Below are 229,298 nucleotides of genomic sequence, written 5' to 3' on the forward strand. Positions count from 1 at the left end.
TCTTCTACGGCTCCTCATTTATCGCCAACCAGTTCGGCGAAAAGGTCGAGGAACTCAACGAAATCGAAGAAGGCGTGCTGGTGCATACTTTCGACTTGGACCAACTCGAACACATCCGCAGCGCCTGGGGCAGCTTCCGTGATCGTCGGCCGAACCTGTACGGCCCGATCAAAACCCTAGACGGTGCGCTCGAATCCTGACACCTACCTGTAGGAGCGGCTTTAGCCGCGATGCTTTTCTCCACCAACAGCATCGCGGCTAAAGCCGCTCCTACAAGTACCCAACAAGGTATTTGCAATGACCACACTGACCTCCACCCCCCGCGCCGACGGCTTTTCCATGCCAGCCGAGTGGGCGCCGCACAGCCAAACCTGGATGGTGTGGCCGCAGCGCCCGGACAACTGGCGCCTGGGCGGCAAGCCGGCGCAAGCGGCGTTTACCGCCGTGGCCAAAGCCATTGCCCGCTTTGAACCGGTGACCGTCTGCGTGAACGCCGACCAATACGAAAACGCCCGCGCGCGCCTGGATGCCGACAATATTCGCGTGGTGGAAATCACCACGGACGACGCCTGGGTGCGCGACACCGGCCCGACCTTCGTGCGCAACGCCAGCGGCGAAATTCGCGGCGTGGACTGGACTTTCAACGCCTGGGGCGGCTTCGACGGCGGGCTGTATTCGCCCTGGACCCGTGATGACCAGGTGGCCAGCAAAATTCTCGAAATCGAACGCCGCGACCGCTACCGCACCGAAGGCTTTGTGCTCGAAGGCGGCTCGATTCACGTCGACGGCGAAGGCACGGTGATCACCACCGAAGAATGCCTGCTCAACCGCAACCGCAACCCGCACCTAAGCCGCGAAGACATCGAAGCGGTGTTGCGCGATCACTTGGCCATCGACACCGTGATCTGGCTGCCCGATGGCCTGTTCAACGACGAAACCGACGGCCACGTCGACAACTTCTGCTGCTACGTGCGCCCCGGCGAAGTGCTGCTGGCCTGGACCGACGACACACAGAACCCCAACTACGAACGCTGCCAGGCCGCCATGCGCGTGCTGGAAAGCGTGAAAGACGCCAAGGGTCGCCAACTGGTCGTGCACAAAATGCCGATTCCTGGCCCGCTGTACGCCACCGATGAAGAATGCGCAGGCGTGGATTTGGTGGCGGGTACGCAAGAGCGCGACCCGTCGATTCGCCTGGCCGGCTCGTACGTTAACTTCCTGATCGTCAACGGCGGCATCATCGCCCCCAGCTTCGACGACCCGAAAGACGCCGAAGCCAAAGCGATCTTGCAGCGGCTGTTTCCAGAGCATGAAGTGGTGATGGTGCCAGGGCGGGAGATTTTGCTGGGCGGTGGGAATATTCACTGCATTACGCAGCAGCAGCCGGCCTGACCGCGTAGCCCGCTACCCTCTCCCCCAGCCCCTCTCCCGCAAGCGGGCGAGGGGAGCAGAACGCCGATCAACCCGAAAACGCCGCATCGCCCCCTCTGCCCGCTTTGCGGGAGAGGGCTGGGGAGAGGGTTTGGGTCGAGCCGCTTAAGCCCGAATAATCCGGTTCTTCCCCTGCCGCTTGGCGTTGTACATCGCCGCGTCGGCGCGGGCGAACAGGGTGTCGAGGGTGACGTCGGCATCGGTCAGGCTGGTCAGCCCCTGGCTCACCGTCACGCCGAAGGTCACGCCGTTGCAGCTGAATACCAGTCGCTGAATTTCCCGCTGCAAGCGCTCGGCAATTTGCAGGGCCAACTCCTCGGTGCAGCAGGGGAATAGCGCAGCGAACTCCTCCCCACCGATACGCCCGAACAAGTCGCCACGACGCAACGCGGCGCTGCCGCACTGGGCGATACGCTGCAGCACCACGTCGCCCATCTGGTGGCCGTAGGTGTCGTTGATCTGTTTGAAGTTATCCACATCCAGCAGCAGAAAGGCCAACGGCGCTTCTTCCTGAGTCGCTTGCTGGAATTCGGTGTGGGCGCATTCGAAGAAGTAGCGGCGGTTGCTGCTTTGCGTCAGCACGTCGGTGGTGGCCAGGCGATGCAACTCGCCTTCCAGGTGTTTCTTCTCGGTGATGTCTTCGGCAATGCCGACCACAATCAGCGGCTTGCCGGCTTCGGCCTGGCGGCTGATAAAGCATTTGTCGCTCAGCCACCGCAATTGGCCGTCGGCTCGCAGAATGCGGTATTCGCGGTCTTCAACGGCGCCTTTGACCAGCACCTCGGCGAGGGTGGCGGCGGCGTGCTCGACATCGTCGGGGTAGATGCTGTTCAGCCATTCCCCGTAGTCGGCCATCAGCAAGCCTGCGTTACGGCCGAACACGCGCTCGTAGGCGGGGCTGACGTAGAGAATGCGCTGGGCATCCCAGTCGAACGCCCATAGCACGATGTTTACGCTGTCCAGCAGCGAGCTGAACATCTGCTCACGCTCGCGCAAACGCTCCACTTCGCCGCGGCTATGCAGCAGCGCCAGAGTCAGTTCTTCCAACTCGGGGGAAAGTGGCAGTGTTAATGGGGGATGTTCGTCCATTAGATGTCCTTTTCTATCAACGAAACTACGACCATCGACGCGGCATAAGGTGCCAATCCATGACACAGAAAAAAGCCCGCCAATCGGCGGGCTTTGACGCTTTATGGCGCAGTTATAGCCTGTTTACAGCGCGTTTGCCGGACGCAACGAGTAGGTTTTGAGGTGCTCCGCAAAATCACGCAACGACTGAATGCCGCTGGCCTCCGCTTCATGCACCCAAAGCTTCATCGCCTCGAGCATGTCGTGGCCATTGCTGCTGGTTTTCACCCAGATGTGTTGCAGCGCCAGGCGCTTTTCGTAGATCACTTTCAGCGCCTGGCTTTGCTCCAGCATGGCCTGAATGCGCTGATGATGGCGCTCTTCCAGCAAGCTGGTTTCGCGCGACAGCAACCGCTTGGCGCGGTGGAATTTAGCCCGAACCGAGGCGTCGGCTTTGGCCAGTTCCAGCTTCACCAGCGGCGCGATAACGGCGCGGCGGTACTGGGCCATGATCTGGAAGCGGTTGTTGAGGATGGCCATGGCGGTGTCCATGTCCAGGTAGCCCTTGCCCGACACGCGGTGAGCAATCGGGGCCACGCGCTGCACCTTGGCCAGGCGAAAAAAGCTGAACAGTTGAATCCAGGCCCAGCCCATGTCGAATTCCCACTTGCGAACCGACAACTTCGCCGAGTTCGGGTAGGTGTGGTGGTTGTTATGCAGCTCTTCGCCGCCGATCAAAATGCCCCACGGCACCAGGTTGGTGGCGGCATCGCGGCATTCGAAGTTGCGGTAGCCGACGGCATGGCCCAAACCGTTGATAACGCCGGCAGCCCACACGGGAATCCACATCATCTGCACGGCCCACACGGTGATACCGAGCGCGCCAAACAGGGCCAGGTCGATCACCGCCATAATGGCGATACCGCCCAATGGGAAGCGCGAGTACACCTTGCGCTCAATCCAGTCTTCGGGGCAGTTCTTGCCATAGATACGCAGGGTTTCGGGGTTTTCCGCTTCGGCGCGATACAGTTCCGCGCCTTTGCGCAGCACGGTCGACAACCCTTTGATAACCGGGCTGTGCGGGTCGTCAGCGGTTTCGCATTTGGCGTGGTGTTTGCGGTGAATGGCAGTCCATTCACGGGTGTTCTGGCCGGTGGTCATCCACAGCCAGAAACGGAAAAAGTGCTTGAGCGCAGGGTGCAGTTCCAACGAGCGGTGCGCGGAATAGCGATGCAGATAAACCGTCACCGACACAATGGTCACGTGGGTCATCAGCAAGGTAACCGCCAGAACCTGCCAGGCAGACAGGTCGAGAAAACCGTTGTACCACATAGATGGAGCTACCTCGGAAAAGTGAACGCCGGCTGGATCAACCTGGCGTGGCATTATCTCTAAGCAGTGTGAGAAAACCACCCTGCACTTAGATCAAAATATGTTCAATTTCTGGGTGCTCTGTACGGCTGGCGATCAATTTCGAGGAAGACTGTTGGCGGTTGCGGCCCAAACGCGCATCGCCAGCGCTCGCCGACATCACCGATTGCGCACCTGAGGAAATAATCGGCTGTTGTGCGGGAATGCTTAGGCCCGCTCGTCATGACGGCGCGGTGTGTGACGATGGAGCAAGCCAGACGGCGGCGCTCTTCGGCGCGCCTTAAAAGCATCGAGGCTGAAGCCTCTCCACAACAAGCGCGAACGCGGTCCCTGTGGGAGAGGCTTCAGCCTCGATTTCCTGGAAGCATCGGTGCCAGCAACTTACAGCTTGGCAATCGACACTTCAGTGGATTTCACGAACGCAATCACTTCGCTGCCCACACCCAGCTCTAGCTCTTTGACCGAGCGGGTGGTGATCACGGAGGTGACGATGCCGGAGGCGGTTTGTACGTCGATTTCCGACAACACGTCGCCCAGTACGATTTCCTTGATGGTGCCTTTGAATTGGTTACGGACGTTGATCGCTTTAATGGTCATGGTGTTTCTCCTGGTACGTGAGTAATTGCTTCGAGTCAGTGAGTTACAAGGCCCAGCGCAGTTGCGTGGGCAGAGGTGATACCGGTTCTGGTGGTGGTGGGCCCGGTGGAATTTCGAGAACACGGTTGAGCACTTCGGCTTCCAGCGCGGCCAAGCGCGCCGAGCCCCGTTGCCGTGGACGCGCCAGGTGCACGGGCAAGTCCAGGCCGATGTGGCCGTCTTCAATCAGAATCACGCGGTCGGCAATCGCCACCGCTTCGCTGACGTCGTGGGTCACCAGCAGCACGGTGAAGCCGTGTTTCTGCCAGAGGCTTTCGATCAGTTGCTGCATTTCAATGCGGGTCAACGCGTCGAGGGCGCCCAGGGGTTCGTCGAGCAGCAGCAAACGCGGTTGGTGAATCAGCGCGCGCGCCAGGGCAACGCGTTGCTTCTGTCCGCCCGACAATGCCGCCGGCCATTCGTGGGCACGTTCTGCCAGCCCAACGGCCTGCAACGCTTCCAGCGCACGGGGGCGCCAGTCGCCGCCAAGGCCCAGGCCGACGTTGTCGATGACTCGCTTCCACGGCAGCAGGCGCGAGTCTTGGAACATCAGGCGCGTGTCTTCGCGCGCTTCGCTGAGCGGCGCCGAACCAGCGAGCAAGGCGCCGCTGGTGGGCGTGTCGAGCCCCGCCAACAGGCGCAGCAAGGTGCTTTTGCCACAGCCGCTACGGCCAACCACGGCAACGAACTGCCCGGCCGGAATCAGCAGCTCGATGTCATGCAACACCTCGCGCTCGCCAAAGGCTTTGTGCAGCCCACGCACCGCCAGCGGAATGCCGCCTTTGAGGTGCTGCGGGGCCACGTGATTTGCGTTGAATGCGTTCATGCGGCACCGCCTTTTTTAACTTGGTAAGCCGGATGCCAGCGCAACCACACACGCTCCAGACCGCGCGCCGTGGTGTCAGCCAGTTTGCCCAGCAAGGCGTAGAGCAGAATCGCCACTACCACCACATCGGTCTGCAGGAATTCACGGGCGTTCATGGCCAGGTAACCGATGCCGGAGCTGGCCGAAATGGTCTCGGCCACAATCAGCGTCAGCCACATAAAGCCCAGGGCAAAACGCACGCCGACCAGAATCGAGGGCAAGGCGCCCGGCAGAATCACCTGACGGAACAGACCGAAGCCCGACAACCCGTAGCTGCGCGCCATCTCCACCAGCGCCGGGTCGACGTTGCGAATGCCGTGGTAGGTGTTGAGGTAAATGGGGAACACAGTGCCGAGGGCGACGAGAAAAATCTTTGCCGACTCGTCGATGCCGAACCACAGGATCACCAGCGGAATGAGCGCCAGGTGCGGCACGTTACGAATCATCTGCACCGTGCTGTCGAGGAAGCGTTCACCCCACTTCGACAGCCCGGTGATAAAGCCCAAGGTCAGGCCGATGCTGCCGCCTATCAGAAAGCCGATGCCGGCGCGCCAGCCGCTGATGGCCAGGTGGTGCCAGATATCGCCGCTGCTGACCAGCGCCACTGCCGCGTCGAATACCGCGCTCGGCGCCGGCAGAATGCGCGTCGACAGCCAACCGGCGACCACCGCCAATTGCCAGATCGCCAACAGCGCCACCGGCAGCACGAACGGCGCAAGGCGGTTAAGGATGTTATGCCCGGCTTTCATTTCAAGCTCCCGTAGGAGCGAGCTTGCTCGCGAAGCTCTTGGCGTCGCTCGCCGATTTCGGCAGCACATCGTTGGCGATCATTTCGCCAAACGGGCTGACGTAGCTGGCGCCTTCTGGGCGTTGTGGACGCGCCACATCCAAATGCGGGAACAACAACTCGGCCACGCGGTACGACTCTTCCAGGTGCGGGTAGCCAGAGAAGATGAACGTGTCGATACCCAGGTCGGCGTATTCCTTCACCCGCGCCGCCACGGTTGGGCCATCGCCGACCAGCGCGGTGCCGGCGCCGCCGCGCACCAGGCCAACGCCGGCCCACAGGTTGGGGCTGACTTCGAGGTTGTCTTTGTTGCCGCCGTGCAGGGCAGCCATACGTTGCTGGCCCACGGAGTCGAAGCGCGCGAGCGAGGCTTGGGCGCGTTTGATGGTGTCGTCATCCAGATGGGAGATCAGCCGGTCTGCCGCTGCCCACGCTTCTTCGTTGGTTTCGCGCACGATCACGTGCAAGCGAATACCAAAGCGCACGGTGCGGCCATGCTTGGCGGCTTTCTCGCGCACCTGGGCAATTTTCTCGGCGACGGCGGCTGGCGGCTCGCCCCAGGTCAGAACCATTTCCACCTGCTCGGCGGCGAGGTCTTGGGCGGCGCCTGAAGAGCCGCCGAAATACAGCGGCGGACGCGGTTGTTGCAGCGGCGGGTAGAGCAGCTTCGCGCCTTTCACGCTGATGTGTTTGCCGTCGTAGTCCACGGTTTCGCCTTCCAGCACGCGGCGCCAGATGCGGGTGAATTCAACCGAGGCTTCGTAGCGTTCTTCGTGGCTCAGAAACAGACCGTCGCCGGCCAGTTCGTCGGGATCGCCGCCGGTCACCAGGTTGAACAGCGCGCGGCCGTTGGACAGCCGGTCCAGCGTGGCCGCCTGGCGCGCCGCAACCGTCGGCGAAATGATGCCGGGGCGCAGCGCAACGAGAAATTTGAGTTGGGTGGTTACTGGAATCAACGAAGCGGCCACCAGCCAGGAGTCTTCGCAGGACCGCCCTGTCGGGATCAGCACGCCACCGAAACCGAGGCGGTCAGCCGCCTGGGCAATCTGTTGCAGGTAGCCGTGATCGACCGCGCGAGCGCCCTCAGCGGTGCCAAGGTAATGACCGTCGCCGTGGGTGGGAAGAAACCAGAAAATGTTCAAGCTCATGGGAGTTGTCTCCTTAGTGCCCTCCCCAACCGGGGAGGGATGCTGCAAATGGGGTTTGTTATCGGCGCTGCACTTACTGCGCGGTGGCCACGCTGGCAGGCGGCGTCCAGATCACGTCCTTGATGCTCAAGGGTTTGGGAATCAGCTTGAGTTGGTAGAAGGTGTCGGCGATTTTCTGCTGCGCGGTGACCACTTCCGGGGTAATGAAATGGGCGCCGTAGCCTTGGCGTTTCACCGCCGTGAGGGTGATTTCCTTCGACAGGCCCAGCAGCGGCGCAACCTGATCGGTGACGGCCTGCGGGTCGGCTTTGGAGTCTTCGCCCACGGCGCGCACTTCATCGATGAGGGCGGCGATTACTTTCGGGTTTTTCTGCGCATAGGGTTTGGTGGCCAGGTAGAACTGGTGGTTATCCACCAGGCCTTTGCCGTCACGCAGGGTGCGTGCGCCCAACTGGTTTTCGGCGGCAGCCTGGAAGGGATCCCAGATAACCCAGGCGTCGACACTGCCGCGCTCGAAGGCGGCGCGGGCGTCGGCGGGCGCCAGGAAGGCAACGTCGATATCGCTGTATTTCAGGCCGGCATCTTCAAGCGCGCGCACCAGCAGGTAATGCACGTTGGAGCCCTTGTTGAGCACCACTTTTTTGCCCTTGAGTTCTTTCACCGATTTGATCGGCGAATCCTTCGGCACCAGGATCGCTTCGCTCAGCGGCGCGGGCGGCTCGTAGGCGACGTAGGTCAGGTCGGCGCCAGCGGCTTGGGCAAATACCGGCGGTGTTTCGCCGGTAACGCCGAAGTCGACCGAGCCGACGTTCAAGCCTTCCAGCAACTGAGGGCCGCCGGGGAACTCGGTCCATTTAACGTCTACGCCTTGCTCGGCCAGACGTTTCTCCAAGGTGCCCTTGGCTTTGAGCAGCACCAGGGTGCCGTACTTCTGATAACCGATTCGCAGGGTTTCGGCTTGTGCTTGGCTGATGGCGCCGAAAGCTGTGGCCGCGACAAACAGGGCGACCAGACTCCGACGCAAAGTAACTGGGCGCATGGCGCTCTCCTTTGCTGTTTAAGTGGTGTCGCCTGCTTGCCCGTTGGCGGGTGAGTAAGGCTGATGATGTTTGGTTTTTTAATGCCCCCTCTCCCTGAGGGAGAGGGCTGGGGTGAGGGGAAAATTTCAACGGCCCCTCACCCCCAGCCCCTCTCCCGCAAGCGGGAGAGGGGAGTCAAAGCGTCAAATACTCCAGTTCGCCGCGAGCAACCGCTGGTTCAACACGTTCGGGTCCAGGGGTTTTGGTCGGCGGGCCAGGGCGCTGTGGAATTGTTCCAGTGCTTCGTCCAAACGCTGTTCCAGGCTGGCCGCCAACTGCGCGGGCGCGCCGTTTTCGCCATAGGCGATCTGGCTGTCGTCGGCGAACACACCGTGCTGCACTTCTTGCGCTTTCAATGCGGTGAGCACCGGGCGCAGGGCGTAATCCACCGCGAGCATGTGCGCTTTGCTGCCGCCGGTGGAGAACGGCAGCAGCACTTTGTGCTCCAGCGCGCGCTCGGGCAGCAGGTCGAGCATCACTTTCAGCGCCCCGGAAAACGAGGCCTTGTACACCGGCGTCGCAATCAACAGACCGTCCGCCGCCGCCACGTGGGCTTGCAGGGTTTGAATCTGCGGGCTGTCGAACCGGGCGTGCAGTAATTCTTCGGCGTTGAAATCCTGAATGCGGTAGCTCACCACTTCCACGCCATGCTGTTGCAGCCAACGCTGCGAGCGCTCCAGCAAGATTCCACTACGGGATCTCTGGCTAGGACTGCCGCTCAACGAAACCACTAACATTGCTTACTCCTTGCCTTGCCGACTTGTTGCTGGAGGCCACTGCCTCAAGGCTCAAGCGCGCTCAGGTAGTAACGGCTGCTCGGTATCAGCGATTGGGTTGAGGGGTCAGGCGCAGGTACGGTTTCACCGCGCGGTAGCCTTTGGGGAAGCGCTGCTTGATTTCGTCTTCGTCACGCAGCGACGGCACGATCACCACTTCATCACCGTCCTGCCAGTTGGCCGGGGTGGCGACTTTGTAGTTGTCGGTGAGTTGCAGCGAGTCGATCACGCGCAGAATTTCATTGAAATTGCGGCCCGTGCTGGCGGGGTAGGTGATGGTCAGGCGCACCTTTTTGTTCGGGTCGATCACGAACAGCGAACGCACGGTGAGGGTGTCGTTGGCGTTGGGGTGAATCAGGTCGTACAAGCCCGAAACCTTGCGGTCGGCGTCGGCAATGATCGGGAAACCCACCAGGGTGCTTTGGGTTTCGTTGATGTCGTCAATCCACTTCAAGTGTGAGTCGACCGGGTCTACCGACAGGGCAATCACTTTCACGCCGCGCTCGGCGAATTGGTCTTTCAGCTTGGCGGTAAAGCCCAGCTCGGTGGTGCACACCGGGGTGAAATCCGCGGGGTGCGAAAACAAAACGCCCCAGCTATTGCCCAACCACTCGTGAAAACGAATGCGGCCTTGGCTAGAGTCTTGTTCGAAGTCGGGGGCGATGTCGCCGAGTCTGAGGCTCATGGTGCAGCTCCTGGTGCAAGTCGATGCGTGGGGCTCACTATGCTCAGGCTGCGTTCAAATTAAAAAGAATAAATAACAATTTATTTATATGTTTATGGAATATGCGATTCGACCTCAGGCGCGACCGCGCGGCATAAGCAAGGAAGCAATTAGTCTTTATCAGAATAAACGGATGCTTTTATCATCCGCCGATTAACTCATTTGCCCATGGATTCAGGACTCAGGACTTACTCAATGAAGCGATTGCTCACAACCTCCCTGCTCGCCGCCAGCCTGGCCGTGGCTTCCACCGTACAGGCCGCCACATTGCTGAACGTTTCCTACGACGTGATGCGCGACTTCTACAAGGACTACAACGCTGCCTTCCAGAAACACTGGCAAGCCGAGGGCAATCCTGAGCTGACCTTGCAGATGTCCCACGGCGGCTCGAGCAAGCAGGCGCGCGCAGTGATTGATGGTCTGCAAGCCGACGTCATCACCATGAACATGGCCACCGACATCAACGCCCTGCATGACAACGGCAACCTCATTCCTGAAAACTGGGCCACCCGCCTGCCCGACAACAGCGCGCCGTTCACCTCGGCCACCGTGTTTATCGTGCGCAAAGGCAACCCGAAAGCGCTAAAAGATTGGCCAGACTTGCTCAAAGACGGCGTGCAAGTTGTAGTGCCGAACCCGAAAACCTCGGGCAACGGTCGCTACACCTACCTGTCCGCGTGGGGCTACGTGCTCAAACAAGGCGGCGACGAAAAAGCCGCGCGCGAATTCGTCGGCAAACTGTTCAAGCAAGCGCCTGTGCTCGACACCGGCGGCCGTGCAGCCACCACCACCTTTATGCAAAACAACATCGGCGACGTGCTGGTGACCTTCGAAAACGAAGCGGAAATGATCGCCCGTGAATTCGGCCGTGGCAGCTTCGAAGTGGTGTACCCAAGCGTGTCGGCCGAGGCCGAGCCGCCGGTGACCGTGGTCGACAAAGTGGTCGACAAAAAGGGCACCCGCAAAGAAGCCGAGGCGTACCTGAACTATCTGTGGTCCGACGATGCGCAACGCATCGCCGCCAACAACTACCTGCGCCCACGCAACGCCAAGATTCTTGCCGAATTCTCGGATCGTTTCCCGAAGGTGGAGTTTTTGCCAGTGGTGAAAACCTTTGGCGAATGGCCGGTGATTCAGAAGACTCACTTTAATGATGGTGGGGTGTTTGATCAGGTGTATGGAGGGCAGTAAGCGCCGTCCGCAAGACGAAAAAAAGCCCGGCATTGCGCCGGGCTTTTTTCGCACACCTGAACGGCTTCAGGGCTGAATAAACTCAACGCTCACCGTCGAATTTGAGCCTGCGCTATCGGCTCTCACCAGCGCTGTCCCTAGCACTTTAGAGCTGGTAAGCACCATGGTTGCCAGGCCGTTTGCATCGGTGTTGGACCTGGTCTGGATTACGCCGCCTGGGAAACCACCGGCGCTGGTGGTCCAGTTCACCGAAGCACTGACCTTGGGGTTGCCGTTGGCATCCATAACGCTAGCCGTGAGGGTCGAGGTGCTGGTGCCATTCGCGGCAATAGCGGTCGGCGAGGCACTCAATGTCACCGTCTTTTCAGGGCTATTGAACGTTATCGGATACGTATTTGAGGCAGTCCCTGCGCTCGCCGTTACGGTGGCTACGCCTGGCGTCGTGGAGCTTGTTAGCTCGACGGAAGCAGCCCCGTTGGAAGCCGTTACAGACGACTGAGCAGACAGGTCTCCCGCCGTGGTAAGCCAATCAACCGTGACGCCTGCGTCCAACACATTGTTATTAACGTCTCTTACCGTGGCGTTTAACGTAACGCTGCTAGTTCCATCCGCAGCGATGGAACTAGCGCTTACGTTGAAAAAAACCTTTGCCGCCTCGCCTGGAATAAAGGTCACGACAACCCGCCCGACGGCCGCGTCCGCTACAGCGAACACGCTGACGCTACCGATTCGCGTGGGGCTTCTGATCACCGTGGTGGCGACGCCGTCATCGTCAGTGGTAGACGATGTGCTGACCAGCGTACCCGTCTTGGCCGTCCAGGCTACCGTCACACCGGAGCCCACCAGGTTTCCATTTACATCCTTAATCGTTGCGCTGATCGTCGACTCGCTTACGCCGTCGGCCACTATCGATTCCTCGCTGCTGGTTACATCAGCGGTTGCTGGGGCCCCTGGAACGAAGTCCACATCTACCGAATCGCTTACCGTGCCGGCAGTCGCCTTGACGGTCGCTTTCTTGGTACGAGTCGAACTGGTCAGCACAACCGTCGCCACACCGTCTGAGTCGGTATCGGAGGTCGAAGCCGTCAAGTCACCCGCCGTTGTGCTCCAGGTCACGGTTGTACCTGCGCCTACCAGATTGCCGTGGGCATCTTTCACTTCGGCACTGAGGGTGGATGTGCTTGCGCCGTCCGCTTCAATCGAAGCAGGCGACGCAGTCACCGTCATGGTTGCTGCCGCACCGGCGGTGAAATCAACGCTCGCAGTGTTGCTGGCAGCACCGCTGGTGGCCGTTACTGTGGCGCTACCGGCGAGGGTGGCGCTGGTCAGGGTTACCGTCGCAACACCCGATGCGTTGGTGGTAGACGACTGCGTAGCCAACGCACCGGCAGTAGTGGCCCAACCTACAGCGATACCGGCACCCACAGCATTGCCGTTGGCGTCGGTCACCGTTGCGCTGATCGTCGACGTGCTGGTGCCATTCGCTTCAATCGAAGCTGGCGACGCAGTAACCGTCATGGTTGCTGCCGCACCGGCGGTGAAATCAACGCTCGCAGTGTTGCTGGCAGCGCCGCTGGTGGCCGTGACTGTCGCACTACCGGCCAGGGTGGCGCTGGTCAGGGTCACCGTCGCAACACCCGATGCGTCGGTGGTAGATGACTGCGCACCCAACGCACCGGCAGTAGCGGTCCAGTCCACGGCTTTGCCTACTACCAGGTTGCCGTTGGCGTCGATCACCGTTGCGCTGATCGTCGACGTGCTGGTGCCATTCGCTTCAATCGAAGCAGGCGACGCCGTAACCGTCATGGCTGCTGCCGCACCGGCGGTGAAATCAACGCTCGCAGTGTTGCTGGCAGCACCGCTGGTGGCCGTGACTGTGGCGCTACCCGCGAGGGTGGCGCTGGTCAGGGTTACCGTCGCAACACCCGATGCGTTGGTGGTAGACGACTGCACAGCCAACGCACCGGCAGTAGTGGCCCAACCCACAGCGATACCTGCGCCTACGGCATTGCCGTTGGCGTCGATCACCGCTGCGCTGATCGTCGACGTGCTGGTGCCATTCGCTTCAATCGAAGCTGGCGACGCAGTAACCGTCATGGTTGCTGCCGCACCGGCGGTGAAATCAACGCTCGCGGTGTTGCTGGCAGCACCGCTGGTGGCCGTTACTGTGGCGCTACCGGCGAGGGTGGCGCTGGTCAGGGTTACCGTCGCAACACCCGATGCGTTGGTGGTGGATGACTGCGCACCCAACGCACCGGCAGTAGCGGTCCAGTCCACGGCTTTGCCTACTACCAGGTTGCCGTTGGCGTCGATCACCGTTGCGCTGATCGTCGACGTGCTGGTGCCGTTCGCTTCAATCGAAGCTGACGACGCCGTAACCGTCATGGTCGCTGCCGCACCGGCGGTGAAATCAACGCTCGCGGTGTTGCTGGCAGCACCGCTGGTGGCCGTTACTGTCGCACTACCGGCGAGGGTGGCGCTGGTCAGGGTTACCGTCGCAACACCCGATGCGTTGGTGGTAGACGACTGCGTAGCCAACGCACCGGCAGTAGTGGCCCAACCCACAGCGATACCTGCGCCTACGGCATTGCCGTTGGCGTCGATCACCGTTGCGCTGATCGTCGACGTGCTGGTGCCATTCGCTTCAATCGAAGCAGGCGACGCAGTAACCGTCATGGTTGCTGCCGCACCGGCGGTGAAATCAACGCTCGCAGTGTTGCTGGCAGCACCGCTGGTGGCCGTTACCGTCGCGCTACCCGCGAGGGTGGCGCTGGTCAGGGTTACCGTCGCAACACCCGATGCGTCGGTGGTGGATGACTGCGCACCCAACGCACCGGCAGTAGCGGTCCAGTCCACGGCTTTGCCTACTACCAGGTTGCCGTTGGCGTCGATCACCGTTGCGCTGATCGTCGACGTGCTGGTGCCATTCGCTTCAATCGAAGCTGGCGACGCCGTAACCGTCATGGTTGCTGCCGCACCGGCGGTGAAATCAACGCTCGCAGTGTTGCTGGCAGCACCGCTGGTGGCCGTTACTGTGGCGCTACCGGCGAGGGTGGCGCTGGTCAGGGTTACCGTCGCAACACCAGATGCGTCAGTTGTGGATGACTGCGCACCCAACGCACCGGCGGTAGCGGTCCAGTCCACGGTTTTACCTGCTACCAGGTTGCCGTTAACGTCTTTAACCGTGGCGCTAATGGTCGACGTGCTCGTGCCGTTTGCTTCAATCGAAGCTGACGACGCAGTCACCGTCATGGTTGCTGCCGCACCGGCGGTGAAATCAACGCTCGCATTGTTGCTGGCAGCACCGCTGGTGGCCGTTACTGTGGCGCTACCGGCGAGGGTGGCGCTAGTCAGGGCTACCGTCGCAACACCAGATGCGTTGGTGGTGGATGACTGCACAGCCAACGCACCGGCGGTAGCGGTCCAGTCCACGGTTTTACCTGCTACCAGGTTGCCGTTAACGTCTTTAACCGTGGCGCTAATGGTCGACGTGCTGGTGCCATTCGCTTCAATCGAAGCAGGCGACGCAGTAACCGTCATGGTTGCTGCCGCACCGGCGGTGAAATCAACGCTCGCAGTGTTGCTGGCAGCGCCGCTGGTGGCCGTGACTGTCGCACTACCGGCCAGGGTGGCGCTGGTCAGGGTTACCGTCGCAACACCCGATGCGTCGGTGGTAGATGACTGCGCACCCAACGCACCGGCAGTAGCGGTCCAGTCCACGGCTTTGCCTACTACCAGGTTGCCGTTGGCGTCTTTAACCGTGGCGCTAATGGTCGACGTGCTGGTGCCGTTCGCTTCAATCGAAGCTGGCGACGCAGTAACCGTCATGGTTGCCGCAGCACCGGCGGTGAAATCAACGCTCGCAGTGTCGCTGGCAGCACCGCTGGTGGCCGTGACTGTGGCGCTACCGGCGAGGGTGGCGCTGGTCAGGGTTACCGTCGCAACACCCGATGCGTTGGTGGTAGACGACTGCGTAGCCAACGCACCGGCAGTAGTGGCCCAACCCACAGCGATACCTGCGCCTACGGAATTGCCGTTGGCGTCGGTCACCGTTGCGCTGATTGTCGACGTGCTGGTGCCATTCGCTTCAATCGAAGCAGGCGACGCCGTAACCGTCATGGTTGCTGCCGCACCGGCGGTGAAATCAACGGTCGCGGTGTTGCTGGCAGCACCGCTGGTGGCCGTTACCGTCGCGCTACCCGCGAGGGTGGCGCTGGTCAGGGTTACCGTCGCAACACCCGATGCGTTGGTGGTGGATGACTGCGCACCCAACGCACCGGCAGTAGCGGTCCAGTCCACGGCTTTGCCTACTACTAGGTTGCCGTTGGCGTCTTTAACCGTGGCGCTAATGGTCGACGTGCTGGTGCCGTTCGCTTCAATCGAAGCTGACGACGCAGCCACCGTCACGGCTGCTGCCGCACCGGCGGTGAAATCAACGCTCGCGGTGTTGCTGGCAGCACCGCTGGTGGCCGTTACTGTGGCGCTACCGGCGAGGGTGGCGCTGGTCAGGGTTACCGTCGCAACACCCGATGCGTCAGTGGGAGATGACTGCGCACCCAACGCACCGGCAGTAGCGGTCCAGTTGACGGTTTTACCTGCTACCAGGTTGCCGTTAACGTCTTTAACCGTGGCACTAATAATCGACGTGCTGGTGCCGTTCGCTTCAATGGAATCAGGCGAAGCGGTGACATCCATTGCGGTTGCTGCACCGGCGGTGAAATTAACTTCGGCGGTATTACTCGCCGAACCGCTTGTGGCTGTGACGGTGGCTTGGCCGGAAGTGGTAGCACTGGTCAGTTCAACCGTCGCTACACCGCTTGCATTGGTGGTGGACGAAGTGTTGGCCAACGTACCGGCGCTGGTGCTCCAGCTCACAGTTTTGCCTACTACCACGTTGCCGTTAACGTCTTTAACCGTGGCGCTAATGGTCGAGGTGCTCGTGCCGTTTGCTTCAATTGAATCAGGCGAAGCACTGACATCCATTGCGGTTGCTGCACCAGCGGTGAAATCAACCTCGGCGGTATTGCTCGCCGAACCGCTTGTGGCCGTCACAGTGGCTTGGCCGGAAGTGGTAGTGCTGGTCAGCTCAACCGTCGCTACACCGCTTGCATTGGTGGTGGACGAAGTGTTGGCCAACGTACCGGCGCTGCTGCTCCAGCTCACAGTTTTACCTGCTACCAGGTTGCCGTTAACGTCTTTAACCGTGGCACTAATGATCGACTTGCTCGTGCCGTTCGCTTCAATGGAATCAGGCGAAGCGGTGACATCCATTGCGGTTGCTGCACCGGCGGTGAAATTAACTTCGGCGGTATTACTCGCCGAACCGCTTGTGGCTGTGACGGTGGCTTGGCCGGAAGTGGTAGCACTGGTCAGTTCAACCGTCGCCACACCGCTTGCATCAGTGGTGGACGAAGTGTTGGCCAAGGTCCCCGCACTGCTGCTCCAGCTTACGGTTTGGCCTGCCACCAAGTTGCCGTTAACGTCTTTAACCGTGGCGCTAATGGTCGACTTGCTCGTGCCGTTTGCTTCAATTGAATCAGGCGAAGCACTGACATCCATTGCGGTTGCTGCACCAGCGGTGAAATCAACCTCGGCGGTACTACTCGCCGCACCGCTTGTGGCCGTCACAGTGGCTTGGCCGGAAGTGGTGGTGCTGGTCAGTTCAACCGTCGCCACACCGCTTGCATTGGTAGTAGAAGAAGTGTTGGCCAACGCACCGGCACTGGTGCTCCAGCTCACAGTTTTGCCTGCTACCAGATTGCCGTTAACGTCTGTAACCGTGGCACTGATGGTCGACTTGCTTGTGCCATTCGCTTCAATGGAATCAGGCGAAGCAGTGACATTCATTGATGAAGCTGCACCAGCAGTGAAATCAACCTCGGCGGTATTACTCGCCGCACCGCTTGTGGCTGTCACGGTGGCTTGGCCGGAAGTGGTAGCGCTGGTCAGTTCAACCGTCGCTACACCGCTTGCATTGGTGGTGGAAGAAGTGTTGGCCAACGCACCGGCACTGGTGCTCCAGCTCACACTTTTGCCTGCTACCGAGTTGCCGTTGACGTCTATAACCGTGGCGCTGACGGTCGACTTGCTGGTGCCGTTCGCCTCAATCGAACTAGGCGACGCAGTGACATCCATTGCGGCGGCTGCACCGGCAGTGAAATTAACTTCGGCGGTACTACTCGCCGAACCGCTTGCGGCACTCACAGTGGCCAGGCCGGAAGTGGTAGCGCTAGTGAGGGTAACCGTGGCCACACCGCTTGCATCAGTGGTGGACGATGCGCTCGATAGATTGCCAGCATTGGTGCCCCAGGTAACGCTCACTCCGGCACCTACGGCATTTGCGTTGGCATCTTTGACAGCTGCGGTGATAGCGGACGTGCTCGTGCCATCGGCAACAATCGCGATAGGCGAAGCAGTGACGGTCATGGTTCCGGGAGCGCCAGCGGTGAAATCGATGGCGGCAGTGTTAGTCGCAGAACCGGTTGTGGCAGTCACCGTGGCTTTGCCGGAAGTGGTAGCGCTGGTCAGTTCAACCGTCGCTACACCGCTTGCATTGGTGGTGGACGAGGTGCTTGCCAACATGCCAGCGCTAGTGGCCCAGGTAACGCTCACACCGGCGCCTACGGCGTTTCCGTTGGCATCTGTCACAGCTGCGCTGATAGACGATGTGCTTGTCCCATCCGCGACAATTGCACTAGGCGAAGCACTGACGGTCAGGTTTGCGGCTGCGCCAGCGGCGAAATCCACGCTTGCGTTTTTGCTGGCCGAACCGCTGCTTGCCGTCACAGTGGCGCTACCGGTAACGGTGGCACTGGTTAACGTCACTGTCGCCACCCCACTCGCATCGGTGGTGGAGGACTGAGCTCCCAACGTACCGGCGCTCGTGCTCCAGTTCACGTTCACACCGGTGCCTACGGCGTTGCCGTTAGCATCTGTCACCGTTGCGCTGATGGTGGAGGTGCTGGTGCCGTTGGCAACAATCGAGACGGGCGAAGCAACGACAGTCATCGTGGCCGCGGCGCCGGCAGTGAAGTCGACGTTAATCGTGCGCTTCGTCGCACCGTATGCTGCCTCGACGGTCGTCACGCCTGCGACCTTGCTGCTCATTAGCGTCACGGACGCTTCGCCGTTTGCGTCGGTAGTGGAGCTGTTGCTCGACAGCGTACCTGCGGAGGTCACCCAGTTCACCGTAACGCCGGCTGCACGTGGCTGCTTGCTGGCGCCAAGAATCTTGAGTTTTATCGTGCTGGAATCTTTTCCCGTTGCAGTAATAGCGACCGGTTGAGCGGTCAGCAGAAACCCTACAGATTGGACACTTATTTGCATCGGATTGGAGACAACGGCCCGCCCCGACTTATCGGTTCCAACAGCTTGCAAGCTGTAGACGTTCAAGCCGGTATTGTCATACGCGGGAAGTTGAACGGTGCCTTGACCGCTTCCATCATAAGGCAGAGCAAAGCTAGCCGCGGTGCCTGTCCAACTAATGGATTTCAAGGTCGCAGCGCCTTTAATCGCGAAAGGAACAACTTTGAATTCCGTATCGGAAATGACGGCGGGCAAGCTTATTTCAGCGCCCACTTTTTTATGGTCAAGCACGATTTCGTTATTACGGGATACCAGGTCGTAGCGCATGTTTTCCAACATGCGGCTGGCCATCACATTACTGCTAGAGAGCTGTTTTGACAGCGGGTCGCCGAGTCGATAGTTCAGTGCGAGATTTGCCGACGTTTCGGCCATTCCGTGTTGCCCAACACGGCGATCGACGCTTAAGCCAATTAATGGAATCGGGTTATAGGTGACACCAACACTCAAGGCGCGCGGATCTTTCTGACGGTTGTTTGTACCAAACAAACTGACCTCGTCGCCATAGAGCTGTTCGAACGCGACCTTGGCACCAAGTTGAGGGTAAGAGGCTAAGTACCCTTGCGCTCGAAGATCCCACCCTTTGGCAGGTCGTTCTAGGTAATCGGCTTGGTCTGGGGATGCCTTCCAGTCAGAAAGCGGCTGATAGGCGTTGGCGCTTAACTTGAGAAAGTCCGTCCATGCTTCGACACCCACACCGAGGCGGGCGTTCTTACCCGTTACATCCCTGTCATAAAAGCTGTTGCCGCCCAACAGCCACCCTTCGACGTTGCGGCGATAACCGAGACCCAAGTTGACGGTATTGCGGTAGTCCTCGGTGTAAGTATTAGCACGGCGAACGCCGGACTGTATGAAGAGTAGATTTTTGCCCTCGTTATAGAAGGGCATCAATAAATCAAGACTCCCACCGCGGACTCCGCCGTTACCTGCTCTTAAAGCGAGCTCGGAAGTGATGTGATGGCTATCGAACCAGTTTCGGCTGGCTTCACTTGCAGCGCCCGATATAAGCCCTACGCCTCGGCTTACCGCATCCTCAAGCCCTTGGCTTCGACCGCGCGACGCAGCTGGACCGAAATCAGTCCGCGCCTCACCCGCGTACAGCCAATCGTACGAAGCATTCGTTAACGGAACGTTCGAGGGAATGGCTGCAGCAGCACTACCCAGCTCCGGCAGGTTCTGCTGCTGCGCAGGCACGGGTGCGGAGACCTGCGCAACCGCAGGAATAAGCGGTGACAGCGCAACACTGCACGCGAGGTATAGCGATAAGAGTTTTCGGGAGAACGAATACACGGTTTTCGACTTCCATAGCGCGAAGATATGAGAAGCCGAAGTGTGTGAGCGAAACGCAGCGAAAGCGGTCGGGCGCACCTCACAACGGCGTAGGGAAATACCCTACAAGCGTCTAAATAAGGGCTACATAAACGCGCACATGTCGGACGGTCGCAACGGAGCTTGGCGATTCGCTTATCGATAGCGACCGCGCCAAAACATGGCTCCGTTGCCTACGAACACAAAAAAGCCGGGCCTATTGCCCGGCTTCGCACGCGTCTTTTTTCTCAACTTCGATTCGGCCGCACGAACATCAGGAGAGAACGCAGGCGGCCCTAATATTCATCACGGAGCTCGACATCCGTCAGAAAATGAGGCGTCGAATTCTCACGACATGGCGGCGAAATTAAGACCGCCCCCAGTCCCTCAAGCATGTAGCTTCCTTCCCGCTAAGGTTTATAAGTGCGACGAATCAGGGACGAAAAAAAGCCGGGCATCAGCCCGGCTTTCCTTGTAGCGCGCTGTATTACAAAAGCGGCAAGGTGTAGCTCACGATCAAGCGGTTTTCGTCCTGGTCGTTCTGGTTAGCCACAGTGCTGCGCAGTGCGGCGTTACGCCAGGAGAAACCAACACCTTTGAAGGTGCCGGCCTGAACAGCGTAATCCAGACGGAAATCGCGTTCCCACTCAGACTGGTCGCCGGTGGCGGAGTCGATGTTGTCGCCTTTCAGGTAGGTGATGGTGGCTTTCAGGCCAGGTGCACCGATTTTGGCGAAGTCGTAGGCGTACTCGGCCAACCAGGTGCGCTCACCTGCGCGCAGGAATTTACCGATTTGACGGTCGGTGATCAGGTACGCGGTAGCGCCGTCACCTTGGTCCAGATACGGGAAGTTGCTGTCGCCCGACACTTGCTGGTAACCGGCGCTGATCGCGTGGCTGTCCAGGGTGTACGTGAACTGGCCGCTCCAGGTGCGGTTGTCGACTTCGCCCGTAGTGGTGGTGCGGCGGCCGTTGGAAGGCGTGGTGCCGTAGTAACCGGTTGCGTAGTAACCATCGGCACGGCCGGAGACGCTGTCGTTCTTGCCGTCGGCGGTGCTGTAGAAGTAACGCAGATCAGACTTCAGGCTGCCAACCGGCAACGCCAGGTTGTGGGTCAGACCGAGGAAGTGCTGCTGATAGAACTCGTTCAGCGTGCCGTAGTAGTACTGGGCAAGCAGGTCTTTATTGACCTTGTAATCCAGGCCGGCGAAGTAGAACTCGTTGCTGTAGTGGCCGTTTTTGGCATTGCTGCCGCCGTTGGCGCCACCGATCGAAAGGCCTTCGCTGCTGCTCGAAGTACGACCCTTGGCGTGTTCCAGCTTGCCGCCGATAACGGTCAGGTTGTCGATCTCGTTGGAGGTGATCTGGCCACCCTCAAAGGTTTGCGGCAACAGACGACCGTCGTTGAAGGTCACGACCGGCAGCTTCGGCTGCAAGGTGCCGATGCGTGCTTCGGTTTTAGAAATTTTGATCTTGCCGGTCAGCCCGAGGCTGGAGAAGTCGTTTACCGCTTCACCGTTGCTGTCGGTTGGAAAAACGATGCCGCCGTAAGCATTGCTGGACGGGTTGTAGTGAGTGCCCTTGCCCGAATCCAGACGCACACCCAGCAGACCCAGCGCATCGACGCCGACGCCGACGGTGCCTTGGGTGAAGCCGGAGGTGTAGTTCAGCATAAATGCCTGGCCCCACTCTTCCTGTTTATTCGGAGTGCTGGCGGCCGTGTTGCTGCGAGCTACGTTGCGGTTGTCGGCGTTAATGTAAAAGTTACGCAGACCCAACGACGCCTTGCTGTCTTCAATAAACCCGGCAGCGCCGGCTTGCTGTGCGATGACGCCGAGAACGACGGCCAACGCCAGAGGGGATTTGGTCATGGTGCTTACTCCAGGTGCAGATCTTTTTTAGTTTTCCGACACTGCAAGGAGTCCAGTACTTTCAGCTTGCTCGGTGCGGGTCGCGCTGGGGGGCCCGGCGACGACGGCGCAACAGTAATAAAAATTCCATAAATCTAAAAAGACTTATTAGTTTGTTTTTAATGCTTTTTAAGAATATTCGACACATTTCGCAAAACTTGGTCGCCGTGCGGGTCATTCAGGAAACCAAACCGCGAAAAACTCGCCGCTTCGTGACCTTAGTTCCCGCTGGCGACTCAGTTTGAACGCCCGTTCCAGAGCCCCTAGCCGGCCAAAAACTCGTCAGCAGACACCACCGGCGCGTAGCCAAACGCCAGCGCCGCCATAAAGGCCGCATGCACCTGGGCAGCCGGCACGGTTAAGCCGTTGAATTCCAGATCAAGGGTGGCGCAGGCGTCGTGAATCACCGTGGTGTCGTAACCGAAGTCCACGGCGGCGCGGGTAATGCCGTGGGTGCACATGTGGCTCATGCTGCCGACGATCACCAGTTTGTCGATGCCATGTTGGTCCAGCACGGCGCGCAATTCGGTGTCGCGGAACGAGTTGATGTGGTGTTTGACGATCACCGGTTCGCCGACGCGGTTGATCACTTTCGGGTGCAGTTGTGCGCCTTCGGAGCCGGGTGCAAAAAACGGCGCGTCGGCGGTGGGGAATTCGTGGCGGATGTGCACCACCAGATCGCCGGCGTCGCGGAACGCTTGAATGATCTGCGCGGCTTTGTCGGCCGCCGCTTCGGCGCCTACCAACGGCCACTTGCCGGCAGGGAAATAGTCGTTCTGGATATCGACAACGATCAGCGCTTGCTTGGACATGGTGTTTTCCTCGGTTCAGGTGGGTAGTGTTGCGTGGCTGAAGTATTCGCCTGTGCAAGCGGGGCGAGAATTAGCCGGAACGACAATAGCGGTGGGAAAAATGACAAAGCAGGAAAATCAGGCGGTGATTGAAATCGGTTTGTTGGTGTACCCCGGCGCACAAACCGCCGCCGTGCACGGCCTCACCGATCTGTTCGCCGTCGCCAACCGCATCGCCGCCGACCAACAGGCCACGCAACTGCCCACGCTGCGCATCAGCCATTGGAGCGGCAGCGCCACGGACCCCACGCCGCAACGCATTTACGACAGTTTGCCCGGCAGCACCAGCCGCCTCGGCGCGGTAGTTATTCCGCCTTCACTAGCGGACATGCCATCGGCTGAAGACGCGCAACCGCTGGCTGACTGGATCAAGCGTAGCCACGCGCAAGGCGCCATTGTTGGCTCCATCTGCCTGGGCGCGTTTTTGCTGGCGATTACCGGCTTGCTCGACGGCCGCCACGCCACCACCCACTGGACCCACGGCGAAGAACTGGCCAGCCAGTTTCCGGCGCTCAAGGTGGATGTGGACAAGCCAATCATTGATGACGGCGACATCATCACCACCGGCGGCCTCATGGCCTGGGCGGAAATCGGCTTGCGCCTGGTCGACCGGCTGTTGGGGCCGAGCATCGCCACCCGCACGGCTCGCTACTTGATGGTGGAACACAGCGACAGCGCGCGCGAATGCGGCAGCAACTTCGCGCCGATTCTGGCCCACGGCGATGCAGCGGTTTTAAAGGTGCAGCACTGGTTGCAGGCCAACGGCGCAGTGGACGCCAGCCTCGCGGCGATGGCCGAATGCGCCGGCCTGGAAGCGCGTACGTTCTTGCGCCGTTTCCGCGCCGCCACGGGCTTGAAGCCGACGCAATATTGCCAACACGTAAAGGTGGGCAAAGCCCGTGAAATGCTCGAGTTCACCAACGGCACCGTCGACCACATTGCCTGGACCGTCGGTTACCAAGACCCCGGCGCGTTCCGCAGCGCCTTCAAGAAAGTCACCAATTTGTCGCCGAGCGAGTACCGCAATAAATTTGGCGTGAAGCCCAACGGCGCCGTCGCCAAAGAAGCCGGCTAAATCAAAAAATCGAGGCTAAGCCTCTCCCCCACTGTTCAGTTTCCTGTGGGAGAGGCTTTAGCCTCGATTCCTGCAAACGAATCCCCCGTGTCGAGCCTCCATGTCCCTAACCCCTGAACAACTCGCGAAAATCTCCGCCCTCACGCTGCAGCACTACAACCAAAGCGCCGAAAGCTTTCGAGAAGGCACGCGCGACCACGATGTGAGCCAGAACATTGCAGCCCTGCTGCGACACATCGAGGCGCCAGCGCCGTTGCATATTCTCGATTTCGGCTGCGGGCCGGGTCGTGATTTGAAGGTGTTTCGCGATATGGGCCATGTCGCCATCGGCCTCGACGGTTCGGCCAATTTCGCCGAGATGGCCCGCGCCGATAGCGGCTGCGAGGTGTGGCAACAGAACTTCCTGGCGCTCGAACTACCGAGCGAGCGCTTCGACGGCGTGTTCGCCAACGCGGTGCTGTTTCATGTGCCTAATCAGGAACTGCCGCGCGTGTTACGCCAGCTACACGCCACGTTAAAGCCCGGCGGTGTGCTGTTTAGCTCCAACCCCCGGGGCGAGAATCAGGAGGGCTGGAACGGTCCGCGCTATGGCAGTTACCACGACCTCAGCGCCTGGCAGCAGCACCTCACTGCGGCTGGTTTTACCGAGCTGGAACATTACTACCGCCCCGCCGGCCTGCCCCGCGAGCAACAGCCTTGGCTAGCCAGCGTGTGGCGCAAACGCTAGCGCACCACGCGCTGCACCAGCGCTTGCAACTGCACGGCGCCGCCATTGCCGGCGCGTGAGAGCCATTGGCGCAGTTGCTGTTCAATCGCCGACAACGGCGCGTGCACGCCGGCCAGTTCCAGGTGCTCGGGAAGAATTTCCTCGCCGCTGCTGACCAACAGGGCGAAGTGGATAACGTTTTCCAGCTCACGGGTGTTGCCCGGCCAGTGGTGCCATTCCAGCACCTGCTGCGCGGCGGCGCTGATAAAGGGCATGGTCAGGCCCAGACGCTGGCTGTAGATGCCGAGGAAATATTCGGCCATCGGCAAAATGTCGCCGATGCGCTCGCGCAGGGGCGGCAAGGCCAGACGACCCTCGTTCAGGTATTGGAAAAGGCGTGGGTGAAACTTGCCGGCCTCTACCGCTTTGCCCAGGTCGATGCTGGTGGCGGCCACCAGGCGCACATCCACCGGGCTGGCGTGGCCCGCGCCAACGCGGGTGACTTCGCGGTTTTCCAGCGCGGCCAGCAATTTGTCTTGCAGGGCCAGCGGCAGGTCGCCGATTTCGTCCAGGTACAACGTGCCGCCGTTGGCCGAGCCAAACCACCCTGCCCGGCTGCTGGCCGCGCCTGTAGTCGCGGGGTAACCGCCAGCCGCATAACCGAACAGCTCGGCCTCGGCGTGGTTCTGGCTCAGGCTGCTGCAGCTCAAGGCCACGAACAAACCGGCGCGGTCGCTCTCGCGGTGAATGTGGCGCGCCAGCAATTCCTTACCGGTGCCCATCTCGCCTTGAATCAAAACCGGCAGCCCGCTGGGTGCCACCTGCGCCACTTCTTCGCGCAGCTGCCGCGAGCGGGCGTCGATAAACACCAGCGCCTTGGCGCGAATGCTCAGCGGGCTTTTGTCGGCGTCGGGAAAGGTCAGCAACGGCTGGCCCGGTTGTGCGGTGCGGGACATAACGCAAACTCCAAACCAAGCCGACTGGCGCGCAGCGGCTTGGGTAGTAAAAAGACGGACATGGCACGCGATCAGGCGCTGCGGCGGGCGTGCTGTTCGATGCGGTTTTGCAGGCGGTACAGGTAAGAAAAACCGCGCTCCCAACGCTGATGCCCCGACTTCACATTGATGTGTCCCACGCCGCTGAGAATCGCCGTTTCGGCGCCCCAGTCGCGGGCCAGCTCAATGGCGCGCGCAGCGCTGGCGGCTTGGTCGTTGTCCGAGCCCACCAGTTGCGTGGGGAACGGCAGCAACTTGCGCGGAATCGGCGCGAAGCCTTTGAGCGGTTCCGGGCAGGCCGGGCGTTCCACATCCGCTGGCGCCACCAGCAAGGCGCCGCGCACCCGGCGCAGCAGTTCGACCGGGGCGCTGGCAGCCCAATGCGCCACGGTGATGCAACCCAGGCTGTGGGCGATAAGAATTACCGGCGTGCTGTGCGCGGCAATGGCGCGGTTGAGTTGGGTCACCCAGGCGTCGCGGTCGGGGTTGAGCCAGTCGGCCTGCTCCACGCGGTGACTGTTGGGCAGGCTGCGTTGCCAGTGGCTCTGCCAATGCTCGTCGGCCGAGCCTTGCCAGCCCGGCACAATCAAATAGCGGATCGGTTCGCTGCGCATGGAAAACGCCTCCTGCGAATGACGGTGTGGCGGCCAGTATAGGGAGCGGTTTTATATGCGTTAAGGAATAAGAAATTATTTGCTTATGCGATAAATGAAAATTCTATGCTGGCAGCATACTGGCCAGAACGCTAACTCAGCTCGCCTGTAAGCCTCTATTTCAGAGGGTTTACGCGATTTCGTCTGCTGCTTTGCGCGCGAGCGCGTCGCGCTATAGAGATGGGTAGGGCGAACAATTCAAAATGGTTATATAAAAATTCTTAAATAGTATTTTTAAGAATATCTGGCGTTCTCTACTATCCGCTCCACGCCCACTAGCCACGTTCAACCCAGGGCATTTTTTCCAGGAGCAGATTGATGAGCGCACCCCTTCGTAGCGTAGAGGGCCAGGACGAAGCCGGCATCCTCCGCGAAATTTCCGCCGCCCTGCAGGGCCTGCGTTTTGGCTCGGTTGAAATCACCGTGCACAACGGCCAGGTCGTCCAGATCGAGCGCAAAGAAAAATTCCGCCTTCAGCCGCCGGCCGCTGGCAAACAAGCCTGATTGATCCACCCCTACTGGACGACCGGAGGGCACCTTGATGAACACCCAGCCACATCCCCTGATTCGCTTTTTTGAAACACGCCGGCAGCGCCCGCGCTGCCAGCCGCGAATGCGGCAATCCTCATAAGAAACTCAGCCATAACACTTGAACAAAATTTGAAATCTTAGGAGTTACACCATGTCCATTCGCCGTTTCGCTTTGGCTGCTTTGACCAGCGCCCTGTTCGCCGGTACCGCCGTTGCCAAGGATTACGAACTGCTGAACGTTTCGTACGACCCCACCCGCGAGCTGTACCAGGAATACAACGCTGAGTTCATCAAGTTCTGGCAGCAATCCCACGCCGACGACAAAGTCACCATCCAGCAGTCTCACGGCGGTTCAGGTAAACAAGCCCGCGCGGTGATCGATGGTCTGCGTGCTGACGTCGTCACTCTGGCCCTGGCCGGCGACATCGACGAAGTGGCGAAACTGGGCAAAGGCCTACCGGAAAACTGGCAAACCCGCCTGCCGCAATCGAGCACCCCGTACACCTCGACCATCGTGTTCCTGGTGCGCAAGGGCAACCCTAAAGGCATCAAAGATTGGGGCGACCTGATCAAGAAAGACGTGTCGGTTATCACCCCGAACCCGAAAACCTCCGGCGGCGCCCGCTGGAACTTCCTCGCCGCCTGGGCCTATGGCCTGAAAGCCGGTGGCAGCGAAGCCAAGGCCAAAGATTACGTCGAGCAGCTGTTCAAACACGTGCCGATTCTGGACACCGGCGCACGCGGCTCAACCATCACCTTCGTCAACAACGGTCAGGGCGACGTATTGCTGGCCTGGGAAAACGAAGCCTTCCTGGCGCTTAAAGAAGATGGCGGTGCCGACAAGTTCGACATCGTGGTGCCGTCGCTGTCGATTCTGGCCGAGCCGCCAGTGGCTGTGGTCGACAAGAACGCCGAGAAAAAGGGCACCACTGAAATCGCCACCGCGTACCTCAACCACCTGTACAGCCCGGCTGGCCAGGAGATTGCAGCGAAGAACTTCTACCGTCCTCGCGATGAAAAAGTAGCCGCCAAGTACGCCGATCAATTCCCCAAGCTGGACCTGGTCACTATCGACAAGGACTTCGGCGGCTGGAAAACTGCGCAACCGAAATTCTTTAACGATGGCGGCGTGTTCGACCAGATCTACCAAGCCCAGTAATCGTTAGCGGCTCTTTAATCCGAACGTTTGCGGGCAACACCTCGAGAAGACGCAAGCGTAGCGAGCGAAGGTAAAACAAGGCGGCCGGTTGGGGGAAAGGCGGAGTTGGCAGTAGCCAATGAGCCGTTCCCCCACCCGGCCAACGCCGTATTACCGAGCGCAGTAGCTTTCACAAAGGACATTTATGTCGCGCAAGATATCCCCCGTCATACCCGGCTTCGGGCTGACCCTGGGCTACACGCTGGTGTACCTCAGTTTGATTGTGCTGATTCCCCTGGCGGCCATGTTTGTCCACGCCGCTCACCTGACCTGGGACCAGTTCTGGGCCATCATCACCGCTCCCCGCGTTATCGCCGCGCTCAAGCTGAGCTTTGGCACCGCGCTGTACGCCGCCTTGATCAACGGCGTGATCGGCACGCTGCTGGCCTGGGTATTGGTGCGTTACACCTTTCCTGGGCGCAAGGTGATCGATGCCATGATCGACCTGCCTTTCGCCTTGCCCACCGCCGTTGCCGGTATTGCGCTGACCGCGCTGTACACGCCAACCGGTCTGGTCGGCCAGTTCGCCGCCGACCTGGGTTTTAAAATCGCCTATTCGCCGCTGGGCATCACCTTGGCGCTGACCTTCGTGACGCTGCCGTTCGTGGTGCGCACGGTGCAGCCGGTGCTGGCCGATATCCCGCGTGAAATCGAAGAAGCCGCCGCCTGCCTGGGCGCCAAGCCGTTTCAGGTGTTCCGCTACATTCTCGCGCCGGCCCTGCTGCCCGCCTGGCTAACCGGCTTTGCGCTGGCTTTTGCCCGTGGCGTGGGCGAGTACGGTTCGGTGATTTTCATCGCCGGCAACATGCCGATGAAAACCGAGATTCTGCCGTTGCTAATCATGGTCAAGCTCGACCAATACGACTACCGCGGCGCCACCTCCATTGGCGTGTTGATGCTGGTGGTGTCTTTCATTCTGCTGCTGCTGATTAACCTGCTGCAGCGCCGCATCGAAAAACCTTGAGGAGCGCGCCATGTCTACACCAACGTTAAGCGCGGCCGCTTCTGCCAATGCCGCACGCCGGGGCAGCGTCAATGCCCGCCGTGTACTGATCGGCTTGTGCTGGCTGGTTTTTGTACTGTTTCTGGTGCTGCCACTGTTCATTGTGGTGTCCCAGGGTTTGAAGAATGGCCTGGGCGCCTTCTTCACCGCCATCTTTGAACCCGACGCCTTGTCGGCGCTGAAACTCACGTTGTTCGCCGTGCTGATTTCGGTGCCGCTGAACGTGGTTTTCGGTGTCAGCGCCGCCTGGTGCGTGAGCAAGTATTCATTCAAGGGCAAAAGCATTCTGGTGACGCTGATCGACCTGCCGTTCTCGGTGTCGCCGGTGATTGCCGGTCTGGTCTACGTGCTGATGTTTGGCGCCCAGGGCCTGCTCGGGCCGTGGCTGCAAGAGCACGACATTCAAATTGTCTTCGCCCTGCCGGGCATCGTGCTGGCGACCATCTTTGTGACCGTGCCGTTCGTGGCCCGCGAGCTGATTCCGTTGATGCAGGAACAAGGCACGCAGGAAGAAGAAGCCGCCCGCCTGCTCGGCGCCAACGGCTGGCAGATGTTCTGGCATGTGACCGTGCCGAACATCAAATGGGGCCTGATTTATGGCGTGGTGCTGTGTACCGCGCGCGCCATGGGCGAGTTTGGCGCGGTGTCGGTGGTATCCGGGCATATCCGCGGCGTGACCAACACCTTGCCGCTGCACGTTGAAATTCTCTACAACGAATACAACCACGTCGCTGCCTTTGCTGTGGCCAGCTTGTTGCTGATCCTGGCGCTGTTCATCCTTCTGCTCAAGCAGTGGAGCGAGTCCCGTATCAACCGTCTTAAAGCCAAAGCGGACGAGGAATAAGTCATGAGTATCGAAGTCCGTAACGTCAGTAAGAACTTCAACGCCTTCAAGGCGCTCGACGCGATCAATCTGGACATCCAGAGCGGCGAGCTGGTGGCCCTGCTCGGCCCGTCCGGCTGCGGCAAAACCACTTTGCTGCGCATTATTGCCGGCCTGGAAACCCCGGATAACGGCAGCATCGTGTTCCATGGTGAAGACGTGTCCGGCCACGACGTGCGTGATCGCAACGTCGGGTTCGTGTTCCAGCATTACGCGCTGTTCCGCCACATGACCGTGTTCGACAACGTGGCCTTCGGCCTGCGCATGAAGCCCAAGGGCGAGCGCCCGAGCGAAACCCGCATCGCCGAAAAAGTGCACGAATTGCTCAACATGGTGCAGCTCGACTGGCTGGCCGACCGCTACCCCGAGCAACTCTCCGGCGGCCAGCGCCAGCGTATCGCCCTGGCCCGCGCCCTGGCGGTGGAACCCAAAGTGCTGCTGCTCGACGAACCCTTCGGCGCCCTGGACGCCAAGGTGCGTAAAGAACTGCGCCGCTGGCTGGCGCGCCTGCACGAAGACATCAACCTGACCTCGGTATTCGTGACCCACGACCAGGAAGAAGCCATGGAAGTGGCCGACCGTATTGTGGTGATGAACAAGGGCGTGATCGAGCAGATCGGCTCACCGGGCGAAGTGTACGAAAACCCCGCCAGCGACTTCGTCTACCACTTCCTCGGCGACTCCAACCGCCTGCGCGTAGACGGCGACAACCACGTGCTGTTCCGTCCGCACGAGATCTCGCTGTCGCGCCAGGAAATCGAAGACCACCACGCCGCCGAAGTCCGCGACATCCGCCCACTGGGCGCGACCACGCGGGTGACCTTGAAAGTGTCCGGGCAGGACGAATTGATCGAAGCCGAAGTGGTGAAAGACCACGACAGCCTGACCGGCTTGGCCAAGGGCGAGACGTTGTTCTTCAAGCCGAAGGTGTGGCAAAAGCAGCTCTGATCGCCGAGTAACAGCCCCTCTCCCCCAGCCCCTCTCCCGCAAGCGGGCGAGGGGAGCAGGTCTGCGTCGTCACACTGATCAGTCCCCTCTCCCGCCTGCGGGCGAGGGTCAGGGAGAGGGCAAGCGGCAAACGCGAACCCTGCGTCCTACCGCTCATGACTCTCATGCCGAACCGCCGCAAACCGGTTAAAAAACCGGTGCAGCGCGAACACGGCGAGCAGCGTGACGAACACCGCCATACACACCGAACTCAAGCGATACGCCAGGCTGAACATCATGTCTTGGTGCGGTGTCAGGTATTGGCCGAACACAATCGCGATGGTGGTCAGCGCGCCAAAGCCCACGCCTTGCGCCCCTTCACGCACATGAATGCGTGCGCAGAAGAACGTGGCGATCCAGTACAGCAATGTCACCAGCGGCAGCACGTTGTAGTGGTCGTACAGCACCAGCTGCAAGGTCATGCCTACCGCACAACCGAGCAGCGTGCCCAACGCGCGGATGCGCCCAGCGAAGCGGATGCCGTGCCAGTGCATGGGGAACAGCACCAGAATCGAGGCGATTTGCGCCGACAGCGAATCGCGCAAATCCGCGCTCTGAAACAGCATGAACGACAACGTGGCGATACTCGCGCCGAGCAGCGCTTCATGGCGCTGGCTGGGCAGGTCTTTGCTCACCGGCGGCTTGGCCGGACGCGGTTCGGCGTCGGGGAACAGAAAGAACATCAGCCAGGCGATGAGCACGGTTTGCACCGCCGCCACCAGGTTGCTGGCGAGCAGGTCGTACAGGTGCGTGTCGGGGTAGCTGGCGAAGTGCAGCAGCATCGACAAAAACACACAGCCCAAGGCGCCAAACATAAATAGCGGCCCTTGCGCCATCAGCCTGAACCGCCAGAAGAACGAGGCAAATACCAGCGGCACAATCAGCAGCGGGCGGTCGCCGAACAGGCCGTAAACCAGCAGCACTTCCAGACACGCCACCACCGCCTGGGCGAGAAACTGGCGAATCACGTGGGCATTGATCACCGGTGTCAGGCCTAGCAATAACATCGGGTACACGGCAAAAAACGAGCCGTTGTCCCAGTCCATCAATTTGCTGATCAGCAGCCCCAGCGTGCCGCCGCTGGCGAGCCGCAGGCATTGGCGCAGGCCGTTGTCGGTGAGGGCGGGCAGGTTCATGGCCGCCTCAGTAGATGTAATGCAGCAGGCTGATCAGGCGGATCTGCGCCCGGCCGAAAAACGCTGCCAGCGGCGCGTCATGCGGGTACAGCTGCACCGTGGCCTTGGCCCCGCTGGGCAAGGCTTGCGGCAAAGGTTGCGCCAAGGCCACATGCAGGCGCTGGCGTTGCGCATCGCGCACCCAACGGTCGGAGATGGCCGGCGCGGCGAGGTCGCCATTGGCTTCCAGTTGGCCCTCTTTCACGCCGGCGTCGACGGCGCTGACAGTGCCGGCAAATACCTGGCCCGGCAGGCCGTCGAACACCACCGACGCCGCGTCTTGCAGGTGCATATAGCGCAGGGATTTTTCCCGGAAGTCGGCGCTGATGTCCGCCTGGTCTGCCACCAGCGCGGCCACCGCACTGCCCGCTGCCACATACGCGCCCGGCGACAACTGCAAGTTGCTCAACGTACCACTGCGCTCGGCGCGCACTTCGCTGAAGGCCAGTTGCAACTTCGCCTGCTCCAGCGCGTTGTGCGCCAAGCGCAGCGCCAGGTTGCCACTGCCGGCTTCGCCGCGCTCAACCGTCAGCTCGCGAATACGTGCCGCCGCGGCGCTGACTTTCGCTTGCGCGGCCGACGTCTGCGAAGTGGTTTGTTCGTACAGTTGCCGCGACACATGCTGCGTGGCCAGCAGCTTGCCCAGCCGCGCGCCTTCACGCTGCAACTCGCTGGCCGTGGCTTGCGCTGCCTGATGGTCGGCCCGCGCGGCGGCGAGTGCGGCGTCTAGTTGCGCGTTGTTTTGCTCAGCCTGCTCCTGCGCCAGCTCGGCCGCGTGCACCGCCAGGCGGAACGGCTCGGGGTCGAGGCGAAACAGCAACTGCCCGGCCTGTACATGGGCATTGTTGCCCACGGCGATATCCAATACCTGCCCGCTCACCCGCGGAGCAATGCGTAAAACCGGGCGCGTCAGTTGCGCCTGCGGCGTTATCGGCATCCATAAATCGGCGGCCAGAAAATAGCCAAACAGCACGACGAAGGCCGCAATTGCGACCCGCACGCGACGAGCAAAACGTTGCTCAGCAGTCATGCACACCCCTGAAAAATAGAAAAACGGTAAAGAACGCCATCGGCGAAGCCGAAGCGATGAAAGCTCACGCGTCCAAGTATATTTTGCCGCCCAGGGCAGATAATCAGCGTGTTTGGTAGAGCAGCCTTACCCATCGCGCAATAATGATCGCGCCACCCCGCTTACCGGAGAACCTCGATGGACACCTTTCAAAGCATGCGTGTGTTTGCCCGTGTCATCGACACCGGCAGCTTTACCGCCGCCGCGCAGGCGCTGGGGCTTTCCACGGCGCAGGTGTCGCGGTTGGTGTCGGAGTTGGAGCAACAGCTGCACGCGCGGCTGCTGCACCGCACCACGCGGCGTCTGGCCCTGACCGAAACCGGCGAGCGCTACCTGCAACGCTGCCGGCAGATACTCAGCGAAGTGGACGAAGCCGCCGCCGAAGCCCGCGGCGCGCACCTGATTCCCAGCGGCCGGCTGCGGGTGCACACCATGACCGGCCTGGGTCTGCAGCACCTCACCCAACTGGTGGCGATTTATGCCGAGCGCTACCCGCAGGTGGTGGTCGACCTGACGTTGTCGCAGCGCAACCCCGACCCTATCGAAGACGGCCACGACGTCATCATCGCCTTTGCCCGTGAGCTGCCCGATTCACAACTGGTGGCGCAGAACCTCGGCGCCATGTACAGCGTGCTCTGCGCCGCGCCCGCCTACCTGGCCAAACACGGCACCCCGCGCAGCCCGGCCGAACTGCGCGAGCACCGCTACTTGCGACTACTTGATCCGCTGTACGTCGATAACTGGGTACTTGATGAGGGCGAAGACGGCGACGGCAGCTATGAAGTGCTGCCCACCGAAGCCTTCCAAGTGAACATCGCCGAGTCGCTGGCTAAAGCCGCGCAGGCCGGCATGGGCTTTTGCCTGCTGCCCTCCTTCGTCGCCTGCCCTTCGCTGCGCGACGGCAGCCTGGTTCGCCTGCTGCCGCAATACCGGCTGCGCGAGCGCAACATCTATGCGCTGTACCCGTCGCGGCGTTTCCTCGATGCCAAGATCAAAACCTGGGTGGAGTTTCTGAAGGAACAATTGCCGCCGCTATTCGCTCAAGACGAGGCGATTCTTGATAATCCGGCCCATTGGGCGCCATAACACTGTTGCGTTTTAGGTAACAGCGCATCACCAGATTCGGCATTTTTCCCGCCAAAGCGCCTCGCTAGACTGGCCACGTTTTCTCCGATGAGCCCGTTTTGAGGATCACACTATGCCACGTACCTTATTGCTTACTGCCATTTTCGCCACCAGTTCGCTGTTTTTCTCGCAACTTACCCTGGCTGAAGAGTCACCGGCCTTTGTTGCGCGTAATGCGGCAATCCAAGAAAAGGCGCAAGGCGCCACTGACCAAGCAGTCGCTGCCCAAAAAGCCGCCGATAAGGCCGCACAAGACAGCTGAAAGTCCGGGCGCCATACGTCGCGCCCCACCCGTTCTCCTGACGTTGATGGCGGTAGCTCCTCAGTCAACGTCTCTTCCCCGCCGCTCCGCCATCGGTTGAGCGGTTTTTTTTCGTCTGCGCGACCCCGCTCGCCTTGCTCCAAGGCCGGTCAGCCGTGGGTTGCGCTGGCGCAGTAGCACTTAAGTGCGGCAAACGTGCGAATGGATGACCGATACCGGCGCAAATCACTCTTTGGGGCTAATTTCCTTAGCGCTGCAGTGCAGTACGCTACGCGCGGGGAAATTAAGTCCGCACTGCTCAAAAAAATAATAAGGAGCACCTCGGTATGCGCAGTACGTCCATGCTTCACGTCTGGCTCGCCTGCCTGTTGGCCGCACTGGCCAGCCTCCCGGCAGCGGCCGCGACACCACAGCAACACATGCAGGTTCAGGCCTGCCGCGCGGTTGGCAGCCTGCTGCTGTACCGCGGCGAAGGCTATCAGGCCAGCTACAGCGAACGGGTCGACAGCGACCTCGGCGCCCTCGCCGCCGCCGTTCAAAGCAGCCCGCAGGCCAGCGCCGAGCTACGCAGCGCTCAACAGAACCTTGTTACCCAAATCAAACGCGGTGTTTCTTTCGGCCCCAACGAGGAAGACGTGCCATGGGGCTATCAGAAAGAACTGAGCAAAGCCCTGCGTGATTTCCTCATCAGCGCCCACGGTCTGACGCCAGCCACGCCCGAAGAGGACTTGCCGGTAAAGCTCGAGTACCTGTCGGTTCAGTACCTGTTCCGCTCGTACGTCGGCAGCTTCGAGCTGGCGCGCGAACACGCCGACCAGTACATCGGTCAGGACGAGCGTCTGTTAGTGCCGGAAATTGATCAGCAGATGAACGCCCTGGCCGAGCAGGACGCAGCGGTGAAGAAGAAGCTCGACACGCGCTGGAGCTACCTGCGCGTGGCGTTGGCCGACATGAACAGCGGCGTTACGGCGATGACCAGCCTTTCAGGCCGGCCCTTCGCGCCGACCATCGTCGACCGCCATGCACGAGCGATGAGCGATCAGTTGCTGGGCGCGAAGTAACCTGGGCGAGACGCCTTATACCAAGGCGTCTTTGCCACGGATGTGCGTCGGACCGGCACGCTCTTCAATGGCCTGGCGCAGGTCGTCACGAATGCCGACCAGAAACAGCAGCTCGGCGACCACAAACAGGGGGCCGATGATCAGGCCGGACAGATCATCGACAAACGCCGGCTTGCGGCCCTCGTAGTAGTGGCCGACGAACTGAATGATCCAACCCACCACAAACAAGCCGATACCGCCGCTGAGCCATACCAGCGTGCTCTCGGCCGCCAGGTTGGCACCGCCCCACAGGCTCAGCCCAAGCAAGGCGCTCATCAGCAACCCCAGACGCATTTCCAGGCGCAGATAGAACACAGCGGACGCCAGCGCGCATAGCGTGGCGGGCGACAGCCACAGGCCAAAGGCGCTGAAACCGGGGCGCGAAAGCAAAGCCGTCACGGCAAAGGCAATCATCGGCACGCCAATGAAGTGGGTGAAGATATTGCGCCGGTCGCGGTGATAGGCGGCGTATTGGGCGAGATGATCTGTCAGGGTTTTCATTTTATGTCCTCGGAGGCTGCCTCTATTCGGGCTGGATGAATCATGCAGGTTGAGTAAGCTGCAACTCTGTCAGGTAGCTGACAAACCTTAGCTCGCGCCCGGATCAGCCATGAATGACGTTTCGCCTTACCTGCCGCTGCTGCGCACCGGCCAGTGGTTTAGCCACCTGCCGCAGTCGCTACAGAATGAATTGCTGACCCAGGCCCAAATACGCCGCCTACAGAGCGGCGAACGGTTGTTCCACCGTGGCGATCAGCCGTGCGGGTTGTACGCGGTGGTGGAAGGCGCCATGCGTGTGGGGGCGGTGAGCGTTAACGGCAAGGAGGCGCTGCTGACGCTGGTCGAGCCGCCGTACTGGTTCGGCGAAATCTCCCTGTTCGACGGCCAGCCCCGCACCCACGACGCCTTCGCCGAGGGCCCAACCGTGCTGCTGCACGTGGCGCAAAGTGCACTGAACGCGATGCTGCAACGCCAGCCCGCTTATTGGCGCGATTTCGCCTTGTTGATGAGCCAGAAATTGCGTTTGGCGTTTATCGCCCTGGAGCAGATCAGCTTGCTGCCCGCCGCTCCGCGCCTGGCCCAGCGGCTGTTGATGATTGCCGACAACTACGGCGAGGGCGATACGCGGCGGGTGCTGCATTTGGCTCAGGAGCAGCTGGCGCTGATGCTGGCGATTTCTCGGCAGACGACCAATCAGATACTCAAGGAACTGCAGGCGCAGGGGATTGTGCGGCTGACGTATGGGGAGATTGAGATTGTGGATGTGGAGCGGTTGCGAGGGGTGGCGGCGGGGCAGGCGTGATGGGGGTTTTGGCGTGAGGGGTCGTTGGGCTGCGATTTGTGTTTCGTCCGAGATTCTGGATTCCCGCCTGCGCGGGAATGACGGTATTTTTCCTCCAAACCTCCGTCCTCCCAGGTAGGCGGTGGTCCGACGGTTCGCCAGCCTCGGGTTTTGTGGGGTGGCGTAAGGGGTCGATGGGCGGCGATTTGCGTTTCATCCGAGATACTGGATCCCCGCGTGCGCGAGGATGACGGTGGTCTTCAAACAAACCTCCGTCATCCTCGCGAACGCGGGGATCCAGAATGTTGGATCAGACGAAGAATCGTGACCAACCCGCCCCTCATCACCCCTGCGGCCGATACCCCAACCGCAACCCGCCCCAATGCCGTCCCTGCACCGTAATCGGCACCGACAAATCGTGCATCAACTCCCCGGTATCGCGGCTGTAAGTCTGCAGCAGCAGCGCCTGCTCATGGCTGCCGCAGCGAATGCCAGTGGGGTCGTTGAACAGCCGTTTGCTGCGGCTTTTCACGGTGTCCACGGCGCGATCACCGGTGGGGGCGTGGTTGAAGGCGCGGTTGTGGGTGGGCACGTAGCCGTCCGGGGTGCTGGCGATGGCGAAGACCAGGCCTTCGTGGCGCGAAAGCAGCGGCTCCTGAATGGCGGGCAGCACCTGGTCGGCATAGGCATCGAAGCGTGTGCGGTATTTGGCCGGAAAGCTGTTGGCGATGGGCTGATAGCTGCGGTCAAACAAGTCGCTGAGGCTGACACGCCCCGCCTGGATGTCGGCTTCAAATTGCGCCGCGATGGTAGCAGCGCCTTCGCGGGCGAGGTCGTAGATGCGTTGGTGGTAGTCATCCAGGCCCACCTCGGCCAGTTGCTCGCTCACCGTTTCCGCCTGGCCGACCAACCGTTGCGCGGCCTGGGCCAATTCGCGGGTTTGCGTTTCGCTGCCGTGAACGTCGCCGCGCAACTGTTCCAGCGCACTGAATAACGCCGACAGCTGCTGGTGGTTGCTCTCGGTGCCGCTGTTGATGGCATCGACTTGGCTTTGCACCTCGCTGGCCAATTCGGTAATGCCCAGCAAGTGCTCGCCGCTGGCTTCAACCTGCGCGGCGGCGCCGTCGAGTTCACTGGCTTGCTGTTGAATGTGGCTGACCACGGCGCTGCTTTGCTGGCGAATGTCGGTGACGATTTGCGCGACTTCCTCGGTGGCCTCGGCGGTGCGCCCGGCCAGCTTGCGCACCTCGTCCGCGACCACGGCAAAGCCACGGCCCTGGTCGCCCGCGCGGGCGGCTTCGATGGCGGCGTTGAGGGCCAGCAGGTTGGTCTGGCTGGCGATGGATTGAATCACTTGGGTGACTTGCTGAATCTGCTCGGTGCGGCTGCTCAAGCCGTCCATCAACGTGCGGCTGTCGCCGGCTTGCACGCTCAGTTGCTGCATGCGCGCGATGGCCTGTTGCAAGGCTTGCTGGCCGTCGTCACTGCGCTGGCGAACCGCTTGCGCGGCGCTGAGGGTGTGTTCGGCGCGTTGCGCGCTGGCCTGTTCGGTGTCGGTCATGGCCTGAGCGCCGACGCTCATTTGCTCAACGGCGTGCAGTTGCGACTGAAGCTTGTCGGCCATCTGTTGCACGCCAAACGCCACCTGCGCCGCCGACAGGGCGTTATTGCAGGTGCTGCGCGAGAGTTTCTGGCTGAGTTCGCTGAATGCCTGCGGCGCTTGTGCCGGGCCGCTGTCGTCGAGCGCCGGGGTTTCCCACGGGCCGAGCCATGGCCACAGCGCCAGCAGCAAATACGCGGGAATGCTCAGGTACAGCGGCAGCTGGGTTTGTTGGTAAACCACCATCAGCACGGCCAGCCCGGCAGCATGCAGCAGGCAGACCCACGGGCGGCGAGAGTAAGCGGGGCGCATCGGCAAACCTCTTGTTCTTATGGTGCTGGCAACGCAATGGTCGCGTATTCGAGCATGTCATCGGCCGAGCTGCCAGTAGGCTTTAGCACGGGGTGCGTCACGGCTTGGCTAATAGCCCGTCGCGGTATTGGCTCGGCGCCTGGCCGGTCCAGCGTTTGAAGGCGCGGCTAAAGCTACTGCTGTCGGCAAAGCCCAGCAGATAGGCGATTTCGCTGATGGAGCAATGCGGGTCGCGCATGTGTTGTAGGGCCAGGCTCTGGCGGGTTTCGCTGAGCAACTGCTCATAGCTGCAACCTTCGTCGGCCAGGTGGCGCTGCAAGCTGCGCAGGCTCAGGTGCAGGCCGCTGGCGATGCGCTCGGCCGACGGCTCGCCGTTGGGCAATTGGCTTTCCAGGCAGGCACAAACACGGCGCCGCCAGGTCACGGGCTGAAGCTGTTCGAGGGTGCGCTTGAGCACGGTTTCGTTGTGCTCGGCCAGCTCTTCGTTGCCGTCTTCGAGGGTGTTGTCGAACGGCTGCCGGGGAAACTGCAGAAAGTCTTGCGCGGCGCCGAAGTGGATCGGCGCACGCAGCGCTTCCTGCCACGGCGTCGGGTCGGCTGGCGTTGGGCGGCGAAGGTGCACGGCCAGCGGCGCGAAGTCGCGACCCAGGCGGTTGCGGCAAGTGCGCACATAGATGGCGATAAATGCATCAATCGCCTCGGGCGCCGGCGCCGGGCCGCCTGCCGGCACCTTGAGGTAGAACTCGTAGCGATCGGGCAGGGTTTTCAATTCCAGGCTGAGGGCATCACTGACCACTTGGTGATAGCGGACGATGCGCTCGAACACCTCGCGCAAACTGCCGCTGGCAATCAGCGCATAACCCAGCGCGTGAAAGCTGGTGGGGCTGACGTATTGCGAGGTTTTCAGGCCCAGCGCCGGGTCGCCACTGGCCTCGACGGCCAGGCGCCACAAGCGCGTGGTGGCCGACAGCGGATAGCGTGCATTGGGGTGTTCCATCAAGGCGGGATCAAGGCCGGCGTCCAGGCACAGCTGCGCGCTATCCAGGCCCAGGGCGTCGAGCTGCTTGCGCAGTGCCCGGGTCCAGCTGGCGAGGGTGGTGGGTTCAGCAGTCATGCAGATTGGCGCATCCGGTCAACAGGTTGGCGTTCGAGGTCAGGCCGGCGGGCGCCCGGCCCGGCACAGTAGCCTCACGTTAATTAGAGGATGTAAGCATGTCCCACTCTCCTGCAAGCCCCGTGAACCAGAATGCGCAACAACGCGCTGCGCATATTCGCGAAGTGGTGATGGCCCACGGCGTCGAGCTGCGCCAGCGCTTCCCGATTCTTAAACACCAGGACGCCCTCGGCGCCGGCATTCTCGCCTTCGCCCTGGCCGGCATGATCGGCAGCGCCGCGTTGTACATTGAAGGCTACATGGCGTGGTGGGCGTGCTTGCTGCTCAACGCCTTCTTCGCCTCGCTGACCCACGAGCTGGAACATGACCTGATCCACTCGATGTACTTTCGCAAACAACGCGTGCCGCACAACCTGATGATGGCGCTGGTCTGGCTGGCTCGCCCAAGCACCATCAACCCCTGGGTGCGCCGCCATTTGCACCTCAACCACCACAAGGTATCGGGCACCGAAACCGACATGGAAGAGCGCGCCATCACCAACGGCGAGCCATGGGGCATCGCGCGGTTGCTGATGGTGGGCGACAACATGATGTCCTCGTTCATTCGCTTTCTGCGCGCCAAAACCTGGAGCCACAAGTGGATGATCGTCAGCCGCACCCTGAAGGTGTACGCACCGCTGGGGCTGCTGAACTGGGGCACTTGGTACGTGTTTCTGGGCTTTCACCTCAGCACCTTCGTCGCCACGCTGCTGGGCTCGCCGATTGAGTGGTCGGCCACCACGCTGGACGTGATGAACATCGTCAATATCGCCGTGGTCGTGCTGGTTGGCCCCAACGTGCTGCGCACTTTTTGCCTGCACTTTGTCAGCTCGAACATGCACTACTACGGCGACATCGAGCCGGGCAATGTGATCCAGCAATGCCAGGTGCTGAACCCGTGGTGGATGTGGCCGCTGCAAGCGTTCTGCTTCAACTTCGGCAGCAGCCATGCGATTCACCATTTTGTGGTGAAAGAGCCCTTCTATATCCGCCAGCTCACCGTGCCGTTTGCGCACAAGGTGATGCGCGAAGCGGGTGTGCGATTCAATGACTTTGGCACCTTTGCCCGGGCCAATCGCTGGACCCGCACTGCCGAAAGCAAACCAGCGACGCAGCAAACGCAAACCGCCTGATCGGTTTCGCCCCACCTTTGCAGCGGCGCTTTAGCGCCGCTTTTTTCGTCTATCGCAACAGGCCCGCCCACGTATGAATGTGCTTATTGTTCACGCCCATCCCGAGCCGCAATCGTTCTGCACCGCCATGAAAGACCTGGCCGTCAGCACCTTGGAAGCCGCCGGCCACTCGGTTCAGGTTTCCGACCTGTACGCAATGAACTGGAACCCAGTGGCCAGCGCCGCCGATTTCCAGGCGCGTAGCAATCCGGACTACTTGGTGTACGCCCTGGAGCAGCGCCACGCCCACGGCCAAAACGCGCTGGCCGAGGACATCGCCACCGAACTTGAAAAGCTGCTGGCCGCCGACCTGGTGATTTTCAATTTCCCGATATTCTGGTGCTCGGTGCCGGCCATTCTCAAAGGCTGGATCGACCGCGTACTGGTGTCGGGCGTGTGCTACGGCGGCCTGCGTTTCTATGACAAAGGCGGCTTGAGCGGCAAGAAAGCCCTGCTCAGTTTCACCATCGGCGCGCAGCCGCACATGTTTGCCGATGAGCAGGCCATTCACGGCGAACTGAACCTGATGCTGCGCCACCTGCAACGCGGCACGCTGGCGTATGCCGGCTTTAGCGTGTTGCCGCCGTTCGCGGCGTATCACGTGCCGTATATCGACGCCGACGCCCGCACGGCAATGCTGGCGGACTACCGCGAGCGCCTGCTCGGGGTTGAAAACGCGCAGCCGCTAGTGTTCCCAAAAATGGCCGAGTTTGATCGGCAGCTAAAGCCGCTGGCTTAACCGCAGGCAAAAAAAGACCCGCCGAAGCGGGTCTCAACACTGCCGAGCTGGTGAGCCCTAGGCGAGTTCGTCGAAGCACTCGGCGACAATGGCCAGGCCTTTGTCGAGCTGTGCATCAGGAATGGTGACCGGCATCAGGAAGCGGATGACGTTGTAGTAGGTGCCGCACGACAGCAGGATCAGGCCTTTTTCACGGGCGCGTGCCACGATCTTGCCAACCAGCTCAGCCGCTGGCTTGTGGGTGTCGCCGCCTTCGAACAGCTCGATGGCGATCATCGAACCCAAACCACGAACGTCACGGATCACCTTGTGCTTGGCCTGGATGTCGCGCAGGCCGGCTTTCAGGCGTTCGCCCAGGGCTTGCGAGCGTTCCAGCAGCTTCTCTTCGTCAAACACTTTCAGCACGGCCAGCGCGGCCGCACAGGCGATTGGGCTACCGGCATACGTGCCGCCCAGGCCGCCCGGTGCGATGGCGTCCATGATTTCGGCTTTACCGCTAACGCCGGAAATCGGGAAACCGCCGCCGACGGATTTGGCAAAGGTGGTCAGGTCTGGAATCACGCCAAGCTGTTCGGTGGCGAAGAAGGTGCCGGTACGGCCAGCGCCGGTTTGCACTTCATCAGCGATCAGCAGAATGCCGTGCTGGTCGCACAGGGCGCGCAGGCGCTGCATAAAGGCTTTGGAGTTGGTGTAGAAACCACCTTCGCCCTGCACCGGCTCAATGATGATGGCGGCGATGTCGGACGGCTGCGCGTCGTTCTTGAAGATGCGCTCGATGCTGGCGATGGACTCGTCTTCGCTCACACCGTGCAGCTCGCACGGCGACTGGGCGCGGTACACGCCGGCAGGCATCAGGCCCATGCCCGCGGAGTACGGCACCACTTTGCCGGTGAGGCTCAGGGTCATCATGGTGCGGCCGTGGTAAGCGCCGGTGAAGGCGATTACGCCAGCGCGGCCGGTGGCAGCGCGGGCAATTTTCACGGCGTTTTCGACGGCTTCGGAACCGGACGTCACCAGCAGGGTTTTCTTGGCGAAATCGCCGGGTACGCGCTTGGCGATTTCTTCACACAGCTCTACGTAGGGCTCGTAAGCCAGTACCTGGAAGCAGGTGTGCGACAGCTTGGTCAGTTGCTCTTGCACCGCTGCAACCACTTTGGGGTGCAGGTGGCCGGTGTTGAGTACGGCGATGCCGCCGGCGAAGTCGATGAACTCACGGCCTTCAACGTCCCACACGGTGGCGTTCTCGGCGCGCTCAGCGAAAATCGGGTGGATCTGGCCCACACCGCGCGGTACGGCGGCCATGCGGCGTTGCATCAGGGATTCGTTAGTCTTGCTCATGTTTCGGTCCTCATTCGCTGCTTCATCGGGCGGCGCAGTGGGATAAACGCAATCGGGGAAAGGCGCGGCAGCATTCGATGATCGACTGCCACGCCCTGCCGGTTGCTCAGGTTCTTTAGTGCGGTGCTGCTGCCCGGGCGGGCCGGCTCGTTGGTTCCGCCCTGGGGTGTTTCAATGACGTCTTAATGCTTTTGCTCTTTGTGCTCTTCGGCTTAACGCCGCTCGAGAGCTTCGGGGCTAAGACCAGACAAGGCGAAATGCTGGCGAAGAGCGCAGCGTACATTCGTACGTGAGCATCTGAGGCAGCATTTCAACGCCGTATGGCCGACGACCCGGAGGTCGATTAGTTACACACCGAGGCAGAGGTATTTGATTTCCAGATAGTCTTCGATGCCGTACTTCGAACCTTCACGGCCAAGACCCGACGCCTTGATGCCGCCGAATGGCGCCACTTCGTTGGAGATCAGACCGGTGTTGATGCCGACCATGCCGTACTCCAGCGCTTCAGCCACGCGGAACACACGGCCAAGGTCGCGAGCGTAGAAGTACGAGGCCAGACCGAATTCGGTGTCGTTCGCCTGTGCGATCACATCGGCTTCGTCTTTAAAGCGGAACAGCGGCGCCAGCGGGCCAAAGGTTTCTTCCTTGGCGACTGCTGCAGTCTTCGGCACGTCTACCAGAATAGTCGGCTCGAAGAAGCTGCCGCCCAGGCTGTGGGCCTTGCCGCCGGACACCACTTTGGCGCCTTTGCTGATAGCGTCGGCGATGTGCTCTTGCACTTTGGCGACCGCTTTGTCGTCGATCAGCGGGCCGGTGGTGGTGCCATCTTCCAGACCATTGCCAATTTTCAGCTTGGCCACGGCAACTTTCAGTTTTTCCACGAACGCGTCGTACACGCTGTCTTGAATGTACAGACGGTTGGCGCAGACGCAGGTCTGACCGTTGTTGCGGTATTTGGAGATGATCGCGCCATCAACGGCGGCATCCAGATCAGCGTCGTCGAAGACAATGAACGGCGCGTTGCCACCCAGTTCCAGCGAGACTTTCTTGATGTCGTGGGCGCATTCAGCCATCAGCTGACGACCGATTTCAGTCGAGCCGGTGAACGACAGCTTGCGCACGATGGGGTTGCTGGTCAGCTCGCTGCCAATGTCGCCAGCGCTGCCGGTCACCACGCTGAACACGCCTTTCGGAATGCCGGCACGCTGGGCCAATTCGGCCAACGCCAGAGCGGAGTACGGCGTTTGGCTCGCGGGCTTGAGCACCATGGTGCAGCCAGCGGCCAGGGCCGGGCCGGCTTTACGGGTGATCATCGCGGCGGGGAAGTTCCACGGCGTGATGGCCGCGGTGACGCCGATTGGCTGCTTGAGCACGATCAGGCGTTTGTCCGGCTGGTGGCCTGGAATCACGTCGCCATAGACGCGCTTGGCTTCTTCAGCGAACCACTCAATAAAGGAAGCGGCGTAGGCGATTTCGCCTTTGGCTTCGGCCAATGGCTTGCCTTGCTCGAGGGTCATCAGGCGACCGAGGTCGTCCTGGTTTTCGATCATCAACTCAAACCAGCGACGCAGCTTGTTGGAGCGCTCTTTGGCGGTCAGTGCACGCCAGGCCGGCAGGGCCTTGTCGGCCGCTTCGATGGCGCGACGGGTTTCAGCAGCGCCCATTTTTGGCACGGTGCCGAGAATTTCATTGTTGGCCGGGTTGTTGACCTTGATGGTGTGGCCGCTGTCCGCGTCTACCCACGCGCCGTCGATAAAGGCTTGCTGGCGAAACAATTGAGCGTCTTTGAGTTGCATAGCCGTCTCCTTTAGCCCACCAGCAGAGCGGCGGGCAAAATTGTTGTAAGCCGCCGCAGCGAGTGTGCGCTGCGGCGAGAAATAGTGGATGACACGTGGAACGGATTGAGCGCTGGTGACGGGCTTTTGGAACAGCTGCAGATCGCTTGGTTCGGTCTGCGGCCATGAGCGTCGGGGCGTTTGAAATCTCAAACGAATCCTAGGGTCGTCACTGCCAAAGGGCAATAGGCTGTTCGAAAAAATGTACGAAAACCCGCAAAAGGTGGTTATTTTCTGAGCAGGAAGGCGTAGGGATTAGTACTTTCGTTTGATATCGCGAACAAAACAGCTCGGCATGGACGCCTGCGAGCGACATGCGTATCATGGCGCCCGCGCTGCACCAGTAGCTCAGCTGGATAGAGTACTGCCCTCCGAAGGCAGGGGTCGTGGGTTCGAATCCCGCCTGGTGCACCATACAAACGAAAAGCCCCACGTTCACGCGTGGGGCTTTTTGCGTTTCTGGCGCCTGGAGACGAGAACCAAGCGTTCAGCTACATATCAGCAGAAAACAAAAAGCCCCGCATGTGCGGGGCTTTTTGGGCAAGGGCCGGATCAATTACTTGATCTTGGCTTCCTTGTAGATCACGTGCTGGCGAACAACTGGATCGAATTTTTTGATTTCGATTTTGTCCGGGGTAGTACGTTTGTTCTTGTCGGTGGTGTAGAAGTGGCCAGTACCGGCGCTCGACACCAAACGGATCAATTCACGCATGATTTAGCTCCTTAAACCTTTTCGCCGCGGCTGCGGATTTCGGCCAGCACGACATCAATGCCACGCTTGTCGATGATACGCATGCCTTTGGCAGTGACGCGCAGACGCACGAAACGCTTCTCCGATTCAACCCAGAAGCGGTGATGCTGCAGGTTTGGCAGGAAACGGCGACGGGTTTTGTTGTTAGCGTGGGAAATGTTATTCCCGGTTACCGGACCCTTACCGGTAACTTGACAGACTCTCGACATACATCAGCCCTCTAAAACCACATGCCCAACCCGGCATGGGTTGGCCGCTTAAACTCAAAGTCATTTGGCGCTCTGCGCCGCGTTTCTTCAGGGTCTTACCGGCCACACCTACAAGCGAAGGAACCGGGCCCCTAGAAAAGAGCGCTGCTTTATACCAGAAAGCCCCCATAGCAACAAGGATAACTACCGTTTGCTGGCCAAATGGGGGCGAGCATTCTACCTGCAACCGCTTCAACAAGCGCCATCGCTGGCGTAACCACTCGTCAGGCGACATCGATTGTTCTGCCGCGCCCCATGGTCTAGGGTAGACCGCTCGCGTTATTTCCGGCCCCGCGGATGGGCCGCCGACTCGCCGCTCGAAGCTGGCGATGAATTTAAGGAGTCTGCCGATGCGCCGTGCCGCCCTGTCGCTGTTTGCTATTTCGCTGTTCAGTTCGGCCCTGCAAGCGGCCGCGTTGAGTGTGTGCACCGAAGCCAGCCCCGAGGGTTTCGATGTGGTTCAGTACAACACCCTGACCACCACCAACGCCTCGGCGGACGTATTAATGAACCGCCTGGTCGAATTCGACGCCGCCACCGCCCAGCTGGTGCCGAGCCTGGCAGAAAGCTGGACCGTGTCGGACGACGGCCTGACTTACGACTTCACCCTGCGCCAGGGCGTGAAGTTCCATAGCACCGACTACTTCAAACCAACCCGCGACTTTAATGCCGACGACGCCCTGTTCAGCTTCCAGCGCATGCTCGATCCCGCCAATCCATGGCACAAGGTGGCGCAAAGCGGTTTTCCCCATGCGCAGTCAATGCAACTGCCGGCCCTTATAAAGAAGGTGGAGGCGCCTTCGCCCCAGCACCTGCGTTTTACCCTTAACCACCCGGAAGCCACCTTCCTCGCCACGCTGAGCATGGGTTTCGCTTCTATTTATTCAGCCGAGTACACCGCGCAGCTGCTCAAGGCCGGCACACCGGAAAAACTCAACGCCCAGCCAATCGGCACCGGCCCGTTCGTGTTCAAGCGCTTTCAAAAAGACGCCGTCGTGCGCTACGCAGCCAACCCGGACTATTTCGCCGGCAAGCCAAAGGTTGATGCGCTGGTGTACGCCATCACCCCGGACGCCAATGTGCGGCTGCAAAAGCTGCGGCGCGGCGAGTGCCAAGTAGCGCTGTCGCCCAAGCCGCTTGATGTGACTTCCGCCAGCAAAGACGCGGCGCTGAACGTGGTGTCGACGCCGGCGTTCATGACCGCCTTCGTTGCCTTTAATAGTCAGCACCCGCCGCTGGACAAACCCGAGGTGCGCCAGGCCATCAACCTGGCCTTCGACAAAGCCAACTACGTCAAAGCCGTTTTCGAAGACAGCGCCATCGCCGCCAACGGCCCATTCCCACCAAACACCTGGAGCTACGCCAAAGCGTTGCCCGGCTACGCCCATGATCCCCAGCAAGCCAAAGCCCTCCTGGAAAGGGCCGGGCTGAAAGACGGATTCGAGACGACGATCTGGACCCGCCCAACCGGCAGCCTCCTCAACCCCAACCCCAGCCTCGGCGCGCAGCTATTGCAGGCAGACCTGGCGAAAGTCGGCATTCGCGCGCAAATCCGCGTGATCGAGTGGGGCGAGTTGGTGCGCCGCGCCAAAGCCGGCGAGCACGACCTTCTCTTTATGGGATGGGCAGGCGACAACGGTGATCCGGATAACTTCCTGACCCCGCAGTTCTCCTGTGCCGCCGTGCAATCGGGCACCAACTTCGCCCGTTACTGCGACAAAGCGTTGGACCAGTTGATTAGCGACGGCAAAGCCACCAGCGACACAGAACAGCGCACCGCGCTCTATCAGCAGGCGCAAACCCACATTCAACAGCAGGCTTTGTGGTTGCCGCTGGCTCATCCGACGGCAACGGCTTTAACGCGAAAAGACGTACAGGGGTATCAGGTCAGCCCGTTTGGACGTCAGGATTTCTCGCGCATTTCGCTAACGCCTTAATGTAAGAAACAGGCGCAGCGGGCCATTCCCTGCGCCTTCCTTTGCCCGCGCACCTGCCTACATCAGCCCCCATTCCGCCATAGATAACGGCGAGCCCTCGCCGATGATGAAATGGTCGAGCACTCGCACATCAATTAGCCCTAACGCCGCTTTTAACTGCGATGTCATCACGCGATCCGCCTGGCTAGGTTCGGCAACCCCGGAGGGATGGTTGTGGCACAAAATCACCGCCGCGGCGTTATGAGCCAGCGCGCGTTTCACCACCTGCCGAGGGTAAATAGTGGCCCCATCGATGGTGCCCTGGAACAGCGCCTCGAAAGCGAGCACCCGATGTTTGGAATCCAGAAACAGGCAGCCAAACACTTCGTGTTCTTCGTGGCGAAGCTGCGCGACGAGGTACTCACGCACGGCGGCCGGGCTTTCCAGCACCGAGTCGTGGGTCAGGCGTTCGGCCAGATGACGCCGCGACATCTCCAGCACCGCCTGCAATTGCGCGTACTTGGCGGGGCCCAACCCCAGGTGGGAACTGAAGCTGCCCTGGTCGGCTTCGAGCAAGGCGCGCAGCCCGCCAAACTCATCGAGCAGCAAACGCGCCAGGTCGACGGCGCTTCTTCCGGCGACCCCAGTTCGTAGGAAAATGGCCAGCAATTGCGCGTCCGTCAGACTGCTCGCGCCATGCTCCAATAACCGCTCGCGCGGGCGTTCTTCTGCAGGCCAATTGCGAATACTCATACAACCCTCCTTGTCGAATGTAGCCCGCTGTTCCACTGCGGGCGCTGTGCTATCTTAGCCCCACTTTTTTGCGCGGCGGGCGGCCTGGGGAGGCCGCCCGCGGCGAAGTCCACTTCATATAAGGCAGGCCTATGCAGCGGCTGTACCGGAAACGCATCGTCCTTGGCGTGGGTGGCGGCATTGCCGCTTATAAAAGTGCCGAACTGGTTCGCCGCCTGCGCGACCAAGGTGCGGAAGTCCGTGTGGTGATGACCCAGGGCGGTCGCGAATTCATCACGCCGCTCACCCTGCAAGCTCTTTCCGGCCACCCTGTTCATATGGATTTGCTCGACCCCGCTGCCGAAGCCGCGATGGGGCACATCGAACTGGCCAAATGGGCCGACCTCATTCTGATTGCGCCCGCCACCGCCGACCTCATGGCGCGCCTGGCCCAAGGCATCGCCAACGACCTGCTCACCACTCTGGTGTTGGCCACCGACGCCCCCGTGGCCTTGGCGCCAGCAATGAACCAGGCCATGTGGCGTGATGAGGCCACCCAAGCCAACAGCCAAATTCTGATCGCACGCGGCCTGCATATGTTTGGCCCGGCTTCCGGCAGCCAGGCCTGCGGCGACGTTGGCCTGGGCCGCATGCTCGAGCCCAACGACCTGGCCCAACTTGCCGCAGATTGCTTCAAGCGCGAGAGCCTGACCGGTCGCCATGTGCTGATTACCGCCGGCCCGACCCAGGAAAACATCGACCCGGTGCGCTACATCACCAACCACAGCTCGGGGAAAATGGGCTTTGCCCTGGCCGAAGCGGCGGTGGAAGCCGGTGCCAAGGTCACGCTTGTGACCGGCCCGGTGCATTTGCCCACGCCTGATCGCGTTAACCGCATCGACGTCGTCAGCGCCCGCGACATGCTCGCCGCCTGCGAAGCAGCCATGCCCTGCGACCTACTGATCGCCGCCGCCGCCGTCGCTGACTATCGCCCCGAGGTGGTTGCCCAGCACAAGCTGAAAAAAGACCCGTCGACCGGCGAAGGCATGCTCCTGCAAATGGTGCGTAACCCGGATATTCTCGCGACCCTGGCGCAACGCGACGATCGCCCGTTCAGCGTCGGCTTCGCTGCTGAAACTGAAAAGTTGCTCGACTATGCTGCTCGCAAGCTGAAAGACAAAAACCTCGACCTGATCGTTGCCAACGATGTGGCCAACCCCAGCATCGGGTTCAACAGTGAAGAGAACGCGATCACCATCATCGACCGCGACTTGCAGCAAAGCAGCTTGGCGCAAACCAGCAAGGGCAAGATTGCCCGGCAGCTGATCGCTTTTATCGCCGACCGCCTGAACCGGGCCTGACGCCTGTTTACCACCTGTTAAGAGCACCCCATGCACGCACTGCAAGCCAAGATTCTCGACCCACGCATTGGCCGTGATTTCCCCCTGCCCGACTACGCCACGCCTGGGTCGGCCGGCCTTGATCTGCGCGCCATGTTGCAAGAAGACCGCGTATTGGAGCCTGGCCAAACTGTGCTGATTCCGACTGGCCTGTCGATTTACATCGGCGACCCCACCCTCGCCGCGCTGATTTTGCCGCGCTCGGGCCTGGGTCATAAGCACGGCATCGTGCTGGGCAATCTGGTCGGCCTGATCGACTCGGACTACCAGGGCGAACTCATGGTCTCGTGCTGGAACCGTGGCCAGACCCCGTTCACCATCACCATCGGCGAGCGTATTGCGCAACTGGTTCTGGTGCCTGTCGTGCAGGCGCGCTTTGAACTGGTTGAGCACTTCGACGAAAGCCAGCGCGGCGCCGGTGGCTTCGGCCATTCGGGCAGTCAATAACCGATACGCCCGGCCCCTCTAATAAAAAAGCCAGGACGCACCGCCGAGGAGATACCGATTGAAACTCTTCAAGCGCACCGCCAAGGACGCTGAAACCCTACCGCAAGTGAGCGACCCCACCGCCAAAAAGGCGGACGAAGAGCCGTTGCTGAAAAAACTCTTGCCCGGGCTTGGCTTCGCCTTTGTCGGCCTGCTCGCGGCCGCTGCCGTGCTGTGGTTCGCCTTGCTGACCAGCGCGCAAACCAAAACCCAGGATGAACTCGCCCACGCGTGGGGCGGCAGCCAGGCCTCCGCGCTACAGCAGGCATTGCGCCAGCTGAGCGCCGATACCAAGGCCGCCGCGCGCAATCCGCAGTTGCTGTTGGCGTTGCAAAGCCAGAGCCCAGAGCTGGTCACCGCCGCTGAACGTGACCTCGGTTACTGGGATGGCGTGGTGGATGCCTATATCAACCTGCCGGGCCAGGCGGCGCAGAACAACACGCGCGCCGCGCCGATGAACTTCGCTGCCATGGACCTGCTGCGCCGTGTCGAAGCCGGACAAACCCCGGCGCCGGAAGCTTATAAGGTCGGGCAGCGCTGGCTGGTTTACAGCGCAGCGCCCCTGCGCCTGAGCGATGACCAACCCTCGCAAGGCACGCTGCTGCTGATCATTGATCTGCAACGGCTGCTGTCGGCTCTGCCACCGCTGCCTGATGGCATTGGTCAATTGCGCCTTTCCCAGCAATTCGGTCAGAGCCCGGCGCAAGTGTTGGCAACGCGCGGGCAAGATGCACAGAGCGCCCCGCTGGCCTTTACCAGCGGCAACTCGAACTGGAAACTCGAATTCCTGCCGGGCCCGGATTTGTCGATGCCGCCCGTGTCGCCCATGCCGCTGCTGCTGGCCGTGTTGTTAGCCCTTTCCGGCTCGTTGCTGGGCCTGATGTGGCTCAACAATCGCCTACAAAGTGCACTGCGTAAAGACGCCGAACAGCTCAGCCAATTAGTACAAGAACTCTCTGCAGGCAAAAGCGTCAAAGCCTTCAGCCTGCGCTCGCCAGTACTCAATGCGCTGGCTCAGAAACTCGCGCGAATGCCTCGCCGGCAAAGCGCACCACTACCCGTTGAAGAGACCAAGGCGACTGGCAGCAGTACGAGTGGCACGAAAGTGGCAGCACCTGCCGCCGTAGAGCCTGCCGAGCTGGTGAACCCTCTCTTTCAAGAAACCGATATTCTCGATATCGACATCCTCGACGAAGACCAGGATCTCCTGGGATTGGAGCAAGCCCCCGCTATGAGCAATGTGCCGCAAACCGCACCCAACTTGCCCGCCAGCATTTTCCGCGCCTATGACATTCGTGGCGTAGTTGGCGACACCCTGACATCTGAAACCGCGTATTGGGTCGGCCGCGCAGTGGGCGCCGAAAGCCTCGCCGCTGGCGAGCCCAATGTATCGGTAGGTCGCGACGGTCGTCTGTCCGGCCCTGAACTGGTGCAATCGCTCATTCAAGGCTTGGTAGATGCTGGCTGCGCCGTCAGCGACATCGGCCTGGTGCCAACGCCTGTGTTGTATTACGCAGCCAACGTACTGGCCGGCAAAACGGGCGTGATGCTCACCGGCAGCCACAACCCGCCTGACTACAACGGCTTCAAAATCGTGGTCGCGGGCGACACCCTTGCCAACGAGCAAATCCAGGCGCTGCGTGAGCGTATCGAAACCAACAACCTCAGCAGCGGCCAAGGCAGCGTTGAGCAAGTTGAGTTGCTGGATCGCTACTTCAAACAGATTCGCGACGACATCGCCCTGGCCAAGCCGCTGAAAGTGGTCGTGGACTGCGGTAACGGCGCGGCAGGTGTTATCGCTCCGCAACTGATCGAAGCCCTGGGTTGCACCGTGATTCCGCTGTTCTGCGATGTCGACGGTAACTTCCCTAACCACCACCCCGATCCGGGCAAGCCAGAAAACCTGGTCGACCTGATCGCCAAAGTTAAAGAAACCGGCGCCGACCTAGGCCTGGCCTTCGACGGCGACGGCGACCGCGTGGGCGTGGTGACCAACAAAGGCACCATCGTTTACCCAGATCGCTTGATGATGCTGTTCGCCAAAGACGTGGTGTCGCGCAACCCTGGCGCCGACGTGATCTTCGACGTGAAGTGCACCCGTCGCCTGGGCGCGCTGATCAGCGGCTACGGCGGTCGTCCGGTGATGTGGAAAACCGGTCACTCGCTGATCAAGAAGAAAATGAAGCAAACCGGCGCCCTGCTGGCTGGCGAAATGAGCGGCCATATTTTCTTCAAAGAGCGCTGGTTCGGCTTCGACGACGGCATCTACAGCGCCGCCCGCCTGCTGGAAATTCTCAGCCAGGACAAACGCGACGCCGAACTGGTGTTCGCCGCGTTCCCAAGCGACGTGTCGACGCCGGAGATCAACATCACCGTTACCGACGAAAACAAATTCGGCATCATCGACGCCTTGCAGCGTGATGGCCATTGGGGCGAAGGCAGCGTGACCACGCTGGACGGCGTTCGCGTCGACTATCCGAAGGGCTGGGGCCTGGTGCGCGCTTCCAACACCACACCGGTGCTGGTGCTGCGTTTCGAAGCCGACACCAATGAAGAGCTGGAACGCATCAAAGAGCTGTTCCGTGCTCAGCTGTACACCGCTGCACCCGACCTCAACCTGCCTTTCTGACCCGCCTGTATAGCCGGCCCTCGCGGCCGGCTTTGCCGTTTTGCTGGAGCCCCGCATGACCCTCGAACGCGATGCCGCCACCAATGTTGCCAAGGTTCTTTCTGAGGCCTTGCCGTACATTCGACGTTTTGTCGGCAAGACCCTGGTTATCAAGTACGGCGGCAACGCCATGGAAAGCGACGAGCTGAAAACCGGATTCGCGCGAGACATCGTGTTGATGAAAGCGGTGGGTATCAACCCGGTAGTGGTCCACGGTGGCGGTCCGCAAATTGGCGACCTGCTCAAGCGTTTGTCCATCGAGAGCCATTTCATCGACGGCATGCGGGTAACCGACGCAGCGACCATGGATGTGGTGGAGATGGTGCTTGGTGGTCAGGTGAACAAAGACATCGTCAACCTGATCAACCGCCATGGCGGCAGTGCTATCGGCCTGACCGGTAAAGATGCCGAGCTGATTCGTGCGAAAAAGCTCACCGTTACCCGGCAAACGCCGGAAATGACCCAGCCGGAAATCATCGATATCGGTCATGTGGGCGAAGTGGTCGGGGTTAACACCGATCTGCTGAACATGCTGGTGAAGGGCGACTTCATCCCCGTGATCGCGCCAATCGGCGTGGGCGCCAACGGCGAGTCGTACAACATCAACGCCGACCTGGTGGCCGGGAAAGTGGCTGAAGCGCTGAAGGCTGAAAAGCTGATGCTGCTCACCAACATCGCTGGCTTGATGGATAAGGAAGGCAATGTGCTGACCGGCTTGTCCACCGCTCAGGTGGATGCCCTGATTGCCGATGGCACTATTTATGGCGGCATGCTGCCGAAGATTCGTTGCGCGCTGGAGGCCGTTCAATGCGGCGTGATCAGTGCACACATCATCGACGGCCGTGTGCCGAATGCCGTGTTGTTGGAGATTTTTACCGACAGCGGCGTCGGCACCCTGATCTGCAACCGCAAGCATCACTAAGCGGTACCGCCACAAAAAAGCCCCGGCGAGGTGACTCGTCGGGGCTTTTTATTGCGCGCGGTTTTCTACTGTTTCGGACCCATCAGGGTTTGCAGCCTGGCGCGGTCGGCATCGAAGCTGGCCTCGGCCTGCTTGCGGCCTTCGAGATAGCGCTTGATGTCAGCTTCCAGCCCAACCTGCTCAGCCTTGATGTTCTCGATTTGCGCGACCAGGTGATCCGGCACCTGCTTGCCGGCGCGCTCTTGGTCAGCGGCCTGGCCTTGCAGGTTGGATTGCTGGGTTTTAAGCGAAGCGAGGTTGCCACGCGCCACGGAGATAACGCCATCAAGCTCAGCCAGCTTGCGGGCCTTGGCGCGGTCAACGTCTTCGGTGGTGGAATACAAACGCAGCAACTGGGCATCGGAACTGGCGCGCGCTTTGTCGGCGATGGCGCGCTGGCGCTCTTCAAGACTGGGTGCAGGCGCAACCACCTGAACGACACGACCCTGGTCGTTGAGTATCTCGTAGCCTTTGAAAATCAGGTCGGGCGGCACGCCCTGACGGTCCAGAACCGTAACACCCTTGGCATCAACGTAACGGTAGAAGCGTGTTGCACTATCGGCTGCCGAAGCACCCGCGTACAGCAGCATGCTGAAGACCAGCGAACAGCGGATAACGTCCAGTTTGAGCATGCAAACAACACCCTGTCATGGTTGAGACTTAAATTCCGTACTGCGCGCGGTATGCCTGGACTGCCGGCAGGTATTTCTTCAGTTCAGCATCTTCGGCCAAGTATTCCAGTACTTGTTCCAACGACACGATGCTGACCACCGGAATGCCGAAATCACGCTCGACTTCCTGAATGGCCGACAGCTCGCCCTTGCCGCGCTCCTGGCGATTCAATGCAATCAACACGCCAGCTGCGGTTGCGCCCTGGGCCTGGATGATTTGCATGACCTCGCGGATGGCGGTGCCGGCGGTGATGACGTCGTCGATGATCAGCACATTACCCGTCAACGGCGCACCAACCAGCGTGCCGCCTTCGCCGTGGTCTTTGGCTTCCTTGCGGTTGAAACACCAAGGCAAGTCGCGCTGATGCTGCTCGGCCAGCGCCACAGCGGTGGTCGCAGCCAATGGAATGCCCTTGTAGGCTGGGCCGAACAGCACATCGAAATCGATGCCGCTGGCCACAACCGCTTCGGCGTAGAAGCGCCCTAACTGAGCCAACGCCGAGCCGCTGTTGAACAGGCCTGCGTTGAAGAAATAGGGGCTGGTGCGCCCGGACTTGAGGGTGAATTCACCGAAGCGCAGCACGCCGCGCTCGATGGCAAAACGAATGAAGTCGCGCTGGTACGCCTGCATAAAAAGCCCCAAAACACACGGATTTAGCTGTGGGTTTAGCTAATAAGGATGAGCTCGGGTATCATACACGCACGTGTTTTTGGGGGCCATTTATGCGGATCATCAGTGTGAACGTGAATGGTATTCAGGCTGCAGTCGAGCGTGGTTTGCTCAGTTGGCTGCAAGCGCAGAATGCCGACGTCATCTGCCTGCAAGACACCCGTGCCTCCGCCTTTGAACTGGACGACCCAGCCCTCCAACTGGATGGCTATTTCCTCTATGCCAGCGACGCAGAAGTACCAGACCAAGGTGGTGTGGCGCTGTATTCGCGGTTGCAACCCAAGGCGGTGATCAGTGGGCTCGGTTTCGAGACAGCTGATCGCTACGGGCGCTATCTGCAGGCCGATTTCGACAAAGTAAGTATCGCCACGCTTCTGCTTCCTACCGGGCAGAACGGCGATGAAAACTTGAATCAGAAATTCAAGTTTATGGACGATTTCGCCCAGTACCTGGATAAGCAACGGCGTAAGCGCCGCGAGTACATTTACTGTGGCTCGCTCTACGTGGCACACCAGAAACTGGACGTGAAAAACTGGCGCGACTGCCAGCAAGAGCCTGGTTTCCTGGCGCCTGAGCGGGCCTGGATGGACGAGATTATCGGCACCATGGGTTACGTCGACGCCCTGCGTGAAGTGAATCGCGAAGGCGACCAGTTCAGCTGGTGGCCTAACAGCGAGCAAGCCGAACTGCTGAATCTTGGCTATCGCTACGACTACCAGTTGCTCACCACCGGCCTGCGCCGTTTTGTGCGCGGCGCGCGGTTGCCGCGTCAGCCTCGGTTTTCGCAGCATGCGGCACTGATCGTCGATTACGACTGGACGCTCAGCGTCTGACCCGCACCCAGCGGGCACAAAAAAGCCGGCATCACTGCCGGCTTTTTTGCGTCTGCGATATGCCTATTTAACCGGGCGCCAGCAGAACGGATAGCGGTACGCCTTGCCTTCATTGGCCTTGATGCCGGCAATGATGGTCAGGACCAACGCTGCAATGCCCACCACCCAGATCAGGATGATGCCGATAAACACGAACATCAGCAGGAAGCAAACCAGCATGGCCAGCGCGACCGTAATTTGAAAGTTCAGCGCCTCTTTGCCCTGATCGTCGACAAACGCAGCGGTTTCACGCTTTAGCTGCCATACAATCAACGGCCCGAGCAGATTCCCGAACGGGAAGATCATGCCCAGAAATGCCGCAAAGTGACAAAACATAGCCCACTGACGCGCGTCTTTGTCAGGGGTGGTTATGGGTTCCAAATCCTCGGTCATGCTGCTTCTCCTTGGCCTGCGGGTTGAGCGAGACGGGCTTAATCGGCCAGCGCCACGCGTTGCATTTCGAACAGATCGGTCATGCCTTTTTGCGCGAGCGCCAGCATGGCGGTCAAATCTTCCGGCTGGAACGGCGCGCCTTCGGCGGTGCCTTGTACTTCAATAAAGCCGCCCTGGCTGGTCATCACCACGTTCAGGTCGGTTTCGGCGGCGGAGTCTTCGAGGTAATCGAGGTCCAGCACCGGCTCACCCTGATACATGCCCACCGAAACGGCGGCGATCATCTGCTTGAGCGGGTCGCCACCTTTCAGACCACCACGCTTTTTGATCACTTTCAATGCGTCGATTACGGCAACCATCGCGCCGGTAATAGACGCAGTGCGGGTGCCGCCATCGGCCTGGATCACATCGCAGTCGACGTACAGGGTTACTTCGCCCAGTTTCGACATATCCAGCGCGGCGCGCAGTGAACGACCAATCAAACGTTGAATTTCCAGGGTACGGCCGCCTTGCTTGCCGCGGCTGGCTTCACGCTGGTTACGGTCGCCCGTGGCGCGCGGCAACATGCCGTATTCGGCGGTCAGCCAACCCTGGCCCTGGCCCTTGAGAAAACGCGGCACGCCGTTTTCCACACTTACTGTGCAGATCACTTTGGTATCACCAAACTCCACCAGCACCGAGCCCTCGGCGTGTTTGGTGTAGTTGCGGGTGATGCGGATCGAGCGCAGCTGGTCAGCGGCACGGCCACTCGGACGTTTCATCAGGAATACCTATTCGGGACGGGAAATCTGCTCGGCATTATAGGGGGGCCGCGCGCCACTCACACGCCAAATTGGGAGCGAACGACGCACTGCGCTACAATCCTGCGCCTTTATAGGCCGTGTGAAATTGCCGCGTAGCCCGCCACTTTCCCACCGCCCGCTGATCAGTCCTATTTTGCGAGGTCTTCCCATGGTGCACAGCATGACCGCCTTCGCCCGCGTCGAGCGGGCCACTGCCAACGGCACGCTGAGTTGGGAATTGCGCTCGGTTAACCACCGTTATCTGGAACCGCATCTGCGTTTGCCCGAGTCGTTCCGCGACCTAGAAGGCGGCGTGCGTGATGCGCTGCGCCAAGGCCTGTCGCGCGGCAAAGTGGAATGCACGTTGCGCTACACGGAAGAAACCGCCGGCAAGCCGTTGCAAGTGGACCGCGAGCGCGCCGCGCAATTGGTCGAGGCCGCTGAAAGCGTGGCGCGTCTAATTGCCTCGCCCGCCCCGCTGAACCCGCTCGAAGTGCTCGCCTGGCCCGGCGTGTTGGTAGCCGACGCCGCCGACCCGCAAGCCCTCACCAGCGCCGCACTCGCCCTGTTCAATGACGCGCTGAATGAACTCAAAGCCGGTCGCGCCCGCGAAGGTGCCGAGCTGGCCAAATTGCTCAGCGACCGTCTCGACAATATTGGCGACGAAGTCGCCTCCCTGCGCGAACTGGTGCCGCAGATGCTTGCCGGCCAGCGCCAGCGCATCCTCGACCGCACCGCCGAAATGCAGGCTGAACTCGATCCACATCGCCTGGAACAAGAGCTGGTGTTGCTGGCGCAGAAGAGTGATGTGGCCGAAGAGCTGGATCGCCTGGTTACCCACGTCAGCGAAGTGCGCCGCGTGCTCAAAGCCGGCGGCGCCGCCGGTCGACGCCTGGATTTCCTCATGCAGGAACTCAACCGCGAAGCCAACACGCTCGGCTCCAAAGCCTTTGATACCCGCAGCACTCAAGCGGCGGTAAACCTCAAAGTGCTGATCGAACAAATGCGCGAACAAGTACAGAACATCGAGTAAGGCGGACCCTCTCATGCACGCCACCACCGGCACCCTTTACATCATTTCCGCACCTTCGGGCGCGGGCAAAACCAGCCTGGTCAAGGCGCTGATCGACGCCGAGCCGCACATTCGCGTTTCCGTGTCGCACACCACGCGCGCCATGCGCCCTGGCGAAGTTGACGGGGAGAACTATCACTTCGTCAGCCGTGAAAGCTTTCTGCAAATGCTCGAGCACAACGACTTTCTCGAGCACGCCGAAGTGTTCGGCAACCTCTACGGCACCTCGCAGCGCTGGTTGGAAAAAACCCTGGCCGAAGGTTTCGACCTGATTCTGGAAATCGATTGGCAAGGCGCCCAGCAAGTGCGCCGCCTGCTGCCCGACGCCCGTTCCATCTTCATTTTGCCGCCCAGCCAGGAAGCGCTGCGCCAGCGCTTGAACAACCGCGGCCAGGACAGCGAAGAGATCATCGAAACGCGCATGCGCGAGGCCGTCAGCGAAATGAGCCACTACGTTGAGTACGATCACCTGATCATCAACGACGACTTCGCGGCCGCCCTAGAAGACCTCAAGTCCATCTTCCGCGCCAACAATCTGCGTCAGGACGTTCAGCAACAACGGCATAAAACCCTGCTGATTGAGCTGTTGGCGTAGGGAATAAAGCTTGCCGTCGGGCTGCGTAGGGAAAATCTGCGCTTCCCTAACGGCTGGTTATTTTTTAGACTGCACAGTTCGTTCGCCCATCTGGGCAAAAGTTTTTTGCACGTCTCTTATTTAAGTACCTGTCGCTACGAGGAATACCATGGCCCGCGTTACCGTTGAAGACTGCCTGGACAACGTTGATAACCGCTTCGAGCTGGTCATGCTCGCTACCAAGCGCTCCCGCCAACTGGCTACCGGTGGTAAAGAGCCGAAAGTAGCGTGGGAAAACGACAAACCTACCGTAGTCGCCCTGCGCGAAATCGCTGCCGGTCTGGTTGACTATGACGTGATCGCTGCCGACGAAATCGTCGACGACGAGCCGCTCTTCGCTACTTATGAGGAAGAGGCCAACGAGGCCCTCTAAGCCTATGCCAGGTCGATGCTTGTCTAACCAAAGCGACGCGGCGCGAACCTGCGCTTGGCACGGGGCAATCCCATGCCGAGCATAGACGCCCTCGCCGACAGACTGTCGACCTACCTGGGCGGTGAACAGGTCAACCTTGTTCGCCGCGCCTACTTTTACGCAGAGCAAGCCCACGACGGCCAGCGCCGCCGCAGCGGTGAAGCCTACGTAACCCACCCGCTCGCGGTGGCCAACATTCTCGCCGACATGCACATGGACCATCAGAGCCTGATGGCTGCGATGCTGCATGACGTCATCGAAGACACCGGCATCGCCAAAGAAGCGCTCACCGCGCAATTTGGCGAAACCGTCGCCGAACTGGTCGATGGGGTCAGCAAGCTGACCCAGATGAACTTCGAAACCAAGGCCGAAGCCCAGGCCGAAAACTTCCAGAAAATGGCCATGGCCATGGCCCGCGACATTCGCGTGATTCTGGTCAAGCTCGCCGACCGCCTGCACAACATGCGCACCCTGGAAGTGCTGGCCGGCGAAAAACGTCGGCGCATCGCCAAAGAAACCCTGGAAATCTACGCCCCCATCGCCAACCGGCTGGGCATGCACAGCATGCGCGTGGAATTTGAAGAACTGGGCTTCAAGGCCATGCACCCGATGCGCTCTGAGCGCATTCGCCAGGCGGTGAAACGCGCGCGGGGCAACCGCAAGGAAATCGTCAACAAGATTGAAGAGTCGCTGACCCACTGCCTCGAACGCGAAGGCATGGAAGGCGAAGTGGTGGGGCGCGAGAAGCACCTGTACGGCATCTACCAAAAGATGCGTGGCAAGCGCCGGGCGTTCAACGAAATCATGGACGTGTACGCCTTCCGCATCATCGTCGACAAAGTCGACACCTGCTACCGCGTGCTCGGCGCTGTGCACAACCTGTACAAACCGCTGCCCGGGCGCTTCAAAGACTACATCGCGATCCCCAAAGCCAACGGCTACCAGTCGCTGCACACCACGCTGTTCGGCATGCACGGCGTGCCGATTGAAATCCAGATTCGCACCCGCGAAATGGAAGAGATGGCCAACAATGGCATCGCCGCCCATTGGCTGTACAAATCCAACGACGAAGACCAGCCCAAAGGCACCCACGCCCGCGCCCGCCAATGGGTCAAAGGCGTGTTGGAAATGCAGCAGCGCGCCGGCAACTCGCTGGAATTTATCGAAAGCGTCAAAATCGACCTGTTCCCGGACGAGGTTTACGTGTTCACGCCCAAAGGCCGAATCATGGAGATGCCCAAGGGCTCTACGGCCGTCGATTTTGCCTATGCGGTGCACACCGACGTCGGCAATTCCTGCATCGCCTGCCGTATCAACCGCCGCTTGGCGCCGTTGTCCGAACCGCTGCAAAGCGGCGCCACGGTGGAAATTGTCACGGCGCCCGGCGCGCGTCCGAACCCGGCCTGGCTTAATTTCGTGGTCACCGGCAAGGCCCGCACGCACATTCGTCACGCGCTGAAACTGCAACGTCGCTCGGAATCCATCAGCCTGGGCGAGCGCCTGCTGAACAAAGTGCTCACCGGCCTTAACAGCCACCTCGACAAAGTGCCCGCCGAGCAGGTGCAGAGCGTGCTGGCCGAATACCGCCTCGAGGTTATCGAAGACCTGCTCGAAGACATCGGCCTGGGCAACCGCATGGCCTATGTCGTGGCGCGTCGGCTGCTCGCCCATGAAAGCGAACAGCTGCCGAGCGCCGAAGGGCCGCTGGCCATTCGCGGCACCGAAGGCTTGGTGCTCAGCTACGCCAAGTGCTGCACGCCGATTCCAGGCGACCCCATCGTCGGCCACCTTTCTGCCGGCAAAGGCATGGTGGTGCATCTGGAAAGCTGCAAGAACATCAGCGACATCCGCCAGAACCCGGAAAAGTGCATCCAGCTGTCGTGGGCCAAAGACGTGGTCGGCGAATTTAACGTCGAGCTGCGCATTGAGCTGGAGCACCAGCGCGGCCTGATCGCCCTGCTTGCCAGCAGCGTCAATGCCGCCGACGGCAACATCGAAAAAATCAGCATGGACGAGCGCGACGGCCGCATCAGCGTGGTTCAGCTGGTCGTCAGCGTGCATGACCGCGTGCACCTGGCCCGCGTCATCAAAAAGCTGCGAGCCCTCAAAGGCGTGGTGCATATCTCCCGCGTCCGCGCCTGACCCCCTTTCGTAACGACGGCCTGCGCTAGGCAGGACAAAACCTCAAGGAGCTTTTTCATGAGCAAGAGCGTCATCACTTCCGAACACGCACCGGCCGCCATCGGCACCTACTCGCAAGCCATCAAAGCCGGCAACACTGTGTACATGTCCGGGCAGATTCCCCTGGACCCGAAAACCATGGAGCTGGTTGAAGGCTTCGAAGCCCAGACCGTGCAGGTGTTTGAAAACCTCAAAGCCGTTGCCGAAGCCGCCGGTGGTTCGTTCAAAGACATCGTCAAACTGAACATTTTCCTCACCGACCTTTCGCACTTCGCCAAGGTAAACGAGGTGATGGGCCGCTACTTCGAACAGCCCTACCCAGCCCGCGCCGCCATCGGCGTGGCCGCATTGCCGCGTGGCGCCCAGGTCGAAATGGACGCCATTCTGGTTATCGAGTAATCGGACTTTCCAAGGAAGGAACCCGCCATGCGCAACGCCTTCGTCCTGCTCTTGTGCGCCGCCTTTCTGGGCGGTTGCAGCAGCCCTGCGAGCCACGACCCGAACGGCATCTGGATCAACCAGGCCGCCATCGATGCCGCCTCGCAGGGCGGCAACTTGCGCGAGGCGTTGCTGGCCTACGGGCCGAACCTGGAATGGACCATCGACACCGCGCGCAAAACTGCCAACGTCAGCAATGGCTTTGAGCTGGACGAGGGCCAACTCGTCGGCCAGCCCGACGGCCAATGGCGTGTCGACTTCTACGGCGACTTCCACGAACAACTGAACGTCGAAAACGGCCGCATGGTTCAGAGCGAAAGCAAAACCGGCCCCGAACAACGTTTCCAACGCTCCACCCTCACCTTGCCTCTGGGCGCCCCACCGGGCAGCAGCTTTGAACAAGCGCTGTACACGGCGTACCTGGGCGGTACCTGGAAAATCAGCAAAGGCCCTGGCGCCAAAGGCCTGGTGCTGTTTCACCCGGACGGCAAAGTGGAAGGCCTGCCCGGCGCTGACCGCTACGCCCTGTGTCTGGCCGGCGACTGCGCAGCCATGAGCGGCGACAGCGACAGCCTGTGGCTGCAATTGGGCAACCAAGGCAGCGTGTGGCTGTTCAAACGCGAGGGCGATCAGCTGGAAATCTTCCGTGCCGTGAACCAGGCGCAAGCCAATGAAATGCCTGACTACCTTCCCGGCGTGACCACCTGGGTGCTGAAAAAAGACTAAAAAAGCGAGCCTGAAGTCCCTCCCACAGACCACGCAACCTCCGTAGGAGAGGCTTCAGCCTCGATGCTTTCCAGCCCTCACACCGCCGCCACAAGCAAATAACCACCCAACACCAGCAGCATCCCACCGCACACCCGATCCAGAATCACCACCCGCCGCTGCAACCACACCCGCCACCGCTCGATACTCAACAGGCGCACCAGCGCGGCATCCCACGCCAGCACCACCGCCGCCATCCAGGCCATACACAACGCCAGTCCCCAACCGGGCATCGACGCGCTATGCAGCACGCCGAACAAACCGGCATAAAAGATCGGGCACTTCGGATTCAGCAGGCTGGCTGCCAACCCTTGCCAACAGCCGAGCCACCACCGCCCCGCTGCCTGCGCCCCGCCGACAACCAGATCCAACTGCCGCCGCCCCTTAAAGGCCTGCACACCCAGCCACACGAAATACGCGCCGCCCGCCGCCTGCAAAGCGCGCCACAGCCAACCGCCTTCTGCCGGCATCAGGCTTTGCGCCAGCAACACTGCCAGCATCACCACTACATTCGCCGCCGCAATGCCAAACGCGCAGCCGTACGCTTGCCGCCGCCCTTGCAACAAGGCGGTGCGCAACAGCAGGAAAAAGTCCGGGCCAGGCGACAGCAGCGCGGCAAAGTGGGTGCTGGCAACCAGTAAAAACAACGCAACCATGACGACCTCCGAATGAACGCGGCGGCCAGTCTGTGGCGAAGGCAGAGGGGCAGTATTGGAGAAAAATCAGGTGTGCGCAGTGCGGCGAAAGTGCCCGGGCGTCACGCCGGTAAAGCGTTTGAAGGTCCCGATAAAGTGCGCCTGATCGTAAAAACCCAACTGCAGCGCCACCTCGCTTAGCGGCGCGTCGCCCAGCAGCAGGCGCTTGGCTTCGCGCACCCGGCGTTGCAGCAAATACGTGTGCGGCGGTACGCCATAAGCGCGGCGAAACGCCTCGATCAGATGCCGAGGATGACGCTCACCCACCGCCGCCAATTGCTCCAGGCTCACTGCCTGCTGAAAGTTCGCTTCCAGGTATTCGCGCAGCCGCGCCGTGCTACCGCCGTCCCGCGCCACGATGGGCAATGGGCGCATACCGCCATGGCGGATAAACACCAACTCCAGCACCGCCAGCAGCTGACTTTCCAACGCCAGCGCGTCGTGGCGCTCGAACTCCCGCACCAGGCCGGCCATACGCCGTGCAACAGCACCGTCATCTGCCGGGTTGAGCTGATTAAAGCCGCGCGGCAAGCGCTTGCGCCCCAACAAAGCCGGCAGCCGCGCCTCTTCCACGTAAAGCATGTGATAGACCAGCCGTGAAGAAACGGCGTGGCCGGTGTGCGGTTCCTCAGGGTTCATCAACGACAACGTTCCGGCCGGCAACGCGTGTCGAGCGCCCCGGCATTGGTAGCCGCCAACGCCCTCGATAATCGCGCCGATGGCAAATGCGTCGTGGCTATGGCGACCAAACGGCTGACCGGAAAAGTCGGCCTGAAACAGCTCGACCCCAGCCAGCCATGGCTGCACCAGCAGCCGGTTGGCGTCCGTGCTCACTGCCCGGCCAACACCGCGGCGTACCCTTCGCGGAACGTGGGATAACGCGGCACCCAACCGAGCGCGCGGGCGCGGGCGTTGCTGCAGCGTTTGCTTCCGGCGCGGCGCACCGTGGATTCCTCGGCCCAGTCGGTCACGCCCATGTAATCGCGCAGCCAGGCCACCACCTCATGCAGCGGAGCCGGCGCGTCGTCGACGCCGATGTAAAGGTCGTCCAGTTTCTTGCCCGCAGCGTCGGCTTGAAGCAGAAACGCCAGCAAGCCGGCGCAGTCGTCGGCATGCAGGCGGTTGGCGTAGAGCGGCGGCTCGCTGACCACGCGATAACCCATGCGCACTTGTTTCAGCAGCCATTCGCGACCTGGCCCGTAGATGCCGGTAAGACGCACCACCGTGGCGGGAATACCACTGTCGCGCGCGACCTTTTCGGCTTCGAGCATGATGCTGCCGGAAAAGCGGGCGGGCTCGGCGGGCGATTGCTCATCCACCCAGACGCCGCCGTCCTGCGCATACACGCCACTGCTGGAGACGAAAATCACCCGCTTCGGCTTCTGCCCACGCTGCTTGAGCCAGCCAAGCGTGTTGGCCAACCCATCGACATACGCGCGACGGTAACCGGCTTCGTCGTGGTCGGTGGCAGCGGCGGCATACACCAGGTAATCCAGCGCCCCGTGCGGCCACGCCGGCGGGCAATCGGCAGCGCCCAAATCGCCGGGCACCGGCACGATCTCAGCGGGCAGCGCTGCGACCGATCGCCGCAAACCAAACACCTGCCAACCCGCGGCGTGCAGCTGCGAACCAAGGCGACTTCCAACATCGCCACAACCGGCAATCATCAGGGTGGGAATGGCGGACATGCGGCTACCTCAAGGCAAAGCGGCATTCTAGGCAGGCCGCGCGAAATAAGGGAAAGACTTCAACGGTCACTCCAAGCGTTACACTATCACTTTAACAAACAAGAATAATTTGCAATACTAACTGCCCTTTTGCGCCAGGGGCCTTCGGGCTCCGGTCACCGTTTTTACCCTTTCAGGTCCGGCCAGCATGAATTTCAACGCCTACCGCGCTCCGTCTTTCCGTTTGCAGCCCCGCGCCCTGCTCACCGCTGGCGCGCTGTTGCTCAGCTTGCTGCTACCCGTAAGCAGCTTCGCTGAAGAACCTGCCGCTGCGGCACCCACTCCCGCGACTGCACCCGCAGCCACCGCGCCAGCTCCGGCCACCGCCGCCGTGCCGGCGCCCACTGCCGAGACGCCCGCTGCCGCTGCCCTGCGCGAGAAAATCGCCAGCCTCGGCCCGGATGCCACGCCCGAGCAGATCAGCGCCGCCACCAAGGAAACCCTGGAAGCCAACGGCGCCTCGCCGCAGGAAGTGACCCAGGCGCTGGACGACCTGGCCAAGGCCAACGAACTGATCGCCGACGACCAGCTCGCCTTCGCTCACGACCTGTCGCCTTGGGGCATGTACCAGAACGCCGACAACGTGGTGAAAGCCGTGATGATCGGTCTGGCCCTGGCCTCGGTCATCACCTGGACCATCTGGATCGCCAAAGGCTTCGAGCTGATCGGCGCCAAACGCCGCCTGCGCGGTGAGCTGGCCCTGCTGAAACAGAGCCGCTCGCTGAAAGACGCCGCCGACAAGGCGGACAAAAAAGGCAGCCTGTCCCACGTACTGGTTCACGACGCCCTGGAAGAAATGCGCCTGTCGGCCAACGCCCGCGAGAAGGAAGGCATCAAGGAACGCGTCAGCTTCCGTCTGGAGCGCCTGGTCGCCGCCTGCGGTCGCGAAATGAGCCAGGGCACCGGCGTGCTCGCCACCATTGGTTCCACCGCGCCCTTCGTCGGCCTATTCGGCACCGTGTGGGGCATCATGAACAGCTTTATCGGCATCGCCAAATCGCAAACCACCAACCTCGCCGTGGTTGCACCGGGTATCGCCGAAGCCCTGCTGGCAACGGCCATGGGCCTGGTAGCAGCGATTCCCGCGGTGGTGATCTACAACGTCTTCGCCCGCTCCATCACTGGCTACAAAGCCCAGGTGGCAGACGCCTCGGCGCAAGTGTTGCTGCTGGTTAGCCGTGACCTCGACCACCTGCCGGCTGAGCAACGCAGCCAGCCGCACGCGGTAAAAGTGAGCTGACATGGGCCTGCACCTCAACGACGGCGGCGATGATCTGGTCGAATCTCACGAGATCAACGTAACGCCCTTTATCGACGTGATGCTGGTACTGCTGATCATCTTTATGGTCGCTGCGCCGCTGGCGACCGTGGACATCAAAGTAGACCTGCCAGCCTCCAGCGCCGAGCCGCAACCGCGCCCCGACAAGCCGGTGTACCTGACCGTCAAAGAGGACAAAAACCTCTACCTCGGCGATCAGCAAGTCACCAAAGAACAGCTCGGCCAGGCGCTCGACCAACAGACCAAAGGCAAGAAGGACACCACTATCTTCTTCCGCGCCGACAAAGGTGTGGACTACGCCGATCTGATGGACGCCATGAACAGCCTGCGCGCTGCCGGTTACCTCAAAGTGGGCCTGGTCGGCCTTGAGGCGGTCGGGCAGAAATGACCCTCACGCTGCGCAAAGCTTCCGGTTGGACGGTAAGTTGGCTGCTGGTGCTCGCCCTGCATATCGGTATCGGTCTGTGGGCCTTGTACTGGAAGGCCGAGGCGATTCCCGTGGAATTGCCGCCGCCAGCCATGATGATCGAACTGCCGCCGCTGCCCGAAGTGGTGCCTCCGCCGCCGGCTCCGGCGCAAATCATCGCGCCGGAACCCGAGCCGATTCCGCAAGTGGTGGAAGCACCGAAGCCCAAGATCGTGCTGGAAAAGCCCAAGCCCAAGCCCAAACCCAAGCCGAAGATCAAACCGGTCGAGCCGCCCAAGCCTGCGGAAAAACCGGCTGAGCAGCCCGTGCCCGATGCCCCGCCCGCGCCACCGGCGCCGCCCGCTGCGCCAACCGCGCCGCAACCGAGCAGCACCAGCGCACCGTCGCAGGCCGAGATCACCTGGCAGAGCAAACTGCTCAGCCACTTGGCGCGCTACAAGCGTTACCCGGACGACGCCCGCCGCCGTGGCGCCGAAGGCACCAGCCGCATTCGCTTCGCTGTCGATGCCGACGGCAAGGTGCTCAGCGCGTCGCTCGCCGGCTCCTCCGGCAACGCTTCGCTGGACCGCGCCACGCTTGCCATGATCCGTCGCGCCCAGCCGCTGCCCAAGCCGCCGGAAGACATCCTTAATGGCAACAGCGTTGAGGTGGTCGCGCCCTTCGTTTACTCGCTGGATCGCCGATAGCGATTTTTGCAGTACGAAACCCTCAGCCTTAACGGACCCGCACCCAGAGAGTGCCCGAATCATCGGGCACATTTAACCTGCCGTGCGGGTTGGTTCCATTGAATACAACCGCTATGCTCTGGCGCAAATCAATGGATAAACACTATGACCCTCACCGAACTGCGCTACATCGTCACCCTGGCACAAGAGCAGCATTTCGGGCGCGCAGCCGAGCGTTGCCACGTCAGCCAGCCCACCCTCTCGGTCGGCGTTAAAAAACTGGAAGACGAGCTGGGCATCCTGATATTTGAGCGCAGCAAAAGCGCCGTGCGCCTCACTCCAGTCGGGGAAGGCATTGTCACCCAGGCGCAGAAAGTGCTGGAACAAGCCCAAGGCATTCGTGAGCTGGCCCAGGCCGGCAAAAACCAGCTGGCCGCTCCGCTCAAAGTCGGCGCCATTTACACCGTTGGCCCGTACCTGTTCCCGCACCTGATTCCGCAACTGCACCGTGTCGCGCCGCAGATGCCGCTGTATATCGAAGAAAATTTTACCCACGTGCTGCGCGACAAACTGCGTAACGGCGAGCTCGACGCGATCATCATCGCCCTGCCGTTCCAGGAAGCCGACGTACTGACCAAAGTGCTCTACGACGAGCCCTTCTACGTGCTCCTACCTAGCGGCCACCCATGGACCGCCAAGCAAACCATCGACGCCGAACTGCTCAACGACAAAAGCTTGCTGCTGCTCGGTGAAGGCCACTGCTTCCGCGACCAGGTGTTGGAAGCCTGCCCCACGCTGCGCAAAGGCGGCGAAGAGCACGCCAAGCACACCACGGTGGAATCCAGCTCGCTGGAAACCATTCGCCATATGGTCGCCTCCGGAATGGGCATTTCGATCCTGCCGTTCTCGGCCGTCGACAGCCACCACTACGCCCCCGGCGTTTTCGAAGTGCGCCCACTGACGGCGCCAGTGCCGTTCCGCACCGTGGCCATCGCCTGGCGCGCGAGCTTCCCTCGCCCACGCGCCATCGACGTGCTGGCTGACTCTATCCGCCTGTGCTCGGTAGCCAATCCGCTGCCACAAACCGCCTAAGGCTGCGCGCCCATGACTGAATTGGCGGCGGTGCCGGTAACCGCGCTGAAAGGCGTGGGCGCGGCGCTGGAAGAAAAGCTCGCCCGCGTTGGCCTGGAAAACCTGCAAGACGTGCTGTTCCACTTGCCGCTGCGCTACCAGGACCGCACCCGCGTGGTGCCCATCGGCGCCTTGCGGCCCGGGCAGGATGCCGTGGTCGAAGGCGTGGTGGCCGGCGCCGATGTGCTGATGGGCAAGCGCCGCAGCTTGCTGGTTCGCCTGCAAGATGGCAGCGGCACCTTGAGCCTGCGCTTCTACCACTTCAGCCAGGCGCAGAAAGACGGCCTGAAACGCGGCACGCAGTTGCGCTGCTACGGCGAAGCTCGACCGGGCGCCTCGGGCCTGGAGATTTACCACCCCGAATACCGCGCGCTGACCGCCGACAGCGACAGTGGCGTCGAACAAACCCTGACGCCGATTTACCCCACCACCGAAGGCCTGACCCAGCAGCGTTTGCGCCAACTCAGCGAACAAGCGTTGGCGCGCCTGGGGCCGCACAGCCTGCCCGACTGGCTGCCGGACGAACTGGCCCGCGACTACCAGCTCAGCCCACTCGACGAAGCCATTCGCTACCTGCACCGCCCGCCTCCCGACGCCGACCTTGAAGAGCTCGCCGAAGGCCGGCACTGGGCCCAACACCGGCTGGCCTTCGAAGAACTGCTGACCCATCAACTGTCGTTACAGCGCCTGCGCGAAAGCCTGCGTGCACAAGAGGCGCCGCAGTTGCCGAAGGCGAAGAAGCTGCCGGCCAAATTCCTCAAAAACCTCGGCTTCGCACCCACCGGCGCACAACAGCGCGTGGGCGCGGAAATCGCCTACGACCTCAGCCAGCGCGAGCCGATGCTGCGCCTGGTGCAGGGCGATGTCGGCGCCGGCAAAACCGTGGTCGCCGCTCTTGCCGCCTTGCAAGCGTTGGAGGCGGGCTATCAGGTCGCGCTGATGGCGCCCACCGAGATTCTCGCCGAGCAGCATTTCATTAACTTCACCCGCTGGCTGGAACCGCTGGGTTTGGACGTGGCGTGGTTGGCCGGCAAGCTCAAAGGCAAGGCCCGCGCTGGCGCCCTGGAAAAAATCGCCGGTGGTGCGCCCATGGTGGTCGGCACCCACGCGCTGTTCCAGGATGAAGTGCAGTTCAAACGCCTGGCGCTGGTGATCATCGACGAGCAACACCGCTTCGGCGTGCAGCAACGGTTGGCCCTGCGCAAAAAAGGTGTCGAGGGGCGCATGTGCCCGCATCAGCTGATCATGACCGCCACGCCAATCCCTCGAACATTGGCGATGAGCGCTTATGCGGATCTCGACACCTCGGTTCTCGACGAGCTGCCGCCGGGCCGTACGCCGGTGAACACCGTGCTGGTGGCCGACAGCCGCCGCTTCGAAGTGATCGAGCGCGTGCGCTCGGCCTGCCACGAAGGGCGCCAGGCGTACTGGGTGTGCACGTTGATCGAAGAGTCGGAAGAACTCACCTGCCAGGCGGCCGAAACGACGTATGAAGATTTGTCGGCGGCCCTCGGCGGGCTGAACGTCGGCCTGATTCATGGGCGCATGAAGCCTGCTGAAAAAGCCGCCGTGATGCAGCAGTTCAAAGAAGGCGCGTTGCAGCTGTTGGTCGCCACCACGGTGATTGAAGTGGGCGTCGACGTGCCCAACTCCAGCCTGATGATTATCGAAAACCCCGAGCGCCTGGGCCTGGCGCAACTGCACCAATTGCGCGGCCGTGTGGGCCGGGGCAGCGCCGCCAGTCATTGCGTGTTGTTGTATCACCCGCCGCTGTCGCAACTGGGCCGCGAGCGCCTGGGCATCATGCGCGAGACCAGCGATGGCTTTGTCATCGCCGAAAAAGACCTCGAACTGCGCGGCCCCGGCGAGATGCTCGGCACCCGGCAAACCGGCCTGCTGCAATTCAAAGTCGCTGACCTGATGCGCGACGCCGACCTGTTGCCCGCGGTGCGCGACGCGGCCCAAGCGCTGCTCGAGCGCTGGCCCCAACATGTCAGTCCATTGCTGGAACGCTGGCTGCGCCACGGTCAGCAATACGGACAAGTGTGAAATAGCGCACAAACGCCCGTCGGGTGACCGGTCAGTCAGAATCCCCGCTGGTTATACTCGGGCAAACCATCGCACCGGATCGCACGCTCATGACGGAAGTAGCCCTCGCCACCGATACCTCGCCCCAGCCGCCGATGGTGATTCTGCAGTTACTCGACAAGCTCAGCGTTCCGTATCAAGTCTGCTACGAGCAACCCAAGCTGGCCCTGGCCCAGCGCGTGCAAGCGGTGCTGCTCGACGATGCCATCGGCGCCCTGCTGGTGCTCTACCCCCACACACAATTGCTCGACCTTAATCGCCTCGCCGAATTGACCGGCCGCAAACTCGCGGCAGTCAAACCGGATCGTCAGGAACGCATGCTCGCCAAGCACAACCTGACCGTGCTGCCCGCGTTGCCACCACTGACCAGCTCGCCCTGCCTGTATGACGAACAACTGTTACTGGCGCCGACGCTGGTGATCGAATCCGGCCAGGCCGGTGTGCTGTTGGAAATTCCGCGCGACGCCTTCAAAACCCTGCTCAGCAAAGCCAGCGCCGCCCGTTTCGGCGAACCACTGAGCGGCATCCGCCCCAACCTCGACCGCCCGGACGACGACCGCGCGGAAATCAACCAGGCGGTGCAGGCATTCACCGCTCGCCGCATTCAGCAACGCCTGGAAGAAACTATCGAAATTCCGCCGCTGCCGGAAACCGCGCAGAAAATCATCAAACTGCGCGTCGACCCCGACGCCACCGTTGACGACATCACCGGCGTGGTTGAAACCGACCCTGCCCTGGCCGCGCAAGTGGTGAGCTGGGCCGCCTCGCCTTACTACGCCGCGCCGGGGAAAATCCGCTCGGTAGAAGACGCCATCGTGCGCGTGCTGGGCTTCGACCTGGTGATCAACTTGGCGTTGGGCCTGGCCTTGGGCAAAACCCTGGCCCTGCCTAAAGATCAGCCGCAACACGCCACGCCGTACTGGCACCAAGCGATCTACACCGCCGCCGTGATCGAAGGCCTGACACGCGCCATGCCGCGTGCGCAGCGCCCGGAAGCGGGTCTGACCTACCTGGCCGGTCTGCTGCACAACTTCGGCTATCTGGTGCTGGCACACGTGTTCCCGCCGCACTTTTCGTTGATCTGCCGTCACCTCGAAGTGAACCCGCACCTGGATCACAGCTACATCGAGCAACACCTGCTGGGTATTACCCGCGAGCAGATCGGTTCGTGGCTGATGCGCTTCTGGGACATGCCGGACGAGCTGGCCACCGCGCTGCGCTTCCAGCACGACCCCGACTACGAAGGCGCCCACTCCGCTTACCCGAACCTGGTTTGCCTGGCGGTGAGCCTGCTGCGTAACCGTGGCATCGGCACCGGCCCGCAGGCTGAAATTCCACAAGTGTTGTTCGACCGCCTCGGCCTGAGCCGCGAGAAGGCCAACGAAGCGATCAACAAAGTGCTGGAAGCTGAAACCGCGCTGCGTGAGCTGGCTGCGCAATTCCCGGCATAAAAACCGCACCGAGAAAAAAGGGGCCCGATTGGGCCCCTTTCTTTTTTGCGACGCTTATTTCAATACCGCTCGCCGCGCAGCGAACACCCCGGGCAATTCCTTCACCGCCGCAGCCAGCAATTGGCTCACCGGCTGTTGCTCATACAACGCGGCGTAATCGGCCAACTCGCCGCTGGGCATTTGCCGGTACGCGTACAACATAAAGGTTTCCACGGCCTCGGCGCTGGACATGCGCAAGGGGATCAGTTGCTGTTCAGTTCGCTTGGCCAGTTCGGCCTCGGTCAGGTTGTGTTTTTTCGCCCGGAGCGTAAGCAAGGCCTGGGTCTTACCGACTTCGTAGCGCAGCAGGGTCGACATGTCGGTCGTGTGTGCGGCAGCGTCCAGGCGGCGGACCAAGTCAACACGCGTGGCGCGTGGCGGCTTGCTGCGTACTTGCTCGCGATAGGCGGCCAATGCAGCGCCGCCGTCACCCTCGCCCACCGCACGCTCAGCCACGGTGAACCGCTGAGCCAACGGGCTTTCAAGCAGTTTGGTCGCCTGCTCTATCTGCTCGGCGGTAAAGGTCGGCGCCAAGCGCGAGGCCAAGTCGTAGCAGAACGAGTCAGCATCGAATGCTTCAGCCACTGGCGGTTGCTTCTCTTCCGGCAAACCCCGCGTCACCAGGGGAGCAGTTTGCTCACAGAGCAAGCGGATGCCGGCGAGGTCGAACACCCGCTCAAACGCCGCAGGCTTGCTCGGTTCGGCCTGAGCAACCGTCGCCAGCAACATCAGGGATAAAACAACAGGACTGCGCATAGGATGGCTTCCGCGAGAAATTCACCCCAGCCTAGCTAACGTGCCGCATTCCAACCAGTTGGATGCGGCGATAGCGAGAATCAGGCGGCTTTTTTGTCTGCGGCTTTTTTCTTCTTGGGCATGATGTATTTGGTCAGCCCTTGGAACCAGATGACCAGCGCCGGGTTGCCCTGAATCTGGATGTCTTTGTTCTGGATACCCTGCACAAACGCCAGCTGCTTGTTCTTGGCATTCATGGTGGCGAACCCGTAATCGGCGTCTTTAAAGCCCAGGGCGAAATCCGGCTGCGCAGCGGGGCCACGTTTGCTGGTCAGGCGTTGGTCTTTAACAATGAAATGACGGGCGACTTTGCCATCGAGCGTGTGCAGCTGAAACACCAGATCGCGGCCTTCGAGCTGCTGCTGAAACGCAGGATTGGTCTTGCTGGCTTTGGCCATCATGCGGCCCAGCATCCAGAGGAGAAAACGGAATTTCATGCGCGCTGGCCTCGATAAATAGTGAAACGGCGGCGCATTGTAGCGGTTTGTCGCTGGGACTACAGCCAGCTTTCTGATGGGTTGCGGCGGGGATTTGTAGCGAATGTGACGCTAAAAGCAGGAAGTGCGCCCGGAGTGATTGAGCCCCGGGCGTACGAACTCAGTTCACTGCATCTTTCAAAGATTTGCCCGGCTTGAAGGCAACAGTGTTGCTGGCTTTGATTTTCACCGGCTCACCGGTTTGCGGGTTTTTGCCGGTGCGGGCGCCGCGATGACGCTGCACGAAGGTGCCGAAGCCCACCAGGGTCACGCTGTCCTTGCGGTTCAGGGCGGCGGTGATTTCTTCAAGCACAGCATTGAGTACACGATTGGCTTGATCTTTAGTCAGATCAGCCTGTTCCGCGATGGCCGCGGCGAGTTCCGGTTTACGCATAAAAAAGCCCCTTAGACGGTTTTTTGTTTTTGTGTCCGTGCTGCCATCCAGCAGCGCTTGGAGGCGCCGCAACAGCTCTGCGCTGCGGCAGACCGGGGGAGGATGGCATGCTCATGAGACCCGCGCCAGTCGTGTCCGACAACTTTCACACGCAACTTCGTGACTAATCCGACAGAACGGGCGCCATTCACGCCAAAAGCGCAGGAAGCTCCTTATTGAGCGCCAACTTGTCCTGCACGGCCGTTCCGGTGAGGGCGTAGCCCAGCAAGCGGCCATCGGCATCGCGACACAGCGCCTTGATGTCAGCACCGCTGCCTTCCACCTGCCATTCCCCACTGGTGCCACGCGGCGGCGGCGAAACCACCACTGGGCAAGCCGGGGTTTTCACCTGCACCGGCATGGCACCGTAAGTGACAGCGGTCGGGTTGCCGGCCAGGGTCTGCGCCAGCGCCCGCGCGCAGGTCATAAGCGGCATGACGTAGAGCAAATTGAGGCCGTCCACTTCAGCGCAATCGCCCAGCGCGAAGATGTTCGCGTGTGAGGTGCGCAACTGCCGATCCACCACCACGCCACGGTTGATGGTCAGGCCCGCAGCGGACGCCAGATCGGTACGCGGCCGCAAGCCCACTGCCGATACCACGACATCACAGGCTACCCGCGTGCCGTCAGATAAATGCGCGTCGAGGCCATCCGCCGTGCGCTGCAAGCTGGCCAGCACCAGGCCCAAATGGAAACGTGCGCCCAAGCCTTCCAGCCCCGCTTGAACGGCGCCGGCGGCGGCGGGATGGAGCAAACCTGGCATCACCTGCTCGCACGGGGCCACCAGCTCGACGCTGTAACCGCCAGCGGTCAGGTCGTTAGCGAACTCGCAGCCAATCAGCCCCGCGCCCAGCACCAGCACGCGCTTTTTGCCGGCGGCAGCGGCGCGAAAACGGGCGTAATCCTCAAGATCGTTAATCGGGAAAATCGCATCGGCGGCGTCGCCTTCAACCGGCACGCGAATCGTCTCCGCGCCCCAGGCCAACACCAGATCGCGGTACTCGACCGACTCCTCGCCGATCCACAAACGTTTGTGCCCCGCGTCGATACCGGTAATGCGCGTGTGCGTGCGGATTTCAGCCTTGAGCTGATCGGCCATAGCGCCAGGTTCCGCCATGCTCAGGCCGTCGGCGTCTTTGTTTTTACCGAAGCCGGTCGACAGCATCGGCTTGGAATAGGAGCGGCCGTCGTCGGCAGTTATCAGCAGCAGCGGTGTCTCGGTGTCGAGCTTGCGAAACTCCTTGGCCACGTTATAGCCGGCCAGGCCGGTGCCGATGATCACCACGGGTGCAGACATGACTCACTCCTGAAACGCGCGGCCGCTGAGGCCGCGCTAAACAAATTTGGGGAAATTGATCAGTTGATTTCGACCATCTCGAAATCCATCTTGCCGACGCCGCAGTCCGGGCAGAGCCAGTCCTCTGGCACATCTTCCCATCGCGTGCCGGGCGCTATGCCGTCGTCGGGCCAGCCTTGGGCTTCGTCGTAAATAAAGCCACACACCACACATTGCCATTTGCGCATCACGGTTCACCCCTGGGGCCAAATGTGCCAGCGACCCTACCGCAATTGCCCTGCAAGGCCAATAACCGCAGGCGTCAGCCAGCCCATGGTTTGGCGTGTTGGGCAGGGTGGCGACGCATCGCGTAAAACGCTGGGCCCTGAAACAACAACGGCGACCCGAAGGTCGCCGTTGATAAACCAATCACGCGTGAATCAAGCGATTTCGATCATCTCGAAATCCAGCTTGCCGACGCCGCAGTCCGGGCAGAGCCAGTCTTCCGGAACGTCTTGCCACAGGGTGCCGGCAGCGATGCCTTCATCCGGCCAGCCCAGGCTTTCGTCGTAAATCAGACCGCACACCACACATTGCCACTTCTTCATGTTGCTACTACCTCAATTCTTCAGGCTGCTCTTCAGGCTTTTGTGCACAGCGGTCGATGATTGGAAACGCCGCCAGGCTCCCCGCTTTTTACTGATCGAAGCGCTGGTAATCAAGCGCCATCGGGCGATTCCATGCTTAAGCTCGGGTGCGCCCGGCACGATTCTGAGCAGGGTGAAAACGCAGCACGCTCTTACGCGTAGGCGTATTCGCCGCCGCGCTCCAGGGCCCGCTTATAGGCTGGGCGGGCATGAATTCGCTGAAGAAAGGCTGTGAGCTTCGGCCGACTGGCGTCCAGCCCGGCGCGCGATGCGGCCGCTTCCAGCGGGAAGCTCATTTGAATATCGGCGGCGCTGAACGTGTCACCGGCGAACCATTCGCTCTTGCTCAGCTCGCCTTCGAGGTAGTCGAGGTTCTCGCGCAGCCGCGGGTTGATAAAGGTGCTTTTCACCTTGCCGGCAATGCCGCGTGCAATCGGTTTGACGAAGAACGGCATCGGCGCCTTTTCGATGCCGTCGAACACCAGTTTGAGCAGCAGCGGCGGCATGGCCGAGCCTTCGGCGTAGTGCAGCCAGTAGCTGCAGCGAATGCGTTCCGGTGTACCGTCGGCGGGTAGCAATTGCTGGCCGTAGCGGCCGGCCAGGTATTCGATGATGGCGCCGGACTCTGCCAGGGTCAGATCGCCGTCCGTTATTACCGGCGATTTACCCAGCGGGTGCACGGCGCGCAATTCTGGCGGCGCCAGCATGGTTTTCGGGTCGCGCTCGTAGCGTTTGATTTCGTACTCGACGCCCATTTCTTCGAGCAGCCAGAGAATGCGCTGCGAGCGCGAGTTGTTCAGATGGTGGACGGTAATCATGGGTCGCTTCCTGAAGGCCGGGGTCAGCGCTGGACGTTAGCGCGCCACGGGCAAAAAGGCCAAACATGCTAAGCTCGCCGCCCCGTTTGCCGCCGATGTATTTGCCGTGCCGCACGCCTCTTTTGCCGATACCGCCGCCTGGCTAACTGCCGATCAACTGCACCCCGCGCCCGCCCCGGCGGTGCTCGACTGGCTGTTCGACGACGGCTCGCTGACCCGCCGCCTTATTGCTTTGTCTAACGACGCCTTTAGCGTCACGCCCCTGAACGAAAGCTGGCAAACCCTGCGCAGCGACGAGTGCGCCGCGTTGAATGTGCGCGAAGGCAGCGTCGGCTGGGTGCGCGAAGTGTTTTTGCGCGGCCATGGTGAGCCTTGGGTGTTTGCCCGCAGCGTGGCGCCGCGCAGCCAGTTGATCGACTCGGACCTGCATATGGACGAACTCGGCAGCCGCTCACTCGGCGAGCTGCTGTTCAGCGACCAGGCGTTCAGTCGTGGCCCGATGCAGGTGTGCCGCTATCCGCAGCACTGGCTGCCCGCCGAGGTCTGCGCCGAGCAACTCTGGGCGCGGCGCTCGTGCTTTAGCCGCGATGGTTTGGGCGTGCTGGTGGCCGAGGTGTTTTTGCCCTCGTTATGGACCGCTGCTGACGTGGCCCTCTAAACACTGACAAGGAGTTGCGCTCGATGTACACCCGCCTGTTGCAGTCGTTCAATCGCCTTCACCCGCGCGCCTTCGACTTTATCCAGTTGATGCGCCTGGAGCGCCCCATCGGCATTTATCTGCTGCTGTGGCCGACGCTGTGGGCGTTGTGGATTGCCGCCAAGGGCGTGCCGTCGTTGGGCAACCTGTTGATTTTCGTGCTCGGCGTGATTCTGATGCGCTCGGCCGGCTGCGTGATCAACGACTACGCCGACCGCAACTTCGACGGCCACGTGGCACGCACCAAAGGCCGCCCGCTGGCCACCGGCAAGGTCACGCCCAAAGAGGCCCTGGTTCTGTTCGCAGTACTGGTGGCCATGAGTTTTGTGCTGGTGTTGTTCACCAACCTCACCACCATCCTGATGTCGTTCGGCGCGATGGCAATCGCCGCCACGTACCCGTTTATGAAGCGCTTCACCTTCTACCCGCAGGTGGTGCTGGGCGCGGCGTTTTCCTGGGGCATGCCGATGGCGTTTACCGCTGAAACCGGCGAACTGCCGAGCGCGGCGTGGCTGCTGTTTATCGCCAATATTGTCTGGACTGTCGGCTACGACACCTACTACGCCATGGCCGACCGCGAAGACGATGTGAAGATCGGGGTTAAATCCACCGCCATCCTGTTTGGCGATGCCGACCGCGTGATCATCCTGATTTTGCAAAGCATCGCCCTGCTCTGCCTGGCATTGGCGGGCGCGCGTTTCACCCTGGGCATCTGGTTTCTGCTTGGCCTGGCGGTGGCCGCTGGGTGTTTCGCCTGGGAGTTTTGGAGCACGCGCAACCGGGAACCGCACCTGTGCCTGGCGGCGTTTCTGCACAACCATTGGGCCGGGTTGGCGATCCTCATTGGTATCGCTGTCGACTTCGCCATGCGCTAGCGCTGGCAACGTTCTGTCACACAGCTGCAATAATTCCGTTATCTAATGCGGCGCAAGACAGATTAAACGACCCGAGGTTGGCTCCATGGTTGGTAAGAACATCCTGATCGTTGATGACGAAGCGCCGATCCGCGAAATGATCGCCGTGGCCCTGGAAATGGCCGGCTACGAGTGCCTCGAAGCAGAGAACACTCAGCAAGCCCACGCCATCATCGTCGATCGCAAACCCGACCTGATCCTGCTCGACTGGATGCTCCCTGGCACCTCCGGCATCGAGCTGGCCCGCCGCCTCAAGCGCGATGAGCTGACCGGCAACATCCCGATCATCATGCTCACCGCCAAGGGCGAAGAGGACAACAAGATCCAGGGTCTGGAAGTGGGCGCCGATGATTACATCACCAAGCCTTTCTCCCCCCGCGAACTGGTTGCCCGCCTGAAAGCCGTTTTGCGCCGCGCTGGCACCGGCGACAGCGACACGCCGATCGAAGTCGGCGGCCTGTTGCTCGACCCTATCAGCCACCGCGTCACCATCGACGGCAAACCGGCCGACATGGGCCCCACCGAATACCGCCTGCTGCAATTTTTCATGACCCACCAGGAACGCGCCTACACCCGCGGCCAACTGCTGGATCAGGTCTGGGGTGGCAACGTGTACGTTGAAGAACGTACCGTCGACGTTCATATTCGCCGCCTGCGTAAAGCCCTGGGCGAGGTGTACGAGAACCTTGTGCAAACCGTGCGCGGCACCGGGTATCGCTTTTCCACCAAAAGCTAGGACGTCCAATCTCCGTGAATCAAGACTGGCGTGGCGTAGTTATCCGCCGCTTGTTACTGCTGATCGCCGGCTGCCTGCTGGTGGGCCTGATCAGTGGTGAATATGCCTGGAGCCTGGTGGTCGGCCTCGGCGCGTACCTGGGCTGGACCCTTTCGCAGTTGCTGCGCCTGCACAACTGGCTGAAACACCACCAAACCGACCAGCCGCCGCCTGATGGCTATGGCTTGTGGGGCGAGGTGTTCGACAGCATTTACCACCTGCAACGCCGCGACCAGCGCGTACGTGGCCGCCTGCAAGCGGTGATCGACCGGGTGCAGGAATCCACTGCGGCCCTGAATGACGCCGTGGTCATGCTCGACAACGACGGCAACCTGGAATGGTGGAACCGCGCCGCCGAAAACCTGCTGGGCCTGAAAACCCCACAAGACAGCGGCCAGCCGGTGACCAACCTGGTGCGCCATCCGCGCTTCAAAGACTACTTCGAGCAAAGCGCCCATCCGGAGCCGCTGGAGCTGATGTCGCCGGTCAACGACCGCATGCATTTGCAGTTTCACATCACCCAATACGGCAACGGCGAGCACCTGATGCTGGTGCGCGACATCACGCGCATGCATCAGCTGGAGCAGATGCGCAAAGACTTCATCGCCAACGTGTCCCACGAATTGCGCACGCCGTTGACGGTCATCGCCGGCTACCTGGAAACCCTGCTCGACAACGTCGAAGACGTGAACCCTCGCTGGCTGCGCGCCTTGCAGCAAATGCAGCAACAGGGCGGGCGCATGCAAAACCTGCTCAATGACTTGCTGCTACTGGCCAAGCTCGAAGCCACCGATTACCCGTCAGACAACCAGCCCGTCGCCGTCGATTTGCTGCTGCTGTCGATCAAGGGCGACGCCCAGGCGTTGTCCAACGACCGTCACCGCATCAGCCTCGAAGCGGACCACAACATCCGCCTAAAAGGCAGCGAAGCGGAACTGCGCAGCGCGTTCTCCAACCTGGTGTTCAACGCCGTGAAATACACGCCGGACAACGGCGAAATTCGCGTGCGCTGGTGGGCCGATGACCAAGGCGCGCACCTCACCGTGCAGGACAGCGGCATCGGCATCGACGCCAAGCACCTGCCGCGCCTGACCGAGCGCTTCTACCGCGTCGACTCCAGCCGCGCCTCCAACACCGGCGGCACCGGGCTGGGGCTGGCCATCGTCAAGCACGTTTTGCTGCGCCACCGCGCCCGTCTGGACATCAGCAGCGTGCCCGGCAAAGGCAGCACATTTACTTGCCACTTTGCCCCGGCTCAGGTGGTCAGACGGTAATCGGCGTTATTGCCACGCTGGGCAAGCGCTTCGCTAGCGGCTAGTCTGCTGATCTGGCGGTGCCGGCTGCACCGCCCAGACCGACGCGTTTAACGCCACTCACTACTTCGAATCCGGACACCCTGAACCACCCTATGGACCCTTCTCCTAGTTACGACGCCGCCACGTATTTCGCTGACTTCGGCCTTATTCTCTTCGCCCTTCTGCTGGTTCTGCTCAACGGTTTCTTCGTTGCGGCCGAATTTGCCATCGTCAAACTGCGCGCCACCCGCGTGGACGCCATCGCCGCCAAAAACGGCTGGCGCGGCCATATTCTGCGTACCGTGCATAACCAGCTCGACGCCTACCTGTCCGCGTGCCAACTGGGTATCACCCTGGCATCGCTGGGCCTGGGTTGGGTCGGTGAGCCGGCGTTCGCCGAGCTGCTGACGCCGCTGCTGCACACCCTGGGTGTGGACTCGCCGCAGCTGGTGCATGGCATCGCGTTTTTCACCGCGTTCTTCATCATTTCGTACCTGCACATTGTGGTTGGCGAACTGGCGCCCAAGTCCTGGGCCATTCGCCAACCGGAGCTGCTGTCGTTGTGGACGGCCGCGCCGCTGTACCTGTTTTACTGGGCCATGTACCCGGCCATTTTCATCCTCAACGCCAGCGCCAACGCCATTCTGCGTATCGCCGGCCAGGGTGAACCGGGGCCGCACCATGAACACCATTACAGCCGCGACGAATTGAAACTGATCCTGCACTCCAGCCGCGCCAGCGACCCGAGCGACCAGGACATGCGCGTGCTGGCCTCGGCCGTGGAAATGGGCGAGCTGGAAGTGGTGGACTGGGCCAACTCCCGTGAAGATTTGGTGTACCTGAACCTCAACGCCGCGCTGCACGAAGTGTTCGCCGTATTCCGCCGGCACAAGTACAGCCGTTACCCGGTGTACAACGAAGAGACCGAAGAATTCGTCGGCGTGCTGCATATCAAGGATTTGCTGCTGCACCTGTCGTTGCTGGAAATGCTGCCCTCGGCGCTGAAAATCAGTGACCTGATGATGCCGGTCGAGCGCGTCACCCGGCACATGCCGCTGTCCAGCCTGCTGGAAGAATTCCGCAAAGGCGGCTCGCACTTCGCCCTGGTGGAAGAAGCCGACGGCAAAGTGATCGGCTACCTGACCATGGAAGACGTGCTTGAAGCGCTGGTGGGGGACATTCAGGACGAACACCGCAAAGCCGAACGCGGCATCCTCGCCTACCAGCCGGGCAAGCTGCTGGTGCGGGGCGATACGCCGCTGTTCAAAGTCGAACGCCTGCTGGGCGTGGACCTCGACCACATCGAAGCGGAAACCCTGGCCGGCCTGATCTACGAAACCCTCAACCGCATGCCGGAAGAGGAAGAAGTGCTCGACGTGGAAGGGCTGCGCATCATCATCAAAAAGATGAAAGGGCCGAAGGTGATCTTGGCGAAGGTTGTGAAGCTGGATTAAGCCGCACGGCTCAACGCTTTAACGCTTTAACGCTTTAACGCTAACGTAGGAGCCAGCTTGCTGACGAACCCTGCAAACCTCGGCGCAACGGCACCCTCCCGTAACAGGGGTATAGCACCGTCTTACTGAAAACCTCCGTCATCCTCGCGAAGGCGGGGATCCAGTATCGTTCAGGTTTAGGTGTTCGCCGCAGCACTCTGGATTCCCGCTTTCGCGGGAATGACGGTGGTTTGCTGGGCTGATCCGATAACCTCCCCCGCCACAATCATCCCCGCCGCCTTCTCGCCAATCATGATGCACGGCGCATTGGTGTTGCCGCTGATCAGCGTCGGCATGATCGAGGCATCCGCCACGCGCAAACCTTGCACGCCAACCACCTTCAGCTCCGGCGTCACCACGCTCATGGCATCCGCGCCCATTTTGCAGGTGCCTACGGGGTGGAAAACCGTGGCGGCGTAGTCGCGGATATACGCCAGCAACTGCTCATCACTCTGCACCTCGGCCCCTGGCAGCATTTCCTTGCCGCGCAGGGCGTCGAAGCTGCTGTCGGCGAGCACCTTGCGCGCCAGCTTGAGGCCTTCGATCAATACCTTGGCGTCGTCCATGTCGGCGAGAAAGTTGTAGTCAATCTCCAGCTCCCGTTGCGGGCTCAGGCGCAGTTCGCCGATGGACTTGGGCCGCAGCACGCACGTGTGCACGGCATAACCATGCCCCCATTCAAACAAGCGCCCACGATGGCTGCGGTAGCCCGGCACGAAGTGGAACTGCACGTCTGGCAACGCATCAGCCAGCGGCGTGCGGGCAAAGCCGCCCGCTTCCACGTAGTTGGTGGTGAGCCAACCTTTTTTCTGCAGCAGATACTTGAACGGTGACAGCACGATTGCCGCCAGCGAACCCCAGGAAAAACCCAGGGTCAGTGGGCTGGCCGAGCGCACGGTAATCAAACCGTCGAGGTGGTCTTGCAAGTTCTTGCCCACGCCCGGCACGTCGCACACCACCGGCACGCCCGCTGCTTCCAGTTCGGCCCGTGGGCCGATGCCGGAGTTGAGCAAAATCTGCGGCGAGCCTAGCGCGCCGGCACACAGAATCACCTCGCGGCTGCATACAAGAGTCAGCGGTTGGCCGTCTTTGAGCACATGCAGGCCGCGCGCGCGGGTGCCGTCCATGTCCAACGACTGCACGGTGCAGCCGGTCAGCACGGTGAGGTTCGGCCGGCCGCGAATGGGCGCGACGAAGGCGCGGTAAGCGGACAGCCGCTTGGCGTTTTTCTGCGTCAGGTTGTAGATGCCGGCGCCTTCCAGCGTGCCGCCGTTGAAGTCGTCGTTGCGCTTGATGCCGACCCGCTCGGCCGCTTTTACAAACAGTGTCGACAGCGGATTCGGGTCACGGGCGCGGTCCACCAACAGCTCGCCGAGCGTGCCGTGCAGCGCCGGGTTCTGGCCCAACAGGTTGCGTTCGGATTTCTTGAACAGCGGCAACACATCGGCCCAGCTCCAACCTGTGCAGCCCAGCTCGGCCCAGCGGTCGTAGTCCGAGGCATCGCCGCGAATGTAGATCATGCTGTTCATCGAACTGGAACCGCCCAGCGCCTTGCCCCGTGGCGTATGGAGACGGCGGTTGTTGAGCGCTTTCTGCGGCGTGGAGAAAAAATTCCAGCTGAAGATTTTGCTCTTGTACAACGTGATGGTGCCGGCCGGCGTTTGCACGCGCGGGCTGGCATCGCTGCCGCCGGCCTCAAGCAGGCACACGCGCACGGCGGGGTCGGCGCTCAGGCGGTTGGCCAATACGCAGCCAGCCGAGCCAGCGCCGACGATGATGTAGTCGTATTGCTCAGACATGTATGGCCTCGGTTCAAACGGTGAAGAGCATCGCGGCTAAAGCGGATCGCCGCCCGGCCGCTCCCACAGTTTCGTGCTCCCCTGTGGGAGCGGCTTTAGCCGCGATGCTTTTAGGTATCAGTGCACTTCAGCCAAATCATCATGCAGCAGCTCAAGAATCCGCCGTTTCATGCGGATGAACTCGGGCTCCATGACCACGTCCATCGAGCGCGGGCGGTCGATGGGCACGTCGAGCACTTCCTTGATGCGCCCCGGGCGCGCGCCCATGACGTAAATGCGGTCGGCCAGCAGAATCGCTTCGTCAATGTCGTGGGTGACGAACACCACGGTCTTCTTGGCGTTGCCCCACACCTGCAACAGCAGTTGCTGCATTTGCAGGCGGGTCTGGCTGTCGAGGGCGCCGAAGGGTTCGTCCATCAGCAGAATCTGTGGGTCGTTGGCCAGGGCGCGGGCGATGGCGACACGCTGCATCATGCCGCCCGACAGTTGCTTGGGGTAATGCTGGGCGAATTTGCTCAGGCCCACTTCGCCCAGGTAGAACTCGACGATGGTGTTGATTTCATCGCCCGGCAGGCCACGGCGTTTGAGGCCGAATTCGATGTTTTGGCGCACCGTCAGCCAGGGAAACAAAGTGTAGCTCTGGAACACCATGCCGCGATCGGCACCCGGCCCCTGCACCTTTTTGCCGCCCACATAAATGGCGCCGTCGCTGGGTTCAGCGAGGCCTGCGGTGAGGTACAGCAGGCTGGATTTACCGCAGCCCGAAGGCCCGACGATCACGGCGAACTGCTGGTCCGGCACTTCAAACGACACGTTATCCAGCGCGGTGAAGGTGTCGCCGCTCGGCGACTGATAACGCAGGCTCACGCCCTCCACTTTCAGGCGGCTTTCGACGGCGGCGTACTCGCTCAGCGGCGGCATGATGTAGGGCTTGGTGGAGGCTATTGTGCCCATGCGGCAATCCTCAGGCGGAGCAGACGGAAGAGTTGGTCGGTGATCAGGCCCAGCAGGCCGATGATGGCGATGGCGAGGAAAATCACGTCCACCTGGAAGCCGCGCATGGCTTTGAGGCTGATGTAGCCAAGGCCGCTGGATGCCGCCACCAGTTCGGCGACGACGAGGTAGGTCCAGGCCCAGCCCATGGTCACGCGCAAGGTGTCGAGCACGCCGGGCAACGAGGCCGGGCCGAGCACGTGAAACACCACGTCGCGGCGGGTGGCGCCGAGGGTGTAGCTGGCGTTGACGAGGTCTTTGGAAACGCCTTTGGAGACGTCGGCAATCATCACCAATTGCTGGAAGAAGGTGCCGAAGATGATCACGGCCACCCGCTGTTCCAGACCGATGCCGATCCACAAAATAAACAGCGGCACGAACGAGGTGACGGGCAGGTAACGGATGAAGTTCACCAGCGGCTCTAGCAGCGCCTGCACGATGCGAAAGCTGCCCATCAGCAGGCCCAACGGCACCGCCACCAGCGATGACAAGGCAAAGCCGATCAGCACCACTTCAAGGCTCGCGCCAACATGTTTGGCCAGCGTGCCGTCGTTGCTCAGGCGCACCGCCGCATCGAACACGGCGCCCGGCGTGGGCAGAAACATGGTCGGCACCACGCCGCCATAAGACAGGCCCACCCACAGGCCCAACACCGCCAACCAGCACAGGGTGCTGGCAGCGAAGACAAGTTTGACCGGCAGGCCGACCTTGGGGGTCAGGCAGCGGTTAATCCAGGATCGAACAGTGGCCATCACGCCACCTCCACATCAGCAGGGCAGAAGGAAACAAGGCAGAGAAAGCACGCCGCGTGCCGAAACACGCGGCGAGAAGGCGTTACGGGGTCACGAACGAGGTGTCCACCAGGTCGTCATAGCTGACGGTGAACGGCTTGCCTTGCAGCTCGCTCCAGGTTTCGTTGGCCAGCTTGATGATTTCAGCGATGTCGCCGGGCTTGCCTTTAGTGCCGAGAAGTTTTTCGCTCATTGCCTGGTCGTAGAACTTCACGCCCTTGGCGGCTTCGGCCAGGTCTTCAGGCTTGGACAGGTAACCGCCGACGCCTTTGGCCATGATGGCGTAGGCCTCTTTGGGATGGTCTTTGGTGTACTGCACGGCTTTGTACAAACCGGCGACCAGGGCCTTCACGTCTTCAGGCTGCTTTTCGATCACGTCGCACGACAGCGCCACCACATCGACAATCACGCCCGGCGTGGCGCTGCTGTCGACCAGCACGTTGCCGGCGCCCTTCTGCTTGACCATGGTCAGGTTCGGCTCCCAGGTCACCGCCGCTGGAATGCGACCAGCGATAAAGGCGCTGGCGGCGTCGTCGGCGGTCATGTTCTGCACCTCGACGTCGGCCATGCTCATGCCTTCTTTTTTCAGCAAATACGACAGCCAGAACTGCGACACCGAGCCCTCGTTTACGGCAATCGATTTGCCCTTCAGGCCTTTGATGCTAGTGATGTCTTTGGTCACCACCACGCCGTCGCCGCCATGGCTTTCATCCAGCGCCGCCACGGTTTTGAAGCAAAAGTCTTTGGAGCGGTATTTGAGAATTTCGTCGATGGTCGACGCCGAACCGGACAGCTTGCCGGAGGCTTGAGCGGCCATGTACATCGAGGCTTCTTCGATGGTGGTCAGCTCCAGATCGAGGCCGGCGTCTTTGAAGTAACCCAGGTCGCGGGCCAGGTACAACGTGCCGTAACCCACCCAGGTGGTGTGGCCGATAGACAACTTGCCAGCCTGCGCGCCGGTGGCGGCAGCGGCGAGAACGAGGGACAGCGAGACACGCTTGAGCAAGGACTTACGCATGGAACACTCCCACAGCCTGAAGGCTTAGTTATTGATTGAATTGCGGGGCAGTAATGGCCAGCGGCCAAGTGATTCCGTGACCCGCGCCTCTGTTGGGCTGGGTTCTTGTTCTGCGGTGTTGCGTTGTTCGATTTTTTAGCGGCTGACTGGATCCTGTGGGAGCGGGGGGCGGCCATCCGATTTAGCCGCGATGCTTTTGATCTTTTAAGAGCATCGCGGCTAAATCGGATGGCCGCCCCCCCCTCCTACAGGATGTGACGCTGGGTTAAAGAACCCCTATCTCCTGCGCCGTCCGATCCACCGCCCGCTTGGTCTTGCTCACCAGTTCATCCAGCTCGCTACGGGTCGCGACCAGCGCCGGCGCCATGATCATGCGGCCCAGGGTCGAGCGAATAATCAGGCCCTCTTCAAAGCCAATGCTGCGGCAGCGCCAGGCGATGTCGTTTTCGTTGGCAAAGCGTTTGCGGGTGGCTTTGTCTTCGGCAAATTGCAGCGCGGCCACCAAGCCGGCGCCCTGGATGTCGCCCACCAGCGGGTGATTGCCGAACACTTCGCGCAGGCAGCTTTGCAGGTATGGGCCGGTGTCTGTTTTCACCTGGTTGACCACGCCTTCGTCACGCAGCGCTTTAAGGTTGGCAATCGCCACGGCGGCTGCCACCGGGTGGCCGGAGTACGTCAGGCCGTGGGCAAATACGCCGCCCTGCTCGACCAACACTTCGGCCATGCGTTTGCTCAGCACCAGGCCGCCCATGGGGATGTAGCCGGAGGTCAGGCCCTTGGCGATGGACAGCGTGTCCGGCTGAAAACCAAAGTATTCGTGAGCGAACCATTCGCCGGTGCGGCCAAAGCCGCCAATCACTTCGTCGGCGCACAGCAGCACGTCGTATTTGTTGCAGATGCGCTGAATTTCCGGCCAGTAGCTTTCCGGCGGGAAGATCATGCCGCCGGCGCCCTGAAACGGTTCGGCGATAAACCCGGCGACGTTATCGGCGCCCAGTTCGAGAATCTTTTCTTCCAGCTGACGTGCCGCGCGCAGGCCGAACTCAGCCGGCGTCAGGTCGCCTTCGTGGGCGTACCAGTAGGGCTCGTCAATGTGCTCGACATCGGGAATCAGCCCGCCCATTTCGTGCATGAACTTCATGCCACCGAGCGCCGTCGCGGCCAGGGTCGAGCCGTGGTAACCGTTCCAGCGGCCGATCATGATTTTCTTCTGCGGCTTGCCGAGAATCTGCCAGTAGCGGCGCACGGTACGGATCAGCACCTCGTTGGCTTCAGAGCCGGAGTTGGTGTAAATCGCGTGGCTGTAGTGGCTGGGCAACAGGCTGAACAGCAGCTCCGACAGCTCCACCACCGCCGGGTGGGTGGTGTGGAAAAACATGTTGTAGTACGGCAGCTGCTCCAGCTGTTGGCTGGCCGCAGCGGCGAGATCCTTGCGGCCGTAACCGAGGTTGGTGCACCACAGGCCTGACATGCCGTCGAGGTAACGGTTGCCGTCGTTGTCCCACAGGTGCAAACGCTCGCCTCGCACAATCACCCGCGGCCCTTCGGCGTTCAGCGCTTTTTGGTCAAGAAAGGCGTGGATGTGGTGAGCGGCGTCAGAGGCTTGGTAGTCGCTGGTTTCGCGTTTGGGCAGTGGGGCAGTCATAAAAGGGCTCCGGATCTTTTTCTTATTTCAGTTGAAACCAGGTGGTCTTCAGCTGGGTGTATTTGTCGAAGGAATGAAGCGACAGGTCGCGGCCAAAGCCGGATTGCTTACCGCCGCCGAACGGCACGGTGACGTCCAGGGCATCGACGGTATTCACCGACACGGTGCCGGCGCGCAATTGCCGGGCCACGCGGTGGGCGCGGTTGAGGTCGTCGGTCCATAGCGAGGCGGCCAGGCCGTAAATGCTGTCGTTGGCCAGGCGCAGGGCTTGTTCTTCGCTGTCGAACGGAATCACCGCCAGCACCGGGCCGAACACTTCTTCGCGGGCCAAACGCATGTCTGCTGTCACGCCGGCAAAGATGGTCGGCTGCACAAAGTTGTGGCTGCCGTTGATGTTCACTTGCTCCCCGCCGCACACCAGGCGCGCGCCCTGCTCATGGGCGCTGCGGATGTAGCTCATCACCCGCTCGGTTTGTCGCGTTTCAACAATGGCGCCGGCGGTACTGGCCGGGTTTAGCGGGTCGCCCGGTTGCCAGGCTTGCGCTTTGGCGCACAGGCGCTCGACGAACTCGTCGTGAATGGAACGCTGCACCAGCACGCGGGAGTTGGCCGAGCACACTTCGCCCTGGTTGAAGAAGATGCCGAACGCGGCTTTTTCGGCAGCCAGGTCGAGGTCGGTGCAGTCGTCGAAGATCAGGTTCGCGCTCTTGCCGCCGCACTCCAGCCACACCTGCTTGAGGTTCGACTGGGCCGAGTACTGCATAAAATATTTGCCCACTTCCGTGGAGCCGGTGAAGGCCAGGCAGTCGATATCGGCGTGCAAGCCCATGGCTTTGCCGGCCTGCTCGCCGAGGCCCGGCACCACGTTAAGCACGCCAGCCGGAATGCCCGCCTCAAGCGCCAGTTCGCCCAGGCGCAAGGCCGAGAACGGCGACTGCTCGGCTGGTTTCAGCAACACCGAGTTACCGGCCGCCAGTGCCGGGGCGAGTTTCCAAGCGGCCATATCCAGTGGGAAATTCCACGGCACCACGGCCGCGACTACACCGAGCGCTTCGCGGGTAATAGTGGCGAGTACGTTGTGGGCGCTGGGGGCGATTTGGTCGTACAGCTTGTCGAGGCTTTCGGCGTACCAGCGAAACACCCCGGCGGCGCCTGGCACGTCGATGTTGTAGGCATCCATTACTGGCTTGCCCATGTTCAGCGAATCAAGCAGCGCCAGCTCTTCGCGGTGCTCCAGAATCAACTCGGCCAGGCGCAGCAGCACCGCCTTGCGTTCGGCTGGCGAGCGACGTGCCCAAACACCCGACTCAAACGCCTGACGCGCCGCTCGAACGGCTGCATCGACCTCGGCATCACCGCACGCAGCCACCTCAGCCAGCACCGCGCCGGTGGCCGGATTGATCGCCGCAAAGGTCGCCCCGGATTGCGCCGCAACCGCCTGGCCATCGATCAGCGCCAGGGTAGGAAAGCGCTGAGCCGCCGCCCGTTGTTGCCAGTCATTAAGCTCAAACACCCCAACGCCCTCGTGCCGATTAGTGAGAGCGATGGTGGCGGAACGGGCTGCATAGGAAAATTATTAAATATGTGTTCGGGGTATATGAAAAAGCTGCTTTGGAGCGCACCGAGGTGGGGCGAGGTGCCAGATAAAAGTGCATCGGTGTTTAAGTGTGGGAGCGGCTTCAGCCGCGATGCTTTTGATCAAGAGCATCGCGGCTAATCGGAGTGCCGCCCAGCCGCTCCCACAGGGTTACGAATTGGTGTAGATCTCCGGGCGCCGGCCGGCGAGGTAGGGGAAGGTGCTTTCCTGCGCGGCGCGCTGGCCGTGGTCGAGGTCGACCACCAGCAGCGCCTCGCCGTTCGCCGCGCTGCCCAGCTTGCTGCCATCCGGCGCGGCCACGCAGGAGCCGCCGAGAAAGGCCAAGCCGGCTTCCACACCGCTGTGGTTGCAGTAGGCAACGAACAGCTGATTCTCGACGGCGCGCGCCGGCACGATGAGGTCGGGCACGGCGCGGTATTCCGGGGTCAGGGCCGTGGGAATCAGCAGCAGCTCGGCGCCCTCCAGTGTCAGCTTGCGTACGTTCTCGGGAAACTCGACGTCGAAGCAAATCAGTAAACCAATGGACCAACCGGCGAATTCGAACGGCGCCTGCAAGCGCTCGCCGGGGGTGAACAAGGTGCGCTCGAAGGCGCCGAACAGGTGGGTTTTGCGGTAGTTGCACAGACGCGTGCCCTGGGCGTCGATCAGTTGCGCCGAGTTGTAAGGCTTGCCGCCGCTGTCGTGGGTTTCGGCATAGCCGTAGCAGATGCCAATGTTGTGCTCGCGCGCCACTTCGGCGATGCGTTGCGCCGAGGGCCCGTCCGCCGCTTCAGCCGGCTGCGCCCGCAGGTTGTAGCCGCCCAGCCACAGCTCGGAACACAGCAGCAAGTGCGCGCCAGCCGCTGCCGCCGCGCGGGCCTGGATGGCCAGGTCGGCGAGGTTGGCGGCGACGTCGCCGGGGTGTCCTTCGGTTTGCCAGAGCGCCAGACGCATGCAGCATCCTCCTGTGTTCTTTCTGTGTATGGGTTTTGCTAGCAACACTCTAGCCGTTGCTTGTGCCTCTACTGCAAGCCGCCGGCCCAGAAAAAATATGCCCATTGCCGCGCAAAAAGGTGGTCATGCCAGACCGTTACGGCTGCACCAACGCGGTAAGGTGTGCACGGAAATGTCTTACCTGAGGTCTGTCGTGGCTGCCTATACCCTGCGCCAACTTAAATACTTCGTCACCACCGTGGAATGCGGCAGCGTTGCCGAGGCCTCGCGCAAGCTGTACATCGCCCAGCCGTCGATTTCCACGGCGATCAAGGGCTTGGAAGAAAGCTTCGGCGTGCAGCTGTTCATTCGTCACCACGCCCAGGGCGTGTCGCTAACCCCCAGCGGCGCGCGCTTTTATCGCAAGGCGCAGGAGCTGCTGCGCATGGCCAAGGAGTTCGAGCAGAACGCCCTGGCCGACAACGACATCATTGCCGGGCAGATCGACATCGGCTGCTTTGAAACCGTGGCGCCGCTGTACTTGCCGCGTCTGATCGCAGGCTTCAATGCGCTTTATCCGGGTGTGGAAATTCGCATTCGGGACGGCGAACAACTGGAGCTAGTGCAGGGCCTGACGTCCGGCAGTTTCGACCTGGCGATTCTTTACGACCACGACCTCGACGGCACCATCGAAACCCAGGAATTGATGCCGCCGCAGCGCCCCTACGCGCTATTGCCGGCCGACCACCGTTTCGCCCAGCAGGCGCAAGTATCGCTTCGCGACCTGGCGCTTGAGCCGATGATTTTGCTCGACGTGCTGCCGAGCCGAACCTACTTCGTCAGCCTGTTCGAAGAGCTCGGCCTGACGCCTCACATCGCTTTCAGTTCGCCTTCCATCGAGATGGTGCGCGGCATGGTCGGGCAAGGGTTCGGCTTCTCGGTGCTGGTCACCCGCCCGCATTCGGAATGCACCTATGACGGGCAGAAAGTGGTGGCGGTGAATATTGCCGAGAACGTCACCGGCTCCGGACTGGTGGCGGCCTGGTTGAAGCGCTCGCAGCTGACCAAGTCGGCCCAGTTGTTTGCCGATTACTGTCAGCAGGAGTTGAGCGGCGGGCCCGATGCGGTGAAACCGTAGGCGCGATGGCTTGATGGTGTTTGGTCAAGCCTATCGAGGCTGAAGCCTCTCCTACAGAAAGCTCTATGCCTGCATCCATTTCGCCAAGCGCCGCAGCATCGCGTCGCACTGGCTTAGCTGCTCAACGCTGACGAATTCGTCCGGCTTGTGCCCTTGGTCCATGCTGCCCGGCCCGCAGACCACGGTGGCGATGCCGGCTTGGTCGAACAGGCCGCCTTCAGTGCCAAAGGCCACGGTGCCGAAATCGTCTGAATCGCTGATCAATGCCAGCAATTGCGCGGCTTCGCTGTCGGCGGCGGTGGCTAAACCGGGGTAGGCGCTGATGGGTGTGAAGCGGATGCCGGTGCCGGGTTGCACGGCGTTCATCTGCGGCACCAGCTCGGCGGCGTACGCCTGCAATTCGCTGGCGATGGTCTCGGCGTTGTCGGCCGGCAAGGTGCGCACTTCAAAGTCGAAGCGGCAGTGTTCGGGCACGATATTCAAGGCGCTACCGCCGCAGATGGTGCCGGTTTGTACGGTGGAGTACGGCGGATCGAAGCGCGCGTCGTGGCGCTCTTTCGCGGCCAGGCGCTGGCCGATTTCGCCGAGGCGGTTAATCAACTTGGCGGCGTATTCAATGGCGTTTACGCCTTGCGGCGCGTAAGCCGAATGGCAGGCGGCGCCGTGGACTTCGCAGCGCATGCCCAGCTTGCCTTTGTGGCCGAGCACCGGGCGCATAGAAGTCGGTTCGCCGATGATGCATAGACTCGGCCGCTCCGGCCGCCCTTCCAGCGCCTCAATCAGGCTGCGCACACCGAGGCAGCCGACCTCTTCGTCATAGGAAATCGCCAGGTGCAACGGCACGCGCAACGGGCTGGCCAAAAAGGCCGGCAAGGCGGCGAGCACGCAGGCGATGTAGCCCTTCATGTCGGCCGTGCCTCGACCATAAAGCTTGCCGTCGCGCTCAGTGAGGGCGAACGGCGGCAGCGTCCAAGCCTGGCCGTCCACCGGCACCACGTCGCTGTGGCCCGACAACATCACCCCGCCCGCGCCGGCTGGGCCGAGACGCGCATACAAATTGGCCTTGCGGCGGTCGTCGCTGTAAATCAGCTCGCTGTCGATGCCCAGGCCGGCGAGGTAGTCGCGGACGAACTCAATCAACGCCAGATTCGACTCGCGGCTGACGGTGTCGAAGGCGATGAGGTGGGAAAGCAGGTCGCGGCTCAGATACATGGCGCAGGTCCACAGGTGTTCATTCGTCCCCCGGCACCCCATAACTCGGCGCCTTGGTGGGGTCCAGGGCGCGGGTGACGTAGTCCTGCATTTGCGGGCGGTAGGCGGTCCAGAGCTTGCCCAGCTCGCCTATCGGGTCGTGCTCGGCCCAGTCCACGCGCAAGTCGACAATCGGCCAGAGCAAATCGCTGACCACCGACATTGCCGCCGAATGCACCGGCCCGGCTTCGCCACCGGCGGCCATCGCCGCGTTCATGGCGGCGAGCAGGCGGTCGGCAAGCGCTTCGCCTGTGCTGGCTTCAAACGCTGAAACCATTGCCTCGATCACCTGCGGGCTGGAGAGCAAATTGCCCGCTGCCACACATTGGTCGCCCGCTACGGCGTTGTGCACGCCGAGGGCTTCGCTGCCGGTGAACAAGGCGGTGGCGCCGTGGTGATCAATCACAGTCACTTGCCGGTACTGGCTGAAGCCGTGAGTGGTCAGAGCCTTGTCCAGCGCTTCGCTGGCACCGGCGCCTTGTTCCAGCAGGTCGAGAATTTCCGGGCCCAGGGCTGGCAGCGTGATGTTTTGCGTGCTGACGGCACCAATACCACCGCGCACCCACGGGCAACGGGCGCCCACGGCGATGCTGGAGGAGCTGATGGCGATGCCCAGTTGGCCGGTTTCGGCGCAGCGGCCGACGATTGAGAAGGTCATTTCCAGTCGTCCGGGATGACCGCGATGACGTCTATTTCCATCAACCACTGTGGCTGTCCCAACGCAGAAACCACCAGACCAGTGGAAATGGGAAAGACACCCTTCAACCACTTCCCCACTTCCTGATACACCGGCTCGCGGTAGCGCGGGTCGGTGAGGTAGGTGGTGGTTTTGACGATATGGCTGAGATCGCTGCCCGCCTCTTCCAGCAGTTGCTTGAGGTTTTTCATGGCCTGTTCGGCTTGGGCGCGCGGGTCGCCGAGGCCCACCAGGTTGCCGTCGAAGTCGGTGCCCACCTGGCCGCGCACGTACACGGTATTGCCGGCACGCACGGCCTGGCACAGGTCGTTGTCGAGGGTCTGGTTGGGGTAGGTGTCCTTGGTGTTGAACATGCGAATGCGGGTGTGGGTCGGTGTGCTCATGGGACGCCCTGGTTTGCCGTTGGAAAAGCCCCTCTCCCTAACTCTCTCCCGTAAACGGGCGAGGGGACTGGAGCGGAGTTCGACGATCAGTTGCGGTCTGCCCCCTCGCCCGCTCGCGGGAGAGGGCTGGGGAGAGGGCGCTTTTGCAGCACCCACGACCAATGCCCGCATTCTGTCCACGCACCGGCCATAGCGAAATTAGGTTTTTTGTCGTCGTTGGTTAGGCAAAAACTGGGGTGCGGATCAGCCGGCGTGGCGCTGGATGTTGAACACGCGCCATTGGCCATCGGCGCTGCGGCGCATGCTGACCAGCAGCAGGCAGTCGCCCTCGAATTCCACGGCCACTTCTGGCATTTCCACTTCAACGTCCCGCCACCAGCGGCGCAGGCGGTTGCCGTTGGTTTGCGGCGGCGAGGTCCATTCAACCCGGTCAACGCGGCAGCGCTGAGCCCCCATGCGTTCCGCGAATTCTTCGGGTGTGCGGCCCATGTATTCGTTGCTGATGGCCATTTCCTGGGCTTGGTCCATCTGCCCGGCTTCGAGCAGGGTGATAAAGGCTTGAGCGCGGTCCACCACGTCGGCGGGGTAATACTCGGCTTTGGCCCAGAGGTACGCACCGGCAGGAATGGTCAGGGCGGCAACAATCAGCAGTACCCAGCGGGCCATGGGGGAACATCCGTTTCCAGGAATTAAGCGGGCCGGCGCAGCACACCGGCCGACAGTCGTTGTACGCCATCGACCGCGCGGTACACGGTGAGGTTAGCCAGTTTTTTCCACATGCCGGCCAGGCCCACTTCGATAAAGCGATTCATGCAGAACGCCACCACCAGCACGATGCCGATGGCCAGCGGGTACATCCAGGCGCGGTTTTCGTCAGTGGCGAAGCGGCTGAGGAACATGTAACCGAAGTGCGCGTGAATCAAGTACACCGGGTAGGTCAGCGCACCGAGGGTTTTCGAGAACGGCAGGCGCAGTTGCTGCACTTTTTCCACGTTCAGGGTGAGGAAGAAGGCGAAGAACAGGCAGATCATGCTCGCCACCACCACGGGCGAGAAATACGCGCCGGATTCCAGCGCTTTCTCCCCCGCCACTTCCAGCGAGAAGCGCACGCACAAGCCAAACGCCAGGGCCAGCGAGGCGGCGCTTTTCCAGTTGGCTTTTTCTTTGAGAATGGCGAACAGCGCACCGGCGGCGAAGTAGCTGAAGTAACCACCCAGCAGGGGCGCGCGGTTAAGGCCGACCAGCAAGGCCACCAGCATGACCACCGGCCACCAACTGAACAGAATTTCCAGGCGGTCCTGCCAGCCCACGAACAGGCACAGCAGCACCAGCACGTAAAACTGCACTTCCAGCACCAGCGTCCAGTACACGCCGTCTACGTGGCCGATGCCCAGGTACGACTGGAACATGCTCAGGTTCACCAGAGTTTGCAGCGGCGTGACTTGCATCTGGGTGCTCGCCCACTGCCAGGCGATGGCGCTGGTGAACAGCACCGCGAACCAGTACGAGGGGTAAAGACGAATAGCGCGGGAGGCGGCGAACTGCGCGGCGCTGCGGTTGCGCGCGGAGTAGAAGATGACGTAGCCGCTGATCATAAAGAACAGCTCGACGCCCAGATAACCGTATTTGGTGAACTCGATCAGCTCGGGAATATGGCTGAGAGAACTGAGCTTGCCGTTGGCAATGCCGTTAAAAGTGTAGTGGTAGAGCACCACCATGATGGCGGCGACAAAACGGCCGTAGTCCAGTAGTTCGAGGCGCTTCATAGCGAATCCCTGCAGTCGTTTGTTGCGGTGAAACTGCCCATGGCCAGCGTCGCGCGCGGGCCGTTCCTGTTCATCCTTGCGCCTACTGCGGCGAGCCGTGGGCAACCCGTTTGACTGCAGCTAAACGGGCCGTCCGAGCGGTCGCTGATGGCGGTGCGCCGGTAACACGCACCTACAGACCCCGGCCGCGCTTTATTAGTTCAGGCGCGCGCCGTTACGCCGATCAACGCGACGATTGCGCGGTCGGCGAATTGTGCCAATGAGGTTTGGTATAGGGCTCTTCGGCGCCCGACAGGGTGATGGCGAAGTGGTTGAGCAAGCCCTCGGCGGTGTACTTGGGCAAGCTGGCGCACACGGCAATCACGGTGAAACCCATGGCCATGGCGCGCGCCGGCAACGGGCGAATTTCCGCGCGTTCGGCCAGGGCCAGGAAGGTCATGGAGCCCAGGCCGCCGATCAGCGCGCCGGCAATGGCTTCGGGCAAGGGGTGCACATAGGGCGCGACCACGGTGACGCTGAAGTACCAACCACCGATCAACGCCGCACCGGCAGCGGGCCAGCGCAGCAACGGATGCCACTGGCGAACCAGCAGGCTCACAAGCACCGGCGTTACCAAGCAGGCGTTCATAGCGTGGCCACTGAACACCGCAATATTCAGCGCTTCCCAGCCATGACCCCAGCCCTTGAATGCCAGTTTGCTGAACATCACCGCACCATAGGCGAGCACTACCACCGCCAGCCACAGCACGGCCACGCGACGCGACGCGCTGTAATTGAGCCAGGCGGCCACCAACAGCACGGCCGGAATCATCACGGTAATGCCCGCATAGGGCGCAATTGATAGAGCAAATTCCACGTTATCCCTCACAGACACACACAGCCACGGCCGGTCACTCGGCGGCGGCGATTATTCACGATTCAGAAGTAAGCAGATTGTTTTTATTAGAAGGGGGTGACGCTACCCAGCGTGAAAAGCAAGTTCCACGCCGGGCATGGGTGAGACCTGACGGTTGGCGGTTAGTTGCGGCCAACCCCAATCAAAAGCTCGAGGCTCAAGCCTCTCCTACACCAGCGGTGGGAGAGGCTTCAGCCTCAATTGCAGGAACCGCCGATTGCCGCCTACAACGCCAACGGCTGCGTGCGCGTCAGTTGCTCGAGGAGCTCCAAATCGGTGCTCATGCCCGAGGTTTCGCGAATACGCGCCAGTATCTCGCGTTTGAGGGTAAGAAACTCAGCTGACAGTTTCATGTCTTGATTGCGCTCGGCCGGCAGCGGCACGTCGTAGATGGTGTCGATGCGCCCGGGCCGAGGGGCCATCAGCACCACGCGACCGCCCAGGTAAATGGCCTCTTCCACGTCGTGGGTGACGAACAGAATGGTGCTCTTTTCCAGGCGATGAACGTGGCGGATCAGGTCGTGCATCACTTCGCGGGTTTGCGCGTCCAGGGCGCCGAAGGGTTCGTCCATCAGCAGAATTTCCGGCTTGGGCATCAAGGCCCGAGCAATCGCCACACGTTGCTGCATGCCGCCGGAGAGCTGATTCGGGTACGCCTGGTGAAACGCCGACAGGCCCATCAAATTCAGCAGCGCATCGGCGCGGCCGCTGGCCACTTCGACATCGCCGTCGCTTTTCACCGTGTCGGCCACCACCTTCAGTTGCCGGCAAAACTTGATGTTCTGCATCACGTTCAGCCACGGGTACAGGCTGTAGTGCTGGAACACCATGGCGCGGTCGATGCCCGGTCCGTTTACGGCGCGACCGTCGAGCAGAATTTCGCCACGGCTGTGCTGTTCAAGCCCGCCAATGCTGCGCAACAGCGTGGACTTGCCGCAGCCCGAGGCGCCGACAAAGGTGATGAATTCGTTGCGCTGAATATCCAGGTTGATGTCTTGCAGCGCCTGCACGTCGCGGTCGCGGGTTTTGAAGACTTTGCTGACCTGGCGGATTTTGATCTTTGCGTCGCTCATGGCTCACCTCTTCAACCACGGAAAGGCCGCGCGACCGAGCCAGCGAAACGCCTGGTCGGTGAGCAGGCCGATAACGCCGATCAAAATGATGCCGGCGAAAATCTTGTCGGTTTGCATATAGCGCTGGGCTTTGAGAATGGCGTAACCCAGGCCCGAGTTCGCGGCCACCAGTTCGGCCACCACCAAGTACGTCCAGGCCCAACCGCAGGTGATGCGCAGCGTGTCGAGCAGCGCCGGGCGGGCCGAGGGCAGCACCACCAGTTTGACGATCTCGCTGCGGTTGGCGCCCATGGTTTGCGCCGCTTCGATTTGCGCCATCGGCACGCGGCGCACGTCTTCTGCGACCATCAGCACCATCTGGAAGAAGGTGCCGATAAAGATGATCAGCACCTTGGAACTTTCATCAATGCCGACCCACAGCATCACCAGCGGAATAAACGCCACGGCGGGCATATAGCGGATGAAGTCGGTCAGCGGTTCGATAAACGCCTGCACCGGCCGGTAAGTGCCGATGTACAACCCCAGCGGCAAGGCGAACAGCGCCGAGGCGAGAAAGCCGGTCATCACGCGGTACATGCTGATGCCGATATCGGCGAGCAAGCCCTCGTCGCTCCACCAGCGCCCTACCCGCGCCAGCACCGCGTCTGGCCCTGGCATAAACATCGGGTTCGCCAGCCCGGCGGCGGTATACGCCCACCAGATGAGCAGCGGCAGCAGCAGGCCAGCGGTGGCCAGGCTCCAAATCGCGACGCGCGGCAGCTCGCCACGTATCACCCACCAACGTTGGCGGGCCGGCCGGGTGGGCGCCTGAACCTCAGGCAAGGGTTGATGCGCGCTCATAGCACGGCCTCCTCGGCTAACGGGAAAACGGGGTGCTCGCGCAGGCGCCAACCGCCGATTGGCGGCACGTGGCCGAGCTGTTCCAGCCTGTCGGCCGCGCAGAGTTGGCTGCTGTCATCCGGGCTGACGCTGGCGGGCAACAACACATCGCCGATGCGCTCTGGAATGGTTGACAGGGCAATCAGCCATGGCGTCTGGCCGTTTCCATGCCAGCCAAACGACAGCTCGCACTCAAGCAGGCGCTCGGCGTTGCCGCCGTCATCCAGCAGGGCTTGCAGCGAGGGCGCCGGGGCCAGTGGTTTTGGCCGCCCGGCAACAAACAAAAAGCAGTCGCCGGCCAGCAATAGGCTGCCCTGGCGGTCATCTGCCGCCACCAGCCACACGCCCCAGTTACGGCCCAGCGACTCGGGCAAGCGCTCCCACACTTCGTGGTAGCTGCCGTCGAGGCCGTCTTCGAATACGCAATCGGCGTTTTGAAAGTCCATATAGCCGATGTCTTCGCTGCCGCGCGGCGGTTGGAAGTCGACGGCGCGGTGCCATTGGCAGATTTCCTTGTCGCCGTGCTGGCTCACTTCGGTCACGCCGGCAAAACCGCCCTGCGCCGTCAGCTCACGCACGCTGTAGGGCGTTGGCAGCGGAATGCGCAGGTCGGCAAAAAGCCGCGCGGTTTGCAGCCAGTACACGCGGGTGCTGGTGTCGTGCACGCCGTCGGTGGTGGTCAGCAAGGTGCGCTGCCACACGCCCAGGTAACGCTCGGGTAGGGGACTGCAGGTTAATGGCGAACCGCTCATGAGCGTGCCTCCAGTTCAGTGATCAAACGCGCGCTGTCGCACACGCGGCCGAATAAGCCGCCTTCCACGTCGACCATCGCCAGCGCCGCCGCATGCAGCTCGGGATAGGCCGAGCCGCAGGCATCGCTGACAAGCGTGCAGGCGTAGCCCAAATCCACGGCGCTGCGCAGGGTCGAAGACACGCACACTTCGGTGGTCACGCCGGTAATCAGCAGTTCGCTGATGCCCCGGTTGCGCAACAGCAATTCCAGGTCGGTGCTGGCAAACGCGCTATAGCCGGGCTTGTCGATCACCGGCTCGCCGGGCAGCGGTTGCAGCTCATCGATCAGGTCGTGGCCAAACTCGCCGCGCACCAGCAGCCGCCCCAGCGGCCCTGGCTGGCCAATCGGTGCGCCTGCATGTTCAGCGCGGCGGCGTTTGGGCTCGGGCAAATCGCTCAGGTCCGGGCGATGGCCTTCGCGGGTGTGCACCACCAGCAGCCCTCGCTGACGGGCGCACGCGAGCAGGCGCTGGATGGGCTCGATGGGCGCGCGCAGACGGCTGATGTCCAGCCCGGCCGTGTCGGCATAGCCGCCGGGCGCGCAGAAGTCGCGCTGCATGTCGATCACGATCAGCGCCTTGCTCACAAGCGGAATTCCTTGCGCACGGCCTGGGCGATGCCCTGGGTGATGTCGCCGGCCATGCGCGCGCCCTTCTCCGCCGTCGAGCCTTTGGCCGACGAAAGCACGCCCGAAGCCGGCACCCACTCGGTGCGGCTCGGGTACATGTCATACGGCGGGAAGTCGGCAGGCGGCTCGTCGGGAATCAGGTCGATGCGTACCAGGTTGGGCAGGTAATGCAGCATCAGCGAGGTTTCGATGACGGCCGCATGTTCCAGGGCAAAACCGGGGAAGCCGTTGGGGAATACCGCCGCCAGGGTCTGCTCGGTGCAGAAATCCCAATGCTCCAGGCGCATCACTTCCAGGGCCGTGTCTTTGCCCAGCTCGCGCATGGCCAGTTCGATGCCTTCGGTGACGAACCACTGGTTTTCGTAGTGGCCGTCGACCAGCACCAGCCGCTTCACGCCATGGCGGGCGAACTCGCGCACGGCGTCGCGCACCAGGGCGATCAGGGTTTGCCCGTCGAGGCTGGTGGTGCCGCAAAAGTGATTTCCGCCGCCGCATTTGGGCTGCGATTTGTAGCCGTAAGACAACGCCGGCGCCACCAGGCCGCCAACCTTGGAGGCCACGTCTTCACACAAGGCGCTGGCCAACAGCGCGTCGGTGCCCAGCGGCAAGTGCGGGCCATGCTGCTCGGTGGCGCCGCAGGGCAAAAACACCACGGGCGACAGCTCGCGCACGCGGCGCTCGTATTCCACCCAACTGAGTTGGTCCATGCGTACGGTTGCGTTGGGTTCGACGCTCATCGACTTGCCTCACAGGAAATAAGAGAAGGTTCACGGGGCGGCCGGGCGGCGATCAGCGCGGCCACCAACACCAGGGCGCCGCCACACCATTCGCGCAGGCCCAATTCGCGGTCGCCAAACCAGGCGGAACTGAGCACGGCGGCCACCAGTTCGATAACGGCCAACACGGCCGCGCGGCTGGCTTCCACATGGGTAAAACCGTATTGCGCGGCGCCCATGGCCAGCAGCCAGAACACGCCAAAGAGGGCGATCTTGGCCCAGGTGAAGCCGTCCATTGGCAGCACGCTGCTGCCTTCGGCCAGGCAGAACAGCCAGGCCAGCAGCGCGCTGCCGATAAAAGCCACCACGGCTTTGCTGGCCAAGGGAATCTGTTCAGCGTGGCGGGTGGCGAGGTTGTTAAGGGCGAAGGCCAGACCAGCACTGAGGGCCAGCCAGTCGCTGCTGCCGAAGGCACTGAAACTGTCGCGGCTGACGCCCAGCGTCAGGCCAATGCCGAGCATCGCCAGCACCAGCGCGCCAACCCGTAGCAGCGTCAGGCGCTCACCGAGCAGCAGCCAGCCGCCGAGCATCGCCCACACCGGCGCCAGGTAGAACAGCAGCATGGCGCGCACCACTTCGCCCTCGGACAAGGCGCCGACCAGCCCCGCCGTGGCCCAGCCGCCACAAACGGCGATTGCCAGCAAGGCATAGCGCTGAGGCCACCAGGCACGGCGCTGCCACAGCAGAATGGGCACCGCCACCACGCAGAGCAAACCGTAAGTGGCCAACACCACCGGCATACCGCGCAGGCCCAGGCCGCTGAGGTGTTGCAGCGGCATCCAACCCAGGCCCCAGATGGCGGCGGCGAGCAGCAAAATGCTTTCGGGTTTGAGCAGGAATCTGATCATCAGCCCATCCACGCGCCGCCATTGGCGCCGAGCATTTGGCCCTGGAAAAAGCTGGCCTGAGGCGAAACCAGAAACAACACGGCGGCGGCAATTTCCTCGGGCTTGCCGAGGCGGCCAGCGGGAATGGCGACTTCCTTGGCAATCATTTCGGCGCTCATGTGTTCGGCGCTGACCATGGGCGTGTCCACCGGACCGGGCGCCACGCCATTGATGCGAATGGCCGGGGCGAATTCGCGGGCCAGCGATTTGGTCAGGCCGATGACGCCGGCCTTGGCGGTGCAGTACGCCGCGTATTTCTCGCGCCCCAGGTGGCCGAGTTCCGAGGCGATATTGACGATGCAACCCGAGCCACGCGGCTGCATATGCCCCAACGCATGGCGGCAGCAGCGGTACACGGCGCTGAGGTCGACGCCAAGCAGCGTTGCCCAGTCGTCCTCGGTGGTTTCCAGAAAAGGTTTTTCCAGAATGATGCCGGCGTTGTTGACCAGAATATCCAGCACGCCAGCGGCGAAAATTTCTTCGAACATCGCCGCCACTTGCGGCGCCGAGGACACATCGGCCTGCACCGCCCGCGCCCAGCCACCGGCCGAGGTGATGCGCGCCACCAAGCCGATGGCGGCGCGTTCCTGGTCCAGGTGATTGATCCACACCTTGGCGCCCGCCGCAGCCAAGGCCAGTACCGTGGCGCGGCCGATGCCCGTGGCGGCGCCGGTAACCAGGGCGACCTGACCTTTAAGCGGTAAGTCCGTCATCAGTGCATGACCTCGCCGTGGCTGACCGACAACGCTTGCCCGGTCAGTGGCAGGGCCAGGGCGCTGCCGAGAAACAAAAAGGTGCCTGCCAGGTCGGCCGGCGTGAGCAATTCAGGTACGGCCTGGGCGGCGAGGATGAGCGCCAGTTCTTGCGCTTCACTGCGCCCACTGCTGGCCGCCATTACCGCCAGCGAGCGCATGGCCGCCTCGGTGCCGATCCAGCCGGGGCACACCGCGTTCACCCGAATGCGCCGAGGGCCAAGTTCCCAGGCCAGTGACCGGGTCAGGCCGATGACCGCGTGCTTGCTCGCCACATAGGCGCTAAAGCCCGGCACGCCTTTCAGGCCCCAGATCGAGGCCTGGTTGATGATGCTGGCGCCGGCCTTCAGTTGGCCTTGCAGCGCGCGCGTCAGGCGCAGCATGGAAGCCACGTTGTTATCCAGCAGCGCTTGCCAATGAGCGTCGGCGGCGGCGCCGGTGTCGCTCAGCGGCGTGGCGTACTCGACGCCGGCATTGTTGATGAGCACATCCAGCGGCCGTTCGGCGCGGCTGGCGGCGTAGGCGGCGACGGCTTCGCTGTCGGCCAGATCCAGCACATGGGTGCTGACCCGCGTCAGGCGTTGCAACTCGTCGGCCACGGCCGCCAGCGCGTCGCCGCTACGGTCGAGCAATTCCAGGCGTGCGCCCTGCTCGGCAAACGCGCGGGCCAGGCCTTTGCCGATACCGCTTGCCGCGCCCGTGAGCACCACGGTTTTGCCAACGTAGTCGAGGCTCATGGTTTACACCGCCGTCAGAAACGACACGCCCACCGCGCCGTAAAAACCATCGGCACGCCGTTGCTGCTCGGGCGCGGCCACTTCGCCGTAGTGGTCATCCAGCACGCGGCGCAAGCGGTGTTCATGGAAGCTTTTGAGCAGCAGGCGCATCGGCAGCACCTGGGCGTAATCGCTGCCATACAGCTCGCGGTGCAACGCCGGCAGGCGATACCACGGCGCCACCGGTTTTTCGTGGTGGGCGTTGTGGTACGAGAAATTCAGCAGCAACAGATTGAGCGCCGGCCAACGCGCCGAGACCACGTTGCTGTAGGTGTTGTGCTGCTCGTAAACGCGGTCGCGCACTTTGTCTTCGGGTATCGCGCCGCCGTCTTCGAGCACGGCAAAGGCGTCGTAGGTGTGCTGGTAGGCGTCGGCGAAACGCAGCACGGTCAGCATCAACATCCAGGCCACGGCGTAGAGCACCAGCGCTTTCAACGACACGGCCGCCAATAGCGCAAACAAGGCCGAGCGGATCGCCAGCGTCAGCAGCACTTTCTTGCGATTGGCGCGGTGTTTTTCGTCTGTGGTGATAAAGGGCAGCACCACCACGTAGTAATGCATTACCAGTTCGATAGCCGGGATGTACATCCACTCCGCCGCCAGAATGATGCTACGCAGCCAGGCCGGGCAGGCAGTCATAAACGCCTTGGTGTCGAAGGTGATGACGTCGGCGCGGTCGACGTGGTGGCGCATGTGTTTCTTGCGCAGGTACTGAAACCCCGCGTAGCAACTGCCACACAGCCAACTGCACACCTCACCCGCCCATTCGTTGTGCTTGGGCTTGGCGAAGATAGTGCCGTGGGCGAATTCGTGAATCAGATAGGCCGCGATGATCATGCCGTGGCCGAGCAATAAGGTGCCGAGCAGGTTCAGCCCCAGATGAGCGGAAAACAGCAGGGCGAGGCCGCCGAAGTAGGCGGCGAATACATAGGCGAACGCCAGTGAATTGGGAATTTTCCCGTCGGCGTAGCGGAAAATCTGAGCAGACATGATGGCTCCTGTCTCATCGGCGTTGCGTGGGTGCGCAGGGGGTTGCGCACCGGCAACGTGACATCGATACCGGCTTACTTAGCCAGCGCCTCGACAAAGGACGCGTCAAACGTGGCAGCGAAATCCGGCACGGCGGGAATCTGGCCGTTGTCCTTGAGCAAGGTGCCGATCACTGCGCCGCTGCCAAAGAAGGAGCTGGTAGCGTCGGACTTTTCGAAGTTCTTGCTCATTTCCGCCAGCGGAATGTTGTACACGCCGCTCATTTGCTCGGTGGCTTCCTTGGCGCTGACGCCGAGCACCTTGCCGATGATTTCGGCGGACTCTTCCGGGTGGCTTTTGATATACGCCAGACCATCGACATAGCCCTGCATCAGCGCGTTGATCGCGACTTTGCGTTTGGCGATGACTTTTTCATCGAACACCAGCACGTCGGTGATCAGGCCCGGGGCGTCTTTGGAGGAATACACCACGTGAAACTTGTCGCCCGGCATGCCGAGAATCTGCGACACGTTCGGCTCGTAGGTCACGCCAACCGGCAAGCTGCCAGACGCCATGGCGCCGGGAATACCTTCGGGGGTCATGTTCACGGGGCTGATGTCTTTCTCGGTCATGCCGTTGGATTTCAACGCATAGGCGAGCAGAAAGTCAGAGGGCGATAGCGGGTTGTAGCCGACTTTTTTGCCTTTGAAGTCCTTCACCGAAGCGATGGATTTGTCGGCCACGATGGCATCGCCACCGTTGGAGAAGTCGATGGGCATGACCACTCGGTGCTTGAGCCCTTTGGCCACGCCGCCGACGACCTGGTCGTAGGTCAACATGCCGCCATCGAGCGCGCCGCCAACCATGGCGGTGGGAATCAGGGCCGGGTCGTTGAAAAATTGCAGCTCGACCTTGAGGCCGTGGGGTTTGTAGAGGTCGAGTTTGTCGGCCACATAAAACGGTGCGTAACCGGCCCAGACAACGGTGCCGATTTTCAGTTTTTCAACGGCGTGAGAAGTGACCGGCAACAGGCTGGCGGCAGCGGCCAGGCAAGCCCCGAGCAGGCTTTTGCGCAACAGAGGAAGCTTGAAGCGAGACAACGGCGTGGTCATGGCAACACTCCTACACGTTAGGGAAACAGGCACGGGATGACATCACGTCTCCCGGGCTTTTCTCCCGCCGTGTAGCCCTCTTCCTTAGGGCCGGAAAACTCTCGGACCAGCGTCCACTCCTGTGGACCGGAACCCTAGTTCGCCTCTGGTTACAGCTCCTGTGTGCCAAGCGTCATGAGCAGCGTTGTGACGGCGGTGCCGACGCGAATAACTCATCCCGTTCGGGTAGGGATCTAGCAAGGTCGGTGCCAGGGTTTTGCTGAGGGGGAAAACCTGCGGGTTTTCAAGGGGTTGATGTGGAGGCGTATAGGCGTATGGCCTGCGCTGCTTGGAGATGGCGCACCAGGTGCTGGCAAGGGCGCATGGTTTCAGTGCGTGTTACGCGGTGGCGAATGTATTCATTACCGCGTGCGCTGAACGTTTTGTTTCGCGCCTTACGCGCGACTCACTTTTTCCAGTTGCGGAAAAAGTAAGCAAAAACGCTTGCCCCTACCTTGGGTCTACGCTGCGCTCCGACTTCCCTCCTTCCGTCGCCGCTCCGGGGGCCGTCACAACGGGCCATCCATGGCCCGATGTTCCTTTCGCGGCTCCCGGCCGCTCAACCCCCTACACGTCGACTCCACTCGGCCTGCGATGAATGGGGCGGGTAGATCAAAAGCCAGATCAACATCTGGATCACGAGCCAGATCAACATCTGGATCACGGGCCAGATCAATCACGCCGGCAATGGCGCCACGCCTTGAACCTGGTTGCGCCCGCCCTGCTTGGCGGCGTAAAGCGCCCGATCCGCTGCGCTCAGCAGCGCCTGCACATCCAGCGCCCGCTCCGGTGCGTTGCACGCCACGCCAATACTGACGGTGAGTTGCACGGGCTCGATGCCGCTGTCCAGGGTAATTCCGGCGACGGCTTGGCGTACCTGTTCGGCCAGTTCAAACGCGTCCTTGGGGTTGCTGTCGCGCAGTAACACCACGAACTCCTCGCCGCCATAACGCGCGGCCAAATCGGCACTGCGCCGTGTCGCTTGTTTGAGCACCTGCGCCACGGCGCTGATGCAGGTGTCGCCGAAGGGATGGCCGTAGGTGTCGTTGATGCGTTTGAAGTGGTCGATGTCGATCATCAGCACCGCCAACGCCGGGTCGTTCAGGTGCGCCAGTTGCTGGTCGCAGTAGCGGCGGTTGGCCAGTTGCGTGAGGGCGTCGGTGTGGCTGATGCGGGTTAGCTCGGTGTTGGCCTGTTCGAGGTCGAGCTTGGTGCGTTGCAGCGCGGCGGTGCGTTCTTGCACGCGCAGTTCGAGTTCTTCGTTGGTGCGACGCTGCACCTCGAGCATTTGCTGCTGGGTGCTCAAGGCCTGTTCGCGGGCTTCGAGCAGGCTGTGTTGGGCTTTCACCCGCGCGGCCCGCTCGCGGTTGAGGCGGTCGGCCAGGGCGACGGAGAGCAGAATGAATTCGACGAAAAAGCCCAGCGTTTGCATGCGCAGGGTCACTTGGTTAATCGGCAGCAGGCCTTCCAGCGCCGCCACATGCACGAAGGTGCAGACGATCAAAAACGTCCAGGCCAGGATAAACATCGGTGCCGAGCCGTTGCCGCGTCGCCAGGCGAATACCGCCACCACCAAGGCCAAAATGCACGAGGCCAGGGCGACCTGGTTGACGCCAATCCAGTACACCCAATCGGGCTCGACCACCACCAGCACCAGGGCCGCCAGCCAATAGAAGGCCAGCAGGTTGTTGGTCCACAGCGGCCAGCCGCCGTAGCGCGGCAGACGCAGGAAGGCGCGCACGAACATGGCGGCGGCAAAGAAGCTCCAGATCGCCGACAGCGCGTAGATCTGCCGCGCCGGTTCGCCCAGGTCGGGCCACACGTAGAGCGGGCCGACACCGCTGATGCTCAGCTCGTAGATGATCACGCCCAGCAGGTACAAGGTGTACCAGATGTAGCTACGGTGTTTGGTGAACAGGTACAGCGCGGCGTTGTAGAGCAGGATGGCGAGCATGGCGCCGAAGAACATGCCGAGCAGCATGCGCAGGCTTTTTTCCTGGGCCTGAAATTGCGTTTCGCTGAACAGTTGCATGGGCACCAGCACGTTTTCTTTGCTGCTGATGCGCATATAGACCCAGGCTTCCTCGGCCTTTTCCAGCTTCAGAGGAAACACCAGTTGTCGCTCGGCCATGGGCCAATTGCTGAAAGGAATGTGGTCGCCAGCAGACTGCACATTTCCCCAGCTGCGGCTTTCGGGGTAGTACAGGCGCACGTCGGCGCGGTCGAGAATCGGCCATTCCACCACCAGCAGCCAGTTGTTGATGGCGGCGAGGTTGAGCAGGTGCATGCGCACCCACACCGGTTGTTCCTGATGGCCGAGGTTCAGCGATTCGGCGTTCACGGCTTGCCAGCCGCGCGAGCGCTGGGCGTCGACGAATTGCAGCGGTTGCTGGGGGATCAGGTATTCAAGCTGTGGGCCGAGGCGCACGGGCTCGCTGTCGTCTTGCAATTGCACCAGTGCGGCATGGCAGCTGAAGGCTGCCAGCCAGCACATCAACAGGCTTATGACTTGTACACGTACCCGCATTGCTCACCCTTTGCCTCGGTGTCGGTTCATGGCTAAAACCGACGTTCTGCCCACAGGCTAGCAGGCCGGTTCACTCACCGCCCACGGCAAAGTTGGGCAAGGTGTCGACCGGTTGCACGAAGTCGAAGGGAATCGACTCCAGCGCCAGGCCCATGTTGCGCTGAATCACGAAGTGCAAATGCGGGCCGCTGCTGTTGCCGGTATTGCCGGAGCGCGCCAGCGGCGTGCCGAGGGCGATGCGTTGGCCTTCGTTGACCACCACCGAGCCGCGCATCAGGTGCAGGTAAACGCCCATGGTGCCGTCATCGTGCAGCACCCGCACAAAGTTGCCCGAGGGGTTATTGCCGCGCCCGCTCTGGCTGTTCTCCACTTTCACCACCGTGCCGGCGCGGGCCGAGACGATGGGCGTGCCTTCGGGCATGGCGATGTCGATGGCAAAGCGCCCTTTGGGCGTGAAGTGGCTGTATTTGCCGTTGGCGCCCTGGCTCTGCCGGAACGGCCCGCCGACCCACGGCAGCGGGTAGTCGTAGGCAATCGGCAGCAAGCGCGGGTCGCCCAGCGCCGTGCGCAATTTGGGTTTGTAGCGCATGGCTTGGTTGGGGTCGCGCGGGGCCAGGGTGAGCAGGCGAATTTTGCTGCGCGGCGGTAATACCCAGTGAATCGGTTTATCCGGCATACCGGACACGTTCACCGCGTTATTGAGGCTAAGCTCCACTTCCACGGGCGCATACAGGTCGTTGCGCACGAGCAGGGTTTCACCAGCGTCGTGTCTTTTGGTTTCCAGCTTCACCTGGGTGTCGAGGCGCTCGACCATGCGGTCGCGAAACACGAACACCTGCGCGCCGGGCGCGGCTTTGTCGGTGTAGGTCACCACGCCATTGGCGTCGGTGTATTTGTAGATGGTCAATGCCGCGGCGGGAGTGGCAGCGGCGAGTGTCAGACCACAGAGAAGGATAATGCGCCCTAGCATAACGGCATCGTTCTAATGGGTACTTGGACCGGCAAGACTAGCAGCGCTGCGCCCAGGCGGCGAGATGCCGACCGTCGCGATGTGAAGCGTCGCTCGCCACCGGTCGGGGCCCGGCGTCCGCCTCAGGGCCAAACGCCTGCCAGGCCCCACCTCTTGCAGCAAACGAGGCCCCCTCCAGGTGCCTCCTTTGCCCCATCACACCTCAGAACGTCCCCGTGCCTGGCTGGATGCCGCTGGTGCCGGCGCCGTCAGCATTGTCATTACCCGCCGGCTCCGCGTCGTTGACCGTGATTGGATGAGAGCCCCAGCCGGAGCGGTCATAAACCTCGCCATAGTTGATCAGCATCTGCTCGCCTTTGGGGATAGGCCGCTTGGCCACATAAAAGACCAGATTCTTGCCCAGCCATATATAGGCGACGTTGTTGTTCTCCACTGATTCGGCATCGTTGATGAGTGTGGTCACGTTACCGTGCCCCTCGCCAAAACCACTGATGATGGCGTTTTTGTTGGGGAGCTCGAAGGCATAACTGAACAGTTTGTCGCGGCCAATCCGGTCTTCTTCAGCCGTCTTCTGCGCGGGGCCTTCCAGAAACTTGCCCGAGTACCACCCCAGCACCTCAAAGGCCTGGACATCTCGTTTAGCCCGCACACCGCGGCCCATACCTGGCACGTCTTCAATCGCCATCACCGATTCAAGATGATCAGCGCGCTGCTGCGCCGACAGTTTGAGCAGCTGCCTGGCCGCGGTCGCGATTGCATCCTCGGCTGCCCGAATCTTCGGCACGTCAATGTGGCCTTGCGAGTTGCCAAACGTGGCAAACATTTCATCCAGTAGCTCCGCACTCAACTTGGGCTTCAAACGATCAATCAAGACATCCAGTTCAACCATTTTTTTAACTTTCAGCTCGCGTTTAAGCACCTCGTACAGCACATCCTCGCCATTCACACCTTGCAGGACCGGCGCGGCATTATCGATAACGTGACGAATGGTGGGCACTTCCTCTTTAACCGGGGCGTCTGGCACCAACGGATCGGAAAGCGCATCGCTGATCGCTGTGTAGGCGGGCTCGGCATTCTCGGTGGCCGTTACCCTGGCAGCACTGCGGTCGGCAAGCAGGTCATCATCGGCCGGGGTCAAGAACTCCGCATCCAGCACGTCGATCGGTTCAGCTTTGACTAGCACACTTGCAGGATCATCGGCGAGCAGGTTGGGATCAATCAGGCTATCGAACCGCGGCAGTTGATCAATATCGATCGTGGCGGTCGCCTGTTCCGCGCTGGCGGCCAAATGATCAGTGAGCCCCCTGGAGCCGGCAAAGTCGCTCGCCAGGTCGAAGGCGGGCAGCGCTGGGCCGGAAGATTCTGGTAGCCCGCCATCTGCTAGCGGCAGGGTTTCAAAAACGTGCTCGCTGGCCCGCGAGCCGTCATCCAGGTCAACCGTATCCATTTGCTCATCCGCCGATGAGGGTCTGCTCGCGCTGATGTCCGTCAGTTTTGGTTCAACGTCCATACGCTGCGCCTGGATGGCGAGGCGATCACCCTCCGGAGCGGGCCCCACCCACGCACTCTCCCCTGGCTGAATACCCAGCCCAACGTTCGCCGACAATGCACTGTCAGCCGGGCGCTCGGGGCTTTTGGCGGGAGGGCTGAGTGGAAACGCCGGATGGTCTGTATCAACGTGATCCCCTTGCCGGGCTGTTTCGAAAGCGGAAGCCATCTGCGATTCAAGTTTTTTATTCTGGTACCTGAGGGTGTACAGCGCTTTCCTTAGTTGAGAATAAGCAAGACCATTGGCCTCGGCGAAAGCCCGCTGCCCCAGGGCAGTTGCTGGTGGCTGTGCCAGATAGGCCCGTGCTTTTGCAAGGTTGCCCGACGAGTTGGTATTCGTGCGGTGAGCAACCGCAACAGCCGCCCACTTATCTTCCCAGCCTTGGAGTGAAGTGATCTGCTCGACCGTTTTTCTGGCGGCAAGCTCGTTGTGAGGATCGGGCGCAGTGGCGAACCACTTGCGCAAAACATCTTTTAACTCGGGCCGCAGCTCAGTCGAGGAGGACGAATTGCCGATCCCAACCCAAGGGGTATCTCTTAAATTCCTAACGGCTAATATCAGTGCGCGCGCCGATACGTGCTCGCGTTCTGCAAAGGTTTTAATATTCCCCCGATAGGCTCCATCCGCACGCTGATCTAAATACTGCTGCGCAAGCATTTTCGGGTCAGGCCGCCCGCCAGTGATCACGGCGTAATGGTTTTTCCAAATAGACTCTATCCCGCGCAGTGGAGCGCCCACGCTGCCCAGATAACGCACAAAATCCTCTTTATTGCTGGGATCGACGGCAATTTTTTTCCAGTCTTCTATCAATTGCGCCTTGCTCACGCCCGCATGAGAAAGCTCGACATCTAAATCTCGTCGCGCTTTGCGCGCCAGTGAGGCAGGACCTGTTACAGCGCGGGGGGAGGCAGTCACAGATTGATCTGCCGCTGAGTCCGAAATATGACCGAGTACTAGGCTATCGGTTGATGACGAGGCCGACGTTTCAACGGTGCCAGGCAAACCAAGCGGTAGCTCCGGGCGTATGCCCGATGCAGACATCCTTTTTCTTGTGTTAGCAATGGCATTGTTTAGTTGGTCGAAACTAACGCCCTTTTGCTCAGCAAACTTGAGCCGGTCAAATTCCGGATCCGCAGATGCTGCCCAATATTCGTTGGCCAACTTGATCGCCTCACCGCGCTGCAACCGGCGCGTAGCCCCTAACGAGCCCGCTAAGATGCGCAGCACCACGTCAGCTCCAGGATTGCCGCCAACACCCTCCAATTTTTCACTGACGGCATGGGCTCGATCCAGATCCCCGTGCGCCGTAGCCCTGGCAGCGCTGCGATCGGCAAGCAGGTCAGAGGCCTGCAGCGCATTACTCCATGCCTGAGTATCCAAACCCACGTCCGCCGCCGCCCCATGGTCAGCCGAGCGCTTGGGGCTGTTGGCTGGAGGGCTAAGTGGAAACGCCGGATGGTCTGTATCAACAGGGTCCCTTTGCTGGACGGCGGAAAACGAATTGCCGACGCCAACGGTGGAAGATACTGAGGGGGTAGCTCTCGATTTACTAACGGCCAATTCCAGCTTGCGCCTTGAAACGTCGTGGGCCCTCGCATACTCGCCAATAGTCCCCGGATAGGGTCCATTCTCCAGTTGGCTTAAATACTCCTGCGCAACAATGTCCGGGTCACCCCGCTGGCCAGTGAGCACGGCCATATGGCTTCTCCAGATACCCTCTACCCCATTGCGTTTAGCGCCAAGGCTATCAACATAATGTAAAAACTCATCTTTATCGCTGAGGTCGACGGCAATCTTTTTCCAGTCTTTGATTAGTATCGTTTTGTCAATTTTCGCGGGGGCAGGATCGGCGTTCAAACCTTGCCCTTCGCTCCCCACTTTGGCGGAAATTTTTGCAGCTCGGGTGGAGGGAATGCCCGATGGGTCTACCGCTGAATCCGGAAAAACACTCCGGATCCCGCTACTGCTCGAGGCCGAAGGTGCTGCTGCGCCAGGCAAGTCCGGCTGCACCGGACTACTGGCCGATGTAAGCAACTTTTTCTTGAGGTTACCAAGGCCGCCGTTTAGTTGAACTACGCTGATGCCCTTTTGTTCAGCAAAGATATGCTTGCTTAAGCGCTGACTTTCAGGTGCTGCCAGATATTCTTGTGCAAGCCTAACCAACTCGCCGTATATCAGCTGATCAGAAGCAGCTTTCAGAGTCGAACTAGCGGAGTCGGCAGCCTTACCCATTCGCTTTACATAACCAATGGCACCCTGGAAGTGAGCAGCACTGATGCCGTGCAAGTCGGCATAGTCTCTTCTGGTTACCTTCAGGTGTTCCGGTAACTTCAAATATAACTGGGCCAGGTAAGCCGGCGATAAGTGCGTTAACTTATTGGCAGGGTTGGCTGTGGCGCCCGGCACACGGTCATGCTTGTTAAAAGGCACGTTCATGTCTGTTGCTATCGCTTTCAAGCGCTGCTGCGTCAGGTTATTAAGGCTCTTATTGAACAAACTTAAATCGATGGCCTCTTTTTCTGCGTAGGTGCTTGAGGATCCGGGATTTTCACCTCTCCATCGCTTCTCCAAATATTTTCTCGCATGCACTTGTGCGTTCGCTTCATTGATACTGGCTATCCAAGTCTGCCGATCAGTCAACTGGGTGATTGTGCTGCCAGACAAGTCATCATCCGCGCTGCTTGTTGCTGACCGTGCATCATCGTTACTCGCAGGGCTGCCACTTGGCTCGGAAGTATCTGCACGTGGCGCCTCAGCTTGAACAAAATGCCGCGTGCCTGCTGCCGATGTCGAGGACTGTGACACAACGTTGTCGCGCGGTTGTGCTGGTACACGCGCAATTTTCGGCTCTGCAGGTGGAGTTTGAGTCTGTAAAGATTCGAAGTGGCCCCACAGCCCCTTTGGAAGATTGCTGTCCACTCCAGACGTCTCGGCTGATTGTTCATCACCGCGCACTGGGCCGGTGAGCGCATGCGAGGTTGGCTCCAACAATTGGCGAGGGGAAACAGAGTCAGTCGTCAACGCCGGTGCTGAAGGCTTTGCAAAATGCTGCGAGCCCGGCGCCTGGTCTGAGCCGCCCTCCACACGTGCCGTTTGGTTGGCAGCTTCATCAGTCCGGTACTGCTCCAGAAGACGACGCTTGAGTGGGAGCCTGGACAGCGGCTCGGACGACGTCTGCTCAGCGGTCGCTGCGTCGCGCTTACCCAACGCATTCGCGTCGTTCGCCGACGCCGGCCGCTTATGGCCCGTTTCGTTCACCACTACCGGCGTTTCGTAACCTTTCACAGTGGTGGTACCACCCTGCCGTTGCAGCAGGCTGTCCACCTCATTGACCAGACTTTTGCCGTCTTTTGCACAACCAGTGCCGCAACCCACCAGTGCCAGCTTGTCGACCTGGGCGTTGCCGTCGGTTTGCAGTTTTTGCACCAGATCGCTGATCTGTTGGCCGCTGAGGCCGCCCAGGGTTGAGCCTGGTATGCCACTGGCACCATGCCCTACGACTTCAACCTTGGTGCTACTGGCGGGGGTGAATGCGCCCTGCAGGATCGAAGGGCTGCCGTGCGCGGTTGGTACAACCACCACGCTGTTATCGGGGTGTTTGTTCACCAGATTTTGCACCGCCTGGTTTACCACTGAATCACCTGGATCGGTGTTGACGATCACACGCTGACCAAATCCGGCCTTTGCCCTTGACGCGTATGTTTGCGCCTGCCCACCACCGCTGGTGCTGGCCCCTTGCGTGTCGGCTATTGCTATCGGCCGCGAATTCCAACCGGAGCGGTCATACACCTCACCGTAGTGGAGCAGTAGCTCTTCGCCTTTGACAATGGGCCGCTTGGCCACATAAAAAACCAGGTTCTTGCCAAGCCAGGTGTGAATAACATTGTTGTCTGCTGGTGATTCGGCATCATTAAGTAGCGTGGTCACATTGCCGTGCCCCTCACCAAAGCCACTGATAATCGCTTTTTTGTTGGGCAGTTCGAATGCATAACTAAACAGCTTGTCGCGGCCAATTCTTTGTTCTTCGGCTCCTTTGTGCGCAGCGCCTTCGAGAAATTTCCCCGCGTAGGTGCCAATCACTTCATAAGCGCGGATGTCTCTATTAGCCAGCACGCCACCCTCTATTCCCGGTATGTCTTTGGTCACCATGGTGGAGTCCAGATAAGCCGCGCGCTCCTGGGCTGACATTTTCAGCAGTTGTTTGGCTTGCGTCGTAATTTCATCCTGGATCGCGAGCGTCCGGGTTACACGCTCACCGGGAGGCGAGCCGCCGAAATCGGCGTGTAATTGGTCCTCAAGCGCGTGGCTAGGCGTGGGCTTGAGGCGCTCGATCAAGTCGTTCAGTTCGACGGTCTTCTTTACTCTCAACTCGCGCTTTAATACGTCGAGCAGCACATCTCCACCGTCAGCGCCTTGTAATACGGGCGCGGCGTTGTTGATGGTGTGGCGTATTACCGGTGCTTGCGCCGTAGGCGGCGTTTGCACTACCGATGAAAAAAGTGCTGCAGCGCCGGGCTCGGGCGCAGTGGGCTTGACGCTATCGGTGACCGGTCGCGCTGCCGGGCCGCTATGCGCGCGCAGGTTATCCACGGAGTGTGCTGTAGGCGCTGTAGCAGGCGGGCCATCCAAGGGCGTCCGCGATTGCGGGAAGATTGGCGCAGGGCTGTCGGCAAGCATGTCTTGCGCATTGGCGCCGCTCTGACCGGGTTCGCCCACCGGTCTATCACTCGCGCCTGTGGTGGGCCGCTGCAGGACCGCCGCAAGCTCAGACGATGTGCGAGACACAACCGTGTCGCGGGGTTGTGCTTCCACCCGAGCTATTTTTGCCTTTTTAGACGACATTTCATGCTGTGCAAGTACGCCGTGCCCCCACAGCCCTTTTGGAACATTGCTATCAGATCCAGACGCCTGCGCTGGTTGTTCGGAAGCTCGCGCCCGGCCGGTGAGACCATTCCCGGTGGGCCCTGAAAAACGGTGTGCAGGGGCAGTCTCACTCGTTGACGCGGATGAGGCAGTTGCCGCAGCGGTCCGCAAATCCAGCGGCTGGTCCGAGCCTCGCTCCACACGTGCAGTGCTGCCGGCAGCTTCATCGGCCCGGTATCGCTCCAAAATACGACGCTTGAGAGGTAGTTTCGACAACCCTTGAGGCGGTGTTTGCTCAGTGGCAGTCGCGTCCAGCTTACCCAACGCATCCGCTGCGTTCTGCGACGCTGGCCGTTTTTGGCCAGTTTCGTGCACCACTATTGCAGTGTCGTACCCCGTCAAACGGGTGGTGCCACCTTGCTGTTGCAGCAGGCTGTCCACTTCATTGACCAGGCTTGGGCCGTCTTTGGCACAGGCCGTACCGCAACCCACCAGTGCCAGTTTGTCGACCTGAGCATTGCTGCCGGCTTTCAGGTTTTGCACCAGGTCGGTGATCTGTTTGCTGTTCAAGCCTCCCAGGCTCGCGCCGTCAGCGCCGCTCGCGCCATGGCCCACCACTTCCACTTTGGTGCTGGCGCCGCTGGCCAGCGTGCCTTGCAGGATGGCGTGGCCGCCGTCGGCTTTGGGCGCGATCACCACGCTGTTGTCCGGGTGCTTGTTGGCCAGGTTCTGCACCGCCTTGTTCACCACCGGGTCGCTGGTGTCGGTGTTGACGATTACCCGTTGTTCAAAAGCCGGTTTGGCCTTGCCGTTATCGGCAAAACTTTCCTTGGCCTTTGGCGTGTCTGTCTGCGTTTTTGTGGTGCTGCTGGATGCGCTCGGCCGAGCACTGCTCCCCGATGTACTGGCCACCGACTTGCTGCCCGCTGACGAGGGCGTGAAGAGTTTTTTCGCGCCGGCCTTGAGCTCTTGCGCATCACTGATGGAGATTTCGATTTTCACATCGGTACCGGCCACGCGTTTGTTTTGCGTGACGTTGAGCTGCTTGTCGGCATCGGTGTTGAGCTTGCCGGCAATGCCTTGCGCGGCCGTGACTTTGCTCGGGTCGCCCACATCGATGGTCGCGGCGTTTTCGGCCTGGTACTTCACCTGGTCTACCCGACCAAATTCGAGCGTTACGCTGGGCAGGCCGTTTTTGCTGATACCGCCGCCACCACCGCCATAACCGCCGTCTTTGTCACGCGTGTCTTGCAGGCTTTTGGCGGTGATTTTGCCGCCCACATCAACGCTGCCCTGGCCGGGGCTGGAGGTAATGTGGGCACCGGTCAGGTTGAGGTTGCCGGCCACTTTGAGGTCGAGGCTGTCTGCTGCGATGCCGGCCTGTTCGGCGGTGAGTTTGCTGTTGTCGTAGTCCTTGCCGCCAGAGCCACTCGCGCTGGCGGTGCCCTGGATAAGGCCGTTGGTGGTGATGGCCACGCCCACACTGGCGCTCCAGTTGCCACGGGTGTGGTTCATGCTGCTGGTGTCTTGCACGCTGGTGATGTTCTGGTTGCCACCGATGGTGGCAGTCACCGAGTTGCCCTTGATATTGGAGCCGATCAGGTTGTGGTCGCCGGCGGTTTCGATGCTGACTTCGGTGCCGCTGATCAGCCCGTTGGTGTAACTGGTGCTGCTGCTTTTGGTGCTGTCGTAACTGCCGTCGGCACCCACGGACACGCCCATACCGGCACCGGTTGGCGCCACGCCAATGCTGTCGGAAATCCCCACGCGGTGGGTCGATACCGATTCCGAACTGCTGGTGCTGCTTTTCGCCGCCTGCTGGGTCAGCGCACCGGCAGACTTGATGGCGACCTTGCCGCCTTGCAGGTTTACGCCGTTCAGCGCGATATCGCCCTTGGTCGAGGTCAGGCTGATATTGCCGCCTACCTGGTTGATATTTTCCGAGCGGCTTTGGCTTTCGCGGCTTTCCTCGCTGTGTTGCATGCCGATGGTGCGCGACATGCCCGCTACTTCACCAAAGGCCACCTGGGTGGCCAGGCCCGCTGCCGCAATGGCGGTCAGTGTCGGGTCGATCTCCATTTTGCCTTCGGCCATGGCCTGGGTTTTCGAGGAACCCGGCGAGGCGTTCGGGTCGTTGACCGCGTCGGTGCCGAGGGCTTTGTGGGTGGTGTTGGATACTTGCGTAGCCACGTCGGCCAATGACGAGTGCGCTTCGGCGGTCAGACCAAAAAACAGCTCCTCACGGCTGTGCGTGGTTTTTTCCGTGCTCTCGTATTTGGTGGTTTTTATCTCGCCAGCGGTGATGTCCAGGGTTGGCATCGCTTCGGTGGCAGCCTTGCGTTCAGCTACGGTCATCTTGGCCCGGTCTTCGGGGCTCAACTGATGGCCGGCGTTGATGTCGGCGCCGCCGAAATCAAAGGTTCCGCCCACATCCACACTGCCGCTGCCGAAATTCAGTTGCGCGTTGCGGTAGGTGGTGGATTCGGTGGTGTCGGTGGTAGTGACCATCTCCAGGCCGATTTTCAGATTGGCACCACTGGTAGCGCCACGGCCTTTGTTGGCGCCGCTGTTAGCGCCAGTGCTGCCGGCTTTGGCCAGTTCCTGCGAGGCCGCGCCTCGGCCGGCACGAAGCGAAGAGGACTCTTGAGGATCGCTACCCAGCGCATCAAACGGCGCATCCAACTGCGTGTCGACTTTAGCTGCCGAGCCCACTCGACCGGTGGCCTCGTAGCCACCCGCGCCAACACCACCACTAACCAGCAGCTCTGCGGTTTTTACGGTTTTTTCGTGGTAGGCCAAATCCTTGGCGGCAATCACCGTCATGTCCCCGCCGACCTGGATAGCGCTGGTCTGGGTGTTGATGTCGCCGCCAGTAATGGTCCAATCGCCCTGCGCTTTTACCACCAGATTCTTGGCCTCCAGCGAATTGCCTATCGAGGTGACCGAAGCGGCCATTTCGGTGATGTCGACTTGCGACAGAAAGCCCGTCGCGCCTGCCGAATCGAACGCCGAACGCGCTTCGTACAGGTCTTTCATGTTGAGGTTGCCGGTAGTTTGCAGCAGCACGTTATCGGACTGGGTGATGGCGCCGATCAGGTCGATATCGCCGCCAGCAATCACGTTCAGGGAAGAACCTTGGCTGGTGTCTACCGGGCCTGCAGCCAGGCGGTCTTCGAAGATCGCGCGTACGTCTGGCCGTTCGACTACCAGCGGTGTTTTTTCCGCTGGTGCCTCGCTCACCGCATCAGAGGCAACCTCTTCTTTGGGTGGCGTATCAGCACTCAAGGCTGTACCCAAAATGCCGTTGTCACGCACCACCAGATAGCCGTTCTTGTCGTACCCGGTAGTGGCCGAACTGCTCACCCCTTCGCCGCCCACCACCGTCTGTTGGTAGCCGCTCATGATGCCGCCCTGATTACGCACTTTGCCTTCGGCGGCGATGACCAGTTGCCCAGCCGTTTTACCTTCGCCTCCTTGGCCGGCAAAGATCCCGGCCTGAGTACCACCAACGGAAACGTTGTTGATGTCGGTTTTGGAGTAGATGAAGGTGTCGGTATTGCCCCGAATACTGCCGTTGATGTTCGCCACCGACTCGGCATCGATCAGGATGGTGTCGGCGCTAACCAGCGCAGAGCTTTTAGCGTCCTGCGCTCGTGCAGCGATGGTCTTTTGGCTCAAATAAAGCCGTGGCGCGATCACCAACTGACCGTTCACCTCCTGGTTTTCGTACCACACCACGTCTTCTTGCAGCCCGGCGATTTGCGCGGCGCTTAGCGGTTGCCCGAGGCTAAAGCCGGCCGTATCGGTTAACGCCGCGCCGTTATCCATCAACTGTTTAACCAGCTCAGCACCACTCAAACGCATCGTCTGGGCCAGGAAATTACCCAGCCGCTGCTCGACACTTTGCATGATCAGTTGATGATCAAAATACGCGTCGCCCAGCACGGTCACGCTTTTGGTTGGGTCGTAGCCGATCTTGTCTAGGAAGTATTCCGAGCCGAAGAACTGGCTCTGGTCCAGGTACTTCACCCGCGTTTCATAAATCGGTTTTACCCGGGCAAACACGCTGTCATCGGCTGACGGTTCGCGCAGTTGGAACAGGGGATTGTTTTGCTGTTGCTTCAAAATGGCGTCGGCTTTATCGCGGTTAAAACCAAACTTCGCGTCCAGCTCGCCATCGAGGCTCTGCACGGTTTCGCTACCAACTTGAATGGTCACTGGCCGCTGCTCGCCCCAGTTGGCGCCATCGCCGCTGGCAAACGAGCCGCCTTCGTGCAGGAAGGTATTGCCGGCCGAGATTTCAGCCTGGGTACTGGCGTAATACGTCTGGGTTTTCTCGCTGCTCTTGAAGGCAGCCCAGCGTGGTCGCAGGGCGTCTTCGCCCAGGGCTTTCCAATCGGCACCGAGCACTGCGCTAAGCAGTTGATTCACTTCCGCAGATTTCACTTGCTTGAGCGAGTTCAGCCAGTTACCGGCACGGCCCTGATCGAGCAGTTGATCCAGCAGGCCATAGAGGCTGTAGTGGCTGGGGTCGCCGTTCGGTGTCCAGATCGACGAGGTGCTCCACCGGATGGTTGCCTGGGCGCCGCGCAGCAACTGAACCAATGATCTGCTGGTGGAGATGCCGAGGTTTTCCAGGTTGCCGTTGATCAGCACATTGCCCGTCGCGGCCATCAAACCGCCGACGTTGCGCACGGTGGCGCCGGTGTTTTTGGCGGTCTCCTGGTTGAGGAGTAAATCACCGCCAGCTTTGATCACGCCCTGTTTCACCGTGAGGTTGGCGGCGTACAACGGCAGGGTGATTTTGGTGTTCCAGTAATCGCGCTCGATCAGGCCGTCGGCTTGGGAATGCCAGGCGTCTTCGGACGCGTTGCCGGCAGCCACTAAGCCGCCGGTGCTTTGGCTGAGGTTTTCCAGCAACGGGGTGTCGATCCACAGGTTTTTCTGCGCTTCGATACGGCCCACGTTGTTCTGGATTTTCTGACCTGCGCTCAGGCTCATGTCGCCGGTGGCCAGCAGTTGGCTGTTGAGGCCATTGAGCAGTTGGGTGCCGGCCTTCAGGAAGATGTTTTCGCCCGCCCAGATCAGCTTGCCGGCCTGGTTGTCGATCAGGCCTTGGGCGGTAATGCCCAGGCTTTTGCTGATGATGATTGCGCTCTGGTTGCGCACATCGCCCGAGGCATTGATTTGCACGGAGCCCGGGGCGTTTAGCTCGGCGGCGATAGTGATGTGGTGGGCGGACAGGGTGAATAAGTTGGCTGCCTGCGGCGCTTTGAAGGCGGCATCGATCAGCAGATTAGCGTTGTTTTTAAAGCTCAGGCTGGCGGTATTTAGGGAGGTGATGGTGGCGCTGTTTTGGTAGCTGGCGAGATTCAGCGACAGATGATTGCCGGCGAGTAGTTCACTCGCCGAAGCAACGAAGGAGCCGGTGTCGATGGAGAGAGTGTTGCTCGCTTGAATCGTGGCCTGAGTAGAGCTGGTGAAGCTGTTTTGGGCGGTGAGTGAAACGTCGTTGCCGAGAATGCGGGCTTTGTCCTGGTTGCGGATATCGGCTGCTTTTACGCTGACTGTTTCACCTGCCAGCGTACCGCCAGCGGTATTGATCACCTGTGTACCAGCCTCAATGGTCAGCGTCTCGCCGGTGGCGATGGTGCCGGCGTTGTTGGTTAAGGCGCCGGTCACTTCGACGTTCAGATCAGCATCGGCCAGCACGTTTGCACCGGCCTGATTGGTCAGGCTGGCCGCTTTTAGTTTTAGCGCGTTCGCTGCCAGCGTGGCGGCATCGTTAAGCACTAAACCGCGCACATCAATGTTCAAACCGGCATCGGCCAGAATCTTGGCGGCCGCCTGGTTGGTCAGGCTGCCAGCGGTGAGGTTGATAGCATTGGCGGCGAGGGTAGCGGCATCGTTAAGCACAGCGCCCAGCGCGTCCAGAGTCAGCGTTGTGCCTGCATAAATACCGGCGCCGCTCTGGTTAGCGAGGTTGCCGCTGACATTGAGCGTTGCTGTATCGCGGCCATACAACGTAGCGCCTTCGCGGTTATCAACGTGCTCAGCTGAAACGGCCAGGGTTTCACCGCGAATCAACGCCTTGCTGCCGCTATTGGTCAGCTGTTTAGCGTTGATCGTGAGCGCCTTGGCCTGAATGCCGCCGCTGTTTTTCAAACTATCAGCACGCAGCTGCATATCGCCGCTGGCCAGCACAGTCGCGCCCAGTTCATTGATCAGGCTGTTTTTCACCTCGATGCTGAGGTTCGTACCCGAACCAAGGAAGGCATCTTTTTTGTTGATGACATCCTGCGCTTTGATCGCCAAACCCGTGGTGGCGTCCAGCGTGCCGCTGTTGGTTACTGTGGCGGTTGATACAATCTGCACTTGCCTGCCCGCACCAGTGTCGGTCAGCTCTATATCGCCATCCACACTGATACTGATGTCGCGCGCCGCCAAAATCAGCCCTTCATGCCGAACACCCGCGCCGCTGTCGCTGCTGATCAGGTTGATAAAACGGCCATGCATGGCGCCAGCGGCCGTGCCGTAAATAGCGAGGCCTGAGCTTTGCGCCTCAGCAGTGGCCGTAAAACCGCGCGAAGAGGTGTCGTAGGCACCTTGCCCAGCCACTACTTGCAGATCGGTTTCCCGCGTTTGGGAGCCCACAGCGCCATTGATAGCCACCGAACGCGCAACGATATCGAAGTAACTCAGCCCCGCCGTGTTAACGCCATCAACGCCAATAATCACCTGCCCGCTGTGCTCATCGACCCGAAATTGCAGGCTGCTATCGGCATCGCGCACCCGGCCGCTGCTTACCGTGAGGCTGGAGCTGTTGAGGGTGGTCACGCCGTTTAACGTGAGGCCATTGGGGTTGGCGATAAGGATGTCGGCTTTGTCGCCAAACACCTCCAACGTGCCGGAAATGGAGCTGGGCTTATTGCCGGTAATTTCGCTGAGAATTGCCCGTGCGGTGCGCGACAGGTTGGGGTTGCGCAGCACTGCGCCGCCAAGCTGGCTGGTGCCGTTGACCAGGCTGTTGTTGAAGATAACCCCGGGCTGCGCCACATCAAATTCAGTAAAGCGGTTGTGCGACAGGCCATTTCGGTTGGGGTCGGCGATCTCGATGACGGGTACACCATTGGGCGCGGTGATCACGTTGGTATTCGAGTAGCGCGGATCCAGCCGGATTTCGGCAACTGACCAGTTCGGCACGCTGGCCAGGAGCAGCGACAGCACCAAGGGCCTGAGTCGCGAAGGAGTAGCGGTTTGCTGCCCAGCCTTTCGCTGGGCACGGGTATGTTCGGCGACGGGAATCAGGAAACCCAATGGTTTGCTGAAGATGAGACGAAAGCAACGCGTGTTCATGACCGACTCCGTCGTAAGGGTTGTCGGTCAACGGTAAAAAGTCTTCATTGGGTTGACTGTAGGAACGCTCAGCAGACTGCCAAGGCAACTACACGCAATAGGCTAGGCCCCAGGAACAAAGTGTTTTTGAGTGGTGCCTCGGGCGATCAGCCGCGACAGGTAGTCGAGCTTTTGCGGGTCGCGGTCGACGAAGCGGAAGATCAGTTGCAGCCACTCGCTGTCGGGTTTGGGTTCGAAGGCGGCGACCGAGTGCAGGTAGCCGTTGAGGCGCGCCACTTCGCCACCGTCGCCCTGCTCCAGGTCGAGCACGGCGCTTTCCAGCACTTGCGGCAAGGTGTCCAGGCGTTTCACCAGCAACGAGGCCTCTTTCAGGCTCAGCGCTTTGATCACGCACGCCAGGCTGCCGCTGGGAAGCCGCAGTTGCCCTTGGCCACGACCCGAAGGCGCGGCAGCAGCCGGCGCCGGTTTGGCGGCGCCGCCGAGCAGCGCGGCGGCCGAACCGGTGGCGGCCGGCGCCGCAGGTTTGGGTTTGACCACCTCGGCCTTGCCGCCGGTGAGTGCGGACAGCGAGTCGTTGCCAAAGGGCGAGGCGGCAGTTTTCGGGGCGCCGCCCATCAGGGCTTCCAACTTGCCGGCTTTGTGCAGCGCTTTTTTGACCTTGGTGACCAACTGCTCGTTGGTGAAGGGCTTGCCGATAAAGTCGGACACGCCGGCCTGAATGGCCTGCACCACGTTTTCTTTATCACCACGGCTGGTGACCATGATGAACGGGGTGGTTTTCATCTCGGGCTGTTCGCGGCACCAGCTGAGCAATTCCAGGCCGGAAAGCTCGGGCATTTCCCAGTCGCAGAGAATCAGGTCGAACGCCTGTCGCCCAAGAATCTGCTGGGCTTTGCGACCGTTAACCGCATCTTCAATCTGGATGCCGGGGAATGCATTGCGCAGCCCTTTCTTCACCAGATCACGAATAAACGGCGCGTCATCCACCACCAGCACGCTGATTTTGCTCATCGACCACCCCTTCAGTAATGGCATAAGCATAGCCTCGCCACGCGGCGAATAGGCAAATCGACTTACGGAACCCGACGGTAGTGCACAAAAACGACAACGCCCGGGCTGGGCCGGGCGTTGTAGCCGTGCTGCGCATACCTGTAGGAGAGGCTTTAGCCTCGAGCTTTTTGAAGTCGCAAAAAGCATCGCGGCTAAAGCCGCTCCTACAGGGACGTGTAGGGGTCAGCCTTTGTCGGCGATCCCTTTCACTTCTTCTTCCATTCTTGCCAGACCCAGGTGTTTCACGTCGGTGCCGCGCACGAGGTAAATCACCAACTCGGCGATGTTGCGCGCGTGGTCGCCGATGCGTTCCAGCGAGCGCAGTACCCAGATGATGCTCAGCACGCGCGTGATGGAGCGCGGGTCTTCCATCATGTAGGTGACGAGTTCACGCAGGGCGGTTTTGTATTCGCGGTCGATGGTTTTGTCGTACTTGGCCACCGACAGGGCCAGGTCGGCGTCGAAGCGGGCGAAGGCGTCGAGCGACTCCTGCACCATTTTGCGCACCTGGTCGCCGATATGGCGCACTTCCACGTAGCCGCGTGGCGACTCGCCGCTTTCGCACAGTTCGATGGCGCGCTTGGCGATTTTGGTCGCTTCGTCGCCGATGCGCTCGAGGTCGATAACCGATTTGGAGATGCTGATGATCAGACGCAGGTCAGACGCGGCAGGCTGACGACGGGCCAGAATGCGGATGCACTCTTCGTCGATGTTGCGCTCCATCTGGTTGATCTGGTCGTCGATCTCGCGCACTTGCTGGGCCAGACCGGAGTCGGCGTCGATCAGCGCGGTCACGGCGTCGTTCACTTGTTTTTCCACCAGGCCGCCCATGGCCAGCAGGTGGCTGCGCACGTCTTCCAGCTCAGCGTTGAACTGGGCGGAAATATGGTGGGTGAGGCTGTCTTTGTTGATCATGTGCATGTCCTGAACCGGGGTTTGACTCCCCTCTCCCGTCCTCGGGAGAGGGGCCGGGGGAGAGGGTTGGCAGACAACGCAAAAGCCCCTCTCCCTAACCCTCTCCCGCAGGCGGGAGAGGGGACTGACCGAAACTAGCCGTAGCGACCGGTGATGTAGTCTTCCGTTTGTTTCTTCGCCGGGTTGGTAAACAACGTATCCGTGTCGCCAAACTCGATCAGCTTGCCCATGTACATAAACGCCGTGTAGTCAGACACCCGCGCGGCCTGTTGCATGTTGTGGGTCACGATGACGATGGTGAATTTCGATTTCAGCTCGTAGATCAGCTCTTCCACTTTCAGGGTGGAGATCGGGTCCAACGCCGAGCACGGTTCGTCGAGCAGCAGCACTTCAGGCTGCACGGCGATGGTGCGGGCGATGACCAGACGCTGTTGCTGACCGCCGGACATACCCAGCGCCGACTCGTGCAGACGGTCTTTCACTTCGTCCCACAAGGCCGCGCCGCGCAGGGAAGCTTCAACGGCTTCGTCGAGTACGCGCTTCTGGTTGATGCCTTGAATGCGCAGGCCGTAGGCCACGTTCTCGTAAATGCTTTTGGGGAACGGGTTGGGCTTCTGGAACACCATGCCGACGCGACGACGCAGCTCGGCCACGTCTTCGCCTTTGCGGTAGATGTTGCTGCCGTCGAGGTTGATTTCACCTTCAACGCGGCAGCCGTCTACCAGGTCGTTCATGCGGTTGAAGCAGCGCAGCAGGGTCGACTTGCCGCAGCCCGACGGGCCGATAAAGGCGGTCACGCGCTGCTTGGGGATGTTCATTTTGACGTCGTAGAGCGCCTGCTTTTCGCCGTAGAACAGGCTCAAGCCGGGCACTTCCAGGGTCACGGCTTCTTCAGCCAGGGTCAGGTTCTGTTTTTCACGGCCAAGGGCAGAAATGTTGATGCCGTGTGGCTGGGCTTCGTGCTGCATGGAGAAACCTCGATGCGTTGTGTGCGTTTGGCTGACCGGTGCGCTGGTCAGCGAATAGTCGTTCAATTCTTTACTTCGTCATTTCCCGTTCGCGGGGATGACGTTAGTGATCCAGCGCCTTGTACTTCTCGCGCAGGTGGTTACGAATGGCCACCGCCGACAGGTTCAGGCCGGCAATTACCATCACCAGCAACAGCGCGGTGGCGTACACCAACGGGCGGGCCGCTTCGACGTTGGGGCTCTGGAAGCCGACGTCGTAGATGTGGAAGCCCAGGTGCATGATTTTCTGGTCAAGGTGCAGGTACGGGTAGTTGCCGTCTACTGGCAGCGACGGCGCCAGCTTCACCACACCCACCAGCATCAGCGGTGCCACTTCGCCAGCGGCGCGGGCCACGGCGAGGATCATGCCGGTCATCATGGCCGGGCTGGCCATCGGCAACACGACTTTCCACAGGGTTTCTGCCTTGGTCGCGCCCAGGGCCAACGAGCCCTCACGCACGGCACGCGGAATACGCGCCAGACCTTCTTCGGTGGCCACGATCACCACCGGCACGGCGAGAATCGCCAGGGTCAGCGAGGCCCACATCAGGCCCGGCGTACCGAAGGTAGGCGCCGGCAGCGCTTCGGCGAAGAACAGGCGGTCGATGGAGCCGCCCAGCACATATACAAAGAAGCCCAGACCGAACACGCCGTAAACGATGGCCGGAACGCCGGCCAGGTTGTTCACCGCGATGCGGATGATGCGGGTCAGCGGGCCTTGCTTGGCGTATTCGCGCAGGTAAACCGCCGCCAGCACACCAAACGGCGTCACGATCATGGCCATGATCAGGGTCATCATCACGGTGCCGAAAATGGCCGGGAAGATGCCGCCTTCGGTGTTCGCTTCACGCGGGTCGTCGGAGAGGAATTCCCACAGGTTGGCGAAGTACATGCGCAGCTTGGTGAATACGCCCATGCCGTTTGGCTGGTAGGCGTGAACGATTTTGCCGAGGCTGATTTCAATTTCTTTGCCGTCGGCTTCACGCACCACGATGCTGTCGCGGTCGACCGCCTGGTGCAGCTCCAGCAGTTGGCCTTCCAGGCCTTTGTACTTGGCGTCGAGTTCAGCGCGCTCGGCTTCGATGTCAGCCTGGGCTTCAGGCGTCAGGGCTTTGTCGAGTTCCAGCTTGCGGGTTTTCAGACGCAGGCGTTCGAGGTCATGGTTGATCGCGCCGATGTCTTTCTTTTCCAGCTTGCTCAGCTGCTCGGCCAGGCCTTCAACGCGCACGATGCGCTCTTGCAGGGTCGGCCAGCCGGCTTCGCCTTCGGCGATCACCTTGCCGCTTTCCTTGACGCTAACCAGCGTGCCGTAGAAGTTGCCCCACTCGCGGCGCACCAGTGTCATCAGTTCAACCGGCTTTTTCTGGTCGACCAGCCAATCGCCGACCAGCCAGGTGAAGTCGCTGCCGTAGATGTCACGGTTACCCACTTTCAGTAGCTCGCGGGTCATGAACTCCGGGCCATTTTCCGGCACCGGCAAGCCGGCACCTTTCAAACGCGCCAGCGGCACTTCTTCGGCCTGAACCACCTCGCCCACCACGGTGTGGCTGGCTTGGCCGGGAATGGAGTAAGTGGCTTGCAGCAGGTCGGCAGGCCAGAAGTGACCCAGACCGCGGAAGGCAATAACCAGCAGCAGGCCGATGGTCATGATCACGGCGATGGACACCGCGCCGCCGCTCATCCAGATGCCTGGCGAACCGCTTTTGAACCAAGCGTTGAGAGAATTCTTCTTCACGGCATTCATCCTTTAGAGCGCTGCGTATTTCTTGCGCAGACGCTGACGAATCAGTTCGGCCAAGGTGTTCATGATGAAGGTGAACAGCAGCAGTACCAGTGCCGAGAGGAACAGCACGCGGTAGTGGCTGCCGCCGACTTCCGATTCCGGCATTTCAACCGCCACGTTGGCGGCCAGGGTGCGCAGGCCTTCGAACAGGTTCATTTCCATGACCGGCGTGTTACCGGTGGCCATCAGCACGATCATGGTTTCACCCACCGCGCGGCCCATGCCGATCATCAGCGCAGAGAAAATGCCCGGGCTGGCGGTGAGAATCACCACGCGGGTCATGGTCTGCCAGGTGGTTGCACCCAGTGCCAGCGAGCCCAGGGTCAGGCTGCGCGGCACGCTGAACACGGCGTCTTCGGCAATCGAGAAGATGTTCGGAATCACCGCAAAACCCATGGCCAGGCCGACGATCAGGGCGTTGCGCTGGTCGTAGGTGATGCCCAGGTCATGGGAGATCCACAGGCGCATGTCGCCGCCGAAGAACCAGTTTTCCATGTACGGGCTCATGCCCAGGGCCAGGGTGCCGACGATCAGGATCACCGGAATCAGGGTCAGCGATTCCCAGCCTTCAGGCACGCGCAGGCGGATGGACTCCGGCAAGCGGCTCCAGCCCCAGCCGGCGAGCAAAATGCCCAACGGCGTCAGCACCAGCAGGCTGAAAATGCCCGGCAGGTGACCTTCTACATAGGGCGCCAGGAACAGACCGGCGAAGAAGCCGAGAATAACGGTGGGCAGCGCTTCCATCAGTTCGATCACCGGCTTCACTTTGCGGCGCATGCGCGGCGCCATGAAGTAGGCGGTGTAGATGGCGGCGGCAACGGCCAGCGGCGCGGCGAGCAGCATGGCGTAGAACGCGGCTTTCAGCGTACCGAAGGTCAGCGGTGCCAGGCTCAGCTTGGGCTCGAACTCGGTGTTGGCGGCGGTCGACTGCCAGATGTACTTGGGTTCGTCGTAGCTTTCGTACCAGACCTTGCCCCACAGCGCGCTAAACGATACTTCCGGGTGCGGGTTCTTCAGGGCCAGCGGGTGCAATTCGGTGCCGGCTTCAACCAGCAGACGGTTGGCCCGTGGCGACATGGCGAGGGCGCCTTTGCCCTCGACAATTTTTTCCACCAGCAGCGTGCGCTCGGCAGTGCTGTGGTAAACGCCCAGCTCACCGGCCGCATCCAGGGCGACGAAGCCTTTGCGACGCTCTTCCGGGTTGATCTGCAGAATCGCCGAATCGCCTTGCTGGAAGTCGCGAATGTGTTTGAAGCGCGAGGAACCGTCCGGGTCGCGGGCCATGAACCACTGGCTGATGCCACCTTTGGAGTTACCCACCATCAGCGAAATGCCACCCAGCAACTGGGCGCTGGCGGTGACTTCAGTGTCGGCGTCTTCCAGCAGTTTGTAGCGGCCGTTGAGGCTGCGCTCACGCAGGTTGAACACGTCGGCCTGGGCACGACCGTTCAACACGTACAGCCACTGTTGGCGCGGGTCGATGTACAGCGCTTTGATCGGCTCGGCGATCTGCGGCAGCACGATGCGGTCCTGCGTCAGCGTGGTTTCGCCGGTCATCATGTTTTCTTCGCTGGTCAGCGACAGCATCAACAACTCGCTGCCACTGGAGGCGCCGAGCAACATGGTTTCGTCGTTGGCGTTGATGCTCACGTGTTCCAACGCGCGGCCCTGCGGGTCGATGGCCAGCGGCGCTTCGCCGTAGGGATAGTCGAGCTGCGGGGTGATGGTTTTGTGGTTGTCCGGGTAGGTGACGACGTAGGTGTGTTTGAACACCAGCGCCTGGCCGTTGGACAAGCCCAGCACCACCAGATTGTTACCGGCCTGTGCCTGGCCGATGGACGCCACGGTGGCGCCAGCTGGCAGGGTCAGGGGGAAGCGTTTGATTTCGTCGCCGGTTTTGGTGGTGAAGAAAATCACCTCACCCTTATCGGAAACACGCATGGCCACCTGGTTCTGCTCTTCAATGGCGAGCAGCAGCGGTTTGCCAGCGTCTTGTTGCAGCCATGCCGGCGTCTGCACCTTCTTCTCGGTCAGCTCGGCGCCCTGAAACAGGGGGAACACCACGTAGCCCAGATAAAAGAAGATCAGCGTGATTGCGCCGAGCACGGAAAGGCCGCCGATCATTACGTACCAGCGGGCCAAATGGTCTTTAAGCGCACGGATGCGGCGCTTGCGTTGCAGCTCGGGCGTATTGAAATCAATACGTCCGGAGGAGGAATTCGCAGTCATGGGGGAATTTGCCAGATCGTTCATGCGCACACCCTAGCGGCTCTGTATGACAGAAACATGACAAAGCAGTGACGCAAAAAACCCACTGAGCAATAACACCAAGTGCAATTGACAGCGGGCTTGCGAAATACGCCGTTCGGGATCACCAAACGGCGCTTATGTGTTCAACGGAGCGGCGGTTAACCGCTCCTGCTGGTCTTAGAGACCCAGGTCTTTCAGGGCTTTTTCGGCCACTTTTGCCGGCAGCGGGATATAGCCGTCTTTGACGACCACTTGCTGACCGGATTGCGACAGAACCATCTTCACGAATTCAGCTTCCAGCGGAGCCAGAGGCTTGTTCGGCGCCTTGTTCACGTACACGAACAGGAAGCGCGACAGCGGGTAGGAACCGTTCAGGGCGTTTTGCTCGTTGTCTTCTACGAACTCGCCGCCTTCTTTCTTAGCCAACGGTACGGTGCGAACGCTGGCAGTTTTGTAGCCAATGCCCGAGTAGCCGATGCCGTTCAGCGAGGAGCTGATGGACTGAACCACCGAAGCCGAACCTGGCTGCTCGTTCACGTTGGCTTTGTAGTCGCCTTTGCACAGGGCTTCTTCTTTGAAGTAGCCGTAGGTGCCCGATACCGAGTTACGACCGAACAGTTGTACTGGCTTGTTGGCCAGGTCGCCGGTGATGCCCAGGTCGCCCCAGGTTTTGATGTCTTTCGGGCCACCGCACAGGCGGGTTGCCGAGAAGATGGCATCAACCTGAGCCATGGTCAGGCCTTTGATGGGGTTGTCTTTGTGTACGAATACAGCCAGGGCGTCGACGGCTACCGGAACGGCAGTCGGCTTGTAGCCGTATTTGGATTCGAAAGCTTGCAGCTCAACGTCTTTCATTTTGCGCGACATTGGGCCCAGGTTAGCGGTGCCTTCGGTCAGAGCGGGTGGCGCGGTGGAAGAACCGGCGGCCTGAATCTGGATGTTTACGTTCGGGTACAGGCGTTTGTATTCCTCAGCCCACAGGGTCATGAGGTTGGCGAGGGTGTCGGAACCAACGCTGGACAGGTTGCCGGATACGCCGGTGGTCTTGTTGTAGGCCGGGATCGACGGGTCAACAGCGGCAACCGCGCTTGCGGTGGCGACGCCAGCGGCGACAAAAGTCAGGGCCGCCATCAAACGCTTAAGTTTCATGCCTTGCTCCTAGCAGGATAGGGTTGTGATGGAACGGGCCCAAGTATCTGTAGGCCGTGTGAAGACTCTATGACTTGAATGTGACAATTAGATGAAAGGCCATCATGGAAGCTGCTGCGCTCGGCCATGCGGCGTTGAAGCGCGGGTCGCGATGCTCATTGGCTTGAGCCAACTGCGCTCGCTCGTCCGCCCTTCGCCTTGCCTGGCCTTCGCTCGCGACGCTCCAGCACCTATAAATAAATAGATGCGCATCCCGTCACCCCCGCGAACGCGGGGGGTCCAGAATCTCGAAGCTGCCGTACAACTAAAAGCCGCCGAAAAAACCGCAACGCAGGTTTTCAAAACAGTGTGAACGTTGTGCTGTCACTTATTGAGCCACTAGCAACGACCCGGAGACCGCCCCATGCATTTCGCCCGTTTACTGCCCCTATCCCTACTGACCGTCGCGTGCGTGAGCTGCGCAGAAACCCCAACCGCCGATGCGCTAAAGGGCTACGGGCCGAAGCCGACCTTGCCGGAACCCGAGTCGGGTCTGCTGCCGACGGTGAACATTGCCAAGGCGGTCGGCTGGCCCGTCGGCGGCACACCGGAGGCGGCGCCGGGCACCAAGGTGAATCTGTTCGCCGAGGGGCTGGACCATCCGCGCTGGATGCATGTGTTGCCTAACGGCGACGTGCTGGTGGCCGAGAGCAATGCGCCGAAGCCGGAAGATGAAGGCGACTTCAAAATCAAGGAATGGGTGGCCAAGAAGATCATGGCCAAAGCCGGCGCCGGCGTGCCGAGCGCCGACCGCATCACCCTGCTGCGTGACGCCGACCACGACGGCATCGCCGAAGTGCGCACCACCTTTTTGAAAAACCTGCACTCGCCCTTCGGCATGGCCCTGGTCGGCAACGACCTGTATATCGCCAACGCCGACGCCGTGGTGCGCGTGCCGTACGTGGCAGGCCAGACCGAAATCAGCGCCGAGCCGACCAAAATCACTGCGCTGCCGGCTGGCCTGAACCATCACTGGACGAAAAACCTGATCGCCAGCCAGGACGGTAAAAAGCTGTACGTCACGGTCGGCTCCAACAGCAACGTCGGCGAAAATGGCCTGGATATAGAAGAAGGCCGCGCCGCCATCTGGGAGCTGGACCCCAGCAGCGGCGACAAACGCCTGTTCGCCACCGGCCTGCGCAACCCCAACGGCCTGGCCTGGGAACCCACCACCGGTGCGCTGTGGGTGGCGGTGAATGAGCGCGACGAAATCGGCAATGACCTGGTGCCGGATTACATCACCTCGGTGAAGGAAGACGGTTTCTATGGCTGGCCCTACAGCTACTACGGCCAGCACGTCGACGAGCGCGTGGAGCCGCAACAGCCAGACCTGGTCGCTAAAGCGTTGGTGCCCGATTACGCGCTGGGCTCGCACACCGCCTCGCTGGGCATCACCTTTGGCGACAAGAGCGCCCTGCCGGATTACAAGGAAGGGCTGCTGGTGGCGCAACACGGTTCATGGAACCGCGAGCCGCGCGCGGGCTACAAGGTGATCTTCGTGCCGTTCAGCGGCGGCAAACCCAACGGCATGCCGCAAGACGTGCTCACCGGTTTCCTCAACCCCGAAGGCGAAGCGCAGGGCCGGCCGGTGGATGTCGCCGTCGACAGCCAGGGCGCGCTGCTGGTGACTGACGACGTGGGCAACAAAGTGTGGCGGGTCAGCGCTTCGAAATAAGCAGGTACAGCCCCACGCAAAACCCCAGGCCGCATAACGCGGCCACGTAATAGGCCGGCCCGAGGGGGTCGGTCTTGAGCAGCAGGGTGACGAGCATGGGTGTCAGCCCGCCGAAAATGGCGTAGGCCAGGTTGTAGGAAAACGACAACCCGGAAAAACGCACCACCGGCGGGAAGGCATTGACCATCACAAACGGCACCGCGCCGATGGTGCCCACGAACAGGCCCGTCATTGCATATAGCGGGAACAGCCATTCAGGGTGAGCGCTGACCTGGGTGTAGAACGTCCAGGAACTGGCCAGCAGCAGCAAGCTGCCGACGATAAACACACGGCCCGCGCCGAAGCGATCGGCCAACGCACCGGCCGCCACGCAACCCATACTCAAAAACACGATGGCCAGGCTATTGGCCTGCAGCGCCGTGGCCGCGTTGAAGTGGTAGAGGGTTTGCAGCAGCGTGGGCGTCATCAGGATGACCACGATAATGCCGGCCGACAGCACCCAGGTGAGCAGCATCGACAACACAATCGCGCCCCGGTGATCGCGCACCACGGCCTTGAGCGGCACTTCTTCGGCCAAGGCTTTGCGTTGCTGCAGCTCGGCGAACACCGGCGTTTCGTGCAGCCAGCGGCGCAGGTACACCGAGAACAACCCAAACACGCCGCCGAGCAGGAACGGCCCGCGCCAGCCGTAGGCCAGCAGTTCTTCGGGCGTGAAGAGGCTGTTGAACAACGTCGCGACCAGCGAGCCCAGCAGAATGCCGGCCGTTAGCCCCGAGGTCAGCGTGCCGCAGGCATAGCCGATGTGCCGTGGCGGCACGTGCTCGGCGACAAACACCCAGGCGCCGGGCACTTCACCGCCAATAGCGGCGCCCTGAATCACCCGCAGCACCAGCAAGGCGATGGGCGCCCAGATGCCGATTTGCGCGTAGGTCGGCAGCAAGCCCATCAGCAACGTGGGCACGGCCATCATGAAAATGCTCAAGGTGAACATTTTCTTGCGCCCGAGCAGATCGCCGAAGTGCGCCATGACGATGCCGCCCAGGGGGCGGGCCAGATAGCCGGCGGCGAAGATGCCGAAGGTTTGCATCTGCCGCAGCCATTCGGGCATTTCGGCCGGGAAGAACAGCTTGCCGACCACGGCCGCGAAGAACACGAAAATGATGAAGTCGTAAAACTCCAGCGCACCGCCCAAGGCAGACAGCGACAGGGTTTTGTAATCGCTGCGAGTCAGCGGTCGGGTCGGGACAGGAGCGGGCGAGGCGGCGGTGGACATAAAAGAGGGCTTCTCAATCGGCTGAAAGCGCAGCCACAGCGGGCGCAAAGCCCCGCGCGGCAGGGCGGCACGATAGCAAATTGCGACAGTTCGACACAGCAATGTAACCATCTCGGTCAATTCTGGAACCCGGCAGTCGTGCTAGGACAAAACCCCCGATATACTGCGGCCTGTCTGCGTCTGGCCCAAGCTAGAGCGGCCGGGTCTTCTGCGAACCCAACTTGCGGCCTGTTAGCCGAGTGAGCAGTCAAGCCCGAGACTGACCACAACCAATAAGAGTGACGGGTAAGAGGCACCCTAGGCATGATCGAACTCGAACAAGAAGACCCAACGCCGCAAGGCGATCTGGCGCTGCAAATTACCGCCCTCCCCCGCGAAACCAATGGCTTCGGCGACATCTACGGCGGCTGGCTGGTCTCGCAAATGGACCTCGCCGGCACGGCCATGGCGAGCAAAGTCGCCGGCGGGCGCGTATCCACCGTCGCTATCGACCGCATGGCGTTTCTGGTGCCGGTTGCCGTAGGCGCCCAGCTTTCCTTCTACAGCCAAACCCTGGAAATCGGCCGCAGCTCGATTCAGATGCTGGTCGAAGTGTGGAGCGATGACCCGCTCTCCAGCGAATGGCGCAAGGTGACCGAGGCGGTGTTTGTATTCGTGGCCATTGATGGCAGCGGGCGCACACGGCCCGTGCCACGGCGTTAAGCCGCACCCGATAAGCCCCCCCCTCGCCCACTTGTGGGAGAGGGGCTGGGGGAGAGGGCCGGCCGTCACGCCATGTTCAATCGAGTCGCCTGCTGCCCTCTCCCTAACCCCCTCCCGTGAACGGGAGAGGGGACTGAATTTCGTACGTCAGGAGCCCTCGAATGTCCCTCGCCACCACCGCCCCCCACGTTGAACGCATCGAACTGGACGAACTGGTGTGCTGGCGCATTCGCACCGCCCACGCCAATTTGCTGATCGCCCAACAGGGCGCGCAGGTGCTGACTTACCAGCCCCACGATCAACAACCGGTCATTTGGCTGAGCGAGCAAGCCGCCTATAAAAAAGGCCAATCGGTGCGTGGCGGGGTGCCGGTGTGCTGGCCCTGGTTTGGCGACCTGGCGCGCAACCCCGAACCGATTCAGCAGCAACACGCCGGCGCGCCGGCACCCGCTCACGGCCCGGTGCGTGGCCTGGACTGGCAGTTGCAAGGCATCGACAACGATGACCAGCGCGTGACCCTGCGTTTCACCCTGCCGGCCAACAGCCTGCCCGCGCTGCCGGCCGGCATCGAATTGAGCCTGGACGTTCAGTTGGACGAACGCCTGACCCTCAGCCTGACCACCCGTAACGGCAGCGATCAGCCGTTGGCGCTGAGCCAGGCGTTGCATACCTATTTTGCTGTGGGTGACATCCACCAGACGCGCCTCGAAGGCTTCGACCAGACCCGCTACATCGAAACACTGGCGAACTGGGAGCAGCGCACCCAGCACGGCGACATCACGTTTACTGGCGAAACCGACCGCATCTATCTCGATGTACCCGCGCAGCTGAGCATCTTTGATCCGCTGTGGAACCGACGCATTCACCTGGCCAGCAGCGGCTCGCGCTCGGCCGTGGTGTGGAACCCGTGGATCGATAAAGCCCAGCGCTTGAGCCAGTTCGCCGACGACGCCTGGCCCGGCATGTTGTGCATCGAAACCGCCAACGTGCTGGACGACCACCTCACCCTCGCGCCCGGCGCCGCGCACACCATGGCCGTCACGCTCTGGGCTGAATCCGCCTAAACACGGGGGCTCTGCTCAAGCGCCCCTTGCCAATCGCCCGGCACTGTATTGCAATGCGCCATCACTCTTCGCCAGTGCCCGGCTCCCATGCTCAGAAAATTCAGCGCTTCGGCGGGTAAGAACGGCCTGGAAGACACCGGTAAGCGCACGCTGATGCGCCTGATTCTGGTGAGCACGGGCGTCACGCTGAGTTGCTTCGCCGTGCTGCAATTTCTCGCTTCGCACACCGCCATCGCCGTGTTCGAGCTGCTTACCAGCGCGCTGCTGGTGTGGGGCGGTTGGAAGATCGTGACGGTGCGCAACCTGGTGCCGTGGATTTATCTCTACCTGATTCCGACCTTCTTTTTTCTTCTCTACATCATCGTGATGCCCGAGGCGTCGAGCGCCGCCTATGTGTGGATTTACATCGTTCCGCTGCTCTCGTACCTGCTCCTCGGCCGGGTGCGCGGCTTCCTGCTGACCATGCCGTTCACGCTCACCGCCATTGCCCTGTATTTCGACAAATACCCGCTACCCACCGATTCCGCCGCGCTGATTGATGTGCTCAACGCCGTGCTGTGCGGGGTGATGATCATCGTTTTTGTGCACCTGTACGAATTCCGCCGCGCCGCTGCCTACGACCAGCTTGAACGCCAGGCGCAAACCGATGCGCTGACCGGGGTGGCGAGCCGCGGCAGTTTTCAGCAGGCGTTGGAGCGCAGCATTCTGGAAGCGGAACGCAGCGCGTTGCCGGTGGTGTTGGTGATCATGGATGTCGACCATTTCAAACGGGTCAACGACACCTGGGGCCATGACGCGGGTGATCAGGCGCTAAAGCATATTTGCGAGGGTTTGCGGCTACGGCTGCGCGCCACCGACAGCCTGGGTCGGCTGGGCGGCGAAGAGTTCGGGCTGATTCTGCCCAACACCGAATTGGCGGCCGCCACGCCGCTGGTGGAAAACCTGCGTGAGCACATCGCCAGCCATCCGCTGCGCTATGGCGACGAGGTTATCGCCCTGTCGGCCACCTTCGGCCTGGCCCAGTGGCCGACCGATGGCCTCAGCGCGGCCGAACTCTACCGCTGCGCTGACCAGCGCTTGTACAGCGGCAAAGCGCTGGGGCGTAACCGCCTGGTGGATACCGACACCAGCGCCTGAGTGGGTTAGCCCAGCGCTGTATCAAGGAACATCATCACCGCGAAGCCCGCCATCAAGCCCAGCGTGGCCGGGGTTTGGTGGCCGTTGCGGTGGGTTTCCGGAATCACTTCGTGGGACACCACAAAAATCATCGCGCCGGCCGCCAGGCCCATGCTGATCGGGTACGCCAAGGCGAAGCCGCTGGAAACGCCAATGCCGATCAACGCGCCCAACGGCTCCATGGCACCGCTCAGAACGGCCAGCAGCGCGGCTTTCATCGACGACATACCGGTGGCCCGCAACGCCATGGCCACGGCGAGGCCTTCGGGAATGTCTTGGATGGCGATGGCGGTGGTCAACGGCAGGCCAACGCTCATGTCGCCACCGGAAAAGCTCACACCAATCGCCATGCCTTCGGGGATGTTGTGCAGCGTCACGGCCAATACAAACAGCCACACGCGGTTAATCCGCTCGGCTTCGGGGCCGCATGGGCCGGTGCTGTCGTGTTCGTGCGGGGTAAATCGGTCGAGGCCGAGCATCAGCAACACGCCCAGGCCGAGGCCGACGACCACCGTTAAGGCGGCCATCGGGCCGTTGCCGGTAATTTCTTTGGCGGCGGCCAGGCCCGGCAAAATCAGCGAGAAGGAACTGGCGGCGAGCATCATGCCGGCGGCGAAGCCGAGCATGGTGTCCTGGGTGCGGGCTTTGATCGAGCCCAAGGTCAGGGCGAATATCGCGCCCAGCGCCGTGGCGCCGAAACCGGCCATGCCGCCGTAAAAGGCGATGTGCAAGTGCCCGGAGCCGTCGCCCTGAAAGGCGTTGTAGAGGCTCATGACCAGCAACACCAGCACCGCGACGGCAGCGGCGCCGAAACCCACGGTGGTGAACGGGTGGTTATGCGCCTGGTTAACCCAGGCGTTTCGCATGGCAAGAAGGGAAGTCGGCATAGCAATGAACCGGCGCTGAAAGATGTAAACGCAGATTAAAAGCTATCGCCGCTTGATGGCCATAAGAAAAAATCTATCGTGGAGCACCGGCAACGATGATTACAAATCCGCCTCGGTCACCGCTCGCACGTTGCTGGCATCTAGGGCATAGGCGGCGTCGGCCAGGTCGTTGCTGACCTTTTCCACCTTCAACGTGCCGGTCACCCAGAGCGGGTTATAGATGTCGTCGAGCTTCAGGCCTTTGGGATAACGCACCAGCACCATTTGGTTGGGCGGCGGTGGCGGCACGTGGATGCAGGCGCCGGGGTACGGCACAAGGAAGAACAAGGTGCTGCGGCCTTTGGCGTCGGTTTCCAGCGGCACCGGGTAGCCGCCGATGCGGATGGTCTTGTTGTTCATCGCCGCCACGGTGTGGGTGGAATACATCACCGCCGGCAGACCTTTCTCCTGCTTCAAACCGCCTTTGCTGCTGAACGTTCCGTCGCCTTCGGGGGTGTTGTGGCTGATTTCCGGCATGGCTTCCAACGCCTTTTGATCGGCTTTGGGCATCAGCGACAGCCAGTCGGTTTCGGGCAGTTGGGCGTGAGCGAAACCACTGAGTAGCAACAGGCTGAACAATAAGCGGCGCATGGAAAAACTCGGGGAAGACGGAAGCCGGCGAGTCTATCAGCCGCTAATTGCCAGGTGCAGACCCAGCAGCGCCAAGCCGATAAAGAACAGGCGCTTGAACAGCAGCGCGCTGATGCGATGACGCAACCATTGGCCCAGCGCCATGCCCAACAGCGCCGGCAGCAGCGCCACCAGCGAGGCGCCCAATTCAGCGCTGCCCAACTCGCCACGCCAGAACAGCGCCGCGCCCAACGCCAGGGTGGACACCGTAAACGACAGCCCCAATGCCTGCACCAGTGCATCGCGCTGCAACCCCAGGGCTTGCAGATACGGCACGGCGGGAATCACGAATACGCCGGTGGCGGCAGTGACCACGCCGGTGAGCAGACCGCAAACCGGACCCAACCAAGGCTCCCATGCGGCGGGAACGCTCAGGGTCGGCAGCAGCAAACCGCTCAAGGCATACACCAGCAACGCAGCGCCCAAGGCGTGGGTCATCCACTTCCCCGAGCCCAGCCCCAGCCCCAGCCACCAGGAACCGAGCGCCGTGCCGATGACGATAGTCAGCAGCAATGGCCACAAGCGCAGCCACAACGGACGCAACGCGCCGCCGATTGCCAGCTGCCAGATATTGGTGACGGTGGAAGGAATGAAAAGCAGAGCCGCAGCTTGCGGGGGCAGCATCGCCAGCCCCAACAAGCCCATGGCCACGGTGGGCAGGCCGAGGCCTATTACGCCTTTTACGGTGCCGGCCACTACGAACGTGGCCAGTACCAGCAAGGTAAGGGCCACGCCAAGGTGCTGATAAAACGCGAAGAAGTCAGTCATCGCGCCATGCTGCGCGAATCACGGGCGGCGAATCAACCGCCCGTTGCGGCAATGCGGCTTAGCGCTTCTTAACGATGCCGTAGATGACCAGCAGAATGATCGCGCCGACTACTGCGCCGACAAAGCCGGCCGCTTCGCCCGCCTGGTACAGGCCCAGCGCCTGGCCGCCGTACGTGGCTGCCAACGAACCGGCGATACCCAGCAGGATGGTCATGATCCAACCCATGCTGTCGTCGCCCGGCTTGAGGAAGCGCGCGATCAGGCCCGCGAAGAAACCAATAATGATGGTGCCGATAATGCCCATGGAAATCCCCTCTCAATGGCAAAGGTGCCAACGCTGGCACCTGAAATCAGAGAGTAGGCGAACGGGGAGGTTCCATGTTTAGGTCCAGGCAACAGCGACCCAGGCGAAAGGCCGGCGCTTATTTGATCAGCGCTTGAACCTTGGCCACTTGCGCATCCAGCGTGGCGCGGTCGGCGCTGCGCACCGTGGCGTGGCCCACCTTGCGGCCAGCCTTGAACGCTTTGCCGTAGTGGTGCACGTGGCAGTCATCAATGGCGATCACCTGCTCAACCGCCGGCACTTCGCCGATGAAGTTGAGCATGGCGCTCTCGCCCAGCTTGGCGGTGGAGCCCAACGGCAGGCCGGCGACGGCGCGCAGGTGGTTCTCGAACTGGCTGCACTCGGCGCCTTCAATCGTCCAGTGCCCGGAGTTGTGCACCCGTGGCGCGATTTCATTGGCCTTGAGGCCGCCATCCACTTCGAAGAATTCGAAGGCCAACACGCCCACGTAATCGAGCTTGGTAAGCACGCGGCTCACGTAGTCTTCAGCCAGCGCTTGCAGCGGGTGGTCGGTGCTGGCGATGGACAGGCACAAAATGCCGTTCACATGGGTGTTGTGCACCAGCGGGTAGAAACGGGTTTCGCCATCGCGGGCGCGCACCGCCACCAGCGACACTTCGCCGGTGAACGGCACGAAGCCTTCGAGCAAGCACGGCACGCTGCCCAGCTCGGCAAAGGTGCCGACTACATCTTCAGGCTTGCGTAGCACTTTCTGGCCTTTACCGTCGTAGCCCAGGGTGCGGGTTTTCAGCACCGCAGGCAGGCCGATGGTGGCGACGGCGGCGTCGAGATCGGCTTGCGACTGAATGTCGGCGAACGCGGGCGTGGGAATGCCCAGTTCTTTGAACATGCTCTTTTCGAACCAGCGGTCGCGGGCGATGCGCAGGGCTTCGGCGCTGGGATAAACCGGTACGAACTGCGACAGGAAAGCCACGGTTTCAGCCGGCACGCTTTCGAATTCGAAGGTCACCAGGTCCACTTCATCGGCCAGTTGGCGCAGGTGGTCCTGGTCGTTGTAATCGGCGCGCAAGTGCTCGCCCAAGGCAGCGGCGCAGGCATCTGGTGCCGGGTCGAGAAAGGCGAAGTTCATGCCCAGCGGCGTACCCGCCAGCGCCAACATGCGACCCAGTTGGCCGCCACCGATTACACCGATTTTCATCTTTACCGCCCCATTCGAAACTCAGACACAGCGGCGTTCGGCGCCGCATAAAACCGGCGTGGCATCAGGCGATGCGCGGGTCCGGGTTATCCAGCACGCTGTCCGTTTGCTCGGTACGGAATTGCTTCAGCGCGGCGTGGAACTGCGGGTGTTGATGGCCAAGAATGCTCGCCGCCAACAAGGCCGCGTTCACCGCGCCGGCCTTGCCGATGGCCAGAGTGGCGACCGGAATGCCGGCTGGCATCTGCACGATCGACAACAGCGAATCGACGCCCGAAAGCATCGACGACTGCACCGGCACGCCCAGCACCGGCAGGTGCGTTTTCGCGGCGCACATACCGGGCAAATGGGCCGCGCCGCCAGCGCCGGCGATGATCACCTGAATGCCACGGGCTTCGGCTTCTTCAGCGTACTGGAAAAGCAAATCCGGGGTGCGGTGAGCGGACACAACCTTCACTTCGTAAGGAATGCCCAGCTTCTCCAGCATATCGGCGGTGTGGCTAAGGGTGGACCAATCGGACTTGGAGCCCATGATCACGCCAACCAGTACGCTCATCGTCGTGCCTCTTCTCATTGGCGCCTGACGGCGCGGCAAAAACTAACAAGCCACGCTGGAAAACCAGGCGTGGCTTGTATGCGAGACCGGAGCGAAGCCGGCCAAAGGCCGCGCAGTATAACGTAAAGATTCGGGAAAACAGTACCCGCCAAAAGCGACCGTTTGGCGGGGCATTCGCGCCACGTTCGAGCCATTTGAACGCGGCGCGGGCACTGGCCTGTCAAGCCTTGGCGGGGTCGCCGTCTTCACGGATCTCTTGGTAGCGACGCTCCAGTTCCTGGCGCAAATCGCGGCGCTGTTGCGCTTGGCGGAAGCGGCGCTTTTCATCGGCGCTTTCCGGCTCCAGCGGCGGCACCACGGTTGGGCTGCCGTTATCGCCCACAGCCACCATGGTGAAAAAGCAGCTGTTGGTGTGGCGCACCGACTTTTCGCGGATGTTTTCGGTCACCACTTTCACGCCGATTTCCATCGACGTGCGCCCGGTGTAATTCACCGAGGCGAGAAAGGTCACCAGCTCACCGACATGCACCGGCTCGCGGAAAATCACCTGGTCCACCGACAAGGTCACCACGTAAGTACCGGCATAGCGGCTGGCGCAGGCGAAGGCCACTTCGTCGAGGTATTTGAGCAGCGTGCCGCCGTGCACGTTGCCAGAAAAGTTGGCCATGTCGGGCGTCATCAAGACGGTCATTGTCAGCTGGGAGTTTCCGGGTTCCATGGTCGTCTCGTTTGCCCTGAGAAAGTGAGCGCGCAAGCCTGACGGCAAACGCGCACTGGCGCTGTTTAGCATTGGCTATGGGAACGATGCAACGCCCTTGCGCGTCACGTCCGGGCGAACCGCCTAGCGGCTGCCGGCCAGACTTCGCGCGCGGCAGGCGGGCAGCTCTTCGACCAGGTCGCTGGCGCTGCAAGCCAGGCCATAGCGTTCGCGCAACGCCGCCAGTTCGCCAGCGTGTTGTTCAAGGAAGCGGTTAAAGCGTTCCAGCAACTGCGGATGCTCGAGCGTGCTCAGGTGAAAACTGGTGCGCGCCAGCGGCAACTGCGGGTCGGCCACCAGGCGCTCACCCGGCTCACCCATTTCCTGCAATTGCAGACGCACCACTTCGGCGTTGGCGTACACCGCATCGATGCGCCCGCGCAGCGCCATGCGAATCAGCCCACCAATGTCATTGGCTTCAAGCAACTGCACCTCACCGCTGGCCATCTGCTCAGCCCAGGCTTGCGGGGTGAACCCACGCACCGTACCGAGCCGCTTCACCGCCGCTCGGCCCATGCCCAGGCGTTCGTGCAGCACCAGCGTGGCGTCCACCAGATTGATGGCGGCATGGCTGTAATACATGCGCCGGTCGCCCTTCAACTCGCGCGACCATTGCGGGTTGTCGGGAAAGATCACGTCGAGGTTTTCGCCATTGAGCAAATCGTGGTGCAGGCGATTGAGCGGACGCGGCAGCAGTTGCAGCTTCATCTTTTGGTCATCGGCGAAGCGCTGCAACAGCTCCACCGCATAACCTTCCACCGGCTGCCCGGGCTGGGCGCGAAAGTACGGCATGTAGTCGTGGCTTTCGATGCCCACACGCAGGGTTTCGGCTTGAGCCGAGCCCACCGTCAACACCATTGCCAGCCACCAACACCACCGCATACGCCCGCTCCGAAACGACTGATTAAAACGTAGCAGCTAACACGCCGTCAGGCATGAACCAGATACCAGCGCCAATCCTGCTCGCCGACCTCGCCCATGAACTCGCGGTATTCGGTGTACTTGATGGCCAGATACACCTTCAGGTACGCCTCGCCGAATGCCTCTTTGGCCCAGTCGGACTGCTCCAGCGCTTTTAACGCCGTCAGCCAATCGGTGGGCAAAAACTCCGTGGCCTGGGCGTAACCGTTGCCGGTAATCGGCGCGCCGGGGTCGATTTGCTGGCGAATGCCGTGCTGCATGCCCGCCAGAATCGCCGCTGCCGCCAGGTACGGGTTGGCGTCGGCGCCGCAAATGCGGTGCTCAATATGCCGACTCACCGCCGGCCCGCCCGGCACCCGCAGCGACACGGTGCGGTTGTTAATGCCCCACGTCAGCGCCAGCGGCGCGTAGCTGTTGGCCTGGAAGCGGCGGAACGAGTTGGCGTTGGGGCAGAACAGCGCGAGCGAGTCGAGCAGCGTGTGCATCATGCCGCCGATGGAATGGCGCAACAGCGGCGTGCCGGCCGGGTCTTCGCTGGCGAACAGGTTATTGCCCTCGGCATCAGCCAGGCTGACGTGCATGTGCATGCCGGTGCCGGCCAGATCGCCAAACGGCTTGGCCATAAAGCACGCCTGCAAACCATGTTTATTGGCCACGCCTTTGACCAGCCGCTTATAGCGCACGCCTTCATCAATGGCTTGCAGCGCGTCGAAGCGGTGTTCGAGGGTGATTTCCACCTGCCCCGGCGCGTACTCGGATATCGCCGTGCGCGCCGGCAAGCCCTGTGCTTCACAGGCGTCGTAGAGATCGTTCAAAAACGGCTGCAACTGCTCCAACTCGTACACGCCGTACACCTGGGTAGCGTGCGGGCGGGCGCCGTTGGCCTGGCGCGCCGGCAACGGTCGGCCGTTCTCGCCACGCTCGCGGTCGAGCAAATAAAACTCCAGCTCCACCGCCATCACCGGATAAAAGCCGTCCGCTTTCAGTCGTTCGATCACGCTCACCAACACGTGACGCGGATCGGCCACCGCCGCCGGCATGCCCTGTTGCGGATGCATGCTCACCTGCACCTGACCGGTGGCCGGCGTGCGCCACGGTTGCAAGGTCAGGCTGCCGGGCAGCGGGTAGGTCCAGCAATCGGCGTCGCCTACTTCCCAGACCAGACCGGTGTCTTCAACGTCGTCGCCATTAATGGTCAAGCCAAGAATGGTGCTCGGCAGCGGTCGGCCGTTGGCGTACATCGCCAGCAACTCGTCGCGGTGCAACAGCTTGCCGCGCGGCACGCCGTTGCTGTCGATTAGGAACACTTCGATGCTGCGTACCTGCGGATTGGCAGCGAGGAAATCGTGGGCTTCCTGAATGTTGGCAAAGTCCATGGTGGTTACCTGCTCTCTTCGCGGGCGCCGGGCAACGCCAGCAAGTCGGTAAGGGCCTGGTCGAGGGTGGCGAGCAGGCGGTCGACGTCAGCGGCCGTGGTGTCCGGGCAGCACAAAGTCATGTTGTGGAACGGCGTGATCAGGATGCCGCGGTTGATCAGGTACAGGTGCAAAGCCATCTGCAGCGCATCGTGGAACGCCGCTTCGGCTTCAGCCCCGGTGGCCGGCAGCCGCGTGCAGAACTGGAATTCGCAGCGCGCGCCCAATTGCGTGACCGACCAGGCCAGCTGGTGCTTGCCGATCAACGCCGCGAAACCCTGGGCCAAGCGTTCGGCCAGCGGCAACATGTGGGCGTAGGCGCTTTCAGTCATTACCTCTTCAAGATTGACGCGCATGCAGTGCATGGCCAGCGCATTGGCCGATAACGTGGTGCCCATGCCGCTGTGGCCGTGGCTTTGCCCGTGACTGCTGGCGCGGCTGCGCGCTTCGATCATGGCCTGGGCCATGGCGGCGGTGCAGCCATACACCGAACACGGCACGCCGCCGGCAATCGGTTTGCCGAGGGTGATGAAGTCTGGCTCCAGGTTCCACACGCGGGTGCAGCCGCCAGGGCCGGTGGAGATGGTGTGGGTTTCGTCGATGATCAGCAGCGTTCCGTAACGGCGGGTGAGTTCGCGCAGCTTGGCCAGGTAACCGGGCGCGGGCAGCACCATGCCGATGTTGGTCATCGCCGGCTCGCAGAGTACGGCGGCGACGTCTTCGCTTTGCAGCGCTGCTTCCAATGCGGCGAGGTCGTTGAACGGCACGCTGCGGCTGTGCTCGGTGAGGTCGTAGGCCTGGCCGAGCAAGCCAGGGCGGTGCACGGTGCGGCCGTCTTGCCAGCGCACCATCACGTCATCGACGGTGCCGTGGTAGCAACCGTCGAACACCAGCAGAGTTTTGCGCTGGGTGATCGCGCGGGCCCAGCGCACCACAAAGCGGTTGGCGTCGGTGGCGGTGGTCGCCACCTGCCAATAGGGCAAGCCGAAACGCTCGGCGAGCAATTCGCCCACCACCACGGCGTCTTCGCCGGGCAACATGGTGGTCAGGCCATTGGCGCCCTGCTCGGCCAGCGCGCGGGCAATCGGCGCGGGGGAATGGCCGAACATACTGCCGGTATCGCCGAGGCAGAAATCCACGTACTCATGGCCGTCGACATCGTAAAACCGAGCGCCTTGCGCGCGGCTGACAAACAGCGGCGAGGGCGTCGACCAATCGCTCATCCAATGCATCGGCACGCCACCAAACAGCGAACCGCGTGCCCGTTCGGCGAGGGCGACAGACTTGGGATTATCGGCAAGAAAACGCGCGCGCTCTTGGGCGGCAAATTGTTCGATTACGCGGTCACTGATGCCACTGGCAGTCATGGGAAACGTCTCGTTGGAAAGTCGCCACATGCTGATTTGTGATCACAGTTGTGTCAAGCGGACTGCGTATTGCGTATTTTTGGCGAAATTCTTAAAGTCTGTGATCACAAACATCAACCAGCGAGCAACCGTCATGACCCACGAATGCAGCCTGACCCTGAACCAACTGCCGGCGCCGCCGGTTCTGGCCGAGTAACGCACCCATGGCCGAGAACCTCCAGGACCTGCTCTATCAGCAACTGCGTGCCGGCCTACTGGCCGGGCAATTCAAACCCGGCGAACGCCTGAAAATCCGCGACCTCGCCGCCGCGCTCGGCACCAGCCCCATGCCTGTGCGCGCCGCGTTGCAACGGCTGGTCGCCGAAGGCGCCCTGGAGGGCGAACCGCAACGCTCGCTGCGGGTTCCGGCCATGACCCGCGAACGCTTTATGCATATTTTTCAGGTGCGTTTGGCCCTGGAAGGCCTGGCCGTGGAACTCGCCGCGAGCCAACTGAGCGCTGATGACATGGCCGTGCTGCAAGGCTGCGTCGAGCGCATGGAAGAAGCGCTGGAACGGCGCGATGTGCAGGGTTATCTCAACGACAACAGCCAGTTTCACCTGACGCTGTACACCGCCTGCCGCAACCCGATTCTGCTGCGCCAGATCGAGAGCCTGTGGCTGCAAGTGGGGCCGTTCTTTAACCGGCTGTTTACCGAAGCGGATTTATCGCTGCGCCTGAACGACTTCCACGACGACACGCTGAAGGCGCTACAGGCTGGCGACGGCAAGGCCGCGCGGGCTGCGATGGAGCAGGATTTGACGTATTTCGGGAATTTTTTGCTGAATTTGCTGGAGCTGGAGGGGGTTCAGGCGGGGCGGGGGTGATGGCTAAAACTCCGTCATCCTCGCGCACGCGGGGATCCAGAATCTTGAGTTAGAAGGCATTTTTGGACGCGCTTCGAAAATAGCCGCCAGGTCCGAAATACTGGATCCCGAATCGTCGGACCGCCGCTTTCGCGGGAATGACGGATGTAGTGGTTAAAACCTCCGTCATCCTCGCGCACGCGGGGATCCAGAATCTTGAGTCAGAAGGCACTTTTGGACGCGCTTCGAAAATAGCCGCCAGGTCCGAAATTCTGGATCCCGAATCGTCGGACCGCCGCCTTCGCGAGGATGACGGGTGTATGTGTTGGATTCTCCGTCATTCTAGGGAAGGCGGCGGTCCGACGATTCGGAATCTATCCAGCCGAGCGCCTCTCCCACCCCAAACAACCCATCAACTCTCCAGCCACACCTCACGCGCCCACTTCCACACCGAGTCCCAACTCTCGTCGGTGAGGTCTTCTTCATCGCCGTCCCACAGCAGCACGGTGCCGTCGAGTTCGACGCAGTAGTAGTTACCGTTGTCTTCGCACAGCGGAATCAGTTCGCGCGGTACGCCGAGCGACCAGGCCACCGAGGCCACTTCCGGCAGGTAGGTGTGCGATTGCGGGTCGGTGACGGTTACCGGTTCCAGGCGCCCGTATACCACGTCGCTGACTTTGAGCAGAAACTCGCGGAATTCGAATGGAATATTGATCAGCAGCTGCTCTTCAATTTCCACCAGCAGCTCTTCATCCGGCAGTTCAAGAGGCACCGGTACCTTCTCGTTGAGCTCACGCAGCTCGTCGATCACTTCTTCCATGGCGGGCTCTCCTCGGGCAATGGGATGGGCTTTATACAGTAGCTGGCGCGCAGAAAAAAACTATCTGCGCGCCACGCGACCGACGCCTACTGGCCCGCGCCAGGCGCTAGCCGTTAACGACCAATTTGCTCGAGGCAGGCTGGGCCGAAAACGAGGTGGTGACAGTCGGGTCGATCAGGCGTGCTACGCCGACTTTCAACGCATACAGACCCAGCAGCGTCAGCAGCGCCACCACCCATATGTGGTCGAGCAAGTAATAACCCAGGCCGGCGCTCGCCACCGCTACCACCAACGGCACGCGAGCGGCTTGCAGGCGGGTGAGCTTTTCCACGTTCATGTTCAGGCTGGCGGGCAGAGCGCGGGCGATGCGTTGCAGGGCGTGGGCTTTCACCGTGGCGCTCAGAAATTCCAGGCTCAGGGTTTGCTCTTTGCCGTCCACGCTATAGGTCAGGCGAATGACGTCGTCGTAGTGCTCGCTGACCATTTTGCTCACGGTGCTGAGGTCGACGAGGGTGCGCTTGGTTTCCACCTTGGCGAGAATTTCTTCCAGATAACTGCCGTTCAGACCGCCGCGTTGGTAAATCTCCTGCACCTGATCGCGGTGCTTTTTGTCGAAGCTCAGCGACAACACGTGGCCGCTGTCGAGCACGATCAGACGGTCGTCTTCCACATCCAACCAGCTGTTGTCGGTATAGAAGCCTTCCGGCAATTTGCCTTTGGGTTCACGGCCGAACAGCAGGGTGAGAATGATGTTGAGCACCACCACTACGGGCAACAACCAGGTGGCCACTTCGAACACGCGGTCGCCACCGGCTTCGTGCGCCAGGTGCTCAACGAGCAGCTGCGGTTTGGCGGTGTCGGGCTTGCCTTCGGGGTACCAGACTTCGATTTTGTCGTGTCCTTCGAGGGCGTCGTATTCGCTGGAGGTGATCGATTGTTGCTGCGCGTAAGACGTGCCGTTGACGTCGTAGACGTAGCTCACGGAGTAGACGATGCGGGTTTTCTTGCGGCCTTTGCGGCCTCGGTATTCTTCTTCGGCCTGGTCCAGCGAGCCGACGGTGGCCTCGGCGCTGTTGTGGTGTTTAACCAGTTGCAGGGCGGCTACTTGCGCCGGTCCTTTGATGAAGTAGGCGGCGGTTAGGCCGACAACGGCCAGCACGATCATGCTGACGCGGATCCACAACTTACGTTTCTGCCCAGGGCTACGGAGCTTCGCCATGTCTGATTCCTTGTTTTAGTTATTACGTCCTTGAGGTGGGCAGGTTGGCGCTGCCCGTGGCGAGTATCAGCGGAAACATTCAGTAACGACAAGCTCAACTTGAGCCATTTGCCATCACGCATGCATCACGCACGGAAACGTGCCCGGGCGCCCTAACGAAAAAACCCGGGCAAGCCCGGGTTTTGTTCTGCGACTAACGCGCGGTGTTAGCTGTTCTGACGAATACCCGCCACCAGCCACGGTGCGTTTTCGCTGTTGGCCCGCTCCATGCGCCAGCTTTCGCTGAAGGCTTCGCCTTGGTCGAAGCGCGAGGTTTTGACGATGCCGCTGAAGGTCAGCGTGGCGACAGTTTTGTCTGCCAGTTCGTCAATGCCGTCGAGCTGCGCGTGCAGGTCTTCCACGTAGGTGGACTGGAAGCCGTCGCCCAAGTCGGCGCGCTCGGTCTTCAGGAAGCTGAGCATCTGCGGGGTGACAAATTCGGCGATCTTGTCCATCTCCGCCGCGTCCCAGTGTTGCTGCAGGGCCATGAAGTGCTCTTTGCCGGCTTCGACAAAACGCTGCTCGTTAAACCAGCTCGGGGCATTGATAACCGGCGCGGGCGCAGCGGAACTGCCGCCACCGAAAATGGTGTTGCTGGCCGGCGCCACCGGTTGATTCACCGGCAGTTCACGTTGCATCGGCGCGTAACCGCCAGCGCCTGCTGGCTGGCCAGCGTTCTGCTGACGACGACGGGCGGCGATGAAGCGGAAGATCACAAAGGCGATCAGGGCAATGATCAGGAAGTCGAACATCTGCATGCCCTGGAAGCCGTCGCCCATAAACATCGAGGCCAACAGGCCGCCAGCGGCGAGACCGGCCAACGGGCCCAACCAACGGGACGCGCCGCTGGTGGCGGCGGCAGCCGGAGCAGCTTTGCCCGGTGCGCCAGCCTGGCTGGCCGGCGGGGTGGCTTGACGGGTTTGATGGGTTGGCGCGGAGCCGAACGATTTACCGCCGCCCATGCGCTTTGCATTGGCGTCGAGGCTGAGCGTCAACGCGACGCAGAGCATCATGGCCAGGCTGATGAAACGTTTCATGGTTCGCAACTCTCTTTAAAAGGACTCAACGCGCGCCATGTTGCACACGCTTCCGGGTGATGACCAGCAGCAGAATGTTTCCGGATTTATGCCGTTTAGTTCTTTCCGCCATCAGAAGCGCAGCCGCGTTTGACGCGCAATTGATGATCTTTACGTAGGATAATGCTGCCAGCCTTGCCGTTCGTGTAATCGAAGTTACGGGTGAACCAGGCGGCAGACTGCGCCAGCGTGGCGTTGACAGGCGGAACGGCAAATTCCCAGTACGGGTCGTCATCCATCCGGCACTTGCCGCTCAGGGTTAAACGCGGTGCGTCTTCGCCGGTTTCACGTTGCTGCGGCTCTGGCTGGAAATCCTTGGCGAGCAGCACCAGATCGTCGTTGTCGTAGTCGGTGTAGTAATAAAGCAGCTCATTGCCGCGCACATCGAGCAAGCCCTTGCCGATGCGCTCGAATCCAAACGGCTGCGCCTTCATCAGGAAACCCGCGCTGCGCTGGTACACCCACCCCGGCTTGCTGGTATCGAACGGGGTGGCCGGGTACGGCACGGTGTCGAGAAACTCCAGCAGCAGTTTGCCGTCAGCGCTGGAAGACAAGCGGAACAGCTCATACGCCCCTTCGCCACGCCCTTTGATCAGCGCCTGGCCCTCGCCGGTTATCGCCACCTCACGCAAGCGCAGGCCTTCGCCCAAGGCGCCAGCAATGGCGCGGTGCACCTGCTTGCCCTCGCGTAGCTGGTAGACCACCTGCTCAACCTGGGCTTTGCCGCCTTGCGGTCGATACGCGAAGCGCACCTCTTCCAACTGCCACTGCGGCCCTTTGGTAATCACTTTGGTCGTCGCGGGCAGCACGCAGCGCTGCTTGCGCATGGCGTCGGTGATGCCGGGCAAGTCGTCGCCCAGGCAAAGGTCTTCGGCCATGATCGACTGCGTCGGGTACGGCGCCTTGCCGGCATTGATGCCCGGGTTGGGGTTGATGCTCGCGCAGGCGACAGGCTCGGGGTCGATGGTGTCGTCATTTTCTTCATAAGACGGGGTAGACGCGTAGTCGAGCTCTTCGGGCTTGCGCGGCGGGCGCCCGAGGTCCGGCTCGCGAACCGTCACCGACCAGCGCTCCACGGGCGGCTTGGGCAATTGCTGGGTGCTTTTGAGCTGCAACTGCGGCGTGGCGCCGCTGGTCAGGGTGAAGTTGGTGTCGAACCAGGTCGGGCCATCTTTAAATAGCAGGGTTTCTAGCGTGGACGCGTCCATGTCGCCATAAACCGCCGGATGGGTGAACTCGAAACGCGGCAGCGCAAAGCAGGCGGTGGGCAGCGACAACTCGGCCACTTGCTTGGCCTGGCCAATGCTCACGGCGCGGATGGTCGATTGGGGTTCGCGATAACCCTCTTTGGCCAACAGCGCGGTATCGCCGCGCACATCGAGCAACACGCCGGGGCCGACATCCACCACTTTCAACGGACTGAGTTGCACCAAGTGCAAATGATCCTCCTGCTGCACCGACACCCAGCCGTCCATGCGCGCATCGGTAAACCAGTTTTGCGTCACCTCGTTGAGCAGCGTTTTGCCCGTTAACGCTTTGCCTTCAACGTGCAGCGTGGCCAGGTTGTACAGCCCGTTTGAACCATAGAGCACCAAGGCATCGTTAGGCCCGGCGCTGATGGCAGCGAAGATATTGGTCGCGTAGAGCCTCTCTTCCTTGGCACCCACGGCCTTGGTGATGGTCTCGTCACTGAGCTTGCGGCCGTTCATGCGCAGGACGTACGTCACCCGTTCGCGCTGCATGCCGGTGTTCCAGTCGAGGTACTTGCTGACGTCGCGTTCCACGCTCAGCGGCGGGCCGTCTTTGCCAAACAAGCCGGCGACGGCATGGAACGGCACGAGCAAGGAAGTGAGCAAGGCGACAAGCGGGGTCAGGCGCACGGTGAAATCCTTTCAGCCGGTGGTAAATGGGCAGGAAGAGCATCGCGGCTAAAGCCGCTCCTACAGAGGGTGCAATCCTGTGGGAGCGGCTTTAGCCGCGATGGGTTCTAACAGAAAACGAAACCCTCAGAGCGGCTCCAACTTCGCATAACCCATCATCAACCACTTGGTGCCCTCAGCCGCGAAGTTCACCTGCACACGCGCCTGCGCGCCGGCGCCTTCGAAGTTGAGAATCACCCCTTCGCCAAACAGCGCGTGCTTAACGGCCTGGCCCAAGCGGAATTCGGTGTCGGGCACTTCGGCGTTGGCAAACATGCTGCCGGTGTTGGCGCCGCGATTGCTGTTGCCATAAGGGCGGCTGACGCTGTTGGACAGGCGCACTTCCTGAATCAACGCCGGCGGCACTTCGCGGACAAAGCGCGAGACTTTGTTGTAGGTCTCGCTGCCATACAACCGGCGCGTTTCGGCGTAGGTGAGCACCAGGTTCTGCATGGCGCGGGTAATGCCCACGTAAGCCAGGCGCCGCTCTTCTTCCAAGCGACCCGGTTCTTCCAGGCTCATCTTGTGCGGGAACAGCCCTTCTTCCATGCCCACCAAAAACACCAGCGGGAATTCCAGGCCTTTGGCGCTGTGCAAGGTCATCAGCTGCACGCTGTCTTCGTGTTCGTCGGCTTGCGCGTCGCCGGCTTCCAGCGAGGCGTGGCCAAGGAAGGCGGCCAATGGCGTCTGGTCGTCTTCTTCGCTGTTCTCGAAATTGCGCGCGGCGCTGACCAATTCCTCAAGGTTTTCCACCCGAGCCTGGCCTTTCTCGCCTTTTTCTTCTTTGTGGTAAGTGATCAGGCCGGACTGCTCGATCACCGTTTGGGTCATCAGGTGCAGCGGCATTTCCATGACCTTGGCGGCGAGGTTTTCGATCAGCTCGATAAACCCGCCCAGCGCACTGGCCGCACGGCCGGTCACGCCTTTATTGGCCACCAGTTGGCGCATGGCTTCCCACATCGACAAATCGCTGTGGCGCGCATGGTCGCGAATGGCTTCAACGGTTTTCTCGCCAATGCCACGCGCCGGCACGTTGATGATCCGCTCCAGCGCCGCATCATTGCCGCGTCCTTCGAGCAGGCGCAGGTACGCCATGGCGTTCTTGATTTCAGCGCGTTCGAAGAAGCGCTGGCCGCCATAAATACGGTACGGAATGCGTTCGCGCAGCAGCGCCTCTTCCAGCACCCGCGACTGGGCGTTGGAGCGGTACAAAATGGCGATTTCGCTGCGCAACAAGCCGTTTTTACGCAGCGCGTCTTCGATGGTCTCGACCACGTAACGCGCTTCGTCGTGTTCGTTGAAGGCGGCATATAGGCTGATGGCGTCGCCGTCGCCGCCGTCGGTCCACAGCTCTTTGCCCAGGCGCCCGCTGTTGTTGACGATCAGCGCGTTGGCGGCCTTGAGAATGCTGGCCGTGGAGCGGTAGTTCTGCTCCAGGCGAATGGTCTCGGCATCCGGGAAATCGCTGGAGTACTGGTGAATGTTCTCAATTTTGGCGCCGCGCCAGCCATAGATCGACTGGTCGTCATCGCCCACCACCATGAGGCTGTCGCCGCCTTTGCCGAGCAGACGCAGCCAGGCGTACTGCACGGCGTTGGTGTCTTGGAATTCGTCGACCAGAATGTGGCGGAAGCGGCGCTGGTAATGCTCCAGCAGGCCCGGGTTGTCGCGCCACAGGTCGAGGGCGCGCAGCAGCAGTTCGGAGAAGTCGATTACCCCGGCGCGCAGGCACGCCGCTTCGTAGGCTTCATAAACAGAGCGCATGGTGGCGAGGAACATGTCGCCGCCCGGCTGAATATGCTTGGGCCGCAGGCCTTCGTCTTTCTGACCATTGATAAACCACTGCGCCTGACGCGCTGGCCAGCGTTGCTCATCCAGACCCAGCTCACGCATCACGCGCTTGACCAGGCGCTGCTGGTCGTCGCTGTCGAGAATCTGGAAATTCTGGTTCAGCCCCGCTTCCTGCCAATGCGCCCGCAACAGGCGATGGGCCAGGCCGTGGAACGTGCCCACCCACATGCCGGCCGGGTTGAGCCCGAGCAGTTGCTGAATGCGGTGACGCATTTCGGCGGCGGCTTTGTTGGTGAACGTCACCGACAGAATCGAATGCGGCGAGGCGCCTTCAACCTGGATCAACCAGGCGATGCGGTGCACCAGCACGCGGGTTTTGCCGGAACCAGCGCCGGCCAGAACCAACTGACGCCCCACCGGGGCCGCTACGGCCTGGCGTTGAGCGTCGTTGAGGGAATTAAGCAGAAGGGAGAGATCGTCGCGCATCGCGGCATTCTAGGGGGCCGGGGTAGTCAGGGCAAACGCCGCACGACCGATGCACGGGGCAACGCATAACCGACGACCGGCAGGTCAACGCAGCGGCACTGGCCGCGCTATCGAAAGTAAGGGGTATTCACGGTGAAAATGCCGAGATTGAGCCTTGGGCCAACGGCTTCGGTTGTGTATGCTCCGGCCACGACTAGGCATAACCATTACAAGAAAAGGGCCTATGACCGCACATTCCAGGCGTCCTCTCGACCTGCCATTGGCAGAGACCGATCGAGACATTCGCCAGCTGTTCGCTACCGACATCGCCGTTGAACGCACTCGTTTGCTGTACGAGGGCTCACGCATTCCCACCCTGTTCATGCTGCTCTGCGGCCTGGCCTGCGCGTACCTGTTATGGGAGCCGCGCGGCGATCTGCTGCTCGCCGGCTGGCTGGTGGGCGTGGTGACGCTGGCGGTGCTGCGCCTGATTCAGGTGGCCGCCTTCAACGCCGCGCTGCCGTCGCGCCAAGCCAAACCCCATTGGCGGCAGATGTTTTTGCTCGGCGCCTTCGCCTCAGGCGTGGCCCTGGCCATTGGCGCCATCGCGCTGGTGCCGCCGAACGCCTTCTTCCAGCAAGTGCTGATGTTCGGGCTGATCAGCGCGGCCATTTTGTCCGCCAGCGTGGCCTATGCCGTCAGCCTCACCGCCTTTCTGACCTTCGCCCTGCCCTGCCTGGTGCCGGCAGTGGGCTATCTGCTGCTGTCCGGCGACGACACGCAAAAAGGCTGGGGTCTGCTCGGGTTGATCCTGTTCGGCGCCCTGCTGGTGGTGGCCTGGCAAATCAACCGGCTGGTGCAGCGCAGCCTGGTGCAACGCTTCCATAACCAGGCGCTGATCAGCCGTCTGGAACACGCCAAAGGCCAGGCTGAAGGCCTGAATGGCGAGCTGGCGCGGGAAATCGAACAACGCCGCCGCGCCGAGCGCGAACTGCGCGACGCCCACAATGAGCTGGAAATACGCGTGGCCCAGCGCACCCTCGAGCTGGACGCCGCCAGCCATGCCCTGAGCAAAAGCGAAGCGCGCCTGGCCATGGCCCTGGAAGCCAGTGAGCTGGGCATGTGGGACTGGAACCTGGAAACCGACGAGGTTCACCACTCGCGGCTGAAGGAACTGTTCGGCCTCGACCCCAACGCCGTGACCGCCATGCTGCGCGACCTGAAACCGCGCCTGCACCCCGAAGACCTGCCGCTGCTGCGCCGCACCTTGGTGGAGCACATGAAAGGCCTCACCGACGGCTACGAAATCGAATACCGCGTCCGCCGTGCCGACAACCAATGGCTGTGGGTGGAAGACCGTGGCCGCGCTGTGGAGCGCGACGCCAGCGGCCGGGTCACGCGCATGCTCGGCACCCGCCGCGACATCACCGCCTGGAAAAGCCGCGACGAAGAACAGCGCCTGGCCGCCATCGTGTTCGAGGCCGCCAGCGAAGGCATCATCATTCTCGACCCCGACTACAAAGTACTCGCCGTTAACCAGGCCTACAGCGACGTGACCGGCTACGGCGCCGAGGAAGTTCACGGCCAAAGCGTGACGCGCATGATCGGCAGCCGCGACAACCGCGGCCAATACGAAGTGATCCGCCAAGAGCTAGAGCTGCACGGCAAATGGCAGGGCGAGCTGGTGGAAACGCGCAAGAACGGCGAGCTGTACCCGCAATGGCTGCAAATGAACGTGGTGCACGACAGCCGTGGCCGGGTCAGCCACATCGTCGGCTTCTTCGCCGACCTCACCTCGCGTCGCGAAGCCGAAGAACGCCTGCGCTACCTCTCGCACTACGACGAACTCACCGGCCTGGCCAACCGCACGCTGTTCAAAGCGCGCCTGCACGAAGCCAGCGAACGGGCCCGCCAAGGCGAGCGCACCTTGGCGTTGCTGCACATCGACCTTGACCGTTTCAAACTGCTCAACGACAGCCTCGGCCATGAAGTGGCCGATCAATTGCTGCGGCAAATGAGCCGCCGCCTGACCCAATCCATGCCGGAAGCCGATACCCTGGCGCGGCTCTCGGGCGATGAATTTGCCGTGATTCTCGACAGCTACGGCAGCCTGTCGAACCTGGCGCGCCTGGCCAGCCGCTTGCTCGCCAAATTGCGCACGCCCATGACCGTGGGTGGCCAGGAACTGGTAGTCAGCGCTTCCATCGGCATCAGCCTGCTGCCGGAAAACGCGCGGGAAATGAGTGCGCTGATCAGCCAGGCGAACATGGCCATGCAGCACGCCAAACATTTGGGCGGTAACACCTTCCAGTTCTTCACCGACAACCTGCAAGCCTGCACGCTGGAACGGCTGCAACTGGAAAACCAACTGCGCAAAGGCATCGAACTGGGCCAGTTGGAAGTCTTCTACCAACCGAAACTGTGCATGGTCACCGACACCCTCAGCTCCGCCGAAGCGCTGGTGCGCTGGCGTCACCCGGAACACGGCTTGGTGCCGCCCGGCGACTTTATCGGCCTGGCCGAAGAAACCGGCTTAATCGCGCCCATCGGCGAATTCGTGCTGCGCCAAGCCTGCCGCCAGGCGCGCGAATGGCAAACCATGGGCCTTGCCGATATTCGCGTGTCGGTGAACCTCTCCGTCCACCAACTGCGCCAAGGCAACCTCACCGCGCTGGTGCGCCAGGTGCTCGACGAAACCGGCTTAGCGCCGCACCTGCTGGAACTGGAACTGACCGAAAGCCAGTTGCTCGACAACGTCGAGAACGTGATCAGCACCTTCCACCAACTGCGGCAGATGGGCGTGAAGCTGGCCATCGACGACTTCGGCACCGGCTATTCCTCGCTCAGCTACCTCAAGCGTTTCCCGGTGGATTACGTGAAGATCGACCAATCCTTCATCCGCGACCTGTCAGCCAACGGCGAAGACGCCGCCATCACCCGAGCCATCATTGCCATGGCCCACAGCCTGGAATTGAAAGTGGTAGCCGAAGGCGTGGAAACCCAAGCGCAGATGAATTTCCTCAAAGCCCAGCAATGCGACGAGATTCAGGGCTTCCTGATCAGCCGGCCGTTGGCGGCGGAGCATTTCGTTAAATTGTTGCTGGAGCAGAGCAGCATCGCTTCCTGAAAGTCCGACACCCTGTGGGAGCGGCTTTAGCCGCGATTGGCCCTAGAGGAATGCGACGGTCTCGTGGTTTTTTCCGTACCTGCTGCACAGTTTCAACCTCTGCTCGCCACACCTTCGTCAGCCTGTGGCGAACCTCGCAAATGCTCATCGCCAACCTCGCCATCATGCGCGGCCGCACGCGCCCTGCGTGGTCTTAACGATGAGGAGAGCCGACATGCTCAAGAAGTATCCCCGCCTGCTGACGGCTCTGGCCCTGGCCTCGGCATCGCTGTTGCCGACAACCGCCATGGCTCTGAGCGTGGGCGAAGCCCAGGTGCTCTCAAGCCTCAGCCAACCGCTGCGCGCGCAAATCGAATTGCAGGGCGTGCGTGATCTCGGCCCGGAAGAACTTAAAGTGCGCCTGGCCTCCCCCGAGGCGTTCAAAAAGGCCGGCATCGACCGCGACAGTGCCGTACTTGCGCTGAAGTTCGAGACCACGCTGAACGCCAAGGGTCAGAGCATGATCCGCGTGACCACCAGCCGCCCGATCACCGAGCCGTACTTGAATTTCCTCGTGGAAGTGGTTTCCCCGGATGGTTTGCAGCTGCGTGAATACAGCCTGCTGATCGACCCGCCAAACTACGCCTACGCCGCGCCGGCGCCGGTGAGCGCGCCGGTGGCAGCTGCCGCGCCCGTGACCAAGCCGAAAGCGCCGGTCGCCGCGCCAGCCGTTGCCTCGGTTGCCACCGCGCCTGCCGTAGCCAGCACCGCAGCCGCCGCCGACGCGCCTGTTGCCGGCGGTCAATACCGCACGCAGACGAACGATCGGCTCTGGGACATCGCCCAGCGCATTCGCGGCGACGCCTCGCCGCAGCAAGCCATGCTGGCCATCCAGCGTCTCAACCCGGACGCCTTCAGCAACGGCAACATCAACCGTATGAAGAGCGCGCAAACCCTGCAATTGCCTAACCGTGAGCAACTGCACGCCACCGACCGCAACGACGCCCTGGCGCAAACCCAGCAGCAACAACAAAGCTGGAAAGGCGAAGGCGTGGCCCAGCTGGACGCCCGCAAACGCACCGAAGCTGGCAGCGCGCCGGCTACCCAGGCGGCCAGCGACACGTTGAGCCTGGTCGGCGAACAAGGCAGCGGTCGTGCCGAACATAAAGACGGCGCCAAAGCCAGCAAGGCCGCCGCCAAGCAGGAAGCGGATAACCGCTTGGCATTAGCTCAGGAAGAACTGGCCCAGGCCCGGCGCGAAGGCGAGGAGCTGTCCAGCCGGGTGACGGATTTGCAGTCGCAGCTGGATAAATTGCAGCGCCTGATTGTATTGAAGGATGGGCAACTGGCTGAGTTGACGGCGCGGTTGGCTAAGTTGGATCGCGAGGGGCAGGAAGGCGGGGAACTGGCGCAGGTGCAGGGGCACTGAGGCTGGGGCAGGACGGCTGTCTCTCGCTGCGTGGCCGTTAAGAGCACTTCGGTTCGAGACTCTGGATCCCCGCCTACGCGGGGATGACGGTGGTCTGCGCAAAAACCTCCGTCATTCCCGCGAAAGCGGCGGTTCGACGATTCGAAATCCAGTATTTACCGCCGAACAAACATCCCCGCAGCGCCACCAATTGCACTTCGGTCCGAAACTCTGGATCCCGAATCGTCGGACCGCCGCGTTCGCGAGGATGACGGGAGTCTGTACAAAAACCTCCGTCATTCCCACGCACCTAACCTCAAAACCCCATCTGCCACTGCGCCACCACTCCATGGTTCTGCGCGTTATCCCCCATCTCTCCCACATACCCCAGCCCTAAACTCTGGCTAGCCGTAATTCCCACATCAAACCCCGCCTCAACCAGCAATGTATTGCGATCCAGCGCCGTGCCTTGGGCGCTGAAGCTGCTGCCTCCGCTGACAAACGCTTGCCGCGTTTCGCTGTCGACGTTGCCGTAGGTGTGGCGCCAGCCCAGGCTCATGCGCGGGGTGAAGCTCATGCCGCTGTCCAGATGATTGAGGCCGGCAAGGCGCAGGCCCAAGGTGGTGCTGAGGTTGTCTTGGTCTTGCGACTCCACGCGTAGGGCCGAGTCGCCGCCTTTTTCGCTGTAAGCATCGCGGTCGTAACGTTGGTAGCCCACGGCGGCGAACGGCTCGGCGAGCAGGCGGCCGCTGGCGTAGGGGTACGCCAATTCGGCGAAGGCTTGCTGGCTGTTGGCGTCGTAGTCACCGTGCAGTTTGTCGTCGACGCCGGCAAAGCGAACCCGGCGTTTGTTTTCGCCGTCGTGGCGGCTATACGCCGCGCCAAGGCGCAGGGCCAATTGGTCGAGTTGGGTCAGGGCGTAAACACCCACGTGGTAGCTGTCGACATCACCCGAGGCGCCCTGCCCGGCGTCGATGTCGGTGCGTGAATAACCGCCAACCACACCCAAACGCCAGTCCGGGCTCAGCGCCCAATCCGCACCGAACAGCGTGCCGCCGGTGTTCTGGTCGACATCGCTACTGCCGTGCTCGCCATCAACCGTGCCGTGGCTGCCGAGGGCCTGCACCCACACGCGGCCAGCGGCTTTGGGGTCGTGCAGACCACGTGCTTCATTCGGTACGCCGACGGCCACCAGTTGCGGACCGTCATCGCGCAACACCGAGGCTTGCAAGCTGCTGCCGAAACCGCCGAGCTGGCTCATGGCGCCCTGCATCACGCTGCTCACCTGGCTGGAGCCGGCCATGGTGGCGGCCGCCATGCTGGCGTTGCTGGTGCCGGCGAGTTGCTCAAGGGCCTGCCTGGCGGTGGCTTTATCGGTGGTCAGCAGTGCGTTGTACACGCTGCTGTCGCGCTGGGCGGCGAGATTGTCCGCCAGGTTGCGCGCGTTTTCGCTGCTGGCGAGCGCGGCGAAGGCGGTGTCGTTGCGGGTCAGTTGCAGTTCGACCGTGTTGGCGGTGTAGGTGACGGTTGGGGTCAGGAAGGCAAAGTTGTGGGTCACGCTGCCGAACTGCCCGTTAACGCCACCGGCTGTCGTCAGCAGGCTGCTGCGCTCGGCGTAGCCGCTGCCGTTGGCGGTCAGGTTCAGGGCGGCGTTGCCCAGCGTGGCGCTGCCGCTCAGTTGCACCGGTGCGCCGCTGGCGTTGAGGGAATACTCGAACGTGGCGCCGCTGCCCAATTGCAGGCTGCCCAGGCGACCCGTGCCGCCGTAATGGGCGCCATTGGCGACGTTTAGCACGCCGCCAATGCTGCCCTGGTTGATCAGCGTCGCGCCGCTGGCCACGTTGCCGCCGGCACTGAAGTCGTCGCTGCTGACGGTCCACTTGCCGCCCGTGACGGCCAGGGTTTCAAAGTTTTGGCTGTTGCCAAACTGGCCGACACCGCTGCCGCTGAGGGTCAGGGCGTCAGTGCCGGCGCCGCCATCTACCAGGCCGCCAAAGGTGCCGCCGGTAATCACGGTAAGGCTGTCGTCACCGGTGCCCATGTCCACGGCCAGGCCGTTCAGGCCAACGATGGAGCCGGCGTTGCTCAGGGTGTCGTTGCCCGCGCCCATTTGCACGGCGGCGGCTGCCGTGGTGCTGCTCAATTGGTCAACGCGCACCGACCGGGCGCCGCCGCGAATCAAGCCGCCGGCCAGGTTGGTCAGGCTGTCGGCAAAGTTGCCGACCAGGCCGATGGCCGTGCTGTCCGCACCGATGATGCTGCCGCCGTTGGTGATCGTCGCCACGCCGCCGACCGCTGTCGCCGTACCGCGTTGCGCGGCGATGGCAGAGCCATTGGCGCCGTCGTCGATGAGGATGCCCTTGGACTGGCCAAAAATTTCAGCGCCCGCGTGGTTGATGATTGTGCCGCCGCCTGCCGCGATGCCATCAGCGCCATTGGGAAAGCCGCTGGAATCCACACCGCCGGCGCCCACGCCTTCGATACGGCCGTAGTTGCTGATGCTGGCGATGCCGTCGATGTCCACGCCGTCGCCATCACCGTTGTTCGCAGTGCTGTAACCAGTGCTGCCGCCCAGGTGCTCGAACACCTTGCCGGCTCCGGCGTAGCGGCCGCTGATCAAGCCGTAGTTAAGCACCGTGCCCACGCCATCACTGCCGACGCCAGAGCCGTTGCGACCGATGATTTGGCCGCCTTGGTAGTTGGTAACGGTGACGCCAGCATCGGAGGTCACGCCATGGCGCGGCCCGGAAATGGTGCCCCAGTTGTTGACGGTAACGGCCAGCTTGGAATCGATGGCGTCCATGGCGCTGGCAGCGCCGCTGCAGGCGCTGATGTAGTCCGGGCATTTGGTGTTGACCGTGCCCGTGCTGATGATGGTGCCGTAGTTGTTGATGGTGGTGTTGCTGCCGGGGCGCAGGGCGTCGTCGTTGCTGGATTCGATCAGCGCGTTGCGGTTGGTGGCGGAGCCGTTGTTGATAATTTTGTTGCCGGCGCCGGTGGCGTCACGCATGTCGATCGCCTGCCCACCGCTGGTTCCGCTGCCCGTCACTTTGATGGTGCCGTTGTTGTTTAGCACCAGCGTGGAGTTGGCCTTTTTAACGCGGATGGCGTCGGCGTTGAGGGTGGAAATCGTGCCGTTGTTGGTAATAGCGATAGCGACACCGTTGGTGTTGTTATCAATCGCGCGGGCATCGCTGCCGCTGTTGGCGTTGGCCAGGGTTCCGTTGTTTATGAGCGTTACCGCGCCGCTGGTGCCGGTGATGTCCACAGCCGCCGCGTTGACGTTGGGTTGCAGCGTGCCGCCGTTGGCGACGGTGCCGGTATTGCCGCTGGTGAGGGTTTTCGCGGTGCTGTCGGTGGTGCCGGCGCCAACGCTGAAGTCGGCGGCCTGGGCGGTGGCCAGGGTGATGGCTTGCACGGCCAGAATCAGGGGTAGAAGACGGAATTTGGGGGTGTGGGAATGCATGGGTCACCGCTCTTATTTGAAGTGCGGGGGACTATGCGTTGGGGTTGTTACAAACAGTTGACGACGGAATCGAAGCCCCAGGGTGGGGCGATGCGGTGCCAATGACCGCACTTCGGCGCGAAACTGGATTCGAATCGTCGAACCGCCGCCTACGCGGGAATGACGGTGCTCTATGCAAAAACCTCCGTCATTCCCGCGAACGCGGGAATCCAGTATTTACCGCCGGACTAACATCCCCGTAGCGCCACCAATCGCACTCTGGCGAAAGACTCTGGATCCCCGCGTTCGCGAGGATGACGGTGGTGTGGAGAAAAACTTGGTCATTCCCGCGAAAGCGGCGGTTCGACGATTCGAAATCTAGAATATCTCGTCGAACACTGATCACTGTCTCGGCGCTTTGGGTGCTCGTTCATTACCGCGTCTGCTAAACCCCGGCTCCACTCGGCCTACGATGAGTGGGGCGGCGATCACAAGCATCGCGGCTAAAGCCGCTCCTACAGGATGGGCGCTGAGTTGCTGGAACAGGGTGCCGCTCTTATCCGTTTCGCAACACTTCCAACCCCTGCATCTGCTGCCCATTCCCATCGAAATTGCTCAAGTCCAGCCACCGTTCATACCCCCTGGCAATCGGTGCCCATTCGCTGTCGATGATGGAGTACCAGGCGGTGTCGCGGTTGCGGTCTTTGATGACGAGGTGTTGGCGGAACAGCCCTTCGTAGGTGAAGCCGAAGCGTTCGGCGGCGCGTTTGGAGCGGGCGTTGCCGTTGTTGCATTTCCATTCGAGGCGGCGATAGCCGAGGTCGAAGGCGTTTTTGGCGAGCAGGTAGATCACTTCGGTGGCTTGCACGCTGCGTTGCATCACGCGGCCGTAGCAGATGTGGCCGATTTCAATGCTGCCGTGGGCCGGGGCGATGTTGAGGTAGGCGAGCAGGCCCTGGACCTGGCCGCTGGTTTGTTCGACGACGGCGTAGAACTGTGGGTCTTTGCTCGCGGCGTTGGCGCTCAGCCAGGTGTCGAAGGCGGCGCGCTCGGGGAAGGGGCCGTAGGGCAAGTAGTCCCACAGCAGCGGGTCGGAGTCGGGGCCTTGCAGGGCCAGCCACAGGTCGTCGCCGTGGCGCGCCGGGTCGAGGGCTTCCAGGCGCACGGTGCGGCCTTGCAGGGTGTCGCGACTCGGGGCGGCGACCGGTTTCCAGTTCAGGTGCGGGGTGAGGCTCATGGGCGGTTCCTGGCGAATTAGTTGAAGAGTTTGCGGTATTGCACGAAGCCCGAACGGGTGGCGATTTTGTCGTACAGGTGCATGGCGTCGGTGTTGGTTTCGTGGGTCAGCCAGTGCACGCGCGAGGCGCCCGCGGCTTCGGCGCAGGTGTACACGTGTTCGATCAACTGACGGCCAATGCCGGCGCCACGAATGCCCGGTTCCACATACAAATCTTGCAGGTAACAGTAGTTGCCGACGGTCCAGGTGGAGCGGTGGTAGATGAAGTGCACCAGGCCCACGGCGACGCCGTCTTGCCAGGCCAGGGCGGCGTTCATGGGCTCGCTGCGGTCGAGGAAACGTTGCCAGGTGATGGCGCTCGTTTCGTCGCTGATCACGGTGTTGTAGAAACGCTGGTAGCCCTGCCACAACGGCAGCCAGGCGGCGTGGTCGGCGGCGGTGATGGCGCGAATGGTGATGCTCATGTCTTCTCCTTTATTGCGAGCCGTGGGGCGGCATGCGGGCGGCGAGTTCGGCTTCGTTGGCCAAGCCGCTGCCGGCCAGGTTCGCGCGCACATTGTCGTAGTCGGTTTTGTCGCGGTTCTGGCCCAGTTTCCATTTGCCTTCGATGCGTTCGATGGGCAGCTCGAAGCCGACGATGGCGCGCAGCAAGCTGTCGATGTACGCCGGCGGCGCTTCGTCAATTGTCCACGGTTGGGCGCGGCCGTCTTCGTGGCGGTGGGTCAGTTCGGTGAGCAACTGGCGCAAGCGCTGCGGGTCGTCGAACGTCTCGGCACGGCCGTAGGCGTGAATGGCGATGTAATTCCAGGTGGGCACTGCTTTGCCGTGTTCGGCTTTGCTGGGGTAGTAACCGGGGCTGATATAGGCCTGCTCGCCCGAAAAAATCACCAGCACCTCGGCGCCGGCTTGCAAGGTTTTCCATTGCGGGTTGGCTTTGGCGAAGTGGCCTTTGAGCGTGCCGAAGCGGCCCTCGCCTGGCACCAGCAGCAATGGCAAGTGGCTGGCTTGCAGGCCGTTCTCATCGTGGCTGACGATAATTGCCAGCGGCGTTTGGGCCATTTGCTGGTGCAGCGTGGGCAGGTCTTCTTCGCGGAAGGCAGCGGGCGTGTACATGGTGAATCTCCCTGTTGATGGGCTGATCCTAGGGCAGGCATTGGACTTGTGTAAGAGCCATTTATGGCAAATCTCATAGGGCCAATGTTAGGTTGGGCTTCGCTCCGCGCATTCGAGTCTGTTATGTCTCCATCACCCCTACCGTTCGACCCGTCCGGCATTCAGCTGGACCGCAGCAAAGGCTTGTCGCGCCAGCTGTATGAAGCCTTGCGCGAACGTATTCTCGGTGGCCAGCTTGGCAGCCGGGTGCGTATGCCAGCGACGCGTGATTTGGCCGACGCGCTGGGCGTGTCGCGCAATACCGTGGTGCGCGCGTATGACCAGCTGTATGCCGAGGGGTATCTGGAAGGTCGCGTGGGCGATGGCACTTATGTGGCGGAACTGGCGACCAAGGCGCGCAAAGCTGCCAGAACGCCTGCCACCCCGCCCACGCAAACCGCGCAGAGCACCGCGCTGCAGCGCCTGGAAACCGAGCATTTGCCGGCGGCGCGCCTCGACGCACCCCGGGCTTTTCGCGTTGGCATTCCGGCCTTCGACCTCTTCCCTTTCGACACGTGGGCACGCCTGCAAGCCAACTTCTGGCGCCGGCCGCCGATGGCTGCCCTGGGCTATGGCTCGGCGGCGGGCGACCCGCGATTGCGCGAGCTGATTGCCGCCTATTTGCGCAACAGCCGAGGGCTGGTCTGTGACCCGGCCCACGTGATCATTACCAGCGGCGCGCAACAGGCCATCAGCCTTTGCGCGCAGGTGTTGCTCAACGTCGGCGACGGCGTGGCGATTGAAAACCCCGGCTACCGCGCCGCCGGCAAGGCCTTTGCCCTGGCGGGCGCTCATCTGCACGGCGTGGCAGTGGACGCAGACGGCTTCGACACAACGGCGCTGGCCACCCTGAAAACCTGCCGGCTGGCCTACGTAACGCCGTCGCACCAATACCCCACGGGCGTCACCCTGTCGTTGCCGCGCCGCCTGCAATTGCTGGAATGGGCCGCGCGCGAAAACGCCTGGATTGTTGAGGACGATTACGACGGCGAGTACCGCTACCGCGGCACGCCGTTGTCGCCCTTGGCCGCGCTCGACCAGCATGGCCGGGTGCTGTACGTCGGCACCTTTTCCAAAATCGCCTTTCCGGCCCTGCGTCTGGGTTATCTGGTAGTACCGCCGTCGCTTAGCCAGGCCTTCAGCCAGGCGCGCGCATTGGCGGTTCGTCACTCGGAAATCGGCACCCAGGCGGTAATGGCCGAGTTCATCGCCGCCGGCCATTTCCAGCGCCATATCCGCCGCATGCGCCGCGCCGCCCAAGCGCGCCGGGACGCCTTGATCAAAGACTGGCCCAGCGACGTGCGGGGCTGCCAGCCGTTGCCGCAGGTAGACGCCGGCCTGCACCTGAGCGTGCGCGTTAGCAGCCGCGCGCGGGAGCAGGAGCTGGTGGAAAAAGCCGCCGCCGTGGGCGTTGAACTCAATGCGTTGAGTGACTATTGGTTGCCGGATTCGCCAGCCAACGAAGACGAGCGCGCCGGCTTGGTACTCGGTTTCGCAGGGGTAGGCGAGGCGCACATCGCAACGGCGTTGAGCGCACTGAAAAAAGCCTGGAAGGGCTGAGCCATTTTTAGGTGATGCCGCCTGCAAAACCATCGTCTAGCAGTGATCGCCACGGAGCCCAACCCATGCAAGCGCTGTTGACCGAAATTCTCGACGAAGTCCGCCCGTTGATTGGCCAGGGCAAAGTGGCCAGTTACATCCCCGCGTTGGCCGAGGTGCCTGCCGCACAGTTGGGCATTGCGGTGTATGGCAACGACGGCGAGCTGTTCCGTGCCGGCGACGCCGACACACCGTTTTCGGTGCAGAGCATTTCCAAGGTGTTCAGCCTGGTACAGGCCATCGAGCATTCCGGCGAGACCATCTGGGAACGCCTCGGCCATGAGCCGTCGGGGCAGCCGTTTAATTCGCTGGTGCAATTGGAGTTCGAGCGCGGCAAACCGCGCAATCCGTTTATCAACGCCGGGGCGCTGGTGATTTGTGACATCAACCAGTCGCGCTTCGCCGCGCCGGTGTTGTCGATGCGCGATTTTGTGCGGCGGCTGTCGGGCAACGCCGAGGTCACGGTGGATCGCCATGTGGCCGAGTCGGAGTACCAGCACCGCGCGCGCAATGCGGCGATGGCGTACCTGATGCAGTCGTTCGGCAACTTTCATAACGATGTCGAGGCCGTGCTGCGCAGTTATTTCAACTACTGCGCGCTGCGCATGAGCTGCGTCGACCTGGCCCGCGCCTTTTGTTTTCTGGCCAACGATGGGTTCTGCAAACACAGCGGCGAGCAGATTCTGACGGCGCGACAAACCCAGCAGGTGAATTCGATCATGGCCACCAGCGGGCTGTATGACGAAGCCGGGAATTTCGCCTATCGGGTTGGGCTGCCGGGCAAGAGCGGCGTGGGCGGCGGCATTGTTGCGGTGGTGCCGGGGCGATTCACCGTGTGCGTGTGGTCGCCAGAGCTGAACGCGGCGGGCAACTCGCTGGTGGGCATGGCGGCGTTGGAATTGTTGAGTCAGCGCATTGGGTGGTCGGTGTTTTAACCGGGATCGGTGGCGTTTGCGGCCCTCACCCCTAGCCCCTCTCCCGCGAGCGGGAGAGGGGAATCCATCGCCTATCTCGCCGCATCCTCGGTCAGGCCCCCTCGCCCGCGAGCGGGAGAGGGCGGGGGGTGAGGGTCGGCGCCACTCGCATAAAAAAAGGAGACACAGCGTTCGCTGTATCTCCTGAAGGGCTTGGGAAGCTTGGCCCCAAAGCCTGGTGACTGTGAAACGGTGGCGCGTTACACCGCTGCTTTGAGCGGCACCAAACGCGGGGCGATCATGTTTTCCGGACGCAGAATCTCGGCCAGGCTGGCGTCGTCCAGCAGCTTCTCTTCACGCACCAATTCCAATACCCCACGGCCGCTTTCCAGCGCCTGCTTGGCGATGCGCGTGGCGTTCTCGTAGCCGATGTAGGGGTTCAGCGCGGTGATCAGGCCGATGGAGCTTTCCACCAGTTCGCGGCAGCGCGCTTCGTTGGCGGTGATGCCGACGATGCAGTGCTCGCGCAGCATGTCCATGGCCCGTTGCAGCAAGCGGATCGAGTCGAAAATCTTGTAGGCGATCAGCGGTTCCATCACGTTCAGTTGCAGTTGGCCGCCTTCGGCCGCCATGGTCAGGGCCAGGTCGTTGCCGATCACTTCGAAGGCCACTTGGTTGACTGCTTCCGGAATCACCGGGTTGACCTTGCCAGGCATGATCGAGCTGCCGGGCTGACGCGCCGGCAGGTTGATTTCGTTGATGCCGGTGCGCGGGCCGCTCGAAAGCAGGCGCAGGTCGTTGCAGATTTTCGACAACTTCACGGCGGTGCGTTTGAGCATGCCGGAGAACAGCACGAAGGCGCCCATGTCGGAGGTCGCTTCAATCAGGTCGGCGGCCGGCACCAGCGGTTGGCCGCTGATTAATGCCAGACGCTCTACCGCCAAGGCCTGGTAGCGCGGGTCGGCGTTGATGCCGGTGCCAATCGCGGTGCCGCCCAGGTTCACTTCGGTGAGCAACTCAGGCGCCAGGCTTTTCAGGCGCGCCAGGTCTTCGCCCAGGGTTGTGGCGAAGGCGCGAAATTCCTGGCCGAGGGTCATCGGCACGGCGTCTTGCAACTGGGTGCGACCCATCTTCAATACGTGGCCGAACTCTTCACCCTTGGCGGCGAATGCCTGGATCAGGCTGTCGAGGCTGGCGAGCAAGGTGTCGTGGCCCAACAACAGCCCCAGGCGAATGGCGGTGGGGTAGGCGTCGTTGGTGGACTGCGCCATGTTCACGTCGTTGTTGGGGTGCAGGTACTGGTAGTCGCCTTTTTGGTGGCCCATGGCTTCGAGGGCGATGTTGGCGATCACCTCGTTGGCGTTCATGTTGGTGGAGGTGCCGGCACCGCCCTGGATCATGTCGACCACAAACTGGTCATGGAACTCGCCGCGCACCAGACGGGCACAGGCTTCGCTAATCGCCGCGTGTTTGGCGGGGCTTAGGTGGCCCAGCTCGCGGTTTGCGTCGGCCGCCGCTTGCTTCACCATCGCCAGGGCAACCACCAGTTTGGGGTAGTGCGACAACGTCACGCCGGACAGGCGAAAGTTGTGCACAGCCCGTAGGGTCTGGATGCCGTAGTAAGCGTCGGAAGAAACTTCGAGGGTGCCGAGCAGATCTTTTTCGATGCGCGATGATGCAACAGGGGACATGATGAGGTTCATCTCAGGGTAGGCACGGGCTTGGCCGCGATGCAGGCTAGACTAGGGCTGAGCTGTTTCTAAGGCCAATGCTGTTAAACGCTGGGGTATGCACAAACGGCATAATGTTGGTGTGACTGCCGCTTGTCGGCGAGCGTAATAAGCGGTATCGCAACGGAGCCCACATGAACCTCGAAAGCAAATGGTTGGAAGACTTCGTCACCCTGGCCGGCACTCGCAGTTTTTCCCAGGCGGCGCAGAAGCGCTTCGTCACCCAGCCGGCGTTCAGCCGACGGATTCGCAGTTTGGAAGAGTCTTTGGGCCTGACGTTGGTGAACCGCTCGCGTACGCCTGTGGAGCTGACCGAAGCCGGTCAGCTGTTTCTGGTAACGGCCCGCAGCGTGATCGAGCAACTCGGTGAAGTGGTGCGCCACCTGCATCACCTGGAAGGCCAACAAGGTGAAGTGCTGCAGTTTGCGGCGGCGCATTCCCTGGCATTGAGTTACTTCCCGGCCTGGATTGCGCGCCTGCGTCAGGACGGTTTGAACATTGCCAGTCGGCTGGTGGCCACCAACGTCGGCGAGGCGGTGCACGCGCTGCGCGAGGGCGCCTGCGATTTGATTCTGGCCTTCTACGACCCCGACGCGGCGCTGCAAATGGACCCGGAAATCTTCCCTTCCATGCTGTTGGGCCGCAGCGAAATGCTGCCCGTGTGCGGCGTGGACGCCGACGGCAACGCGCTGTTCGATTTGGAAAGCGGCCAAAGCGTGCCGCTGCTGGCCTATAGCGCCGGCGCGTTTCTCGGCCGCTCGGTAAACGCCTTGCTACGCCAACGCGGCCTGCGCTCCACCACGGTGTACGAAACGGCGATGGCCGACAGTTTGAAAAGCATGGCGCTGCAAGGGTTGGGCGTGGCCTGGGTGCCGCGCCTGAGCATCGAGCCGGAGCTGGCGCGTGGCGAACTGGTGGAGTGCGGCGGCGCGCATTGGCAGTTGCCGCTTGAGATTCGCCTGTATCGCTGCGCGCTGGTGCGCAAAGCGGCCATTCGTTTGCTCTGGCGAAAACTGGAAGCGGGCGCGGGCAGCGCGTCGGCGAGCGTGGGTTGATCCCACGCAGCGCACAAACATCTTGTTTAACAATGCCTTGAAACGCCCGCCCGGCTTGGCGCGTTCGCCGCGCTAGACTGAGGCCCGCATCGCGTCACCGGCCCCGGCTTGCCGAACTGCCTCCCCTCCGGTTCAGGCTCCGGCGGCGCAATGTTTCATCGTGACCCACACTGCACTGCACCTTTGCCAGCCCTTCGCGCCAATTCGGGAGAATTCATGGTTCATCACACCCCTCTAATCGCGGCCCTGGCGACCGGCTTTGTGCTGGCCTTCGTGCTCGGCACGCTGGCCAACCGCTTGCGCCTGTCGCCCCTGGTCGGCTACCTGCTCGCCGGCGTCTTGGTCGGCCCCTTCACACCGGGTTTTGTCGCCGACCAGGACCTTTCCAACGAGCTGTCGGAAATCGGCGTCATTCTGCTGATGTTCGGGGTGGGCCTGCACTTCTCGCTCAAAGACTTGATGTCGGTTAAGAACATCGCTATCCCCGGTGCCTTGGTGCAAATCACCGTCGCCACGCTGATGGGCATGGGGTTGTCGTGGCTAACCGGGTGGTCGTGGGGCGCCGGCTTAATCTTCGGCCTGGCGCTCTCGGTGGCCAGTACCGTGGTGCTGCTGCGAGCCCTGGAGGCGCGGCAGTTAATCGACAGCCGACGCGGCAAAATCGCCGTGGGCTGGTTGATTGTGGAAGACCTGGTGATGGTGCTGGCGCTGGTGCTGATTCCTGCGTTGGCCGGTGTGCTGGGCGGCAGCGAAGCGGCGCCTGATGAAGGCATCTGGCTGCAACTGGGCATTACCCTGGCGAAAGTAGCCGCCTTTGTAGTGCTGATGATTGTGGTGGGCGGCAAGGTGATTCCCTGGCTGCTGGAGAAAAGCGCCGGCACCGGCTCGCGCGAATTATTCACCCTCGCCGTGCTGGCGATTGCCATGGGCGTGGCGTACGGCTCGGCGGTGTTGTTCGGGGTGTCGTTTGCCCTGGGCGCATTTTTCGCCGGCATGATTCTCAACGAGTCGGAATACAGCCACAAAGCCGCCGACGATTCGCTGCCGCTGCGCGATGCCTTTGCGGTGTTGTTCTTCGTGTCGGTGGGCATGCTGTTCAACCCGATGGTGTTGATTAACGAGCCCCTGATGGTGCTCGCCACGCTGCTGGTGATCGTGTTCGGCAAGTCGCTGGCGGCATTGCTGATCGTGCTGGCCTTCGGCAAACCACTGAGCACCGCGCTGACCATTTCGGCCAGCCTGGCGCAGATCGGTGAGTTCTCTTTCATTCTCGCCGGCCTTGGCGTGGGCTTGGGGCTGATGCCCGAAGCTGGGCGCGATTACATTTTGGCCGGCGCGATTTTGTCGATCGTCATCAACCCCATGCTGTTCACCCTGATCGACCGCATTCAGCCTTGGCTTGATGGCCGCGAAAAAACCGCGCCAGCAGCCACGGTTGAGGAAGAAGCGGCAGAAGAATTCCAGCCAATTACCGAAACCGGTCACGCCATTTTGATCGGCCACGGCCGCGTCGGCAGCCGCATCAGCGCGCGGCTGCGCGAGGAAGGCGTACCGTTGGTGATCATCGAAGACAACCGCACCCAGGCTCAGGAACTGCGCGAAGTCGGCCACAGCGTGGTGCATGGCAATGCCGCCAGCGCCCGCGTGCTGGAACTGGCCAACGTGGCGAATGCGCGCTGGCTGCTGATCGCCATTCCCAATGGTTTGGAGGCGGGGGCCATCGCCATTCATGCGCGCGCTGCCAATGCCAATCTGGACATCATCGCCCGCGCCCATTTCGACGACGAGGTGGATTACCTGCAGCAACACGGCGCCGACCTGGTGGTGATGGGCGAGCGGGAAATCGCCCGCATCATGTTCGAACGCCTCGGCCTGCACAGCGCAACGACAAGCTGAGCCGGCCACCCGCCTGACGGTCATAACCGACGCTGGAGTTGGTCACAAAGACGCGAGTAAGCTTGGCCCTCTTGTAGGAGTGCGTCGCGATGTTGACCCTGGGCAATATGTTCGTGCTGATGTTGCTGGCTGCCGGCGCCGCCTGGCTGTGGCATGCCCATGGCCTGCGCGAACGTGCGTTGGAGCGGGTGAAGCAGCACTGTCAGCGCATGGAGGTGATTCTGCTCGACGACAACGTCGCGCTGCGCCGCATTGCGCTACTGCCAGACGCTCGCGGCCGCCGTCGCCTGGCGCGGGTGTATGGCTTTGAGTTCACCGTCACCAGCGAGCAGCGCCACGCCGGCACCATCACCATGTTCGGCCAGCACGTGGGCACCATCGAGCTGGCACCCCATCCGTTCGTGGAAAAGCCGGGGCAACCGGTGGCGCAGCCCAACGTCGTCGGCGACAGCGTGGTGATGGACAACGCCGCGCCCCATGCCGTGATCGACGTGGTGCCAGAACGTGTCAGCGGCAACGTGGTGCAGCTCAGCGACTGGCGCCGCAAGCACGACAAGCTGCACTAGCCGCCCGCCCTACTCCTTCAGCAAAAAACGGCGAACCCGCTCGGCGCTGTCTTGCGGCGTCTGCTGCATAAAACAATGCCCGCCTGCCACCACCTGCCCGCGTACATGGCTGTTCAGCGCGGTGACGCGCGCCACGGCCTTGGCCACAAACGGGTAACTGTCCTGGCCGTGCACGATCAGCGTCGGCGTGACGATTTTGCTTAGCGAACTCCACAGCCGGCGCGGGTAGGAACTGAAAATCTCGGCCTCGCGGCTAGGCCGGCATTTCAGCTCGACGCCCTCTTCCACGTCTTTCAACGCGTGCTCCACGTAGGCCCACAGCGCCGCGTCTTCCCAGCCCTTGAACGTGCCTCGGCCATGCAAGCCGGCGTAGGCCGCCGCGCGGTCTGGCCACTGTTTGCGCCGCGCGGCGGATTTGCGCGCCATGCTGTGCTGACGCTGCAAACCCAGCACTTCCGACACCGCCATCACACCGATCAGCGTCGGTGGAAACAACACCGGATCAAGCAGTACCGCGCGCTGAAACAGCTCTGGGTGCTTAGCCAGGATCAAGCTGCTGAGCACGCCACCAAAACTGTGGCCGAGGGCGAAACGGGGCACGTCGCCGAAGACGCTACGGCCGGCGTCGAAGGCTTCCACCGCCAGCTCGGCGCTGCGATTCCAGCCATGGAAACGGCCGCCGTGGTCGCTGTCGCCATGGCCCTGAACGTCGCAGAGCCAGAGGTCGAAATCAGCGGCGAGGTGTTTGAGCATCGGCTCGTACGTGCGCCCGCAAAAGCCGTTGCCGTGGATAAAGTGCAGCAGCGGTTTGCCGCTGGGCTCGCTGTGCCAGCCGCGCAAGGTGAAGTGGGCGGAGCTGGCGTGGGACCAGGGATGCAGGGTGAAGGCGGTCATAAGGGGCGGACTTCTAGGGAAACGTGAGCGCAAGTTTAATGGTTTTGCGTTGGGCTTCGCTGCGCTTAACCCAACCTGCAGGCTGCCATTGCAGCGTTGAGCTGCTGCTCGTTTTGCGACTCGCTGAAGATCAGTTCCAGGCGCGAGTCTTTGCGCCATTCGCTGCTTTGCCAGTGCAGCGGCTCGCCGTTCAGGGCGTTGGCCGATAGCCAGCCGGCGTTGCTGTGCATCACCAGTTTGGCGCGCCGCCACGGCAGGCTCGCCAGCCACGTTTGCAGGCGCATAAGTTCGAATTGCTGGCTGGGATGCCAGCGCCAGCCGATGCTCCACCCTTCGGCTTGGCCGCCGCTCTGGCAGATTGGCTGCGCGGCATCGAGCCAGACGCTAGCCCGGTTGCCGGCCTCGCTGCTCGGCAGTTCCGGCTCGCCGTCTGCGGCCTGGGCGGTGGCGCCGGGGAGTTCGGCCAGCGGCAAGGCGCCCTGGCTGGTCCAGAAAATCGGGCGCGGTGGCAGGCGGTTGACGATGGCGGTGCGGGTGCCCGCGTCAAGCTGTTCGGCTTTGTTGAGCACCAGCAAGCCCGCGTCAGCCAGAGCCGCTTCCTGGCTGTCGGGCAGCTGCAAGCCGGCGGCCAATGCCTGAGCGTCCAGCACCAGCACGCTCGGCTGCACCGCCAGCACGCCTTCCCAGGGCGGATCACGCAACTGCGCCAGCAGTGCCGCCGGATGGCCCAGGCCTGACGGCTCGATAAACAGGCGATGAGGTTTGGCTTTGCGCAGCAGCCGGGCGAGGCCGATTTGAAACGGCGCGCCATTGACGCAGCACAGGCAGCCGCCGGCCACTTCGCTCAGGGCGATGCCGTCATCGCCCGTGGTCAGCAGCGCGGCATCGAGGCCAATTTGGCCGAACTCATTGATTAGCACCGCCCAGCGCTCATCAGCAGGGCGCTGCGCCAGCAGGTAGCGGATCAGGCTGGTTTTCCCGGCGCCCAGCGGGCCGGCAATCAAATGCGTGGGAATGTCGCTGAGCACGTGGGTTCTCGGGGTGTGTTTTTCAGGGTGGATAACCATCGGCGAAAAGCGCCACAGGCACAAGCGCGGGGCTCGCCGTGCTAGAGTCGCCGGCACATTTTTTCGGCGCCGGAGACCCACGATGCGCGTACTGCTGTTGCCTTTGCTGCTTCTTCTATCCGGCCAGGTGCTGGCCGAGGCCTGTGTGGTGCACAGCCAGGCTGAACGCCTGGATGTGAAAGTCTGCCAGCAGAACCGCAGCATTCCGCCCAACCTTTTCCACAGCGGCTTTTGCCAGCCGACGATGAAGGGCCAGCAAGTGACGGTGGATTACGTTGAGCAGTGTCCGCAGGGCTCGTTCGGCGTGTGCCGCTCGGCCAAAGTGCCGGGCACACCGTATCAGCAAGACATTCACTATTACGGCGTGGCCAGCGACTCCGCCTACCTCAAGCCGGCCTGCGAAAAGCAGAACCGTGGCGTGTGGATGGATCGCTGATCAGCCCTCACGCGGCCTCGTGCCACGGGCCGAACGGGTCGGCGTAGTGCGCCCAGCCTTCGCTGCCCAGGGCCATTTCGGCATCGCTTAACAGGCACTCGTCCAACTCGCGGCTAAGTTGGGCGAAGTCGATGTTCTGACCGATAAACACCAACTCCTGGCGGCAATCGCCCACCTCCGCGCTCCAATGGCGCATCACCGTGGCGACGCCCTCGTCGTCTTGCGGCCATTGCTCTTTCGGCACGTGCCGCCACCAGCGCCCGGCAAAGCCATAGCGCATCAACCCGCCGGCTTGCGACCAACTGCCGGCGTCCTGATGTTTGCTCGCCAACCAGAAAAAACCTTTCGAGCGCAGCAGCCGGCCGTTGCTCCATTCGCGGTTGATAAAGTTGTAGAAACGCTGCGGATGAAACGGCCGCCGCGCCCGATAAGCAAACGAGGCGATGCCGTATTCCTCGCTTTCCGGCAGGTGCTCGCCGCGTAATTCCTGGAGCCAGCCGGGCGCTTGCGCGGCGCGCTCGAAATCAAACCGTCCGGTGTCGAGAATTTTGCCCAACGGCACTTGGCCCATCACCATCGGTAGGATTTCGGCGTGGGTGTTGAGGGTGGTCAGAATGCTCATCAGCTCGCGGCGCTCATCGCGGGAGATCAGGTCGATTTTGCTCACCAGAATTACATCGGCGAACTCGACCTGCTCGATGAGCAAGTCGGTGATGGAGCGTTCGTCATTCTCGTCCACCACTTCGCCACGGCTCGCCAGGCTGTCGGCTTGCTGGTAATCGCGCAGAAAGTTGAGGCCGTCGACCACGGTAACCATGGTGTCCAGCCGCGCCACGTCGTTGAGGCATTGGCCGTCTTCGCCTCGAAAGGTGAAGGTTTCTGCCACGGGCAAGGGCTCGGCGATGCCGGTGGATTCGATCAGCAGATAGTCGAAACGGCCATCGCGGGCCAGGCGATTCACTTCTTCGAGCAAGTCTTCGCGCAGGGTGCAGCAGATGCAGCCGTTGCTCATTTCCACCAGCTTTTCTTCGGCGCGATTCAGGCTGACGTCGCGCTGCACTTCGCTGCCGTCGATGTTGATTTCGCTCATGTCGTTAACGATCACGGCGACGCGCAGATTGTCGCGGTTACGCAGGATATGGTTGAGCAACGTGCTCTTGCCCGCGCCAAGAAAGCCGGACAAAACAGTGACGGGTAAACGGGGCGCTTGCATGGCGGATTCTCATCAGAACAGGAGCCGGTTTAGCTCAACGATTGTTATAGTATTACACGTTATACAATAACAAAACGTCGGACTTCAACGGCCGTCCCGATTGTTCCGAATGCCATAAAAAACCCCTGCGCCGCGCTGTAAGCCAGCAGGGCCAGGGGTTTCACGTGGAACTGGCAGTTTAATTGCGCCGAGCCCGTGCCGTTAACGCGTGTTGGCAGGCAGGCCTGAACAGTCGGCACCCACCCAACGACCCGTCGATTCAAGACGGCCTTGCTGCTTCTGCCCGCCCATCAAAAACGTGCCGTTAACGGTGGTGGCGAACTCACGGGAGCTGAGGAAAGTCGTCTGGCCTTGCCCTTGTCCCTGCGGGCAACTGACGGTGAATTTCATCATTTGCGGAGTGCGTTCGGTGATCTGCTGCTTGCAGCCGGAATGGGCGCCCTGGGTCGGGAAATTGTCGGTTTGCGCCTGCTCCGGGGTGATGCACATGCGCACGCCGTTGCCCGCCATCGCCACGCCTTGTTTGGCCATGGCCTGCTCAGCCATTTTGCGTTGCTCAGGCGGCAGGCTACCCATTAGCAGTTTCAGGTCGGGCATCTGCTGGCCGTTGACCTGCATATTTTTCGACTGAATCTCCCACAGCCCGGGTTGCAGCTTCTCGGCCTGCGCCATGGACGACGCTCCGAGCGCCGCGGTGCAGGCAAGAACAAGGCGAATCTTCATAAATCACGGTCCTTCTGGCAGGTGGGGAAGCGGCGCAACTATGGCGCGGCCAGCCATGTAGACGCCAGCTACAGTCGACAGTTGCACCGGCACACGGCACATTGCGTGTCAGCACATTGCCCAAGCGACCCCGGCATGGACGTGATCATCCCACCGCTGTTCGGCTACCTGATAGCCCTCACCCACCTGCTCGGCATCTGCGCCGCGCTGCACGCCATCCTCACGGTACGCACCGCCCAGGGTTCCATCGCCTGGGCGTTGTCGCTGCTGTTTATCCCCTACCTGACGCTGATTCCCTACCTGGTGTTTGGCCGCAGCACGTTCGATGCGTACATCCGCGCGCGCCGCCACGCTGACCGGGAAATGCGCACCGCCATGAGCACCCTGAACTGGCGCCCCTGGGCCGAGGAAGCCCTGGCTGCGCAAGACACCGACGCCTACCGCACCCTCGGCGCCCTGCCCTCGCTGGGGCACATGCCGTGTCTGGCGAATAACCAGGTGCGGTTGTTGATCGATGGCAACGCCACGTTCGAGGCCATCTTCGCCGCCATCGCCAGTGCCCGGCAGGTGGTGCTGGTGCAGTTTTTCATCATCCACGACGACGACCTCGGCCGCCGTTTACACGCCCTGCTGCTGGAGCGCGCGGCAGCCGGCGTGGCGGTGTATCTGCTCTACGACAGCATCGGCAGCCACGCCCTGCCGCGCCGCTACATCCAGACGCTGCGCAACGGCGACGTCAATGTCCGCGCGTTCAGCACGCGCCGTGGGCTGATCAATCGCTTCCAGCTGAACTTCCGTAACCACCGCAAAATCGTTGTAGTGGATGGCGACTTCGGTTTTGTCGGCGGCCTCAACGTAGGCGACGAATACCTAGGGTTGAAAGCACCGCTGGCGCCGTGGCGCGACACCCACGTGGAACTGCGCGGCCCGGCGGTGGCGTGTTTGCAAGAATCGTTTGCTGAAGATTGGTTTTGGGCCACCCGTCAGTTGCCACCGCTCATGCTGCCTGAGGCCTACGGCGGCGAAGGCAAGCTCTGTCAGGTGCTCACAAGCGGTCCGGCCGATGCGCAAGAAACCTGCTCGTTGTTTTTCGTCGAGGCCGCCAACTGCGCCCGTGAGCGCCTGTGGATAACCAGCCCGTATTTCATTCCGGACGAATCGGTGTCGGCCGCCCTGCGCCTGGCCGTGCTGCGCGGCGTGGACGTGCGCATCTTGCTGCCGTCACGGCCGGACCATCGCACGGTATACGCCGCCTCCAGCCTGTACGCCTTCGCGGCGTTGCACAGCGGCGTGCGGGTGTTTCGCTATCAGCCGGGGTTTGTGCACCAGAAGGTGGTGCTGATCGATCAGAAGATCGCTGCCATCGGCAGCGCCAATCTCGACAACCGCTCGTTTCGCCTGAACTTCGAAATCATGTTGATCACCGTTGATGAAGCGTTCGCCCTGGAGGTGGAACGCATGCTCGACAATGACTTCGGCCAGGCCATCGAGCTGGCGGCAGGCGATGACCAGAACATTCACCGCCTGCGCCAGCTGGGCATGCGCATCGCCAGGTTGATTTCGCCGATTTTGTGAGCGTCGTTGGCAGCAATCCGCGCGAAAGGTAACGCGCCTCGGCTTCGTAGGAGCCAGCTTGCTGGCGAACCCTGTAAACGCCGACTCCGTGAGCTGGGCGCAACCTCCGTGTGCAGGAATTGGCGACCAAGGTCGCTCCTACACAAACATCCAAAGGTTGCGTAAACCCGGCAAACGCCGATCAGGCCTCCACTTCTTCCTTGTAAACCTGCAACCCGCGCGCCTGGTAATTGCCCAGCGCGCTCGGGTGATCCAGCGTGCAGGTATGCACCCACACCCGCTTGGTGCCCGGCCAGGCCCAGGCCGACTCCAGCGCGTGCGTCAGCATCGGGCCGCCGAAGCCTTTGCCGAAAAATTCCTGCACCAGGCCGAAGTACAAAATCTCCACATCACCCTCGGCGCTGCGTTGCAGCTCGTAGTAGCCGGCGATAGCGCCCTGCTCGTAGGCGACGAAGGTGCGGTGGTTGTCTTGTTCAACCAGCTCGCGCCATTGCGCGTCGGTCCACACCAGCTTGTCGGTCCACTCCCACGGCCCGCCCACCAGTTGGTACAGAAAACGGTTTAGCGGGAACTGCTTGATCACGCACTCGACAATGCTCAGCGCTGCCGGCAGCGGTTTGCCGCGCACCTGCTCGGGGCTGTGCATGTCCAAGTAATACGTAATGTTTTCAATGGCTGCCATGGCCGGCCCCAACAAGAAATGTGCGCCGAGGCTACTGCACCGGCGCGCTCAGGGGCATACGCAGCTAACGGGTTTTTTATCCGTACAGATCGGCGCGCGACCACGGCAGGCTATGGCTGCCATCGGCCAGCGGTTTTACCGCCAGAATCTGATGCAGGTTCATCCAGCCGCGCGCAAACCCATAGGCGCAACCGGCCAGGTATAAACGCCAAATGCGCAGCGCCTGCTCCGACACCAACTCTTTCGCCTCGCTAAGCCGGCTTTCCAGGTTGGCGCTCCACATGTCCAAGGTGCGCGCGTAGTGCAGGCGCAGGCTTTCCACATCCACCACTTCCAGCCCGGCTTCGCTGAGATGCGCCGTCATACGGCTCACGTGCGGCAGCTCGCCGTGGGGGAACACGTAACGGCCAATGAATTCGCCGGCGCCGCGCCCAACCGGGCGGCCATCGGTGTAGCGAGAGGTGATGCCATGGTTCATCACCAGCCCGCCTTCGCGTACGGCGCCGAATAGCTGTTGGCAGTAAAGCGGCAGGTTGGCGTGCCCCACGTGTTCGAACATGCCCACGCTCACCACTTTGTCGAAACGGCCGTCTTGCGGCACGTCGCGGTAGTCCATCAGCTCGAGCTGCACGTTTTCTTGCAGGCCTTCAGCGGCCACCCGCTCACGGGCCAGGTCCAGTTGCGCCTGGCTTAGGGTAATGCCGGTTACCTGTACACCGAATTCACGGGCGGCGAAACGCGCCAAGCCGCCCCAGCCACAGCCGACGTCGAGCAGGTGCTCACCGGGTTGCAGCCGTAACTTGCGGCACAAGTGGCGCAACTTGGCCTGCTGCGCGGTGGCCAGGTCTTCTTTTCCGGTGGGAAAGTAGGCGCAGGAATAGACCATGTCCGGGTCGAGCCACAGTTGGTAGAAGCCGTTCGACAGGTCGTAGTGGTAGGAAATCGCCTCGGCATCGGTGGCCTTGTCATGGGCGTCGCGCTGCAACGCCAGTTGCTCGTCGTCACTCAACGCTTCGCTCAGGGCGTCGCCCAGTCGGATCACCTCGGCAATCGGCCCCTCCAGCTCCAGCCGCCCTTCCACGTATGCGCCGCCGAGCGCATCCAGGCTGGGGTGAGTGAGCTGATTGATCAGGCCAGGGTCCTTGATCACCATGGTCACCTGCGGCTGCGGCCCCAGGTCGAGTTCGTAGCCGTTCCATAAGCGCAGGCGCAACGGCAGTTGCAGATTGCGCAGGGTCGGTGGAAGTTGCGCCAACATAAAAAGCCCCCCGTACAGACGTCATGCAATGGCTCTGACGAGCCCAAAGCTACTGACCGAGGGAAGCGGCGCGCAGTTGCACTACGTTGCCGGACGGGCGATATGCGGCCGTTTCGCCGGGCGTTTAGTCGCTGGCGGGACGGAACAGATGGGCGTGCCCAGCGCGGTACAGGTTGGAGTCAGCGAAGGCATCGGCGTTGAGCACCCGACCAACCACAATCAAGGCCGTGCGCTGAAAGCCTTTGGCCGCCACCGCCGCTTCGATATCCCCCAGGGTGCCTCGCACCCAGTCCTGATCGGGCCAACTGGCGCGGTGCACCACGGCGATGGGGCAATCGGCACCGTAATGCGGCACCAGCGCCTCGACGATCTTGGCCAAATGCTGCACGCCCAAATGGATGGCCATGGTGGTGCCATGGCGCGCCAGGTCGGCTAGCTCCTCGCCTTCCGGCATTTTCGAACGGCTGCCGTAACGCGTGAGAATCACCGTTTGCGCAATGCCTGGGAGCGTCAGCTCGCTTTCCAGCAAGGCCGCACAGGCTGCCGTGGCGGTGACGCCGGGCACGATTTCGAAGGGAATGTTCAGGCGGCGTAAATGGCGAATCTGCTCGCCGATTGCGCCGTATAACGACGGATCGCCGGAGTGCACGCGGGCAACGTTCTGGCCCCGGCTGTGGGCCATCTCGATCAGGCGGATGATTTCATCCAGATGCAGCTCGGCGGTGTTCACCACGGTATCGGCGCGGTGGCCCTCCAGCACCGCCTCCGGCACCAGCGAACCGGCGTACAGCAACACCGGACAGCTGCGTATCAAGCGCTGGCCTTTCACCGTAATCAGCTCGGGGTCGCCAGGGCCGGCGCCGATGAAATACACCGTCATACGCATTCCTCCACGCCGGCGATGGCCAGGGTGGCGCTCGCGCTGATGTGTTTACCGATTAAAAGCCCGGCGCGTTTTCCCGTCACCGCTTCCACCTGCGCCAGAGCGCTTGCCTCGGCGACGCTGACTGCGCCAGTTGCGCGCAGGGCGATCGCCGACACGCTGGTGATGCGATCACTGACTGCGTCCAACTGCGCCGGTGCCAGCCACGCCAGCGGCAAGCGCAACGTGGCGGCGAGCGCGCGAACGCCAGCCTCGTCACGTTTGTGTTCAACGCTGGCGAGGCCGGCGAGGTCAGCGACACCCAACCCGTGCGCGCTCAGCGTGTGTTCCAGCAACTGACGAAGTTCAGCCTCGCTGCAACCCGCGCGGCATCCGATTCCAGCGATAAAAGGCGCAACGATAGGCACAGAGAAAAACGCCTGAGTAAGTAAGAAAAAACCCGCTGAGTGCATGCCCTTCAGCGGGTTCTTGCGCAGCACAAAAGCCGGGGTTAAACCGCGCTCTTGCCCGCGAAACGACGGTACAGCCCAGCACTCAGCAGGCCCAGGGCCGACCAGAACAGCGCGTTGGTAATCAGCGAGGCCCAGATGAACTGATGCTCCAGCGCCTCGGGCGCCAGGCTCGAATGCACCTCAGGCTGCGGCGCGCCGATGACATGTGGCACCACCAGCAACACAGCGCCGATCACTTTCACCGCCCAGTGGCGGGCGAATACCAAAAAGGCCAGGCCCACAGCGGTCGCGGTCGCGGAGCCGATCCACCAGTACTGACGCAGCTGCAAATCAGCAGCGGCGGTGCCAGGCAATTCAGGCGGCAGACCGAGCGAGGGAGCCAGCGAAAAGGTGGCGAAACCGGCCAGGCCCCAGAACAGACCGTCTCGGGTACGACCCGGCGCGCGCAAGGTAAACAAGCCCGCCAACATCAGCGCAAAACCAACGGCAACCACCAGGTTGGCGCCCGTGGTCGACGCCACGCGCTGCCAGCCGTCTTGCGGCGACCACGCTTCGCTGCTGTGTTCGTGGGGGTGGGCGGCGGCGCCCGGCTCATGGCTGTGCTCGGCAGGTGCGGCCTGCACCACAGCCGGCTCAGCGCTTTCAAAGGTTTCGCCCTGAAGAATCAGCGGCGCCACCCAAAAGCTTTGCAGCAGAGTCAGAAACAGGGCACCCAGCAGCCCGGCAAACCCGGCGGTTTGCGCAATACGCTTAATCATTTCGCGGTCTCTTCAGTCGCACGCACACTTAGTGGCACAGAAATTAGTGGCACGGAAACGCGGCACTGTGGCGGGTGTCGTGAGCAGCGTTGTGTACCGCCTCGACATGGGAGAAGCCGGCGAAATACACCAGCAACGCGCCCAACAGGCCGGCGCCGATGGCCACCACGAGACGTTGGGAAAGCGAGGCGCTGGCCTCAGCAGAATGAGTAAGGGTGCTACTGGACATGACCGTTCCCTCTGAACTGGAAATGAAAACGTAGCAGAAGGGAACGCACGAGGAGCCGAATGCGAGCGCATTCAGACTTCCGGCTTGCGCCCGCCCACCGCGGGTTTTGCCTACTGGTATGAATTCAGGCCGGTCTCCGGGCTCGCATGGCTGAAGGGCTTCAACACACGCCTACCGTTGCGGGGGCAGCGTCGGACTAACAGCTCCAGCTATCACCAGAGCGCGCACCGACTTCCCGTTTCACCTTACGCACGACGACGCAAGACACCTGAAACAGCGCGCTAGAACACCATTTTCATCGGCAAAGGTCAACGGTGCGCTGGCTGGCGGATCGCCCAGGCGGGCTTCACAGCGTTCGTTTGATCGCCACAATGCCGACCGTCAACCCGAACGGGCGCATCACCTTGTTCAGCGACTTTATCGTCGGATTGCCCGCGTCTTGCTCCAGCTGCAACAGGCTGCGCTCGGACAGTTTGCACAGCTTGGCGAATTTGGCCTGGCTAAGGCCGGTGACCTCTTGGCGTAGGCGGCTCACGGCCTGACCCAGCGTAAGGTTGCCTTCGCTGAGCGCCTCGTGAATCTCCCGGATCAGCCTGCCGCGCTCCTCGATATCCAGGTTTTTCACAGCAAATCTCCTTTGCCCAAATACCCCGTCAAATCGCTCAAATGCACGGCCGGGTGGCGCCAGGTCGCGGGCGGCAGCGGCTGGCTCGCCAGAATGTCTGGCAGGGCGAGCAGCTCTTGCGCCTGGGCTCGCAGGCGCTCGAAGGTGTCATCCGGATGAACCCAGCGGCTTAGCGAAGCGCACGCCAGGCGCCAGTTCACTTCGCCGGCCTGTTCAATCGGCGGCGCCCATTTGGTGGTGCGACTGATGGCCTCGTCATCCATCACCATGGGCGCCAGGTCGTAAATGGGCGCCAGGCGCAGCGAGGAATCGCCGCGAATGATCGCCGTGTTGCGCCCGTGGTTGTCCGAGTTACCGAGAATTTTGTTAAGTAGGTCGCGGCGCAGGTATTCGCCGATTAACGCGTCCAGTTGGTCGCGCTGGCCGGTGTCGATCCACAGTCCGGCCAGTAGATCGATCGCTCTGCCGTGCTCCATGTAAGCGCCAGCTTCTGTCTCGCCGGCCAGGGAATACACCGACTCCACGGCCAACCGCTCAACGCCCTGCTCGTTGATGGCTCGGTCGAAGCGGTGCATCCACAGGCTTGGCTTGTTGCCGGTTTCCAAGGCGAGTCCCTGGGGAGAAATGGTCTCGATGCCCAATGCGTTCAACGCCTGGTAGTAGCAGAACTCGCTGATGAGAATGTCGCGGTCGCGCTGGTTGCCGGTGTTGCGGGGGAACTTGATGAACCAGTGCTGGGCTGCTTCGGCATCATCCAACGTCGCGTCAGGGTGCAGCCGGCCCGCTCGATCCTGGGTCATCAACAGCTTCGGCGCCGCGCCGCCCGCTCCGGTCGCGCCGCCAATAGCAGCGCCCATCTCGTAGGCGTATTCGATGAACAGGCTGTCACGGTCAACGATGTCTTGCCGCGTAAACCCTGGGTGATTGCGCGCAGGCGTTTCGAAGTACGTCATCGACTCCTTCACCCGCAGATGGCCCACAGGCGCTGGCGTCGAGCGCGCGAGCAAAAAAATGTCTTCGGCCAGGTTCGCCGGCTTGCTCGAACCCAGGCGTTTCATCAGCGACCGTCGGGCCGCACCGGCTGGCGCTACGTCATGCAAAAAAGCCGGCGCCTGGGTGCCTTGATACAGGTCGAACGACAGCGGCAACTGTGCGCTGATGGCCTTGGCGAACCGCGTATCAAAGTGGTCGAGGTTAAGGCTGAGGTAGTTACTGACGTAGCCAAAGTGGCAGCCGCCTTGAAAGCCTTTCTGCGCATCAAGGAAACGCACCTGCATGGCGTCGTGCCACGTGCCCTCGGTGAAAAGCTGAAAAGTCAGGTTCATAGAGACCACCGCACTATAGTGCGGAAAACTATAACCATATGGCTGAAAAACCGCAATTTAATGCGGTAAATAGACCCTTCATAGACGATTAGCCGCATTATAATGCGGTTAATCGTCCTGTAAGCCGCGCTGTAGCGCAATTTAATAGGAATGCTCCTAACGGCGAATTTGACCCATCCCCCACCACTGCGTAGCCTTGCTCGCTTCGAGGTCTCGGCGCATCGGCGCCAGAGCTAAGAGGGAACGCGGTGCGCTGAACAGCCAGGCCGCGGCTGCCCCCGCAACTGTAAACGACCGGCTTTCTTCCAGTGCCACTGCCACGCGCGGGAAGGCGAGGAAAGCGGCCCGCATCAAGGGCCATGTCGTGAGCCAGGAGACCTGCCTCGAACCTATTCACGACAACCGGGCGGGGTGATCCGGTGGCGAATTCTGCAGTGAGCGCTCTGCTCGCTGTAGCCGTCGCAGCCGCCCGCCGATCCGATTTCGCGCGTATCCAACAGGGCTGCATTCGATGAAAAGCTTGGCCAAACTTCCCGTCACCATCGTCACCGGCTTTCTCGGCGCCGGCAAAACCACGCTGCTGCGTCATATGCTCGATAACGCCGAAGGCCGCCGCATTGCGGTGATCGTCAACGAATTCGGCGAGCTGGGTATCGACGGTGAAATCCTCAAGCAATGCACCATCGGCTGCACCGAAGAAGAAGCCAACGGCCGCGTTTACGAGCTGGCCAACGGTTGCCTGTGCTGCACGGTGCAGGAGGAGTTCTTCCCGGTGATGCGCGAGCTGGTGGCGCGTCGCGGCGACCTTGACCAAATTCTTATCGAAACCTCGGGCCTGGCCTTGCCCAAGCCGTTGGTACAAGCCTTCAACTGGCCGGAAATTCGCAATGCCTGCACCGTCGATGCGGTGATCACCGTGGTCGACAGCCCTGCCGTTGCCGCCGGCACGTTTGCCGCGTTTCCGGACCAGGTCGACGCACAGCGCCGCGAAGACCCGAACCTGGACCACGAATCGCCGCTGCACGAGCTGTTCGCCGACCAACTGGCCAGCGCCGACCTGGTGATTCTCAACAAAGCCGACCTGCTCAGCCCTGAAGCGCTGGCGGCCGTGCGTGCAGAAGTGGCCGAGGAACTGCCGCCAGCGGTGAAGGTGATCGAAGCGCGCAGCGGTGTGTTGCCGTTGTCGGTGCTGCTGGGCCTGAACTCGGAAACCGAGCTGCACATCGACAGCCGCAAAACCCACCACGACCTGGAAGACCACGAAGAGCATGACCACGACGAGTTCGACTCCTTCTCCGTGGAACTGCCGGAAGTCGAAGAAACGCAGTTGCTGGCTGCGCTCAACGGCCTGGTGGAGCGTCATGGCGTGCTGCGCATCAAAGGCTTCGCCGCCATTCCCGGCAAACCGATGCGTCTGCTGATTCAAGGCGTGGGCAAGCGTTTTGACAAACACTTCGACCGTGCCTGGCGCAGCGATGAAACGCGCAGCAGTCATTTGGTGATCATTGGCCAGGAGTTGGATGAGGCGGTGATTACAAACGAATTGCGCCAGGCATTGGTGTGACGAGTACGCGCTTGCTTTTTGCCCCCTCGCCCGCTTGCGGGCGAGGGATGCAAAGCGCGGCGGGCGATTAGTCATGCACCTGTTACGCACCCAACCCGGTGGTTTCGTCCCCGCCGATGGCATTGCCCATCTGGCGCAAACCCCTGCGGATGTGGTGATTCTGTGCACCGGTGACTCGCACCTTTCCCTGCTCGCCGCCGCTGCCCAAACCCTGCCGGACGATTACCCAAGCCTGCGCCTGGCCAGCCCCGCGCAGTTGCAGAATCACGCCTCGGTGGACCTCTACGTCGAGGAAGTGCTGCAACACGCCAAGGTGATTCTGGTATCGGTGCACGGCGGGCTGAGTTATTGGCGCTACGGCATTGAGCGGCTGGTGGAACTGGCGCAACGCGGCGCGCAGCTGATTTTGGTGCCCGGCGATGACAGCCCCGACCCTGAACTTACCGCCCTCGGCACCGTCGCCCCCGAGCAGGCTGACCGCCTGTGGCAGTACCTGCGCCAGGGCGGCGTCGATAACGCCCGTCAGCTGTTTCAGTACCTGGCGGCCACTTGGCTCAACGGCGATTACCCCTGGGTCGAGCCGCAGCCGTTGCCGCGTGTGGGCGTGTATCACCCCAGCGCGGCCAATGCCGGACTGGCAGATTGGCAAGCGACCTGGGCAGGCGGTCAGCCGGTGGTGGGCCTGCTGTTCTATCGCACTCACGTGCAGTCGGCGAACACCGCCTTTATCCACAGCTTCTGCGAGCGCTTGAGCGCGCAAGGGCTGAACCCGCTGCCCATCGCCGTCGCCAGTTTGAAAGAAGCGGCGTGCCTGGCCGTGGTCGAAGACCTGCTCGACGAAAGCAACGCCAGCCTGATCATCAACACCACGGGCTTTGCCCAATCCAACCCCGAGCAGCCCAACTTGCGCCCGTTCCGCCGCAATGTGCCGGTGCTGCAAGCCATCTGCGCCCTGGACAACCAGCCGCTATGGCAAGCCAACCCGCAGGGCCTGGGCTCGCGCGATTTAGCCATGCACATCGCCTTGCCGGAACTCGATGGCCGGCTGATTACTCGCCCCATCAGCTTCAAGGGCCTGGCGTGGCGCAGCGAGCGCAGCCAGAGCGATGTGGTGTGCTACGAAGCCGATCTGGAGCGCATGGACTTCGTCGCCGAGCTAGCGCGCCGCTGGGTCGACCTGGCGCGAGTGGCCAATGCCGACAAGCGCATCGCCTTGGTGCTCGCCAATTACCCCACCCGCGATGGCCGCATCGGCAACGGCGTGGGCCTCGACACGCCCGCTGCGGCGCTGAATATTCTTCGCGCCCTGAAGGACGAGGGCTACCCGGTGGACGGTTTGCCGGAAACTGGCACCGCGCTGATTCATGAGTTGCTTGGGGGCGTGACCAACGACCTCGACGGCCGGGACCTGCGCCCCTGCGCGCAAAGCCTGGCGCTGGCTGACTATCACCGCCTGTTCGCCCGCCTGCCGCTGGCTAACCAGCAAGCCGTGCGCGAGCGTTGGGGCGAGCCCGAACAAGACCCTATGTTCCGAGGCGGTCGCATGATGATCGCCGGGCTGCGCTACGGCCTGACGTTTGTCGGTATTCAGCCGGCGCGCGGCTACCAGCTCGACGCCAGCGCCGTGTACCACGACCCCGATCTGGTGCCGCCCCACGGCTACCTGGCGTTTTACTTCTGGTTGCGCGACACCTTTGCCATGAACGCTGTGGTGCACGTCGGCAAGCACGGCAATCTGGAATGGCTGCCGGGCAAAAGCGTGGGCTTGTCGCAGCACTGCTGGCCGGACGCAATTCTTGGCCCAACGCCGAACGTGTACCCGTTTATCGTCAACGACCCCGGCGAAGGCGCGCAGGCCAAGCGTCGCACGCAGGCGGTGATCATCGACCACCTGATGCCGCCGCTCAGCCGCGCCGAAAGCTATGGCCCGCTGCGCGACATCGAGCGCCTGGCGGACGAGTACTACGATGCCTCGCTGCTCGATGAGCGCCGAGCCGGGGAACTGCGCGGCGAAATTCTCGCCCTGGTGCGCGCTACCCAGCTGGACCGCGAGCTGCACTTGCAGATCAACGACGACCCCAATTCCTGGCTGCCGCAGCTCGATGCCTACCTGTGCGACCTGAAGGAATCGCAGATTCGCGACGGCCTGCATGTGTTCGGCGAATCGCCGGCGGGGCGCCTGCGTCTGGACACCTTGCTGGCCCTGCTGCGCATTCCCCGAGGCGACGGCAAAGGCCGCAATGCCAGCCTGTTGCAGGCCTTGGCGAAGGATTTTGAACTGGGCTTCAACCCGCTCAGCTGCGACATGGCGGCGCCCTGGAGCGGACCGCGCCCTGCCGTGCTGCAAGCGGTCAGCAGTGACACTTGGCGCACCGAAGGCGACACCCGCGAGCGGCTTGAGATGTTTGCGGTGAATCTTATTGCCGCCAGTTTGAACGACGACGCACCTGCCGCTGGCGAGCGCACTGACGCCGTACTGGCGGCCTTGCGCGAGCACGTGGCACCGACGCTGGACGCCTGCGGGCCGGCGGAAATGCACGGTCTTCTGGCTGCGCTGCGCGGCGCCTTTGTGCCAGCCGGGCCAAGCGGTGCGCCTAGCCGTGGCCGCCTCGACGTGCTGCCCACCGGGCGTAATTTCTACTCGGTAGATGTGCGCAACCTGCCAACCCCGACCGCCTGGCGCATCGGCTTCCAGTCCGCCAGCTTGCTGCTGGAACGTCACCTGCAAGACAACGGCGACCACCTGCGTCAACTCGGCTTGTCGGTGTGGGGCACCGCCACCATGCGCACCGGCGGCGACGACATGGCGCAGGCCATGGCGCTGATGGGCGTGCGACCGGTGTGGCAGGCCGGCAGCCAGCGTGTGGAAGACTTTGAAATCCTGCCGTTGTCATTGCTCGACCGCCCGCGTGTGGACGTGACCTTGCGGGTGTCCGGCTTCTTTCGCGACGCCTTCAGCAACCTGATTCGCCTGTTCGACGCCGCCGTGCAAGCAGTTGCCGAGCTGGACGAATCCGACGACATGAACCCCCTCGCCGCTCGCGTTCGTGAAGAGCGTCAGCGTCTGCAACAGCAAGGCGTGCCTGCCGAACAGGCGCGGCGCGAGGCGGGCTGGCGGGTGTTCGGCAGCAAGCCGGGCGCGTATGGCGCCGGCATTCAGAACGCCATTGAAGAACGCCTATGGCAGACCCGCGCTGATCTTGCCGAGGTGTACCTGAACTGGGGCAGCTATGCCTATGGCGCCGGGGATGCGGGCACGCCGGCGCGCGAACAATTTATCCAGCGTTTGGAGCGGGTGCAGGCCGTGCTGCACAACCAGGACAACCGCGAGCACGACATTCTCGACTCCAACGATTACTACCAATTCCAGGGCGGCATGTTGGCGGCGGTGGAAACGCTGCGCGGCAGTTCGGTTGCCAGCTACCACGGCGACCACAGCCAACCCGACAACCCGCGCATTCGCACGCTGAAAGAAGAACTCAACCGCGTGGTGCGCGCCCGTGCAGCCAATCCGAAATGGATCGCCGGCATGAAACGCCACGGCTACAAAGGCGCCTTCGAATTGGCCGCCACGGTGGACTACCTGTGCGCGTTCGACGCCACCAGCGAGTTGATCGACGACCACCAATACCAACTGCTCACCGACGCCTACCTGCTTGACGCCGATACCCGAGACTTTATTCAGCAGCACAACCCCGGAGCGCTGCGCGACATCACCGAACGCTTGCTCGAAGCCCAGCAACGGGGGCTCTGGCAGGAGCCGGGGGAGTACCGTGAGGCGTTGGAAAATTTATTAATCGATAGTGAAGAAGCGTAACCAATAGCGGCGGGCTAGTTCGCTGGTATTTCGTATCCGAAACGCTTGCTCACGCTTCAACTTTAAACTTCTTACATACATGCTAACGGTATGTGGCTGATATGTTGCGCCCACTTATCGAAGAGCTGTTTGTCTTATACGAAGCATCTGTGATTGAAGTGCGTCAGTCCTTTCCGTGCTAGGAACAATCCTACTCATTACGGACGACAATCTTAATAAACAACAGCACTTTGCATCGTGGAGGTAGTAAAGCGCCCGCAGCAATATTCTGGAAATCTCAAAACAATATCCAAGCAAACTTAACCGACCGCTTGGAACTTTTAAATGTCAAACTTTCGCTTATGCAAGATTACGATCGCTATCACGCTGGCGTTATCCGGCAACACTTATGCTGCACCTGCCGTCGATGCTGTCGGCGCTTTGGCGGATTCGATCATGGCGCCAAATATTACTATTGCTAGTGACGCCAGAAGTACGACTCTCGGCGGCACGCTCGGAGTAAGTGGAACGGCCACTCAAGGCACCGGCGGCATCCAAACCGGCACTGTTAACTCTACTGGTAACGCCACGGTTGGCGGCACCATTCAATCCACCACTGGCGACGTCACGGTTGGCGGCACGCTCGGCGTGACAGGCGCAACGACCACAAACGGCATTACCAACACCGGCGCCATTCAAACCACCACCGTCACCTCTACTGGCGACGTCACGGTTGGCGGCGCGCTCGGCGTGACAGGCGCAACGACCACAAACGGCATCACCAACACCGGCGCCATTCAAACCACCACCGTCACCTCCACTGGCGACGCCACGGTTGGCGGCACGCTCGGTGTTACTGGCGCAACTAATACCAACGGCATCACCAACACCGGCGCCATTCAAACCACCACCGTCACCTCCACTGGCGACGCCACGGTTGGCGGCGCGCTCGGCGTGACAGGCGCAACGACCACAAACGGCATTACCAACACCGGCGCCATTCAAACCACCACCGTCACCTCCACTGGCGACACCACGGTTGGCGGCGCACTCGGCGTGACAGGCGCAACGACCACAAACGGCATCACCAACACCGGCGCCATTCAAACCACCACCGTCACCTCCACTGGCGACACCACGGTTGGCGGCGCACTCGGCGTGACAGGCGCAACTACTACCAACGGCATCACCAACACCGGCGCCATTCAAACCACCACCGTCACCTCCACTGGCGACGCCACGGTTGGCGGCGCACTCGGCGTGACAGGCGCAACGACCACAAACGGCATCACCAACACCGGCGCCATTCAAACCACCACCGTCACCTCCACTGGCGACACCACGGTCGGCGGCGCACTCGGCGTGACAGGCGCAACGACCACAAACGGCATTACCAACACCGGCGCCATTCAAACCACCACCGTCACCTCCACTGGCGACGCCACGGTTGGCGGCGCGCTCGGCGTGACAGGCGCAACGACCACAAACGGCATTACCAACACCGGCGCCATTCAAACCACCACCGTCACCTCCACTGGCGACACCACGGTTGGCGGCGCGCTCGGCGTGACAGGCGCAACGACCACAAACGGCATTACCAACACCGGCGCCATTCAAACCACCACCGTCACCTCCACTGGCGACGCCACGGTTGGCGGCGCGCTCGGCGTGACAGGCGCAACGACCACAAACGGCATTACCAACACTGGCAACATCCAGACCGATACCATCAACGCAACGGGCAACGGCGTTATTACCGGTTCCCTGAATGTAGACGGCGGTATTACCACTACCACCATTACCAACAATGGTGACGTGACGACTCACGGCAATACCACCATTGATAACAACTTGACCGTCGGTGGAACAACAACCGCAGCCGGCGTGGTTAATAACGGCGCACTTAACCAAACGGGCACCACCAGCATTAATACGACCGGTACGGCACAAACTTCGATAGGCAATGCTTCGAACTCGGCCGGAAGCGTTGTATTGCAATCGGGTGATAACAGTCTTTCAGTGACCCAACAAGCAGTGTCAGTAGGCGGGGCAAACGGCTCTAATGTCGTTCTCGGTTCGACGTCGGGTAATTCGATGGTTCGTTTAAACGGCAACAGACTGCAGGATGTTGGCGAGGCCGTGGAGGGAACTGATGCGGTTAACTTGAACCAACTTAACCGCGCAACGCATAAACTCAGTGGTGACATTGATGACGCCTACGGCGGTATAGCAGCCATCGCGGCAATGACCAGTGTGCCGGAACTTCAGGCCGGTGCTAATTTTGGCGTGGGTGTGGGCGTAGGCAACTTCAAAGGCGCACAGTCGGTTGCGGTGGGCGCGCAGGCGCGGATCAATAGCAATGTTGCGGTTAAAGCATCGGTCGGCATTTCTCAAGGGCAAGTCACCACAGGCATCGGCGCCGGTTTCAGCTGGTAAGCTTTCCCGGGCGCTGTGACTAAACGATTAATCACGGCAGCACCGCACCTGAAAAGCGCCACGCATGTGGCGTTTTTTTTTGCCTTGCGCACCGGTTGCACCGAGACTGCGCAGCGACCCAACGCTGCGCCTCGTCGCTATCAGGGGCCCACGCTTTAGCGCTTCCGGCAAATACGCTTCGAGTGCCCGTGAGCCGTTACACTTGGCGCTATCTCCACCAGCCGAGCCCCACCATGACCCCGCAATTTCCCCTTGCCGCTGTCGTCGCCGCTGACTCGCTAAAACTGGCGCTGTGCCTGGCGGCCATCGACCCAGCAATTGGTGGCGTATTAATCGAAGGTCCGCGCGGCATGGCCAAATCCACCTTGGCGCGCGGCGTGGCGCAGCTGTTGCCTGGTGGGCATTTCGTGACACTGCCGTTGGGCGCGAGCGAGGAGCGCATTGTCGGCACCCTTGACCTGGATGCAGCGCTCGCCGAAAGCCGCGCGCAATTTTCCCCCGGCCTGCTGGCCAAAGCCGACGGCGGCGTGCTGTATGTCGATGAAGTGAATCTGCTGCCGGATCACCTGGTTGACCTGTTGTTGGACGTGGCCGCCAGCGGCGTGAACCATGTGGAGCGCGACGGCATCTCGCACCAGCATGCCGCGCGTTTTGTGCTGATCGGCACCATGAACCCGGAAGAAGGCCAACTGCGCCCGCAGTTGCTGGATCGCTTTGGCCTCAAAGTCATTCTCGATGCCCAACCCGAGCCCGCTGCACGCGCCGAGATCGTGCGTCGCCGGCTCGCGTTCGATGCCGACCCGGCCACCTTTGCGCAGCAGTGGCAGGCTCCGCAGCAGGCGTTGCGCGAGCGTTGTCTGGCGGCGCGCGGCGCCCTTACGAACATCGAGCTGGACGACGGCAGCGTCAACGAAATCGCCGAGCGCTGCTATGCCGCTGGAGTCGATGGCTTACGCGCCGACTTGGTCTGGTTGCGCGCCGCCCGTGCCCACGCCGCCTGGCGCGGCGCCGACTCGATCAGCGCCGAAGACATCGACGCCGTCGAACCCTTTGCTCTCGCCCACCGTCGCCGTCACACCCCGCCACCGGCAGCGCAGCCGCCGCACGCGCCGCCGACGCCGCAGACAAGTTCAGCGGCGGCTTCGGCTGGCGAAGGCCAGTGGGGCGAAATGCCTGCGCAGCCGGTGCCCACGGGGGCGGCGCGCGAGTTGCCGCGCTGGCCAAAAAAGCCCTGAGCATCCGCCCGCGACAGGTCACTGGCGCGGATGCCCAACCCAGACCCGGCGCCCTGCAAGGCGGCCGTCACGGCGCCAGCCGCCTCGGCGCAAAGGGCAGCGTTGACTGGCTAAACACCTTCCTTCGCGGCCGTCCGACACGGGCCAGCGAACTGGTGCGCAAACCCCGTAGCCAAAGGCCGAGCGAGCTGTGGGTGCTGGTGGTGGACGCATCTGCCTCAACCCGCCGCCACGGCGCGCTGAGCCAAGCGAAAGGCTTGCTCATAACGCTACTGGAACAGGCCTATCAGCAGCGCGTGCGCATTGCCGTATTGCAAGCCACCGGCATGCAAGCGCAATGGCCATTTCAAGGGCAGAAAAGCTCGGCGGCAATGTTGGCCTGGGTGGCAGAACTGGGCGCTGGCGGCGGCACGCCGTTGATCGAAGGGCTGATGCAAACCGGCGAATGGCTGACCCAGCGCCAGCGCAGCAAGCCTGCCGAGCAGCAGCGTGTGGTGGTGATTACCGACGGGCGTTTACGTGAATGGCCCGCACTGGCGCCGATGGCGTGCCCGGCGCTGGTGGTGGACATCGAGAGCGGGCCGATACGCGTGGGGCGTGCGCGCTTATTGGCGCAGGAGTTGGGTGGGGAGTATCGGCATATCGAGCACCTCGACCATCGGTTGGGTTGAGCCAACGGCGAAGCCTAACGATCTGCGAAAATGCGACCATCGACGAGCGTGGCGCTTACTCGTAAACCGTCACGCGGTTGCGCCCGTCTTCCTTCGACGCATACAACGCTTCGTCCGCCCAGCGAATCCACTCTTCGTGGTGGTCGCAGGTGACGGACAAATCGGCCACGCCGAGGCTGATGGTCAGGCGCAGAATTTCCCCAGCGTGTTCAATCTTCAGCGCGGCGACGTTGTGGCGCAGGCGTTCGGCGAACACGCGGCCGCCTTCTTTGCTGGTGTCGGGCAGCAGAATCACAAACTCTTCGCCGCCGTAACGGCCGGCTACATCCATGTCGCGGCTCATGTCGCGGATAACGTCGGCGACGCGCTGAATCGCTTTGTCGCCGGCCTGGTGCCCGTAGGTGTCGTTGATGCGTTTGAAGTGGTCGATGTCGAGCATGATCAGCGTCGCCGTGCTGTCGTAGCGGCGGTGGCGGGCGTGTTCTTTTTGCAGGCTTTCTTCCCAATGACCGCGGTTGTACAGGCCGGTGAGCCGGTCGGTGCTGGAGAGTTTCAGCAGTTCGGCGTTGGCCGATAGCAACTGACGGCGGTTGTTGGCCACGTCGGTGACGTCGTAGATCACCAGGCAGATATGGCCGATTTTGCTATTGGCTGAACGCAGTGGGAACAGCGTGGTGTTCTGGTACATGAAGTCTTCACGGCCGGTGATCGGCTGGTAATTCTGAAAGCGCAACAGGTATGGCCGCTGCTCCCACACCGTGAACGCCGGCGTGCCTAGAGCGGCGACGCCTTCGACTTTCTTGCGAAACCACTTGCTGTCCACTTCCGGAAACAGCTCGAAGAACGAACTGCCATTGGCCACGCCCGGCTGAACACCGGAGCGGTTTTCCATAAACGTGTTCCACACCAGCACGCGGTAATCCGCATCGAACACCACCACGCCCACGTCGATGCTCTGCACGATGGCGAGCAGCCAGTGGAATTCGTTGAGGTCGATCGGCTCGTTCATGGGGCGGCCTAGTTCATCAGATACGCGAGTTTTTGGTGCAGCAGCTGCACGGAATCTTCGCTGAACAGCATCAGCAAGTCGAAGTGAATGTCGTGCCCTTCCAGGCTGTAGCTGATTTCCACGGCCAGGGTTTTCTTGTTGCGCCGGCTGTTCACGTGAATCAGCTCATCGATAGCCAGGTGCTCGCCGAGAATTTGCGGATGGCTCTGGGAAAACACCACGTCGATCTGCTCGGCAATTCCCGACAGGCACGCGCCAATCAGCAGCGTGGAGAGGTCCAGGAGCATTTCCAGGTCGCCGCCGTCATTGCCGTCGCGGTGCAGCAGGGTGGCCATGTCGGCGATTTCGGAGTCATGAAAAATAAGCAGCGCTTCACCGGCGATGCCGCTGCCGATATAGCCCTGGCAGATGGCGGTCAGGCGCTCATCGCCACGTTGCACATCGGCCAGCGCCATGTGCAATTCGCCCACCTCCAACAGGTTGACGTTGGGCACCGGCAGTTGCACGAACACATCCAGCACCCGCGCCAGCAATGCACCGGCACGTCCGATGGCGACATTAACGGTTTCCTGCAGGGCGTCGCGAAAACTGGTGGGGTCACTGCTGGTCGATGCGCTGGCGGCGATGTCCTGCGGCGGTACAGCAAGCAGCCCGTGGGCCTGCAAGGTGTCGCGAAATTCGGCGGGGTCGAAGGGTTTGCGCAGAAATGCCAGTGCGCCCAGCTCCAGCACGCGGCGCCGCGCTTCTTCCTGCACGTCGGCGGAAATGACGATGATCTGCGCGTCCAGCCCCTCTTCGCGCACGGCGTTGAGCACCTGATAGCCGTCCATCACCGGCATGGTCAGGTCCAGCAGTACCACACGACCCAGGCCGTTGCGAATCGCCTCCAGCCCCGCCAGACCGTTGTCCACCTCGGTCACCGACACCGCCCATTCAGGCGGCAGCGCGCGCAGCAGCTGCTTTCGCACCATGCTTGAGTCATCGCAGACCAGCAGAGGAATTGAGGGCATTGCGGGTTTCTCTACGCGCTCGTACTACGCCGAAATCAGCTAACCGAGAAAGGTGGCGATAATGGCTCAATGATGGCAATTTCGTCCATGAAGAAATTGACATTCAAGACGGCAAATAGTGCGCCAAATGCCGTAGAAAGCTGGGTTTTCCAGGGAAAACAGCAGGTTATGTCGTCAACGCGAGAATGGCCTTTGCAGCCACGATACTGCCCGGATTGGCCTGCATAGTGGCACTGATGCCCTGCAAGCGAGCGGCCAGCGCCTCGTCTGCAAGCAATTGGCGCAGCGCGTCCGGCAGCGCCGCCAACGGTTCCGCAAAGCGCGGAAGGTAGGCGCCCACACCCACTTCTTCGGCACGACGGGCGTTGTCGTGGCCGTCCCAGCAATACGGAATCACCACCGACGGCAGGCCGAAGTACAGGGCCTCGCAGAAGCTGTTATTGCCGCCGTGATGCACGAACAGCCTGCATTCGCGCAGCACGGCGGGCTGCGGGAACCAGCTGTCGAGATAGACGTTGTCCGGCACGCTGTCGTACATCTCGCGGTACGCGCCGACGTTGATCAGAAAGCGGTACGGCAGGTCGGCAACGGTCGCGATCAGCCGCTTCATCATCTGCACATCGGCGGCGCCCAGGCTGCCGAAACTCACGTAAATCAGCGGGGCGTCGTTATGCGCCGGAAATTCGGGCACCACGTAAGGCGCCTCGGAGCGCACGCAGCCATCCAGGTACACATACCGCTCGGGCGTCAACGGCTGTTCACGTTTGTAACGAACCGGTGTCGGCGACAGCAGCAGGTTCAAATACGGCGAATCTTCGAGAAATTGCCCCGGCAGGTTTGGCGGGTGCTGGCAGCTGTCGAGAAAGCGCGCAAACCGCGCATGGGGTGGCGCCACCGCCTTGTGGTAACGGCTGACAAAGGCCTCGCGCCCCGCCTTGTCATCCGCCGCGCAGCCCGACAAATACGGCGGCACGGCCGCGTCGGGCAGCTCGGTTTCGGCACACGACACCATGCGCACCCATGGGCAGCCGGCGTTGCTGATGGCCGGAAAGGTGACCACGTTGTCGAGCACGATCACGTCGGGGCGCAAGCGGGCGAGCAGTTGCTGCAGCGGTTTTTCGGCGTCGATGGCGGTGTCGATGATCGCTTCCCAGGCCGGCGCCACATAACTGTCGATCTGCTCGAGCGGGGTTTGGTCGAAGTAGGGAATGTTCTTCTCGATGAAGGTTTCCCAGTAATGCTGGTGTTCCGCCGCCGACAATTTGGTTTGCGCAGGAATCGGGAATTCAGGAAAGCCGTACTCGGCGAAAATTCCCTGGAAATGGCCGTGGCAGATAAACACCGGCTTGGCGCCGAGCCCCTTGAGCACCTGCGCGATGCCGATGCAATTGAGCGCAGCACCAAAGCTGGCTTCAGGGAAAAAGGCGATCAAGGGGTGTTTGGGCATTCACACGAATCCGGCAGGGACATAGACATTTGCTTGAATCCACCGAGGCAAGATCGCCGGGTTAGCCGTGATCCATCCAGAATTCTGGATTGCGAATCGTCGGACCGACGCCTACGTGGGAAGACGGCGGATTTCAAAGCGCCTGGGTAAGGCTCGGTATTTTTTAGCACAAAAAAACCAGGCATGTAGGAATTTGCTTACCGGCGTAAGGGACCGATTTGCGGCACGCCACGGTTGGCCGTTTGCGGGCGCTGGGCCGAAGACAGGCGCAAATGCAGGCGCATCAGGTCGGCGGCGATCTCCAGCTGGCCCCGTTCGACGTGCTCGATGATGCGCAAATGTTCGCGCAAAGCTTCCTGCAACCGGTGCACGCTGACCATCGGCAGCAGGTTCGGCAAGCGGCGCAGCGCCTGGTGATGCAGCAGCGCATCGCGCAGAAATTGGTTGCCGCAGCTTTGCGCGATGCACTCGTGAAAGCTGATATCGAGTTCGCGAAATTGCTGGGTGTCGAAACTGCTGATGCCCTGATTTAACAGCGCTTCCATGCCTTCACGCAGCAGCGCCAAGCGCGCCAGATCGGCTTCGAAGCCTGGGCTGAGCAAGGCTTGGGGTTCCATCAGCAGGCGGTAATGGAGGCTGTCTTCCAGCGCGGCGAGGTTATTCAGCAGCGGCCGGAACAGCCACGACTGGCCCGGCCCGCGCTCGACTACCTGATTTTCGCTGAGCTGGGTGATGACCTTCTGCGCAGCCGGACGGCCAATGCTGTAGCGGCGCATCAGGTCGCTGACGCTGATGCTGCTGCCCAGGCGCCCGGCCATGCGGTCACGCAACACGGATGTCGCCAGGGCTTCTTCCTCGGCTTGCGGCAGCGCCGCACTCATCGCCGGGTCGGGCAGCGCCAGCAAGCTGTAGCCCTTGCCGGCTTCATGGCTGAGCAACTGTTCCTCTTGCAACAGCTTGAGCGCGGCGCGAACCAGGGTGCGCGACACCTGAAACGTGCGCGCCAGCGCCTGCTCAGACAGCGCCTGACCGACCACCAGACCACTTTCCTGCACGTGTTCAAGAATGCGCCGGGCCAATTCCAGGTGGTTGCCCCGTGGTTTTTTTTCGCTGCTGGTGGTCACGCCTGTTTATCCCTGCCGATCAGTGCTGGGCACCTTATTCCATAGGAGCGGTGGGCAACAACAACAGCGCACCGGGAAGAAAAAACCGTTGACACAGGAATTTTCCGGTCTTAATTTCGGAAAAAAAACATATTAGCTAAATTTTGCAGCACTGCCTTCGAACACCAACAACAACAGTCGTTAGGAGCGCGCAACATGAGTAAGCTGAAAAACCTGTTGTCTCTGGGTTTCGCTGTATCGCTGGCCGTATCGGCTCAAGCCGTCAGCGCCAAAGACCTGGTCATCTCCATCTGGGACGGCTACATGGCCCCCGATGCGCTAGACAAATTCAAGGCCGCCAGCGGCGTCGACACCGACAAAGCGCTGCACGCCACCAACGAAGAAATCATGGGCAAGCTGATGGCCAACGGTGGCGAAGGCTACGACGTGGTCTTCGTGTCTTCCCCGTTCGCCGAAGTGCTGCACAAGCAAGGTTTGCTGGCCGACATCGACCCGGCCAAAGTGCCCAATCTGAAAAACCTCTACCCCGAAGCCAACAAGCTTGAGTACGACATCGGCAACAAATTCTCCGTGCCGTACACTTGGGGTACCACCGGTATTTGCTACCGCTCCGACAAAATCGCCACCGCGCCCAGCAGTTGGAAAGAGCTGCTCAACCCCAGCGATGCGCTGAAAGGCAAAGTCACTCTGTTGGCCACCGACCGCTGGATGCTCGGCGCCGGTTTTCTTGCCAACGGCTGGTCGGTGAACGACGCCGATGCCAAGCACCTGGCCACCGTGCGTGACGAACTGATCGCCGCGAAGAAACGCATCCTGTCCTTTGACGACACCACCTTCTACTCCAAGCTCGCCTCCGGCGAAGCGTTGATGGCCCATGCCTGGGACGGCTGGTGCAACTACGGCACCACCGACAACGCTGCGATCAAATTCGTGGTGCCCAAAGAGGGCTCGGATTTGTGGGTCGACACCATGGTCGTGCTGAAAAGCTCCAAGCACCCCGAAGAAGCGTTCAAGTTCGTGAACTTCATGTTGGCCAAGGAAAACCACGCCTGGGTCGCGGAAAACATTCTCTACAAAGTGCCAAACCAGGCCGCCATGCAAGGGCTCTCGCCTGAGCTGCTGCAGAAATACCCCAACCTGACCACCACTCCAGCTGAGCTGCTGAAGATGGAGCAACTTCGCGACGTGGGTGGCTCAACCCAAAAGGCCTACACCCGCGCCGTCACCGAAATCATGGCGTCTGAGTCCAACTGACGGACTCCTGGGCGTCGGCCATACGGCGTTGAACGCGTGCCGAAAATGCTCACGTACTTAAGTACGCTGCGTTTTTTGCCCCACGTTCGCCTTGTCTGGCTCTAGCCCAGTAGCCCTCGATTTCAGGCAGCTATCGCTGCCTCAACCCAGCATTTCGAGAATCCTGAATGAGTTCATTGCACGCCGATAGGAAACTATCGGCCTGGCTGCTGACGCCCGGGCTTGGCTGGCTGCTGCTGTTTTTAGTGCTGCCGTGCCTGCTGGTGTTGGTCTACAGCTTCGTCGAGCGCGGTGCCTATGGCGGCATTGAGTGGACGTTCACCTGGGACAATTACCAGCGCGCGTTCGACCCGCTGTACCTGGGCATCTTGCTCAAGTCGGCAAAAATCGCCGCGCTGGCCACGTTGTTCGCGGTGCTGATCGGCTACCCGGCGGCGTATGCGATTGCCCGCGCGCCGCGCCACCGGCAGCCGGTTTATCTGTTTCTGGTGATGCTGCCGTTCTGGAGCAATTACCTGATCCGCACCTATGCCTGGATCGTGCTGCTCAACCGCGAAGGCCTGCTGAATAAACTGTTCAGCCTGCTGGGTTACACCGGCGACCCCATTAGCCTGCTGTACACCGAAAGCTCGGTGGTGCTGGGCCTGGTTTACAACTACATCCCCTTCGTGATTCTGGCGATTTACTCGTCGCTGTCGCGCATCAATGGCGAGCTGTGGGAAGCCTCGCGCGACCTCGGCGCGTCCGGTTGGATGACGTTTCGCCGGGTGATTCTGCCCCTGAGCGTGCCCGGTATCGCCGCCGGTTCCGTGTTTGTATTCGTGCTCAGCATCGGCAATTTCATCACCGCCGATTTGCTCGGCGGCAAACAGGTGCAGATGGTCGGCAACCTCATCTACTCGCAGTTCCTTACGGCGCGGGACTGGCCGTTCGGCTCGGCGCTGAGCTTTATCCTCATCGCCATCATGTTGCTGCTGTTGTTCGTGCAGGCGCTGCTGGCCCGTCGCGCAGCGGAGGGCAAAGCATGAGCCGCCAGACCATGACCAGTTCCACCGTACTCGGCGTGCATTTGTGGCTGGTGTACGCCTTTTTGTATGTGCCGATCCTGGTGCTGATTCTGCTGTCGTTCAACAAGTCCGGCCTGCCGACTTCATGGAGCGGTTTCTCCTTGAAGTGGTACAGCGCGCTGGCCAACAACAGCGCGGTGCTGTCGGCGGCGCTCAACACGCTGATCGTGGCCTTGAGCTCCACGGTTATCGCCTGTGTGCTCGGCACGCTGCTGGCCTTGGGCGTGGAATTGCGCCGCAAGGGCGACGACAAAGGCTACGTCGCCGACACCATGTTGATGGCGCCGATGATCATCCCCGACATCGTGCTGGCCATCGCCCTGTTGAGCTTTTTCAACCTGGTGAAGATGGGCCTGGGTCTGCATTCCATCGTGATCAGCCACGCGGTGTTCAACATCGCCTTTGTCTGCGCCGTGGTGCGCACGCGCCTCAAGCACTTCGACTATTCGATTCTCGAAGCCTCGATTGATCTGGGCGCCAGCTGGTTCACCACCCTGCGCCGCGTGCTGCTGCCGGCGATTTTTCCCGGCGTGATGGCGGGCGGATTGCTGGCGTTCACCCTGTCGGTGGACGAATTCATCATCGCCTTTTTTAACTCCGGCTCCGGCCAGGCTTCCACCACGTTGCCGATGCAGATCTACGCCATGATCCGCTTCGGTGTGACCCCCGAAATCAATGCCCTGGCAACGCTGGTGATGCTCGTCAGCATCACCGCGCTGTTGGTGTCGCAGCGCTTGAACAAGGCCCCGTCTCACCATGAATAAGATCGCCATGAATGAACCGGCCCTTCGCGAACGCGCGGCCGACGATATAAAAAACGTGCTGGTTCTGGACAAGGTCAGCAAGTCGTACGGCGAGCAGTTGGTGGCCGTCGACCAGGTGTCGCTGAGCATCCGCGAGAACGAATTCTTCGCCCTGCTCGGGCCGTCCGGCTGCGGCAAAACCACCTTGTTGCGCATGCTCGCCGGTTTCGAAACGCCGAGTGGCGGCTGCATTTACTTGGACGGCACCGACATCTCGCCGCTGCCGGCCAACAAGCGTCCTCTGAACCTGATGTTCCAGAGCTATGCGCTGTTCCCGAACATGACCGTGCGCAAGAACATCGCCTACGGCCTGGAGATGGAAAAGCTGCCCGCCGCTGAAGTTCGCCAGCGTGTGGACGCCGTGCTCGCCACCGCGCAACTGGGCGAGTTGGCCGAGCGCAAGCCCGACCAACTCTCTGGCGGCCAACGTCAGCGCGTGGCCCTGGCCCGTGCGCTGGTGAAACGCCCGCGCGTGCTGCTGCTCGATGAACCGCTTGGCGCGCTGGATAAAAAGCTGCGGGAAAAGATGCAGCTCGAACTCAAGCGCCTACAACACGAGAGCGGCATCACCTTCATCATCGTCACCCACGACCAGGAAGAAGCGTTGGTGATGTCCGACCGCATGGCCGTGCTCAATGGCGGCAAGGTCTGCCAATGCGGCTCGCCGGCCGAGCTGTATGAAAACCCCAACAGCCGCTTCGTCGCCAACTTCATTGGCGTGAGCAACATCCTCGAAGGCGTGCGCCAGACCGACAACAGCGTGGTGGTGCGTAACCGCAGCCTCAAGGTGGAGTCGGCGGTGGGCGAGCTTACGGGTGAAGCGGTGGCGCTGGTGATCCGTCCCGAGCGCTTGCAGGTGCTCAGTTCGACCACGCCGCTGGCCGACGAACAAGCCTGCGTCAATCAGGTAGACGGGCAGATTGTGGAAGTCGCCTACCACGGCCTCGACACCAACCTGCACGTGCAGACCGCACTCAGCGACAAGCCGCTGATCGTGCGCGTGCCCTCTTCGCAAGTGGACAACGCCCGGTTCGAGCAGGGCGCCAGCATTCGTCTCGGCTGGCAGACGCGGCATGCCCGCGTGCTGACCCGCTAGGCGCAAACCACCCTTTTACGTTCGGCAGGAGTAAGGCGTCATGAAGCAAAAGGTCATCGCTTTTTTTCCCGAGGCGGCATACGGCCCGGCATTGAATTCCGTGGGCATCGCCCAGGCGTGCGAAGCGCTGGGGCACAAGGCGGTGTTTCTCACCGACCCGGGCATGAGCGGCGTGTATTCGGGTTACGGCTTTGAAGAGCACATGGTGAATATGTCGGCGCCGATGCCGGCAGAAGAAATGGCCAAATACTGGGTCGACTTCATCAACGGCCACATCCCCAATTTCCGCAAATCGCCGCTCGAGCAAATTCCCAACTACGTGAAGGAATGCTGGGCTGCCATCGTCGAAACCGCCAAGTGGGCTGAGAAGGATTTGCCCGGCGTGCTGGCACAGGTGCAGCCGGACCTGATCTGCGTCGACAACGTGATTCTGTTCCCGGCCATCAAGCAATACGGCAAGCCGTGGGTGCGGATTATTTCCTGTTCGGAAAACGAGATCGAAGACCCGGATATTCCGCCGCATTTGTCGGGCATGAGCGTGCACGACAAAGCTGGTCACGCTGAATTCCGTCGTCGCTTCGAAGAAGAAGTCGGCCCCATCCACGCCGACTTCAACGAGTTTCTGGTCGCCCACGGCGAACAGCCTTACCCGCTCGGCACCTTCTTCGAAGCCTCGCCGTTTATGAACCTATTGCTCTACCCGGACCCGGTGAAGTTCCAGCGTCGTCACGCGCTACCGCCCGAGCAGTTTCACTACCTGCAAGGCTGCGTGCGCGCCGACAAGCCGTACGACATCCCCGCGTTCAAAGCCAACAACGACAAGCCGCTGCTGTACGTCAGCTTTGGCAGCCTGGGTTCGGGCGATGTCGACTTGCTCAAGCGCCTGATTGTGGCCATCGGCAAGCTGCCCTACCGCGCGCTGTTCAACGTCGGCGAGCACCTGGAGGAATACACCGACCTGCCGGACAACGTGCTGATTTCCAATTGGTACCCGCAGCCGTCGGTGATCGAAAAGGTCGACGCGGTGATTCACCACGGCGGCAACAACAGCTTCACCGAATGCCTGTTCTTCGGTAAGCCGGCCATCGTTATGTCGTACGTCTGGGACGGCCACGACAACGCCATGCGCGCTGAAGAAAGCGGCCACGGCTTCCGCCTGGATCGCTACGAATGGAGCGAGGCCGACCTGGCCGCCAAGCTCGACGCCTGCCTCACCGACAGCGCCATGCAAGCGCGCTTGAAGCAAACCAGCGCTTACATGCAATCACGCAAAGGCCCGCAAGACGCGGCCAAAATTCTCGATGGACTGCTCAACAATGACTGAAGCCAATACCCCCACAGCGCCCGCGCTGTGCGGCGTCAGCACGCGCACCGACCTGGTCGACTGGGGCGTGCAAAGCGATGCCGTGGAAGGCGTTTCCCACTCCAGCGGCCGCCTGCTGTTCAAAGGTCCGAACAACAGCCCGGAAACCGGCTTATGGGTGTGCACGCCTGGGCGCTGGCGCCTGTCGATTCCCCGCGACGAGCTGTGCCATTTCGTCAGCGGCCGCGCCACCTACCGCGAAGACAACGGCGAAGTGATCGAGGTGAAAGCCAACACCCTCGTGCTGTTTCCCGCCGGCTGGACCGGCGAATGCCACGTGCAGGAAACCATTCGCAATTTGTACATGCTGGCCTGAACCAACACACCAAACCCGTAGGAGCGAGCTTGCTCGCGAAGCGCTTGCTCTAAGAGCTTCGCCAGCAAGCTGGCTCCTACAAGAAGCGTATTTAAGGACTTAAAACCATGACCACCCCACACCTCTACAACCCGCTCGAAATCACTGACCTCAAAGACTGGGGCACCATCCCGACCATGCTCGAAGGCGAGTCGAAAGTCTCCGGCGTGGTGCTGCACAAAGGCCCTGAAGGCCAGTCGGAATGCGGCATCTGGGTGTGCACGCCGGGCAAGTGGTTCTGCCATGTGACCAGCGACGAGTTCTGCCATTTCCTCGAAGGCAGCAGCACCTATGTGCATGAGAACGGCGAGGTGATCGAGATTAAACCGGACACCGCTGCCTTCTTTCCAAAGGACTGGAAAGGCACCTGCACGGTCCACGAAACCATCAAAAAGGTTTACATGATCCGGTGATCACCATGGCCGACACCTACGCCCGCCCTGAACAACGCCGCGCCTTTCTGGCCGGCGCCGGGTACGCCAGCAGTCGCCTTGAGGCGTTGCCGATGGACGCGTCGCGGCGCTGCTATTTCCGCCTGCCCCAGGCCGACTTGTTGCTGATGGATTCGCCGCCTGGCCTGGAACCCATCGTGCCGTTTCTGACCGTGGCCATGCACCTGCGCGAGCTGGGTTTGTCGGCGCCCCATGTGCTGGCCAGCGACGCGGCAGCCGGCCTGGCGCTCATTGAAGATTTCGGCCAAGCCACCTACACACGCCTGCTGGGCATGGGTTACGCCGAACAGCCGCTGTATGAACTGGCGGTTGATGCCTTGGTGCACTTGCATCAGGCGCCACGAGCGTTGGCCGTTGATGTGCCGGCGTATGACCTGGAAGTGCTGTTGGCCGAGGCCGTGCTGTTTATCGACTGGTACGCGCCGCTGCTTGTGGATAAGGCCGCCGCGCGGGCCTTGCGCGAGCCGTTCCTGGCGGTCTGTGCGCAACTCGCCAGCGCTGTGGCCACACGTCGCGAGGCCTTGGTACTGCGCGATTTCCATGTGGATAACCTAATGCGCCTGGACGGTCAGACCGGCGTTCGGGCCTGTGGATTATTGGATTTTCAGGACGCCCTGATCGGCTCCTGTGCCTACGACCTGATGTCGCTACTCGAAGACGCCCGCCGCGACGTGCCGGAAACCCTGCGCGACCACCTGCTCACCCGCTACCTGGCCCAGCGCCCGGAGATAGACACCGAGCAGTTTGGCGCGGATTACCCGGTATTGGCGGCGCTGCGTCACGCCAAGGTGGCCGGGATTTTTGTGCGCCTGGCACAGCGCGACGGCAAGCAGCATTACCTGGCCCATGTACCGCGCGTAATCGCTTTGCTGGACCGCGCCTTGCGCATGCCAGCGCTCTTGCCTCTGCGTGAATTTCTCGACCGCGAATTACCCGGCTGGGCGCAACCGCTGCCCGCCCACTGACTTTTCCTCGGGCGGTGGATAACCCGTCTACCGCCCCGCCTGGAGCCGCTATGAATCACTTCATCAATCCCGACTTCACCACGCCGCACAGCCAACGCCTGCGCGACATCATCAACCCCGCCACGCTGGAGAAGGTGGGCCAGATCGCCCTGGGCGACGAGGCCGATGTGAACAGCGCCATCGCAGCCGCCAATGCCGCGCAAAAGCAGTGGCGCAAGGTCGATGCAAAGAGCCGCGCCGCGCTGTTGCACCAACTGGCCAACGCCATTGAAAGCGAGGTGGCGGTCAACCGCGAAGCCGGCCGTTTGATGACGCTGGAGATGGGCAAACCCTTCCCCGAAGCCATGGGCGAGTTGGCCAACTGCGCACCGATTTTCCGCTACTACGCCGAGATGGCCCGCGACGATGCCGGCAAAGTCGCCGGCACCACGCAACTGGGCTCGTTCCAGCATGTGCGCTACGACGCCATGGGTGTGAGCGTGCACATCATGCCGTTCAACTTTCCGGTGCTGCTGATGTGCTGGACCGTTGCCGCCTCGCTCGCCGCTGGCAACGCCTGCATCATCAAACCCGCCGAAGCCACCACGCTGTGCACGCTGAAATTCATGGAGCATTTGCGCGTATTGCCGGCCGGTTTGGTCAGCTGCGTGGCAGGCGATGCGACTACCGCGCAGTTGCTGATTCAATCTGAAGGCACCCACGCCGTGGCGTTTACCGGCAGCGTGGCGGCTGGTAAAGCGGTGGCCATGGCCTGCGCCGAGCGCATGAAACCCTGCGTGATCGAAGCGGGCGGCAGCGATGCGCTGATCGTCTCCAAACACGCGCCGCTGGACGTGGCCGTGGCCGGTTCAGTGACGGCGGCGTTTCACCTCACCGGACAAATCTGTACCTCGGCCGAGCGTTTTTTTGTGGTCGACGACATTCACGATGCGTTCGTCGAACGCTTCGCCGCCATGACGCAAAAACTGCGCATCGGACATGGCCTGGAACACAGCGAAATTGGGCCGCTGGTGAGCGAGGCGGCGCGCGACAAAGTGATGCGGCTGGTCGCCGACGCGGTGGCCAAAGGTGCCACCGTGGTGTGCGGCGGGCGCATTCCGCCGAGCCAACCAGTGGGCTGGTACTACGAGCCGACCATTCTTACTGGGGTTACCCAGGCCATGGATATCCTCCACGAAGAATGCTTCGGCCCGGTGGCGGCGATCTGCAAAGTGGCGGATTTTGACGAAGCCGTGCGCCTGGCCAACGACTCCAGCTTCGGCCTTGGCGCCTCGTTGTTTTCTACTGATTTGGGCGAAGCCATGGAAGCGGCCGACCGCCTGGAAGCGGGCATGGTGTGGGTAAACAACCCGCTAATCGACAACGACGCCCTGCCCTTTGGCGGCTGGAAAATGTCTGGCATGGGCCGCGAACTCGGGCGCCAGGGGCTCGACGCTTTCCGTCGCTCGAAGATGGTGATCATCGACCACCAACCGCAGATTCACGAATGGTGGTACCCGTACAAAGACGAGGTTTTTTACCGCGAAGGCTGAAAAAATCGCGGCTAAACCCGCTCCTACAGACTGCGCGTTCCTGTAGGAGCGGCTTCAGCCGCGATGCTCTTCAGCGCCTCCAGCAACGCCCACCCCTCGCTAAATTCCCGCTCCACCGCCGGCAACACCGGCCGCCGCAGCACCAGCACCGGTACACCCAACTCGCGCGCCACCTGCAATTTCGGCTCGGTGCTCTGACTGCCGCTGTTTTTGCTGATCAACACGTCGCAGCTCAACTGCGCAAACAGTTCACGCTCGCTTTCCAGGGAAAACGGTCCGCGCGCGCCGATGATGTCGGCGCGCTGGGTCGGCGGCTGGCTGTGCAGGCAGCGCACGGTCCAGTGCTGGTGATGGGGAATTTCGTCGAGGTGTTCCAGCGGTTCGCGGCCCAGGGTGAACAGCGGGCGCTTGAACGGCGCGAGGCTGTGGATAAGGTCGTTCCAGTCGGCCACTTCGCGCCAATCATCGCCGGCCTGCGCCTGCCAACCGGGACGGCGCAGCGCCCAGCATGGGACACCAGCAAGCTGGGCAGCGCGCGCAGCGTTGGCGCTGATTTGCGCGGCGTACGGGTGAGTGGCGTCGACCAGCAAACCAATGCCGTTGGCGGTAATGAATTGCGCCAGCCCTTCGGCGCCGCCATAGCCGCCGACGCGCACTTGGCAGGGCAAATCATCCGGCACGCGAGCCAGGCCGGCGAGGCTATAGATGTCGTTCGCTTGTAGTTGCCGGGCCAGCGCCAGCGCCTCGGCCACGCCGCCGAGCAGCAGCACGTTGGGCCTCATTGCCCGGCGCCCGCGTAGCCGACGACGCCGCCCTGGCGGTCGATGGCGAACACCTCCACCTGCACGGTCGCCGGCACGATGCTTTGGGCGAATTTCAAGGCATGGGCGCACACCGCATTGCCCAGCTCAATGCCTTCGGCACTGGCCAGCGCCAGCGCTTGCTGGCTGGTGTTGCTGGCGATGATTGCCTGCTGAAGCGCGGCACTGGCGCCGATGGCGGCGGCCCACTTGGCCAACTGCGGCAGGTCGATGCTGGAGTGGCGGCTGTGCAGGTCCATATGCCCGGCCGCCAGTTTGCTGATTTTGCCGAAGCCGCCGCACAGGCTCAGTTTCGCCACAGGCGCGATGCGCAAATGCTTGAGCACAGCGCCAACGAAGTCGCCCATTTCCACCAGCGCGGTGTCGTCGAGTTGGTAGTGCTGGCGCATGCGGTCTTCGCTGGCGTTGCCGGTGCAAGCGGCCAGGTGGGTGAAGCCGTTGGCGCGGGCGACATCAATGCCTTGGTGAATGGAGGCGATATACGCCGCGCAGGAAAACGGTCGCACGATGCCACTGGTGCCGAGGATGGACAGGCCGCCCAAAATGCCCAGGCGCGGGTTCATGGTTTTCAGCGCCAGCGCTTCACCGTTTTCCACGCAGGCCGTCACTTCGAAGCCCCCGCCGTAGCCGTGCTCGATGGCCAAGCTGAACAGGTGGCTGGTGATCATTTGCCGTGGCACCGGGTTGATTGCCGGCTCACCCACGGCGAGGGTCAGGCCCGGTTTGGTCACGGTGCCGACGCCAGGGCCGGCGAAAAACGCCACGCCAGGTTCGGCGCGCAGACGCACGCGGGCGAACACCAGGGCGCCGTGGGTAACGTCGGGATCATCGCCGGCATCTTTGAGCGTGCCGGCTTCGGCGCCGTCTTCGAAGGGCCGGCAAAACTCCAGGCGCATCAGCACTTCGCGGCCTTTGGGCAGCACAATTTCCACGGCGTCGCTGACCGTGCCCGCGAGCAACAACCGCGCCGCCGCCAGGCTGGTTGCGGTGATGCAACTGCCGGTGGTGTAGCCGCTTCGCAGCGGCGCGGGTTGTTCGGGGGTTTCGTCGCGCATGGCTCAGGGCTTCACGGCGTATAGCAGGGTGATGGGCAGCGCAGCGCGCCAGGTGTCGAAATCGCCCAAGGGTAGCGCCTGGGCCACGCTGATGCGGGTGAGTTCACCGCCATGCTGCTCGCGCCAGGCCACCAGTGCCGCTTCGCTTTGCAGCGTTACGGCGTTAGCGACCAATCGGCCGCCGGGCCGCACATGGGCCCAGCAATGCTCCAGCACGCCGGGAATGGTGACGCCGCCGCCAATGAAAATGGCGTCGGCTTGCGGCAAGCCTTGCAGCGCCTCGGGTGCATGGCCGGCGACCAACTGCAGACTCGGTACACCGAGGGCGTCGCGGTTGTGCGCGATCAAGCCCTGGCGTTCGGCATTGGCTTCCACGGCAATCGCGCGGCAGCTGGGGTGGGCGCGCATCCATTCAATGCCGATGGAGCCGCAGCCGGCGCCCACGTCCCATAGCAACTCACCGGGCATGGGCGCCAGGCGGGCCAAGGTGATGGCGCGCACGTCACGCTTGGTCAGTTGGCCATCGTGGGCGAAGGCGCTGTCGGGTAAACCCGGCGTCAGGGGCAGCAAGCGGGCGTCGGTATCCGCGATGCAGTCGATGGCCAGCACATTCAGCGCCGCGACTTCCGGCAAGGCCCAGGCGCCGGCGACACCGTCGATGGCCCGCTGCAATGGGCCGCCCAGGTGTTCCAGCACGCGCAACCGACTGCCGCCGAAACCGCGCTGGACCAATAATTGAGCGATGGTCGCCGGACTGGAGCCGTCGTTACTCAGCACCAGCAGACGCTGGCCGGGATGGATATGAGCGTTCAAGGCGGCAACGGGGCGGGCAACCACAGACAAGCAGGTGACCTCTTGCAACGCCCAGCCCAGCTGCGCGGCCGCGAGAGAGAACGACGACGGCGCCGGGTACACCTGCATTTCAGCAGCCGGCACCTGGCGCGCCAGGCTGGCGCCGACGCCGAATAGCATCGGGTCGCCGCTGGCCAGCACGCACACCGGCGTGCCTTGCGCCGCGAGCACCGGGCCAAGGCTGAACGGACTCGGCCAGCCCTGACGTTCGGCGTTCAGGCAGTGCGGCAGCAGTTCCAGCTGACGCGGGCTGCCGATGATCAGGCGCGCCTGGAGCAAGGCCCGGCGCGCAGGCTTGCCCAGACCGCTGTAGCCGTCTTCGCCAATTCCCACCACTGTCAGCCACGCCGCCATGGGCACTCCTTTTAAACCGCCGACAAGCAGGCTTTTCCTGGGGTCGGGCAAAGCGGGCATAATAGCGCGTTCGTCGGCACCCACAGCCAGCCACAGCGAACCAGTGAGCCTTTTTGAATAACGTCCAGCCCAAGCCCAACGCGCCCCTGCCACGCCATACCGCGTGCCCGGGTTTGCTGCGCATTGTGCAGGCGCTCGACGGCGGCATTTGCCGGGTGAAATTACCGGGCGGGCGGCTGAGCGTGGCTCAGGCGTTAGCGATTAGCGCCGCTGCCGAACGTCATGCCAGCGGCGTGCTGGAAATCACCAACCGCGCCAACCTGCAGATTCGCGGCGTGCGTGCCGGTGAAGAGCAGGCGCTGATCGCCGCATTAGTAGCGGCTGAGCTGGGCCCGCGCAGCGCTGGCGCTGATGACGTGCGCAACGTGATGCTCAGCCCGGCCGCGGGCGTCGATGCTCTGCAATTGCTTGATGTTCGTCCCCTCGCCGACCAGCTACTCAGCCTGCTGGAAACCGAGGAATCGCTGCATCAGCTTTCAGCCAAATTCGCCGTGCAACTGGACGGCGGCGAGGGCATGGCGATGCTTGAGCATCACCACGACCTGTGGCTAAGCGCGCTGGCTGACGGCCGTTTTGTCTTCGGTCTGGCTGGCGAACCCCAAGGCGCCCTGGCAGCGGTAAATACCGAACAGGTGCCGGCGCTGGTGCAAGCGTGTCTCGAACTATTTCTGCAACGCGCCAGTGCCGAACACACACGCATGCGCCATCTTTTGGCGACGTGGCCGACGGCGGCCTTTCTTGCCGAGCTGCAACAGCGCTTGCCGTTCGCCTTGCAGCAAGACGCCGCCGTTAGCCATTGGCGTCACGCGCCTGCCCAAGCCTGGGCGCATCTCGGCGTTCGCCCGCAACGGCAGCCGGGCCTGGTGATGGTCGGCGCCGCGCCCACGCTTGGGCGAATCTCGGCGCAACAGTTGGCCGCCGTCGCTGCGCTAGCCCGTGATTCGGTGTACCTCACGCCCTGGCAAAGCCTGCTGCTGCGCGAGGTGCCGCACAACGAGGCGCGAGGCCTGGCCCAGCAGTTGAACGCGCTGGGTTTACTCACCGACAGCGCCGCCCCATTGGCGCGCTTAGTGGCCTGTAGCGGTTCCACCGATTGCAGCAAAGGCCTGGCCGACAGCAAAGGCGACGCCCTGCTGCTGGCCGACGTCCTCGCCCAACGCACTATCGCCATCGAGCAGGTGCACCTCAGCGGTTGCAGTCGCTCGTGCGCTGCCGCCCACACCGCACCGCACACCTTGCTGGCCGTCGCGCCTGGCCGTTACGACCTTTACCAACGGGACACTCACCTCAGCGGTTTCGGCCGCGTGCTGGCCCGTCATCTGACTATTCTTGAAGCCGCCGACACACTGGCCGCGCTGCCCGACCCCATGGAAGCCCTTTGATGCTTGAGTACATCCGCGATGGCCAGGAAATTTACCGCCACTCGTTTTCCATCATCCGCGCCGAAGCCGACCTGAGCGGCATTCCAGCCGACCTGGAAAAACTCGCCGTGCGCGTGATTCACGCCTGCGGCATGGTCGATGTGGTGCAAGACCTGCGCTTCTCGCCGGGCGCCGGCACGGCCGGGCGCAACGCCCTGGCCGCCGGCGCGCCGATTCTGTGCGATGCCCGCATGGTTTCTGAAGGCGTGACGCGCACTCGTCTGCCGGCCAACAATCAGGTGATCTGCACACTCAATAATGAAGGCGTGCATGACCTCGCCCGCGAGCTGGGCAACACCCGCTCGGCCGTGGCACTCGAACATTGGCGCGCGCATATGGAAGGCGCCGTGGTGGTGATCGGCAACGCGCCGACCGCGCTGTTCTATCTGCTGGAAATGCTCGATGCCGGCGCGCCGAAGCCGGCGCTGATTCTCGGTTTCCCCGTAGGTTTTGTGGGCGCAGCCGAATCGAAAGACCTGCTCGCCGCCGACAGCCGTGGCGTGCCGTACGTGATCGTGCGGGGCCGCCGGGGTGGCAGCGCCATGGCCGCCGCCGCGGTCAACGCCCTGGCCACGGAGGTGGAGTGATGCACGCAAAAGGTCGCCTGCTGGGCATTGGCGTTGGGCCGGGTGATCCGGAACTGATCACCCTCAAAGCCTTGCGCTTGTTACAAGCCGCGCCGGTGATTGGCTACTTCGTGGCGAAAGCCAAAGTTGCCGCCGGCCAGCATGGCAACGCCTTCGGCATCATCGCCGGGCACCTGACCGAGGCGCAGCAGCGCCTGCCGATGGTGTATCCGGTGACCACCGAAAAGCTCGCCCCGCCGCTGAGCTACGAGAACATCATCAGCGACTTCTACGACACCTGCGCCGAGCAGATTGCCGAGCACCTGGAAGCCGGCCGCGATGTGGCGGTGATCTGCGAAGGTGACCCGTTCTTCTACGGTTCCTACATGTACCTGCACGACCGCCTCGCCAGCCGCTACCCCGCTGAAGTGGTGCCGGGGGTGTGCTCCATGCTGGGCGGCGCCTCGGTGCTGGGCATTCCGCTGGTGTATCGCAACCAGAGTTTGGCGGTACTGAGCGGCGTGTTGCCGGCCGACGAGCTGAAACAACGCCTGGCCGCCACCGACGCCGCCGTGGTGATGAAACTGGGGCGCAACTTCGACAAAGTGCGTGGCGTGCTCGAAGAACTGGGCCTGGCTGGCCGGGCGAAATACGTGGAGCGCGCGACCATGGAGAACCAACGGATTGTGCCGCTCGATGAAGTGGAGCCGATGGCCTCGCCGTATTTTTCGTTGATTATCGTGCCGGGAGAAAAGTGGCAGGCGTGAGGTAAGCGTTTCGCCGCTGCCCTCTCCCCCAGCCCCTCTCCCGCAAGCGGGCGAGGGGAGCTAATCGGTGACTGGTTTGGAACCGCGTTCGCAGACTCACCACAATTCAGTCCCCTCGCCCCTCGGGGAGAGGGTTAGGGAGAGGGGGCCGCACAAACGCCACCCGCCCGCCGACCACCGGAGCCTTTATGTCCCCCGCCATCATCATCCTCGGCACCGGCGCCCTGACCACTGCGCGGCGCATTCAAACCTTGTATCCCGACGCGCAGGTGTACGGCCTTAACGGGCGCGTAAGCGCCGATATCGGCTACAGCGATTTCGGCAACACGCTCCGTGAGTTGTACCAAAGCAACCGGCCGATCATCGCCCTGTGCGCCGCCGGCATCGTCATCCGCTGCCTGGCGCCACTGCTGCAAACCAAAGGCGCCGAACCGCCTGTGCTCGCCGTCGCCGAAGACGGCAGCGCCGTGGTTCCGCTGCTGGGCGGCCTGGCGGGGGTAAATACTCTGGCACGGGAAATTGCCGCCGCGCTGGCCGTGGCGCCGGCCATTACCACCAGCGGCGAGCTGCGCTTCGACACCTGCGTGCTCAACCCGCCAAGTGGCTATGTGCTGGGCGATATCGAGCAGGGCAAACGCTTTGTTTCGTCATTGCTCGGCGGTGAAAACGTGCGCATCGACGGCGCGGCGCCCTGGCTGGAACAGGCCCGCCTGCCGCTGGCCGACGACGCCCAGCTGCGCATTCGCATCAGCACCGATGCCATCAGCAGCGCCGACGAATTACTAATCCATCCGCGCAGCGTAGTGGCGCTCAACCCGCCCGCCGATGGGCAAGCCATCGAACACAGCCTGAGCGCCGCCGGCATCAGCGCCCATGCCCTCGCCTGCCTGCTGTGCCCACGTGAACGAATGACCGACGGCGCCCTGCACGCCACCGCCGAACAGCTCGGCGTGCCACTGCGGTTCAATGACGAACTGGCCTTGAGCGAGGCGCACCGTCTGTTGGAAAGCGAAGGCATGACGTTGGCAATCGCCGCGCAACCCGTGGTTATCCAAAGCCTCGGCCAGCCTCGTGGCAGGCTGACCGTCGTGGGTCTTGGCCCTGGCGACGCCGCCTTCACCGCGCCGGCCGTGAAGCGTGCCCTGGAAGAAGCCGAAGACGTGCTCGGCTACGAAACCTACGTGACCATGGCCGGCCCGTTCCGCGCGGACCAGGTGCTGCACAACAGCGACAACCGCGAAGAACTCGCGCGCTCCCGCCATGCTTTCGAATTGGCAGCGAGCGGTCGGCGGGTGGTGGTGGTGTCGTCCGGCGACCCGGGCGTATTCGCCATGGCCGCAGCGGTCCTGGAAGCGCTGGAAGCCAGCAGCGATGCGCAGTGGCATGCCGTTGAATTGCAGGTATTGCCTGGGGTGTCCGCCTCGCTGGCCACCGCCGCCAAAGCCGGCGCGCCATTGGGCCATGACTTCTGCATGATCTCCCTTTCAGACAACCTCAAGCCGTGGGACGTGATCGAGCTGCGGCTGAAACACGCCACCCTCGCCGACCTGGCGCTGGCCTTCTACAACCCGATTTCCCGCGCCCGCCCGTGGCAGTTGGGCCGTGCGTTGGATGTGGTGCGCGAACAACGCAGCCCCGAAACGGTGGTGGTGCTCGGCCGCGACATCGGCCGCCCCGCCGAAGCGCTGACTGTGACCACACTCGGCGAGCTGACCCCGGAAATGGTCGACATGCGCACCATGGTCATCATCGGCTCCAGCACCACCCGCCGCTTCGCCAAGGCCGGCAGCGCGGTGGATTGGGTGTATACGCCGAGGTCGTATCCGGCTACTCGCTCTTCTTGAACCGATAAAACAGGTTCGGCTCGCTGACCAGAAACAGATCGCCATTGCTGCCCATGGCCATGCCTTCGGCCTGCGGAATGTCGGCTTTCAGGCCCTGATTGCCGGCGCGCAGGTTGAGGCTGCTGAGGGGCTCGCCTTTCTGATCCAGCTCGACGACCATTTTCGACTCGTCCGACAGCGCCCACAGATGCTGGGTGCTCACATCGTAATAGAGGCTTGAGAGGTCGGTGAGAAACAGGCGTTTGTCGCGCTCCGGGTCGGTGCGTACTTGCAGGCGCAGCGGGCCGGGGCCGTGTTGCATAAAGCCGCTGACTTCGAAGATGCGCATGGGGTCGCGTTCTTTGGCGATGAAGAGACGCTGGTTGGCCGAGTCGTATGCCAGGCCCTCGAAGCCTTTGTTTTCTTCGCCGACGCTGCTCAGGTCGAGCTGATGGGCGTTGATGGGGTCGTTGATGTTGATGACGGTGGTGTCTTCGTTCACATGCACTTCGGTGAGCCGGCGACGGCGCTCTTCGACGATCACATACACGCCGGGCCGGATGTATTCGATGGCCTCCGGGTCTTTGAAACCTTCAAGGGGAATGCGCCGTAGCACCTGGCCTTCCAGCGACAGCTCAAGGAAATGGGGTCGTTGGTTGGTGACGCTGACCAGGGTGTTGCGCTCGGGATCGTACGACAGGGCCGACACATTGGTTTCATCGCCAATGGTGCGACCTTCAATGTCAACGTAATAACCCGGCAGCCGTTGCGCGCTGGCGGGGTCTTCCGCTTGTTCAAGCTGAAACCAAATACGCTCGAAGTAACGGTTGTGCTGGGCCATTGCCGCAGTGCTGACCAGCGCCAAGGCCAAACAACCTTGCACCGCTCGGGAAGCAAACAGGCCTTTCATTTCATGCTCCGCTCTGGCTGAAGTGCCGCCGAGTATGGCGGGCGGCTATTACAGGATGAGTTGTAATAGTTAACCGCAGGTTTCAGAGGCGGAGCGGACGGAATAGTTCGTTGTGCGGGACGAAGCGGCTGTGGATAAGTGTTATCCACAGCCGCTTTCGGTTATTCCACCGTCACGCTTTTGGCCAGGTTGCGCGGCTGGTCGACGTCGGTGCCGCGCAGCACCGCCACGTAGTACGAGAGTAATTGCAGCGGCACGGTGTAGAGAATCGGCGCCAGCGCGTCGCAGATGTGCGGCATGTTCACCACATGCGTGCCTTCGCCATTGCTCATGCCGGCCTGGCCGTCGGCGAACACGATCAGCTCGCCGCCACGGGCGCGCACTTCCTGCAGGTTCGATTTGAGCTTTTCCAGCAACTCGTTGTTCGGCGCCACGGTCACTACTGGCATGTCGCTGTCGACCAGCGCCAACGGGCCGTGCTTGAGCTCACCAGCCGGATAAGCCTCGGCGTGGATGTACGAAATTTCCTTGAGCTTCAAGGCACCTTCCATCGCCACTGGATATTGCGCGCCACGGCCGAGGAACAGGGCATGGTGTTTTTCGGCGAACAGCTCGGCGATTTTTTCCACCGTGGCGTCCATGGCCAGCGCTTCACCCAGGCGGGTGGGCAGGCGGCGCAGTTCATCCACCAGGCCGGCTTCTACGCCGGCAGCTAAGGTGCCGCGCACCTGGCCGAGGGACAGCGTGAGCAGCATCAATGCCACCAGCTGGGTGGTGAATGCCTTGGTGGAGGCGACGCCGATTTCAGGGCCGGCCTGGGTTAGCAGCGTCAGGTCGGACTCGCGCACCAAAGAGCTGATGCCGACGTTGCAGATGGCCAGGCTCGCCAGGTAGCCGCCCGCATCTGCCGGTTTGGCTTTGCCGTTGCGCAGGGCGGCCAGCGTGTCGGCCGTTTCGCCCGATTGCGAAATGCTGACGAACAAGGTGCCCGGTTGCACCACCACTTTGCGGTAGCGGAATTCGCTGGCGACTTCGACTTGGCACGGGATGCCGGCAAACTCTTCGAGCCAGTAACGCGCGACCATGCCGGCGTGATAACTGGTGCCGCAGGCGACGATCTGTACGTTCTGAACCTTGCCAAACAGCTCGGCGGCTTGCGGGCCAAACGCCTGGACCAGCACGTGATCGGTGCCCAGACGACCCTCGAGGGTGCGTTGCACCACCACCGGTTGTTCGTGAATTTCCTTGAGCATGAAGTGACGGTAAGCGCCCTTGTCGGCCGCCTCGGCGCCTTCGTGGTATTGCACGCTTTCGCGAACCACCGGCTCGCCGGCCACGTTCCAGATCTGCACGCTGTCACGGTGGATTTCCGCGATATCGCCTTCTTCCAGATACATAAAACGGTCGGTGACCTGGCGCAGGGCCAGTTGGTCGGAGGCGAGGAAGTTTTCGCCCAGGCCCAGACCAATCACCAACGGGCTGCCGCTGCGGGCGGCGAGCAGACGATCAGGTTGCTTGGCGCTGATCACGGCCAAGCCATAAGCGCCGTGCAGTTCTTTAACGGTGGCTTTGAGCGCCACGGTGAGGTCGCCCAGCGCTTTCAGTTTGTGGTCGAGCAGGTGGACGATCACTTCGGTGTCGGTATCGGAAGTGAACACGTAGCCGAGCGCTTGCAGTTGTTTGCGCAGCACTTCGTGGTTTTCGATGATGCCGTTGTGCACCACGGCCAGGTCGCTGCCGGAGAAATGCGGGTGGGCGTTGCGCTCGCTTGGCGCGCCATGGGTGGCCCAACGGGTGTGGGCAATGCCAAGGCGGCCGGCGAGGGGTTCGGCGGCCAGCGCTTGTTCCAGCTCGCCAACCTTGCCGACGCGACGGCGGCGCTCAAGCACGTTGTCGTTGCTGAAAACCGCCAGCCCTGCGCTGTCGTAGCCGCGGTATTCCAGACGTTTCAGGCCTTCCAGCAGGATGGCGGTGATGGTGCGTTCAGCCACTGCGCCGACGATGCCACACATACATTTCTCCTTAAGCTTGCAACGCCGCGCAGATCACATTGACCCCACGCGCGCTGATGGATGCGCGCGTCTCACTGTCGAGACGGTCATCGGTGATGAGGGTTTGGACGCTGCTCCAGGGCAGTTCCAGGTTGGGAATCTTGCGGCCGATTTTGTCGGACTCGACCATAACGATGACCTCACGGGCCACCTCAGCCATCACGCGGCTCAGGCCCAGCAATTCGTTGAACGTGGTGGTGCCGCGCGCCAGGTCGATGCCGTCGGCGCCGATAAACAATTGGTCGAAATCGTAGGAGCGCAGCACCTGCTCGGCGACCTGGCCTTGGAAAGACTCGGAGTGCGGGTCCCAGGTGCCGCCGGTCATCAGCAACACGGGTTCATGCTCAAGCTCGCTAAGGGCGCGGGCGACGTTCAGGGAATTGGTCATGACCACCAGGCCGGGCTTGTGACCGAGCTGGGGAATCATGGCGGCGGTCGTGGTGCCGCTGTCGATGATGATGCGCGCGTGTTCTTTGATACAGGCGACGCCGGCGCGGGCGATGGCGTGTTTGTACTGGGAAACGGGCTGCGCGCTGTCGGCAATCAATTCCTGCGGCATGGGGATCGCGCCACCGTAGCGGCGTAGCAGCAAACCGTTGCTTTCAAGGGCCGCGAGATCTTTGCGAATGGTGACTTCGGACGTGCTAAACGCTTTGGACAGCTCATCGACACTCACCTCGCCGTGCTCGGAAAGCAGGGCGAGGATGGTGTGGCGACGTTGCGGTGTGTTGCGTTTGGACATGCGCTAAGTTTCGATTCGAAAGATAAGTGCGCGAATCAAAACAAAACGAAGGTTTTGCGTCAAGCGTGAAGTTTCGGGTTTTGTAGGAGCGAGCTTGCTCGCGAAGCGGTTCCTGCGTGAACGGCGGCATCAAACGCTTCGCAAGCAAGCTCGCTTCTACGCGCCTACCTCAAGCTGCTATTTCTTGACCGGACGCTTCCAGCCGTCGATGTTGCGCTGTTTGGCGCGGCCGACGCCGAGGGTTTCTGCAGGAATGTCGGCGGTGATCACGGAGCCGGCGCCTGTGGTGGCGCCGTCGCCGAGGGTGACCGGCGCTACCAGTGCGCTGTTGGAGCCAATGAACACGTCGGCGCCCAACACGGTGCGGTGCTTGTTGGCGCCGTCGTAGTTGCAGGTGATGGTGCCGGCGCCGATGTTGGTGCGGGCGCCAATTTCAGCGTCGCCCAGGTAACTCAGGTGGCCGGCTTTGGCGCCTTCACCCAAGACCGCGTTCTTAAGCTCGACGAAGTTACCCACATGGGCCTTGGCGCCTAGAACCGAGCCGGGACGCAGGCGGGCAAACGGGCCGCAGTCAGCGCCTTCGCCCATCTCGGCACCTTCCAGGTGGCTGTTGGCTTTGACGACGGCGCCGTTACGCAGCGTGCTGTTTTTGATCACGCAGTTCGGGCCGATCTGAACGTTGTCTTCGATAACGACGCGGCCTTCGAGGATGACGTTGATGTCGATGAGTACGTCGCGGCCGACGGTAACTTCGCCACGCACATCGAAACGGGCAGGGTCGATTAGCGTCACGCCCTGGGCCATCAGGCGGCGCGCGGCACGGTATTGATAGTGCCGCTCAAGTTGCGCCAGTTGGATGCGGTCGTTGGCGCCGAGTACTTCCATTTCGTCGTTGGCTTGCTCGGTGGCAACCACCAGCCCATCGGCGACGGCCATGGCGATTACGTCGGTGAGGTAGTACTCGCCTTGGGCGTTGCTGTTGGACAGCCGACCCAGCCACTCGGCCAGGCGCTTGCCGGGTACGGCGAGAATGCCAGTGTTGCCTTCGCGAATGGCCCGTTGGGCGTCGTTGGCGTCTTTGTGTTCGACGATGGCCTGCACGCTGCCCTGCGCGTTGCGCACGATACGGCCGTAACCGGTGGGGTCGGCGAGTTCGACGGTGAGCAAACCCAACTGCTGGTCAGTGACCAGGGCCAACAGGCGCTGCAAGGTTTGCTCTTCAATCAACGGCACGTCGCCGTAAAGAATCAGCACTTTTTCAGCGCTGAGTTTGGGCAGCGCCTGGGCCACGGCATGACCGGTGCCGAGTTGTTCGGCTTGCAGCACGAAAGAGAGGTCGGCGGCGGCCAGCTGCTCGCGAACCTTGTCCGCACCATGGCCAATCACCACTTGAAGGCTGCTGGGCTGCAGCTGGCGGGCGGTGTCGATAACGTGTCCGAGCATGGATTTACCGGCGATGGGGTGCAGCACTTTCGGCAACGCCGAACGCATGCGGGTGCCTTGGCCGGCGGCGAGGATGACGATATCGAGTGGCATGGGGGAGGGGTCCTGAGCAGGTTGAAAATGGGTTCGGCGAACGGGGTGTTCAGCGAGAAGTGCGCAAGAACTATCAGTAGCGATGAGCGTGCCCGGTAGGGCGAAAAAGCCAATTTCTGAAAAAGAAAAAGGGTAGCCAAGGCTACCCTTTTACTCGATCGCGATGAAGCGCTGCGGGGTTAGCCGCCGAACTTCTTGCGAATTTGCTGAACGGTGCGCAGCTGGGCTGCAGCCTCGGCCAGACGGGCAGCGGCGGAACCGTAGTCGAACTCCGCGCCTTTCTCATGCAACGCTTTCTCAGCGGCTTTAACAGCCTCTTGAGCGGAAGCTTCATCCAGGTCGTCTGCACGTTGCACGGTGTCGGCCAAAACCTTAACCATGTTCGGTTGCACTTCCAGGAAACCACCGGAGATGTAGAACACCTCGGTGTCGCCGCCTTGCTTGATCAGGCGAATCGGGCCCGGCTTCAAAGCAGTGATCAGCGGGGCGTGACCCATGGCGATACCAAGATCACCCAAGAGACCGCTCGCAACCACCATCTCCACCAGACCGGAGAAGATTTCGCCTTCTGCGCTGACGATATCGCAATGGACTGTCATAGCCATTTGCTTGCCTCAACCTGATTAGCGCCCGTTTCCGGGCGCTGGGATTACAGTTTCTTGGCTTTCTCGATAGCTTCTTCGATGCTGCCGACCATGTAGAACGCTTGTTCTGGCAGGTGGTCGTAGTCACCGTTGAGGATGCCTTTGAAGCCAGCAATGGTGTCTTTCAGGGAAACGTATTTGCCCGAAGCACCGGTGAAGACTTCAGCCACGAAGAACGGCTGCGACAAGAAGCGCTGAATTTTACGAGCGCGGGATACCAACTGCTTGTCGGTTTCCGACAGCTCGTCCATACCCAGGATCGCGATGATGTCTTTCAGCTCTTTGTAGCGCTGCAGAACGTACTGAACGCCGCGAGCGGTGTCGTAGTGGTCCTGGCCAATTACGTTCGGGTCCAGCTGGCGCGAAGTCGAGTCCAGTGGATCGACCGCTGGGTAGATACCCAGGGAGGCGATGTCACGGGACAGAACGACGGTGGCGTCCAAGTGGGCGAAGGTGGTCGCTGGCGACGGGTCGGTCAAGTCGTCCGCTGGTACGTATACCGCTTGGATCGAGGTGATCGAACCTTGCTTGGTCGAAGTAATACGTTCTTGCAGAACGCCCATCTCTTCGGCCAGGGTCGGTTGGTAACCTACTGCAGAAGGCATACGGCCCAGCAGTGCGGATACTTCGGTACCGGCGAGGGTGTAACGGTAGATGTTGTCGACGAACAGCAGAACGTCGTTACCTTCGTCACGGAATTTCTCGGCCATGGTCAGACCAGTCAACGCTACGCGCAGACGGTTGCCTGGTGGCTCGTTCATCTGACCGTAGACCAAGGCTACTTTGTCGAGAACGTTGGAGTCCTTCATCTCGTGGTAGAAGTCGTTACCCTCACGAGTACGCTCACCCACACCAGCAAACACGGAATAACCGCTGTGCTCGATGGCGATGTTACGGATCAGCTCCATCATGTTTACGGTTTTACCAACACCGGCACCACCGAACAGACCGACCTTGCCGCCTTTGGCAAACGGGCAAACCAGGTCGATAACCTTGATGCCAGTTTCCAGCAGGTCGTTGCCGCCAGCTTGTTCCGCGAAGGAAGGAGCCGGGCGGTGAATGCCCCAGCGCTCTTCTTCGCCGATCGGACCGGCTTCGTCGATTGGGTTGCCCAGTACGTCCATGATGCGGCCCAGGGTCGCTTTACCGACCGGTACCGAAATGGCTGCGCCAGTGTTGTTGACGTCCAGACCGCGCTTCAAGCCTTCGGTCGAGCCCATCGCAATGGTACGAACCACGCCGTCGCCCAGCTGCTGCTGAACTTCGAGGGTGGTTTCGGCGCCTTGAACTTTCAAGGCGTCGTAGATGCTCGGAACCTGATCACGTGGGAATTCCACGTCAATCACGGCGCCGATGATTTGTACGATACGTCCGCTACTCATAGCTGGATCCTCTGAATATTTGAACCGGTATCAAACCGCGGCAGCGCCGCCAACGATTTCCGAGATCTCTTGGGTGATCGCCGCCTGACGTGCCTTGTTGTAGATCAGCTGCAAATCGCTGATCAGATCACCGGCGTTGTCAGTCGCATTCTTCATCGCGATCATCCGGGCCGCTTGTTCAGCAGCGTTGTTCTCGACCACCGCCTGGTAAACCTGCGACTCCACGTAGCGCACCATCAGGCCGTCAAGCAGCTCTTTGGCGTCGGGTTCGTAGAGGTAGTCCCAGTGATGCTTGAGATCTTGATCCGGATCGGCTTCCAGCGGAATCAACTGCTCCACTGTCGGCTTCTGCGTCATCGTGTTGACGAACTTGTTGGAAACCACGGACAGGCGATCAATACGGCCATCCAGGTAGGCATCCAGCATCACCTTGACGCTGCCGATCAGATCATTGATCGACGGCTCTTCGCCCAGGTGGCTGATTGCAGCGACGACGTTACCGCCGAAGTTGCGGAAAAACGCCGCACCCTTGCTGCCTACTACGCAGATATCGATCTCTACGCCGTTCTCGCGGTTTACCGCCATGTCCTTGACCAAGGCCTTGAACAGGTTGGTATTCAAGCCACCGCACAGACCACGGTCACTGCTCACTACGACATAACCGACGCGCTTAACTTCGCGGTTGATCATGAACGGGTGGCGGTATTCCGGGTTAGCGTTGGCCAGATGACCAATCACCTGGCGGATACGCTCCGCGTAAGGACGGCTGGCAGCCATGCGCATTTGTGCTTTGCGCATCTTGCTGACAGCGACCTTTTCCATGGCGCTGGTGATCTTTTGCGTGCTTTTGATGCTCGCAATCTTGCTGCGAATCTCTTTTGCGCCTGCCATGCAACACCTATATAGGTACACCTATCGGCTAGCAGGATGGGGGCCGCAGCCCCCATCGCACTTACCAGGTTTGGGTGGCTTTGAACTTCTCGATACCGGCTTTCATGCCCGCGTCGATTTCGTCGTTGAAGTCACCCTTCACGTTGATCTTGGCCATCAGATCGGCCAAGTCGCGGTTGAAGTAAGCAATCAGAGCCTGTTCAAAGCTGCCGATTTTCGCGATCTCGACGTCGACCAGGTAGCCACGTTCAGCGGCATACAGGGACAACGCCATGTCGGCGGTGGACATCGGCGCGTATTGCTTCTGCTTCATCAGCTCGGTAACACGCTGACCATGCTCAAGCTGCTTACGGGTGGCTTCGTCCAGGTCAGAAGCGAACTGGGCGAATGCCGCCAATTCACGGTACTGAGCCAGAGCGGTACGGATACCACCGGAGAGCTTCTTGATGATCTTGGTCTGAGCAGCACCACCTACACGCGATACCGATACACCGGCGTTCACTGCCGGGCGGATGCCGGAGTTGAACATTGCCGATTCCAGGAAGATCTGACCGTCGGTGATGGAAATCACGTTGGTCGGAACGAACGCGGAAACGTCGCCAGCTTGGGTTTCGATGATTGGCAGAGCGGTCAGGGAACCGGTTTTGCCTGTTACGGCGCCGTTGGTGAACTTCTCTACGTACTCTTCGGATACGCGGGAAGCGCGTTCCAGCAGACGGCTGTGGAGATAGAACACGTCGCCTGGGTAGGCTTCGCGGCCTGGCGGACGGCGCAGAAGCAGGGAGATTTGGCGATACGCCACAGCCTGCTTGGACAGATCGTCATAAACGATCAGCGCGTCTTCACCGCGGTCACGGAAGTATTCGCCCATGGTGCAGCCGGCGTACGGTGCAATGAATTGCAGCGCAGCGGATTCGGAAGCACTGGCCGCGACGATGATGGTGTTAGCCAACGCGCCGTTTTCTTCCAGTTTGCGAACCACGTTGGCGATGGTCGATTGCTTCTGACCGATAGCCACGTATACGCAACGGATGCCGCTGTTTTTCTGGTTGATGATGGCGTCGATGGCCAGAGCGGTTTTACCGATCTGACGGTCACCGATGATCAGCTCACGCTGACCGCGACCAACCGGGATCATGGCATCGACGGCCTTGTAGCCAGTTTGCACTGGCTGGTCGACCGATTTACGCCAGATCACGCCCGGTGCAACCTTTTCAACCGCGTCGGTAGCGACGTTGTTCAGCGGACCTTTACCGTCGACAGGATTACCCAGGGCATCGACTACGCGACCCAGCAGTTCCGGACCAACCGGAACCTCGAGGATGCGGCCGGTGCACTTGGCGCTCATGCCTTCAGCCAGCGACTGGTACTGCCCCAGAACCACGGCGCCGACGGAGTCGCGCTCAAGGTTCATGGCCATGCCATAGACGCCGCCCGGGAACTCGATCATTTCACCGTACATAGCGTCGGCGAGACCGTGAATACGCACGATGCCGTCGGAAACGCTGACGATGGTGCCTTCGTTGCGGGCTTGGGAGGCCACATCGAGCTTGTCGATGCGACCCTTGATGATTTCACTAATTTCGGAAGGATTGAGTTGCTGCATTGCTCTGCTGCCCCTTCAAACTCAAAGTTTCAATGCTTCGGCTAGTTTCGCGATTTTGCCGCGAACTGAGCCATCGATAACCAGGTCGCCGGCGCGGATTACGACGCCACCAATAAGGCTGGCATCCTCCGCAGCGTGCAGGCGCACTTCCCGGCCGAGCCGTGCACTGAGAACCTTGGCGAGTTTGTCTTGCTGTTCGTCGTTCAATGCAAAAGCACTGACTACATCCACATCGACCGATTTTTCCTGCTCGGCTTTCAACAGCTCGAACAATTCGGCGATTTGCGGCAGCAGCGCGAGACGATTGTTCTCGGCTAATACCTGGATGAAGTTCTGTACCTTGGCATCGAACTTGTCACCACACACCTCAATGAAGGCGGTGGCCTTGTCTGTACTCGTCAAACGCGGGGCCGTGAGCACGCGCTGTACGGTGGGGTCTTGCGACACCTCCGCAGCCAGGCCGAGCATGGCTGACCAATTGGCCAGTTGCTGGTGGGCCTGAGCGTACTCAAAAGCTGCCTTGGCGTAAGGTCGGGCCAACGTGGTCAGTTCTGCCATGATCGCGCCCTCGCTTAAATTTCGGCTGCCAGTTTGGAAACCAGCTCCGCATGCGCGTTTTGGTCGATAGTGGCGCCCAGAATCTTCTCAGCACCGCTGATCGCCAAGCCACCCAGTTGGGCACGCAGGGCGTCTTTGACGCTGTTCAGTTCCTGTTCAATCTCGGCCTGAGCCTGAGCCTTCAGGCGCTCACCTTCAACACGGGCCTGATCGCGAGCTTCGTCGACGATCTGGGTAGCGCGCTTTTTGGCTTGCTCAATGATTTCAGCTGCCTGAGTTTTGGCTTCGCGCAGTTGCTGACCCACTTTCTCGTGGGCGAGCTCCAAATCGCGAGCCGCACGGCTTGCAGCGTCCAGTCCATCAGCAATCTTCTTTTGACGCTCTTGCAAAGCCGCGATGACCGGAGGCCACACGTACTTCATGCAGAAGAGCACAAAGATGAAGAAGGCAACGGACTGGCCAATCAGGGTTGCATTAATGTTCACGCCAACACCTCGCTCGTTCGTTGTCCGTCAAACCAATCACTCAAAAATGAGTGATTAGCCTGCAAGTTGACCAACGAAGGGGTTCGCGAAGGTGAAGAACAGTGCGATACCAACACCGATCATGGTCACGGCGTCCAGCAGGCCAGCGACGATGAACATTTTAACTTGCAGCATCGGAACCATTTCCGGTTGACGCGCAGCGCCTTCCAGGAATTTGCCGCCCAGCAGGCCGAAACCAATGGCGGTACCCAGGGCACCCAGGCCAATCAGCAGAGCTACGGCGATCGCGGTCAGACCAACTACAGTTTCCATCTTTCCTCCCGACTTTTTATGTCGTATTGGTTAGTTTTTAAGGTAAAGCGGTAAAGCAAACTTGCTCGCCCTTGCGGGCTGCGGCCCCAGGCAGAGGCCGCTCACTGCCAGCGCTTGCGCGCTATCAGTGGTTGTCTTCGTGCGCCATCGACAGATAAACGATGGTGAGCATCATGAAGATGAACGCTTGCAGGGTGATGATCAGAATGTGGAACACCGCCCATGCCCACTGCAGCGCCACACCCAGGCCGCTCAGCCACAACAGACCACTGCCGAACATCACAGCGATCAGAATGAACACCAGCTCACCGGCGTACATGTTGCCGAACAACCGCAGTGCCAACGAAATAGGCTTGGCAATCAGGGTGACGAACTCCAGCAGGAAGTTAACCGGGATCAGAAGAATCTGAACGGCGATGTTCTTACTGCCGAATGGGTGCAGGGTCAGTTCACCGATGAAGCCACCGATGCCTTTGACTTTAATGCTGTAGTAAATGATCAGCGCGAACACCGAGAACGCCATGCCAAGGGTGGCATTCGGGTCAGTAGTGGATACAGCGCGGAAGGGAATGTGGTGATCGCCGGAGATCAGGATGGCCAGTTGTGGAATCCAGTCCACAGGCACCAGGTCGACGGCGTTCATCAGGAACACCCAGACGAAAATGGTCAGAGCCAGGGGCGCGATAACCTTGTTGCGGCCGTGGAAGCTGTCCTTAACGCTGGTGTCGACAAACTCAATCATCACTTCAACGAAGTTCTGAAAACCGCCAGGCTGGCCGGAAGTGGCTTTCTTTGCAGCCATGCGGAACAACAGGATGAAGATCAGACCCAAGGCTACGGACCAGCCCAGGGTGTCTACGTGAAAAGCCCAGAAGCCCATTTCTTTGGCTTCTTGTGCGGTGTGGGCAAAGCCCCAATCGCCGCTTGGCAGTTTCCCAAAGGTCAGGTTCTGCAAGTGGTGCTGGATGTAGCCCGAAGCGGTCTGTTCTGCCATGTGTGCCTCAAACGCCCTAAGGTCTCAAAAATCTTGTTGTAAGCAGGGGAGCAAACCAATTGACCAACTGGGTCAGGAGGAAAACGCCGAATACCGCCAGCGCATCCAGAGGCTTCACCCCTGCAAAGGTCAGTGCAAACAGCACTGCCGTCAGAATCAACTTGCCCGCTTCGCCGGCATAAAAAGACCGGACTATCGCTTGGGCTGCCCGGGCTCCGGTGAATCGGAACGCCTTATGGGCAAAGTAAATATTCGGCAACCATGCAATCACACCGCCGAGCGCGCCAGAGTAACCACTTACCGCGCCGCGCCATTGCCACAAAACGACGGCTGCGATTAGCAATACGACGAGTTGAACCAACAACACGGGGAACACCGGCAAACGATGGAAGGGCAGGCGGTTGGGCGTGCGGGCATCCATCAACTGTCTCCGGCTTTCGGCCTCTGGTGTCTGTCGCTGTAAATCAACGACTTGGCATAGTTTGTGCCGACAAAATGCGCGCAGAGTATAGGGGGCGTTCCCCCCCTATTCAACTGCCCGGTAGTGATTTCCGACTACACGCTACATGACTAATTATGTCGGGAAAGGCTTCACTTGATGTGGGCCAAGACGCCTTGTAACTCGTCTAACGAGTTGTAGCGTATGACCAACTGACCCTTACCCTTCTGCCCATGCTTGATCTGTACCGGCGAGCCCAGCCGCTCTGCGAGGCGCTGTTCAAGCCGGCTGATATCGGGATCAGCTTTAGGCACTGTAGTCGGTTTCTCTTTTGTGCTCATCCACTGACGAACCAGTGCCTCAGTTTGGCGCACGGTCAGCGCTCGTGCGACAACGTGTCGCGCCCCTTCGACCTGCTGTTCTGCCGGTAAACCGAGCAGCGCGCGGGCGTGGCCCATTTCCAGATCACCGTGGGAAAGCAGCGTTTTGATTTCCTCGGGAAGGGAGATCAGGCGCAGCAGATTGGTGATGGTGACGCGCGACTTGCCGACCGCTTCAGCGACTTGCTGTTGGGTCAGTTGGAATTCTTGCTGCAACCGCTGCAAGGCAACGGCCTCTTCGATCGGGTTGAGGTCTTCGCGCTGGATGTTTTCGATCAGTGCCATGGCAATGGCCGCTTCATCCGGCACCTCGCGAACCATGGCCGGAATCTTGTCCAGTCCGGCTTGCTGGCTGGCACGCCAACGGCGTTCACCAGCGATAATTTCAAACCGGCCGTTACCGATAGGGCGCACCACAATCGGTTGCATCACGCCCTGAGCGCGGATGGACTGCGCCAGCTCTTCGAGGGCTGTGGCGTCCATGTCGCGCCGAGGTTGGTATTTGCCGCGCTGAATCAGATCCAGTGGCACGTATTGCAGCTCACGGGTGTCGACGTGCGCGGCTTCTTCTTGCAAAGCGTTAACGCTGGTACCGCCCAGCAGGGCGTCCAGTCCGCGTCCGAGACCTCGTTTTTTGCTGGCCATGGATAATCCTTATGCTTTTGCGGTTCGGGTGGCGCTGCGCTGACGCCGGGACAATTCACCGGCCAGTGCCAAGTAGGCGAGGGCGCCACGGGATTGCTTGTCGTACGCCAAGGCCGGCATGCCAAAACTCGGCGCCTCGGCCAGACGCACGTTACGGGGAATGACGGTGTCGTACAGCTGGTCGCCAAAGTGCGCTTTTAGCTGTGCGGACACATCGTTGGTAAGGCTGATGCGCGGGTCGTACATGGTGCGCAGCAGGCCTTCGATTTTCAGCGAAGGGTTAAGCAATTTGCCAATGCGTTGGATCGAGTTGACCAGATCGGTCAGCCCTTCGAGCGCGTAGTACTCGCACTGCATCGGAATAATCACGCCGTCGGCGGCCACCAAGGCATTGACCGTCAGCATCGACAGCGAAGGCGGGCAGTCGATGAGGATGTAATCGTAGTTTTCGCGGATGGGCGCCAGGGCTTCGCGCAGGCGGTTTTCCTTGGCAGGCATATCCAGCAAGGCCACTTCGGCAGCGGTCAGATCGCGGTTCGCCGGAAGCAGCTGATAGCCGCCGTGCTCGGAAAACTGCATGGCTTGCGCCAGGTCGCACTCGCCGATCAGCACGTCGTATATCGAATGCTCCAGCGCCAACTTATCCACACCGCTGCCGGTGGTGGCGTTGCCCTGTGGATCCAGATCGATCAGCAGCACACGGCGCTTGGTTGCCACCAGCGATGCAGCGAGGTTGATGCATGTAGTGGTTTTGGCCACACCGCCTTTCTGGTTGGCGATGGCGATTACTTTA

General features: G+C 61.6%; 197 protein-coding genes, 1 tRNA gene, 1 pseudogene and 3 riboswitches (2 of these 202 running past the window's edge). Of the genes and pseudogenes, 73 read left to right on the forward strand and 126 right to left on the reverse strand.

The genetic code is table 11. The features are described 5' to 3' along the window. Positions 1-200 carry the final stretch of an N-carbamoylputrescine amidase gene (aguB, locus tag ACZZ0Q_RS22230; protein ID WP_463540758.1) on the forward strand. It extends 679 nt beyond the left edge of the window, so only the last 200 of its 879 coding nucleotides appear in the window; its start codon lies beyond the left edge, outside the window; the stop codon is at positions 198-200. Between the two features lie 97 nt (positions 201-297). Next, positions 298-1,392 (forward strand): agmatine deiminase, encoded by a 1,095-nt coding sequence (aguA, locus tag ACZZ0Q_RS22235; protein ID WP_463560938.1) that lies wholly within the window; start codon positions 298-300, stop codon positions 1,390-1,392. Between the two features lie 144 nt (positions 1,393-1,536). Here aguA and ACZZ0Q_RS22240 read toward each other — a convergent pair whose 3' ends face one another. The 9 genes from ACZZ0Q_RS22240 to ACZZ0Q_RS22280 all read right to left on the reverse strand — a co-directional run bounded on the left by ACZZ0Q_RS22240 (position 1,537) and on the right by ACZZ0Q_RS22280 (position 9,846). After that, a complete protein-coding gene (locus ACZZ0Q_RS22240) occupies positions 1,537-2,520 on the reverse strand; it encodes a GGDEF domain-containing protein (protein WP_463540756.1) in 984 nt (327 codons plus the stop codon). 123 nt (positions 2,521-2,643) lie between these two features. After that, positions 2,644-3,831 carry a delta-9 fatty acid desaturase DesA gene (desA, locus tag ACZZ0Q_RS22245; protein WP_463540755.1) on the reverse strand — a complete coding sequence of 396 codons (1,188 nt, stop codon included), beginning with the start codon at positions 3,829-3,831 and terminating at the stop codon, positions 2,644-2,646. A 420-nt stretch (positions 3,832-4,251) separates the two neighbouring features. Further along, on the reverse strand, positions 4,252-4,467 hold the full coding sequence (locus tag ACZZ0Q_RS22250; protein ID WP_056842174.1) for a TOBE domain-containing protein: 216 nt from the start codon (positions 4,465-4,467) through the stop codon (positions 4,252-4,254). A 43-nt stretch (positions 4,468-4,510) separates the two neighbouring features. After that, positions 4,511-5,332, reverse strand: coding sequence for an aliphatic sulfonates ABC transporter ATP-binding protein (gene ssuB, locus ACZZ0Q_RS22255; RefSeq protein ID WP_463384450.1), 822 nt, complete (start codon positions 5,330-5,332; stop codon positions 4,511-4,513). Beyond that, positions 5,329-6,120 carry an aliphatic sulfonate ABC transporter permease SsuC gene (gene ssuC / locus ACZZ0Q_RS22260; protein ID WP_122497696.1) on the reverse strand — a complete coding sequence of 264 codons (792 nt, stop codon included), beginning with the start codon at positions 6,118-6,120 and terminating at the stop codon, positions 5,329-5,331. Before ssuC ends, ssuB begins: the two co-directional genes overlap by 4 nt. 1 nt (position 6,121) lies before the next feature. Next, complete coding sequence (gene ssuD / locus ACZZ0Q_RS22265) at positions 6,122-7,306, reverse strand: FMNH2-dependent alkanesulfonate monooxygenase (RefSeq protein ID WP_463384448.1); 1,185 nt, start codon at positions 7,304-7,306, stop codon at positions 6,122-6,124. Between the two features lie 73 nt (positions 7,307-7,379). Beyond that, a complete protein-coding gene (locus ACZZ0Q_RS22270; RefSeq protein WP_122497700.1) occupies positions 7,380-8,345 on the reverse strand; it encodes a sulfonate ABC transporter substrate-binding protein in 966 nt (321 codons plus the stop codon). Positions 8,346-8,528: 183 nt separating this feature from the next. Next, positions 8,529-9,122 carry an NADPH-dependent FMN reductase gene (gene ssuE, locus ACZZ0Q_RS22275; RefSeq protein ID WP_463540754.1) on the reverse strand — a complete coding sequence of 198 codons (594 nt, stop codon included), beginning with the start codon at positions 9,120-9,122 and terminating at the stop codon, positions 8,529-8,531. Between the two features lie 85 nt (positions 9,123-9,207). Beyond that, positions 9,208-9,846 (reverse strand): peroxiredoxin, encoded by a 639-nt coding sequence (locus ACZZ0Q_RS22280; RefSeq protein WP_463384446.1) that lies wholly within the window; start codon positions 9,844-9,846, stop codon positions 9,208-9,210. A gap of 234 nt (positions 9,847-10,080) precedes the next feature. On the opposite strand from ACZZ0Q_RS22280, the gene ACZZ0Q_RS22285 reads away from it, so the two are divergent. Continuing rightward, complete coding sequence (locus ACZZ0Q_RS22285) at positions 10,081-11,076, forward strand: sulfate ABC transporter substrate-binding protein (protein WP_463540753.1); 996 nt, start codon at positions 10,081-10,083, stop codon at positions 11,074-11,076. A gap of 66 nt (positions 11,077-11,142) precedes the next feature. Here the strand turns inward: ACZZ0Q_RS22285 and ACZZ0Q_RS22290 are convergent, their stop codons facing one another. The 4 genes and pseudogenes from ACZZ0Q_RS22290 to ACZZ0Q_RS22305 all read right to left on the reverse strand — a co-directional run bounded on the left by ACZZ0Q_RS22290 (position 11,143) and on the right by ACZZ0Q_RS22305 (position 22,467). Beyond that, positions 11,143-15,771, reverse strand: a complete 4,629-nt coding sequence (locus ACZZ0Q_RS22290) for a beta strand repeat-containing protein (RefSeq protein WP_463542273.1) — start codon at positions 15,769-15,771, stop codon at positions 11,143-11,145. Between the two features lie 72 nt (positions 15,772-15,843). Continuing rightward, positions 15,844-19,806: pseudogene (locus tag ACZZ0Q_RS22295) on the reverse strand (Ig-like domain-containing protein); the annotation flags it as partial. Between the two features lie 427 nt (positions 19,807-20,233). Further along, positions 20,234-21,616: an OprD family porin gene (locus ACZZ0Q_RS22300; RefSeq protein ID WP_463560940.1), complete on the reverse strand. Its 1,383-nt coding sequence runs from the start codon at positions 21,614-21,616 to the stop codon at positions 20,234-20,236. Between the two features lie 302 nt (positions 21,617-21,918). After that, a complete protein-coding gene (locus ACZZ0Q_RS22305; RefSeq protein WP_463540752.1) occupies positions 21,919-22,467 on the reverse strand; it encodes a cysteine hydrolase family protein in 549 nt (182 codons plus the stop codon). A gap of 100 nt (positions 22,468-22,567) precedes the next feature. On the opposite strand from ACZZ0Q_RS22305, the gene ACZZ0Q_RS22310 reads away from it, so the two are divergent. Together ACZZ0Q_RS22310 and ACZZ0Q_RS22315 are read left to right on the forward strand one after the other, a co-directional pair. Next, complete coding sequence (locus ACZZ0Q_RS22310) at positions 22,568-23,581, forward strand: GlxA family transcriptional regulator (RefSeq protein ID WP_463540751.1); 1,014 nt, start codon at positions 22,568-22,570, stop codon at positions 23,579-23,581. Positions 23,582-23,681: 100 nt separating this feature from the next. Then, positions 23,682-24,308: a class I SAM-dependent DNA methyltransferase gene (locus ACZZ0Q_RS22315; protein WP_463540750.1), complete on the forward strand. Its 627-nt coding sequence runs from the start codon at positions 23,682-23,684 to the stop codon at positions 24,306-24,308. Here the strand turns inward: ACZZ0Q_RS22315 and ACZZ0Q_RS22320 are convergent. Both ACZZ0Q_RS22320 and ACZZ0Q_RS22325 read right to left on the reverse strand, forming a co-directional pair. Next, entirely contained in the window at positions 24,305-25,243 is a 939-nt protein-coding gene (locus tag ACZZ0Q_RS22320; protein WP_463540749.1) for a sigma 54-interacting transcriptional regulator, read from the reverse strand. The two genes, ACZZ0Q_RS22315 and ACZZ0Q_RS22320, sit on opposite strands and share 4 nt — an antisense overlap. A gap of 71 nt (positions 25,244-25,314) precedes the next feature. Further along, a complete protein-coding gene (locus ACZZ0Q_RS22325) occupies positions 25,315-25,896 on the reverse strand; it encodes an RBBP9/YdeN family alpha/beta hydrolase (RefSeq protein WP_463540748.1) in 582 nt (193 codons plus the stop codon). Positions 25,897-26,253: 357 nt separating this feature from the next. Here ACZZ0Q_RS22325 and oscA point away from each other — a divergent pair, with 357 nt between their 5' ends. The 5 genes from oscA (at position 26,254) to ACZZ0Q_RS22350 (ending at position 30,498) form a co-directional block, all read left to right on the forward strand. After that, positions 26,254-26,439: a sulfur starvation response protein OscA gene (gene oscA, locus ACZZ0Q_RS22330; protein WP_108095379.1), complete on the forward strand. Its 186-nt coding sequence runs from the start codon at positions 26,254-26,256 to the stop codon at positions 26,437-26,439. A 178-nt stretch (positions 26,440-26,617) separates the two neighbouring features. Beyond that, positions 26,618-27,625 carry a sulfate ABC transporter substrate-binding protein gene (locus ACZZ0Q_RS22335; protein ID WP_463540747.1) on the forward strand — a complete coding sequence of 336 codons (1,008 nt, stop codon included), beginning with the start codon at positions 26,618-26,620 and terminating at the stop codon, positions 27,623-27,625. 184 nt (positions 27,626-27,809) lie between these two features. Further along, positions 27,810-28,628 carry a sulfate ABC transporter permease subunit CysT gene (gene cysT / locus ACZZ0Q_RS22340; RefSeq protein ID WP_463540746.1) on the forward strand — a complete coding sequence of 273 codons (819 nt, stop codon included), beginning with the start codon at positions 27,810-27,812 and terminating at the stop codon, positions 28,626-28,628. 10 nt (positions 28,629-28,638) lie between these two features. Beyond that, positions 28,639-29,511: a sulfate ABC transporter permease subunit CysW gene (gene cysW / locus ACZZ0Q_RS22345; RefSeq protein WP_122492427.1), complete on the forward strand. Its 873-nt coding sequence runs from the start codon at positions 28,639-28,641 to the stop codon at positions 29,509-29,511. 3 nt (positions 29,512-29,514) lie between these two features. Beyond that, entirely contained in the window at positions 29,515-30,498 is a 984-nt protein-coding gene (locus tag ACZZ0Q_RS22350; protein ID WP_122492426.1) for a sulfate ABC transporter ATP-binding protein, read from the forward strand. Positions 30,499-30,644: 146 nt separating this feature from the next. Here ACZZ0Q_RS22350 and ACZZ0Q_RS22355 read toward each other — a convergent pair whose 3' ends face one another. Beyond that, positions 30,645-31,673, reverse strand: coding sequence for a DUF2955 domain-containing protein (locus ACZZ0Q_RS22355; protein ID WP_463540745.1), 1,029 nt, complete (start codon positions 31,671-31,673; stop codon positions 30,645-30,647). A 7-nt stretch (positions 31,674-31,680) separates the two neighbouring features. Further along, complete coding sequence (locus ACZZ0Q_RS22360) at positions 31,681-32,742, reverse strand: HlyD family secretion protein (RefSeq protein WP_463540744.1); 1,062 nt, start codon at positions 32,740-32,742, stop codon at positions 31,681-31,683. Positions 32,743-32,919: 177 nt separating this feature from the next. Between ACZZ0Q_RS22360 and ACZZ0Q_RS22365 the strand changes: the two genes are divergently transcribed. The 3 genes from ACZZ0Q_RS22365 to ACZZ0Q_RS22375 all read left to right on the forward strand — a co-directional run bounded on the left by ACZZ0Q_RS22365 (position 32,920) and on the right by ACZZ0Q_RS22375 (position 35,229). Further along, positions 32,920-33,867 (forward strand): LysR family transcriptional regulator, encoded by a 948-nt coding sequence (locus tag ACZZ0Q_RS22365; protein WP_463540743.1) that lies wholly within the window; start codon positions 32,920-32,922, stop codon positions 33,865-33,867. Positions 33,868-33,979: 112 nt separating this feature from the next. Next, positions 33,980-34,168, forward strand: a complete 189-nt coding sequence (locus ACZZ0Q_RS22370) for a hypothetical protein (protein WP_463540742.1) — start codon at positions 33,980-33,982, stop codon at positions 34,166-34,168. A gap of 326 nt (positions 34,169-34,494) precedes the next feature. After that, on the forward strand, positions 34,495-35,229 hold the full coding sequence (locus ACZZ0Q_RS22375) for a hypothetical protein (RefSeq protein WP_463540741.1): 735 nt from the start codon (positions 34,495-34,497) through the stop codon (positions 35,227-35,229). Positions 35,230-35,244: 15 nt separating this feature from the next. Here ACZZ0Q_RS22375 and ACZZ0Q_RS22380 read toward each other — a convergent pair whose 3' ends face one another. After that, positions 35,245-35,769 carry an Mpo1 family 2-hydroxy fatty acid dioxygenase gene (locus tag ACZZ0Q_RS22380; protein WP_463540740.1) on the reverse strand — a complete coding sequence of 175 codons (525 nt, stop codon included), beginning with the start codon at positions 35,767-35,769 and terminating at the stop codon, positions 35,245-35,247. 109 nt (positions 35,770-35,878) lie between these two features. Here ACZZ0Q_RS22380 and ACZZ0Q_RS22385 point away from each other — a divergent pair, with 109 nt between their 5' ends. After that, the gene (locus ACZZ0Q_RS22385) at positions 35,879-36,571 is read left to right on the forward strand and encodes a Crp/Fnr family transcriptional regulator (protein WP_463540739.1); all 693 of its coding nucleotides are present in this window, start codon (positions 35,879-35,881) and stop codon (positions 36,569-36,571) included. Between the two features lie 322 nt (positions 36,572-36,893). Here ACZZ0Q_RS22385 and ACZZ0Q_RS22390 read toward each other — a convergent pair whose 3' ends face one another. Continuing rightward, a complete protein-coding gene (locus ACZZ0Q_RS22390) occupies positions 36,894-38,462 on the reverse strand; it encodes a methyl-accepting chemotaxis protein (RefSeq protein ID WP_463560942.1) in 1,569 nt (522 codons plus the stop codon). A 97-nt stretch (positions 38,463-38,559) separates the two neighbouring features. Continuing rightward, positions 38,560-39,576, reverse strand: coding sequence for an AraC family transcriptional regulator (locus tag ACZZ0Q_RS22395; protein WP_463540738.1), 1,017 nt, complete (start codon positions 39,574-39,576; stop codon positions 38,560-38,562). Positions 39,577-39,674: 98 nt separating this feature from the next. On the opposite strand from ACZZ0Q_RS22395, the gene ACZZ0Q_RS22400 reads away from it, so the two are divergent. Together ACZZ0Q_RS22400 and ACZZ0Q_RS22405 are read left to right on the forward strand one after the other, a co-directional pair. Then, on the forward strand, positions 39,675-40,748 hold the full coding sequence (locus tag ACZZ0Q_RS22400; protein ID WP_463540737.1) for a fatty acid desaturase: 1,074 nt from the start codon (positions 39,675-39,677) through the stop codon (positions 40,746-40,748). A gap of 73 nt (positions 40,749-40,821) precedes the next feature. Beyond that, positions 40,822-41,526, forward strand: coding sequence for an NAD(P)H-dependent oxidoreductase (locus ACZZ0Q_RS22405; RefSeq protein WP_463540736.1), 705 nt, complete (start codon positions 40,822-40,824; stop codon positions 41,524-41,526). 57 nt (positions 41,527-41,583) lie between these two features. Here the strand turns inward: ACZZ0Q_RS22405 and gabT are convergent, their stop codons facing one another. Continuing rightward, the gene (gene gabT, locus ACZZ0Q_RS22410) at positions 41,584-42,864 is read right to left on the reverse strand and encodes a 4-aminobutyrate--2-oxoglutarate transaminase (protein WP_463540735.1); all 1,281 of its coding nucleotides are present in this window, start codon (positions 42,862-42,864) and stop codon (positions 41,584-41,586) included. A gap of 347 nt (positions 42,865-43,211) precedes the next feature. After that, entirely contained in the window at positions 43,212-44,660 is a 1,449-nt protein-coding gene (gene gabD, locus ACZZ0Q_RS22415) for an NADP-dependent succinate-semialdehyde dehydrogenase (protein WP_463540734.1), read from the reverse strand. 376 nt (positions 44,661-45,036) lie between these two features. Here gabD and ACZZ0Q_RS22420 point away from each other — a divergent pair. Further along, positions 45,037-45,113: transfer RNA gene (locus ACZZ0Q_RS22420), tRNA-Arg, on the forward strand. Between the two features lie 142 nt (positions 45,114-45,255). Here the strand turns inward: ACZZ0Q_RS22420 and rpmG are convergent. After that, positions 45,256-45,411 carry a 50S ribosomal protein L33 gene (rpmG, locus tag ACZZ0Q_RS22425; RefSeq protein WP_108095062.1) on the reverse strand — a complete coding sequence of 52 codons (156 nt, stop codon included), beginning with the start codon at positions 45,409-45,411 and terminating at the stop codon, positions 45,256-45,258. An 11-nt stretch (positions 45,412-45,422) separates the two neighbouring features. After that, complete coding sequence (gene rpmB, locus ACZZ0Q_RS22430; protein ID WP_084303647.1) at positions 45,423-45,659, reverse strand: 50S ribosomal protein L28; 237 nt, start codon at positions 45,657-45,659, stop codon at positions 45,423-45,425. Between the two features lie 389 nt (positions 45,660-46,048). On the opposite strand from rpmB, the gene ACZZ0Q_RS22435 reads away from it, so the two are divergent. Beyond that, positions 46,049-47,635, forward strand: a complete 1,587-nt coding sequence (locus tag ACZZ0Q_RS22435) for an ABC transporter substrate-binding protein (RefSeq protein WP_463540733.1) — start codon at positions 46,049-46,051, stop codon at positions 47,633-47,635. 57 nt (positions 47,636-47,692) lie between these two features. Here the strand turns inward: ACZZ0Q_RS22435 and radC are convergent, their stop codons facing one another. Continuing rightward, entirely contained in the window at positions 47,693-48,367 is a 675-nt protein-coding gene (gene radC / locus ACZZ0Q_RS22440; RefSeq protein WP_463540732.1) for a RadC family protein, read from the reverse strand. 131 nt (positions 48,368-48,498) lie between these two features. On the opposite strand from radC, the gene coaBC reads away from it, so the two are divergent. The 4 genes from coaBC (at position 48,499) to argB (ending at position 53,822) form a co-directional block, all read left to right on the forward strand. Further along, positions 48,499-49,707, forward strand: coding sequence for a bifunctional phosphopantothenoylcysteine decarboxylase/phosphopantothenate--cysteine ligase CoaBC (gene coaBC / locus ACZZ0Q_RS22445; protein ID WP_463540731.1), 1,209 nt, complete (start codon positions 48,499-48,501; stop codon positions 49,705-49,707). Between the two features lie 30 nt (positions 49,708-49,737). Further along, positions 49,738-50,193, forward strand: coding sequence for a dUTP diphosphatase (gene dut / locus ACZZ0Q_RS22450; protein ID WP_463540730.1), 456 nt, complete (start codon positions 49,738-49,740; stop codon positions 50,191-50,193). 1,270 nt (positions 50,194-51,463) lie between these two features. Next, entirely contained in the window at positions 51,464-52,861 is a 1,398-nt protein-coding gene (algC, locus tag ACZZ0Q_RS22455) for a phosphomannomutase/phosphoglucomutase (protein ID WP_206000669.1), read from the forward strand. A gap of 55 nt (positions 52,862-52,916) precedes the next feature. After that, entirely contained in the window at positions 52,917-53,822 is a 906-nt protein-coding gene (gene argB, locus ACZZ0Q_RS22460; RefSeq protein WP_108095068.1) for an acetylglutamate kinase, read from the forward strand. Between the two features lie 65 nt (positions 53,823-53,887). Here the strand turns inward: argB and ACZZ0Q_RS22465 are convergent, their stop codons facing one another. Both ACZZ0Q_RS22465 and pyrE read right to left on the reverse strand, forming a co-directional pair. Further along, positions 53,888-54,493 carry a DUF4124 domain-containing protein gene (locus ACZZ0Q_RS22465; protein WP_463540729.1) on the reverse strand — a complete coding sequence of 202 codons (606 nt, stop codon included), beginning with the start codon at positions 54,491-54,493 and terminating at the stop codon, positions 53,888-53,890. Positions 54,494-54,521: 28 nt separating this feature from the next. Continuing rightward, positions 54,522-55,163 carry an orotate phosphoribosyltransferase gene (pyrE, locus tag ACZZ0Q_RS22470; protein WP_463540728.1) on the reverse strand — a complete coding sequence of 214 codons (642 nt, stop codon included), beginning with the start codon at positions 55,161-55,163 and terminating at the stop codon, positions 54,522-54,524. A 92-nt stretch (positions 55,164-55,255) separates the two neighbouring features. Between pyrE and ACZZ0Q_RS22475 the strand changes: the two genes are divergently transcribed. Further along, positions 55,256-56,035: an exodeoxyribonuclease III gene (locus tag ACZZ0Q_RS22475; RefSeq protein WP_122449787.1), complete on the forward strand. Its 780-nt coding sequence runs from the start codon at positions 55,256-55,258 to the stop codon at positions 56,033-56,035. 63 nt (positions 56,036-56,098) lie between these two features. Here ACZZ0Q_RS22475 and ACZZ0Q_RS22480 read toward each other — a convergent pair whose 3' ends face one another. Beyond that, positions 56,099-56,467: a DUF4870 domain-containing protein gene (locus tag ACZZ0Q_RS22480; RefSeq protein ID WP_463540727.1), complete on the reverse strand. Its 369-nt coding sequence runs from the start codon at positions 56,465-56,467 to the stop codon at positions 56,099-56,101. 38 nt (positions 56,468-56,505) lie between these two features. Continuing rightward, positions 56,506-57,228: a ribonuclease PH gene (gene rph, locus ACZZ0Q_RS22485; protein WP_122449789.1), complete on the reverse strand. Its 723-nt coding sequence runs from the start codon at positions 57,226-57,228 to the stop codon at positions 56,506-56,508. A gap of 190 nt (positions 57,229-57,418) precedes the next feature. Here rph and ACZZ0Q_RS22490 point away from each other — a divergent pair, with 190 nt between their 5' ends. From ACZZ0Q_RS22490 to ACZZ0Q_RS22515, 6 genes are all read left to right on the forward strand, one after another. Next, positions 57,419-58,282: a YicC/YloC family endoribonuclease gene (locus tag ACZZ0Q_RS22490; protein ID WP_463540726.1), complete on the forward strand. Its 864-nt coding sequence runs from the start codon at positions 57,419-57,421 to the stop codon at positions 58,280-58,282. Between the two features lie 13 nt (positions 58,283-58,295). Continuing rightward, positions 58,296-58,916: a guanylate kinase gene (gene gmk, locus ACZZ0Q_RS22495; protein ID WP_463540725.1), complete on the forward strand. Its 621-nt coding sequence runs from the start codon at positions 58,296-58,298 to the stop codon at positions 58,914-58,916. Positions 58,917-59,064: 148 nt separating this feature from the next. Beyond that, entirely contained in the window at positions 59,065-59,328 is a 264-nt protein-coding gene (gene rpoZ / locus ACZZ0Q_RS22500; protein ID WP_122449792.1) for a DNA-directed RNA polymerase subunit omega, read from the forward strand. A gap of 72 nt (positions 59,329-59,400) precedes the next feature. Continuing rightward, positions 59,401-61,509, forward strand: coding sequence for a bifunctional GTP diphosphokinase/guanosine-3',5'-bis pyrophosphate 3'-pyrophosphohydrolase (gene spoT / locus ACZZ0Q_RS22505; RefSeq protein ID WP_463540724.1), 2,109 nt, complete (start codon positions 59,401-59,403; stop codon positions 61,507-61,509). Between the two features lie 57 nt (positions 61,510-61,566). Then, positions 61,567-61,947: a RidA family protein gene (locus ACZZ0Q_RS22510; protein WP_108095077.1), complete on the forward strand. Its 381-nt coding sequence runs from the start codon at positions 61,567-61,569 to the stop codon at positions 61,945-61,947. A gap of 27 nt (positions 61,948-61,974) precedes the next feature. Further along, positions 61,975-62,712 carry a putative periplasmic lipoprotein gene (locus ACZZ0Q_RS22515; protein WP_463540723.1) on the forward strand — a complete coding sequence of 246 codons (738 nt, stop codon included), beginning with the start codon at positions 61,975-61,977 and terminating at the stop codon, positions 62,710-62,712. A gap of 77 nt (positions 62,713-62,789) precedes the next feature. On the opposite strand, the gene ACZZ0Q_RS22520 is transcribed toward ACZZ0Q_RS22515, so the two are convergent. From ACZZ0Q_RS22520 to ACZZ0Q_RS22530, 3 genes are all read right to left on the reverse strand, one after another. Then, positions 62,790-63,407 (reverse strand): LysE family translocator, encoded by a 618-nt coding sequence (locus ACZZ0Q_RS22520; protein ID WP_463540722.1) that lies wholly within the window; start codon positions 63,405-63,407, stop codon positions 62,790-62,792. 66 nt (positions 63,408-63,473) lie between these two features. Continuing rightward, entirely contained in the window at positions 63,474-64,280 is an 807-nt protein-coding gene (locus ACZZ0Q_RS22525; protein WP_463540721.1) for a helix-turn-helix transcriptional regulator, read from the reverse strand. After that, the gene (locus tag ACZZ0Q_RS22530) at positions 64,277-65,134 is read right to left on the reverse strand and encodes an NAD-dependent epimerase/dehydratase family protein (protein WP_463540720.1); all 858 of its coding nucleotides are present in this window, start codon (positions 65,132-65,134) and stop codon (positions 64,277-64,279) included. Before ACZZ0Q_RS22530 ends, ACZZ0Q_RS22525 begins: the two co-directional genes overlap by 4 nt. Positions 65,135-65,321: 187 nt before the next feature. Here ACZZ0Q_RS22530 and exbB point away from each other — a divergent pair, with 187 nt between their 5' ends. From exbB to ACZZ0Q_RS22560, 6 genes are all read left to right on the forward strand, one after another. Further along, positions 65,322-66,413 (forward strand): tonB-system energizer ExbB, encoded by a 1,092-nt coding sequence (exbB, locus tag ACZZ0Q_RS22535; protein WP_463540719.1) that lies wholly within the window; start codon positions 65,322-65,324, stop codon positions 66,411-66,413. Between the two features lies 1 nt (position 66,414). Then, a complete protein-coding gene (gene exbD / locus ACZZ0Q_RS22540; protein WP_122492395.1) occupies positions 66,415-66,840 on the forward strand; it encodes a TonB system transport protein ExbD in 426 nt (141 codons plus the stop codon). Next, positions 66,837-67,565, forward strand: coding sequence for an energy transducer TonB family protein (locus tag ACZZ0Q_RS22545; protein WP_463540718.1), 729 nt, complete (start codon positions 66,837-66,839; stop codon positions 67,563-67,565). Before exbD ends, ACZZ0Q_RS22545 begins: the two co-directional genes overlap by 4 nt. Before the next feature lie 144 nt (positions 67,566-67,709). Further along, the gene (locus tag ACZZ0Q_RS22550) at positions 67,710-68,636 is read left to right on the forward strand and encodes a hydrogen peroxide-inducible genes activator (protein ID WP_122492393.1); all 927 of its coding nucleotides are present in this window, start codon (positions 67,710-67,712) and stop codon (positions 68,634-68,636) included. Positions 68,637-68,648: 12 nt separating this feature from the next. After that, positions 68,649-70,724, forward strand: a complete 2,076-nt coding sequence (gene recG / locus ACZZ0Q_RS22555; protein WP_463540716.1) for an ATP-dependent DNA helicase RecG — start codon at positions 68,649-68,651, stop codon at positions 70,722-70,724. A gap of 89 nt (positions 70,725-70,813) precedes the next feature. Further along, positions 70,814-72,214 carry an HDOD domain-containing protein gene (locus ACZZ0Q_RS22560; protein ID WP_463540715.1) on the forward strand — a complete coding sequence of 467 codons (1,401 nt, stop codon included), beginning with the start codon at positions 70,814-70,816 and terminating at the stop codon, positions 72,212-72,214. 54 nt (positions 72,215-72,268) lie between these two features. Here the strand turns inward: ACZZ0Q_RS22560 and ACZZ0Q_RS22565 are convergent, their stop codons facing one another. The 7 genes from ACZZ0Q_RS22565 to ACZZ0Q_RS22595 form a co-directional block, all read right to left on the reverse strand. Continuing rightward, positions 72,269-73,009 (reverse strand): hypothetical protein, encoded by a 741-nt coding sequence (locus ACZZ0Q_RS22565; protein ID WP_463560944.1) that lies wholly within the window; start codon positions 73,007-73,009, stop codon positions 72,269-72,271. Positions 73,010-73,089: 80 nt separating this feature from the next. Then, complete coding sequence (locus tag ACZZ0Q_RS22570; RefSeq protein WP_463540712.1) at positions 73,090-73,485, reverse strand: helicase; 396 nt, start codon at positions 73,483-73,485, stop codon at positions 73,090-73,092. A gap of 160 nt (positions 73,486-73,645) precedes the next feature. Then, positions 73,646-73,918 carry an HU family DNA-binding protein gene (locus tag ACZZ0Q_RS22575; protein WP_463384778.1) on the reverse strand — a complete coding sequence of 91 codons (273 nt, stop codon included), beginning with the start codon at positions 73,916-73,918 and terminating at the stop codon, positions 73,646-73,648. Between the two features lie 187 nt (positions 73,919-74,105). Next, a complete protein-coding gene (locus tag ACZZ0Q_RS22580; RefSeq protein WP_463540711.1) occupies positions 74,106-75,254 on the reverse strand; it encodes an NAD(P)/FAD-dependent oxidoreductase in 1,149 nt (382 codons plus the stop codon). 59 nt (positions 75,255-75,313) lie between these two features. After that, positions 75,314-75,481 carry a rubredoxin gene (locus ACZZ0Q_RS22585; protein WP_122492387.1) on the reverse strand — a complete coding sequence of 56 codons (168 nt, stop codon included), beginning with the start codon at positions 75,479-75,481 and terminating at the stop codon, positions 75,314-75,316. 192 nt (positions 75,482-75,673) lie between these two features. Then, on the reverse strand, positions 75,674-75,841 hold the full coding sequence (locus ACZZ0Q_RS22590; protein WP_108095207.1) for a rubredoxin: 168 nt from the start codon (positions 75,839-75,841) through the stop codon (positions 75,674-75,676). Between the two features lie 191 nt (positions 75,842-76,032). Further along, positions 76,033-76,698 (reverse strand): glutathione S-transferase family protein, encoded by a 666-nt coding sequence (locus tag ACZZ0Q_RS22595; protein ID WP_463540710.1) that lies wholly within the window; start codon positions 76,696-76,698, stop codon positions 76,033-76,035. 106 nt (positions 76,699-76,804) lie between these two features. Here ACZZ0Q_RS22595 and ACZZ0Q_RS22600 point away from each other — a divergent pair, with 106 nt between their 5' ends. From ACZZ0Q_RS22600 to ACZZ0Q_RS22620, 5 genes are all read left to right on the forward strand, one after another. Next, the gene (locus ACZZ0Q_RS22600) at positions 76,805-77,356 is read left to right on the forward strand and encodes a chorismate--pyruvate lyase family protein (RefSeq protein ID WP_463540709.1); all 552 of its coding nucleotides are present in this window, start codon (positions 76,805-76,807) and stop codon (positions 77,354-77,356) included. A gap of 23 nt (positions 77,357-77,379) precedes the next feature. Next, a complete protein-coding gene (gene ubiA / locus ACZZ0Q_RS22605) occupies positions 77,380-78,270 on the forward strand; it encodes a 4-hydroxybenzoate octaprenyltransferase (RefSeq protein ID WP_463540708.1) in 891 nt (296 codons plus the stop codon). Positions 78,271-78,355: 85 nt separating this feature from the next. Next, positions 78,356-79,045 carry a phosphate regulon transcriptional regulator PhoB gene (gene phoB, locus ACZZ0Q_RS22610; protein WP_108095202.1) on the forward strand — a complete coding sequence of 230 codons (690 nt, stop codon included), beginning with the start codon at positions 78,356-78,358 and terminating at the stop codon, positions 79,043-79,045. A 14-nt stretch (positions 79,046-79,059) separates the two neighbouring features. After that, complete coding sequence (phoR, locus tag ACZZ0Q_RS22615) at positions 79,060-80,358, forward strand: phosphate regulon sensor histidine kinase PhoR (RefSeq protein ID WP_463540707.1); 1,299 nt, start codon at positions 79,060-79,062, stop codon at positions 80,356-80,358. Positions 80,359-80,492: 134 nt separating this feature from the next. Continuing rightward, positions 80,493-81,833, forward strand: a complete 1,341-nt coding sequence (locus ACZZ0Q_RS22620; RefSeq protein ID WP_463540706.1) for a hemolysin family protein — start codon at positions 80,493-80,495, stop codon at positions 81,831-81,833. A gap of 176 nt (positions 81,834-82,009) precedes the next feature. On the opposite strand, the gene ACZZ0Q_RS22625 is transcribed toward ACZZ0Q_RS22620, so the two are convergent. The 7 genes from ACZZ0Q_RS22625 to ACZZ0Q_RS22655 form a co-directional block, all read right to left on the reverse strand. Continuing rightward, a complete protein-coding gene (locus ACZZ0Q_RS22625) occupies positions 82,010-83,671 on the reverse strand; it encodes a GMC family oxidoreductase (RefSeq protein WP_463560946.1) in 1,662 nt (553 codons plus the stop codon). 117 nt (positions 83,672-83,788) lie between these two features. Next, positions 83,789-84,592 carry an ABC transporter ATP-binding protein gene (locus ACZZ0Q_RS22630; RefSeq protein WP_463542270.1) on the reverse strand — a complete coding sequence of 268 codons (804 nt, stop codon included), beginning with the start codon at positions 84,590-84,592 and terminating at the stop codon, positions 83,789-83,791. A 20-nt stretch (positions 84,593-84,612) separates the two neighbouring features. Beyond that, positions 84,613-85,416: an ABC transporter permease gene (locus ACZZ0Q_RS22635; protein WP_122492379.1), complete on the reverse strand. Its 804-nt coding sequence runs from the start codon at positions 85,414-85,416 to the stop codon at positions 84,613-84,615. 82 nt (positions 85,417-85,498) lie between these two features. Further along, positions 85,499-86,473 (reverse strand): ABC transporter substrate-binding protein, encoded by a 975-nt coding sequence (locus ACZZ0Q_RS22640; protein ID WP_463540705.1) that lies wholly within the window; start codon positions 86,471-86,473, stop codon positions 85,499-85,501. 265 nt (positions 86,474-86,738) lie between these two features. After that, positions 86,739-88,118 carry an aspartate aminotransferase family protein gene (locus ACZZ0Q_RS22645; RefSeq protein ID WP_463540704.1) on the reverse strand — a complete coding sequence of 460 codons (1,380 nt, stop codon included), beginning with the start codon at positions 88,116-88,118 and terminating at the stop codon, positions 86,739-86,741. 22 nt (positions 88,119-88,140) lie between these two features. Then, the gene (locus ACZZ0Q_RS22650; protein WP_463540703.1) at positions 88,141-89,631 is read right to left on the reverse strand and encodes an aldehyde dehydrogenase; all 1,491 of its coding nucleotides are present in this window, start codon (positions 89,629-89,631) and stop codon (positions 88,141-88,143) included. 234 nt (positions 89,632-89,865) lie between these two features. Then, positions 89,866-90,648 carry a carbon-nitrogen hydrolase family protein gene (locus ACZZ0Q_RS22655; RefSeq protein ID WP_463540702.1) on the reverse strand — a complete coding sequence of 261 codons (783 nt, stop codon included), beginning with the start codon at positions 90,646-90,648 and terminating at the stop codon, positions 89,866-89,868. Between the two features lie 193 nt (positions 90,649-90,841). Between ACZZ0Q_RS22655 and ACZZ0Q_RS22660 the strand changes: the two genes are divergently transcribed. After that, on the forward strand, positions 90,842-91,765 hold the full coding sequence (locus ACZZ0Q_RS22660; protein WP_463384406.1) for a LysR family transcriptional regulator: 924 nt from the start codon (positions 90,842-90,844) through the stop codon (positions 91,763-91,765). 63 nt (positions 91,766-91,828) lie between these two features. Here the strand turns inward: ACZZ0Q_RS22660 and argE are convergent, their stop codons facing one another. The 25 genes from argE to ACZZ0Q_RS22785 all read right to left on the reverse strand — a co-directional run bounded on the left by argE (position 91,829) and on the right by ACZZ0Q_RS22785 (position 130,859). Next, positions 91,829-92,977 (reverse strand): acetylornithine deacetylase, encoded by a 1,149-nt coding sequence (gene argE, locus ACZZ0Q_RS22665; protein ID WP_463540701.1) that lies wholly within the window; start codon positions 92,975-92,977, stop codon positions 91,829-91,831. Positions 92,978-92,996: 19 nt separating this feature from the next. Next, complete coding sequence (locus ACZZ0Q_RS22670) at positions 92,997-93,674, reverse strand: DUF1028 domain-containing protein (RefSeq protein WP_122492374.1); 678 nt, start codon at positions 93,672-93,674, stop codon at positions 92,997-92,999. Beyond that, a complete protein-coding gene (locus ACZZ0Q_RS22675; protein ID WP_122492373.1) occupies positions 93,671-94,096 on the reverse strand; it encodes a RidA family protein in 426 nt (141 codons plus the stop codon). Before ACZZ0Q_RS22675 ends, ACZZ0Q_RS22670 begins: the two co-directional genes overlap by 4 nt. A gap of 243 nt (positions 94,097-94,339) precedes the next feature. After that, positions 94,340-94,762 carry a hypothetical protein gene (locus tag ACZZ0Q_RS22680; protein ID WP_463540700.1) on the reverse strand — a complete coding sequence of 141 codons (423 nt, stop codon included), beginning with the start codon at positions 94,760-94,762 and terminating at the stop codon, positions 94,340-94,342. 23 nt (positions 94,763-94,785) lie between these two features. Then, positions 94,786-95,862 (reverse strand): acyltransferase family protein, encoded by a 1,077-nt coding sequence (locus ACZZ0Q_RS22685; RefSeq protein WP_463540699.1) that lies wholly within the window; start codon positions 95,860-95,862, stop codon positions 94,786-94,788. Between the two features lie 223 nt (positions 95,863-96,085). After that, positions 96,086-96,718, reverse strand: coding sequence for a hypothetical protein (locus tag ACZZ0Q_RS22690; RefSeq protein ID WP_463540698.1), 633 nt, complete (start codon positions 96,716-96,718; stop codon positions 96,086-96,088). A 263-nt stretch (positions 96,719-96,981) separates the two neighbouring features. Continuing rightward, entirely contained in the window at positions 96,982-97,830 is an 849-nt protein-coding gene (locus tag ACZZ0Q_RS22695; RefSeq protein WP_463384399.1) for an ABC transporter ATP-binding protein, read from the reverse strand. Positions 97,831-97,833: 3 nt separating this feature from the next. Continuing rightward, a complete protein-coding gene (locus ACZZ0Q_RS22700; protein WP_463540695.1) occupies positions 97,834-98,670 on the reverse strand; it encodes an ABC transporter permease in 837 nt (278 codons plus the stop codon). Next, complete coding sequence (locus tag ACZZ0Q_RS22705) at positions 98,667-99,461, reverse strand: hypothetical protein (protein WP_463540694.1); 795 nt, start codon at positions 99,459-99,461, stop codon at positions 98,667-98,669. Before ACZZ0Q_RS22705 ends, ACZZ0Q_RS22700 begins: the two co-directional genes overlap by 4 nt. Continuing rightward, positions 99,458-100,087 (reverse strand): cysteine hydrolase family protein, encoded by a 630-nt coding sequence (locus ACZZ0Q_RS22710; RefSeq protein ID WP_463540693.1) that lies wholly within the window; start codon positions 100,085-100,087, stop codon positions 99,458-99,460. Before ACZZ0Q_RS22710 ends, ACZZ0Q_RS22705 begins: the two co-directional genes overlap by 4 nt. Beyond that, positions 100,084-100,866 (reverse strand): creatininase, encoded by a 783-nt coding sequence (locus ACZZ0Q_RS22715; protein WP_463540692.1) that lies wholly within the window; start codon positions 100,864-100,866, stop codon positions 100,084-100,086. The genes ACZZ0Q_RS22710 and ACZZ0Q_RS22715 overlap by 4 nt, the downstream gene beginning before the upstream one ends. Beyond that, the gene (locus ACZZ0Q_RS22720; protein ID WP_463540691.1) at positions 100,863-101,753 is read right to left on the reverse strand and encodes a DMT family transporter; all 891 of its coding nucleotides are present in this window, start codon (positions 101,751-101,753) and stop codon (positions 100,863-100,865) included. Before ACZZ0Q_RS22720 ends, ACZZ0Q_RS22715 begins: the two co-directional genes overlap by 4 nt. After that, complete coding sequence (locus ACZZ0Q_RS22725) at positions 101,753-102,505, reverse strand: SDR family NAD(P)-dependent oxidoreductase (RefSeq protein ID WP_463540690.1); 753 nt, start codon at positions 102,503-102,505, stop codon at positions 101,753-101,755. Before ACZZ0Q_RS22725 ends, ACZZ0Q_RS22720 begins: the two co-directional genes overlap by 1 nt. Continuing rightward, entirely contained in the window at positions 102,505-103,281 is a 777-nt protein-coding gene (locus ACZZ0Q_RS22730) for an SDR family NAD(P)-dependent oxidoreductase (RefSeq protein WP_463540689.1), read from the reverse strand. The genes ACZZ0Q_RS22725 and ACZZ0Q_RS22730 overlap by 1 nt, the downstream gene beginning before the upstream one ends. A 3-nt stretch (positions 103,282-103,284) precedes the next feature. Beyond that, on the reverse strand, positions 103,285-104,310 hold the full coding sequence (locus tag ACZZ0Q_RS22735; protein ID WP_463540688.1) for a fatty acid desaturase family protein: 1,026 nt from the start codon (positions 104,308-104,310) through the stop codon (positions 103,285-103,287). 74 nt (positions 104,311-104,384) lie between these two features. Beyond that, positions 104,385-105,401 (reverse strand): ABC transporter substrate-binding protein, encoded by a 1,017-nt coding sequence (locus ACZZ0Q_RS22740; RefSeq protein WP_122492361.1) that lies wholly within the window; start codon positions 105,399-105,401, stop codon positions 104,385-104,387. Positions 105,402-105,447: 46 nt separating this feature from the next. After that, positions 105,448-105,550: riboswitch (guanidine-I (ykkC/yxkD leader) on the reverse strand. A gap of 566 nt (positions 105,551-106,116) precedes the next feature. Then, the gene (locus tag ACZZ0Q_RS22745) at positions 106,117-107,967 is read right to left on the reverse strand and encodes a sensor domain-containing diguanylate cyclase (protein ID WP_463560948.1); all 1,851 of its coding nucleotides are present in this window, start codon (positions 107,965-107,967) and stop codon (positions 106,117-106,119) included. 70 nt (positions 107,968-108,037) lie between these two features. After that, a complete protein-coding gene (locus ACZZ0Q_RS22750) occupies positions 108,038-108,937 on the reverse strand; it encodes a peptidoglycan DD-metalloendopeptidase family protein (RefSeq protein WP_463540685.1) in 900 nt (299 codons plus the stop codon). 202 nt (positions 108,938-109,139) lie between these two features. Then, positions 109,140-122,705, reverse strand: coding sequence for a C80 family cysteine peptidase (locus ACZZ0Q_RS22755; protein WP_463560950.1), 13,566 nt, complete (start codon positions 122,703-122,705; stop codon positions 109,140-109,142). Between the two features lie 102 nt (positions 122,706-122,807). Beyond that, on the reverse strand, positions 122,808-123,716 hold the full coding sequence (locus ACZZ0Q_RS22760; protein ID WP_463540681.1) for a response regulator: 909 nt from the start codon (positions 123,714-123,716) through the stop codon (positions 122,808-122,810). 222 nt (positions 123,717-123,938) lie between these two features. After that, entirely contained in the window at positions 123,939-124,670 is a 732-nt protein-coding gene (gene phoU, locus ACZZ0Q_RS22765; RefSeq protein ID WP_122450000.1) for a phosphate signaling complex protein PhoU, read from the reverse strand. A 134-nt stretch (positions 124,671-124,804) separates the two neighbouring features. After that, positions 124,805-125,638: a phosphate ABC transporter ATP-binding protein PstB gene (pstB, locus tag ACZZ0Q_RS22770; RefSeq protein WP_463540680.1), complete on the reverse strand. Its 834-nt coding sequence runs from the start codon at positions 125,636-125,638 to the stop codon at positions 124,805-124,807. A 103-nt stretch (positions 125,639-125,741) separates the two neighbouring features. Continuing rightward, positions 125,742-127,421, reverse strand: coding sequence for a phosphate ABC transporter permease PstA (pstA, locus tag ACZZ0Q_RS22775; RefSeq protein ID WP_463384388.1), 1,680 nt, complete (start codon positions 127,419-127,421; stop codon positions 125,742-125,744). Positions 127,422-127,424: 3 nt separating this feature from the next. Further along, on the reverse strand, positions 127,425-129,713 hold the full coding sequence (locus tag ACZZ0Q_RS22780; protein ID WP_463540679.1) for an ABC transporter permease subunit: 2,289 nt from the start codon (positions 129,711-129,713) through the stop codon (positions 127,425-127,427). Between the two features lie 174 nt (positions 129,714-129,887). Beyond that, the gene (locus ACZZ0Q_RS22785; protein ID WP_463384386.1) at positions 129,888-130,859 is read right to left on the reverse strand and encodes a phosphate ABC transporter substrate-binding protein PstS; all 972 of its coding nucleotides are present in this window, start codon (positions 130,857-130,859) and stop codon (positions 129,888-129,890) included. Between the two features lie 403 nt (positions 130,860-131,262). On the opposite strand from ACZZ0Q_RS22785, the gene ACZZ0Q_RS22790 reads away from it, so the two are divergent. Then, entirely contained in the window at positions 131,263-132,573 is a 1,311-nt protein-coding gene (locus ACZZ0Q_RS22790) for a PQQ-dependent sugar dehydrogenase (protein ID WP_463540678.1), read from the forward strand. Here the strand turns inward: ACZZ0Q_RS22790 and ACZZ0Q_RS22795 are convergent. Continuing rightward, positions 132,557-133,846 (reverse strand): MFS transporter, encoded by a 1,290-nt coding sequence (locus tag ACZZ0Q_RS22795; RefSeq protein WP_463540677.1) that lies wholly within the window; start codon positions 133,844-133,846, stop codon positions 132,557-132,559. The two genes, ACZZ0Q_RS22790 and ACZZ0Q_RS22795, sit on opposite strands and share 17 nt — an antisense overlap. Before the next feature lie 303 nt (positions 133,847-134,149). Here ACZZ0Q_RS22795 and ACZZ0Q_RS22800 point away from each other — a divergent pair, with 303 nt between their 5' ends. The 3 genes from ACZZ0Q_RS22800 to ACZZ0Q_RS22810 all read left to right on the forward strand — a co-directional run bounded on the left by ACZZ0Q_RS22800 (position 134,150) and on the right by ACZZ0Q_RS22810 (position 136,749). Next, on the forward strand, positions 134,150-134,548 hold the full coding sequence (locus tag ACZZ0Q_RS22800; RefSeq protein WP_108095192.1) for an acyl-CoA thioesterase: 399 nt from the start codon (positions 134,150-134,152) through the stop codon (positions 134,546-134,548). Between the two features lie 161 nt (positions 134,549-134,709). Next, positions 134,710-135,612, forward strand: coding sequence for a D-hexose-6-phosphate mutarotase (locus ACZZ0Q_RS22805; protein ID WP_463540676.1), 903 nt, complete (start codon positions 134,710-134,712; stop codon positions 135,610-135,612). Positions 135,613-135,699: 87 nt separating this feature from the next. Then, on the forward strand, positions 135,700-136,749 hold the full coding sequence (locus tag ACZZ0Q_RS22810) for a GGDEF domain-containing protein (RefSeq protein ID WP_463560952.1): 1,050 nt from the start codon (positions 135,700-135,702) through the stop codon (positions 136,747-136,749). Positions 136,750-136,754: 5 nt separating this feature from the next. Here the strand turns inward: ACZZ0Q_RS22810 and ACZZ0Q_RS22815 are convergent, their stop codons facing one another. The 10 genes from ACZZ0Q_RS22815 to ACZZ0Q_RS22860 all read right to left on the reverse strand — a co-directional run bounded on the left by ACZZ0Q_RS22815 (position 136,755) and on the right by ACZZ0Q_RS22860 (position 145,630). After that, positions 136,755-137,675, reverse strand: a complete 921-nt coding sequence (locus ACZZ0Q_RS22815; protein ID WP_463540673.1) for a ZIP family metal transporter — start codon at positions 137,673-137,675, stop codon at positions 136,755-136,757. A gap of 99 nt (positions 137,676-137,774) precedes the next feature. After that, complete coding sequence (locus tag ACZZ0Q_RS22820) at positions 137,775-138,305, reverse strand: DUF3299 domain-containing protein (protein WP_463384380.1); 531 nt, start codon at positions 138,303-138,305, stop codon at positions 137,775-137,777. Positions 138,306-138,341: 36 nt separating this feature from the next. Then, positions 138,342-139,112: a sulfite exporter TauE/SafE family protein gene (locus ACZZ0Q_RS22825; RefSeq protein ID WP_463560954.1), complete on the reverse strand. Its 771-nt coding sequence runs from the start codon at positions 139,110-139,112 to the stop codon at positions 138,342-138,344. Between the two features lie 58 nt (positions 139,113-139,170). Further along, positions 139,171-139,416 carry a GlsB/YeaQ/YmgE family stress response membrane protein gene (locus ACZZ0Q_RS22830; protein ID WP_463540672.1) on the reverse strand — a complete coding sequence of 82 codons (246 nt, stop codon included), beginning with the start codon at positions 139,414-139,416 and terminating at the stop codon, positions 139,171-139,173. Between the two features lie 118 nt (positions 139,417-139,534). Next, on the reverse strand, positions 139,535-140,614 hold the full coding sequence (locus tag ACZZ0Q_RS22835) for a 5-(carboxyamino)imidazole ribonucleotide synthase (protein WP_463540671.1): 1,080 nt from the start codon (positions 140,612-140,614) through the stop codon (positions 139,535-139,537). A 64-nt stretch (positions 140,615-140,678) separates the two neighbouring features. Beyond that, positions 140,679-141,170 carry a 5-(carboxyamino)imidazole ribonucleotide mutase gene (gene purE, locus ACZZ0Q_RS22840; RefSeq protein ID WP_463540670.1) on the reverse strand — a complete coding sequence of 164 codons (492 nt, stop codon included), beginning with the start codon at positions 141,168-141,170 and terminating at the stop codon, positions 140,679-140,681. Positions 141,171-141,390: 220 nt separating this feature from the next. Further along, entirely contained in the window at positions 141,391-141,888 is a 498-nt protein-coding gene (locus tag ACZZ0Q_RS22845; RefSeq protein WP_122492345.1) for an acyl-CoA thioesterase, read from the reverse strand. A 123-nt stretch (positions 141,889-142,011) separates the two neighbouring features. Beyond that, positions 142,012-142,809: a substrate-binding periplasmic protein gene (locus ACZZ0Q_RS22850; RefSeq protein WP_463540669.1), complete on the reverse strand. Its 798-nt coding sequence runs from the start codon at positions 142,807-142,809 to the stop codon at positions 142,012-142,014. 47 nt (positions 142,810-142,856) lie between these two features. Next, complete coding sequence (locus ACZZ0Q_RS22855) at positions 142,857-144,224, reverse strand: glutamine synthetase family protein (RefSeq protein WP_463540668.1); 1,368 nt, start codon at positions 144,222-144,224, stop codon at positions 142,857-142,859. Positions 144,225-144,229: 5 nt separating this feature from the next. Then, positions 144,230-145,630 carry an aspartate aminotransferase family protein gene (locus tag ACZZ0Q_RS22860; RefSeq protein ID WP_463540667.1) on the reverse strand — a complete coding sequence of 467 codons (1,401 nt, stop codon included), beginning with the start codon at positions 145,628-145,630 and terminating at the stop codon, positions 144,230-144,232. 203 nt (positions 145,631-145,833) lie between these two features. Between ACZZ0Q_RS22860 and ACZZ0Q_RS22865 the strand changes: the two genes are divergently transcribed. Further along, positions 145,834-146,496, forward strand: a complete 663-nt coding sequence (locus tag ACZZ0Q_RS22865) for a GntR family transcriptional regulator (protein WP_463540666.1) — start codon at positions 145,834-145,836, stop codon at positions 146,494-146,496. Between the two features lie 391 nt (positions 146,497-146,887). On the opposite strand, the gene ACZZ0Q_RS22870 is transcribed toward ACZZ0Q_RS22865, so the two are convergent. The 5 genes from ACZZ0Q_RS22870 to uvrD all read right to left on the reverse strand — a co-directional run bounded on the left by ACZZ0Q_RS22870 (position 146,888) and on the right by uvrD (position 153,825). After that, positions 146,888-147,295 (reverse strand): SMI1/KNR4 family protein, encoded by a 408-nt coding sequence (locus tag ACZZ0Q_RS22870; RefSeq protein ID WP_110615634.1) that lies wholly within the window; start codon positions 147,293-147,295, stop codon positions 146,888-146,890. A gap of 106 nt (positions 147,296-147,401) precedes the next feature. Further along, positions 147,402-148,514, reverse strand: coding sequence for a hypothetical protein (locus tag ACZZ0Q_RS22875; protein ID WP_463540665.1), 1,113 nt, complete (start codon positions 148,512-148,514; stop codon positions 147,402-147,404). A 206-nt stretch (positions 148,515-148,720) separates the two neighbouring features. After that, the gene (locus ACZZ0Q_RS22880; protein WP_463540664.1) at positions 148,721-149,590 is read right to left on the reverse strand and encodes a Tim44 domain-containing protein; all 870 of its coding nucleotides are present in this window, start codon (positions 149,588-149,590) and stop codon (positions 148,721-148,723) included. A 95-nt stretch (positions 149,591-149,685) separates the two neighbouring features. Next, a complete protein-coding gene (locus tag ACZZ0Q_RS22885) occupies positions 149,686-151,509 on the reverse strand; it encodes a hypothetical protein (protein ID WP_463540663.1) in 1,824 nt (607 codons plus the stop codon). 126 nt (positions 151,510-151,635) lie between these two features. Then, complete coding sequence (gene uvrD, locus ACZZ0Q_RS22890; RefSeq protein WP_463540662.1) at positions 151,636-153,825, reverse strand: DNA helicase II; 2,190 nt, start codon at positions 153,823-153,825, stop codon at positions 151,636-151,638. Positions 153,826-154,048: 223 nt separating this feature from the next. On the opposite strand from uvrD, the gene ACZZ0Q_RS22895 reads away from it, so the two are divergent. Further along, the gene (locus ACZZ0Q_RS22895) at positions 154,049-156,931 is read left to right on the forward strand and encodes an EAL domain-containing protein (protein ID WP_463540661.1); all 2,883 of its coding nucleotides are present in this window, start codon (positions 154,049-154,051) and stop codon (positions 156,929-156,931) included. A 214-nt stretch (positions 156,932-157,145) separates the two neighbouring features. Further along, entirely contained in the window at positions 157,146-158,339 is a 1,194-nt protein-coding gene (locus tag ACZZ0Q_RS22900; protein ID WP_463540660.1) for a type IV pilus assembly protein FimV, read from the forward strand. A gap of 295 nt (positions 158,340-158,634) precedes the next feature. On the opposite strand, the gene ACZZ0Q_RS22905 is transcribed toward ACZZ0Q_RS22900, so the two are convergent. The 4 genes from ACZZ0Q_RS22905 to ACZZ0Q_RS22920 form a co-directional block, all read right to left on the reverse strand. Further along, complete coding sequence (locus tag ACZZ0Q_RS22905) at positions 158,635-161,784, reverse strand: autotransporter outer membrane beta-barrel domain-containing protein (protein ID WP_463540659.1); 3,150 nt, start codon at positions 161,782-161,784, stop codon at positions 158,635-158,637. Between the two features lie 535 nt (positions 161,785-162,319). After that, positions 162,320-163,000, reverse strand: coding sequence for a GNAT family N-acetyltransferase (locus ACZZ0Q_RS22910; RefSeq protein ID WP_463540658.1), 681 nt, complete (start codon positions 162,998-163,000; stop codon positions 162,320-162,322). Positions 163,001-163,017: 17 nt separating this feature from the next. Next, positions 163,018-163,464 carry an N-acetyltransferase family protein gene (locus ACZZ0Q_RS22915; protein WP_463540657.1) on the reverse strand — a complete coding sequence of 149 codons (447 nt, stop codon included), beginning with the start codon at positions 163,462-163,464 and terminating at the stop codon, positions 163,018-163,020. A gap of 10 nt (positions 163,465-163,474) precedes the next feature. Next, a complete protein-coding gene (locus tag ACZZ0Q_RS22920) occupies positions 163,475-164,113 on the reverse strand; it encodes an FMN-binding negative transcriptional regulator (RefSeq protein WP_463540656.1) in 639 nt (212 codons plus the stop codon). 123 nt (positions 164,114-164,236) lie between these two features. Here ACZZ0Q_RS22920 and pdxR point away from each other — a divergent pair, with 123 nt between their 5' ends. Further along, entirely contained in the window at positions 164,237-165,712 is a 1,476-nt protein-coding gene (pdxR, locus tag ACZZ0Q_RS22925) for a MocR-like pyridoxine biosynthesis transcription factor PdxR (RefSeq protein ID WP_463540655.1), read from the forward strand. Positions 165,713-165,777: 65 nt separating this feature from the next. Next, the gene (gene glsB / locus ACZZ0Q_RS22930; RefSeq protein WP_463540654.1) at positions 165,778-166,686 is read left to right on the forward strand and encodes a glutaminase B; all 909 of its coding nucleotides are present in this window, start codon (positions 165,778-165,780) and stop codon (positions 166,684-166,686) included. 239 nt (positions 166,687-166,925) lie between these two features. On the opposite strand, the gene aspA is transcribed toward glsB, so the two are convergent. Continuing rightward, on the reverse strand, positions 166,926-168,356 hold the full coding sequence (gene aspA / locus ACZZ0Q_RS22935; RefSeq protein ID WP_122492459.1) for an aspartate ammonia-lyase: 1,431 nt from the start codon (positions 168,354-168,356) through the stop codon (positions 166,926-166,928). A 173-nt stretch (positions 168,357-168,529) separates the two neighbouring features. On the opposite strand from aspA, the gene ACZZ0Q_RS22940 reads away from it, so the two are divergent. The 3 genes from ACZZ0Q_RS22940 (at position 168,530) to ACZZ0Q_RS22950 (ending at position 171,912) form a co-directional block, all read left to right on the forward strand. Further along, positions 168,530-169,450, forward strand: a complete 921-nt coding sequence (locus ACZZ0Q_RS22940) for a LysR substrate-binding domain-containing protein (protein ID WP_463540653.1) — start codon at positions 168,530-168,532, stop codon at positions 169,448-169,450. Between the two features lie 216 nt (positions 169,451-169,666). Then, the gene (ybaL, locus tag ACZZ0Q_RS22945; RefSeq protein ID WP_463560957.1) at positions 169,667-171,346 is read left to right on the forward strand and encodes a YbaL family putative K(+) efflux transporter; all 1,680 of its coding nucleotides are present in this window, start codon (positions 169,667-169,669) and stop codon (positions 171,344-171,346) included. An 89-nt stretch (positions 171,347-171,435) separates the two neighbouring features. Continuing rightward, complete coding sequence (locus tag ACZZ0Q_RS22950; protein WP_463540652.1) at positions 171,436-171,912, forward strand: DUF3301 domain-containing protein; 477 nt, start codon at positions 171,436-171,438, stop codon at positions 171,910-171,912. Positions 171,913-171,921: 9 nt separating this feature from the next. Here ACZZ0Q_RS22950 and ACZZ0Q_RS22955 read toward each other — a convergent pair whose 3' ends face one another. Both ACZZ0Q_RS22955 and ACZZ0Q_RS22960 read right to left on the reverse strand, forming a co-directional pair. Continuing rightward, on the reverse strand, positions 171,922-172,806 hold the full coding sequence (locus ACZZ0Q_RS22955; RefSeq protein ID WP_463540651.1) for an alpha/beta fold hydrolase: 885 nt from the start codon (positions 172,804-172,806) through the stop codon (positions 171,922-171,924). A 65-nt stretch (positions 172,807-172,871) separates the two neighbouring features. After that, entirely contained in the window at positions 172,872-173,834 is a 963-nt protein-coding gene (locus ACZZ0Q_RS22960; RefSeq protein ID WP_463540650.1) for a CobW family GTP-binding protein, read from the reverse strand. A 121-nt stretch (positions 173,835-173,955) separates the two neighbouring features. On the opposite strand from ACZZ0Q_RS22960, the gene ACZZ0Q_RS22965 reads away from it, so the two are divergent. Then, positions 173,956-174,309, forward strand: coding sequence for an NADH:ubiquinone oxidoreductase (locus ACZZ0Q_RS22965; protein ID WP_463540649.1), 354 nt, complete (start codon positions 173,956-173,958; stop codon positions 174,307-174,309). A gap of 7 nt (positions 174,310-174,316) precedes the next feature. Here the strand turns inward: ACZZ0Q_RS22965 and zigA are convergent, their stop codons facing one another. Continuing rightward, positions 174,317-175,522, reverse strand: a complete 1,206-nt coding sequence (gene zigA, locus ACZZ0Q_RS22970) for a zinc metallochaperone GTPase ZigA (protein ID WP_463540648.1) — start codon at positions 175,520-175,522, stop codon at positions 174,317-174,319. Between the two features lie 201 nt (positions 175,523-175,723). Further along, positions 175,724-176,245, reverse strand: a complete 522-nt coding sequence (locus ACZZ0Q_RS22975; protein WP_463540647.1) for a DUF3617 domain-containing protein — start codon at positions 176,243-176,245, stop codon at positions 175,724-175,726. Between the two features lie 135 nt (positions 176,246-176,380). On the opposite strand from ACZZ0Q_RS22975, the gene cls reads away from it, so the two are divergent. Beyond that, positions 176,381-177,820, forward strand: a complete 1,440-nt coding sequence (gene cls, locus ACZZ0Q_RS22980; RefSeq protein ID WP_463540646.1) for a cardiolipin synthase — start codon at positions 176,381-176,383, stop codon at positions 177,818-177,820. A 181-nt stretch (positions 177,821-178,001) separates the two neighbouring features. Here the strand turns inward: cls and ACZZ0Q_RS22985 are convergent, their stop codons facing one another. From ACZZ0Q_RS22985 to ACZZ0Q_RS23020, 8 genes are all read right to left on the reverse strand, one after another. Beyond that, on the reverse strand, positions 178,002-178,502 hold the full coding sequence (locus tag ACZZ0Q_RS22985; protein WP_463540645.1) for a GNAT family N-acetyltransferase: 501 nt from the start codon (positions 178,500-178,502) through the stop codon (positions 178,002-178,004). A gap of 76 nt (positions 178,503-178,578) precedes the next feature. Continuing rightward, positions 178,579-179,760 (reverse strand): C17 cyclopropane fatty acid synthase CfaB, encoded by a 1,182-nt coding sequence (gene cfaB, locus ACZZ0Q_RS22990; RefSeq protein WP_463540644.1) that lies wholly within the window; start codon positions 179,758-179,760, stop codon positions 178,579-178,581. A gap of 124 nt (positions 179,761-179,884) precedes the next feature. After that, complete coding sequence (cobM, locus tag ACZZ0Q_RS22995) at positions 179,885-180,640, reverse strand: precorrin-4 C(11)-methyltransferase (protein WP_463540643.1); 756 nt, start codon at positions 180,638-180,640, stop codon at positions 179,885-179,887. Then, positions 180,637-181,050, reverse strand: coding sequence for a cobalamin biosynthesis protein (locus ACZZ0Q_RS23000; protein WP_463540642.1), 414 nt, complete (start codon positions 181,048-181,050; stop codon positions 180,637-180,639). The genes cobM and ACZZ0Q_RS23000 overlap by 4 nt, the downstream gene beginning before the upstream one ends. Positions 181,051-181,133: 83 nt before the next feature. Further along, positions 181,134-181,853 (reverse strand): CbtA family protein, encoded by a 720-nt coding sequence (locus tag ACZZ0Q_RS23005; protein WP_463540641.1) that lies wholly within the window; start codon positions 181,851-181,853, stop codon positions 181,134-181,136. A gap of 43 nt (positions 181,854-181,896) precedes the next feature. After that, complete coding sequence (locus ACZZ0Q_RS23010; RefSeq protein WP_122492316.1) at positions 181,897-182,082, reverse strand: CbtB domain-containing protein; 186 nt, start codon at positions 182,080-182,082, stop codon at positions 181,897-181,899. A gap of 110 nt (positions 182,083-182,192) precedes the next feature. Then, a riboswitch (cobalamin riboswitch) is annotated at positions 182,193-182,369 on the reverse strand. Between the two features lie 59 nt (positions 182,370-182,428). Beyond that, positions 182,429-182,707: a helix-turn-helix domain-containing protein gene (locus ACZZ0Q_RS23015; protein ID WP_463540640.1), complete on the reverse strand. Its 279-nt coding sequence runs from the start codon at positions 182,705-182,707 to the stop codon at positions 182,429-182,431. Beyond that, on the reverse strand, positions 182,704-184,032 hold the full coding sequence (locus ACZZ0Q_RS23020; RefSeq protein WP_463560959.1) for a type II toxin-antitoxin system HipA family toxin: 1,329 nt from the start codon (positions 184,030-184,032) through the stop codon (positions 182,704-182,706). The genes ACZZ0Q_RS23015 and ACZZ0Q_RS23020 overlap by 4 nt, the downstream gene beginning before the upstream one ends. Positions 184,033-184,223: 191 nt before the next feature. After that, a riboswitch (cobalamin riboswitch) is annotated at positions 184,224-184,432 on the forward strand. 111 nt (positions 184,433-184,543) lie between these two features. Here ACZZ0Q_RS23020 and cobW point away from each other — a divergent pair. The 5 genes from cobW to ACZZ0Q_RS23045 all read left to right on the forward strand — a co-directional run bounded on the left by cobW (position 184,544) and on the right by ACZZ0Q_RS23045 (position 193,734). Then, positions 184,544-185,596: a cobalamin biosynthesis protein CobW gene (gene cobW, locus ACZZ0Q_RS23025; protein WP_463540639.1), complete on the forward strand. Its 1,053-nt coding sequence runs from the start codon at positions 184,544-184,546 to the stop codon at positions 185,594-185,596. Between the two features lie 73 nt (positions 185,597-185,669). Beyond that, the gene (gene cobN, locus ACZZ0Q_RS23030; protein ID WP_463540638.1) at positions 185,670-189,413 is read left to right on the forward strand and encodes a cobaltochelatase subunit CobN; all 3,744 of its coding nucleotides are present in this window, start codon (positions 185,670-185,672) and stop codon (positions 189,411-189,413) included. A gap of 435 nt (positions 189,414-189,848) precedes the next feature. Continuing rightward, positions 189,849-191,828 (forward strand): beta strand repeat-containing protein, encoded by a 1,980-nt coding sequence (locus tag ACZZ0Q_RS23035; protein WP_463540637.1) that lies wholly within the window; start codon positions 189,849-189,851, stop codon positions 191,826-191,828. 233 nt (positions 191,829-192,061) lie between these two features. Beyond that, on the forward strand, positions 192,062-193,063 hold the full coding sequence (locus tag ACZZ0Q_RS23040; RefSeq protein ID WP_463561046.1) for an ATP-binding protein: 1,002 nt from the start codon (positions 192,062-192,064) through the stop codon (positions 193,061-193,063). Then, positions 193,045-193,734 carry a vWA domain-containing protein gene (locus ACZZ0Q_RS23045; RefSeq protein ID WP_463561048.1) on the forward strand — a complete coding sequence of 230 codons (690 nt, stop codon included), beginning with the start codon at positions 193,045-193,047 and terminating at the stop codon, positions 193,732-193,734. Before ACZZ0Q_RS23040 ends, ACZZ0Q_RS23045 begins: the two co-directional genes overlap by 19 nt. Positions 193,735-193,789: 55 nt before the next feature. Here ACZZ0Q_RS23045 and ACZZ0Q_RS23050 read toward each other — a convergent pair whose 3' ends face one another. The 4 genes from ACZZ0Q_RS23050 to ACZZ0Q_RS23065 all read right to left on the reverse strand — a co-directional run bounded on the left by ACZZ0Q_RS23050 (position 193,790) and on the right by ACZZ0Q_RS23065 (position 198,324). Continuing rightward, positions 193,790-194,743 carry a sensor domain-containing diguanylate cyclase gene (locus tag ACZZ0Q_RS23050; RefSeq protein WP_463540636.1) on the reverse strand — a complete coding sequence of 318 codons (954 nt, stop codon included), beginning with the start codon at positions 194,741-194,743 and terminating at the stop codon, positions 193,790-193,792. Between the two features lie 8 nt (positions 194,744-194,751). After that, positions 194,752-195,753, reverse strand: a complete 1,002-nt coding sequence (locus ACZZ0Q_RS23055) for a response regulator (RefSeq protein ID WP_463540635.1) — start codon at positions 195,751-195,753, stop codon at positions 194,752-194,754. A gap of 166 nt (positions 195,754-195,919) precedes the next feature. Further along, complete coding sequence (locus ACZZ0Q_RS23060; RefSeq protein ID WP_463540634.1) at positions 195,920-197,200, reverse strand: nucleotide disphospho-sugar-binding domain-containing protein; 1,281 nt, start codon at positions 197,198-197,200, stop codon at positions 195,920-195,922. Between the two features lie 197 nt (positions 197,201-197,397). Next, positions 197,398-198,324 (reverse strand): GntR family transcriptional regulator, encoded by a 927-nt coding sequence (locus ACZZ0Q_RS23065; RefSeq protein WP_463560961.1) that lies wholly within the window; start codon positions 198,322-198,324, stop codon positions 197,398-197,400. A gap of 195 nt (positions 198,325-198,519) precedes the next feature. Between ACZZ0Q_RS23065 and ACZZ0Q_RS23070 the strand changes: the two genes are divergently transcribed. From ACZZ0Q_RS23070 to ACZZ0Q_RS23110, 9 genes are all read left to right on the forward strand, one after another. Then, positions 198,520-199,578, forward strand: a complete 1,059-nt coding sequence (locus ACZZ0Q_RS23070; protein WP_463540632.1) for a polyamine ABC transporter substrate-binding protein — start codon at positions 198,520-198,522, stop codon at positions 199,576-199,578. A 167-nt stretch (positions 199,579-199,745) separates the two neighbouring features. Further along, the gene (locus ACZZ0Q_RS23075; protein WP_463540631.1) at positions 199,746-200,606 is read left to right on the forward strand and encodes an ABC transporter permease; all 861 of its coding nucleotides are present in this window, start codon (positions 199,746-199,748) and stop codon (positions 200,604-200,606) included. Further along, entirely contained in the window at positions 200,603-201,409 is an 807-nt protein-coding gene (locus ACZZ0Q_RS23080) for an ABC transporter permease (protein ID WP_463540630.1), read from the forward strand. Before ACZZ0Q_RS23075 ends, ACZZ0Q_RS23080 begins: the two co-directional genes overlap by 4 nt. 7 nt (positions 201,410-201,416) lie before the next feature. Beyond that, positions 201,417-202,544 carry an ABC transporter ATP-binding protein gene (locus ACZZ0Q_RS23085; RefSeq protein WP_463542267.1) on the forward strand — a complete coding sequence of 376 codons (1,128 nt, stop codon included), beginning with the start codon at positions 201,417-201,419 and terminating at the stop codon, positions 202,542-202,544. Between the two features lie 40 nt (positions 202,545-202,584). Further along, the gene (locus tag ACZZ0Q_RS23090) at positions 202,585-203,868 is read left to right on the forward strand and encodes a nucleotide disphospho-sugar-binding domain-containing protein (protein ID WP_463560964.1); all 1,284 of its coding nucleotides are present in this window, start codon (positions 202,585-202,587) and stop codon (positions 203,866-203,868) included. Further along, positions 203,861-204,223 (forward strand): cupin domain-containing protein, encoded by a 363-nt coding sequence (locus tag ACZZ0Q_RS23095; protein WP_463540629.1) that lies wholly within the window; start codon positions 203,861-203,863, stop codon positions 204,221-204,223. Before ACZZ0Q_RS23090 ends, ACZZ0Q_RS23095 begins: the two co-directional genes overlap by 8 nt. Before the next feature lie 107 nt (positions 204,224-204,330). Beyond that, positions 204,331-204,675 (forward strand): cupin domain-containing protein, encoded by a 345-nt coding sequence (locus ACZZ0Q_RS23100; protein ID WP_122449875.1) that lies wholly within the window; start codon positions 204,331-204,333, stop codon positions 204,673-204,675. 5 nt (positions 204,676-204,680) lie between these two features. Next, complete coding sequence (locus ACZZ0Q_RS23105) at positions 204,681-205,679, forward strand: aminoglycoside phosphotransferase family protein (RefSeq protein ID WP_463540628.1); 999 nt, start codon at positions 204,681-204,683, stop codon at positions 205,677-205,679. Between the two features lie 50 nt (positions 205,680-205,729). After that, positions 205,730-207,211 (forward strand): aldehyde dehydrogenase family protein, encoded by a 1,482-nt coding sequence (locus ACZZ0Q_RS23110; protein ID WP_463540627.1) that lies wholly within the window; start codon positions 205,730-205,732, stop codon positions 207,209-207,211. A gap of 23 nt (positions 207,212-207,234) precedes the next feature. On the opposite strand, the gene ACZZ0Q_RS23115 is transcribed toward ACZZ0Q_RS23110, so the two are convergent. Genes ACZZ0Q_RS23115 through cbiE form a run of 3 tightly spaced genes read right to left on the reverse strand, consistent with a single transcriptional unit; the run spans position 207,235 to position 210,293 of the window. Further along, positions 207,235-207,993, reverse strand: coding sequence for a cobalt-precorrin-6A reductase (locus ACZZ0Q_RS23115; RefSeq protein ID WP_463540626.1), 759 nt, complete (start codon positions 207,991-207,993; stop codon positions 207,235-207,237). Further along, the gene (locus ACZZ0Q_RS23120; protein ID WP_463540625.1) at positions 207,990-209,087 is read right to left on the reverse strand and encodes a cobalt-precorrin-5B (C(1))-methyltransferase; all 1,098 of its coding nucleotides are present in this window, start codon (positions 209,085-209,087) and stop codon (positions 207,990-207,992) included. Before ACZZ0Q_RS23120 ends, ACZZ0Q_RS23115 begins: the two co-directional genes overlap by 4 nt. Positions 209,088-209,090: 3 nt before the next feature. Then, positions 209,091-210,293, reverse strand: a complete 1,203-nt coding sequence (gene cbiE / locus ACZZ0Q_RS23125) for a precorrin-6y C5,15-methyltransferase (decarboxylating) subunit CbiE (RefSeq protein ID WP_463540624.1) — start codon at positions 210,291-210,293, stop codon at positions 209,091-209,093. 113 nt (positions 210,294-210,406) lie between these two features. Here cbiE and cobG point away from each other — a divergent pair, with 113 nt between their 5' ends. The 4 genes from cobG to cobJ all read left to right on the forward strand — a co-directional run bounded on the left by cobG (position 210,407) and on the right by cobJ (position 214,951). After that, positions 210,407-211,735, forward strand: a complete 1,329-nt coding sequence (gene cobG, locus ACZZ0Q_RS23130; RefSeq protein ID WP_463540623.1) for a precorrin-3B synthase — start codon at positions 210,407-210,409, stop codon at positions 211,733-211,735. Next, positions 211,735-212,361 (forward strand): precorrin-8X methylmutase, encoded by a 627-nt coding sequence (locus tag ACZZ0Q_RS23135; protein ID WP_122492295.1) that lies wholly within the window; start codon positions 211,735-211,737, stop codon positions 212,359-212,361. Before cobG ends, ACZZ0Q_RS23135 begins: the two co-directional genes overlap by 1 nt. Next, positions 212,361-213,107, forward strand: coding sequence for a precorrin-2 C(20)-methyltransferase (locus ACZZ0Q_RS23140; protein WP_463540622.1), 747 nt, complete (start codon positions 212,361-212,363; stop codon positions 213,105-213,107). Before ACZZ0Q_RS23135 ends, ACZZ0Q_RS23140 begins: the two co-directional genes overlap by 1 nt. A gap of 188 nt (positions 213,108-213,295) precedes the next feature. Then, complete coding sequence (gene cobJ, locus ACZZ0Q_RS23145; protein ID WP_463540621.1) at positions 213,296-214,951, forward strand: precorrin-3B C(17)-methyltransferase; 1,656 nt, start codon at positions 213,296-213,298, stop codon at positions 214,949-214,951. Here cobJ and ACZZ0Q_RS23150 read toward each other — a convergent pair. The 15 genes from ACZZ0Q_RS23150 to ACZZ0Q_RS23220 form a co-directional block, all read right to left on the reverse strand. After that, positions 214,935-215,840, reverse strand: coding sequence for an SdiA-regulated domain-containing protein (locus tag ACZZ0Q_RS23150; RefSeq protein ID WP_463540620.1), 906 nt, complete (start codon positions 215,838-215,840; stop codon positions 214,935-214,937). The genes cobJ and ACZZ0Q_RS23150 overlap by 17 nt on opposite strands. 161 nt (positions 215,841-216,001) lie before the next feature. Then, positions 216,002-217,852, reverse strand: coding sequence for a glutamine--fructose-6-phosphate transaminase (isomerizing) (gene glmS, locus ACZZ0Q_RS23155; protein ID WP_463540619.1), 1,851 nt, complete (start codon positions 217,850-217,852; stop codon positions 216,002-216,004). Between the two features lie 10 nt (positions 217,853-217,862). Further along, positions 217,863-218,633, reverse strand: coding sequence for a DeoR/GlpR family DNA-binding transcription regulator (locus ACZZ0Q_RS23160; RefSeq protein ID WP_463540618.1), 771 nt, complete (start codon positions 218,631-218,633; stop codon positions 217,863-217,865). A gap of 177 nt (positions 218,634-218,810) precedes the next feature. Further along, complete coding sequence (gene glmU, locus ACZZ0Q_RS23165) at positions 218,811-220,169, reverse strand: bifunctional UDP-N-acetylglucosamine diphosphorylase/glucosamine-1-phosphate N-acetyltransferase GlmU (RefSeq protein WP_463540617.1); 1,359 nt, start codon at positions 220,167-220,169, stop codon at positions 218,811-218,813. 179 nt (positions 220,170-220,348) lie between these two features. Then, complete coding sequence (locus ACZZ0Q_RS23170; RefSeq protein ID WP_122449889.1) at positions 220,349-220,774, reverse strand: F0F1 ATP synthase subunit epsilon; 426 nt, start codon at positions 220,772-220,774, stop codon at positions 220,349-220,351. Between the two features lie 44 nt (positions 220,775-220,818). After that, positions 220,819-222,195, reverse strand: a complete 1,377-nt coding sequence (atpD, locus tag ACZZ0Q_RS23175) for a F0F1 ATP synthase subunit beta (RefSeq protein WP_122449890.1) — start codon at positions 222,193-222,195, stop codon at positions 220,819-220,821. Between the two features lie 30 nt (positions 222,196-222,225). Further along, positions 222,226-223,086, reverse strand: coding sequence for a F0F1 ATP synthase subunit gamma (gene atpG, locus ACZZ0Q_RS23180; protein ID WP_122492288.1), 861 nt, complete (start codon positions 223,084-223,086; stop codon positions 222,226-222,228). Positions 223,087-223,147: 61 nt separating this feature from the next. Beyond that, positions 223,148-224,692, reverse strand: coding sequence for a F0F1 ATP synthase subunit alpha (gene atpA / locus ACZZ0Q_RS23185; protein WP_122492287.1), 1,545 nt, complete (start codon positions 224,690-224,692; stop codon positions 223,148-223,150). Positions 224,693-224,713: 21 nt separating this feature from the next. Next, positions 224,714-225,250, reverse strand: a complete 537-nt coding sequence (locus ACZZ0Q_RS23190; protein ID WP_463540616.1) for a F0F1 ATP synthase subunit delta — start codon at positions 225,248-225,250, stop codon at positions 224,714-224,716. A 14-nt stretch (positions 225,251-225,264) separates the two neighbouring features. Next, positions 225,265-225,735: a F0F1 ATP synthase subunit B gene (locus tag ACZZ0Q_RS23195; protein WP_122449894.1), complete on the reverse strand. Its 471-nt coding sequence runs from the start codon at positions 225,733-225,735 to the stop codon at positions 225,265-225,267. A 54-nt stretch (positions 225,736-225,789) separates the two neighbouring features. Continuing rightward, the gene (gene atpE, locus ACZZ0Q_RS23200; RefSeq protein WP_002555987.1) at positions 225,790-226,047 is read right to left on the reverse strand and encodes a F0F1 ATP synthase subunit C; all 258 of its coding nucleotides are present in this window, start codon (positions 226,045-226,047) and stop codon (positions 225,790-225,792) included. Between the two features lie 124 nt (positions 226,048-226,171). Beyond that, a complete protein-coding gene (gene atpB, locus ACZZ0Q_RS23205) occupies positions 226,172-227,041 on the reverse strand; it encodes a F0F1 ATP synthase subunit A (protein ID WP_463540615.1) in 870 nt (289 codons plus the stop codon). Between the two features lie 16 nt (positions 227,042-227,057). After that, a complete protein-coding gene (locus tag ACZZ0Q_RS23210; RefSeq protein ID WP_463540614.1) occupies positions 227,058-227,462 on the reverse strand; it encodes a F0F1 ATP synthase subunit I in 405 nt (134 codons plus the stop codon). Positions 227,463-227,632: 170 nt separating this feature from the next. Beyond that, complete coding sequence (locus ACZZ0Q_RS23215) at positions 227,633-228,505, reverse strand: ParB/RepB/Spo0J family partition protein (protein ID WP_463540613.1); 873 nt, start codon at positions 228,503-228,505, stop codon at positions 227,633-227,635. 9 nt (positions 228,506-228,514) lie between these two features. Continuing rightward, on the reverse strand, positions 228,515-229,298 hold the 3' portion of the coding sequence (locus tag ACZZ0Q_RS23220) for a ParA family protein (protein WP_463540612.1). 5 nt of this gene lie beyond the right edge of the window; 784 of the gene's 789 nt are visible here — the last part of the coding sequence; its start codon lies beyond the right edge, outside the window; the stop codon is at positions 228,515-228,517.

Source organism: Pseudomonas sp. AC070 (assembly GCF_979258635.1).

Bases quoted from the DNA above. Each gene is read 5' to 3' on its own strand.
- aguA (WP_463560938.1), top strand. From the start codon at position 298: ATGACCACACTGACCTCCACCCCCCGCGCCGACGGCTTTTCCATGCCA.
- ACZZ0Q_RS22240 (WP_463540756.1), bottom strand. From the start codon at position 2,520: ATGGACGAACATCCCCCATTAACACTGCCACTTTCCCCCGAGTTGGAA.
- desA (WP_463540755.1), bottom strand. From the start codon at position 3,831: ATGTGGTACAACGGTTTTCTCGACCTGTCTGCCTGGCAGGTTCTGGCG.
- ACZZ0Q_RS22250 (WP_056842174.1), bottom strand. From the start codon at position 4,467: ATGACCATTAAAGCGATCAACGTCCGTAACCAATTCAAAGGCACCATC.
- ssuB (WP_463384450.1), bottom strand. From the start codon at position 5,332: ATGAACGCATTCAACGCAAATCACGTGGCCCCGCAGCACCTCAAAGGC.
- ssuC (WP_122497696.1), bottom strand. From the start codon at position 6,120: ATGAAAGCCGGGCATAACATCCTTAACCGCCTTGCGCCGTTCGTGCTG.
- ssuD (WP_463384448.1), bottom strand. From the start codon at position 7,306: ATGAGCTTGAACATTTTCTGGTTTCTTCCCACCCACGGCGACGGTCAT.
- ACZZ0Q_RS22270 (WP_122497700.1), bottom strand. From the start codon at position 8,345: ATGCGCCCAGTTACTTTGCGTCGGAGTCTGGTCGCCCTGTTTGTCGCG.
- ssuE (WP_463540754.1), bottom strand. From the start codon at position 9,122: ATGTTAGTGGTTTCGTTGAGCGGCAGTCCTAGCCAGAGATCCCGTAGT.
- ACZZ0Q_RS22280 (WP_463384446.1), bottom strand. From the start codon at position 9,846: ATGAGCCTCAGACTCGGCGACATCGCCCCCGACTTCGAACAAGACTCT.
- ACZZ0Q_RS22285 (WP_463540753.1), top strand. From the start codon at position 10,081: ATGAAGCGATTGCTCACAACCTCCCTGCTCGCCGCCAGCCTGGCCGTG.
- ACZZ0Q_RS22290 (WP_463542273.1), bottom strand. From the start codon at position 15,771: ATGGATGTCACCGCTTCGCCTGATTCCATTGAAGCGAACGGCACCAGC.
- ACZZ0Q_RS22300 (WP_463560940.1), bottom strand. From the start codon at position 21,616: ATGACCAAATCCCCTCTGGCGTTGGCCGTCGTTCTCGGCGTCATCGCA.
- ACZZ0Q_RS22305 (WP_463540752.1), bottom strand. From the start codon at position 22,467: ATGTCCAAGCAAGCGCTGATCGTTGTCGATATCCAGAACGACTATTTC.
- ACZZ0Q_RS22310 (WP_463540751.1), top strand. From the start codon at position 22,568: ATGACAAAGCAGGAAAATCAGGCGGTGATTGAAATCGGTTTGTTGGTG.
- ACZZ0Q_RS22315 (WP_463540750.1), top strand. From the start codon at position 23,682: ATGTCCCTAACCCCTGAACAACTCGCGAAAATCTCCGCCCTCACGCTG.
- ACZZ0Q_RS22320 (WP_463540749.1), bottom strand. From the start codon at position 25,243: ATGTCCCGCACCGCACAACCGGGCCAGCCGTTGCTGACCTTTCCCGAC.
- ACZZ0Q_RS22325 (WP_463540748.1), bottom strand. From the start codon at position 25,896: ATGCGCAGCGAACCGATCCGCTATTTGATTGTGCCGGGCTGGCAAGGC.
- oscA (WP_108095379.1), top strand. From the start codon at position 26,254: ATGAGCGCACCCCTTCGTAGCGTAGAGGGCCAGGACGAAGCCGGCATC.
- ACZZ0Q_RS22335 (WP_463540747.1), top strand. From the start codon at position 26,618: ATGTCCATTCGCCGTTTCGCTTTGGCTGCTTTGACCAGCGCCCTGTTC.
- cysT (WP_463540746.1), top strand. From the start codon at position 27,810: ATGTCGCGCAAGATATCCCCCGTCATACCCGGCTTCGGGCTGACCCTG.
- cysW (WP_122492427.1), top strand. From the start codon at position 28,639: ATGTCTACACCAACGTTAAGCGCGGCCGCTTCTGCCAATGCCGCACGC.
- ACZZ0Q_RS22350 (WP_122492426.1), top strand. From the start codon at position 29,515: ATGAGTATCGAAGTCCGTAACGTCAGTAAGAACTTCAACGCCTTCAAG.
- ACZZ0Q_RS22355 (WP_463540745.1), bottom strand. From the start codon at position 31,673: ATGAACCTGCCCGCCCTCACCGACAACGGCCTGCGCCAATGCCTGCGG.
- ACZZ0Q_RS22360 (WP_463540744.1), bottom strand. From the start codon at position 32,742: ATGACTGCTGAGCAACGTTTTGCTCGTCGCGTGCGGGTCGCAATTGCG.
- ACZZ0Q_RS22365 (WP_463540743.1), top strand. From the start codon at position 32,920: ATGGACACCTTTCAAAGCATGCGTGTGTTTGCCCGTGTCATCGACACC.
- ACZZ0Q_RS22370 (WP_463540742.1), top strand. From the start codon at position 33,980: ATGCCACGTACCTTATTGCTTACTGCCATTTTCGCCACCAGTTCGCTG.
- ACZZ0Q_RS22375 (WP_463540741.1), top strand. From the start codon at position 34,495: ATGCGCAGTACGTCCATGCTTCACGTCTGGCTCGCCTGCCTGTTGGCC.
- ACZZ0Q_RS22380 (WP_463540740.1), bottom strand. From the start codon at position 35,769: ATGAAAACCCTGACAGATCATCTCGCCCAATACGCCGCCTATCACCGC.
- ACZZ0Q_RS22385 (WP_463540739.1), top strand. From the start codon at position 35,879: ATGAATGACGTTTCGCCTTACCTGCCGCTGCTGCGCACCGGCCAGTGG.
- ACZZ0Q_RS22390 (WP_463560942.1), bottom strand. From the start codon at position 38,462: ATGCGCCCCGCTTACTCTCGCCGCCCGTGGGTCTGCCTGCTGCATGCT.
- ACZZ0Q_RS22395 (WP_463540738.1), bottom strand. From the start codon at position 39,576: ATGACTGCTGAACCCACCACCCTCGCCAGCTGGACCCGGGCACTGCGC.
- ACZZ0Q_RS22400 (WP_463540737.1), top strand. From the start codon at position 39,675: ATGTCCCACTCTCCTGCAAGCCCCGTGAACCAGAATGCGCAACAACGC.
- ACZZ0Q_RS22405 (WP_463540736.1), top strand. From the start codon at position 40,822: ATGAATGTGCTTATTGTTCACGCCCATCCCGAGCCGCAATCGTTCTGC.
- gabT (WP_463540735.1), bottom strand. From the start codon at position 42,864: ATGAGCAAGACTAACGAATCCCTGATGCAACGCCGCATGGCCGCCGTA.
- gabD (WP_463540734.1), bottom strand. From the start codon at position 44,660: ATGCAACTCAAAGACGCTCAATTGTTTCGCCAGCAAGCCTTTATCGAC.
- rpmG (WP_108095062.1), bottom strand. From the start codon at position 45,411: ATGCGTGAATTGATCCGTTTGGTGTCGAGCGCCGGTACTGGCCACTTC.
- rpmB (WP_084303647.1), bottom strand. From the start codon at position 45,659: ATGTCGAGAGTCTGTCAAGTTACCGGTAAGGGTCCGGTAACCGGGAAT.
- ACZZ0Q_RS22435 (WP_463540733.1), top strand. From the start codon at position 46,049: ATGCGCCGTGCCGCCCTGTCGCTGTTTGCTATTTCGCTGTTCAGTTCG.
- radC (WP_463540732.1), bottom strand. From the start codon at position 48,367: ATGAGTATTCGCAATTGGCCTGCAGAAGAACGCCCGCGCGAGCGGTTA.
- coaBC (WP_463540731.1), top strand. From the start codon at position 48,499: ATGCAGCGGCTGTACCGGAAACGCATCGTCCTTGGCGTGGGTGGCGGC.
- dut (WP_463540730.1), top strand. From the start codon at position 49,738: ATGCACGCACTGCAAGCCAAGATTCTCGACCCACGCATTGGCCGTGAT.
- algC (WP_206000669.1), top strand. From the start codon at position 51,464: ATGAGCAATGTGCCGCAAACCGCACCCAACTTGCCCGCCAGCATTTTC.
- argB (WP_108095068.1), top strand. From the start codon at position 52,917: ATGACCCTCGAACGCGATGCCGCCACCAATGTTGCCAAGGTTCTTTCT.
- ACZZ0Q_RS22465 (WP_463540729.1), bottom strand. From the start codon at position 54,493: ATGCTCAAACTGGACGTTATCCGCTGTTCGCTGGTCTTCAGCATGCTG.
- pyrE (WP_463540728.1), bottom strand. From the start codon at position 55,163: ATGCAGGCGTACCAGCGCGACTTCATTCGTTTTGCCATCGAGCGCGGC.
- ACZZ0Q_RS22475 (WP_122449787.1), top strand. From the start codon at position 55,256: ATGCGGATCATCAGTGTGAACGTGAATGGTATTCAGGCTGCAGTCGAG.
- ACZZ0Q_RS22480 (WP_463540727.1), bottom strand. From the start codon at position 56,467: ATGACCGAGGATTTGGAACCCATAACCACCCCTGACAAAGACGCGCGT.
- rph (WP_122449789.1), bottom strand. From the start codon at position 57,228: ATGAAACGTCCGAGTGGCCGTGCCGCTGACCAGCTGCGCTCGATCCGC.
- ACZZ0Q_RS22490 (WP_463540726.1), top strand. From the start codon at position 57,419: ATGGTGCACAGCATGACCGCCTTCGCCCGCGTCGAGCGGGCCACTGCC.
- gmk (WP_463540725.1), top strand. From the start codon at position 58,296: ATGCACGCCACCACCGGCACCCTTTACATCATTTCCGCACCTTCGGGC.
- rpoZ (WP_122449792.1), top strand. From the start codon at position 59,065: ATGGCCCGCGTTACCGTTGAAGACTGCCTGGACAACGTTGATAACCGC.
- spoT (WP_463540724.1), top strand. From the start codon at position 59,401: ATGCCGAGCATAGACGCCCTCGCCGACAGACTGTCGACCTACCTGGGC.
- ACZZ0Q_RS22510 (WP_108095077.1), top strand. From the start codon at position 61,567: ATGAGCAAGAGCGTCATCACTTCCGAACACGCACCGGCCGCCATCGGC.
- ACZZ0Q_RS22515 (WP_463540723.1), top strand. From the start codon at position 61,975: ATGCGCAACGCCTTCGTCCTGCTCTTGTGCGCCGCCTTTCTGGGCGGT.
- ACZZ0Q_RS22520 (WP_463540722.1), bottom strand. From the start codon at position 63,407: ATGGTTGCGTTGTTTTTACTGGTTGCCAGCACCCACTTTGCCGCGCTG.
- ACZZ0Q_RS22530 (WP_463540720.1), bottom strand. From the start codon at position 65,134: ATGTCCGCCATTCCCACCCTGATGATTGCCGGTTGTGGCGATGTTGGA.
- exbB (WP_463540719.1), top strand. From the start codon at position 65,322: ATGAATTTCAACGCCTACCGCGCTCCGTCTTTCCGTTTGCAGCCCCGC.
- exbD (WP_122492395.1), top strand. From the start codon at position 66,415: ATGGGCCTGCACCTCAACGACGGCGGCGATGATCTGGTCGAATCTCAC.
- ACZZ0Q_RS22545 (WP_463540718.1), top strand. From the start codon at position 66,837: ATGACCCTCACGCTGCGCAAAGCTTCCGGTTGGACGGTAAGTTGGCTG.
- ACZZ0Q_RS22550 (WP_122492393.1), top strand. From the start codon at position 67,710: ATGACCCTCACCGAACTGCGCTACATCGTCACCCTGGCACAAGAGCAG.
- recG (WP_463540716.1), top strand. From the start codon at position 68,649: ATGACTGAATTGGCGGCGGTGCCGGTAACCGCGCTGAAAGGCGTGGGC.
- ACZZ0Q_RS22560 (WP_463540715.1), top strand. From the start codon at position 70,814: ATGACGGAAGTAGCCCTCGCCACCGATACCTCGCCCCAGCCGCCGATG.
- ACZZ0Q_RS22565 (WP_463560944.1), bottom strand. From the start codon at position 73,009: ATGCGCAGTCCTGTTGTTTTATCCCTGATGTTGCTGGCGACGGTTGCT.
- ACZZ0Q_RS22570 (WP_463540712.1), bottom strand. From the start codon at position 73,485: ATGAAATTCCGTTTTCTCCTCTGGATGCTGGGCCGCATGATGGCCAAA.
- ACZZ0Q_RS22575 (WP_463384778.1), bottom strand. From the start codon at position 73,918: ATGCGTAAACCGGAACTCGCCGCGGCCATCGCGGAACAGGCTGATCTG.
- ACZZ0Q_RS22580 (WP_463540711.1), bottom strand. From the start codon at position 75,254: ATGTCTGCACCCGTGGTGATCATCGGCACCGGCCTGGCCGGCTATAAC.
- ACZZ0Q_RS22585 (WP_122492387.1), bottom strand. From the start codon at position 75,481: ATGCGCAAATGGCAATGTGTGGTGTGTGGCTTTATTTACGACGAAGCC.
- ACZZ0Q_RS22590 (WP_108095207.1), bottom strand. From the start codon at position 75,841: ATGAAGAAGTGGCAATGTGTGGTGTGCGGTCTGATTTACGACGAAAGC.
- ACZZ0Q_RS22595 (WP_463540710.1), bottom strand. From the start codon at position 76,698: ATGATTACCGTCCACCATCTGAACAACTCGCGCTCGCAGCGCATTCTC.
- ubiA (WP_463540708.1), top strand. From the start codon at position 77,380: ATGTACACCCGCCTGTTGCAGTCGTTCAATCGCCTTCACCCGCGCGCC.
- phoB (WP_108095202.1), top strand. From the start codon at position 78,356: ATGGTTGGTAAGAACATCCTGATCGTTGATGACGAAGCGCCGATCCGC.
- ACZZ0Q_RS22620 (WP_463540706.1), top strand. From the start codon at position 80,493: ATGGACCCTTCTCCTAGTTACGACGCCGCCACGTATTTCGCTGACTTC.
- ACZZ0Q_RS22625 (WP_463560946.1), bottom strand. From the start codon at position 83,671: ATGTCTGAGCAATACGACTACATCATCGTCGGCGCTGGCTCGGCTGGC.
- ACZZ0Q_RS22630 (WP_463542270.1), bottom strand. From the start codon at position 84,592: ATGCCGCCGCTGAGCGAGTACGCCGCCGTCGAAAGCCGCCTGAAAGTG.
- ACZZ0Q_RS22635 (WP_122492379.1), bottom strand. From the start codon at position 85,416: ATGGCCACTGTTCGATCCTGGATTAACCGCTGCCTGACCCCCAAGGTC.
- ACZZ0Q_RS22640 (WP_463540705.1), bottom strand. From the start codon at position 86,473: ATGCGTAAGTCCTTGCTCAAGCGTGTCTCGCTGTCCCTCGTTCTCGCC.
- ACZZ0Q_RS22645 (WP_463540704.1), bottom strand. From the start codon at position 88,118: ATGACTGCCCCACTGCCCAAACGCGAAACCAGCGACTACCAAGCCTCT.
- ACZZ0Q_RS22655 (WP_463540702.1), bottom strand. From the start codon at position 90,648: ATGCGTCTGGCGCTCTGGCAAACCGAAGGACACCCCGGCGACGTCGCC.
- argE (WP_463540701.1), bottom strand. From the start codon at position 92,977: ATGTATCTGAGCCGCGACCTGCTTTCCCACCTCATCGCCTTCGACACC.
- ACZZ0Q_RS22670 (WP_122492374.1), bottom strand. From the start codon at position 93,674: ATGACCTTCTCAATCGTCGGCCGCTGCGCCGAAACCGGCCAACTGGGC.
- ACZZ0Q_RS22675 (WP_122492373.1), bottom strand. From the start codon at position 94,096: ATGAGCACACCGACCCACACCCGCATTCGCATGTTCAACACCAAGGAC.
- ACZZ0Q_RS22680 (WP_463540700.1), bottom strand. From the start codon at position 94,762: ATGGCCCGCTGGGTACTGCTGATTGTTGCCGCCCTGACCATTCCTGCC.
- ACZZ0Q_RS22685 (WP_463540699.1), bottom strand. From the start codon at position 95,862: ATGAAGCGCCTCGAACTACTGGACTACGGCCGTTTTGTCGCCGCCATC.
- ACZZ0Q_RS22695 (WP_463384399.1), bottom strand. From the start codon at position 97,830: ATGAGCGACGCAAAGATCAAAATCCGCCAGGTCAGCAAAGTCTTCAAA.
- ACZZ0Q_RS22700 (WP_463540695.1), bottom strand. From the start codon at position 98,670: ATGAGCGCGCATCAACCCTTGCCTGAGGTTCAGGCGCCCACCCGGCCG.
- ACZZ0Q_RS22705 (WP_463540694.1), bottom strand. From the start codon at position 99,461: ATGAGCGGTTCGCCATTAACCTGCAGTCCCCTACCCGAGCGTTACCTG.
- ACZZ0Q_RS22715 (WP_463540692.1), bottom strand. From the start codon at position 100,866: ATGAGCGTCGAACCCAACGCAACCGTACGCATGGACCAACTCAGTTGG.
- ACZZ0Q_RS22720 (WP_463540691.1), bottom strand. From the start codon at position 101,753: ATGATCAGATTCCTGCTCAAACCCGAAAGCATTTTGCTGCTCGCCGCC.
- ACZZ0Q_RS22725 (WP_463540690.1), bottom strand. From the start codon at position 102,505: ATGACGGACTTACCGCTTAAAGGTCAGGTCGCCCTGGTTACCGGCGCC.
- ACZZ0Q_RS22730 (WP_463540689.1), bottom strand. From the start codon at position 103,281: ATGAGCCTCGACTACGTTGGCAAAACCGTGGTGCTCACGGGCGCGGCA.
- ACZZ0Q_RS22735 (WP_463540688.1), bottom strand. From the start codon at position 104,310: ATGTCTGCTCAGATTTTCCGCTACGCCGACGGGAAAATTCCCAATTCA.
- ACZZ0Q_RS22740 (WP_122492361.1), bottom strand. From the start codon at position 105,401: ATGACCACGCCGTTGTCTCGCTTCAAGCTTCCTCTGTTGCGCAAAAGC.
- ACZZ0Q_RS22745 (WP_463560948.1), bottom strand. From the start codon at position 107,967: ATGCGGGTACGTGTACAAGTCATAAGCCTGTTGATGTGCTGGCTGGCA.
- ACZZ0Q_RS22750 (WP_463540685.1), bottom strand. From the start codon at position 108,937: ATGCTAGGGCGCATTATCCTTCTCTGTGGTCTGACACTCGCCGCTGCC.
- ACZZ0Q_RS22755 (WP_463560950.1), bottom strand. From the start codon at position 122,705: ATGAACACGCGTTGCTTTCGTCTCATCTTCAGCAAACCATTGGGTTTC.
- ACZZ0Q_RS22760 (WP_463540681.1), bottom strand. From the start codon at position 123,716: ATGAGCAAAATCAGCGTGCTGGTGGTGGATGACGCGCCGTTTATTCGT.
- phoU (WP_122450000.1), bottom strand. From the start codon at position 124,670: ATGATCAACAAAGACAGCCTCACCCACCATATTTCCGCCCAGTTCAAC.
- pstB (WP_463540680.1), bottom strand. From the start codon at position 125,638: ATGCAGCACGAAGCCCAGCCACACGGCATCAACATTTCTGCCCTTGGC.
- pstA (WP_463384388.1), bottom strand. From the start codon at position 127,421: ATGAATGCCGTGAAGAAGAATTCTCTCAACGCTTGGTTCAAAAGCGGT.
- ACZZ0Q_RS22780 (WP_463540679.1), bottom strand. From the start codon at position 129,713: ATGAACGATCTGGCAAATTCCCCCATGACTGCGAATTCCTCCTCCGGA.
- ACZZ0Q_RS22785 (WP_463384386.1), bottom strand. From the start codon at position 130,859: ATGAAACTTAAGCGTTTGATGGCGGCCCTGACTTTTGTCGCCGCTGGC.
- ACZZ0Q_RS22790 (WP_463540678.1), top strand. From the start codon at position 131,263: ATGCATTTCGCCCGTTTACTGCCCCTATCCCTACTGACCGTCGCGTGC.
- ACZZ0Q_RS22795 (WP_463540677.1), bottom strand. From the start codon at position 133,846: ATGTCCACCGCCGCCTCGCCCGCTCCTGTCCCGACCCGACCGCTGACT.
- ACZZ0Q_RS22800 (WP_108095192.1), top strand. From the start codon at position 134,150: ATGATCGAACTCGAACAAGAAGACCCAACGCCGCAAGGCGATCTGGCG.
- ACZZ0Q_RS22805 (WP_463540676.1), top strand. From the start codon at position 134,710: ATGTCCCTCGCCACCACCGCCCCCCACGTTGAACGCATCGAACTGGAC.
- ACZZ0Q_RS22810 (WP_463560952.1), top strand. From the start codon at position 135,700: ATGCTCAGAAAATTCAGCGCTTCGGCGGGTAAGAACGGCCTGGAAGAC.
- ACZZ0Q_RS22815 (WP_463540673.1), bottom strand. From the start codon at position 137,675: ATGCCGACTTCCCTTCTTGCCATGCGAAACGCCTGGGTTAACCAGGCG.
- ACZZ0Q_RS22820 (WP_463384380.1), bottom strand. From the start codon at position 138,305: ATGCGCCGCTTATTGTTCAGCCTGTTGCTACTCAGTGGTTTCGCTCAC.
- ACZZ0Q_RS22825 (WP_463560954.1), bottom strand. From the start codon at position 139,112: ATGACTGACTTCTTCGCGTTTTATCAGCACCTTGGCGTGGCCCTTACC.
- ACZZ0Q_RS22830 (WP_463540672.1), bottom strand. From the start codon at position 139,416: ATGGGCATTATCGGCACCATCATTATTGGTTTCTTCGCGGGCCTGATC.
- ACZZ0Q_RS22835 (WP_463540671.1), bottom strand. From the start codon at position 140,614: ATGAAAATCGGTGTAATCGGTGGCGGCCAACTGGGTCGCATGTTGGCG.
- purE (WP_463540670.1), bottom strand. From the start codon at position 141,170: ATGAGCGTACTGGTTGGCGTGATCATGGGCTCCAAGTCCGATTGGTCC.
- ACZZ0Q_RS22845 (WP_122492345.1), bottom strand. From the start codon at position 141,888: ATGGAACCCGGAAACTCCCAGCTGACAATGACCGTCTTGATGACGCCC.
- ACZZ0Q_RS22850 (WP_463540669.1), bottom strand. From the start codon at position 142,809: ATGCGGTGGTGTTGGTGGCTGGCAATGGTGTTGACGGTGGGCTCGGCT.
- ACZZ0Q_RS22855 (WP_463540668.1), bottom strand. From the start codon at position 144,224: ATGGACTTTGCCAACATTCAGGAAGCCCACGATTTCCTCGCTGCCAAT.
- ACZZ0Q_RS22860 (WP_463540667.1), bottom strand. From the start codon at position 145,630: ATGACTGCCAGTGGCATCAGTGACCGCGTAATCGAACAATTTGCCGCC.
- ACZZ0Q_RS22865 (WP_463540666.1), top strand. From the start codon at position 145,834: ATGGCCGAGAACCTCCAGGACCTGCTCTATCAGCAACTGCGTGCCGGC.
- ACZZ0Q_RS22870 (WP_110615634.1), bottom strand. From the start codon at position 147,295: ATGGAAGAAGTGATCGACGAGCTGCGTGAGCTCAACGAGAAGGTACCG.
- ACZZ0Q_RS22875 (WP_463540665.1), bottom strand. From the start codon at position 148,514: ATGGCGAAGCTCCGTAGCCCTGGGCAGAAACGTAAGTTGTGGATCCGC.
- ACZZ0Q_RS22880 (WP_463540664.1), bottom strand. From the start codon at position 149,590: ATGAAACGTTTCATCAGCCTGGCCATGATGCTCTGCGTCGCGTTGACG.
- uvrD (WP_463540662.1), bottom strand. From the start codon at position 153,825: ATGCGCGACGATCTCTCCCTTCTGCTTAATTCCCTCAACGACGCTCAA.
- ACZZ0Q_RS22895 (WP_463540661.1), top strand. From the start codon at position 154,049: ATGACCGCACATTCCAGGCGTCCTCTCGACCTGCCATTGGCAGAGACC.
- ACZZ0Q_RS22900 (WP_463540660.1), top strand. From the start codon at position 157,146: ATGCTCAAGAAGTATCCCCGCCTGCTGACGGCTCTGGCCCTGGCCTCG.
- ACZZ0Q_RS22905 (WP_463540659.1), bottom strand. From the start codon at position 161,784: ATGCATTCCCACACCCCCAAATTCCGTCTTCTACCCCTGATTCTGGCC.
- ACZZ0Q_RS22910 (WP_463540658.1), bottom strand. From the start codon at position 163,000: ATGAGCCTCACCCCGCACCTGAACTGGAAACCGGTCGCCGCCCCGAGT.
- ACZZ0Q_RS22915 (WP_463540657.1), bottom strand. From the start codon at position 163,464: ATGAGCATCACCATTCGCGCCATCACCGCCGCCGACCACGCCGCCTGG.
- ACZZ0Q_RS22920 (WP_463540656.1), bottom strand. From the start codon at position 164,113: ATGTACACGCCCGCTGCCTTCCGCGAAGAAGACCTGCCCACGCTGCAC.
- pdxR (WP_463540655.1), top strand. From the start codon at position 164,237: ATGTCTCCATCACCCCTACCGTTCGACCCGTCCGGCATTCAGCTGGAC.
- glsB (WP_463540654.1), top strand. From the start codon at position 165,778: ATGCAAGCGCTGTTGACCGAAATTCTCGACGAAGTCCGCCCGTTGATT.
- aspA (WP_122492459.1), bottom strand. From the start codon at position 168,356: ATGTCCCCTGTTGCATCATCGCGCATCGAAAAAGATCTGCTCGGCACC.
- ACZZ0Q_RS22940 (WP_463540653.1), top strand. From the start codon at position 168,530: ATGAACCTCGAAAGCAAATGGTTGGAAGACTTCGTCACCCTGGCCGGC.
- ybaL (WP_463560957.1), top strand. From the start codon at position 169,667: ATGGTTCATCACACCCCTCTAATCGCGGCCCTGGCGACCGGCTTTGTG.
- ACZZ0Q_RS22950 (WP_463540652.1), top strand. From the start codon at position 171,436: ATGTTGACCCTGGGCAATATGTTCGTGCTGATGTTGCTGGCTGCCGGC.
- ACZZ0Q_RS22955 (WP_463540651.1), bottom strand. From the start codon at position 172,806: ATGACCGCCTTCACCCTGCATCCCTGGTCCCACGCCAGCTCCGCCCAC.
- ACZZ0Q_RS22965 (WP_463540649.1), top strand. From the start codon at position 173,956: ATGCGCGTACTGCTGTTGCCTTTGCTGCTTCTTCTATCCGGCCAGGTG.
- zigA (WP_463540648.1), bottom strand. From the start codon at position 175,522: ATGCAAGCGCCCCGTTTACCCGTCACTGTTTTGTCCGGCTTTCTTGGC.
- ACZZ0Q_RS22975 (WP_463540647.1), bottom strand. From the start codon at position 176,245: ATGAAGATTCGCCTTGTTCTTGCCTGCACCGCGGCGCTCGGAGCGTCG.
- cls (WP_463540646.1), top strand. From the start codon at position 176,381: ATGGACGTGATCATCCCACCGCTGTTCGGCTACCTGATAGCCCTCACC.
- ACZZ0Q_RS22985 (WP_463540645.1), bottom strand. From the start codon at position 178,502: ATGGCAGCCATTGAAAACATTACGTATTACTTGGACATGCACAGCCCC.
- cfaB (WP_463540644.1), bottom strand. From the start codon at position 179,760: ATGTTGGCGCAACTTCCACCGACCCTGCGCAATCTGCAACTGCCGTTG.
- cobM (WP_463540643.1), bottom strand. From the start codon at position 180,640: ATGACGGTGTATTTCATCGGCGCCGGCCCTGGCGACCCCGAGCTGATT.
- ACZZ0Q_RS23005 (WP_463540641.1), bottom strand. From the start codon at position 181,853: ATGATTAAGCGTATTGCGCAAACCGCCGGGTTTGCCGGGCTGCTGGGT.
- ACZZ0Q_RS23010 (WP_122492316.1), bottom strand. From the start codon at position 182,082: ATGTCCAGTAGCACCCTTACTCATTCTGCTGAGGCCAGCGCCTCGCTT.
- ACZZ0Q_RS23020 (WP_463560959.1), bottom strand. From the start codon at position 184,032: ATGAACCTGACTTTTCAGCTTTTCACCGAGGGCACGTGGCACGACGCC.
- cobW (WP_463540639.1), top strand. From the start codon at position 184,544: ATGAAAAGCTTGGCCAAACTTCCCGTCACCATCGTCACCGGCTTTCTC.
- cobN (WP_463540638.1), top strand. From the start codon at position 185,670: ATGCACCTGTTACGCACCCAACCCGGTGGTTTCGTCCCCGCCGATGGC.
- ACZZ0Q_RS23035 (WP_463540637.1), top strand. From the start codon at position 189,849: ATGGCGCCAAATATTACTATTGCTAGTGACGCCAGAAGTACGACTCTC.
- ACZZ0Q_RS23040 (WP_463561046.1), top strand. From the start codon at position 192,062: ATGACCCCGCAATTTCCCCTTGCCGCTGTCGTCGCCGCTGACTCGCTA.
- ACZZ0Q_RS23050 (WP_463540636.1), bottom strand. From the start codon at position 194,743: ATGAACGAGCCGATCGACCTCAACGAATTCCACTGGCTGCTCGCCATC.
- ACZZ0Q_RS23055 (WP_463540635.1), bottom strand. From the start codon at position 195,753: ATGCCCTCAATTCCTCTGCTGGTCTGCGATGACTCAAGCATGGTGCGA.
- ACZZ0Q_RS23060 (WP_463540634.1), bottom strand. From the start codon at position 197,200: ATGCCCAAACACCCCTTGATCGCCTTTTTCCCTGAAGCCAGCTTTGGT.
- ACZZ0Q_RS23070 (WP_463540632.1), top strand. From the start codon at position 198,520: ATGAGTAAGCTGAAAAACCTGTTGTCTCTGGGTTTCGCTGTATCGCTG.
- ACZZ0Q_RS23075 (WP_463540631.1), top strand. From the start codon at position 199,746: ATGAGTTCATTGCACGCCGATAGGAAACTATCGGCCTGGCTGCTGACG.
- ACZZ0Q_RS23080 (WP_463540630.1), top strand. From the start codon at position 200,603: ATGAGCCGCCAGACCATGACCAGTTCCACCGTACTCGGCGTGCATTTG.
- ACZZ0Q_RS23085 (WP_463542267.1), top strand. From the start codon at position 201,417: ATGAATGAACCGGCCCTTCGCGAACGCGCGGCCGACGATATAAAAAAC.
- ACZZ0Q_RS23090 (WP_463560964.1), top strand. From the start codon at position 202,585: ATGAAGCAAAAGGTCATCGCTTTTTTTCCCGAGGCGGCATACGGCCCG.
- ACZZ0Q_RS23095 (WP_463540629.1), top strand. From the start codon at position 203,861: ATGACTGAAGCCAATACCCCCACAGCGCCCGCGCTGTGCGGCGTCAGC.
- ACZZ0Q_RS23100 (WP_122449875.1), top strand. From the start codon at position 204,331: ATGACCACCCCACACCTCTACAACCCGCTCGAAATCACTGACCTCAAA.
- ACZZ0Q_RS23105 (WP_463540628.1), top strand. From the start codon at position 204,681: ATGGCCGACACCTACGCCCGCCCTGAACAACGCCGCGCCTTTCTGGCC.
- ACZZ0Q_RS23110 (WP_463540627.1), top strand. From the start codon at position 205,730: ATGAATCACTTCATCAATCCCGACTTCACCACGCCGCACAGCCAACGC.
- ACZZ0Q_RS23115 (WP_463540626.1), bottom strand. From the start codon at position 207,993: ATGAGGCCCAACGTGCTGCTGCTCGGCGGCGTGGCCGAGGCGCTGGCG.
- ACZZ0Q_RS23120 (WP_463540625.1), bottom strand. From the start codon at position 209,087: ATGCGCGACGAAACCCCCGAACAACCCGCGCCGCTGCGAAGCGGCTAC.
- cbiE (WP_463540624.1), bottom strand. From the start codon at position 210,293: ATGGCGGCGTGGCTGACAGTGGTGGGAATTGGCGAAGACGGCTACAGC.
- ACZZ0Q_RS23135 (WP_122492295.1), top strand. From the start codon at position 211,735: ATGCTTGAGTACATCCGCGATGGCCAGGAAATTTACCGCCACTCGTTT.
- ACZZ0Q_RS23140 (WP_463540622.1), top strand. From the start codon at position 212,361: ATGCACGCAAAAGGTCGCCTGCTGGGCATTGGCGTTGGGCCGGGTGAT.
- cobJ (WP_463540621.1), top strand. From the start codon at position 213,296: ATGTCCCCCGCCATCATCATCCTCGGCACCGGCGCCCTGACCACTGCG.
- ACZZ0Q_RS23150 (WP_463540620.1), bottom strand. From the start codon at position 215,840: ATGAAAGGCCTGTTTGCTTCCCGAGCGGTGCAAGGTTGTTTGGCCTTG.
- glmS (WP_463540619.1), bottom strand. From the start codon at position 217,852: ATGTGTGGCATCGTCGGCGCAGTGGCTGAACGCACCATCACCGCCATC.
- ACZZ0Q_RS23160 (WP_463540618.1), bottom strand. From the start codon at position 218,633: ATGTCCAAACGCAACACACCGCAACGTCGCCACACCATCCTCGCCCTG.
- glmU (WP_463540617.1), bottom strand. From the start codon at position 220,169: ATGCCACTCGATATCGTCATCCTCGCCGCCGGCCAAGGCACCCGCATG.
- ACZZ0Q_RS23170 (WP_122449889.1), bottom strand. From the start codon at position 220,774: ATGGCTATGACAGTCCATTGCGATATCGTCAGCGCAGAAGGCGAAATC.
- atpD (WP_122449890.1), bottom strand. From the start codon at position 222,195: ATGAGTAGCGGACGTATCGTACAAATCATCGGCGCCGTGATTGACGTG.
- atpG (WP_122492288.1), bottom strand. From the start codon at position 223,086: ATGGCAGGCGCAAAAGAGATTCGCAGCAAGATTGCGAGCATCAAAAGC.
- atpA (WP_122492287.1), bottom strand. From the start codon at position 224,692: ATGCAGCAACTCAATCCTTCCGAAATTAGTGAAATCATCAAGGGTCGC.
- ACZZ0Q_RS23190 (WP_463540616.1), bottom strand. From the start codon at position 225,250: ATGGCAGAACTGACCACGTTGGCCCGACCTTACGCCAAGGCAGCTTTT.
- atpE (WP_002555987.1), bottom strand. From the start codon at position 226,047: ATGGAAACTGTAGTTGGTCTGACCGCGATCGCCGTAGCTCTGCTGATT.
- atpB (WP_463540615.1), bottom strand. From the start codon at position 227,041: ATGGCAGAACAGACCGCTTCGGGCTACATCCAGCACCACTTGCAGAAC.
- ACZZ0Q_RS23210 (WP_463540614.1), bottom strand. From the start codon at position 227,462: ATGGATGCCCGCACGCCCAACCGCCTGCCCTTCCATCGTTTGCCGGTG.
- ACZZ0Q_RS23215 (WP_463540613.1), bottom strand. From the start codon at position 228,505: ATGGCCAGCAAAAAACGAGGTCTCGGACGCGGACTGGACGCCCTGCTG.